Below are 229,616 nucleotides of genomic sequence, written 5' to 3' on the forward strand. Positions count from 1 at the left end.
CTCGTCGCGGGTACCGCCGAGCAGGCCGATCACAAGCTCCCCGTCATTGAATTTCAACAGATCGCTCGGCAGCCCCCCGACCGCCGCGGCGCGAAGCCTGGTGTGCTCGCCGCCATACGGCTCGGCCAGCGGCCCCGTTTGGCTTGCCAGCGCCAGAAGGCTCACCAGGTGGGCGCCGGAGGAGTAGCCCACGCCGACGATGCGGTCGGTATCGACCTCCAGGCGCTCGGCGTTATCGTGAATCCAGCGCATCGCCTGCTGTAGGTCATGAAGCTGGGCGGGAAAGCGGTAGCGCGGCGCAAAGCGGTACTCGACGTTGACCGTGACATAGCCCTGCCCCGCCAGCTGTCGGGCGATTTTTTCCATATCGGCGGGGCTTCGCCCGCGCCAGCCGCCGCCGTGCACGATCAGCGCCGCCGGGCGCAGGCCCGCGTTGGGGGTCTCGGGTAGGCGCACGCGGGCGGTGAGCGACTCGGGCCAGTTTGCCGGGGTATAAATTTGGGGGGTGAGCGACGTCGAGCGCACCGAGGGCGAACGCGGGGTTGGTGAGATGGCAGACTGGGCGATGGCGGTTTCGCCGCTGGTGGCGAGGTGGGTCGCGCCGCAGCCGCCGAGCAGTAGCGCCAAACTTCCTGCGCCTAGCGAGCGGCGAATCACACGAAACGCGTGCATCGATACCTCCTTTTATCCGGATGCTTAGCCTATGAGAAGGTCACGGTGTTTGCACACTTTGTGCAACGACTTTACACCGGGCCGCGTGATACTGCAGGTGTCACCTTCGACAGCATCGCATCAAGGAGAGAAACCATGACGCTATCACTTCGCAAACTCTTTGCCCCGGCTCTGTTGGCCGCCGCGCTGGTACCCGTCGCGATGACCGCTCAGGCGCACCCGCACGACGGCCACGGCCAGGACCGCGAGCAGATGCGCGAGCGCATGCAGGAGCAGCGCCAGGAAGTCTACCAGCGCGCCGAGATCGGTGAAGAGAAGCAGCAACAGCTCAACGAAGCCAACAGCGAATTTTTCGAGGCGATGAAGGCGCTGCACGACGAGCATCAGGCGCGCATCGACGAAATTCTGACCGACGAGGAGCACCAGGCACTGCGTGAGGCCATGCGCGACGTACGCCAAGAGCATCGCAGCGAGCGCGGCGGCGAGCGTGGGCGTCACCACGGCGAACAGGGCGACGAAGCGACCACGGCGACGGACGAGGCCCAAGCCGAGCAGTAAACGCCTCATCGATAGATTGTGTTCCAAAGACACCGCCCGGCTCATACCGGGCGGTGTCTTTTTATGCCTTTAGCGCATGGAGGTAGCCCGCTGTCATCAAGGCCATTGGGCGAGGCCGTTGTGTAAGACATTAGGGCGGCGTAATTTATCCGGGTTCGCCATTGATCCCGAGGCTTTGCCATGTCCCGCGCTCCCCGTCGCTTCCAGGCCCAACTTCCGCTTCCCGGCCGCGCCTTGCTGAACACCTGGCGCGAAGGCTACACGCCTGGCAAGCTCAAGCGGGACGTGCTGGCGGGGCTCACCGTAGGCGTGGTCGCGGTGCCGCTGTCGATGGCGCTGGCGATCGCCATCGGGGTGGCGCCGCAGCATGGGCTCTACACGGCGATCGTAGCCGGGGCCATCATCGCGCTGACGGGCGGCTCACGCTTCAATATTTCAGGCCCTACCGCGGCGTTCGTGGTCATTCTCTTTCCTATCGTGGCCGAGTACGGGTTGGGCGGGCTGCTCGTCGCCACGCTCATGGCCGGTTTGATTCTGATGGCGCTGGGGCTCGCCCGGCTGGGGAGTCTGATCCAGTACGTGCCCTACCCGGTCATTCTCGGCTTTACCGCGGGCATCGGGGTGGTCATTGCGCTGCTGCAGGTGCCCGGCTTTCTTGGCTTGAGCGATATCGCGCTTGGCAGCAGTACGCTTAATAACCTGGTGGTGATCGGCCGCGCGCTTCCCGAGCTTTCGCCGCCGGATCTATGCATAGGGGCGGCCACGCTTGCCACCTTGATTGCCTGGCCGCGCCTGAAAACGCCAATCCCCGCACCCCTGGTGGGCCTGAGCGTTGGCACGCTGGTGGCGCTTATGCTTGCCTGGGGCGGCATTGAGGTGGCGACCATTGCCTCGCGCTTTAGCTGGGAGGCCGATGGCGTGGCGGGTAGCGGCATTCCTCCTTTCGCGCCCAGCTTTGCCCTGCCCTGGCAGCTTCCCGGCGCCAACGATGATCCGCTGACCGTCGACTTCGCGCTGATCCAGGCGCTGCTCGGCCCGGCCCTGGCAATCGCGCTGCTGGCAGCCATCGAGTCGCTTTTGTGCGCCGTGGTGGCCGACGGCCTGACCCGCACCCGTCACGACTCCAACGCCGAGCTGATCGGTCAGGGGCTGGGTAACGTGATCGCGCCGTTCTTTGGCGGCATGACCGCTACCGCCGCACTTGCCCGTACCGCGACCAATATCAAAAGCGGCGCCTGTTCGCCGGTGGCCGCGCTCGTTCATTCGCTGGTCGTGCTGCTGGCAGTGGTCGCGCTGGCCGGCGCCATGGGCTACGTGCCGATGGCGGCGCTGGCCGCACTTTTGTTCATCATCGCCTGGAACATGAGCGAGGCGCGCCACTTCGTGCACACGTTGAAAAGTGCGCCGGGCAGCGACGTGGCGGTGCTGGTCATCTGCTTTTTGCTCACCGTGGTGTTCGACATGGTGATCGCGGTGGCCGTGGGCATGGGCCTGGCCGCCGCGCTGTTCATCCGGCGAATGGCAAAGCTCACCCACACTCGCCGTCTGGAGGCGCCGGAGCCCGCAGCCGCCTTCCCGGACGGCGTCGCCCACTACCGGGTCAGCGGGCCGCTCTTTTTCGGCGCCGCCGAAAAGGCAATGGCGACGCTTCGCGTGATCGACCGCGACGTGCGCATCGTGGTGCTGGAGATGCAGGAGGTGCCGAGTTTGGACGCTTCCGCGCTGGTCGCCATCGACACGCTGCGCCGGGAGCTTGCCGAGCGTGGCGTCGGCATTATCGTGGTCGGTCTGGCGCCGCGCATGGTGTTAAAGCTCAAGCGCACCGGCATCCGCCGCCAAGCGGGCCGGTTCGCCGTGGTCCGCCAGCTCGAACAGGCCAGGCGGCTGGCGCGGCGCTGGCTGGAGTTCCGGTCTGAAAAACCGGCATGAAAAACCCGGCCAGTGGCCGGGTCGCTGTGTTTCGAAAGCCCGTGGGGCGAGTTAGAAAAAGCCCATCGGGTTCACGTCGTAGCTGACCAGCAGGTTTTTGGTCTGCTGGTAGTGTTCGAGCGCCATCTTGTGGGTTTCGCGGCCGACGCCAGACTTCTTGTAGCCACCAAACGCGGCGTGGGCCGGGTACTGGTGGTAGCAGTTGGTCCACACGCGCCCGGCCTGAATGCCACGGCCCATACGAAACGCCACGTTGATGTCGCGGCTCCACACCCCGGCCCCCAGGCCGAACTCGGTGTCGTTGGCGATCGCCAGCGCCTCTTCTTCATCCTTGAAGGTGGTGACCGACACCACCGGGCCGAAGATCTCCTCCTGGAAGATGCGCATCTTGTTGTTGCCTTTCAGAATCGTCGGCTCGATGTAGTAGCCGCTGTCATAGTCACCGTCGATGCTCGCCTTGTTGCCGCCGGTGAGAAACTCCGCGCCCTCTTCGCGGGCGACGTCCATGTAGGACATGATCTTGTCGAACTGCTCTTGCGATGCCTGAGCGCCGACCTGCACGTCGGTATCCAGCGGGTTTCCGCGCTTGATCGCCTTGGTGCGCTCGAGCACCTTCGCCATGAACTCGTCATACATGCTCTCCTGCACCAGCGCGCGCGAGGGGCAGGTGCAGACCTCGCCCTGGTTCAAAAACGCCAGTACCAGACCTTCGACGGCCTTGTCGACGAAGCTTGGCTCGGCGTTCATGATGTCGGCGAAGTAGATGTTCGGCGACTTGCCGCCAAGCTCCACCGTGGAGGGAATGATGTTCTCGGCGGCGCACTTCAAAATGTGCGAGCCCACCGGGGTGGAGCCGGTGAAGGCGATCTTGGCGATGCGTTTGCTCGTCGCAAGGCTCTGACCGATCTCCTCGCCGAAGCCGTTGACGATGTTGACCACGCCCGGCGGCAGCAGGTCGCCCACGATCTTCATGACCTCGAGAATGGAGGCCGGCGTCTGCTCGGCGGGCTTCAGCACCACGCAGTTACCGGCGGCAAGCGCCGGCGCGAGCTTCCACACCGCCATGAGGATGGGGAAGTTCCAGGGAATGATCTGCCCCACCACGCCCAGCGGCTCGTGGAAATGGTAGGACACGGTGTTGGCGTCGATATCGGCAGCGCTCCCTTCCTGGGCGCGGATGCAGCCGGCGAAATAGCGAAAGTGGTCGATGGCAAGCGGCAAGTCGGCGTTCAGGGTCTCGCGTACCGCCTTGCCGTTGTCCCAGGTCTCCGCCACCGCCAGAAGCTCGAGATTCTGCTCGATGCGATCGGCCATCTTGAGCAGGATATTGCTGCGCTCGGCGGCGGAGGTCCTGCCCCAGGCGGGGGCGGCCTTGTGGGCGGCGTCGAGCGCCTTTTCCAGATCCTCGGCGCTGGATCGGGGAATCTCGCAGAACACCTGGCCGTTGACCGGGCTGAGGTTGTCGAAGTACTCACCTTTCACCGGCGCCACGAATTCGCCGCCGATGTAGTTGCCGTAACGCTTTTCGAAAGTGACGACGGCGCCGCTGTCGCCCGGATTGGCGTAGATCATGGTAAGGCTCCCAAGCATTATGGTGTTTGAAACCGCTCGCTCAGTGTTGGTCACCCGGCGCGGGAACGACATTAGCCAAACGTCGCAGTCGCCGTCACTGGCACAAAAAAAGGCGGCCGAAGCCGCCTTTTGGTGTGAAACGCGTACTGTCAGCGCACGATCATCACCGAGATTTTCGCGTGGTGCACCACGTGCTCGGCGTTGGGGCCAAGCACGTAGTCGGCGAACTTGCGCCTGGTGTGGGAGGCCATGACGATCAAATCGGCGTCGATTTTCTTGCCGACCTTGATGATCGCCTCCCAGGGTGAGCCATCGATGATCACGCTTTGAGTCGGGATATCGTTTGGGACGTGCTCATCGATGAAGGCGGCCTGAGCCTCCTTCATCCCCTCGTGGGCCTTTTGCGAAAAGTCTTTCGGAAAATAGGCCCCCACCATCGGCATCTTGAACTCCGGCAGCACGCTCACCAGGTGCAGTGACGCGCCAAAGGTCTGACACAGCGTGGCGGCCACCGGCAGCGCCTTTTTCCACGAGCTCTCTTCGTTGAGATCCACGGGCAGCAGAATTTTCTGGTACATGGCACTCTCCTGACGTTTCACGTCGCCGCGGGTGCCGGCTCGTCCTTGCGCCGACGGCCGCGCTGCAATAGGACGACCAGCGCGAACAGCCCCAGCGCCGGCAGCCACATCCACTCTTTCGTCCAGCGATTCACCGGGGCCAGTACCTCGATGATCTCCTGATCGAAATCCAGGCCCAGATCCGCTGCGGGGCTGCCGAACTCGACCATGTCTACCAGCGTCTGGTCGCCGTCGGTGTAGAGTTCCAGCCCCAGGTTCTCCATACGCTCTTCGCCGGTTTCACCCTCCGGTACCGGTATCAGCATGTAGGTGGTCAGCGGCGCGCCGAAGGCGTCTTCGCCGGCGATCTGAATACGCAGGTTGCTGCCTTCATCTACCCGCCCCAGCGCCTCGACGAACTGCGCCGGCGGGACCGAATCATACGGGTTGTGAATACGATCCATGAAGAAGCCCGGACGGAACAGGGTGAACGCGACCAGCAGCAGCAGAATCGACTCGTACCAGCGGTTGCGGGTAATGAAGTACCCTTGAGTGCCGGCCGCGAAGATCAGCATGGCGATGGTTGCAACGATGAAGACCACGACGCCCTGAGCCACGGTGACATCGATCAACAGCAGGTCGGTGTTGAAGATGAACAGAAACGGGAGTGCTGCGGTACGCAGGCTGTAGTAGAACGCCTGGAAGCCGGTGCGGATCGGATCTCCCCCGGAGACCGCCGCGGCGGCGAAGGAGGCCAGCCCCACCGGCGGGGTGACGTCCGCCATGATGCCGAAATAGAACACGAACAGATGCACCGCGATCAGCGGTACGATCAGCCCGTTCTGCTGGCCAAGCATGACGATCACCGGCGCCATCAAGGCCGAGACCACGATATAGTTGGCGGTGGTGGGCAAGCCCATACCGAGAATCAAACTCAGCACCGCGGTCAGCAGCAAAATCACCATCAGGTTGCCGCCGGAGAGAATCTCGACCACGTCCGCCAGCACCAGGCCCACGCCGGTTTGCGACACCGCACCGACCACGATGCCCGCCGTGGCGGTGGCGATACCGATGCCGATCATGTTGCGCGCGCCGGTGACCAGGCCGTCCCAGAGATCCCAAAGGCCTTCCTTGATGTCGGCGGCCATCTGACTACGGCCTCTAAAGAGCGCGATGATCGGGCGCTGGGTGACCATGATGAAAATCATGAACACGGTCGCCCAGAAGGCCGATAGCCCCGGTGAAAGACGCTCGACCATCAGACACCACACCAGCACGACGACCGGCAGAATGTAATGAAGCCCCACCATCACCGTCGGCCGGGTTTGTGGAAGCTTCACCACCGCCTGGTTGGGGTCGTCGACCTCGAGTTCCGGGTAGCGAGCGCCGATCTTCAAAAGGCCGATATAGATCACCGCCAGCCCTACCGATACGACCCAGGGGGTCGCCTCGCCCAGCACCGGCTTGAGCCAACCCAGCCCGTAATAGACGCCGATGGAGAGCGCCATCAGCAGTAAAAGCCCGGTCAAAAAGCCGATCACCTTGTTCAACAGCGGGCGCGGCGGGTTGCCCGAGGGTAAACCGCGCATGTCCGCCTTTAGCGCTTCCAGGTGAACGATGTAGATCAGCGCGATATAGGAGATCAGCGCCGGCAGAAACGCGTGCTTGATGACCTCGACATAGGAGATGCCCACGTACTCGACCATCAAGAACGCCGCCGCGCCCATGACCGGCGGCATGATCTGACCGTTGACCGACGACGACACTTCCACCGCCCCGGCTTTTTCGGCGCTAAAGCCGACCCGCTTCATCATCGGAATGGTGAACGTGCCGGTGGTGACGGTATTGGCGATCGAGGAGCCGGAGATCAAACCGGTCATGCCCGAGGCCACCACGGCGGCCTTCGCCGGGCCACCCTTGAAGTGGCCCAGCATCGAGAAGGCCACCTTGATGAAATAGTTGCCGGCGCCGGCCTTGTCGAGCAGCGCGCCAAACAGGACGAACAGGAATACGAAGCTGGTCGACACCCCCAGCGCAATGCCGAACACGCCCTGGGTGCCGAGCCACTGGTGGTTGATCAGCCCGCCCAGGCTCACGCCGCGGTGCGCGAGAATACCCGGCATGTAAGGGCCAAAGAGCGAATAGGCGATAAACACCGCGGCGACCACCATCAAGGGTGGCCCGAGCGCGCGCCGGGTCGCCTCCAACAGCATGACGATACCCACCACGCCGACCACGATGTCCTGGGTGATTGGGCGCCCGGCTCGGGTGGCGAGATCGTCATAAAAGATGAACAGGTAAGCACCGCAGAACGCGGCCACGGCGGCGAACGCCCAGTCCTGCAGCGGCACGCGGTCGCGCGGCGAGCGCTTGAGCGCGGGGTAGGCCATAAAGGCAAGAAAGAGCGCAAAGGCCAGGTGGATCGAACGCGATTGGGTCGCGCTGAACACGCCAAACCCCAGCATGTAAGGCAGCGGCGAGGCGATCCAGAGCTGGAACAGCGACCAGACGGCGGCAATACCCACCAACAGCTTGCCCGGCGCCCCCAACGGTTTGCGCGCGCCGGTATCGCTCGAGGCAACCATATCGTCCAGGTCGTTTCGCGCGGCGCCCGAGGATGTTTTTTCGTCTTGCATACGCTTGTCCTTTTCAAGATCCGCGCCGGTCGATCGCGCCGTAGGCGACGCTTTCGACGTGATGTATAACGTCGCTTCCAACGAAAGCGCGGACACCCTGGGCGCCCGCGCTTGTCGTTCTCTCAAGGCGCTATCGGTACCTGCCGCCTAGCGCTTGTCGGCTCACTCGATCCAGCCGCGCTCACGATAGTAGCGCTCGGCGCCGGCGTGCAGCGGCGCGGTCAGGCCGTCGGAGATCATGTCTTCTTCGTTCAGGTTCTCGAACGCCGGGTGCAGGCGCTTGAAGCGGTCGAAGTTCTCGAACACGGCTTTCACGGTTTCGTAGATCACGTCTTCGTCGACATTGGTGGAGGAGACGAACGTCGCCGCCACGCCGAAAGTTTCGACGTCTTCGTCGTTGCCGCGGTACAGACCGCCCGGAATCACGGAGCGGGTGTAGTAGGGATACTCTTCGATCAGGCTGTCGATTTCGTCACCGGTCACCGAGACCAGCTTGGCATCGATGGTGGTGGTCGCTTCCTGGATGGAGCCGTTGGGATGGCCGACCACGTAGACCATGGCGTCGATGTTGTTGTCAGACAGCGCAGCGGCCTGTTCGGCGGCGTCGAGCTGGGAGGCGAGCGCGAAGGTATCTTCGTCCCAACCAAAGGCGTCCATCACCACGTCCATGGTGTTGCGCTGACCAGAACCGGGGTTACCGATGTTCACACGCTTGCCCGGGAAATCGCTGATGTTCTCGATACCGGCGTCGGCACGGGCGACCACGGTGAGCGGCTCGCCGTGCATGGTGAAAACGGCGCGCATCTCTTCCCACGGGCCCTCTTCTTCGAAGTTGGCTTCGCCGTTGTAAGCGCGGTACTGCACGTCAGACTGCACCACACCCATGTCCAGGTCGCCGTTTTTCATGCCGTTGACGTTGGCGACCGAGCCGCCGGTGGACGGCGCGTTACAGCGAATGTTGTGCTCTTCGCTGCCGCGGTTGACCATGCGGCACACCGACTGGCCGACGACGTAGTACACGCCGGTCTGACCGCCGGTACCAATGGTGATGTAGCGTTCCTGGGCAACCGCCGGGCTTGCAAAGCTTGCCGCGGCAATCAGCGCGCCTGAAAAGGCTGCGGTCGAAAATACATGGCGCTTCATGGGCACACCTCTTTCTCTTTTGTGAGCATTATTCGTTTTAAACCACCCGTTTATCGGATCCCTTGGGCGATACCGTTCAAAACGCTTGTGAGACAGTCTGTTAACTCTATGGAGCGACTCTGCCAATCGGCGGCAAAGGTTCATTCACTTTAGCGAAAAATTCAACCCTTGGCGAAAACGCGTCCCCTCTTTCGACCGAGTATATGAAATCCCCGGTCAAACGCACGTTTAGCCTCACGCGCATTTTAAACGCTGGCGCCAGCCGCTATCCCGGGCTCTACACGTTGTAACCCAGCACCGTTGGCAGCCAGAGCGCGATACCGGGAAACAGCGCCACGATGGCCATCGCGCAGGCCATGGCGGCAACGAACACCAGCGCCCAGCCCAGCGTATGCTCGAGACGGATCTTTGCCACTTCCGTGGTGACCATCAAATTCACCGCTACCGGCGGTGTAAACTGGCCGATGGCGATATTCATGGCCAGCAAAATACCGAACCACACCGGGTTCCACTCGAAGTGCTGCATGACCGGAATCAGAATCGGCATCAGGATCAAATAGATCGAAATGGCATCGAGCAGCATCCCGGCGATCAGCACCGTCAGCATCACCAGTACTAGCAGCAGCGCGCCGTTGTCGGTCAGCCCGATCATCCACTCCGCCAAATGACGGAAGGTGCCGAGCATGGTGCCCGCCCAGGCGAACACCCCGGCCAGTGCGATGATCAGCATCACGACGCCGGAGATGATCGCCGCCTCGCCCAGCAGCACCCAGAGATCCTTGAGCGAGAGCTCGCGCGTGAGAAAAAGCCCCACCAGCGTGCCGTAGGCGACCGCGACGACCGCCGCCTCGGTCGGTGTGAATAGCCCCGAGCGCAGCCCGCCGAGAATCAGCACCGGGGCAAACAGCGCCGGCAGCGCCTGCTTGAACGCCGCGCCCACGCTCAGGCGCTCGGCATCGCTCTGCGGCGTGCTGCCCTCCCAGCCGTAGCGCTTGGCCAGCAGCATCGCCGGTATCAGCAGCGAAAGTCCCGCCAGAATGCCGGGGAAGAGTCCGGCGGCGAACAGCGCGCGAAGATCCACGCCGGGTACCACGATGGAGTAGAGAATCAGCGCCACCGAGGGCGGAATCAGAATCGCGGTGGAGGCGGAGGCCGCAATCAGCGTGGCGGAAAACGGCTTGGGGTAGCCCGCCTTCGTCATGCTCGGCAGCATCACCATCGCCACGGCCGCCGCATCCGCCGGGCCGGAGCCTGACATGCCGCCCATGATCATGCACACCAGCACCGCGACCAGCGCAAGGCCGCCGTGGCGCGGGCCGATCAGCGCCTGGGCGAAGCGCACCAGACGCAGCGCCACGCCGGAGCGCTCGAAGATCAGCCCGGTCAAAATGAACAGCGGAATGGCGATCAACGGGTATTTGGCGATGCTGTTGTAAGTGTTGGTGCCAAGCGTTGCCAGCATATCCGGCGAAAGCCCGGTAACGATACCGACCGAGCCCGCCAGCGCCAGCGAAAACGCCACCGGCACCCCGGCGATCAAGAGCCCGGCGAAGGCGAGCAGCATCCAGAGATCAGGGGTCATCGCGCAGGTCTCCGCTCAATCGTTCGCGGGTCTGCTGAACGAGGCGCCAAAGCATCAGCGCCGAGAGCACCGGCAGCCACACCAGATACCACCACTGGGGCAGTCCAAGCCCGGGCGACAGCGACTCCCACTGATACTCCTGAAAGGCGAGTTTGCCGCCGTACCAGGTAATCAGCGCCAGCACCAGAAGCCCGCAGGCGCCTTGAAAAAGAATCAGCGCGCCGCGCCATTTTTCGGGCAGCATGCGCTCGAGAAAGCTGATGCGAATATGGCGGTTGCGCCGGAGCGCCACGCTGGCGCCGGCAAAGGTCAGCACCACCAGCAAAAACACGGAAAACTCTTCGGTAAACGAGAACGAACCGCCGGTCAGGTAGCGCGTCACCACGTTACCCAGACTGATCAGCGAAATGACGATCAACGATAGCGCGCCCAGCCAGCGCTCGAGGCGCGCATCGGAAAATGGTTGCATGGTAGCCTCTAAAGGGTAGCGCTACCGGCCAACGCCGGTAGCGGATCTGGCGCTTAGCGCGCGTCGATGGCCGACTGCGCCGACTCCATGAGCTCCTCGCCGATGCGCGGCGCCCACTTTTCCAGGACGTTTTGGGTTGCCTCACGAAAGGCCTGGTACTCGTCATCACTTAGCTCGGTGACGGTGACGCCGCGCTCTTCGATCGCCGCCAGGCGCTCGCTCTCCTGCTCGCGGGTCATGCTGATTTCCCAGGCGCCGGCCTCTTCGGCGGTTTCGCGAAGCCAAGTCTGCTCCTCTTCACTCAGTGAGCCCCACACCTGCTGGTTGACCGCGAAGATCAGCGGATCATTCATGTAGTTCCAGAGCGTCAGGTACTCCTGACCGACCTGGTCGATGCGCGCGGCGTCGAACACCGACAGCGGGTTCTCCTGGCCGTCGACGGCGCCGGTGGTCAGCGCGGGCTGGGCGTCGGTCCAGCTCATCTGGGTCGGGTCGGCGCCCAGGGCTGCAAAGGTGTCCTGGAACAGCGGCGAGCCGACGACGCGAATCTTGAGCCCGTCGAGGTCGTCCGGGGCGCTGATCGGGCCGCTCGAATTGGAGACCTGGCGAAAGCCGTTCTCGCCCCAGGCCAGCGGCACGATACCGCGCGACTCGATCGCCTCGAACACCATCTCGCCCGCCTCGCCTTTAGTCACCGCGTCGACGGCGGCGACATCGGGGATGAAAAACGGCAGCGAGAACAAATTGAGCTCCGGCACCTGGGGCGACCAGTTGATGGTCGAGCCCACCGCGGCATCGATCAGTCCGGAGCGCATGGCGGAGAACTCGCGGGTCTGATCACCGGAGACCAGCTGCGAGTTGGGGTAAACCCGCAGCGTCAGCTCGCCGTCGCTGCGCTCTTCCAAAAGTTCGGCCCATTTTTCTGCCGCCTGCCCCCAGGGGAAGGCGTCGGACAGCACCGTGGAGACGGAAAGCTCGCGCGCCTGGGCGGAAACGGCCAGCGTCAAGAGCGCGGCACCGGTCAGGCCCAGGCCTGCGCGGGAGAGGTGGCGTGTCAGCGTCATGAGGATTCCTTTTTATCTGGTTTTTATAGGGGATGTGCAAGGGCGCGGCGGTCGTTGGCCCGCGTGCGCCTCGCCTATTGTAGGCACTTGAAGGGCGAAGGGAAGAGAGCCGGGCTGTTATGATGGTCGCGCCACTTTGAATCATCCTCTTTTCAACGACAGGACACTGCCGTGCCGCTACGCGATTTACTTCTGGGCCTTCTGGTCGTGGCCATCTGGGCGCTCAATATCGTCGTCATCAAGGTGGGCGTGGCGGAACTTCCGCCGCTGTTGATGACCACGCTGCGCTTTGCGCTGGTCGCCCTTCTGCTGGTGCCCTTCTATCCGGTGCCGCGCGCCCAGCTGCCGTTTCTGCTGCTGTTGTCCGTCACCTTTGGGACGCTGCACTTCGCCATGCTGTTCATCGGCCTTGGTCAGTCCGAGGCGGGCACCGGCGCGCTTTTGGTACAGATGGGCACGCCGTTTGCGACGATTCTGGCGGTCGTCTTTCTCAAGGAGAAGCTGGGGCCCAAGCGGCTGGCGGGACTGTTGCTATCGTTTGCTGGCGTGGTGGTGCTGGCGGGTGGCCCCACGCTGCCCTCGCCGCTGCCGCTTGGCATTCTGCTTTTGAGCGCGCTGGGCTGGGCGGTGTCGCAGCTTTTGATCAAGCGCGGCCCAGCCATCGCGCCGCTGGCGCTGGCGGGCTGGATCGCGCTATTCGCAGTGCCCCAGGTCGCGCTCGGCTCCTGGCTTTTCGAGAACGGGCAGTGGCAGGCCATTCGCTCGGCGGGCCTGGCCGGCTGGGGCGCGGTATTCTATACCGCGGTGATGTCGTCGATCCTTGCCTACGGCATCTGGTACGCGCTGCTGCGCCGCCACCCGGTCAACAAGGTGGTGCCGATGACGCTGCTGGTACCGGTGCTGGCGGTGGGGCTGGGGGCGCTTCTGATGGGCGATCCTCTGGGCGTACACAAGCTTGCCGGCGGCGGCCTGGTGGTCGCCGGGGTGGGGCTGATTCTACTGCGTTTTAAAAAGCGCCGCCCGGCGGTTTAGGTCACCACCGGGCGAGCATTCAGGCGTCGGGCCGGCAGAAGCCGGCCAGCGCCGGCACGGAGACGCAGTCGCCCACCTGAATACCGCGCGCCTCGAAGTAGCCGGCGTTGACCTCCAGCGCCGAGGTGAACGGCGCGCCCGCCGGGTAGGTTGGGCACTCGCGGGCGGCCTCGGACTCGCACGGGGGCATGGTGTTGATCGCGACGATCCGCCCCTGGTCATCGATGAAGGCGATATCCAGCGCGATCAGCGTATTGAACATCCAGAAGGCATTGCCCGCGGGCTGCTCGCGCTCGAAGCGAAACAGCATGCCGCGCTCTTCGGACAGGTGCTCGCGTCCCATCAGCCCTTTTTGGCGCTGCGAGATCGTCTCGGCCACTTCGACATCCAGCCGATGCGGGCCCTGCTCGGTGTGAATGGTCAGCGGCAGCGTCCCGGCCTCTGGTGCCGCCGCTTTCGCCCCCTCTGGCTCGGCGGCGAAGAGATTGAAGGCGGGGGTCGCTACGCTGGCGACGAGCGCCGCGCCCAGCGCGGTTTTGATGAGTTTGCGACGCGACAGGTTCATGAGGCGTCTCCGCTTGCGCTTTCGCGGGCGCCTTGATGCTGATCGGAAATCGACATCACCTTCATGGTATTGGTGCCGCCGTGGGCATTCATGTGATCGCCGCGCGTCAAAATGACGTGATCGCCGGGGCGTGCCACGCCCTGCTTGACGAGCATCTCGAGCGCCCGGTCGTTGAGCTCGGTCGCGCTCATCCGAGAGGTATCGAAAGGCAGTGACACCACGCCGCGATAAAGCGCCATGCGCCGCTGGGCGATGGGGTTATGGGCCAGGCCCACGATCGGCAGGCCCGAACTGATGCGCGAGGCGATCAGCGGCGTATAGCCCGAGGCGGTCATGCAGGCGATCGCGACCACGCCTTTCATGTGGTTGGCGGCGTACATCGCGGAGAGCGCGATGGTCTCGTCGGCTTGGGTGAAGCCTTCGTGGATGCGGTGACCGGACTCCTGAACGGTACGCTCACGCTCGGCGCCCAGACACACCCGTGCCATCGCCTGAATGGTTTCGACCGGGTAGTCGCCGGCGGCGGTTTCGGCGGAGAGCATCACCGCGTCGCTGCCGTCGAGCACGGCGTTGGCCACGTCGAACACCTCGGCGCGGGTCGGCAGCGGCGCCGAAATCATGCTTTCCATCATTTGGGTCGCCGTAATCACCGCGCGGTTGAGCGTGCGGGCCCGCTTGATCATGCGCTTTTGCACGCCGACCAGTTTGGCATCGCCGATCTCCACGCCCAGATCGCCCCGGGCGACCATCACCGCTTCCGAGGCCTCGATGATGCCGTCGAGCGTGGCCTCGTCCGCCACCGCCTCGGCGCGCTCCACCTTGGCGACCAGGCCGATCTCGGCGCCCTCGTCACCCAGCAGGCGCCGGGCTTCCTGCATGTCCGCGGCCGAGCGCGGAAAGGAGATCGCCAGATAATCGACGCCGATCTCGACGGCGGTCTTGAGATCCGCCTTGTCCTTGTCAGTCAGCGCCGGCGCGGAGAGCCCGCCGCCCTGCTTGTTGATGCCCTTGTGGTTGGAGAGCTTGCCGCCGACCACGACCTCGGTATGCACCTGCTGGCCCTCGACACGGGTGACATCGAGCACCACGCGGCCGTCGTCGAGCAGTAGCCGGTCGCCAGCAGCCACGTCCTCGGCCAGGGTCTTGTAGTCGCAGCCGACGCCGTGAATATCGCCGGCGTCGCTATCCATCGTCATATCGAGCACGAAGGGCTGGCCCTCCCCGAGCACCACCTTTCCTTCCTTGAAGCGCGCGATGCGAATCTTCGGGCCCTGCAAATCACCCAAAGCGGCCACGCTTCTCCCCAGCCGCGCGGCAATCTCGCGCACGCGCGTGAGTCTTTCGCGGTGGTCATCGGCGGTGCCATGGGAGAAGTTGAGACGCACCACGTCCACCCCCGCCTTCAACATGGCTTCGAGAACGCCTTCGCGGTCGCTGGCGGGGCCGAGCGTAGCGACGATCTTGGTACGGCGAATGGGCGGTGCGGTGCGCTGGCTCATGGAAGTCCTGATCGTTGGTGAAGTTGGCTGACAGCTTAGCAAATTAATGTGACGAACAGGCAAACGCCCTCGCCGCTATTCGTCGAGAGCCACCACGATCTCGAGCGGGTATTCGTCGCAGTTGGCGCCCTCCCCGCCCCGGTCGACCACCAGAAACTCGCCCTCGCACTCGAGCACCGAGTTGATCGCGTGCCAGGTGCCCGCGGCGTAGTTCACGCCCTGGCGGCCATCAGTCACGAACGCGCGCACCTCGCGTGGGTCGATCGTATCGCCCTTGGGCGCCACCACGACGATAAAGCGCTCGCCGTGCAGCGGCATGAAGGCCTGGCTGCCCTGGGGGTGGCGCTCCAGAAAGGTGAGTTCCAAAGGCAGCGTCACTGGCTGGCTGACGAAAATGTTGATCAGCGTGTGGGCGTTCTCGCCTAATATTTCCACCCGCGCCAGATCATGGTGGCGCTGGGTGCGCCCGGCGTTGATGGCAAACGAGGGCGACGTTCGGGCGTCGATCACCTCGCCAAAGGGGGCGAAGGTTTCCGCGGTCAGCGGCGCGGCGGTCAGTTCGAGCATATCAAACTCCTTTGGCCTGGGCGGGTGAGTTAAAACTTGAGCGCCGCGTGGCGGTTCACATCCTTGTAAAGCAGGTAACGAAACGGGCCCGGGCCGCCGGCGTAGCAGGCCTGCGGGCAGAAGGCGCGCAGCCACATGAAGTCGCCGGCTTCCACCTCGACCCACTGCTGGTTCAGGTGATACACCGCCTTGCCTTCCAGCACGTAGAGGCCATGCTCCATGACGTGGGTTTCATCGAAGGGAATCACGCCGCCGGGCTGGAAGTTGACGATGGTCACGTGCATGTCGTGGCGCACATCTGCCGGGTCAACAAAGCGGGTCGTCGACCAGCGCCCGTCGGTGCCCGGCATCTCGTTGGGCAAGATCTCCTGCTCGTTGGTCACGAACGCATTGGGCACGTCGATGCCCTCGACATACTCATACGCCTTGCGAATCCAGTGAAAGCGCACGGGCGCGCGGGTGTCGTTGCGCACCTGCCAATTACTGGCCGGCGGAATGAAGGCGTAGCCGCCGGGCGCCATGACGTGGCGCTCGCCTTCGAGGGTCAGCGTGAGCTCGCCTTCGACCACGAACAGCACGCCTTCGGCTTTCGGGTCGAGCTCGGGCTTGTCGCTGCCGCCGTCCGGCTGCACTTCCATGATGTACTGCGAAAACGTCTCGGCGAAGCCGGAGAGTGGCCGCGCCAGCACCCAGGCCCGGGTGCTTTCCCAAAACGGCAGGTTGCTGGTCACGATATCGCGCATCACCCCTTTCGGAATCAGCGCGTAAGCCTCGGTGAACACCGCCCGGTCGGCGGTGAGCTGAGTCTGCGGCGGATGGCCGCCCTGGGGGGCGTAGTAGTTATTGGACATTGTTGACTCTGATGGTAAGGAACAAATGGACCCGTCTTGTATACAAGATTTAGCGAACATAATGAAGCGTAGCCATTATTGAACGCTTGTGAAACATATCTCCCAATAGTAACTTCTATAACAACTTTTGTTTCAACCCACGTGTTTGGGCTGATTCGAACGTCAACAGGAACATATGGCTCTGCCGTTTTTTAAAACACAACAGAGGCTGCTATAGCGGCCCACTGGTACGAGGCACTCAATGGATCGCCAAGATATATCTCGCCCCCCATCGCCCGCCAAAAAGAGCTGGTGCCGCATTCCCGACATCTATGCCGTACTTTTCGTTTTTATCGCGCTGGCGGCCATTGCCACACATTTCGTACCTGCTGGGCAGTTTGAGCGCGTGCCTGGCCCTGCCGGACGGATCACGATCGACCCGAACTCGTATCAGCAGATCGACTCTACGCCGGTCGGCTGGGTCGACTTCATGTTGGCCATTCCTAACGGGCTGATGAGCGCCGGCGAAGTCGTCTTCTTTACCTTCATGATCGGCGGCATGTTCATGGTCCTTCGCCGCACGGGCATCATCGAGATCGGGGTGGATAAGCTGACGAGACGCTTCTCGCGCCGTGGCGTACTCACCATACCGGTGCTCATGACCGTTTTCGCCGCCATCGCCACGGTCATTGGTACCCAGGAACTGGCGCTCGTATACGTACCTGTAATATTGCCGCTGATGATCGCGCTGCGCTTTGACTCGTTGACCGCCGCCGCTGTGGCGCTGTGCGCTACCACGGTGGGATTCACTACCGGCGTGCTCAATCCGATCAACACCGGGCTCGGCCAGCAGCTCTCGGCACTGCCGCTCTACTCCGGTTACGGGCTACGTATTTTGGCGTTTGTTGTCATGCTGGCCGCGGCGATTTTTTTCGTCATGCGCTATGCCCGTCGAGTTCATGCCGACCCGACATCCGGGCTCATGGCCGCTGATCCAGAGGAAAGCGAAAAACGCGCACGCTATCAGCACGGCGCGACCACGCCGGCGCTGCGTGCAAACTTGCGCCAGAAGCTGGCGGCAGCGGCGACGTTTGCCTTCTTCGCGCTGCTCGTTTACGGAGTACTGCGCCAAGGCTGGTTCATGATGGAAATGGCAGGGCTATTCATCATCATGGGTATTGTCGTCGGGGTGATCGCGGGGCTCGATACCGACGAGATCTGCGCTGGTTTCAATCAGGGCTTTCGCGACGTTCTGGTGGGCGCAATGATTGCCGGTGTCGCTCGGGGCGTCGCGGTCATGCTCGAAGACGGTCAGATCATGGACACGCTGGTGTTCGGGTTGGGTAACCTGGTCGGCGAGTTGCCCACGTTGCTTTCAGCCATCGGCATGTTTTTCGCACAGCTCGGGTTCAACTTCATCGTACCTTCTGGCAGTGGTCAGGCACTGGTTACCATGCCGCTAATGGCGCCGCTTTCAGACATTCTCGGCGTTACCCGCCAGACCGCCGTGCTGGCCTACCAGCTCGGTGATGGAATAGGCAATATTCTTTATCCTACCTCCGGCTATTTCATGGCGACGCTCGCACTGGCCGGCGTGCCTTGGCAAAAATGGGTAAAATTTTTCTTCCCGCTATTCTGTGTCTGGATCGTCATTGCGCTGGGCTTTTTGGTCTTCGCCCAGGCAACGCAATGGACCGGATAAGATACGGCTAGTCGAAGGTGAAAGCGGAGCGCTCGAGTTCGTCGAGCGCATCGTAGCTTTCACTAATCGCGTTGATCCGCTTACGGCCTTCTGCCAGACCTTCATGAAGGCAAGCGTTGGCGATCAACGCGATCAAACTATTAGCCGTGGCGTAGCTATCAAAGGCCGAAATACTTTCAAGGGGTGTTTCTAAAAACCAATCGACCCGCGAGGCAAAGGCAACGGCCGTAGGGTCACCCACCAAAAGAACGCGGGGGGACGAGCGCTCGAGCGTTTCAACCAGGGAGTCAAACCCTTTCGGCCGCCGGCGAAAACCGAACAGCACCACGACGTCGTCGGTGGTGAGATCGACGATTTCCTCGGCAAGCGACTGGTTGGGCTGTGGGGCCAGACGCACCTGAGCCCGTGCCTGGATCAGCTGCTGGCGAAAGTGTAGTGCCAAGGGGTAGCTGTTGCGAAATCCCATCACCACTACCTGGCGCGCCGAGCAAAGCGCGTCGACTGCGCTTGCTATATCGCCCGTATCCAACCGGCCCAAGCCGCGCTGCAGGTTTTCCTGCTCGCGCTGAAGGTGACGCGCCAGGGCGCCCCCGCCTTCCTCTGCCATGGCATCGGATTCGATGACCAGCGGCACGCCCAGGTTTCGAAGCTGACGGGCGTGCGTTTTGACGTTGCGAAAGCTCTCGAACCCCAGCCGCTTGAACAGGCGGCTAACGGTCGATTTCGAAACGCCGGTCAGCCGCGCCAGGTCCGCGGCACTGTAGACGGCCAGATCGTCGAAGTGATCCAGAATGAAGCTCGCCACCCGCTGTTCCTGAGCGCTAAGCGATTCGAACTGGGCGGCGATGCGCTGTCCTATATGGGGCGTCATGGCTCTCCAAACGGATAAGGTTAAAGTGCCGGCGCCGGGTGGTGCTCGGCCCAGTGGCGGGCGATGTCCACACGGCGCGTCACCCAGACGCGGTCGTGGGCTTCGATGTGGTCCAGAAAGCGCTGCAGCGCGCGAAAGCGCCCGGGGCGTCCCAGCAGGCGGCAGTGCATGCCCACGGAGAGCATTTTAGGCGCTTCCTCACCTTCGGCGTAGAGGACGTCGAAGGCGTCGCGCAGATAACTAAAGAAGTGATCCGAGGTGTTGAAGCCCTGCGGCGAGGCGAAGCGCATGTCGTTGGTGTCGAGCGTATAGGGCACGATCAGATGGTTATGATCGCTGCCCTGGCTGTCGGTCACGCGGCTCCAGAACGGCAGGTCGTCGCCGTAGTAGTCACTGTCATACAAAAAGCTTCCTTCGTCGACCACCAGCCGCCGGGTGTTGGGGCTGTCGCGACCGGTGTACCAGCCCTCGGGCTTCTCGCCATAAAGGCGCTCGAAGATATCCATCGCCTTTTGCAGGTGGTCGCGTTCGATGTGTTCGGGCACTTCCTGATAGTGGATCCAACGGTAGCCATGGCAGGCAATTTCGTGGCCCAGCTCCTTGAAGGCGTGGGCCACTTCCGGGTGGCGCTCCAGCGCCATGGCCACGCCGAACACGGTCAGCGGCAGACCGCGACGCTCGAATTCACGCAGGATACGCCAGACGCCTGAGCGCGAGCCGTATTCATAGATCGACTCCATGCTGAGATGGCGCGAGCTGTAGCTCGCTGCCCCGATGATCTCGGAAAGAAACTGCTCGGAGCCGACGTCGCCATGCAGCACCGAGTTTTCCCCGCCCTCTTCATAGTTAAGCACGAACTGTACGGCGATTTTTGCCTTGCCAGGCCAGTTGGCGTGGGGCGTCTTTTGCCCGTAGCCGACCAGGTCGCGCGGATAGAAACTGGCGGTCTGCTCTTTCGTGGACATCGTGGTATCTCCCTGATTGTTGGCGGGACTTCTTTGTATACAAGGTAAACAGTTCGACGCCCGGTCGCAACGCGCTGGCAATCCAACAGCTTTCATTCGCCATGTTTCAACGCTTTCTCAAAGCGCTTATACCGTGCTGTGGGACGTTTGGGTCTTACACTATGGTTCAACGTTAAAAGGGTTGCGCCGTGATTTAAAGCGCCTTATTTTCGTATACAAGATGACTTTTAATCGTTTACCTGTGAGTCGCTCAACGTGCATATACGCATCATCAATCCCAACACGACCGCCTCGATGACCCAAGCCATTCATCGCGCCGCCGAGGCTCTGAAAAGCGAAGGCACGACGCTGAGCGCCACACAGCCCGAGGCCGGGCCGGTATCGATCGAAAGCCATTTCGACGAGGCGGTGAGCGCCGTGGGCGTGGCCGAGGAGGTGCTCAAGGGCGAGCGCGAAGGCGGGATCGATGCCTATATCGTGGCCTGCTTTGGCGACCCCGGGCTTCTGGCCGCCCGCGAGCTGACCCGCGCGCCGGTGATCGGCATCGCCGAGGCCGGGTTTCACCTGGCGACCCTGATCAGCACGCGCTTTTCGATCGTCACCACGCTGGGGCGCACCGGCATCATCGCCGAGCATCTTTTAGAGCAGTACGGTTTTAGCCACCACTGCCGGCGCATTCGCGCCGCGGAAATTCCGGTGCTCGATCTCGAACACGACCCGGACGCGGCCTTCAAGCGCATCGTCGCCGAGTGCTGCCGAGCTCGCGATGAGGACGGTATCGGCGCGATCGTACTGGGCTGCGGCGGCATGGCGAATTTGACCCAGGCGATCAGCCGCGAGGTGGGCCTTCCGGTCGTCGAAGGCGTCAGCGCCGCACTGAAGCTTGCCGAGTCGCTGGTGGGGCTTGGCCTTCATACCAGCAAGCACGGCGATCTGGACTACCCGCGCGCGAAAACTTTTACCGGCAGGTTCAGCAACTATTCGAACCTCGAGCTGCCGCCAGGCGCGTAGCGCTCATCACCAGGCAACCGTTAATTACGAAGCAGCGCCAAGCAGGCAGAATCGCTGATACAGCAGTACCGTTTGATCGATACAAGCAGCATCCATAACGACAATACGAACACCGTTAGCACGCCACGCCGCAAGCGTCGCCCGAGCCATCGGGCAAAACTATAACATCGAATATCTTGCGAGGACGGTACGATGAACACGTCTGGTTTGACCTCGGAAACATCCCACCCGCCGGCGGACGCCGCCCAAAAAGCGATGGGCGCCGAGAGCCTGGCGCCGCAGCAAACCCGCATCATGGGGCGCGGCTCCTACTTTCTGGCCTGGTTCGGTGGCTGCGTGTCGATTGGCACCTTCGCCATGGGGTCGAGCGTGGTGGGCACGCTCAACCTTTTACAGGCCACCCTTGCCATCGCCATCGGCTGCTTCGTCATCGGTGTGGCGCTGGCGATCAACGGCGCGGCCGGCTACAAGTACGGCATTCCCTTCATGGTGCAGGCGCGCTCCGCTTTCGGCTTCACCGGCACGCGCATTCCGGGCCTCGTTCGCGCGGTGCCTGCGGTGGTGTGGTACGGCTTTCAGAGCTGGATCGGCGCGGGGGCGCTGAACATGGTGTCAGCCACGCTGTTCGGCTTCGACAATCTGGTGTTTTTCTTCATCGCTTTCCAGCTTCTGCAGATCGCGCTGTCGGTGACCGGGTTTCAGGGCATCAAGTGGCTCGAGAACATCGGCAGCGCGTTTATCCTGTGCTCGCTGACCTACATGTTCTATGCCACGGTACAGCGCTACGGCGACGAGCTGTCGGCGAGTCTGTTCACCATGGAAGGCTCCTGGGGCATGCCGTTCTGGGGCGCGACGATGCTGTTTCTCGGCATCTACAGCACCATGATGCTCAACGTCAGCGACTATTCGCGCGAGCATGAAAAAGGCACCGGCGGCGGCCTGTTGACCACCATCTACGCCATGTCGATTCTGCCCTGCACGCTGTTCATGGGGCTGATTGGCTACATGGTGTCCGAGGCGACCGGCACCGCCGACCCCATCCAGGTATTCGCCAACGCCGTGGATAACACGCCGCTTCTGATGACCACGCTTTTGTTCATCGCCTTCGCTCAGGTGACCACCAACGTGCTCAACAACGTGGTGCCGCCGACCTACGTGCTGATGGACGTGTTCAAGATGCGCTTTCCGACGGCCTCCATTCTGGTCGGCCTGCTGGCCTTCGCCACCTTCCCCTGGAAGCTGGTGCAGCCGGAATCCGCCGCCGGGCTTCAGCTGTTCGTGCAAACCTACTCCGCCTTTCTTGGCCCGATCTTCGCGATTCTGGTGGTGGATTACTATCTGATTCGCCGGCGTACGCTGGATCTCGACAAGCTCTACGATCCGCAAGGCCCCTACAAAGGCGTCAACCTGGCCGCGGTGATCGCCATGGCGGTGGGCATCGTCGCCGCACTGATGTTCTCGGCGGTCTCCTGGTACGCAAGCCTGATTCCGGCGGGCGCGGTGTACTACCTGCTCATGGCGCGCTGGTCCGCCTGCCAACGCTTTACGCAATAACCGTTTGTTCCCCTGCCGCCCTCGGGCGGCCTTTTTATATCGCTTCAATCACAACGCCAAATACCCGCACAGGATGTCACCATGCATGAGCAACCGTCCCCGAGTGGACTCGATATCAAGCGTATCGACCCAAGCCTTTACAACGAAGACCTCGCCCCGTTAAAGCCCGAGGCGCGTAGCTGGGGCGCTTTTGAGATCTTCAACGTCTGGTCCAACGACATTCAGAGCCTGTTCGGCTACACCCTGGCCGCGTCGCTTTTTCTAACATATGGCCTGAACGGCTGGGCGGTGATGGCGGCGATCATTCTCGCCGGCGTGGTGGTGATGTTTCTGGTCAACCTGACCGGCAAGCCCAGCGTGAAATACGGCATTCCGTTTCCGGTCATGGTGCGGGCGAGCCTTGGGGTGCGCGGCGCCAACCTGCCCGCCATGCTGCGCGCCATCGTGGGTATATTCTGGTACGGCGTGCAGACCTACTTCGCTTCGACGGCGGTGGCGCTATTGATCACCGCCTTCATTGGTGAGCCGAGCGGCGCAAGCTTTTTGGGGCTCTCCCCGGTGGCCTGGGTGTCGTTCGTGATCGTGTGGGTGTTTCAGATCGCGATCTTCTGGCAGGGAATCGAGCGCATCAAGCACTTTTTGAACTGGGCGGGGCCGCTCGTTTACGTGGTCATGCTGGTGCTGATGGGCGTGGTCTGGTACCAGGCCGGCGATGAGCTTTTGCCTGCCATCGGCACCATTTTCAGCGGCAGCGGCGAGCCGGATGGTGGCGCCGTGGCGGCGTTTTTCGCCATTGTCGGCACCATGATCGCCTACTTCGCGGCGGTAGTGATCAACTTCGGTGACTTCACCCGCTTCGTGAAAACCGAGCGGCAGATGAAGCTTGGCAACCTGTTGGGCCTGCCGCTGAACGTGGCGTTTTTCTCCTTCATCGCGCTGATCATCACCGCCGGCACGCTGGTGCTGTTCGGCGAGGCGCTGACCAATCCGGCAGACATCGTCGAGCGGGTCGACTCGCTGCCGCTGACCATCGTCGCCGCGCTGACCTTCTTCGCCGCGACCGTCGGCATCAACCTGGTGGCCAACTTCATCCCGCCGGCGTACGACCTGGCGAACCTGTTCCCCAGCAGGATCAGCTTCAAGACCGGCGGTTTGATCACCGCGATCATCGCGTTTTTCGTCGGCGCGCTGTGGGTATCGGTGATCAGCCAGATCGGCGTGCCGGGCTTTGTGAACGCGCTTGGCGCGGTGGTGGCGCCCTTCTACGGGATCATCGTGGTGGATTACTACCTGATCAAGCGCCAGCACCTGAACATGGAGGAGCTCTTCTCTTCCGAGCGCAACAGCGCCTACTACTACACCAAAGGCTGGAACAAGCGCGCCCTGATCGCCTTCGTGGGGGCGGCGGCGTTCTCGCTTTCCACCGTGCTGGTACCCGCGCTTTCCGGGCTCGGTGGCTACGGCTGGCTGATTGGTGCCGGTTTGGGCGGGCTGATTTACTACGTGCTGATGCGCGAGTTTAAATCGACGCCGGCGGTGAGCCATCAGGGCAACTGAGGCGCTGGATGATAAGTATTAAAGCACCATTGATTCGGATCAGTGGCGCTTTTTTATAAAACGACTCGTCTACGACAACTCATTTTCTTATGGCCTCACTTCGGACTACGGCTTAAGAACATTACTTGAAAATGCTATCAAGGTCTCATAAATACGCTGTCATCGCATTAACAGGAGTTCTCCAAAAAGGAGGTCAGGGAGTCAGACCATCCAAGACAACGTGGAAGGTTACGACGCCCACGTGTCATCCAACTACCGATCGCCGTCTGATGCCATACACACTTGGGGATTGTTATGATGAGTATCTCGTGAGCTTAAATCTTCAAGGAAGCACTACAAATCTCATGAATCTCCACGACTATTTCTGATTGAAATAATTATCAACTCCGCCCCCCTTCCTCTGTTTTAAGGCGGCACATTATCGGCTTTCGTTTTGACATAAGCTCATTAGAGGTAAAATACTCCTTACTCTGTACATTATGCTTAAGCTCGATAGGATAAAAAGCATAATATCTGGTGGGTAAGGGTATCAGTCATTACGGTGCACCGGGCTCACAATTTCACGAATATGGTGCAAAAGTGGCAAAAATTGATCAACGAACACAGCGCTCCAAACAAAGCCGTCAGGAGACAATGAACAAAATTATTGACGCTGCAATTATTGAGTTCAGTCAGTACGGTTTTCAGGGTGTCTCTACACAGGCGATCGCTGCGCGCGCCAACCTCAAAAAGTCTCAGCTTCATTACTATATCGAAGACAAAGAAGCCCTTTATTCCAAAGTCCTTGGCAAGGTGCTTGATAGCTGGCGCACCATATTCAGTTTTGATGCTCATCCTGACATGAGTGCTCGGGATTCTATTTCAACCTTTGTGCGTCTTAAATTCAGGTTTGCGCTCGAGAACCCGGAGCTGTCGCGAATCTTTACCATGGAGATACTCAGTGGCGGTGAGCGCTTGGAAAAATATTGGCCGTACTCTATTGCCAATACACATTCCAAAGTGCTGCATATTCAGCGCTGGGTGAGCAATGGAGAAATGCGTACGCTGGATGGACGTTTACTCATCATGCATATATGGGCGCTTACCCAGTACTATTCTGATTACACCATGCAGGCTGAATTACTGATGGACTCGCCTTTATCAGACTCGGATACCTGCTCGAAAATAGAGCAGGAGCTGGTCACCTTTGTGCTAATGGGATGTGGCATACCTACATAATAGCTTTCTATAGCGAGTTCTTTTTTCAACCCAGCCGAACTGGCATGATTAATGCACATGGTTTGACCAAATGTACAATTTAAATGGTCAAACTATGCCTTCTTTAGATTTTGAACCACTGACGGTCATCAAGAGAGAATATTTAACTGCGGATATCTTGAGCCTCCATTTACAGCGCCCAAGCAAAAGTGCTTTACCTGCTTACAAAGCCGGTGCCCATATCTACATTCAAATCAGTGATCAGCTGTGCAGAGCCTACTCGTTATGCGGTGATCCGGCTCAACGTAGCCACTACGAAATCGCGGTTAAGCTGGACCCCTACGGTCAAGGTGGCTCCAAAGCACTTCACCAAATTGCCACGCCCAATGCCACGCTTCAGGTAAGCGCTCCCTACAATATGTTCGAGCTGGTTGATCATGCCCCTCACCACCTGCTAGTGGGTGGCGGTATTGGGTTAACACCGCTCATTGCAATGGCGTATCAATTGAGTCGAGAGGACACGCCATTTTCGTTTTACATTGCATCGTCAAACGAAATCGACATGCCTTTTCGACAATTACTTGACCAAAAAAGCTGGCCAGTTGAGCTTTGTACAAGCCCACGAAAACTTCTCGATGTCGCCTCACGTCTTAAAACGCTTCCCACCGGTACACACGTTTACTGCTGCGGCCCAACCGGACTTATCAATAGTGTGCGAGATCAGTGCAGTGACGTGCCTTTAGCACACTGGCATGAGGAACGATTTAACGCAGACGAGCCTGTTTCCACTACGGCTTATGAGCTTTACCTGAGTGAAAGTGATCGCTTATTGCACGTAAAGCCTGGGAGCTCTCTATTGTCAGCGGTAAGAGAGGCAGGAATTCATGTAGAGAGTGCCTGTGAACAAGGTATTTGCGGAAGCTGTGTCGTTCCCTGGTGTGACGGCGACCCCGTCCACGGCGATCAATGTCTGGATGACGAGGAGCGTGCGGAATATATCGCTCTGTGCTGCGGTAGCTGTCGCTCCGACCGTTTAACACTGGAACTTTGATGAATAGCCCACTAACGCTTATTACCGGCATGCGGTTACCACGATGGTATTTGCCGTCGAATTGGCCAGAAGTAGGTGGTCATCCACAACTGGGAACCGTAAACCTCGAGGGAGGAATGTTTGGTTTCCCTTGCCCCATGCAAACGAATGACGTTACTAAAACCGGAGCGCTGGACGTTGAAGGGCGACTGGTATTGCCGCCTCTCATCGATGCACACGTGCACCTTGATAAAACATACACTCGCAATCGGCTGGGCGATATTGATCCGGGTCTTTTGAGCGCGATATCGGCTATGCATGCCGACCGTAAAGCTCACTGGAGCTCTAAGGATCTGTTCGCGAGAAGCGAGAGAGCGTTAATGCAAGCCTATGATGCCGGCACCCGCCTCGTTCGCAGCCACGTGGACTGGATTGACGCGAACAGCATACCGTTGGCTTGGCCGCTACTGGCTGAACAAGCCGAGAATTGGAAGGAAAAAATTCGCTTACAACGTATTGCACTTGTGCCGCTTGATATCCTGTCGAACGAAGGAGATGCCACGCGGATTATTAAAGAAGTCTTCGTCAGCAAAGATGCGGCCATGGGAGCTTTCATCCACAGTAGCAACTTCGATGCCCAAGCCATTTACAATTTAGTGGAGCTTGCCGACACATGGGGAGTCGATCTCGATCTACATATAGATGAAGAGCTATCTGCAAATGCAAAAGGTCTCGAATGTTTGCTCGATGCGCTTGAAGCTCGTTCTCATACATTTAGTGGCCGTATCGTATGTGGCCATCTCTGTGCGCTTTCAAGCAAAGAGTATAAAGACTCATTAGCACTACTGGATCGCGCAGCTCATCATCCAATCACCATCATCGCGCTACCCACTAGTAATCTTTTCCTTCAAGACACGCATACCAGTCGTACGCCTCGCTTACGTGGCATTACGTTATTGAAAGAGGCCAGTGCGCGCGGCATTCCCTGCCTTCTTGCAAGCGACAATGTACAGGACGCTTTTTATCCATTAGGCAATTACGATCCTCTCGAAATGCTCCGCCTAAGTATTTTAGGCGCCCATTTAACCGATGTATTCGATAGCTGGTCTCAAGCTATTTGCTCTAGCTCGGCCATTGCAGGAAAGCTATCAACTAAAGAGATCGGCCCTGAACAGGAATGGCTGCTCTTTAATACAGAATCAATTTGGAGTTGGCCTAGTGACTTGAAGCGCACGAGATTACATGCCGGCATAAGTCCTTCAAAGAACGAACTTTTTTTTAATTAATATCAATGGAGCGCAGTGATGAGTCATCCGGACAAGGGAGCCCCTTTGGCGCGCTATGCCGCCAGTAAACGGGTGGGTGATTTTATTTTTTTATCCGGGATTATTGCGGTCGATCCTGCTCGACGGCTAATCGTCAATGGCTTTGATGATATACCCGATGAGGCAGCAAGAATACTTGGGCGTACGGGCGAGTTCTCGAGCGATCTTAAAAAAGGCCCGATTCTCTCTCAAAGCTGGTATGTACTTGATGCAATCCAACAAATCATTCAACGAGAGGGAGGACAAATGAGTGATGTTTTCAAACTCGTTCAGTACTTCCGCAATCTTGACCATTTTCCTTACTACAGCGAAGTACGTGGGCTCTTCTTTCCCGATGACCCCCCCATCTCAACCATTGTAGAAGTAAGCGCCATGTTACCTAGTGAACAGGTACTAATTGAAGTAGAAGCGACTGCCTACTTACCACTCAACGTAGCCAAGGATTAATCATGTTACATGGTTATACGCCCGCTCAGCGATTTCTTCCCTACTTGAGCTGGACCGATATCGCTGCTTTAGAAGATAAAGAAAATACCGTCATTGTTCTTCCCGTAGGCGCTATAGAGCAGCACGGTCCCCACATGCCTTGTGGAGTAGATGCCATAATTGCGGCCGGCGTAGTAGGTAAAGCGATGGAGAAGCTCTCCTCTAATGTGCCCGCCTATGCATTGGCGCCGATCACTTATGGCAAATCGGACGAGCATTTACATTTCCCAGGCACTATGACACTTACTGGCGAGCTGTTTCTCCATACGATTCAGGAAATTGGCGAGTCTGTTTATAGAGCAGGATTTCGTAAACTCATTTTAATCAATGCTCATGGTGGCCAACCACAGCCTCTTGAAATGGCCGCCAGGGAGCTGCGACTGCGCCATGGCGATTTCATGATAATTCCTCGCTCCGCCTGGAGCGTGGCTCATGATACGAGTTTCATGTCACAAGAAGAACGCCAATTAGCGATGCACGCAGGACACGGCGAAACGGCCATCATGATGCAGTTAGCGCCAGATACGCTGCATATGGAACGCGCTAAAGCTTGTATGCCAGATCCCTTCCCATGCCCAACCCTATCGAGCACTCGCCCTGCCGCCGCTTGGGTCGCTCGCGACTTTGGGCCAACCGGCGTTATCGGTGACCCGACCCACGCGACACAAGAACAAGGCGCCAAGCTGCTGGATGAACTCTCCTCCCAATGGGCACAAGCAATTACTGAAGTCCACAAGGTTCAGTGGCATGTGCGTCAAGCCTCCTCGTGGGGTCGAGGTCAGTACACAGGCGATGTTGAAGACCACGTTTAATCCATCAGTTATTCCACACCAGCACTGGAGAAAAGCATGAAAACAATACCCACAAAATATCGCTGGCTTAGCTGCTGCATCGCCGCTCCAGTCTTGACGATCAGCACTTATGCAAATGCTCAAAGCGACTCGCTGACACCTTTTACCTTTATTACCAATTGGTATGCGCAGGCTGAGCATGGCGGCTTTTATCAAGCAATGGCCGAAGGCCTTTATGCCGACAAAGGATTAGACGTTAATTTACGCATGGGAGGACCACAAGTTAACGCCGTTCAGCTATTAGGCGCAGGACGAGCCGAGTGCATAATACGTGATGATGTAGGAACGATGCTGGCCCGCAGCCAAGGTATTCCTATCACCATGGTGGCCAGCAGCTTTCAATTTGATCCTATTGTCATCATTACCCATAGCGATATCAATACGCTTTCTGATCTTAAAGGTCGAACAGTCCTGATATCCTCAAGCGCCCACTCGTCATGGTGGCCATGGGCAAAAAGTCAGTACGGTTTCACCGATGATATGAGCCGCCCTTATACCTTTAATATCCAGCCTTTCATGGCAGACACATCACTCGCTCAGCAAGGCTATATGAGCTCCGAACCCTTTGCCATGATGCAAGCGGATGCCGATTATAAAGTCTTCTCGCTAGGTCAGGAGGGTTACCCGCCTTATGGTAACTCCATCGCTTGTCACGACGATGTCATCAATGAACATCCTGAACAGGTATACGCATTCGTTGAGGCGACCATGCAGGGATGGAAAAGTTATCTATCAGATCCGGCCACTGGCAACAGGCTTATTCAAGCAGAGAACCCCAACATGAGTGATGAACAGCTGGCTTACGCTCTTAATCAGCTTCGTTCCAGCGGCATCTCGACCGGTGGCGATGCACAAACTGGTGGCATTGGCATTATTACCGACGACCGCATGCAGGCAACATGGCAAATGGCCGTTGATAACGAGCTCATCGACACTAATAACGTTTCACTACCTAAGGTTTATACCACTGAATTTATTACAAAAAACCCGGTGATGCCATGACGGCTATAGGCAGATTCAGCACAGCCTCAGCGCAAAAAGCTGTAGAGCTTTTATCCTGTGAAAAAATTTATTCCAACGGCACACGAGCGCTCATGCCTGTTGATCTGACCATACAGGAAGGAGAGTTTGTCACACTACTGGGACCTTCTGGCTGTGGTAAAAGCACGTTGCTTAAAATGGTTGCTGGGCTCACGGAGCCTTCAGACGGGCGTTTGCTGCTTTGGAATAAACCTCACAACCGACTTCATGAGAGTCAACGCTCTCTATCATTTGTATTTCAGGAAGCTTCGCTACTTCCTTGGCACAGCGTGCGTAAAAACGTAAGCCTGCCGTTGGAGCTTGAAGGATTTAGCCGCAAAGATATCCATGCAAGAGTCGATCAGGCACTTGAGCTGGTTGGCCTCACTCGCTTTGACGACGCCCTGCCTCGTGAACTCTCGGGCGGTATGCAGATGCGGGTATCTATTGCGCGAGGTCTGGTCGTCAAGCCAAACCTGCTATTGATGGACGAACCATTTGGCGCTCTAGACGAAATTACCCGCTTCAAGCTCGATGGCGATCTACTGGATCTTTGGCAAAAGAACAGCCTAAGCGTGCTGTTTGTCACGCACTCCATACATGAAGCTGTCTTTCTCTCAGAACGCATCATCGTAATGGCTGCACGTCCAGGCCGGGTTGTTGCGGATATTCATATCGATGAGCCCTTTCCCAGACACTCTGATTTTCGGATGAGCACTCGTTTTAGCGAATATGCCATGCAACTACACGAGCATTTGATTGCTGCGGCCAGTACGGAGGATGAGCATGAGTAGTACATTGCCATTATGGCGTCACGAAAGGTTCAGAAATATATGCATTCCCTCCGTTATCGCAGTTTTACTGCTGATAATTTGGCAGGCGGTAGTGGTGATGAGCGAAGTTCCTGAATACCTCTTCCCCTCTCCACTATCGGTGACTAAAACATTAATAGAGGATTGGCAACTTCTGGGTTCATCCTTAATGAACACGCTAAAAATCACGCTTATCTCGTTCTTGCTTGCGATCATTACAGGCGTTTTAGTCGCCTTTATGTTTGTGCAAAGCCGTATGATCGAAAGAGCTTTTTTTCCTTACGCAGTACTTTTACAGGTCACACCTGTTGTGGCCATTGCGCCCTTGATTATCATTTGGATTCAAAATACCACCCTGGCACTTGTTGTTTGTTCGTCTTTAGTAGCTTTATTCCCAATTATTTCAAATACGACATTGGGCCTTCGCAGTGTATCCCCCAATTTGTTGGCCTATTTCAGACTACGCCGCGCAAGCCGCTGGCAAACGCTCTGGCGGTTACGCGTTCCTTCTGCTCTTCCCTACTTTTTTGCCGCCCTTCGCATAGCAAGTGGTTTGGCGTTAATTGGAGCTGTGGTTGCTGAGTTTGTTGCGGGTACCGGTGGTGCCAATACTGGGCTCGCCTATCAGATTCTGCAGTCAGGTTATCAGCTTAATATTCCACGTATGTTTGCATCACTTGTGCTGATATCGCTGACGGGCGTCGTTTTATTTACCACCATGTCAGTACTTTCAAAGCTTGCAATCGGCCATTGGCACGAAAGCGAAGCGTAAAAACTTCCTTCCCAAGGTATGAACTAATGTTTTCTATAGACACGCTGCAATTACGACTACCCGACATCGAGTGGGTAACTTCTAAAATCCATATTAAGCGTTTATCCAAGGATTTTTACTGGTTCAGTCCTTTATTAACACCACTGTTAGCCAAAAAAAAAGCGGATATTATTGCTCGCCCTAAAAATGAAAGCGAATTAAAAGCGCTAATCAGCGTCTGCGTAGATTTAGATATTCCTTTAACCGTTCGAGGTGGTGGAACAGGTAACTATGGCCAAGCAGTACCGCTTTTAGGTGGTGTTGTTGTCGATATGATAGCTTTGAAAACATGCAAATGGATTAGCGATGGTGTCATTCAAGTACAAGCTGGAATGAGAATGGGTGAACTTGAAAACCTTACCCGTCAACATGGCTGGGAGCTTCGTTGCATGCCGTCTACCTACAAAGCAGCAAGCATAGGAGGGCTTTTTGCAGGTGGGTTTGGAGGGATAGGGTCGGTTAATTACGGCCCAGTCGCTACATCTGGTACCGTTCAAAGAGCTCGAATCTTAACCATCGAACAGTATCCCCGGGTAATAGATATTAGCGGTGATGAACTTTTAACTTATCATCATACTTATGGCACCAATGGTATTATCCTCGAGTTACAGCTCGTATTGACGCCGGCAAGGGACTGGAGCGAGTACCTGATGGAATTCGCCTCGCTTGAAAATGCTTATACATTTTGTCGTGCATTGCTAGACTCGGCAGGTATGGACAAGCGCGAGATATCGCTCTACGACGGTGTCGCTGCCTCTTATTTCAAGGACATACCCGTCCAAATAGCGCCTGAGCGTTTTTATGTCATTACCTTGATTGCCTCCAACTGCCGAGTACCTTTCATGGAGTTGAGCGCAAAGCACAGTGGCACCATCGCATGGCACCAAAGTTTCGACGAGGCCAATAAGTCGGGCCTAACGTTAATGGAGCATTGCTGGAATCACTCTACCTTACAAGCACTTAAGCACGATAAAAACTTCACTAACTTACAAACCAATTACGATGACACATGTGTATTGGAACAACTCAAGGAAGTTAAAAAAGAGACGAATAGTGAAGTATTAATTCATCTTGAATTCATCCGCAATGCTCAAAGCAAGATACTCATTACCGGGCTTCCGTTAGTAAAATACACCAGCGATCAACGCTTGCTAGATATCATCGAGATTCACCGAAGGCTAGGCATAAAGGTCAATAATAGTCATACATATTTTTTGGAAGATGGCAAGCACGGAGGAGCGTTGGATCAAGCGATTCTGGACAGTAAGTCATCCAACGATCCATATAATTTGCTCAACCCAGGTAAAATACGGATGCTTGATAACTAAATTCAAGATATCAGGTTTCGCGACTTCTTTTATTGACTACGTCAGCAAGACCAGATTAAAGCATCCATGAATTTCACGATTATTCAATAAAATTTTCCTTTCTCCGCCATCCAAAACGATGCTTTTATCGCTAGAAGGTGGCGGCTTATTACAGTCCTGTGCGCGTTCGAAGCTCTATCGCTCCAAGTGGCCGAAATTATCGCAAGCCGGCTTATTTATACCGCCTTTCCTTGCAGCTACGCCAATCATTAAGCAAATAACCAATATCCCCAGCATCCTTGATTTAATAAGTCACTTTCTGACGCGATCAATTGCAACGTCATGAAATGGCAACCTAAACGCTCTCCACTAATTGGATTTCTCCAACATCAGGTGATTATCGATCTCCTTGATGCGGTCTTCAGTGTGGTGGTTGACGTAAAGCACCGTGGTTTCACCGCCTTCGCAGATCTTCTCGATCAGCGCGAGCACCAGCTGGCGGTTCATGTCGTCCAAGCCCAGGCAGGGCTCGTCGAGGATCAGCAGCGGCGGGTGTTTGACCATCGCCCGAGCAATCAATAAAAGCCGTTGGTCGCCGTAGGAGAGCTTGTTGAACGACTGATCCGCCCGCGCGCTCATGCCCAGTAGCTCAAGCCACTGATCGGCGATGCGTTTTTGCTGATCGGTGGCCTTGGTATACACACCGATACTGTCATAGAAGCCCGAAATGACGACGTTCCTGCAGCTGGTGCTGACGCGATACTCCCACTGCAGGGCCGTGGAGACGTAGCCGATGAACTGCTTGATCTGCCAGATACTCTCGCCGCTGCCGCGCTTGAAGCCGAACACGAAGATATCGTTGGTGTAACACTGCGGGTGGTCGCCCGTGATCAAGGAGAGCACGCAGGTTTTACCGCTGCCGTTGGGGCCACTGAGCTGCCAGTGCTGGCCTTGCTCGATCGTCCAGTCGAGGCGGTCGACGATCAGGGTATCGCCGTAGCGGATCGTCGCTTGGGTGAGTTTGACCAGCGGCTGGCTCGGGTCGAGCCCCGGCAGCTGGCTGGCAGGGTCCGCCTCGGGCACGCGCAAATCGCTGGTTTTCAAATGCAGCAGCTGATAAAGCTCGTTGTAAGCCGCTTCATCCTGGCGGTCGACCGCGAACGCCAGCCGCCCGCCTTCGCCACGCTTTTTACTACCTTTCACCGGTGCGGGGCGCTCCTTGTCCAGATAGGCCACATGGGTGATGAAATCCGGCATCTCGTCGAAGCGATTGAGCACCAGCACCATGGGCACGTGCTCGACGATGGCGGCCAGGTGTGCCTGGAGCATGGCGAGCGTGTCGGCGTCGAGGCCATCGAACGGCTCGTCCAGAATCAAAAGCGCCGGCTCGTTGGCCAGCGCCCGAATCAGCATGACCTTGCGGGTCTCACCCGTCGAGAGCTTGCGAAAGGCGCGCTCCAGCAGCGGCGCCAGGCCAAACTTTTCGACCAGTTGCTCGGCAAGCTCAACATCCCGGCAGTAATCAAAAATCATCTCCCTGACCGGCGTGCCCAGCGATACGACATCCATGATGTCGGCATCGTCCTTTTTAAGCTCCGCGGCGATGAGTTCGGCCTGCGCCTCGAAGGAGACCAGCCCGACGCGCTTGGGAAGCCCCTCGATGCTGCCCGCCTCCAGCTTTCCAACGCCGGCCAGCGCCGCCGCCAGCGCCGATTTGCCGGCGCCGTTGGCGCCGGTGATCACCCAGTGCTGGTCGGGCTCGATGGTCCAGTCGACCTCGCTCAGGGTGAAGCGATCATCGAAGCTGATCGTCGCGCTCTTTAGCTGAATACTCGCAAGCGGAATCGAGGACGCCATGCAGTTGCTCCTTCGGGCTGGAAAAAGAGACAAAAAAGCCGGGCGTATCCTGGGGATAGCCCGGCTTCGATTTGACTAGCTAACGGCTAACCCAGGGGTTAAACGATCTTCTTCATATCGGCCATGTGACCGCGCAGCACGGCGCCAACGGCTTCTACCGGGTGCGAACGCAGCGCTTCGTTGACGTCGATCAGGCGCGCGTTGTCCACGCCGTTGTCGTCGACCTCAAGGCCTTTGCCGATGACATCAGACTTGATGCCCTTCATGAAGTCCGCCAGCAGCGGTACGCAGGCATGATTGTACAGGTAGCAGCCGTACTCCGCGGTATCGGAGATCGTCGCGTTCATTTCGTAGAGCTTCTTGCGCGCGATGGTGTTGGCGATCAACGGCGTTTCGTGCAGCGATTCGTAGTAGGCGGACTCGGCGATGATACCTGCTGCGGTCATGGTCTCAAACGCAAGCTCGACACCCGCTTTCACCATGGCGACCATCAGGATGCCGTTGTCGAAGTACTCCTGCTCGGAGATTTCAACGTCGCCGGCCGGCGTTTTCTCGAAGTTGGTTTCCGCAGTTTCGGCGCGCCATTTGTGCAGGTTGGCGTCGTCGTTCGCCCAGTCTTCCATCATGGTGTGCGAGAAATGCCCGCTCATGATGTCGTCCTGGTGCTTGTTATAGAGCGGACGCATGATCTCTTTCAGCTCTTCGGCCAAATCGAAGGCCTTGATCTTGGCCGGGTTGGAGAGCCGGTCCAGCATGTTGGTCACGCCGCCGTACTTCAGCGCTTCGGTGATGTTTTCCCAGCCGTACTGAATCAGCTTCGAGGCGTAGCCCGGCTCGATGCCCTCTTCGATCATCTTGTCGAAGCAGAGGATAGAGCCGGTTTGCAGCATGCCGCAAAGAATCGTCTGCTCGCCCATCAGGTCGGATTTCACTTCCGCGATGAAAGAGGACATCAATACGCCGGCCTTGTGGCCGCCGGTGCCCACCGCGTAGGCTTTCGCCAGCGCCAGGCCTTCGCCTTTGGGGTCGTTGGCTTCGTGCACGGCGATCAGAGTGGGAACACCGAAACCACGCACGTACTCGGCGCGCACCTCGGAGCCCGGGCACTTGGGCGCGACCATGATGACGGTCAGGTCATCGCGAATCTTCATGCCTTCTTCGACGATGTTGAAACCGTGCGAGTAGGAGAGGCACGCGCCTTCCTTCATCAGCGGCATCACAGCGTTGACCACCGAGGTGTGCTGCTTGTCAGGCGTCAGGTTCAGAACTACGTCCGCCGTCGGAATCAGCTCTTCGTAGGTGCCCACGGTGAAGCCGTTTTCCGTGGCGTTCTTCCAGGACTGGCGCTTTTGCTCGATGGCGTCCGGACGCAGCGCGTAGGCGACGTCCAGGCCGCTGTCGCGCAGGTTCAAGCCCTGGTTGAGGCCTTGCGCGCCACAGCCAATGACCACCATCTTCTTGCCCTTCAGCGCCTCGACACCCTCGTCGAATTCAGAGCTGTACATGAAACGACATTTGGCAAGCTGCTCCAGCTGTTCGCGAAGCGTCAGGGTATTGAAATAATTAGCCATTCTGGATATCCCGATCTGTGATCAAACGCGGTCGATGTAGCCACACCGACACGAAAAAAGTGACCCGGTCGCTCGCTTCAAACGCCAGCGCCGAGTAGGTAGAGCCAATCTACCCAAAAACGACTCTTTCTTAAATTGATATATTTGCAACAGCACATCCCGCTTTTAACAAAACAGGGGTATGATGGCGAAATGAACTTCAAACTTCTCAAACAGTTTCTGGCGCTGGCGGAGACACTGCACTTTGGCCGCGCAAGCGAGGCGTGTTTTGTGAGCGTGTCGGCGCTTTCGCGCAATATCCGCTATCTGGAAGACGAGCTTGGCGTGGCGCTTTTCAATCGCGACAACCGGACCGTGATGCTGACCCGGGAAGGCCAGCGATTTCTCGAGTACGCCCGCGAGGCCAGCAGCCAGTGGAACCTGATTCGCCATGAGCTGACCGATAACCCCGGGGAGTTGAGCGGCGAGATCAGTCTGTATGGTTCGGTGACCGCCAGCTACAGCTTTCTACACGAGCTTTTGCGCCGCTTTCGGATCGCCTACCCGGCCATCGAGATCAAGCTACGCACCGGGGACCCGGAACACGCCATCGCCCACGTGCTGGAGGGCAAGGAAGATTTGAGCATCGCCGCCAAACCCGCCCACCTGCCGCGAGGACTGGCCTTCAAGCCGATCGCCACCTCACCGCTTTTATTCATTGCCCCGCTCGAGCAGCCGGGGCCGAACGCTCCCACCGGCACGCCTGGCACGGCTGAGCAGTGGGCGAGTGTTCCCATGATTTTGTCGGAAAGCGGCGTGTCGCGTGCACGGGTGGACGAGTGGTTTCGCCGACAAGACATCTCGCCGCGTATCTACGCCCAGGTCACCGGGAACGAGGCGATCGTCAGCATGGTCAGCCTGGGCTTCGGCATCGGCGTGGTGCCTAAAATCGTGCTCGACAACAGCCCGCTCAGGGAGCGCATTCGCGTGCTGGACGTGGCGCCAAAGCTCGAGCCCTACGATATCGGCCTGTTCACGCTAAAGAAAAACCTGAAAAACCCGCTGGTAGAAGCCTTCTGGAGCCTGATGTAAACCTGCCCACAGCGACCATCCTTCAACCGGCAAATATCTGGCGCAAGTCCGGCACGCTCTCTTCCTCCTCCACCATCGAAAGCGAGGCTTCGATCGCTTTCAGGTGACGGCTCATGAACGCCGTAGCGCGCTCGGTCTTACCCGCTTCCAGGTAATTGATCAAATCGTCGTGATCGTGGGACTCGCAGCCCAGATGACCGCGATGGCCGTAGACCGCGAGAATCAGCGACGAGCGCGAGCAGAGCCGCTCAACGAAGTCGGCAAGCGTGGCGTTGCCGGAAAGCCTTGCCAGATGCACGTGAAAATCCGCCGAGAGGCGAATGGCCACGCTCTGCTGACCCTCACGCAGCGCCTGGCGCTCGCGGTGGGCCAGGGTGCGAAGCGCGTCGGCATCCGCCGGGGCCATACGCTTGGCAACGTCCGCCATCAGCCCGCATTCGACCAGCTGACGCGCGTTGAAGACGTCGCGCGCCTCTTCCGCGGTCGGGCGAGTGACGCTGGCGCCGCGGCGCGGCGTAAGGGTGACGAGCTGCTCCAGCGCCAGGCGCTGTAAAATCTTGCGAATGCCGGTCCGGCTGATGCCGAACACCTCGGAGAGCGCATCCTCGCGAAGGCGCGCACCGGGCTTTAGGCGCTGCTCGACGATCGCATCGCTCACCGCACGATAAATCGACTCGTGGCGCGCGTCGCCGTCGCTTTCAGGCGCGCGGCGCTTCATGGCGGCCTGCTCGTCGCTCATGGCGTCTCCTTGCAAGAAATAAATCGGGTGCCGATTTTAGGGTCTGTTTAGCTGCCGCGATATGTCGAGTAACCATAGGGCGAGAGTAGCAGCGGCACGTGGTAGTGCTCATCAGCGCTGGCCACGCCAAAGCGCAGCGGAATTACGTCCAGAAAGCGCGGCTCGACGGCCTCGACCCCTTGCGTGCGCAGATAGTCGCCGGCGTGAAACACCAGCTCGTACTCGCCGGCCAGAAAGCGCTCGCCCTCAAGAAGCGGGCCATCACAGCGTCCGTCGGCGTTGGTCACCGCACTCCCCAGGTGCTCGCGAGAGCCGGCCGAAAGTCGAAACACCTCGATCGTGATGCCTGCGCCAGGCGCGCCTCTGGCGGTATCCAGTACGTGGGTCGTCAGCCGCCCCATGGGCTCTCTCCTGTTATCGGCGGTGCGTTTGACCCATCGGTCAACACCTTGTATTGATCAAAGCTTAGTGGTGATACCATCGATTGTATACACCGCCCCCTCGCTCTACGCCAAGGAGAAGACGCCGTGACAAACGCGCATCAAGAGGCAACCGATTCACTCACCCCGGCCCCCAGCCAATGTTCGCTGGACGCGTTTTTAGCGGCTTATGGCGACGTGTTCGAACACTCGCCCTGGATCGCCGAGCAGGCCTGGCACCAGGGGTTGGATATCCCCCACGACGATCCGGCCGTGCTTGCGCAAACGATGAGCGATGTACTGCGCGCCGCGCCGCGCGAGCGTCAGATCGAGGTGATTCGCGCGCACCCGGACCTGGCCGGCAAGGCGGCGCTGGCCGATGAATTGACCGACGCTTCGAAAAGCGAGCAGGCCGGCGCCGGGCTCGACCAGTGTTCAATCGAGGAGCTGGCGCGCTTTGAGTCCTTGAACGGCGCCTACCTTGAGAAGTTCGGCTTCCCCTTCGTGATCGCGGTGAAAGGGCTCGACCGCCACGATATTTTGGCGGCGTTTGAGACGCGGCTCAACAATACGCCGGACGAGGAGCGGGAAACCGCCATCGAGCAGATCGCCTGCATCGCGCGTTTTCGTCTGATCGCCAAGAGCGAGGCCTGAGCCGCCGGTTATTTTCGTTTCGCCCACGAAAAAGCCGCCCCCGAGGGGGCGGCTTCGAAAGCGACCGGATTGATTACCGGTTGATGGTATCAGCGGCTTTCTGAGTCTGCTCTTCGGCCATTTTCTGGCTGTCCTGCATGAAGTCCTGACCGATCGAGGTGACTTTCTCGGAGTCGCCCTTGACGCGCTCCATGAAGTCGGACGCGGTTTTCTGCTGGGACTGCATGGCACGCTTGAAACCGTCGGCGTCCTTCACGTCAAGCCAGGTACGCGCCTGAGCGAGACTCATGTCCGAGTAGGCACGAGCGGCGTCCATCTGGGCACCGACGAGACGCTCGTAGTAATCGAGCGCGGCCAGGGTGTATGAGCGCATGGGCGATACGAAAATCGACTCAAACTGCTGTTTGGTGTTCTCTGCGGTCTTATCCATCACGTAACCTCCTGCCAGTTAGCGATTCGACGCGCATGTGGGGCGGTCGATACCAAAGCACTTGCCTTGTGTCCCCTAAAACTAGCAGTGCTTTTTGTGCAGCGCAACATGATTTTTGCCGCACTGCATCATTTCAGCCGTTGGGATGAGACCTATACCTCGCGCACCGTGGGTGCCTGGCCTGCCATACCGTCATGAATGGCCAGCATTTTCTCGAACCACCGCGAGATGGGCTGGTGCTCGTCGAACAGCGCCTCGCGTGACACGACGTGAGCCCACATGAAGCTTCCAAACAGCAGGTAGTCGGCGCCTGCCGGCGCGTCGCCGTCGAGAAAGGCGCTCTCTTTTAGCAGCGCGTTCACCGGCGTCAACACCTTGTCGAGCTGCTCGCGCCCCTGGGTGGGGTTGTGAAGCTCCTCAAGGCGCATCTTGAAGTTCGCCTCACGGGTTTCGCGAAAATAGTCACGGTCGTCGGGATGAATGGCCTCGAGCAGGTCCATCACCACGATGCGAAACAGGGCCGGGCTAACGCTACGTTCGACGAAGAGTTTAAAAAAGAGCGCACGCTGATAGCTCTGTCCTTCACCAAGCAGCGGCGCGTCCGGATAGGTCTGATCCAGATAGCGCATGATCTCGAAGCTATCGGTCACCACCGTGTCGCCATCGACCAGCACGGGTACCTTGTCGTGATCGGCAAAAGCGATCTTCTCCTTTTGCTGAAAGCGCCAAGGCTCGGTGCGATAGGCGAGCCCCTTGTGCGCCATCGACAGGTGCACGCGCCAGCAGTAAGGCGAAAAACGCAGGCGTTCATCGCGCCCGCACAGGTCATAAACGATACGATCCATCGGTTCACCTCGCTTGAAAGACGACGTGTTCAGCATGGTCGCTCCCCGCGCCACAAACAAGCCCTGATGCTTGCCCAACCACCTACCTGCCGCCCTATCTATTAGTCTAATGAAAAACGTCACTTCTCGTTGGCACCCCTGATGTTATATCGATCAAAAACAACGACTTGATTCAAAATCATCAGGTACAAGACAGCATCAATCCCCGCCGCTGACTGGTAAGACCAATTTTCCAATGTAGTCAGCGCGTTAAGCTGGTCGTATCGTTGGCCTGGGCTGCTTACGCGCCACAAGCGCCGAGCAGTGACTACTCATAAAAGCACCGTCGAACAAACAAGGGCTCTCCTCCATGAGTGAAACGATACTTGCATTACTGGCGTTCATGCCGCTGCTGCTTGCGGGTATTTTACTGATTGGCTTTAAAGTACCCGCCAGAATCGCCATGCCGCTGGTCTTCCTCACCGCCGCCGTGATCGGCCTGACCGCCTGGGACATGAGCTTTACCCGTGTGGCTGCCTCGACCATTCAGGGCCTGATTCAGACCGCCGGGCTTTTGTGGATCATCTTCGGCGCGATTTTGCTGCTCAACACGCTCAAACACTCCGGCGGCATCATGGCGATTCGCAACGGCTTCTCCGGTATCAGCCCGGACCGTCGCGTGCAGGCGCTGATCGTGGCATGGCTGTTTGGCTGTTTCATCGAAGGCGCTTCGGGCTTTGGTACGCCCGCCGCCGTGGCCGCCCCCTTGATGGTCGCACTGGGCTTTCCGGCGCTGGCCGCCGTGGTGGCGGGCATGATGATCCAGTCCACGCCGGTGTCGTTTGGCGCGGTAGGTACGCCGATCATCGTGGGCGTGGGCACCGGGGTCGACCGCAACGGGATCACCGAGGCGCTTGTTGCCAACGGCTCTTCCTGGGAGGTGTTTTTCAGGCTGATCACCAGCGAAGTGGCGATCACTCACGCCATCATTGGCATACTGATGCCATTGATTCTGGTCACCGTGATGGTGCGCTTTTTCGGTGCCAACAAGTCCTGGAAAGAGGGCCTGTCGATTACCCCGTTTGCCATTTTCACCGGCATCTCGTTCGTCGTGCCTTACATGCTGGTCGGCGTCTTCCTCGGCCCGGAATTCCCCTCGATGATCGGCGCCATGATTGGCCTGGCCATCGTGGTACCAGCGGCGCGCAAGGGCTTCTTGCTGCCCAAGGACACCTGGGACTTCCCCGAAGCGACGTCCTGGCCGGATGAGTGGATCGGCAACCTGCAAATCAAAATGGAAGACGTGGCCGGCCGGGCGCCGATGTCCACGCTCAGAGGCTGGATTCCCTACGTGCTGCTGGCGCTCTTTTTGGTCGCCTCGCGCACCATCGAGCCGCTTCGTGTCGCACTGACGTCTATCAACCTGAACTGGGCGAACATCCTCGGTGAAACCGGCGTGAGCGGCGGCGTACAGCCGCTGTACCTACCCGGTGGCATCATCCTGGCGGTCGTGTTGATTACCTACTTCCTGCACAGGATGAACGGCGGCCAGCTGAAGGCGGCGGTGTCGGAGTCCACTAAAACCATCTTCGGCGCAGGCTTCGTGCTGATTTTCACCGTGCCGATGGTGCGTATTCTGATCAACTCCGGTGTAAACGGAGCGGATCTGGTCTCCATGCCGGTGATGATGGCGCAGGCCGTGGCCAACGGCGTGGGCGATGTCTATCCCTTCTTCGCCCCGGCCGTCGGTGCGCTGGGGGCCTTTATCGCCGGTTCCAACACGGTTTCCAATCTGATGCTGGCCGAGTTCCAGTTTAACGTAGCGCAAACCCTGGGCGTGTCGACCGCCATGATGATCGCCCTTCAAGCCGTAGGCGCGGCAGCGGGCAACATGATCGCCATCCACAACGTGGTGGCCGCCTCTGCCACCGTGGGCCTTCTGGGCCGCGAGGGCGCCACGATCCGCATTACCATCCTGCCGACGATCTACTACCTGACGTTTGCCGGTATCATCGCGCTGATTGCCTTCTACGTTCTGGGGGTGACCGACACGCTGATGTAGCGGCTGCAGGCGTTTAGCGGGCCTGGCCCAACGCAAAAAACCACCCTTCGGGGTGGTTTTTTATGCGCTTAACGTCGGCTTTTCAACCGATTTTCTTGAGTTCTTTGGCGTGTTGCTGGCCACGCTCCACGTAGCTTTGCGCGTTCAGCTTGAGCCCCTCCACTGCACTTTCGGGCAGCGTTTTCACCACCCGCGCGGGAGAGCCGACGATCAACGAGTTGGGCGGAAACACCGCGCCCTCCTTCACGAAAGCGCAGGCGCCGACCAGGCTGTTCTCGCCAATCACCGCGCCGTTGAGAATCACCGCCTGAATGCCGATCAGACAGCCATCCTCCACCGTACAGCCGTGCAGCATCGCCTGATGACCGACGGTCACGCCCTTACCCACGGTCAGGGGAAAGCCGGGGTCGGCGTGCAGCACCGCGCCGTCCTGAATGTTGCTCTGCTCTCCCACCTCCAACCGCTCGGTATCGCCGCGCAGCACCGCCTGATACCAGACGCTGGCGCGGGCTTTCAGCGTCACCTGCCCGATCACATCGGCGGTCTCGGCAACGTAGACGTCGTCGCCGATGTCGGGGCGCTGCTCACCAAACTGATAAATGGCCATGCTCATTCCTCTTGTTCTGTTGGGTCTGCTTGCTGTGTCATCGTTTGTTAGCTGGGTCGCGTTAGCGTAGCGCCCGCGCTGGCATTCAGGCAATCACGAGGGCCTGGCCGCTCGGGCAAACGCTAACGCCACTCCTCAAGGCGCATCGCCGAGCGCTCCAACCGCTCGTTCTCGAGGTCCAGCTCGCGCAAGAGCTCGGTGATGCTGGAAAGGTGCTCTAGCGCGACGCGCCGTGCGCCGTCAGCGTCGCCGGCGATGACGGTTTCGAAAAGTTGCTGGTGCTGGTGGTTGATCATCGCGCGCGGCGCCGGGCGGTGGTAAAGGTGCTTCACCGAGGCAAACACCGAGCTCAGCAGCAGATCCGTCAGGCTTTGCAGGGTGTGCACCAGCACCGGGTTGTGCGAGGCCTGGGAGATCGCCAAATGGAAGGCGTGATCAAAGCGCGCCAGCTGCTCCACGTCGATTGGCTCGGCGTGTTCGACGTACTCGGCCATCTCCTGATAGCGCCGGGTAATCAGCACGCGGTCCATCGAGGTGCCGCGGCGAGCGGCCAGGTACGCGGACTCCCCCTCCAGCAGCGAGCGCACTTCCAGCAAATCGAACAGCGTACGTGGATGGTCGCGAAACAGGTGCATCAGCGGCCCCTGCTGAGGCATGGGGAGCAGCGAGGCCACGACCGAACCGCGCCCCTGGCGGGTCTCGATGATGCTTTTACTGCGCAGAATGCGAAGGCCTTCACGCAGCGAGGCGCGAGAAACGCCCAGCCGCTCACATAGCCGGCGCTCGGAAGGCAGCAGCTGGCCCGGGCGAAACACCCCTTCAAGAATCAGCTCTTCGATTCTCGCTGCCACGTGCTCCGGGGCACGCCGGCCAAGCGAGGGTTCCATGAATGAGGATGTCACGCAGGTGTCTCCAACGGTAAAGGGGCGACCATCAACTGGTCAGACCATTGCACCACAGGCTGGACAGGTACACAAAAAAAGCTCAGATTAGCGGCTATCCCGTGACCTAGCGTTTTTAAAAAATCAGTACCCTAATAACAGGAGGGGATATGAATATCCTCTATGACGCGCGCCTCGACGGCGAGCTGATCGACCGTGACAAGCGCGAGGTGCTCACTGCCCTCGAGCGCGCCGCCCCGACGCTCACTCTGCTCTCTCGCGAAGAGGATCTGCGCCCCTTTGAGTGCGACGGCCTGGCGGCCTACCGCGTGCTGCCCATGCTGGTGGCGCTGCCGGAAAACCTCGAGCAGGTCGAGGCGCTCTTGAAGTGTTGTTTCGAACTTGGCGTGCCGGTGGTGACTCGCGGCGCCGGCACCGGCCTTTCCGGCGGGGCGCTGCCGCTAGAACAAGGCGTTTTGCTGGTCATGTCGCGCTTCAACAAGATCATCGACGTCGACCCGGACGCCAGGCTTGCCCGGGTGCAGCCCGGCGTGCGCAATCTGGCGATCTCCGAGGCCGCCGCGCCTTTCGGGCTTTACTACGCGCCGGACCCCTCCTCGCAGATCGCCTGTTCGATCGGCGGCAACGTGGCGGAAAACGCCGGCGGCGTGCACTGTCTGAAGTACGGGCTGACCGTACATAACGTGCTGCGCGTCGACGTATTGACCATCGAAGGCGAGCACATGACGCTCGGCTCGGAGGCGTTTGATGCCCCGGGCTTCGATCTGCTCGCGCTGATCAACGGCTCCGAGGGCATGCTCGGCGTGGTCACCGAGATCACCGTGAAGCTTTTGCCCAAGCCCACCGTCGCCAAGGTGCTGATGGCGAGCTTCGACGATGTCGAGAAGGCCGGCCGCGCGGTAGGCGACATCATCGCCGCCGGTATCGTGCCCGGCGGGCTCGAGATGATGGACAAACTCGCTATCCAGGCCGCCGAGGACTTCGTGCGGGCGGGCTACCCGCTGGACGCCGAGGCGATCCTGCTGTGCGAACTCGACGGCGTCGAAGCGGACGTGGACGATGACTGCGAGACCGTGCGCCGGGTACTGGAAAAAGCCGGCGCTACCGACATTCAGCAGGCCAGGGACGAGGCCGAGCGGGCCAAATTCTGGGCCGGGCGCAAGAACGCCTTCCCTGCGGTGGGCCGCATGTCGCCGGACTACTACTGCATGGACGGCACCATTCCGCGCAAGGAGCTGCCGCGGGTACTCAAGGGCATCGCGGCGCTCTCTGAGGAGAGCGGTCTGAGGGTCGCCAACGTCTTTCACGCCGGTGACGGCAACATGCATCCGCTGATCCTGTTCGATGCCAACAAGGAAGGCGAGCTCGAGCTTGCCGAGGACGTGGGCGGCAAGATTCTGGAGCTGTGCGTCGCCGCCGGCGGCTCGATCACCGGCGAGCACGGCGTGGGTCGCGAGAAGATCAACCAGATGTGCAGCCAGTTCCAGGCCGATGAGATCACCGTGTTTCACGCGGTGAAGGCAGCGTTCGACGACAAGCGTCTGCTCAATCCGGGCAAGAACATCCCCACGCTTGCACGCTGCGCCGAGTTTGGCGCCATGCACGTGCACAACAACGATCTGCCCCACCCGGAGCTGCCGCGTTTTTAAAAAGGCCGCCGCGAACGAGAGAAAGGAATGACCATGACTGAACCAGCGACTGACCCAGCGACACGGGCGCCGGATCGCGATATCAGCGAGGCCCTTTGCCAGCAGGTGGCCAACGCCTACCAAAGCCGCGCGCCGCTGCGCATCAAGGGCGGCGACACTCGCGGCTTTTACGGCCGGCCGGTCGAGGGTATCACGCTCGATATGACCGAGCATAGCGGCATCATCACCTACGACCCGGTCGAGCTGGTCGTGACCGTGCGCGCCGGCACCCGCCTTGCCACACTCGAAGCCGCGCTCGCCGCAGAGCATCAAATGCTGCCCTTCGAGCCGCCGAGCTTTGGCCAGGCCAGTACCATTGGCGGCGCTGTCGCCACCGGCCTTTCCGGCCCGCGCCGCCCCTGGGCGGGCGCGGCGCGGGACTTCGTGCTCGGCTCTCACGTCATCACGCAAGAAGGCAAACTGCTGCGCTTTGGCGGCGAGGTGATGAAAAACGTCGCCGGCTACGACGTCTCGCGGCTGATGGCCGGCGCTCAGGGTACGCTCGGCGTGCTGGCCGATATCTCCTTCAAGGTATTGCCCCGGCCGGCGGCCACCGACAGCCTGCGCCTTGACGACATGGGTATCGAGGACGCGCTAAGCTCACTCTCCACGCTTGGCCGCGAGCCGCTGCCGATCACCGGCGCGGCCTGGCACCAGAACACGCTGTTCCTTCGCCTGGAAGGCGGCCAAAGCTCGGTGAAGGCGACCCGGGAGCGCCTGGGCGGAGAGCCGCTCGAGGATGCGTTCTGGACTCAGCTGCGCGACCACCAGCACGACTTCTTCACGCTGACCTCCGGCCAGGCACTCTGGCGCGCCTCGCTCCCGCCCCACACCGCGCCGCTCGATATCGACGTTGACGAGACGGATATTTTTTACGACTGGGCGGGCAGCCAGCGCTGGATCAAGACCCATGACGGTGAGGCGCTGCGCCGCGCCTGCCAGCAGGCCGGCGGCCACGCTACCTGCTTTACGCCCGCAGCCCAGGGCGGGGCGGACTCGCCCTTCACGCCGCTCGACCCGGTCGTCGAGAAGTATCACAAAAGGCTCAAGGCCGAGCTCGATACCCACGGTATTTTCAACCCGGGCCGGCTGTACGCGGGGCTTTAAGGAGAGCTTTCATGCAAACGCACTTTACCGATGCCGATCGCCAGAAACCCCATATCCAGGAAGCCGAGCGGATTCTTCGCACCTGCGTTCACTGCGGTTTTTGCAACGCCACCTGCCCCACCTACCAGCTGTTGGGCGACGAGCGCGACGGCCCGCGCGGGCGCATTTATCTGATGAAGGAGCTTCTTGAGAGCGCGGACGACGACAGCCAGGTGACCGAAGAGACACGCCTGCATCTCGACCGCTGCCTGACCTGCCAGAACTGCGAAACCACCTGCCCGTCCGGGGTCGAGTACCACAAGCTATTGAACATCGGCCGCGCGGAAATCGAGCGCCGAGTACCGCGCCCGGCCGCCGAGCGCGCCACTCGCTTCGCACTTAGAAAGATGATGGTCGAGCCCAAACGCTTCAAGGCGCTGTTAACACTCGGCCAGACCTTCAAGCCGCTGGTGCCGGGCCCGCTCAGAGCCAAGATGCCGCCGCCCCCGGTGGACGCCGGCAAGCGCCCGCAAAGCGCCCACACGCGCCAGATGCTGATTCTCGAGGGCTGCGTGCAGCCCGGGCTTTCGCCCAACACCAACGCCGCCACGGCACGGCTACTCGACCGGCTCGATATCGGCCTGACGCCGGTTCAGGAAGCGGGCTGCTGTGGGGCGATCGACTTCCACCTGAACGCCCAGGAGGCCGGGCGCGAGCGCATGCGCGCCAATATTGACGCCTGGTGGCCCCACGTCGAAAGTGGCATCGAGGCGATCGTTCAGACCGCCAGCGGCTGCGGGGCGTTTGTGAAAGAGTACGGCGAGATGCTGAAAGACGACCCCGCCTACGCCGACAAGGCGAAGCGCGTCAGCGCCCTGGCCCGGGATATCGTCGAGGTCCTGCGCGAGGAGCCGCTTGAGAAACTGAGCGTTCAAGCACAAAAGCGCCTGGCATTTCACTGCCCCTGCACGCTGCAACACGCGCAAAAGCTTAACGGCGCGGTCGAAGGCGTGCTGACCCGGCTTGGCTTCACGCTCACGCCGGTGCAGGATAGTCACCTATGCTGCGGCTCGGCAGGCACCTACTCGATCACTCAGCCGGAGATCGCGACCCAGCTTCGCGACAACAAGCTCGCAGCGCTGGAAGCCGGTGACCCGGAAATGATCGTCACCGCCAATATCGGCTGCCAAACCCATCTGGCGAGCGCCAACCGCACGCCGGTGCGCCACTGGGTCGAGGTCGTCGACGCCGCGCTCGCCTGATTGACCACCTGGCGCCTGCTCACGAAGCCGGGCGCCTGAATAATCGCTTACACGACAACGCAAAAGGAAACGCCGTATGAAAACCAAAGCCGTACTGGGTCACACCGATGTCAACCGCGTGCTCGACGCCGCGCAACAAGAGGCCGAACGCCAGGGCTGGGCAGTGACCATCGCCGTGGCCGACGACGGCGGCCATCTGCTGGGCCTTCGCCGCCTCGACGGCGCCGCCCCCTTCAGCGCCGATGTCGCCACGCACAAGGCGCGTAATGCCGCCATTGGGCGCAAGGAAACCCAGGTGTTCGAAGACATGATCAACGGCGGGCGCACGGCGTTTGTTTCTGCGCCGCTGACGGGCATGCTCACCGGCGGCGTACCGATCATGGTGGATGACCAGGTGGTCGGCTCCGTCGGCGTTTCCGGCGTCAAACCCGAGCAGGACGTTCAAATCGCCAGGGCCGGCGTGAGCGCGATTGGCTAAACGTCAGGCACACAAACACGATGACCCTGGGCCACGGCTCGGGGTTTTTTTATGCATAAAGCGTGAATAGAGGGTATTCGAGCGCGAAAGGGCTCAAATCAATTGATAAAAACGAATTGGAGAGAAAATATAAAGCAGGAAGGAAAAATCGATGGCGGACCGGACGAGACTCGAACTCGCGACCTCCGGCGTGACAGGCCGGCATTCTAACCGACTGAACTACCGGTCCACTTTTGGATCGACCATTTAAAGGCGGTTCAGAGGCGCTTTTAAATGGTGGGTGGTACTGGGTTCGAACCAGTGACCCCCAGCTTGTAAGGCTGGTGCTCTCCCAACTGAGCTAACCACCCAATAATCAACGCAGGCGCGCTTGATCATTTACTACATCAGGTTATCGTGGCGGACCGGACGAGACTCGAACTCGCGACCTCCGGCGTGACAGGCCGGCATTCTAACCGACTGAACTACCGGTCCGAATAGCGATAACTTGGCAATAAACGATGATGTGGCGGACCGGACGAGACTCGAACTCGCGACCTCCGGCGTGACAGGCCGGCATTCTAACCAACTGAACTACCGGTCCGCATTACATCAACTTTTACTGCTACACGTGCCAACCCATTAAAAATGGTGGGTGGTACTGGGTTCGAACCAGTGACCCCCAGCTTGTAAGGCTGGTGCTCTCCCAACTGAGCTAACCACCCGCTGGTCACGTGGCGCTGCATTCTACAGGGTTCGGGTTGGGTGTCAATACGCTGAAAGAATTTTGATTCAAATTAGCGTGTTGGCGACCAGGGCCCGGGGGCCTGCGAAAGCGCCGTCGAAGAATGCCGTAATTGCCCCCGGCGCGTCAATCAAAACTGTCATAATCTGACCCGAATCTCGCGCGAGGCTTTTCCCACCGGCGCTATTTAGCTCGGCGCCCGGCCAGGCTAGACTCGCCCAGGGCCTTGATGCCCTCTCGCGATCGATGGGATTCACTATGCAAACCGTACCACCCCGCACCGCTTCGCCCGTTTACAGCGATGTCTATAGCGATATTTACAACTACAAGGTCGTTCGCCAGTTCGCGATCATGGCCGTGGTGTGGGCGATCGTTGGTATGGGCGTGGGGCTGTTGCTGGCCGCCCAGCTGGTATGGCCGGAGCTGAACCTGGGGCTTGCCTGGACGAGCTTTGGCCGGCTGCGCCCGCTGCACACGAATCTCGTCATCTTCGCTTTCGGCGGCTCGGCGCTGTTTGCCACTTCCTATTACGTGGTTCAGCGCACCTGCCAGACACGGCTCTATAGCGACCGGCTCGCCGCCTTCACCTTTTGGGGCTGGCAGGCGGTGATCGTCTCGGCGCTGGTATCGCTACCGATGGGCTACACCACCACCAAGGAGTACGCCGAACTCGAATGGCCGATCAGCATCGTGCTGGCGGTGGTGTGGATCTGCTACGCGATCGTGTTTCTGATGACGCTCAAGCGGCGTAGAACCTCGCACATCTACGTGGCCAACTGGTTCTTTGCGGCGTTCATTCTCACCATTGCGGTGCTGCATATCGTCAATAACGCCGCGCTTCCGGTCACGCCGATGTATTCGACTTCGCTCTACGCGGGTGCGGTGGATGCCATGGTGCAGTGGTGGTACGGCCACAACGCGGTGGGCTTTTTCCTGACCGCCGGGTTTCTCGGCATGATGTACTACTTCGTGCCCAAACAGGCCGAGCGGCCGATTTACTCCTACCGGCTCTCCATCGTCCATTTCTGGGCGCTGATCATGATCTACATGTGGGCCGGCCCGCACCACCTTCACTACACGGCGCTGCCGAGCTGGGCGCAGTCGCTGGGCATGGTGATGTCGATCATACTGCTGGTGCCCTCCTGGGGCGGCATGATCAACGGCATCATGACGCTTTCGGGTGCCTGGCATAAGCTGCGCACCGACCCGATCCTGCGCTTTCTGGTCACCGCGCTGACCTTCTACGGGATGGCGACCTTTGAAGGCCCGATGCTGGCGATCAAGACCGTCAATGCCTTCTCCCACTACACCGACTGGAACATCGGTCACGTTCACTCCGGCGCGCTTGGCTGGGTAGCGATGATCACCTTCGGCTCGCTCTATCACATGATTCCACGCCTTTACGGGCGCACCGCCATGTACTCGACGCCGCTGATCGCGCTGCACTTCTGGCTCGCGCTGTGCGGCACGCTTTTGTACGTCATGGCGATGTGGGCCAATGGCGTCATCCAGGGGCTAATGTGGCGCGCGGTCAACGCCGACGGCACGCTGATGTACCGCTTCGTCGATGCGGTCGAGGCGAGCCACCCGGGCTATCTCGTGCGCCTGCTGGGTGGGCTTTTGTTTTTGGCGGGCACGCTGGTCATGGCGTTCAATGTCTACATGACGATCAAGGCCGCCTCGTCGCGCGCCGCGCTCGACCAGGCCGCTCACAACCAAGGCCCTCACAACCAGGCCCATCACGAAAAAGCCCGTCATCGGGAGGCCCGCCATGAAGCATGAGCTGGTCGAAAAAAACGCCGGGCTTCTGGGCGCGCTGATTCTGGTGGCGATCAGCTTTGGTGGGCTTGCCGAAATCGTGCCGCTGTTTTTTCAAAAGGACGTCACCGAGCCCGTCGAGGGGCTGACGCCGCTGACCGCGCTCGAGCTCGAAGGGCGCGATATCTACCGCCGCGAAGGGTGCGTGGGCTGCCATTCGCAGATGATCCGCCCGTTTCGCGCCGAAACCGAGCGCTATGGCCACTACAGCGTGGCCGGCGAAGGCCTTTATGAGCACAACTTTCTCTGGGGCTCCAAGCGCACCGGGCCGGATCTGGCCCGGGTCGGCGGGCGCTATAGCGACGCCTGGCACCGGGCGCATCTTTACAACCCGCGCGACGTGGTGCCGGAGTCGATCATGCCCGCCTACCCCTGGCTTTTCGAGCGCGAGCTCGACGGCGCCGACACGCCGGCCAAGATGCGTGCGCTCAAGCGTTTGGGCGTGCCCTACTCCGACGAGCAGATCGACGGCGCCCGCGCGGCGGTCGAAGGCACCCCGGAGATCACCGCGCTGGTGGCCTACCTACAGCAGCTCGGCACGGTGCTGGAGGGGACGCGCTAAATGACGACCGGCACCTTTCGCGGGCTGATCACCCTGCTGTTGATCATCGCGTTCATCGGCATCGTGCGTTGGGCCTACTCCCGGCGCCAGCACAAGGCGTTCGACGAGGCGGCGAATCTGCCCTTCGCCGACGACGAGCCGCACGACGAGCGGGAGGACCGCCGGTGAGCGATCTGTGGGACAACGCCCTGCCCGGTTTCTGGAGCGTCTGGGTGATCGCCTTGACGTTGATCACGCTGGTGCTGGTGGTCTGGGTGGTGGCGGCCAACGCCGGGCGCGACACGATATCCAATGATGAGCCGCACTCTCATCGCACCACCGGTCACGAGGTCGACGGTATAGAGGAGTTCGATAACCCCATGCCGCGATGGTGGTTCTATCTGTTTGTGGCCACGGTGGTGTTTACCCTTGGCTACCTGGCACTCTACCCCGGCCTTGGCAACTTCAAGGGCCTTCTGGGCTGGAGCCAGCAGGCGCAGTGGGAAGAGGAGGTGGCCGCCGCCGAGGCGCGCTTCGGCCCGATCTTCGCCCGCTATCACGACGTACCGATTCCCGAGCTTGCCCAGAATGGCGAGGCCATGCAGATCGCCGGGCGGCTTTTCGCCAACAACTGCGCCGTGTGCCACGGCGTGGGTGCCCAGGGCGGTGACGGCTTCCCCAACCTGACCGACGACGACTGGCTCTACGGCGGCGAGCCCGAGGCGCTGCTCACCACGCTCACTCAAGGCCGGCGCGGCGTGATGCCCGCCTGGGCGCACCTGGGCGAGGAGGCCATCGAGGATTTGACCCAGCACGTGCTCGCACTTTCTGAGCTGGAGCACGACGCCGCCCGCGCCCAAAGCGGCGCGCAGCGCTACGCAAGCTTTTGCGTGGCCTGCCACGGCGCCAACGGCACCGGCAACCAGGCCCTCGGCGCGCCGAATTTGACCAACGATATCTGGCTTTACCGCGCGCCAGACCAAAGCGTGGCGGATGCCATCCGCCAGACCCTGACCGAAGGAAGAAGCGGCGTGATGCCCGCCCAGGCGCCCTTCATCGGCGAGGCGCGCGTTCACCTGGTCGCCGCCTACGTTTACAGCCTGCGGTTTAAAAACGCCGACGGCGATTAGGCGCGCATTTGTCGCACCCGCGTTTGGGCCTCGATCACCCAGGACAACGAACGCGCCCGCGATTGTTGTTATGATCAAACGCCAAGCGCCCTTCGAGCCCTTTTCGCGAGACCGAATTTGATGCAGCCGATTCCCCTACAGGACGTCACCCCGCCGCCGGCCACGTTTGGTGAAGCCGGTGTGCGCCTGCGCGGGCATCTTTACGTGCGCGAGAGCAAGGGGGTCTTCCAGGCGCTTCGCCGGCGGCTCAATGTGCTGTTGATGGGCGGCTTTTTTCTGCTGCCCTGGATCAATATTCAGGGCCGCCCGGCCCTCTGGCTCGACATACCCGGGCGCGAGTTCCACCTGCTGAGCGCCACGTTCTACCCTCAGGAGTTCATCCTGCTGGCGCTTTTATTCATCGCCGCCGCCTTTGGCCTGTTCTTCGTCACCCGGCTTTTAGGGCGGGTGTGGTGCGGCTACACCTGCCCGCAAAGCGTCTGGACGTTTCTGTTCATGTGGGTCGAGCACCGCCTGGAGGGCTCGCGCCATCGCCGCCTGCGCCGCGATAAAAAAGGCCCCGCCGTTTGGGCCCCGCGTAAGCTCGTCAAGCACGCGCTGTGGGCACTGATGGCGCTGGCCACCGGCATCACGATCGTGGGTTACTTCGCGCCGATCCGCACGCTCGCGCTCGACGTCGTGACGCTCGAGGCCGGTGGCTGGGCGCTGTTCTGGGTCGGCTTTTTTACCTTCTTCACTTATCTCAACGCCGGCTGGCTGCGCGAGCAGGTCTGCCTGCACATGTGTCCCTACGCACGCTTTCAGTCGGTGATGGTCGACCGCGACACGCTCACCGTGGCCTATGATACTGCCCGCGGCGAGCCGCGCGGGGGTGAGCCCACGTCCAAAGGCGACTGCGTCGACTGCCAGCTGTGCGTGCAGGTCTGCCCTACCGGTATCGACATACGCGACGGGCTGCAGTACGCCTGTATCCAGTGCGCGGCCTGCGTGGATGCCTGCGATACGGTCATGACGCGCCTTAACCGCCCCACGGGGCTGGTGGGCTACACCACCCAGAACCGCCTCGAGGGTCGTCCGGCGCCGCGCGCCTGGCGTTACCGAGCGGGGGCGCTTTTGCTGCTGGCGCTCACGCTCGCACTGCTTACGTGGGCGCTCACTCAGCGCGCGCCGGCAAGCCTCGAGGCCGAGCGCGCGCGCGGCACGCTCTATAGCGTCATCGAGGGCGGCGAGGTTCAAAACGTCTACCGGCTGACGGTGCGCAACCACGACCGCCAGGCGCATACCTACCGCCTGGGCGTCGAGGCGCTTACCGGCGCCCGGCTCGACACCCGCGCGATCAAGGTGCCCGGCGGCGGCTCTACAAACCGAGTCGTCAGCGTGAGTGCGCCCGCCGGCGCCTCCCCCAGCCAGTCGTTCAGCTTCGTGCTTGCCTCCGAGTCGGGCGAGCCGCTGGCGCGGCGGCCGGCGCGTTTTTTGAGCGGTGAGAGGAGATAAGCCATGTTCGAGCCCGCGCCGCCGCCCTGGTATCGTCAGTTCTGGCCCTGGTGCTTGCTGACGCTTTTGCTCTCGTCGATGCTGATGAGCGTGGCCTTTGCGGTCGTGGCGCTCAACACCTTCGACGGCATGGTGGTGCAGGAGGACTATTTCGAACACGGCAAGATGATCAACGCGGTGCTCGAAAAGGCCGAACGCGCCGAGGCGCTCAATCTTTCCGCGACGCTCTACGTCGACCCGATGACCCAGGACGTGGTGCTCGACCTCGAAGGCCAGGCGCGACCGGCAGCGCTCGCGCTCAGCCTGATTCACCCCACCCGGGACGAGCGCGATGTGCGCCTGACGCTGACTCACCGTCGGGGCGGCCATTACGTCGGCCAGGCCCCGGTGGGGCTTGCCTACCGGCGCTACGTGACGCTTGCGCCGAGCCAGGCGCCGGATTGGCGGCTCAACGGCGAGATTACCCTGCCAAGCGACGCCGCGGTGCGTTTGGCCCCGGCGGGGGCGCCGTGAGCGCGGCGTGTTACCACTGCGGCGCGCCGGTGCCCGCCGGCGCCCCCTGGACGATCACCCTGGACGGTGCGGCCAAACCGCTTTGCTGCCCGGGCTGCGAGGCGGTGGCCCACGCCATCGTCGAAGGCGGGCTCGAAGGCTACTACCGCTACCGCACCGAGCTCTCCCCCCGCCCGGCGGACGACCGCGCCCGGGCCGAGACCTGGACGGCGTTCGATCACCCGGAGTTGCAGGCGCAGTTCGTTCATCCGCGCGAGCGCGATGTCAGCGCCACGTTGGCGGTGGAGAACATCACCTGCGCCGCCTGTGCCTGGCTGATCGAGCACCATCTGAACGCACTGGAAGGCATCACCGGCAGCGCGGTGAATCTGACCGAGCACCGCCTGCGGGTGAGCTGGGACCCGGCCATACTCGCGCCCTCACACATTTTTGCCGAGCTGGCCGCGATCGGCTACGAGGCCATGCCCTTCGAGCCGGATCGGGCGCTGGCCCGCCAGAAGCGGGAGGCACGCATGAGCGTGCGCCGGCTGATCGTGGCCGCCGTGGGCATGATGCAGGTGGTGATGTTCTCGGTCCCGCTCTACGTGGCGGGGCCAAACGAGCTTGGCGATCACTTCTTCGCGCTATTTCACTGGCTGTCGCTCTCGCTGACCACGCCGGTGGTAGCCTTCTCCGCCTGGCCGTTTTTTCGCGCTGCCGCCAACGCGCTTGCCCACCGGCGGCTCACCATGGAGGTGCCGGTGGCACTCGCGCTGATGCTTGCCTATGGCGCCAGTGTCTACGCGGTGTTCAAGGGCCAGGGCGACGTCTATTTCGACTCCATCGCCATGTTCACCTTCTTTTTGCTGTTGAGCCGCCATATCGAAGCGCGCACCCGGCGCGCCGGCGGCAACGCGCTGAGCCACGCCCTGCCCGCCGCCGCGCTGCGCCTGGAGGACGACGGCGCGGAGCGGGTGGTGCCGGCGAGCCTGCTCAAGGCCGGCGAGCGGGTGAGAGTGAACCCGGGCGCCACGGTGCCCGCCGACGGCATCATCGAGCAGGGCGAATCGAGTCTCGATGAGTCGATGCTGACCGGTGAGTTTTTGCCGGTGACCAGACGCCCCGGCGGGCGCGTCATCGGCGGCAGCCAAAACGTGGAGAACGCGCTGATCGTGCGCGTCACCCACGCCGGGCGTGAGTCGACGATCAACAGCGTGCTCGACCTGACCGACCGGGCGTTCGCGCACCGCCCGCGGCTTGCCCGTATTGCCGACACCATGGCGCACCGCTTCGTGCTACGCCTTTTACTGGTCACGCTTTGCGTGGCCACCGCCTGGCTATTTATCGACCCTGACCGGGCGTTGTGGGTGACGCTTTCGGTACTGGTGGTCACCTGCCCCTGCGCACTGGCGCTGGCCGCGCCCACCGCACTGGCGACCGGCCACGCCGCGCTTTACCGGCGCGGCGTGCTGATCACCCGGGCCGACGCGCTGGAGGCGCTTGCCGGCGTGACCCGCGTGGTGTTCGACAAGACCGGCACGCTTACCCACGGCGAGATGCGCCTGGCCGCGACTCAAACGCTCGGCGCGTTAAGCGAGCCCCACGCCCGGCAGATCGCCGCCGCCATCGAGGCGCACTCAGAACACCCGATCGCCTCGGCGTTTCGCCCGTTTCGCGAGCCGGCGCTCACCGCGTGCGACGTCGTTCGTCACTCAAACCAGGGCCTCGGCGCCACGCTCGACGGCAAGCGCTGGCGCCTGGGCCGGGCGGCGTTCGCCGCGGGCGACATCACACCGCCCGGGCCCGGCCAGTGGCTGTTACTCAGCCGGGAAGGCGCCGACGGCGCTTTTACTCCAAGTGCCTGGTTTCGCCTCGAAGACACCCTACGCGACGACGCCGCCGAGACCGTGGCCAGGCTCCAGGCGCTCGGTCTCGACGTCGAGCTACTTTCCGGCGACGAGCGCGCTCCTGTCCAAGCGCTGGCCCAAACGCTCGGTATCGCGACCTGGCAGGCCCGCGCCACGCCTGAAGAGAAGCTTGCGCGCATCCAGGCGTTACAAACCAAAGGCGAGCGGGTGTTGATGGTCGGCGACGGCATCAACGACGTCCCGGTGCTGGCCGGGGCCGACGTGGCGCTGGCGATGAACGGCGCCACGGATCTGGCCCAGACCCGGGCCGACGCGCTGCTACTGAGCCCGCGTCTGGTCCGCGTGGTCGAGGCGCTCTCGCTTGCCCGCGCCACCCGCCGGGTGATGCGCCAGAACATCGCCTGGTCGGTCGCTTACAACGGTTTGGCGCTGCCGCTGGCCGCACTCGGCCTCGTGCCGCCCTGGCTTGCCGCGCTCGGCATGTCGCTGAGCTCGCTGGTGGTCGTCGGCAACGCCCTGCGGCTGAAACGCGGCGCACGCGGTCGCCGTCAGCATCTGCCCGCTCATCACTGGGAGCCCGCATGACGAGTCTTTATCTGTTGATTCCGCTGTCGCTGCTGCTGCTGGCGCTGGCCGTCTGGGCATTTTTCTGGGCGGTGAGCAACGATCAGTTCGACGACCTCGACAGCCCCGCCCATCGCATCCTGTTCGATGACGACCTGGCCGCGCCCCCCAGTCGCCGCCGGGCAAAAGCGCCCGCCGAGCGCGACGAGCCGCGCCGGTGAACCCCACCGGCTTCGATCTACCCCCGCTGCTTGCCGCCTGGGTATTTGGCCTGCTCGGCGGGGCACACTGCATCGGCATGTGCGGCGGCATCATGAGTGCTTTGGCCTTTGCGGTGCCGCCGAGCATGCGCCGCCCCGCGCGCATGGCCGGGTTGATGCTGGGCTACAACCTCGGGCGCATCGCAAGCTACATGGTGGCCGGGACACTTGCCGCCGCGCTCGGCACGCTGGTCACCCTCGCCCCCGCCGCGCGAGTGGTGCTCGAGGTCTTCGCCGCGGTGATGCTGATCCTCATGGCGCTCTATATCGCCAACTGGTGGAAGGGGCTTTTGGCGCTGGAAGGGTTGGGGCGAAGGCTTTGGCGCGTCATCGAGCCGCTGGGCCGGCGGCTGATGCCGGTGGTGCGCCTGCCCCAGGCGGTGGCGCTCGGCGCGCTCTGGGGTTGGCTGCCCTGCGGGCTGGTGTACTCGATGCTCGCCTGGAGCATGGCCACCGCCGCCCCGGCCCAGGGGGCGCTGTTGATGGGCGCCTTTGGTTTGGGAACGCTGCCGGCACTGCTGGCTACTGGCCTGGCCGCGCGAGCACTTTCAAACCTCATTCGCCACCCCGCCACCCGCACCCTGGCCGCGCTCGTCATCATCAGCTTCGCACTCTACCAGCTCGGGACGCTCTGGCCCCAGGCGGCACATCACTGAGCGTTTGCCCGGCGCGTTTGTCGGGCTTTCTTGACCTGACGCAAGAAGCCGCCAGGCGCGCCGGGGTATCTTCTAGGACGCCATCGAACGAACCTGGCGTTCGTTTCTCTGCCCGGGAGCCTTTATGCCGACCTGCGCCCACGCGACCGCTGCCCCCTTTGCCCCCGTTTGGGACGAGGCGCTCGTGCGCCGCTACGACACGAGCGGGCCGCGCTACACCTCCTACCCAACGGCGCTTGCCTTTCACGACGGCTTCACGTGTGATGACTTCACCCAGGCGCTTTCGCGCAGCAACCCAAGCGGCCGGGCGCTTTCGCTCTACGTGCACATCCCGTTTTGCGAGAAGATCTGCTTCTATTGCGCCTGCAACAAGATCGCCACGAAGAACCGTCAGCTCGCCGAGCCGTACCTTTCGCGGCTCGACCGGGAGATGGTGCTCGCCGCGCGCCACGTGGACACCTCGCGCCCGGTCGAGCAGCTTCATTGGGGCGGCGGCACGCCGACCTTTTTGACGCTGTCGCAAATGGGCGATCTGATCGACCGTCTCGATGCCCGCTTCGGGCTTTCGAGCGACCCGCACCGCGACTACGCCATCGAGATCGACCCGCGCGAGGCGGACGTGTTCACCCTGCGCCATCTGCAGTCGCTCGGCTTCAACCGGCTGAGCCTGGGCGTGCAGGACCTGGACCCGGACGTGCAGCGCGCCATCAACCGCGTCCAGCCACGGCAGTTGACCGAAACGCTGATGGACGAGGCACACCGGCTCGGCTTTGGCTCGCTCAACGTGGATTTGATTTATGGCCTTCCGCGCCAGAGCGAGCGCCGCTTTGCCGATACGCTCTCGCAGGTGATCGAGCTGGGGCCGGCCAGGCTTTCGCTTTTCAACTACGCCCACCTGCCCGCGCGCTTCGCGCCGCAGCGGCGCATCGATGAAGCCGAGCTTCCCGACGCTAACGAAAAGCTCGCCATGTTGCGTAAAAGCATCGAAATGCTGGCCAGTGCCGGCTACGTGCATATCGGCATGGATCACTTTGCCCTGCCCGAGGATAGCCTGGCCCGCGCCCAGCGCGAGGGCACGCTTACGCGTAACTTCCAGGGCTATTCGAGCCACGCCCAGTGCGATCTGATCGGGCTGGGGGTATCGGCCATTTCGCGCATCGACGATGTCTATGCCCAGAATCCGGTCAAACTCGACGACTACGCCGCGGCGCTCGATGAGGGGCATCTTGCGACCTGCAAGGGCCTTCGCCTGAGCCGGGACGACCTGATTCGCCGCGCGGTGATCGAGCGGCTGATGTGCGATATGCGCCTGGACCTGGCCCTGGTCGGCGCGCGCTTTGACATCGACGCCGAGGCTTACTTTTGTGATGCGCTGTCACGGCTCGCCCAGGCCGAACGTGACGGTTTGATCGAGCGCACGGGCGCGGTGTTGAACGTGACGCCGATCGGTCGGCTGTTGATCCGCCATCTGGCGATGGCCTTCGACGCTCATCTGTCGGCGCCGCTCGCCCAGCGCTACTCAAGAATCCTATAATGGGCACCTACGGTTTATAAGGAGATGGTAATGTCGACTCCCGCCCGCCAGCGCTCGGCGCTTTTGCAAGCCCCTCGCTGTCAGACCTGTAGCCTGAGCTCGCTGTGCCTGCCGCTGGCGCTTCAGATCGAGGATATCAGCCAGTTCGACGCGATCATTCGCCGCCGCGCGCCGCTCAAAAAGGGCGAGGCGCTGTTTCATCAGGGCGAGCGTTTTTCGAGCGTCTTTGCGGTGCGCTCGGGCAGTCTCAAGCAGGTCACCAGCGAAGGCTCGGGCTTTGAGCAGCTCACCAACTTCTATCTGCCAAGCGAGCTGGTGGGCCTCGACGGCATCGACGAAGAGACCTACCCGGGCAGCGTGATTGCGCTGGAAACCACCACCGTGTGCGAAATTCCCTTCAAGCATCTGGACACGCTTTCCGAGGAGCTTCCCGAGCTCAGGACCCAACTTTATCGTAGCATGAGCAAGGAGCTTCGCGACGACCGGCGCATGATGCGCCTTTTATCGCGCAAGACCGCCGACCAGCGCCTGGCGACCTTTCTCACGACGCTCTCGGATCGCTTTCGCCGCCGCGGCTACTCGCCCTACAGCTTTCGCCTCTCCATGGCGCGGGCGGATATCGGCAACTACTTAGGGCTAGCGGTGGAGACGGTCAGCCGCATTCTGAGCCGCCTTCAAAGCCAGCAGGTCGTCGCGGTATCCGGGCGGGAAGTGAACATTCTGGACATGGCCAGGCTCATTACCCTGGCCGATGAGGAAGCGGTAAACTGACGCTGGATCAGCCCAGGTTGAGCGCCGAAATACGCCCGGCCTTGAGTTCGGCCTGTTTGGCCTCGAGCCCCTGGAAGTCAAAAAGCGCGCGGTCGGCCAGCTGCGAAGGCGCCACGTTGGTGACCGCCTTGAACATGCTTTCGAGCCGACCCGGGAATTTCCTGTTCCACTCGGCGAGCATCTTCTTGACCTCCTGGCGCTGCATGTTCGGCTGCGAGCCGCACAGGTTGCAGGGAATGATCGGAAATTCCATCAGCCGCGAGAACTCGGCGATGTCCGCTTCCTTGCAGTAAGCCAGCGGGCGAATGACGATGTTCTTGCCGTCATCAGAGAGCAGCTTCGGCGGCATGGATTTCAGCGAGCCGCCGAAGAACATGTTCAAAAACAGCGTTTCGAGAATGTCTTCGCGGTGATGGCCCAGCGCGATCTTGGTCGCACCGATCTCTTCAGCGAAGCCGTAGAGCGAGCCGCGTCTGAGCCGTGAACAGAGCGCGCAGGTGGTCTTGCCCTCCGGGGTTTTCTCCTTCACCACCGAGTAGGTATCGCGCTCGAGGATGTGGTACTCCACGCCCTGGGCGTCGAGGTAGCGCGGCAGCACGTGCTCGGGGAACCCCGGCTGCTTCTGATCGAGATTCACCGCCACCAGCGAAAAGTTCACCGGCGCGTTGCGCTGCAGATTGCGCAAAATCTCGAGCATGGTGTAGCTGTCCTTGCCGCCGGACAGGCACACCATCACCCGGTCGCCTTCGTCGATCATGTTGTAATCGAGAATGGCGTTGCCGACCTCGCGCCGAAGCCTTTTCTGCAACTTGTTGAATTCGCGCTTCTGTTTGACGTCGTGAAGCTCGGCTGAACCGTTGGACGCGACAGCTTCCAACGCGACGGGGTCGAAGTGATCGGGTTGCTGCATGGTGTACGCACTGCCGGTGATGAGGATAAGGCGCTCATTCTATCAAGACTCCCGCCCCCACCCAATAACGTCGAGCGCCGCTCACGCCTCGAGCGCGGCGTCGCGCGTCAGACGCATGTACAAAAGCGCGCAGGCGCTCGCCTCGCCCAGAAGCGACGTCGCACCGGGGGGCGTCAGCCGCGCATGGCGAAGCGCCTGGTCGAGATCCGGCGCCAGCCGGGGGTCGATCGACGAGCGCTTCTGACGGCGCTGGTAGAGGCGTTCGATATCGACCTGGGCGTTGGGCAGCTCGAAACCCAGCCGCTGGTCGAACAGCCGGTTGACCGGCCCAAGCGTTTGATCGAGCCCCCACCCAACGACCGGACGATTGCCAATGAACTCGGCGAGCGTGGCGATGTTTTCCGCCGTAGGCGCCATGAGCGCCGGGGTCGGATGCTCCACCTGGTGGCGGCGCAGCGCACGCCTTGCCACCGTGTGGCGATCGGCAAGCGTTGCCACCCAGGCGTTTTGGGTCAGCACGCGGCGCTCGTTGAACACCACTGCGGCCACGCTCAAAATCGGATCGGTCGGGGCGAAGCGAAACGCCAGCGCCACCAGCTCCTCGCCAAGATAAGGATGGAACAGCCACTCGAAGGGCGAACCGGCCAGCCGTCGGCGGTCGCTCTCGCGCTTGAACAAGCTACGCAGCGAGCCGCCAAAGAGTGAAAAGTGTCGAGTCGTCAATTGCATACCGCTATGAGTACTCCAGGTGGTATCGGTGGGTAAGGCGCGCCTTGAACTCCTTGACGATGTGCAGCGCCTCGCGCAGCAGGTCGCGCTCGAGCGACGACAGGCTCTGCACCACCACGTGGTTGGCGAGCGCCGCCTGGCCGTTTGGGGCCGCCAACTGCTGGCGCAGGCGAAGCTCGCTGAAAAGCGCCAGCGCCTCGCCCAGGTCTTCGGCGAAGCGATGTTCCAGCCGGCCGTCGGCCACCAGCGCCTCGAGGCGCTCGAAGGTGCTTTCGGCGTCGATGCGCCGCTCCAGCGCCATGGTGCGCACGCCATGCACGATAGGAAAAATCCCGCCCTTTTTGATGTCGATGCCGTGCTCGCGCCTTTTCAACGAGCCGAACAGCGTCAGCGGCGTGGAAAAACTCAGCGCCGCCCGCGCCAGATAGCTCAGCAAAAGCTCATCGTCGGCGCAGCGCGCGTAGAGCGCCTGGCGCACGCGCCGGGCAAGCTCGGCGTTGCCGGCCACGGCCCGGGCGTCGAGCATGATGGCAAGCTTCATGAGGCTGTCGCCGTCGCGCTTCTCGGCCCAGCGCTCGATCCGCGCCTGCCAGGTCGCCACGCTCCCGACCCACTCGGGGTTGGAAACCATGATGTTACCCGGGCACGGCGGGTAGCCCAGCTCGACCAGCGTACGGGTGAGCGCCTGCATCGCCGCCGACGCCTCTGGCCAGCTGGCGTCGTCCGCAAGAATCAGGGCGTTGTCCTGGTCGGTTTTGAGAATCTGCTCGCCGCGGCCTTCGCTGCCCATCACCACCAGACAGCAGCGCTGCGTAGGGGCGTCCGGCGCGCCAAAGCCGAAAGCCTTGTGATGGATGCGGGCGTTGAGCGCCGCCAGAAGTTCCATGACGAAACGAAGCTTCACCCCCTGGGCCATTAGCGCCCGCACGAGCTCCGGGGTGCGTCGGCTCGCCTGGGCAAGCGCCTTCAAGTCGCCGGCCTTTTCGATTTGAAGCCCCACCACGTAGCTGCGGCTCGAAAAGTAGCTCAGCACGTCGGGAAGCTCGACGATGCCGGCCAGGGCTTCGCCGTCCATCACGACCACGCGCGCGATCTGGTGGCGCGTCATCAGCACCAGCGCCTCGAACAGGTACTGCTGCGGGGTAACGGTGACCAGCCCCGTGGGCGTCAGCGCCTCGAGCGGTGTCGATGCCGGCGTTTTCTCCACCGCTAACGCACGCAGCAGATCCGTTTTGGTCACCATGGCGTAGCCGCCTTTTGCGCTTACCAGCAGGCTGTCGGCCTGCTGCGCCAGCAGCGTATGCACCGCCTGCTGGAGCGGCTCGCGGGCGTCGAGTACAAGCGGGGCGCGCATGCACTCACTCACCCGCGCCAGCATGAAGCCGGCCATGGTGATGCCGTCCACTGCGCGGCGCTCGGCCAAAAGTTGGGTCTTGTGGGCAAGCGTCTCCCGGAAAAATGCCTCGAAGGCCGGGTAGTGCTGACAAAGCGCGCTGAACGTCTGCTTTTGCAACACGTAGCAAAGCGTCTCCTGCTCTGCTTCGAAGCGGTAGCGACTCTTGCCGTTCAAAAGGCTGATCGCTCCGAACACATCACCTTCGGTGTAGTGGCCGATACGTGTCCGGGCTGCGGGCTCTGCCGGGTCGAGCTCGGCGACCTCGCCCTTGTGAATGATGAAAACGCCTTCGCCGGGCTGACCGGCCTCGAGAATGACGTCACCGGTATCGAAATAGGCGAGATCGAGTCCGTCGCGCACCCGCGCCGTGCCCGCTTCGTCGAGCAGGGAAAACGGCAGTTTTGAAAGGTCGACCTCGATCATGCGTCACCTGCTTAAAAAGCCACGCTCGCGCTGGATCCGACAATGGGAAAACGTTCGACCAGTGATGCGAGCTGGTTAAACCGTGTATACCCGCGGATAGTGCGGCGTTAGCGCTGATTGTTCTTATTACTACTTCCTGTGACTGACTACTTCCTGTGACTAACGCGGGTTACTCGCGCTTGTTACTAAAGTCTATAAACTCGGCGCCCAACAAATACTTTTTAAAAGCGTCGAGTTTGAATAAAGCGTTCTAAAAGAAGAGTAGCGACGCTCGATAAAAACGACTGAAAGGAGATTAATTGGGTTAATAGACTATCGTCGCCTCCTTACCAAAGTCGTATTCAAGGGGCTTCAAAACGCCATTGTATAGAGTAATTTAGCGCTATTTTTCAGGTTGCCAATAGCGCCTTTAGTCCGTGATACCAAAGTCTGGATTTCTTTTTTCCATTTATTGGCCAGTATTAGCCTGAGTTTTGAAGATAACATTGCCTTAGGGCGTACGACTTATCGTGTCAGGTGGCAAGGAGGGAGTATCTGACGCTCGGTGGCGGGCACCAACCCGGCATAAAAATCGCTTTAAAGGGAACACATTAATCGCTCGATACGGTCAGGCGCTTTGCGCCGGCCGCGTTTGGACACTTTCCAACCTTAAAATCATAAATGGAGAGCACCATGATAGCAGATGATAAATCCAACGCTGCTGCTTACTGGAAGGCCAACGTTCGCTTGATCACAGGCTGTTTGGTCGTTTGGGCGTTCGTCTCCTACGGCTGCGCCATCCTGTTTCGCCCGCTTCTGGCGTCCATTCCTGTGGGCGGCACGGATCTGGGCTTCTGGTTCGCCCAGCAGGGCTCGATTCTGACCTTTATCGCGCTGATCTTCTTCTACGCCTGGAGAATGAACAAGCTCGACAAGAAATTCGGCCTGGGAGAGTAAGCCAATGAGCCAGTTTGCCATCAACTTACTGTTCGTCGGCGCCTCCTTCGCGCTCTATATCGGCATCGCGATATGGGCACGTGCCGGCTCTACCAAGGACTTCTACGTCGCCGGTGGCGGCGTTCATCCGGTGACCAACGGCATGGCGACCGCCGCGGACTGGATGTCGGCGGCGTCGTTCATTTCCATGGCCGGTTTGATCGCCTCCGGCGGCTACGCCAACTCCACCTTCCTGATGGGCTGGACCGGCGGCTTCGTGATTCTGGCCATGCTGTTGGCGCCTTATCTGCGCAAGTTCGGCAAGTTCACCGTGCCGGACTTCATCGGCGAGCGCTTTTATAGCCGCACCGCCCGCGTGGTCGCGGTGGCGTGTCTGATCATCGCCTCGGTCACCTACGTTATCGGTCAAATGACCGGTGCGGGCGTGGCGTTCTCGCGCTTTCTGGAAGTGCCCAGCACCTGGGGCATCTGGATTGCGGCGGTCACCGTGTTCTTCTACGCGGTGCTCGGCGGCATGAAGGGCATCACCTACACCCAGGTGGCGCAGTACGTGGTGCTGATCGTCGCCTACACCATTCCGGCGGTGTTCATCGCCATGCAGCTCACCGGGAACCCGATTCCGATGTTCGGCATGTTCAGCACCCACACCGAGTCCGGCGTGCCGCTTCTGCAGAAACTCGACGACGTGGTCAACGCCCTGGGCTTCCAGGACTACACCGGCGATGTGGACAACAAGCTCAACATGGTGCTGTTCACGCTGTCGCTCATGATCGGTACCGCGGGTCTGCCCCACGTCATCATCCGCTTTTTCACCGTGCCGAAGGTGGCCGACGCGCGCTGGTCCGCGGGCTGGGCGCTGGTGTTCATCGCCCTGCTCTACCTGACCGCCCCGGCCGTGGCCTCCATGGCCAGGCTTAACCTGATGACCACGGTGTATCCGGAAATGACCGGTCAGGTCGAGGATTACGAGGCCGCCGCCGAGCCGATCCTCTACGCCGACCGCCCGGCCTGGTTCCAGACCTGGGAAGATACCGGCCTGATCGTCTACAGCGACGTCAACGATGACGGCCGCATCCAGTTCTACAACGACACCAGCGAAGGCTTCACCGGCACCGCCGAAGAGCGCGGCTGGGCGGGCAACGAACTGACGGTCAATAACGACATTCTGGTACTGGCCAACCCGGAAATCGCCAACCTGCCGGGCTGGGTAGTCGGCTTGATCGCGGCGGGCGGTATCGCGGCGGCGCTGTCCACCGCGGCGGGGCTGCTGCTGGCGATCTCCTCGGCGATCAGCCACGACTTGATCAAGAACACCATCAATCCGAACATCAGCGAGAAAAAGGAGATGCTGGCGGCGCGGATTTCCATGGGTGGGGCGATTTTGCTCGCCACGTACCTTGGTCTCAATCCGCCAGGGTTTGCCGCACAGACGGTGGCGCTGGCCTTCGGGATCGCCGCGGCCTCGCTGTTCCCGGTACTGATGATGGGGATCTTCTCCACCCGCATGAACAGCGCCGGCGCCATCTGCGGCATGCTGGCGGGTCTGATCTCGACGCTTCTCTATATCTTCACCTACCTTGGCTGGTTCTTCATCCCCGGCACCAACATGCTGGCCAATACGCCGGATAACTGGTTCATCGGAATCTCGCCGCTGTCGTTTGGCGCGGTGGGTGCGATGATCAACTTCGCCGTGGCCTTTGCGGTATCGCGCGTGACCGCGCCGCCTCCCCTGGCGATCCAGGAGCTGGTGGAAAGCGTGCGCTATCCGAAAGGGGCTGGTGCAGCCGTCGACCACTAAGCCATAATCGAAGCCGCAAGGTTTCATAAAAGAAAGGTTTCACAAAAGAAAGGCGCGTGCGGGCTTCCTCCGGGAAGCCCGCCGCGTTTGAATTCGACTCAACGACCGCTTTCAGGAATACGCTTATGATCTGGCATCTGGTTGCCGCCGTGTTCGCCGCCCTGGCCGCGGCGGGTATCGGCCTTCTACTGCGCAAGCTCTCCGGCAATCGTTTGCCCAAATGGATCGTGCCGGTCATGGCCGGGCTTGGCATGCTCGGCTATCAGATTCACGTGGAGTACAGCTGGTTCGATCACAAAAAGGCGCAACTGCCCGCCTCCGCCGAGGTCATCGACAGCGCCGCGGGCACCGAAATCTGGCGCCCCTGGACGTTCGCGTTTCCGATGACCACCCGCTTTAGCGTGCTCGACCGCGACAGCCTCTCGCGCAGCGGCGACGTGGCGGAATTCATGCTCTACCACTTCGAGCGCCGCCATACCGACCTCGTGATTCCCCAGGGGTATCTGCTCAACTGCGACAACCGCGAACTCGTGCCACTCTTCAAGGCGAATCAGCGCCCGGACCGCGAGGGGCTTCGCACCCTGCGCCGTGACTCCACGCTTTTACAGCGCGCCTGCGCCGAGCCTGGCGCCTGATGTTTGGCGCCTGACGCGCCGGGCGATTTGGCCTAAACTGGGCGGCTTCGACGACTAGCCCGGCGTGGCTCAGAGCAGGAGAAAGGCATGTTCCACGGCGGGCTTCTCGTTGCGGTCTCTCTTTTATACATCGCGGTGCTGTTCGGCATCGCCTGGTTTGGCGACCGGCGCGCGCGCACGCGAGGCGCCAGCCGCCGCCGGCCGATCATCTACAGCCTGGCGCTGGCCATCTACTGCACCTCCTGGACGTTTTACGGCGCGGTGGGCCAGGCGGCTACCGCGGGCTGGTCGTTTGCGAGCATCTTCGTCGGCCCGATTCTGACCTTTCTGCTTTTCTGGCCGGTGTTGGCCAAGATGATTCGCGTGGCCAAGCATCAAAACGTCACCTCGATCGCCGACTTCATCGCCTCGCGCTACGGCAAGAGCCAGTCGCTGGCGGCCTTCGCGAGTCTGGTGGCGCTGATCGGTACCCTGCCCTACATCGCGCTTCAGTTAAAAGCGGTCTCCACCACCTTCAGCGTGCTGACCGAAAACAACGCGCCGACCGGGGCGCTTTTCAACGACACCGCCTTTTACGTGGCGATCGTCATGGCGGTGTTCGCGATTTTGTTCGGCACCCGCCATACCGATGCCACCGAGCACCACGAGGGCCTGATCCACGCGGTCGCCTTCGAGTCGCTGGTGAAGCTTTTCGCCTTCGTGGTGCTGGGCGCTTTCGTGACCTGGGGGATGTTCGACGGTTTGGGGAGCCTGATGGCCCACGCCGAAAGCGAGCTGGCGCTTCAGCGCCAGCTCGCCAACCAGGATTTTGGCCAGAGCTTCTGGGCGCAAACGCTGCTGGCGATGCTGGCGATTCTCTGTCTGCCGCGCCAGTTCCACGTTGCGGTGGTCGAAAACATTCACCCCGACGATGCCAACAAGGCGCGCTGGCTGTTTCCGCTCTACCTGCTGGCCTTCGCCTTTTTCGTAGTGCCGCTGGCCGCCGCCGGGCTCTATCTGTTCTCGGACACCGGCGTCGAGCCGGACACCTATGTGCTGGCGCTGGCCATGGCCTCCGATCACACGTGGCTGACGCTCTTAACCTTTATCGGCGGCTTCTCCGCGGCCACGGGCATGGTGATCGTCGCGGCGGTGGCGGTGTCGATCATGATCTCCAACGAGATCGTCATTCCGGCGCTTTTCCGGCTGCGCTGGTTCGATACCAAGGCCCGCGACTACGGGCGGCTGGTGCTGCGCGCCCGTCGCCTGACCATCGTCGCTGTTTTGGCGCTGGCCTACGGGTTTTATCAGCTGATCGTCGAGTTCACGTCGCTGGCCTCGATCGGGATGCTCTCCTTTGCCGCCGCCGCCCAGTTCGCCCCGGCGGTGATCGGCGGGCTCTACTGGAAGCGCGGCAACCGTTTGGGCGTCGTTGTCGGCATGAACGCGGGCTTCGCGATCTGGGCGTATAGCCTGTTGATGCCGGCGATGATCAATGCCGGCGTACTGCCAACGGCCTGGCTTGTCGGGGGGCCGCTGGGCATCGCTTGGCTCTCGCCGGTGGCGCTTTTCGGACTGAATCTGGGCGACAGCTTCACCCACGGCGTGATGCTCTCGCTCGGGGTGAATCTCTTTTGCTACATCTTCGTCTCTCAGGTGAGCTCCCAGCGGGTGGTCGAACGCATTCAGGCCTCGCTGTTCGTCGATAGCGTCGAGACCCGGCAGACCTCTGTCAACCGCCCCTGGACCGGGGCGACCACGGTGGGCGATCTGAAAGTGCTGTGCGAGCGCTTTCTGGGTGCCGGCCAGGTCGAGCGCGCGTTCGAGGACTACGCCCGGCGCGCCGGCAAGCCGCTGGACAGCGGTACCCGCGCCTCGATCGACGTGATCCAGTTCACCGAGCGCTTTCTGGCCTCGGTACTCGGCGCCTCTTCCGCGCGCATCGTGGTGAACTCGGCGCTACAGGGCCGCGGCATCGGGATTTCGGACGTCATCTCGATCGTCGATGAGGCCTCTCAGGTGCTGGAGTTCAACCGGGCGCTGTTGCAGGCGACCATCGAGAACATCAATCAGGGCATCAGCGTGGTAGATCAAAACCTGCGCCTGGTGGTGTGGAACCAGCGCTATCTGGAGCTGTTCCGCTTTCCCGACCACCTGATCCGCGTCAGTGCCCCGATCGATCGCATCTTTCGCTACAACGCCCACAACGGCGAGTACGGCCCTGGTGATCCGGAAGAGCACGTCGAGCTCTTGATGGCCAACATTCGCAAGGGCCAGCCCCACCGCTACGTGCGGTACCGTCAGGATGGCAGCGTGCTGGAGGTACAGGGCACGCCGATGCCCGGCGGCGGTTTCGTCTACACCTACCAGGACATCACCCAGCAAAAGCGTATCGAAGAGGCGCTGATCCGCTCGGAAAACAACATCCGTATTTACACCGACAACGTGCCGGCGCTGATCGCCTACTTCGATAAGGAGAGCCGGTATCTGTTTACCAACCGCGCCTACGAGCAGGCGTTCAGCATCGATCGCAACGCGGTGATCGGCAAACGCTTCGAGGACGTGCTGCCGGTCAAGCAGGCCGAGGAGCGCATTCCCTGGGTACGCCGGGCGCTGGGCGGCGAGCGGGTCAGCTTCGAGGTATCGATGCGGGTGGAGTCGAGCATGCGCTATATGCTCGTGACTTACACGCCCCACTTCGGCGACAGCCAGGCGATTCTCGGCTTCTTCGCGCTCTACCAGGACATCACCGAGCGCCGCCAGGCGGAGATTGCGCTCAAGGAGACCAACGAGACGCTGGAAGAGCGCGTGCGCGAGCGCACCCAGGCCCTCTCCAAGGCCAACGCGGCGCTGCGTCAGGAGAACCGTGTGCGCGCCGAGGCCGAAAACGCACTGCGTCAGGCCAAGCAGGTCGCCGAGGACGCCAACGCCTCGAAAACCCGCTTTCTGGCCGCGGCGAGCCACGACCTGCTCCAGCCGTTGAACGCCGCGCGCCTGTTCACCTCGGCGCTGATGCAAAACGAATCCGAAAGCAGCACCCAGCGCACCATCGGCCATATCGACAACTCGCTGCAGGCCGCCGAGGAGCTTCTGGGTACGCTGCTGGATATCTCCAAGCTCGACGCCGGGGCGCTGACCCCGCGGCGCAGCCACTTTGCGCTGGCGGACATCGTGCGTCCGCTGCGCGCCGAGTTCGACGTGATGGCCGATGAGCGGGGGCTGGATTTGAAGGTAGTGCCTACCGCGCTATGGGTCGACTCCGATCCGCAGATGCTCCGGCGCATCGTGCAGAACTTCTTATCCAACGCGCTGCGCTATACCCAGCAGGGCCGGGTGCTGCTGGGGTGTCGCCGCCAGGGCGAGCGGATCAATATCGAGGTATGGGACAGCGGCCCGGGCATTCCCGAATCCAAGCTCACCGAAATCTTCCAGGAGTTTCGCCGCCTGGATCAGGTCTCGCGCCATAAGGAGAGCGAAAAGGGGTTGGGGCTCGGGCTTTCGATCGCTGACCGGATGAGCCGGGTGCTGGATCACCCGATCAAGGTGCGCTCCTGGCCGGACGTGGCCACGGTGTTCTCGGTGAGCGTGCCGATCGTGGCCGCCAGGGAAGCCGCGCCGGAGACGAGCGAGGCGCCCGCTCGGCGCGGCGGCAACAAGCTCGCTGGTGCTCGACTGGTCTGTATCGATAACGAAACGCTGATTCTCGAGGGCATGAGCGCGATGCTCGGCGGCTGGGGGTGTGAGGTCTTCACCGCCACCAGCATCGGCGGGGCGAAGTCGATCCTGCGTAACATGGACGGCGACCCGGACGCGATTCTGGCGGACTACCACCTGGATAACGAAGTCACCGGGCTGATGGCGCTGGAGGCGCTCTCCGAGCGGCTGGCGGGCGCGGTGCCGGGCATCGTGATCACCGCCGACCGTACCGAGGAGGTCGCCGAGGAGGTCAAGCGCTCGGGCTATCAGCTGCTGTTGAAACCGGTCAAACCCGCGGCGCTCAGAGCGCTTCTGACACGGACGCTGCAGGCGAGTCGGGCCAGAGATTGAGTGCTGCGTATTAGGAGTAAGCCAGGAGGTAGCGGGCTCGAGTAACCCGTAGCGGGGGTTTTTCGCCAGGGCCGAAAAGCGCTCCTGCATTTTCGGCATTCCCGACATCCATGTCGGTCAGATGGCGAAAGTAGCGTACAGGGAAGTATTCACAGCGCCCCGCGTAGGGTTGCTCGAGCCCGCGGCGCAACTTTTTGCTTGCCACAAAAGAAAACCTCGCTTATGGCGACCATAAGCGAGGCTCTCTGAAGGCGCGATCTCGATCAGGATTCGACTTTCGGCGGTTCGACCTCGAGCTTCTGGGCGGCGATGACGGCCTGGGTGCGCGAGTGGACGCCGAGCTTGCGCAAAATCGCGGTGACGTGCGCCTTGATGGTGGCTTCCGACACGTTGAGCTCGAACGCGATCTGCTTGTTGAGTAACCCTTCGGTGAGCATGTTGAGCACGCGAAACTGCTGCGGTGTGAGCGAGGCGATCGCCTCGGCAAAGCGCGACTCCTCCTCGCTGGTCTCTTCCAGAATCCCCGCCAGCGCTTCGGGCAACCACACTTCACCCTGGAGGATTTCGCCCACCGCCTCGGCGATTAGCGCAAGCGAGGAGGACTTGGGAATGAAACCGGAGGCGCCGTAATCGATCGCGCGGCGAACCACGTAGGGCTCGTCGCTGCCGGAGACCACCGCGACCGGCACATCCGGCATGTGACCGCGCAACTGAATCAGCCCGGAGAAGCCGTGGGCACCGGGCATATGCAGATCCAACAAAATCAGGTCGGCGTCGGGGTGGCGGCTGACCGCCTCGGTCGTAGCGTCCATGGTATCGGCTTCGACGATCTCGGCCTGGGGAGCCAACTGACGCAACGCCTGGGTGAGCGCTGCCCGAAACAGCGGATGATCGTCTGCGACGATAAACTTATGGGCTACTGCCATGATATTCCTCCGGTTCCACGAGCGCGGGAAGTCTTCGCCGCAGCGACTGGCTCATTCGGTTGAAGCATGGTACCCCATGGGCTTTGAGATACAAAAGCACCACCACGCACAATTTATCACAGGTGGTCTGGCGCTAAAAAAGCGGTGCCGGCGTGAAGCCGGCACCCGAGCGGTTATGACCTGCGTTCAACTTAACATAGCTGACGCGTTAGCGCGTGCGTTTCGCAGGCGCTTGAACCGCCGCCCTGCGTGAAACGCTACTTCGATGCGCGGTGCTCGATCAAATCATCCACGACCGAGGGGTCGGCCAGCGTACTGGTGTCGCCCAGACCGTCGCACTCGTTGGCGGCGATCTTTCTAAGAATCCGGCGCATGATCTTGCCCGAGCGGGTCTTGGGCAGCCCCGGCGCCCACTGGATCACGTCCGGCGAGGCGATCGGGCCGATGTCCTTACGCACCCACTGAGTGAGCTCTTTCTTGAGCTCGTCCGTGGCATCGACGCCGTCGTTGACGGTGACGTAGATGTAGATACCCTGGCCCTTGATGTCGTGGGGGAAGCCCACGACCGCGGCTTCGGCCACGGCACTATGCGCCACCAGAGAGGATTCGATTTCGGCGGTGCCCATGCGGTGGCCGGAGACGTTGAGCACGTCGTCGACCCGGCCAGTGATCCAGTAATCGCCGTCCTCGTCGCGCCGGCAGCCGTCGCCGGTGAAATACATGTTGTCGTAGGTCGAGAAGTAGGTCTGCACGAAGCGTTCGTGATCGCCCCAGATCGAGCGCGCCTGGCCAGGCCAGGCATCCAGAATGACGAGATTGCCTTCGGTGGCACCTTCGAGAATATTGCCTTCGTTGTCGACCAACGCCGGCTTTACGCCGAAAAACGGCTTGGTCGCGGAGCCGGGCTTGAGATCCGTCGCGCCCGGTAGAGGGGCAATCATGATGCCGCCGGTTTCGGTCTGCCACCAGGTATCGACGATCGGACATTTCTCGTCGCCGATGACGCGGTAAAACCACTCCCAGGCTTCCGGGTTGATGGGCTCGCCTACCGAGCCGAGAATGCGCAGCGACTCCCGCGAGCTCGAATCCATCACGCCATCGCCGTGGGCCATCAGCGCGCGCACCGCCGTTGGCGCGGTGTAGAGGATGTTGACCTTGTGCTTGTCGACGATCTCACCGATACGCCCGTGGCTTGGGTAGCTCGGCACGCCTTCGAACATCACCGTAGTCGCCCCGTTGGCCAGCGGCCCGTAGACGATATAGCTGTGGCCGGTGACCCAGCCGACGTCCGCGGTGCACCAGTAGACCTCGCCTTCCTGGTAATCGAACACGTACTGATGGGTCATGGAGGCGTAGACCAGGTAGCCGCCGGTCGTGTGCTTGAGCCCTTTCGGCGCGCCGGTGGAGCCGGAGGTGTAGAGAATGAACAGCGGATCCTCCGCGCCCATTGCCTCGGGCTCGCACTCGGTGGACTGTTGATCGACCAGTTCATCGAACCAGAGATCGCGACCTTCATTCCACTCGATGTCGCCGCCGGTGCGCTTGACCACCAGCACGTTCTTGCACACGTCGGTGCCGTCGCGGGTCAGCGCGGCGTCGACGTTCTCTTTCAGCGGTACCTGCTTGCCGCCGCGCACCGACTCATCGGCGGTGATGACGAGCTTGGAGTCCGCGCCGATCACGCGCTGGGCAACCGCATCCGGCGAGAAGCCGCCGAAGACCACCGAGTGCACCGCGCCGATGCGCGCGCAGGCAAGCATCGCCATGGCGGCTTCGGGAATCATCGGCATGTAGAGTGTCACCGTATCGCCGCGCTCGATCCCGAGCGATTTCAGCGCGTTGGCGAGCTGGTTGGTGCGCTCAAAAAGTTCGCGGTAGGTGATGTGCTTGGAGTCTTTCGGGTCGTCGCCTTCCCAGATGATCGCGGTCTGATCGCCACGTTTTTCCAGGTGGCGGTCGAGGCAGTTGGCGGCGACGTTGAGCGTGCCGTCCTCGAACCAGCGGATATCGACATTGTCGCGGGCAAAGGAAGTGTTCTTGATCGTGCTCGGCGCCTTGATCCACTCGAGCCGCTTGGCCTGTTCGGCCCAGAAGCCTTCCGGGTCGTCGATGGAGCGCTGATAAAGGGCCTGATAGGTTTTCTGATCGGCCCACGCGTTGGAAGCGATGTGATCGCGCACCGGATAGACGTTTTTATGCTCGCTCATGACACAGCCTCGATCCGTGAAAATGCAGGGATTTTAAAACGTTAAGCCACAGCGCTCTGAGCGTGGCTTGCCTTTTTGATGATTCAGCATAAACCTACTTAAGGCCCCTTCCTCTTAGACATTGGTAGTAGCCAATTTGCCATATAAAACAGATGCTTAATGCTCTATTTTGGTTCACTTTCAACAATAAAGCGAAGCGCTGTGCCACATTTTCTACACGCGTAGCGCCGCCCCCGGCGCGCCTGGGCGTGGCGCTGGCCGGTGAAATAGTGGCTCTGGCAGTCGCAGCGGTAGTGGTAGGGCCGGCGCTGGCTGTGCGCGATATCGAAGCGATGGGTGACCCTGGGTGCGAGACCATAAAGCTCGCGCATTACGGTTTGCCACTCGCGCCCGTGGGGCTTGAGCCGCGGGCCGTTTTCCAGATGAAACACCAGCCAGTGGGCCATTTCGTGGGGGATGACCTCGTCGAAGTACGCCTGACGGTTATCCAGCAGCAGCGCCTGATTGAAGCGCAGCCCGCCCCGGCCCAGGTGCGCCTGGCCGGCGCTGGCGCCTTTCAAATCGAACCACACCTTCGGCGCAGGCAGCGCCGGGTGAACCTCGCGAGCACAGGCGAGCGCCTCGTCGACGCGGGTTTGCGCGGCCTCGAGCAATTCGCGCGCGCTCAGCGCGTTTAATCGCTCGGGCGACCAGGCGGGCAGTGGTGAACGGCTCATTGATGATAAACTGACCCTTGAAGTGACGCTCATGAGTGTGAGTGCTCGCGCCGAATTTCTCAAAACCGATCGAACGAGGCCTTTTATGGCAAAGCCGCCTTCTGATGCCAGCAGTGACCACGCCGAGCAGCTTCCACCGGAGCCGCTGCTGGCCGACGATGAGCTCGACCGGCTCGACGACTTCCTCGACTCCGACCAGGTGGGTGAGGATGCGCTGGATCTGATCTCCGCCCACGGTTTTCTGGTGGCGTTGGCTGTCGCCCCCAGCGAGCAGCCCGTCGTGGCCTGGCTCGAGGAGCTTTTCCAGGGCGAGCCCGACTACCAGAGTGACGCCGAGCGCGAGGAGATCACTGCGCTTTTGACCCGGCTTCGCGACAACGCAATCAGCGTGTTGGAGCAGGGTGGGCTTCCGGAGCTGCCGTTCGAGCTGACTCTCGATGGCATCGCCCCGGAAGAGACGCCCATCGGCGACTGGTGTGCCGGCTTCATGGAAGCGGTGTTCAGCGACGAAGCGGCCTGGTTCCAGGACGACGAAGAGGCCGCCGCCACGCTGCTACTGCCCTTCATGCTGCTGTCGGGGCTTTTCGACGACGAGCCGGACATGGTGGAGCTTTCAAAGGATACCGCCCGCCAGGAAGAGCTGGTCGGCCAGCTGCCGGAACTCGTGCTCGACTTGTACCTGCACTACCGCGTACCGCCGGAAACGGCCAAGCCCAAACCACGGCCGAAAAAGCCCGCCGGCGGTAAAAAGCCGCCCAAGGGTCAAAAGCGCTAGGGCGCTATTTCAGGCGCGTTACCACCGCATCCAGCAGCCCGTAAAGCCACTCTCGCACGCGCTGGGGCCAGGGTCTGGACGCCCAAGCGTGGGCGTCGACCTCGTCGCTTGCGGCGAAGTTACGCTCGAACAGCGCCTGCACTTCTTCCGCCATGGCGGGCGAGCGAATCTCCTGGTTCGCCTCCATGTTGTAATGAAGATTCCAGTGATCGAAGTTGCAGGAGCCGATGCTCACCCAGTCGTCTACCAGCACGAACTTGGCATGAATGAAGGTCGGCTGGAACTCGAAGATGCGCACCCCGGCTTTCAATAGCGCTTGATAAAAGCGCTGCCCCGCATAGCGCACACCCGGGTGGTCGTGCTTTTGCCCCGGCAGCAGCAGGCGCACGTCCACGCCCCGCCTGGCCGCCCGGGCGAGCCGCCGCCTAAGCGCAAAGGTGGGCACGAAGTACGGGGTGCAGAGCCAGAGCCTGGTTTTCGAGCCGCGCACCTGAGCATGCAGCGAGTGGCGAATCGCCTGGTAGCGGTAGCCGCGCGCCGGCATCACTCGCCCAAACGCGCCGTCCTCGAAGTGCGGCGGCGCCAGGCGCGGGGCAAGCGCCGGGCGTGGGCTCTGTTTGTCATGGCGGGTCAGCGTCGAGCGCCATAGCCTTCGAAACAGCGCCTCCCAGTCCGCCACTGCCGGGCCTTCTACCCGCACCGCGATCTCGTACCAGGCCTTGAGGAATTCGTCCACCGCGCCGAAGCCGCCGGTAAACGCCACGCGCCCGTCGACCACCACGATCTTTCGGTGATCGCGACTCAGGTTGCGCGCCAGCGAGTGAAGCCCCAGGGGGTTGAAAAACGCCAGCGCCACGCCGCCCTGCATCAGCCGCGTGCGGTCCGCGTTTTCAAGCCCCATGGCGCCGTAGCCATCGAGCAGCAGGTACACCTTCACACCGCGAGCGCAGGCATCAATCAGTGCCTGACTCAGCCGGTCGGCGAGCTCGCCGGACTCCATCAGGTAGAGTTCGACCAGCACGTAGTGCTCGGCGGCGTCGATCGTCTCGAGCATGTTGGGCAGAAACACCGCCGCTTCCGGCAGCAGGGTGAAGCGATTACCGTCGCGCCATAGAGGCGACATGGCGACTCCTTGGGCGTTAGCGTGATTTGGCAAGCGAGCGATGCACGTAGAGATCGTAGCGGCTGGTCTTGCCCATCAGCGTATGGTTGGGCGTTGGCCCCTCGATGGGTGGCGCCTTGCGCGGGCGCTTGACCACCACCCGGTGGGTGGCGACGTCCAGCGCCTGCTCCAAAAGCCTGGGCGCGTCGTCGTCGCTGCCGGCCAACCGCTGGAAAAGGCGCATCTCCTTTTTCACCAACGCCGATTTGTCGCGGTGGGGGAACATCGGGTCGAGATGAATCACCTGAGCTTCGAACGCCGCCTCTTCGATCAACGCGGCAAGCAAAGTGGCGCTGTCGCCCTGCTGTAACGTCATGCGCGCAGCGATCTCTCCCACCTCGGCATCGATCAGCGCCCGCTCCAGGCCGTCTTTTAATAGCGCGGCGATTGCCGGCACCCGCTCGATCAAAAGCACCGGCGCGCCAAGACTCGCCAGCACGAAAGCGTCGCGGCCAAGCCCGGCGGTCGCGTCCACGATACTCGGCGTCACGCCTTTGGCAAGCCCGCACGCCTTGGCCACGAGCTGGCCGCGCCCGCCGCCGAACTGGCGCCGGTGCCCCGCCTTGCCGCCCACGAAGTCCACGCTCAGCGGATGGCCAAACACCTTAGGGTCGCCGCACAGCGCCAGCCGCCCGTCCACGGTTTGAAGCGCAAGCCCGTCGGGCAGTGCGCACACGCTCTGATCCGGGTCTGCGCTCACGCGGGCTTTTTCCAGGCCACGTCGTTTCGCAGGTACACCGGCTGCACCTCGATGGGCGCGCGGCCAGCACCGGCATTAAGCCCGCGCAGGCCAATCCAGGCCATCTCCTCGGCCCGCGGTTCGAGATCCGTCAGGTGCTGCGTCATACTCGCCTTCAAGAGATCGTCGAACTGATCCCAGAGCGCGAAGCCCGAGCCCACGCCGACCCAGTCGGTTTGCTGGTCCGGCAGAATGACGCGGGCAGGATCGATCACGACCTCGTCATCGCAAAGGCTCGCCAGATCCTCCCCGCAGCGCCAAGCGGCGGTGTAGACCTCGCCCATGCGCGCATCCAGGGCGGTGACGATATGGCGAAAGTGATAGCGCCGATGGGCCTGGAGTGCCAGCGCCTCCAGCGTCGACACCCCGACCAGCGGGCAGTCGAGGCCGAAGGCGAGCCCCTGGGCGGTACCGGCGGCGATACGCAGGCCGGTGAACGACCCCGGCCCCTGGCCGTAGGCGACGCCATCGAGCTCTTTCGGTGTAATACCTGCTTCCCCCAGCACCTCGTCGATCATCGGCAAAAGCCGTTTGGTATGCGCGCGCGGGGTGTGCTCGAAGCGCGAAAGGCATTCGCGATGCTCGCCTTCGGCGCGAATCAGCGCCGCTGAACAGGCGCTCGACGAGGCGTCCAGGGCGAGAAGGTATGACGACATGGCGACTTGATACTCCAAACGGCAAAAGGCGCGAGCGCGTAACGCCCGGCCTTCGATACTCGAAAAAGAAGCGGCGCCGGCGGCGAGCGTCGGCGCGTAGTGAGGGTTAGCTTAGCGCGTCTTTCACCTGCTGGGTAATATCGGCGACGCTGCCCACGCCTTTCACACGGTGATACTGCGGCGCGGCGTCCGGCTCGGCTTGGGCCCACTGCTGGTAGTAGTCCACCAGCGGCTCGGTCTGATCGTGATAGACCGACAAGCGGTTGCGCACGGTGGATTCCTGATCGTCCTCGCGCTGGATCAGGGCCTCGCCGGTGACGTCGTCCTTACCCGGCTCTTTTGGCGGGTTGTGGTCGATGTGGTAGACGCGGCCAGAGGCCGGATGCACGCGGCGACCCGCCATACGGTCGACGATCTCTTCGTCCGGCACGGCGATTTCGAGCACGTGGTCGATCTTCACGCCGCCTTCACGCATCGCATCGGCCTGGGGAATGGTGCGGGGGAAGCCGTCGAACAGAAAACCGTTCTCGCAGTCGGGCTGACTGATGCGCTCTTTCACCAGGGCAATGATGATGTCATCGGACACCAGGCCGCCGGTCTTCATGATTTCCTGGACTTTCAAACCAAGCTCGGTGCCGTCCTTGATCGCCGTGCGGAGCATGTCGCCGGTAGAGATCTGCGGAATCTTGAACCGCTCGCAAATGAATCGGGCCTGGGTTCCCTTACCCGCGCCTGGGGCACCCAACAAGATCAAACGCATGGCACTGCTCCTCGAGTCGTAAAACGTGCAAAGGTGGATAGCATTCAAAGTAAAAAGAGAATGCAAAGACAATAACCGCGCGACCCCAGCGGCACAACTCTCCAAAAGCCTCAGAGAGCGGCTTTTTTTGCCTGGTGGGCGCCGGGTCACTGCCTAAAGAATCAAAACGCAAGCGGCGCCCATAAAAATGGGCGCCGCTTGCCATCCGTCGCTGCGCGCTTAGAGCAGCAGGCGGCGGATGTCGGTCAGTACGTCGGCCAAAAACGCGGTGAAGCGCGCAGCGTCGGCCCCGTTGATCGCGCGGTGATCATAGGATAGCGACAGCGGCATCATCAAACGCGGCTGGAAGGCGGCGCCGTCCCAGACCGGCTTCATCTGCGACTTCGAAACGCCCAGAATCGCTACTTCCGGCGCGTTGACGATCGGCGTGAACGCCGTGCCGCCAATCGAGCCCAGACTCGAAATGGTGAAGCAGCCGCCGGTCATCTCGTCGCGTTTGAGCTTCTTGCTCTGCGCCTTCTTGCCAAGCTCGGCCATCTCTTTCGCGATGTCGATCAGGGACTTCTTGTCGGCATCGCGCAGCACCGGCACCATCAGGCCTTCCGGCGTGTCCACGGCGATACCGATGTGGACGTACTTCTTCCACACCAGCGTCTCGCCGTCACCCTTGAGGCTGACGTTGAACTGCGGGAACTTCCTGAGCGCAAAGGCGCACGCCTTGACCAGAAACGGCAGCGGCGTGAGCTTGGCGCCCTGGGCTTCGGCTTCGGCCTTCATCGACTTTCTGAAGTTCTCGAGCTCGGTGATGTCCGCCTCGTCGAACTGGGTCACGTGGGGCACGTTGAGCCAGCTTCTGTGCAGATTGGTCGCGCCCATCTTCAGAAGGCGACCCATCGGCTTCTCTTCCACTTCGCCGAACTGGCTGAAGTCGACCTCCGGCACCGCCGGAATACCCGCGCCGCCGCTGGGCGCCTGAGCACCGGACTGCGCCGGGGCGCTGCCCTTCTCGGCAAGCGCCTGCTTGACGTAGGCCTGCACGTCCTCTTTCAGGATGCGCTCTTTGGGGCCGCTGGGCTTGACCAGCTCGAGATCGACGCCAAACTCGCGGGCGAGCATGCGCACCGCGGGGCCGGCGTGAACGAGCTTGCCATCGCGGGGCTTGTGCGCCGCCATGGCCGCCTCGGGGCTTGGTGAGCCGCCGGCGCTTTCGCTCTTGCCGCCCTTGTCGCCGCCCTTGCTTTTGCCGCTGTCGGACTTCGCTTCGGACTTTTTGGCGCTGCCCTCGGCCTGCTTGTCAGAAGTGGCTTTCTTCTCCTGCTTCTTGGCAGACTTCTTGCCACCGCTGGAGGCGACTTCGATGTAGGCAATGACGTCGCCTTCGGAGACGGTGTCGCCTTCTTTCACGCTGATTTCGACCAGCTTGCCCTTGTAGGGGCTCGGCACGTCCATCGACGCCTTGTCGGACTCGAGCGTGATCAGCGCGTCTTCTTCGTTGATCTCATCGCCAACCGAGGCGGCAAGCTCGATGACCGGCACGTCCGAGGCGCCGGAAAGATCCGGCACGCGGACTTCCTTGCGCTCGGTCGCGCCACTCTCGTCGTCGCCGTCGTCCTCGTCTTCGCCCTCTTCGGCGTCTGGCGTCGCGACGTCGTCTTGATCGGTGGAGGCCTGGGGCTCGTCGTCGGCACTGTCATCAGTGTCGTCGTCATCGCCTTCGCCTTCGATCTCGATCTGACCGATCACGTCGCCTTCGGAGACGGTGTCGCCTTCCTTGACGGTAAGCGATACGATCTTGCCGCCGTGCGGGCTCGGCACGTCCATCGACGCCTTGTCGGATTCGAGCGTAATCAGCGCGTCTTCAGCGTCGACGCTGTCGCCTTCGCTGACCGCGACTTCGATGATCTCGACGTTTTCAGAGCCCCCAAGATCCGGGACCACGATGTCCACGGTCTGCTTGCCGCCGGATTTTTTGCCGCCGCTGGACTTTTCGGCGCTGCCGGAGGAGTCGCTTTTCGGCGACTCGTCGTCGCTCTGGCCATCGTCGCCTTGATCGTCATCGCTCTGATCGTCGGCGTCGGCGTCCTGGTCGTCCTCGGCCTGGTCGTCGTCGCTGTCGTCACCCTCAACTTCCAGCTCGACGATGTCGTCGCCTTCGGAGACCTTATCGCCTTCCTTGACCAGCACCTTGACGACCTTGCCGCCCTTGGGCGAGGGCACGTCCATACTGGCCTTGTCGGATTCCAGCGTGATCAGGGCGTCTTCCGCTTCGATGACGTCGCCTTCTGACACCGCAATCTCGATGATTTCGACATCGGTATCGCCACCGATATCGGGAACTTTGATGATTTCGCTACTCAAGGTCGCGCTCCTTCCAAATCGGATCGAGCCGGCGGGTCACCCCGCCGGACTGCGGTTTAGCTGATCAGCGGGTTAGGCTTGCTGGCGTCGATGCCGTACTTCGCGATCGCCTCGCCTACCAGCTTGCGTTCGATATCGCCACGCTCGGCAAGCGCGCGCAGAGCGGCGACCACGACGAAGTGACGATCCACCTCGAAGAAGCTTCTCAGCTTCTCGCGGGTGTCGGAGCGACCGAACCCGTCGGTGCCCAGCACGGTGTACTCGGTGGGCACCCAGGCGCGCACCTGGTCGGCGTAAAGCTTCATGTAGTCCGTTGAGGCGATCGCCGGTCCCTCACGCCCTTCCAGGCACTTGGTGACGTGCGGCTTTTGCACCTCGGCATCCGGGTTCAGGAAGGCTTCGCGGTCCAGCGTCAGCGCTTCGCGGCGCAGCTCGTTGAAGCTGGTGACGCTCCAGATGTCGGCGCCTACGTGCCAATCCTCGGCCAGAAGCTCGGCAGCGGCTTCGACTTCGCGCAGGATCGTGCCGGAGCCCAGCAGCTGAACGCGGCCCTTGTCGCCTTTCGTTTCGCGCAGCAGGTACATGCCCTTGACGATGTCTTCGGTGGGCACGTCCTCGAGTTCCGGATGCTCGTAGTTCTCGTTCATCACGGTCAGGTAGTAGAAGCAGTTCTCCTTGTCGGTGAACATGCGCTTCAAACCGTCCTGAACGATGACGGCGACTTCGTGACCGTAGGTCGGATCGTAGCTTCTGCAGTTCGGAATGGTCGAGGCCTGGATCAGGCTGTGGCCATCCTGGTGCTGCAACCCTTCGCCATTGAGCGTGGTGCGCCCGGCGGTGCCGCCGACCATGAAGCCGCGCGCCTGCAGGTCGCCGGCCGCCCAGGCCAGATCGCCAATGCGCTGGAAGCCGAACATCGAGTAGTAGATGTAAAACGGCAACAGCGTGACATGGTTGTTGCTGTAGGAGGTCGCGGCCGCCATCCAGGCCGACATCGCGCCCGCCTCGGTAATGCCTTCCTCGAGCACCTGACCTTTCTGGTCCTCGCGGTAGTACATGATCTGGCCTTTATCGACCGGCTCGTACTTCTGGCCGGCGGCCGAGTAGATACCCAGCTGGCGGAACATGCCTTCCATGCCGAAGGTACGCGCCTCATCCGGAATGATCGGCACGACGTACTTGCCGAGCTTCTTGTCCTTGACCAGGCCGTTCAATACGCGCACGAAGGACATGGTGGTGGAGACTTCGCGGCCCTTGGAGCCGCCGAGCTGCGAGGCAAAGGTCTTGTCTTCGAGACTCGGAATCTCGAGCGCTTCGAAATCGCTTTGGCGCGCCGGCAGGTAGCCGTTCAGGCGCTCGCGCTGCAGGTGCATGTACTTGAGCTCCGGGGAGTCCTCCTCGGGCTTGTAGTACGGCACTTCCTTGAGCTGCTCGTCAGACAGCGGAATACCGAAGCGGTCGCGGAATTTCTTCAGCGCCTCGTACTCCATGCTCTTGACCTGGTGGGCCTCGTTGGCCGCTTCGCCGTCGCCGGCGCCCATGCCGTAACCCTTGACGGTGTGTGCCAGGATGACGGTGGGCTTGCCGTTTTGGGTGTTCACCGCCTCGTGATAGGCCGAGTAGACCTTGAACGGGTCGTGGCCGCCGCGGTTAAGCTTCCAGATGTCCTCGTCGGAGAGGTCCTTGACCATCTCCTCGGTTTCCGGGTACTTGCCGAAGAAGTGCTCGCGGGTATACGCGCCACCGTTGGCCTTGTAGTTCTGGTATTCGCCGTCGACGGCTTCGTCCATGCGCTTTTGCAGAACGCCCTTCTTGTCCTTTTCGAACAGCGGGTCCCAGTGACGGCCCCAGACGACCTTGATCACGTTCCAGTCGGCGCCGCGGAACACGCCTTCGAGCTCGTCCATCACGCGGGAGTTGCCGCGCACCGGGCCGTCGAGGCGCTGAAGGTTGCAGTTGATGACGAAGATCAGGTTGTCGAGGTTTTCACGCCCGGCCAACGAAATCGCGCCCAGGGATTCCGGCTCGTCGCACTCACCGTCGCCCATGAAGCACCAGATCTTGCGGTCGTACATGTTCTTGAGCTCGCGATGATGCAGATACTTCATCACGTGTGCCTGATAGATCGCCTGAATCGGGCCCAGCCCCATGGAAACCGTCGGGAACTGCCAGTACTCCGGCATCAGCCAGGGGTGCGGGTAGGAGGAGAGGCCGTCGCCGTCGACTTCCTGGCGGAAGCTGTCCATCTGCTCTTCAGAGAGACGCCCTTCCAGGTAGGAGCGTGCGTAGATGCCCGGCGCCACGTGGCCCTGAATGTAGACCAAGTCGCCTGCGAAGTCGTCTTTTGCGGCGCGGAAGAAGTGGTTGAAGCCCACATCATAGAGTGTGGCCGAGGACATGAAGCTTGCGATGTGGCCGCCCAGCCCCGGGTTTGCGCGGTTGTTACGGATGACCTGAGCGATCGCGTTGTAGCGAATTAGCGAGCGGATACGCCGCTCCATGAACAGATCGCCCGGCATCTGCGCTTCGCGATGAACCGGAATGGTGTTGCGGTGCGGGGTCGTCACCGAGAAGGGCACCTTCATCCCGTCCCGACGCATACGATCCGCCAGGCGGGTCATCAGGTAGCGGGCGCGATCTTCGCCCTCACGATCCAGTACCGATTCCAGGGATTCAAGCCACTCCGTGGTTTCGACCGGATCGAGATCTTCTCTTGTCTCCAGACTCATAGAGGTCTCTCCGAATGACGATAAATGACAATACGCCCGCTACCCTTTTGGGGATGGGGCGGCTGCGACGTTGAGCCGCCAGGGCCGATAGTGAGGCCGAGCTTGCGTGTCTGACAGGTTTTGGGTTCTACATTCAGCGCTAGCGAGGTTAATGGCGCTTGAATGTAGCAGCGCTACACAGGGGCCATACAGGTTAGCCTTTTGTATAGAGAAGATACCGCAAAGTCGCTATTCTGCCAATTATCACGCAATGGAAATTCCATCCAAAACAACATATTGCACCGCAACATAATGCTTTTGGAAGGCATTTCCAAAGCCTCTAGAGCACCCAACTGTAGTCAAACTACCGTTTTATTCTCTTGGGAATGAATTACTTTGGTGCGCTCGCACCTTTTTCACACCGGCAAGTGCGCGTTTTCTGACGCAGGTCACGAACGTGAAAGGCACTGACGATAGTAAGCCCAATCGAAACATGGGCCCGGGTCCTGCTTTCGAAGCGGTGCCACGTGAGCGTGGCTGGTGATGCGCTGCTCATTGAGTAGCGGGTAGCGCGCCATCAGCCAGCGCGTCAGCGTCGCCAGGCGTTCGTACTGGGCGCGGGTGAACGAGTGCTCGCCGTCGCCTTCGAGCTCGACGCCGACGGAGAAGTCGTTGAGCGCCTCGCGCGCGGCGCTCAAGCGCGGGTCGAACCAGCGCGAGCGGCCGGCGTGCCAGGCGCGGCGGTCGGTATCGACGAACTGCACGCAAGCGCCTTCGCGGCGAATCAAAAAGTGCGCCGAGACGCGAAGGTGCGCGATCGTCTCGAAAAACGGGTGCGCGTTTGGGTCGAGCGTGTTGGTGAACAGCGCCTCGATAGCGGGGCCGCCGAATTCGCCAGGCGGCAGGCTAATGGCGTGAATCACCAGAAGCGACACCTCTCCTTTCTCGCGGGCATCCTGGTTGGGCGAGTCGACCGGGCGGGCGCCGGGCCAGACGCCGGGCCTTTCGGACTGAGTCACGAGAGCGTACTCCTTTGACGGGCTAAACATCGGCGACTCAGGTCTCGACAGCGCTGAGCGCCTTGCTCATGCGGTAGCGTTTGAGCCACTGTCCGCCACGCTCGACCCACTGCTCGCCGTGGTTTTCGAACCCGCGGCGCTCCAGGCGCTCGAACAGCACCAGGCTCGCCTCGATATCGACCCGCCCGGCGCCCTGTTCGAGCAGCAGCCGCTCGGCGTGGATCAGCAAAGTGCTACCAATGCCGCGCCCGGCAAGCGATGGCCAGACGTAGAGCGTCACGATGCGCGCGTTTTTAACGTCAAGCTCCAAAAAGCCAACGCAGCGCCCGTCACACACCGCCACGAGCGTGGTGTAGAACGCGTGGCGCGCCGCCCAGGCACTCGCCTCGCGCGGCAGCGCGCAGGCCCAGGCCTCGCGCTCGGCCACGCCATAGTGACCGGAGGCGCCCTGCATCACCGCGTGATAGAACACTTCGGCCTGATCCCCGGCATCGCGCGACAGCGCCTGGCGGTAGGTGATTCGGGCGGCGGCGGGCTTCGAGGATGAGGGCTCGTGGTGTGTCGACATGCACTACCTCGGACAGACAGGGCGCCAAACGCGCGCGGTGAAATGGCAGGGTTTATACTGGGTCATTTACAGCGGGCCGACTTTAGCCCGCCATTTTTCAAGCGTTCATCTCAGCACAAGGTTACGCGATGCACAACGCCGCGACTCATTCGCTTACCACCCTCGGGGTCATCACCAGCGACTATCCGGACAAGTTCGGCATTCCGCGCCAGCCGGGGCTGGCCCCCGCGGCGCGGGCGAGCCTCGAGCTGTTGCCGCCCTACAACGACCCGCTCGCGGTGCGCGGGCTCGAGGCGTTCAGCCACCTGTGGCTGAGCTTCGTTTTCCACCAGAGTCCGCAGCGGTGGACGCCGCTGGTGCGCCCGCCGCGCCTTGGCGGCAACCAGAAGGTCGGTGTGTTCGCCAGCCGCAGTACCCACCGCCCCAACCGGCTGGGGCTTTCGCTGGTCGAGCTGGCAGGCATCGAGCTTGACGCCGGTGTGCGCCTGCACCTGACGGGGTGCGATCTGGTCAGCGGCACGCCGGTCGTGGACATCAAACCCTACCTGCCCTGGGCGGAGTCGCAGCCCCAGGCGCGGGCGGGCTTCGCCCCCGAGGCGCCGGCGCTCAAGCGAGTGGTGTTTGGCGTGGCGGCGCGCGAGGCGCTAAGCCTGCGCACTGACAGCGCCTCGCTTCACGCGCTGATCGAGCAGGTGATCGGCCAGGACCCGCGTCCGGCCTACCATGCCGACACGGCCCGCATTTACGGGGTGCGCCTTCGCGATGTGGACGTGAAATTTCGTGGCCTTGAAGCAGATGCCACCACCCTGGAGGTGGTGGCAATCGAGCCGTACAGGCCGTAGCGCTTGGGCGTCAGCGTTTAGGCGGGAAAGGTGATGCCGAGCCGGCGGCCGACTTCCTCGTAGGCTTCGATCACGCCGCCCAGGCCCTGACGGAAGCGGTCCTTGTCCATCTTCTCGCGGGTGTTGGCGTCCCACAGGCGGCAGCCGTCCGGGGAGAACTCGTCGCCGAGTACGACTTCGCCCTTGAACACGCCGAACTCGAGCTTATAGTCGACCAGTATCATATCGCCTTCGGCGAAAAGCTGCTTGAGCACCTGGTTGACCTTGAAGGTGAGCTTTTTCATCTGAGCGAGCTGCTCAGGGCTCGCCCAGCCGAAGGTTTCCGCCAATGATTCGTTGATCATCGGGTCGCCCTTATCATCGTTTTTCAAAAACAGCTCGAAGGTGGGCGGAGTGAGCTCGCTGCCCTCCTCGATGCCCAGCCGCTTGACCAGGCCGCCAGCGGCGACGTTACGCACCACGCACTCCACCGGGATCATGTCCATCTTCTTGACCAGACTCTCGGTATCAGAGAGCTGCTTTTCGAAGTGGGTCGGAATACCGGCTTCTTCCAGACGCTCCATGATGAAGGCGTTGAAAACGTTGTTCACCATGCCCTTGCGCGCCAGCGACTCCTTTTTCTTGCCATCGAAGGCGCTGGTGTCGTCGCGAAACGTCAGAACCAGCAGGTCCGGGTCATCGGTGGTGTAAACCGATTTTGCTTTGCCAGCGTAGAGTTCGTCACGCTTTTCCATACAAGCTCCGAAATAGAATAAAAAACGTTAGCGCAGGTAGCCGGAAACGCGCTCGAGTAGTTCACGCTGGTCGTCAGCGCTTAGCTCGCGATCGCTTTCGTTGATCGCGCGCAGCACGCTCTGATTTCCCTGAGGCTCGAGCACCAGGCGAATGTTTTGGGTCATGCGGCGAACGTCGCGGCTGAAAACGACCTCGATCGGGTTACGGCTCTCTTCCGAGGCGGTCATGTAGTTGACCAAAAACGAATAGTTTTCCGGCGACTTCTCGAGCAGCTCGCGACGGTTTTCGACGGTGAAATCGAGCGTCAGGTAGTGGTCGAGCTCGGCCCAGACGCGCTCGGCGGTCTGCGGGATGGCCACTTCCCAGGCACCGTTCTGCTGGCGGATCTCGACCGTGCGCGCGTTGGAAAGCCGCTGGGCGTTCCAGGAGGAGGCGCTGGCGGTCGCGCTGCGCGCGCCCAGGTACTCTTCCAGCGCATCGAGGCAGTTGGCTACGCTGCGCCCACCCTGCTCGCAGCGGACTTCACTGCTGCCGGCACGCAGCGCGCTTTGCAGCGACAGCGTCGCCTGGTTCGTTTCGATCACGCCCTGGTTGGCGTCGCTTCGTTGAATCCCCAACCCCCGGCTCTGGGCGAAGGCTTCCAGCTGCGGCCAGACCGCGCCGGTGTCGGCGGCCACGACCAGCCAGACGTCGCTGCCGACCTGGCGGCGCTCGACGAACTCCGGCTGCAGGCCGCTGCCCATCGAAAGCGACGGCGGCGGCGCGACATCGGCGGCGCCGTCGACCCGGCTTCCCTGTAGCGCGGCCTGGGGCACCGGCATGGCGTCGTTATAGCGCTGCGTGTTGCGACTCTCCGGCAACACCAGCGGCGGCGCGGGCCGCACGTCGGTGTAGTCGAGGTTACGGTCGTCGTAAAAGCCTTCGCGGGCGCAGCCGGCAAGCGTTACCCCCATTACGAGCGTCAGCGGTATCCATTTCAGCGCGGGTCTTTCAAGCATGGAGCTCATCAAGCCACCTTAAGTCAACAGTTCTCTCGCCCGGCACTGGCCGGGCCCAGGGGTCGGGCGCCGCGGATCACTCCTCGACGACGCCTGCCAACTGCAGCGCTTCACTCACAGTGGCGTGGTATTTTTCCGAAAGCCAGGTCAGCGGCAGGCGAATGCCGGCGTCCATGTAGCCCATGCGGTGGAGCGACCACTTGACCGGGATCGGGTTGGCCTCGATGCCCAGGTTGGTGTGCAGCGGCATCAGGCGCGTGTTGATCTGGTGCGCTTTCTCGCTGTCGCCGTTGACCGCCGCGGTGCACAGCTCGTGCATGGCATTGGGCACCACGTTGGCGGTGACCGAAATATCGCCGTGGCCGCCCATCAGCATGAAGTCACAAGCGGTCGCGTCGTCGCCGGAGTAGAGCATGAAATCGCTGCCCTTCAAGCGGGCAATTAGATCCTCGGCGCGCTCAAGGTTCCCCGTGGCGTCCTTCAAACCGATGATATTGTCGACTTCGGCCAGCCGCACCACGGTTTCGTTGTAGAGATCCGAGCAGGTGCGCCCCGGCACGTTGTACATGATGACCGGCAGCTTGCTGCCCTCGGCCACCGCCTTGAAGTGCTGGTAGAGGCCTTCCTGGGTGGGCTTGTTGTAGTAAGGGCAGACCGACAGGCAGTAGTCCGCGCCGACTTCGCTGGCGTAGCGGGCAAGCTCGACCGCCTCGGACGTGGCGTTGGCGCCGGTGCCGGCGATGACCGGAATACGCCCATTGACCTCTTCCACCACGCTTCGAATGACGTCGAAGTGCTCGGCAAAGGACATGGTGGTGGGCTCGCCGGTGGTGCCCGCGGCGACGATGGCGTCGGTGCCGTTCTCAAGGTGGAAGTTCACCAGACGACGTAACGCCTCCCAGTCGATATCGCCATTGACCTTCATTGGCGTCGCCAGGGCGACTATGCTGCCTGTGATCATCCGTCTATTCCTCACCTGATAGCGGCGCCCGGTCGCCCGGGCGCATCGTTGCAAAAATCGTCGTGTTGAATCGATCATCGTTTCACGGCGCATCGCACTGCCTGCGCCCTGCCCTCGACCGCCACGCTCAAGGGGCAAATGGTACTCAGCGGATTCGAGCCTGTACAGCGTAAAGCGCGGCGAGTTTGCGCAAGCCGCCCTTCCGGGCCCGATCAGGCTTTGACACGGCGCGCCGCGTTGCGTGTAATCGAGCGCTCATCTCACGACTCTCACTTCACGACTCTCACTTCACGACTCTCACTTGAGAACACGAACTTGAAAAACAGGAGCACGCTCATGGCCGTGGAATTAGGCAAACCCGTCCCGGATTTCAGCGCCCCCGCCACCGGCGATACCACCGTCGAGCTTTCGAGCCTCGAGGGCCAGCAGGTGGTGATCTACTTCTATCCCAAGGCGAGCACGCCGGGCTGCACCACCGAAGGCGGCGACTTTCGCGATCGTATGGAAAGCTTCAAGGCGGCCAACACGGTCGTCATCGGTGTTTCCCGCGACGGCCTGCGTGCCCAGGAGAATTTCAAGGCCAAACAGGACTTCAACTTCGAGCTGATCTCCGACAAGGACGAAACCGTGTGCCAGCTATTTGACGTCATCAAGCTCAAGAAGATGTACGGTAAGGAGCATCTGGGGATCGAGCGCAGCACGTTTTTGCTCGACAAGCAGGGCGTGCTGGCCCATGAGTGGCGCGGCGTCAAGGTGCCCGGCCATGTGGACGAGGTGCTGGAAAAGGCCCAGGCGCTCGACCAGCAAGGCGCCTGACAGCCGCTTTAAAGAGAGCGCTTTAACGCAAGCGCCCGCCCAATCGGGCGGGCGCTACTCGTTTGGGCGCTGACCAACTTTGGCGCTCGCTAGCGTAGCGGCGTACGGTCCTCGGTCAGGATCGCGTTATCCAAAGGCGTTGGCGGCAAATCAGTTCGGCGCGGCCAGGCGTAAACCAGCGCTTTCAAGAGCGTGGCCAAGGGAATGGCGAAGAACACCCCCCAGAAGCCCCAGATGCCGCCAAAAAAGAGCACCGCGACGATGATCGAGACCGGATGAATATTATTGGTCTCTGAGAACAGAATCGGCGAGAGCACGTTGCCATCCAGCGCCTGAAGGACGCCGTAGGCCAGAATCACGTAAGCGAACTGCTCGCTCAAGCCGAACTGAAACCCCGCCACCGCCGCCACGGGCAGGGTCGCCACCGCGGCGCCAATGAACGGCACCAGCACCGAAAAGCCGACCAGCACGGACAAAAGCGCGGTATAGGGCAGCCCAAACAGCGTGAAGGTGAAAAACGCCACCGTGCCGACGATGATGATCTCGATCGACTTGCCGCGAATATAGTTGGCGATTTGGTGATCCATTTCGCGCCAGATGCGCGTCAACAGCGTGCGCTTTTGCGGCAAAAGCGAGAGGATGAACCCTACCAGCTGCTCGCGGTCCTTGAGCATGAACAGCACCAGAATCGGCACCAGCACCAGGTAGATGATGATCGACATCACGTTGCCAAGCGAGGTCAGCGACAGGGTCAGCGCGCGCTGGCCAAGCTGACTGATCTCGCGACTGGCCACGCCCACCCAGTTCTGCATCTGATCCGGAGTGATCAGGTTGGGGTAGCGCGCCTGAAGATCGTCGAGCCAGGCCTGGCCGCTGGCGAACATGCGCGGCGACTCCTGCGCAAGCCCCACGAGCTGGTTCCAGATCAGCGGCATCAAAAAGAACGCCAGGGTCAAAAGCGCCCCGACGAACACCACAAAGACGAGAATCACCGCCAGCAGATGCGGCACGCCGCGACGGGTGAAGATGTTCACCACGCCTTGAAGCAGAAAGGCCAGCACCAGCGCGGTGAAAAACGGCGCCAGCATGCGCCCGAACCAGATGATCGCGGCAAACCCGGTCACCAGCACGAGCAGCAGAATCAGCGCCTCTTCGTCGGAGAAGTAGCGCTCTACCCAGCTTTTCAGGATGCTGCGCATGGTCATAGGGATGAACCTCCCGCCTTGCGTATCCAGAAATGATAATGACCGCTTCTTTGCTCACGCCCTTCGAGCGTGTGGGCGCTTTGCTCGGTGAACGAGGTAATATCGCGCCACGAGCCCTGGTCGTCAGCCACGACTTCCAGCAGCTGGCCGGACGCGATCGAGGCCAACGCCTGTTTGGTCTTCAAAAGTGGCAGCGGACAGGCGAGCCCACAGGCGTCGACGACCGCGTCCGGCGCAAGCGGCACTGGCGCCTTTTGGTCACACCCTTCATCATCGGTCATGGTGACTCCCTTAAAATGCCTGGGCAAAGCTGGCATTGTGACATAAACCTGGTGTTCACCGATGCGCTTTCGCGTTTGATTTAACGGCACTTCCCGGCTCGAATCAACGTCTCGCCGCCCAACGGGCCGCGGTACGGATGCAAGCCGCAAGACCACAAGAGGATGCCATGTCGCACCGTCGTTTTCTGCAGCGCTCGGCCCTGGCGTTTACGCTGGTACTGGCAAGCGCTTTTCCCACCGCCCAGGGCCAGGGCTTCGATAACAGCCAGCTGCCGAGCCTGGGCGGCGCCTCGCCTTCGGCGAGTCTCGAGGAGTTTCGCCTGGGCCGCGCCTGGCTGCGCCAGTTTCGCGCCCAGGCGCCCCAGTGGCAGGACGCCATCGCCAACGACTACCTGAACGGCGTGGTGACCCGGCTAACGCCCTACAGCCAATTGGGCGGGCTGGAGACCACGACGGTGATGGTCGATCACCGCGCGCTCAACGCCTTCGCCGTGCCCGGCGGCGTGGTGGGGATCAATTCAGGGCTTTTCGCCTTTGCCGAGGACGAAGGCGCGTTCGTATCGGTCATCGCCCACGAGCTTGGCCACCTGTCGCAGCGCCACTACGCCCGCGGCAGCGAGCGCGCCGGCCAAACCCAGTTGCCAGCTCTGGCGGGGCTGCTCGCCGGCATGCTGATCGCCGCCAGCGGCGGCGGCGATGCGGGTATTGCCACCGCCATGGGTTCGCAGGCGGCGCTGATACAGGACCAGCTTGCCTACTCGCGGCGCTTTGAGCAGGAGGCCGACCGGGTCGGCCTTCAGGCCATGGCCGCCGCCGGTTTCGACCCGGAGGCAATGGTGCGCATGTTCGCCTCGATGCAGCGCCTGGCGCGCCTGCAGGGTGGCACCCCGCCGGAATTTCTGCTCACCCACCCGGTGTCGGACAGTCGCCTGAGCGACGCCCAGGCCCGCGTGGCCCAGCTCACCGTGGCGGACAGCTACCAAAGCAACACCCTCTACAACCTGATGCGCGCCCGGGCGCTGTTGAGCCTCTACCAGAACGCCCCGGAGCAGGCGCAGGCGCGCCTGGCCCAGGGCGGCGCCGAGGAGCCCGCGCGGCGCTACTTGAGCGCGCTGATCGACGCCCGCCGCGGCCAGGTGGACACGGCGCTCCAAAGCCTCGACGCGCTGGCCGCCGAGCTTCCGGACTACGCCATGATTCCCGCCTCGAGCGCCCAGGTTGCGCTCGAGGCCAACCGCATCGACGAGGCGATCACGCGGGCCGAGCGCTGGCTGCGCGTCATGCCGAACTACCTGCCGGCCCAGCTGATTTTGGCCGAAGCGCAGCTGCAGCGCGACCCGCAGGCGGCCTTCGATCTGCTACGCCGCGTCACCGAACGCTACCCGGAAAATCCTCAGGGCTTCAATCTGCTGGTCACCGCCGCCGGGCGCAGCGGCCACAACGGCTGGGGGCACCTGGCCCAGGCGGAGTACCTGCAGCTGACAGGCCGGGTGGATCGCGGCATTCAGCAGCTCGGTATCGCCAAAAACGTGGCCCAGCAGGAAGGCGACACGCCGCTGGTCGCACTGATCGACCAGCGCCGCGAAGCGTTTCTCGACTACCGGGAGGCGCTTTCGTCGTTCAACTAGCCAACCAGCGCGCGAGCCACGCGGTATCGCGCGCCGGTAACGGCGCGGATAGAGAAACAAGCATCGAACAACGTCTAGACGAACGAAAACGCCCCTGACAGATAACTGTCAGGGGCGCCGAATCTGGTGGGTCGTGCAGGATTCGAACCTGCGACCAATTGATTAAAAGTCAACTGCTCTACCAACTGAGCTAACGACCCAGAGTGCCTTGTACGGCCATTGCCGCACCGGCATCGCGTTCGAGTCTTGAGGGCCAACGCCTTCGGCGTCGGTGGTGGGTCGTGCAGGATTCGAACCTGCGACCAATTGATTAAAAGTCAACTGCTCTACCAACTGAGCTAACGACCCCCTCGAACGGATGCATATAGTACAGATCGACCCGGGATGTGGCAAGGCTTTTTGACAAGCGCCGTTAAAATAGTCGCGCCGCTCGCTGCCAGACAGCACAAGCCTTGTCGCTGCGCCCCGGGTTCATGACAATGCGTTTTCAAGGTCATGCTACCGACGAAACGACAAGGCGACCATCATGGCACAGCCCGCGCTGCACGATACCGACATCCTGTTTCTCAATCTGGACATGGGCAAAACGCTCACCGGCATCGAACACTCGGCGCTGGCCAGGGCATCGCTTTTCATCGATGAACTGGGCGTTCATCCCTTGATCGTGACGTTCCAGTATCGCCCAGAGCTTCAGCGCAACGTCGCTGCACTTCTGGGTAGCGAGCGTTACCACAGCGCTACGCGCATCAAGGGCCTCTACGACTGCCTGCAGGGGTTCGACGACCCTGCCCTGCCGGTAAGCGAGCTCAAAGGCACGCTCCCGCCAGCGACCGACCCGAGCTTCATCGGTTACACCCCCGCCCCGGTCGAAGGGCACAAGGACGTGCGCTACCTCAACGGCCAGGGCCGGCTCTTTGCCTACAAGGTCTACTCGAAAGAGCATGGCGAGTTGATACACATCAACTACTTCGAGAAGGGTCAGAAAGTCGCGGCGGATATCTACCACACCACGGGACACCGCAGCAGTCATCGCTTGTACGATCCCAACTCCCGGCAACGAACTCACGAAATCTTTTATAGCCCCTGGGGCACGCCGCTTTTTTTTCGGGTATTCGAAAGAGAGGGAACCGAATCCTCGCCAGAAGAGAGGCTCGCACCCGGCTTTTATCTACACACCTCGCTCACGACGGGGCAGTCTTTTTCTCAACCCACTCATGCTTCTTTCGAGAGCACCGCCACCGGTTTGAGGGCGATCGACCACATCCTCGGTCAGTGCACGTTTTTGGGCGACAGCACGGACTTTTCGCTTTACGCACTCAACGCCCTGACGACGCGACTGAAGGGTGAGAGGCTGTGGCTGCTCAACGACAAGAACAAGTTTACGTTCAAGGCCTCCGCGCTTTTGCGCGACACGCCGGTAGGCGCAAACCGAGAGAAGCAAATTCGTGTGTTCGGCGCGCTGCACAGCACGCACTTTCAGGGTAAAGAGCTCGATACCAAGCTCAAGACCCACTACCGGGACCTGCTGGAAGGCCACGACGCGCCGAATGGCGTGGTGGCGCTGACCCAAGTGCAAACCCGGGACGTCAAGCGCCGGTTCCCGGATCAAAACGTAGTAACGGTGCCGCACACGCTCAGCGCCTCCTACAAGGCAGTGAAAAGCGCCAACGGTGAAGGACTGCCCACCCAGCGGAGTAAAATCGTTTACGTGGCGCGCCTGTCGCCGGAAAAGCAGCACCTAAAGGCGCTCGAGATACTGGCCGAGGTCGTGAAGCACGCGCCGCAGGTGTGCCTGCACCTTTACGGCGAGGGCGGCGAGCGCGACAAAATCAAAGCGCGCATCGAGGCATTGGGGCTCGAGCGCCACGTCGTGCTCGAAGGCTACTGCAACGACATCGCGAGCATCTATCGCGACGCGCAGTGCGCCATTTTGACCAGCGTGATGGAGGGGTTCCCGCTGACGCTGCTCGAGGCGATGGCCTTTCGCTGCCCGGTGGTCGCCTTCGATGTCCGCTACGGCCCGTCTGACATGATCGTCCCCGATGAGACCGGCTTTCTCGTCGCGCCCAATGACACGACCGCGTTTGCCGAACACCTGACTCGTTTGGTGGTGGAGCCCGGTCTGGCCCGCCGCTTGGGAGACCACGCGCGGGCTCGATTCAAAACGCACTTCTCCCCATCGAGCGTCGCCAAACGCTGGGAAGAGACGATCATGGAAAGCTTTCGATAAGGGGATGGGTAATGGATTTGAGCGGAGGTATCGAGTGAAGACTTGCTTCACGCCCCGAGCGGGGCGTGAAAGGCGAGCGTAAGCGCCGAGGAATCAGCGACGCTTGGGCTTGCGGCTTGCGTATCGCCTGTACCGGGCGGCGTACTCGCGCTCGAACTGGGTGGAGGGGGGCATCAGGCGGTTGGCGAGTTAGCCGTCGGTGGTGAACAGCAAGAGGCCGCTGGTATTGATGTCCAGCCGCCCGATCGCGATCCAACGCCGGGTCGGTGATCGTGAGTCAGCAAAGGAGGCAGGCCTGAAAGATTGGGCCCGGCTTTTGTTGTACACCCAGTCAGGTTTCGGCGCTGGCAGCATGGATCGTCCGGATGATGAAACCGCCTAACGGTCCGAGCCGGCGGCTCGGACTTGGCTTGCCTAAACTTAGTAGGACAGACCGTGAGCAAAGGGGAATAGCGTGTCCTCGGCCGCATATCCCGGCGCATCAGAAGCGTTTTCGATCACCGCACCGAGGTTATCTGGCAAGGCGAAGGGCAGCCGGCCCACGGGCGCGAACTGGCCCGAGAGAACATCGAACAACGCATCGTCAACCGCACCAAAAGTGGCCAGCAAGGCACCGGCATCGCGCAGGCCGCTTTCAGCGTCGATAACATAGGGGTTGCGGAAGTCGATCGCAATGATGGTGCGCTGCGCTCCAACCTCGTTCATGACCTCGCGGATCACGGGAAGCGGCGGAAAGATGTCCCAGGACTGCGCCTCGGCCATGGTCGTGAAAGACAGCGCGTCGGCTTCCCAAGGCAGGGCGCCGCCGAACAGCAAGCCCAGGGCAGGCGAACCGGGACCGCCAATCTGTCCGTCATCCGCGCAGGAGGCGTTGAGATCGGGGGTGACGTTGCAATTGTCCTCGCCGCCCCAGACCTCGCCTGTTCTCGGGTTCAGGTGCTCGGGGTTCGCCCCCCATTCCGGGTCGTTCGAGCGATAGTCGCCGGTGCCTGTATTTCGAACATAGACTCGGATCACCGCTGCGTCGTGGTCAGCCGCCGAGGAGCGTCCGTCGTCGGCAGTGCCCTGCGTGACCTTGAAGCCCGCTTCCGCTGCCATCCCGGCATCGGCGTTGAGCACGTAGATCTGCGCGCCCTGCGCAAGCGGCAACAGGTTATCGTTCTGCAACAGGACAATCGATTCACAATGAACCTGCGCGGCAAGCGCCAGATGGTCCGGCGCGGCAACGATGTCACCAGCGGCGTCCTCATCCACATAGGGGTTCTCAAAGAGGCCCAGGGCAAACTGCTCGGTCAGCAGACGACCGGCGGCCTCGGTGACGCGGGCCTCATCGATCAGGCCGGCTTCGACCAAATCCAGGATCTCGCCGACATCCGAAAAGCCCGACAGCACGTCATTGCCGCTGTTGATGGCCAGCGCGACCCGTTCTGGAACGGTGGCATCGGCAAAGCCCCATGCGCGGGACTGGATGATGCCGGTATCCGAGTTGACATAGCCCTGAAAGCCGAGCCGGTCGCGCAAAAGCCCGTTCACGGTCTGGGCCGAGAAGGAAAAACCCACCTCGTCAAAGGTCTCGCCTTCATGGGTCAGATCGACCGGGACGCCGTAATAGGGCATGATCGCGCCAAGCCCTGCATCGATCGCGCGCTGGAAGGGGGCGAGATGGGCGGCGAAAGCGCCCGACGGATAGACCTGGCGCTGACCAAACGAATAATGCGGGTCCAGCCCCTGTTCCTGCGGCCCGCCACCGGGGAAATGCTTCATCGTCAGCGCGACGTCAGACTCAGAGTCGACCGGGCCGCCCTGGAGGCCCAGCACCAGCGCCTCCATGATGTCCGCAACCGTGTCGCTGTCTTCCCCGAATGTCTCGTGGACACGGTGCCAGCGCGGCTCGGTCGCCAGATCGGCCATGTAACCATACATGCCTCGCAGCCCGAGCGCGCGCCATTCGGCTGCCGTGACCTGCGTCAGCGCCTCGACCGGCGCCATGCTCTCGGTGCCCAGGACCGCTGCAGCGATGCCAAGCTCCTTGGGGAAGGCGGTCATCGCACCGGCCCCGCCGCCGATGCCGAAACGTGGATCGCTTTCCCGATGATTTCGTGCATTGTCCTTGAACAGAACAGGAATGCCGGACGGCTGCGCCTCGGCCAGCTCCTGCACTGCGTTAGCGAAAGCCGCCATCTGCCGCGCCGTTACGTCGAACCCGCTACGCGAGGGGCGGCCGTCGCACGTCTGCGCCTTAGCGGCGATGGTGTTGCGCAGAATGAAGCGGGTCATGTGCTGCTCTGCGATCATCTCCTCGGCCCGCGTGCCCTCGGTCGTGCCGGCGCAGCCCGCGTTCAGCGTGTCGATCAGCAGCATCCCGGCGCGCTCTTCGATTGACATACGCTCCAGAAGATCCGAGACGCGGTCAGCAACCGGCAGGCGCCAATCCTCGTAGGGGTCCAGATTTCCGTTCCCGTTCGCGTCGCGGAACTGCAAGCCATCAACATCAAGGATGGCGCGCGCCCTTGTCCCGATCTCGGGCTGTGATTGCCCCAGGGCAGGCAGGCTGAAGGCTGCAGCAAGCGCGGCCGTGGCGACCAACATCGTCTTCATTTGTTTTTTTCCTCCATAAAAGCTCACATCAAACCTGCAATCCGGAACATCATTTTCCTCGGCCCCTCTTGTTAGGGGCTCATAGCGACATGGCTATATCGACAGACGCGACGACATCGAGTCCACCATTCGCGCGGCGCTCAAGGTATCGGAGACTGCGTTCACTCGATCAACGAACGGTGCCTTTTACGGTAAAAGGATTACTCCCGGGCAAATGGAAGTGCCGGTCCTCAAACCGTCTGTCGGCCCGAAATGGCCGAGAAACGCACCAAACGGCGCTCTTACACCGAGACCGGGGCTTTAATAAGCCGCACGAAACCTTCCCGAGTGCCAGGACCGCGATCGTCGGTCGATGGGCTTGTCGCAGCTTGAGACGGGGCAGTCAGCGTAGAACCAGGCGATGCTCAACCTGACCAGCGCAGGAAGCCTTCGTGTCGCACGCTTTCCTCCACCTGCACGCGCTAACTCCCCGACAGCTTTCCAATGCGCTTTAGGGCAGACCCTAAACGCCGGCACAGAGGAAAGAAAATTGATTCTGTCCCATATAGCTATTCACCCGGTAAATGCGCGGATACTCGTGTCATCCGAAAGGGCAGCAGGCAATAGTGTATTAACCCCCGCAGCCAAGCCAGTACGGGATCGCTACTGGGGTGCGACTGCCAGCGGATGCTCTGCCCCGCTGGAAAGTCGAAGCGGGCCGGCTTGGTCGCCAGCCCACCCTGCGCAACCTCTGGCTCGGCGAGCCTGCGCTGAATCAGCGCCGTCAATAGGCTCATGTTGAGCTTGTTGAAACGCATTCAGTCTCCCCCCCCCAATTTACCGCATGAATATCATCTATTTATCGAAGCAATTTTTTAATACCTCAGCCCAAGCCACATACTCGCCAAGCATAATTCGCACCTGACCAGAAACAGGTGCCAGCGAACAAAGGAGGCTGACCATGCGTATCGTGGGACCCGATTATCTGGTGTTTGGGGTAGACGATCTTGAAGGATCGAAGACCTACCTTTCCGATTTCGGCCTGAAGCCGATTCAGCTCGACGCGACCGGCTGGCTCTTTGAGACGCTGGACGGTACCGGCGTCATCATTCGCCCCAAGGACGACCCCAGGCTGCCCGCGCCGCTCGAGACGAAGAACATGCTGCGCCAGCAGGTCTATGGCGTTGAAGACAACGCGGCTCTCGACGAGATCGAGGCCGAGATGTCCAAGGACCGCCGCGTGACGCGGCTCGCGGACGGCGCGCTCGAGTTCAAGGATGACCTCGGCTTCGAGTTGCGCTTCCAGGTGACTATCCGCCGCGCGCTTTCGATGCCCGCAGAGAAGATCAACGCCCCTGGTGCCCCGGCGCAGCGCGCGGCGAACGAGCTTGGCGTCACCGACGACATGGCCGCCCTGCCACGTACGCTGAGCCACGTGGTGCTCTTCGTGCCCGACATCGACAAGCTGGTCCACTTCTTCTGCGACCGCCTCGGCTTTGTCATCACCGACGTGCTGACCGGCGCCGGCCCCTTCCTACGCCCGGCGTCCAACGACGATCACCACACGCTCTTTTTCATCCGCACGCCTGCCTACATGCAAGGCTGCGAGCATCTTGCCTTCCACATGGGCGGACCAACCGAGCTGATGGTGGCGGGCGACCGCTTCGTGCGAAAGGGCTACCAGACCTTCTGGGGGCCGGGCCGCCACAAGTTCGGCTCCAACTGGTTCTGGTACTTCAACAGTCCGCTCGGTGTGCATTTCGAATACGACGCCGACATGGACAAGCATGACGACAGCTGGGTCGCACGCGAGGCGCCGAATGGCCCCGAGGCGAGCCAGATGTTCCTGCTCCAATGGCGCGAGAAATGGGCGCCCGGCGGCGGGCCCGAAGGCGGTTCCGGCAAGCCATGAGCGACAGACAGCTAATCCTGTGCCACCGGGATGACGTGCCCGAGGGCGCGGCCCGCGGCTTTCTGCCCCTGCCCGACGCCCCTCGCAACGTCATCGTGGTGAAGCGCAACGGGCAGCTATATGGGTACATGGATTCCTGTCCGCACTACCGCGGCGGCACGCCCATGGCCTGGCGCAAGGACGCCTATCTCAATGGCGAGGGCACACATCTGGCCTGCCATGCCCATGGAGCACTTTTTAACATCGAGACGGGGGCCTGCGTGTCCGGTCCCTGCCTGGGACGAAAACTGACCCGCGTGCCTCTCAGCGAGGCTTTGGACGGGTTCATCAGCGTTCCGGCGCAGGTCGCCGGACGCTCAGAACAGGAGGGCTGATGATGGCAGCGGCAAAGAAGGTATTGGTGATCGGCGGCGGATTTTCCGGCATGTCCGCGGCAATTATGCTGGCACGCGGAGGCATCGAGACCGACCTCGTCGAGATCGACGCCGGTTGGCGCAGCTATGGCGCGGGGATCAGCCTGCACGGCGCGACCCTGCGGGTCTTCGCCGAACTCGGCATTCTTGGGGCCTTCAAGGCGACCGGGGCTGCGACCGACGGGCTGGTCGTACGCATGCCGCACAACGATCAGGTGATCGTCACGATCCCTACCCCGCCAATGCCCGGCACCGGCCTGCCGGGCAATGCCGCCATCATGCGCCCGGCGCTGGCCGCGATCCTCGCCGATGCCACCCGCGCGGCGGGTGTTTCGGTGAAGCTTGGCTGCAGTTTCGAAACGATCACGCAGGATGAGCTGGGTGTGGACGTCACTTTCACCGACGGCACCCGGGCGCGCTACGATGCGGTGATCGGCGCCGACGGGCTCTATTCCAAGACCCGCGCCACGCTGATGCCGGAGGCGCCGCAGCCCGAATATGTCGGGCAGGCGGTCTGGCGCGCCGAGATGGCCACGCCCGAAGGCATCGAGACCATCAACATGTGGCTTGGCAAGGGGCTCAAGGTAGGGATCAATCCGGTTTCTGCAGGCCGCTCGTACATGTTCGTCACCGAGGACCGCCCGACCAATGACTGGGTCGAGGAATCCGAGCTGTTGCCACAGATGATCGCCCTGCTCGATCAGTTCCCCTCGCCGACCCTCACCGCGGTGAAGGAAGGTCTGAGCGAAGAAAGCAAGCTGATCTACCGCCCGCTCGAAAAGATGCTGCTGCCGCAGCCCTGGCACGCCGGCCGGGTCATGCTGATTGGCGATGCCGTGCATGCCACCACGCCGCATCTCGGTGCCGGCGCCTGCATCGGGATGGAGGATGGGCTGGTGATCGCCGAGCAGCTGCTGCGCGCAGATACCGTGGCAGAGGCCTTCACCGCGCATGAATCGCGCCGTTGGGACCGCTGCAGCATGGTCGTCCACAACTCGGCGCGCCTGTCGGAAATCGAAATCACCGGCGGCGACCAGAAGGAACACAACGACATCATGAGCCGCTCGATGATGGCTCTTGGCGAGCCGGTCTGAACCTGCCGCGATAACATAACAATCAGGGGCACAAGGTCGGCCCACTAGAGGGGGGATGAACATATGACGGAAACACAACTACACGCCGGGTCTGTTCCGACGAAGGGAGAATTGGGCAAAACCGGGGCTATCGCGCTGATCGTCGGGCATTGTGCGGGTCTGATCGATCTGGTGGCGCTGCCGGTCTGGGTGGGTGCACTAATCGTGCGTTTCGGCTTCGGTCCGCGCGAGGCCGGGGCGCTGGTGACGCTGTTCCTGATCGGCGCGGTGATCGCAAGTGTTCTGACCGCGCGCAACTTCAACCGGCTGCCACGTAAGGCGCTGGCGGTGACAGGCTACGCGCTTTCGGCGCTGGCCTTTTTGCTGGCTGCTGGACAAACCGGTTTTGTTCCGCTGGCCGTACTGCATCTGCTGGGCGGGATCGCTACCGGCATGGCGCTTAGCCTCGTGCACGGCAGCATGGGCCGGGCGGCCAACCCGCACCGGCTGTTCGCCTTCGCGGGCGCAGGGCTAGGCCTCTTCGGGGTGATCTACATGGCCGCGGTGCCGCAACTGCTGGCGCTGCACGGCGGACAGATTCTGTTCTACACCTTCGGCGCGATCATGGCGTTGGCGGCACTGGCCATGTTGCTGGCATTTCCCAATGTGGCGGGGCATGCAAAGGGCGTAACGAGCCGTGAACCTTTCGCCGCAGGTGTGCTTGCCGTGGTGGCGGGTGTCAGCCTGATGACCTTCAACCAGGCGATGGTCTTTTCGTTCGTCGAGGTCATCGGCAATGCTCGCAACTTCGCCCCGCAAGCCATCGTTGGCACGCTGATCGCCCTCGGCATCGTGAACTTCGTCGGCCCGGCGCCGCTCGCCGCACTGTTGGAAAAGCGCCTCTCGGCACGCAGTGTCGTGCTGGCCGGGCCGGTCGTCCAGGCCACTTTTGCGCTGGTTCTGACCTTTGCCACGGTGCTGACCGTATGGGCGCCGGTCGCCGCGTTCTTTGTGGCGGTCCAAATCTTCACCCACACCTTCGCCTTCGGCCTGCTGGCGCGCATGGACCCAACGGGCCGCGCCGTGGCCGCGACCCCGGCGATGCTGATGACCGGCTCGGCGCTCGGTCCCATCATCGGTGGCATCCTGATGGAAAGCTTTGGCATCGGCGCGCTCGGCGTGACCGCGGTGATCGTCGCCGCACTCTCTGTTACCTGCTTTGCCCGCGGCACCCGCGCGCAGGGCCTACCGAAAACAACAAAATCCGCCGCTTTGGCGGGTTCGTGACCAGGAAGGGGAACCCGGACATGATCAAGCGTACTGCAACCGCGCTGGCTCTTACCGCGTTGACAGCGTTGCCCGCGGCAGCCGAAACCACCTTTACCGTGCTCGGCAGCGGCGGAGGTCCGATCGTCAGCGCCGAGCGTTCGCAGCCCGCCAACCTGCTGCAGGTCAATGGCCGCAACATCGTGGTCGACGCCGGCGACGGCCTGTCGATCCGTCTTGCAGCGAAACGTGTGCGCATGGGCGATATCGACGACGTTCTGCTCAGCCACCTTCATTTCGACCATGCCGGCGGGCTGCTGGCAGTGCTTGGCCTGCGCTTCCAGACCAACCCGGCCAAGCCCGTGATGATCTACGGACCGCCGGGCACCGCCGCGCTGATCAACGGCATTGTCGAAGGCATGGGACCGGCGATGGAAGCCGCCTACGGCATGGAGGATGCCGAGATCATGACCCCCGAGCAACTGGTGCAGGTGCGCGAGATCCGCGACGGCGACACCCTGGAGCTTGGTGACGTGACGGTGACCGTGGCGAAGAACGCGCATTACAGCTTCCCCGACGGGTCCGACCTCGAAGACAAATACGAGTCGCTCTCCTTCCGCTTCGACACGCCGGATCGGTCGATCGTCTATACCGGCGACACCGGCTGGTCCGAGGAGGTGATCGCTCTGGCCAAGGATGCGGATCTGCTGGTCTCCGAATTGATCGATCTGCCCGCGGTGATGGAGAACGTGCGTCGCAGCGCGCCCGAACACCTGCTCGAAGAGATCGAATGGCACCTTGCCGAACACCATGTCAGCCCCGAGCAGGTCGGCCGCATGGCCGCGGAGGCGGGGGTGTCCAGCGTCGTCGCCACGCACCTCGTGGCCGGCGCTCATATCACGCAAGAGCAGACCGAAGGTTGGATTGAACAGATCCGCGCCGGTTTCGACGGTGAAATTGCCATCGCCGAAGACCTGCAGGACTTCTGACCTCCTGCCCGGTCATTCACGCCGTGAATGGCTGGGATCATGCTGTTCCATTTTCCGAATATTGGGGTCGTGTCTACTTTTCGGCCCGAAGGGCAAAGCGCCCGCTTACTGCGACACATCAAGGAGCTTATACATGGCCATGTTCGACTATTTTCCAAACTATGTCTGGAACCTTACGGTTTCCATCGCGCTCGCCTCGGGCGCGGAGATCGGTGAAATCATGGACATGTGCCAGCCGCTGCTCGAGAAGGCGAAGGATGGCGCGGACGCGGGAACCCAGGATTTCATGGTCGAATGGGTGCGGGTCGCCGACAAGCTGAGCGCCATCGCCGATGAAGAGGAAGCCGAGGGCAAGCTCTTCTCGGCCGGGGACAAGCGCAAGCGCGCGGCGCTTTACTACATCCTTGCAGAACGCATGCAGGGCCAGGGCGACCCTGAGCGTATGGTGACCTACAAGAAGGGGCTTGAGAACTTCCTGAAAGGCACCCGGGAGTCTGGCGAGAATGTGCAGCGCTTTGAAGTTCCCTATGGCGACAAGGTCATCCCGGTGCTCTACACGCCGGCGCAAGGCGTCTCTGGCCCGGCACCGGCGGTGGTTTATCTTAATGGACTCGATAGCTGCAAGGAGCTGCTCTACTGGTCGTTCCTTCCGCACGAGCTGGCCAAGCGCGGCATTGCAACGCTCTGCGTCGACCAGCCCGGCACCGGCGAGAGCCTGCGCCTACAGGATCTGCCCGCGCATTACGACAGCGAAAAATGGGGCACGCCGATCTACGAATGGCTGGCCGCGCGCGCTGACGTGGACGCGGACCGTATCGGCATCACCGGCATCTCGCTTGGCGGCTACTATGCGCCGCGAGTCTGCGCCAACGAACCGCGCTACGCCTCTGGCGCGGTCTGGGGCGCGAACCACAACTGGGCCGAAGTGCAGCAGAAGCGCCTCAAGCGCGAAGGCGAGAACCCGGTGCCGCACTACTGGAACCACGTGATGTGGGTATTCGGCACCGACGACATGGACACTTTCCTCACCAAGGCGTCTGGCTTCTGCCTCGATGGGCAGATGGAGAAGATCAAGGTGCCCTTCCTCGTCACCCACGGTGCTAACGACCGGCAGATCGCGCTCGATTACGCACACCAGAGCTACGATCAACTGGTCAATTCGCCCCGTCGCGAGCTGAAGATCTTCACCGACCGCGAGGGCGGGGTCGAGCATGTTGGCGCGGACAACATGACCTACGGCCGCAACTTCATCGCAGACTGGTTCGCCCAGACCCTCGGCGGGAGGCTTTCGGCAACCACGGGCATGGAGAGTTAACATGCGTTTCGCCACCCTGCCCGATGGCAGCCCCGACGGAAGACTGCACCTCGTCTCCCGTGACAACGCCCGCTGCATCCCCGCCGAGGGGGTGCAAACGCTGCTTTCCCTCATGGAGAACTGGGACGCCCATTCGCCTGCGCTCGAGGCGCAATACGCGGCGCTGAACGAGGGAGGCGGCGCGCCTTTCGATCCCACCGCCGCTCGTGCGCCCCTGCCCCGCGCGTGGCAATGGCTCGACGGCTCGGCTTACGACAGCCATGGCGATCTGATGCAGAAGGTTTTCGGCCTCGATCCCAACCCCAAGGGTCGGCCATTGATGTATCAGGGAATGTCCGACCGCTTTTATGGGGGCACCGACGACATCCCGCTGCCTTCCGAAGAGGACGGCATCGACTTCGAAGGCGAATTTGGGGTGATCTGCGATGCCGTCCCGATGGGCAGCACACCTGCCGAGGCCGCCGCACGCATCCGGCTGGTGGTGCAGATCAACGACTGGTCGCTGCGCCGCTTGGCGCCCATCGAGATGAAAACCGGCTTTGGCTGGGTTCAGGCCAAACCAGCTTGCGCCGTTGCGCCGGTCGCTCTCACGCCTGACGAGCTGGGCGAGGCCTGGCGCGACGCGCGGGTCGACCTGCCTCTGACGGTCACGCTCAATGGCGCCTCCTTCGGCCATGCCGAGGGTTACCCAATGAGCTACGGTTTTGACGAACTGCTCGCCCATGCCGCGCATTCGCGCGATCTGGTGGCCGGAACGGTGCTCGGCTCGGGCACCGTTTCCAACGACAACTACCGCGAGGTCGGCTCGTCTTGCCTGGCCGAACGCCGGGCGATCGAACTGCTGGATGAGGGTGCGCCGAGCACGCCCTTCATGGGGTTCGGTGATCGCGTTGCCATGGAGTGCCGCAGCCGCGACCAGACGCCGCTTTTCGGGGCTATCGACCAGAAGGTCATCAAGGGAGGACGGACATGAGCCGCAGAATCATCGACCTTTCGGTCACGCTTACCGACGAGGTGCCCGCGGACCCGCCGGGCATGGGCCCAGCAATCGAGTACATGGATCACGAGGGCGGTGCGCGCGAATACGCGCAGATGTTCGGCATCCCCGTCGAGCACCAGCGGGACGGCGCGGGAGCGGCGGTCGAACGGCTGAAACTGTCCACCCATAACGGCACCCATCTCGACGCGCCCTGGCACTATCACCCCACCATGAACAAGGGCGAACGCGCCATCACCATCGACGAGGTGCCGCTGGAATGGTGCATGGGGCCGGGCGTGAAACTCGACTTTCGTCACCTGCCTAACGGCCACGTAGTGAGCGCCGCCGAGATGGAGGCCGAGTTCGCCCGCATCGGCCACACGCTACAGCCCGGTGACATCGTGCTGGTCAACACAAGCGCCGGTGCGCTTTACGGCCAGCCCGGCTATGTCGCCGCCGGCTGCGGCATCGGCCGCGAGGCGACACTTTGGCTGACCGAGCGCGGCATGAAAGTCTGTGGGACCGATGCCTGGAGCTGGGACGCGCCGCTCAAGGCAGTGGCCGAGAAGGCCAGGGCGACCGGCCAGTGGGAGCTTTTCTGGGAAGGCCACAAGGCCGGGGCCGATACCGTCTATTGTCACATGGAGAAGCTTGCCAATCTCGACCTGCTGCCGGATACCGGCTTCGAGGTGATCTGCTTCCCGGTCAAGGTCGCTCGCGGCTCGGCCGGCTGGTGCCGCCCGGTGGCCCTCTTCGCGAACCAGGCTCAGGACTCATAGCCAATAGAGGATGATCGCCACACGCTGGAAAAAGACCATCATCGACTCCTTTCGATAAAAAAGCCCGGCCCTCTTCGCAGCGAGTAGTAAACGCGAAGAGGGCCGGGCTGTTCGAGAATCAGGTCGCGCTTAGCGCCGCTTGGGCTTGCGCATCGCCTGCACCGGGCGGCGCTTGTGCTTGTCGCGGCTCCAGCGGTTTTTCTCGTCCGGGGTGAGCTCGGGCACCTTGCGTGCTTCGAGCTGGGCAAGGGTGGCCAAGTCGTCGATCTCGTCCTGGCTGAGCTCGATCCACTCGCCGGCCTTGGCCCGCTTGTCGAGGAAGATGTTGCCGTAGCGTACGCGCTTCAGGCGGCTCACGGTCAGGTTTTGCGACTCCCAGAGCCTTCTCACCTCGCGGTTGCGGCCCTCCATGATCACCACGTGAAACCACGTGTTGATCCCTTCACCGCCGAACTCCTGCACGTCGGTAAAGCGCGCCGGGCCGTCCTCGAGCATGACGCCGTCGACCATCGCCTTGATGTGCTCCTGCTTCACCTCACCCATGACGCGCACGGCGTACTCGCGCTCGACCTGGGTAGAGGGGTGCATCAGGCGGTTGGCGAGCTCACCGTCGGTGGTGAACAGCAGAAGGCCGCTGGTATTGATATCCAGGCGCCCGATCGCGATCCAGCGTTCGCCTTTCAGGCGCGGCAGGCGCTCGAACACCGTGCGTCGGCCTTCCGGGTCCTTGCGCGTGCAAAGCTCGCCTTCGGGCTTGTTGTACATCAGCACGCGCCTAGGCACCTCGGCCTCCGGGCGTAGCGACACCGGGCGGTCGTCGAAGCTGACCTTGTCTCGCTCCTCGACCCGGTCGCCGAGCTTGGCGACCTGACCGTTGACCTTGACGCGGCCATCGCTGATCACGGTTTCCATCTCGCGGCGCGAGCCGAAGCCGGCGCGGGCCAGCACTTTCTGCAGCTTTTCGCTACCGGGGGGTGGGGTTTGCTTATTCTGGCTCATGGTCGTCGGACCTCTTGTCTGTCGACGCGGGCGGGTCACGTTTTTCCGCCGCGCGCGCCGCGAGCCGCGCCTCAAGATCGGCAAAGCTCAGCGGCAGGGTTAACGCCGTCTCGGCGTGGGGGTGGGCGTCGTCTTCTAGAGAAGCGTCGCCCGTATCGGGGGGCGCATCCTGCCCGGTTTCGGCGCGTTCGTCCAGTGTCTCGACCGCTTCGGCCGATGAAGATTCCACGTCGTCGTGCGCCGCAGGCGCCTGGTCATCGATATCGAGCTCTTCCTGGCTGGTCAGTTCGTGCATCGGCGGCAGCGCGTCCAGCGTTTTCAGGCCGAAATCGTCGAGAAAACTTCTCGTCGTGGCGTACACCGCCGGGCGGCCCGGCACGTCGCGATGACCAACGACGCGAATCCAGCCGCGCTCCATCAGCGTGCGCATGATCGAGCTCGATACGCTCACCCCGCGCACCTCCTCGATGTCGCCGCGCGAGACCGGCTGGCGGTAGGCGATCAGCGCCAGCGTCTCCAGAAGCGCCCGGGAGTAGCGTTGGGGCCGCTCGTCCCAAAGCCTGGAGACCCACTGAGAAAGGCGCGGGCGAATACGCAGTTGAAAGCCCGAGGCGGTTTCGACCAGCTCCAGCGCCCCGGCCTCGTGGCGCTCGGAAAGACGCCCGAGCGCCTCGCGAAGCGTTTTGGGCCCGGGGCTTTCGCCGTCGAGAAACAGGGTCTCCAGCCGCTCCAGGCTCAGCGGCTCGCCGGCGGCCAGTAGCGCCGCCTCGAGAATCTCGTCCAGCGTCGTGCTTTTACCAAAGGTGCTGTTCGTCAGGGTCGTACTCACGGCTCGTTCTCACCGGTATCCAAAGGGTCGTCGTCGGCACCGAAGGTGGCCTCGGCATCCTCGAAGGCGTCGCTTTCGTCCTCCTCGAGCTCGAAGGCGCTTTCGTCATCGGCCAGCGCGGCTGGCCGGGCGCGCACGTGAATCGGCGAGAGCGGGGCGTTCTGCACGATCTCGATCATCGCCTCCTTGGCAAGCTCGAGGATCGCCATGAAGGTGACCACCACGCCGCCGCGCCCCTCCTCCAGGGTAAAAAGCGCTTCAAACGGCGTGTAGCGCCCCTGGGCGTCGTCGCTTGCGAGCACCTCCATGATCTTGAGCATCCGCTCGCGGGTCGAGAGCACCTCGCGGCTCACCTGGTGGCTTTGGGTCAGCTCGGCACGCTTGAGAATCCCCGAGAGCGCGCCGAGCAGCTCATCGAGCTCGACGTCCGGGTGGATCACCCGGGTTTCGATCGGCGGCAGGCCCGCCTGAGCACTGAACCAGTCGCGCCCCACCCGCGGCAGCGTATCCAGCGTCTCGGCGGCCTCCTTCAAGCGCTCGTACTCCTGCAGCCGGCGAATCAGCTCGGCACGCGGGTCCTCTTCCTCCTCGCCCTCCTCCTTCGGCGGGCGCGGCAACAGCGTGCGCGACTTGATCTCGGCGAGCATCGCGGCCATCAGCAGATACTCGCCGGCAAGCTCGATCTGCATCGCCTTCATCAGCTCCACGTACTCGATGTACTGATGGGTGATGGCGGCAACGTTGACCGTGAGAATGTCCAGGTTCTGGCGACGAATCAGGTACAAGAGCAGATCCAGCGGCCCCTCGAAGGCCTCTAAAAACACCCGCAGCGCCTCCGGCGGAATGTAGAGATCCTCGGGCAATTGGGTGATCGGCTCGTCGAACAGCCGCCCAAGCGCCTCTACCACCGGCTCGTCGAGGGCGGATTCGATCTCGTTGTCGGGCTCCAGCGTTTCGCTCACGCGGGTGGCGTTCCTTGTTGGCACAAAGGCGGTGGTTCAATCAGGCGCCAGTGTAACAGCGCACGCCTTAGGTGACATCGCCGCCGGCATCGAAGGCCTTGCGGTAGCGCCCCTGGTAGTCGAAGAGCTTCTCGCGCAGCTGCCAGTGGCGTCCCACCTTGCGCCCTACCACGAAATCCGGACGGCGCAGCCGACGACGCTCGGCGACCACCTCCTCGGCAGACGTGGGCTTCCACTCGACGCCCGGGGCGCGAGCGTGGTCATGCAGAAAAGCGTGGTAAAAGGCGTGGCGCTGGGCGGCGGTTTCCAGCGCGAACCACTCGCTCAAGCTCGTCCCGTCCTCGTCGAAATAGGTGATCTTGAGCCGGGGAAGCCCTCGGCCGTTGATAGTGGCCTCGAGCGTCATGCCGCTGACCCGCAGTACCTTCGCGTCTTTCAGCTTCAGCGCGTCCTTGAGCTTGTCGTCGGCGTCGACCAGCAGCGTCTGGCAACCGTGGCAGCGCCTTGCGGCGATGTCGTTCTCGGCGCCGCACTGATCGCACACCTTGAAGCGAAAGCGAAAATCACACTGCACGCGCTTGCCGGCCTCATTTTCGACCAGGCCCTGGCAGCGCCGCCCAAAGTGCTCGATGACAAACTCGCCGTCGCGCTTGCCCCAGAACAGGTTGGCGTGTTCACAGGCCGGGCACACCACCTGCACCGGCTCGGCGTCGCTGTCCGGGCGCGGCTCGCCCACCTCCGGGGCGTAAAGATTCCAGGGATTGCCGGCGTAGTCGAGTACCAGGCAGTCGGTTTTGCCCGGCGACAGCCTGAGCCCACGGCCAACGATCTGCTGGTAGAGACTCACCGACTCGGTGGGGCGCAGAATCGCGATCACGTCGACGTGGGGAGCGTCGAAGCCGGTGGTCAGCACCGAGACGTTGACCAGATACTTGAGCGCGCGCGCCTTGAACGCATCGATCAGCCGCTCGCGCTCGAGTGCCTTCGTTTCACCGGTGATTAGCGCCGCCTCACCCTCGGGCAGATACCCCATGATCTCTTCGGCGTGGGCCACGGTGGCGGCGAAGATCATCACCCCCTGGCGCTCGCGGGCGCGCTCGATGATCTGCTCGACGATGCCAGGGGTGGCGCGGCTTTTGGCCACCACCTCGTTGAGCTCACGCTCGGCGAACTGGCCGCCCTGGGCCGGCACCAGGCGCGAGAAATCGTAGCCAGCAACCGCCATATCGAGACGCTCGGGCGGGGTGAGATAGCCCTTTTTGACCATCAGGCGCAGCGGCTGCTCGAACACGCAGTCGGTGAAAAAGCTCTCGGCGTCGCCGCGCACCATGCCGTGGTAGTGGCGGTGGTAGATAAACCCCTGCCCCAGCCGATAAGGGGTGGCGGTCAGCCCGAGAATCTTGAGCGACGGGTTCTGGCGCCGGAGATGCTCGATCACCTGCCGATAGCTCGAGGTCTTTTCCAGCGACACCCGGTGGCACTCGTCGATCACCAGCAGGGTGAAGTTGTCATCCTCGAAGGCATCGAGGTTTCTCACCACCGACTGCACGGAGCCGAACACCACCTGGCGGCTCGCCTCCTTGCGCTTGAGCCCGGCACTGAAGATATCCGCCTGGAGCCCGTAGGCCTGGTACTTGGCGTGGTTCTGCTCGACCAGCTCGCGCACATGGGCCAGCACCAGCACCCGCCCACGCGCCAGGCGCGCAAGCTCGGCGATCACCAGCGACTTGCCGCTGCCGGTGGGCAGCACCACCACGCCCGGGTCGCTGCCGGCGCGAAAATGCTCGATGACCCGCGTCACCGCCTGACGCTGATAGTCACGTAGCTGCGGGAGTGAGGCGGTACCGCCGTCTACCGGGGAATCGCCTGCCGGATCGTTATCCATCAACTAGTTAGCCTGCTACTGAACTTTTTGGAAAAACGCGAATCACACGATCAGGGAGAGATGGTTTAACATTTTTTAAGTATCCGGGAACACAGGACGTTTAAGGAGTGCGATATGCCCACCAATCACTTTAGCGCCGATTGCCCCAGCTGCGGTAGCCGCTTGAAGCGTTTGCCCGCCACCCGCCGCGACTCGGTTCACGTTTACTGTATGGACTGCGGCCATGACTTTGGCCGCTACGAGGCGCTGGTCGAGCGCTACCAGAAAACCCTGAGCGAGCTGGAGAGCGACCTCGAAGTGCCCACGGCCTCCGGGCGGAAGCCAGCCGAACTTCGCGCCCAGGAGTAGCCCGTGTGACACGCAAAGGCCGTTCTGTAGCGTTCTTGCACGCGTGCCCCAAGCGAAAGCGGTGACAGGAAAGACTCCCTGCCACCGCTTTTTTTCACCCGCCTTTGGGGCCGCCTAGCGCGGCCCCGGGCGCACGCCGGACATCAGCCCAGCCAGACGCGGGCGTTTCTGAACAGGCGCAGCCACGCGCCGTCCTCACGCCACTCACTGGGCCGCCAGGAGTTGGTCACCGCGCGGGTGACGCGCTCCGGGTGAGGCATCATGATGGTGACGCGGCCATCCGGCGTGGTCAGCCCCGTGATGCCCGAAGGCGAGCCGTTGGGGTTGGCCGGGTAGCGCGTGGTGACCTGGCCGTAGTTGTCGATGTAGCGAAGCGCGATCTGGCTGGATGACTGCATCTGGCGCAGATGGGCGCTGTCGCGAAACGCCGCGCGGCCTTCGCCGTGGGCAACCGCAATGGGCAGCGTCGAGCCCTCCATGCCGGAGAGCAGAATCGACGGGCTCTTCTCGACCCGCACCATGGCCACTCGCGCCTCGAACTGCTCGGACTCGTTACGCAGGAATTCCGGCCAGTTTTCGGCACCGGGAATCAACGGTTTCAGCTGCGAAAGCATCTGGCAGCCGTTGCACACGCCCAGGCTGAACGTATCGTCGCGGGTGAAGAACGCCTGGAACTGCTCGCGGGCGCGCTCGTTGAACAGCACCGACTTCGCCCAGCCGCCGCCGGCACCCAGCACGTCGCCGTAGGAGAAGCCGCCGCAGGCGACCAGCCCCTTGAACTCATCGAGCGACACCCGCCCTTCGAGAATGTCGCTCATGTGCACGTCGACGGCCTCGAAGTTGGCCTTGTCGAACGCCCAGGCCATTTCGACCTGGCCGTTGACGCCCTGCTCGCGCAGCACCGCCACCGCGGGCTTGGCGGTGTTGACATAAGGGGCGCTCACGTCCTCGTCGACCTCGAAGCTCGGCGCCGCGGAAAGGCCCGGGTCGCGCAGGTCCATCAGGTTGTCGAACTCGTTCTTCGCACACTCCGGATTGTCGCGTAGCGCCTGCATCCGGTAGCTGGTCTCCGACCAGGTGCGCTGGGTCAGCTGGCGCGTGGTTTCCAGTAGCGGCTCTTCGAACAGCGTCACACGCACCTGGTCGTCGTAGCGCGGGCGCGCGATCACGCCACACGTTTCGAGACCGGCCACGGCGAACTGGGTCAGCACCTCTTCGGTGTGCGCTCGGTTGACCTGGATCACCGCCCCCAGCTCCTCCGAGAACAGCGCGCTGAACGCCTCGACCGGCTCGTCGATCAGCCAGTCGAGCTTGATCTCCAGGCCCGCGTGGGCGGCGAAGGCCATCTCGAGCAGCGTAACCAGCACCCCGCCATCGCTGCGGTCGTGGTAGGCCAGCAGTTTGCCGTCACGGTTGAGCCCCTGGATCACCTCGAAGAACGCCTTGATGTCCTCCGGGTCGTCGACGTCCGGGCACTCGTCGCCGAGCTGGCCGTACACCTGGCCCAGCGCCGAGCCGCCCAGGCGATTCTTGCCGCCGCCCAGATCGATCAGGATCAGATCCGACTCCTCCTGCTCCATGTTGATCTGCGGCGTGAGGGTGGCGAGCGCATCGGTCACCGGGGCAAAGCCGGTGGCGATCAGCGACAGCGGCGAGGTGATGCTCTTCTCTTCTTCCTCGCCTTTGGCGTTTTCGCCCTGCCAGGCGGTGTGCATCGACATCGAGTCCTTGCCCACCGGCACGGCGATACCGAGCGCCGGGCAGAGCTCCATGCCGACGGCGTAGACCGCGTCATACAGCGCCTGGTTTTCGCCTGGGCGATCCGCCGCGCTCATCCAGTTGGCGGAGAGCTTGATGTCGGAGAGCTTGGCGATCGGCGCAGCGGCCAGGTTGGTGATCGTCTCGGCCACGGCCAAACGGGCGCTGGCCGCCGGGTCGATCAGCGCCACCGGCGGACGCTCGCCCATCGCCATCGCTTCACCGGCGTGGGTATCGAAACTGGCCGTAGTGACGGCGACGTCTGCCACCGGCACCTGCCAGGGGCCGACCATCTGATCGCGGGCGACCTGGCCTGTGATCGAGCGATCGCCGATGGTGATCAAGAAGCTTTTCGACGCCACCGCCGGCAGGCGCAGCACGCGATCCAGCGCCTCGCGCAGATCCAGGTTGTCGAGCATTACCCCGGAAAGTTCCGGGTGCTCGCGGGTGAACGCGCGCTCCATCTTCGGCGCCTTGCCGAACAGTACGCTCATCGGCAGATTGACGGGCTTGCTCTCGAAGTGGCCGTCGCGCACTTCCAGATGGTGCTCCTCGAGCGCCTCGCCGACCACCGCGTAAGGGCAGCGCTCGCGCTTGCAGAAGGCGTCAAAGGTGTCGAGGTCTTCCGGGGCGACGGCCAGCACGTAGCGCTCCTGGGCTTCGTTGCACCAGATCTCGAGCGGGCTCATGCCGGGCTCGGCGTTGGGCACCGCGCGCAGGTCGAAAAGCCCGCCGCGGTTGCCGTCCTTGACCAGCTCCGGCAGCGCATTGGAGAGCCCGCCGGCGCCCACGTCGTGGATGAAGCGAATCGGGTTCTTGTCGCCCATCGCCCAGCAGCGGTCGATCACTTCCTGAGCGCGGCGCTCCATTTCCGGGTTTTCGCGCTGCACCGAGGCAAAGTCGAGATCCGCACTCGAGGTGCCGGAGGTCACGCTCGACGCCGCGCCGCCGCCAAGACCGATCAGCATCGCCGGCCCGCCCATCACGATCAGCTTGCCGCCGATGGGGATATCGCCCTTCTGCACGTGCTGGGCGCGGATGTTGCCGTAACCGCCGGCGATCATGATCGGCTTGTGAAAGCCCCGGCGCTTGATGTCATCACCGCTAAGCACATCCTGCTCGTAGGTGCGGAAGTAGCCGGTCAGGTTCGGGCGGCCGAACTCGTTGTTGAACGCCGCCCCACCAATCGGGCCGTCGAGCATGATTTGAAGCGCCGACTGCATGCGCTCGGGCTTGCCGTAATCGAACGCCTCCCAGGGCTGGACGAACTCGGGAATACGCAGGTTCGACACGGTGAAGCCGGCCAAGCCCGCCTTGGGCTTGCCGCCGATGCCGGTCGCGCCTTCGTCGCGAATTTCGCCGCCGGAGCCGGTAGCCGCCCCGGGAAACGGCGCGATCGCCGTCGGGTGGTTATGGGTCTCCACCTTCATCAGAATGTGGATCGGCTCCTGATGGGCGCCGTACAGCGCGCGCTCGCCGGCAGCGCCGGTCAAAGGCGTCGGGAAAAAGCGCCCGGCCTGGCTGCCCTTGATCACCGCGGCGTTGTCGCTGTAGGCCGAGAGCACGTTGTCCGGGGAGCTTGCGAAGGTGTTCTTGATCATCTTGAACAGCGACTGGGGCGTGGGCTTGCCATCGACCACCCAGTCGGCGTTGAAGATCTTGTGGCGGCAGTGCTCGGAGTTCGCTTGGGCGAACATCATCAGCTCGACGTCGCTCGGGTTGCGACCCAGCTCACCGAAGGCGTCGACCAGGTAGTCGATTTCGTCGTCGGTCAGCGCCAGCCCGAGCTCGTCGTTGGCCACCGCCAGCGCCTCGCGCCCGCCCTGCTGGATATCGACCGATCCCAGCGGCGCCGGCTCGAGCCGGGTGAAAAGCTTTTCCGCCTCGGCGTCGTCCCACAGCACGGTTTCGGTCATCCGGTCGTGAAGCTCGGCGGCGATGATTTCCCGCTGCTGCTCGTCGAGCCGCTCGCCTCCGACCTGGTACTCGATGCCGCGCTCGATGCGGCGCACGTCGCCAAGCCCGCAGTTATGGGCGATATCGGTCGCCTTGGTCGACCACGGCGACTGGGTGCCCAAACGCGGCACCACCCACAGGCGGGTCGGGTTATCGATCGCTTCCTGAGCGGTGAAACTGCCGTACTCCAGAAGCTCGGTCAGCCGACTGCGGGCGGTATCGTCGAGTGCTACCGCACAGTCGATGAAATGAACGTAGTGGGCGTCCAGCGCCGTCACTTCGGGAACGCGTTCACGCAGCGCTTTTAAAAGCCGGTCATGACGGAAGGCAGAAAGGGCGGGCGCGCCTCGCAGTTCGAGCATATCTGGGGGCCTCTAAAGCTAAGAGAGTTCGAGCGGGAAATCACCAAGCCGCAGTGCGACAGGCGCACATGATACTGGAAAGCGGCTTTGATACGAAATCGACAAGGTGACAGCGTCTATCGGGCTGGGTATGGTGACTGCCTGTTTTACACCGACCCCGCGCCATGCCGACACTGTACTGCCGACATTTTCTCGCCCACTACCGCCTTTATTGGGCCGTCATCAGCATTGTCTGGCTGACGCTGGTCCCCGCCGGCGCCGGCAAAACGCCGCACGAGCACCTGGACCGCGTACTGGAAAAGGACTTCATCACCGCACACACCCGTACCACGCCCACGACCTACTTCGAGGGCCGCCAGGGGCCGACCGGCTTCGAGTACGAGCTTCTTCACCGATTTGCCGAGTACCTGGGCGTGAGCTTGAATCTCGACGCGCGCCACTCACCAGACGAGGTGCTCGACGCGGTGCGCAGCCAGGGCGATATCGGCGCCGCCGCCCTGCCGCTTTCCCCCAATACGCCGGGGCTTCACTACACACGGCCGATCATCGACATGCAGCCGCTGGTGGTGTATCGCCGCGGGCTCTACGCCATCAACGGCCCCGCCGACCTGGAAGGGCTCACGGTGGGCACACTCAGCGCCTCGGGCACCGAGCAGATGCTCGAATCGCTCAAGGACACGCTTCCCGAGCTCGAGTGGCAGGCCCTGGAGGGCAGCGAAATCGCCGAGCTTTTGGCGATGGTCGAAAACGAGGAGCTCGACGCTGCGGTGATTTTCGATCACCAGTTTCGCGTCAACCGCCTGTTTTTCCCCAACGTCGAGCGTGGCTTCGCCGTGGGCGAGCCGCGCTCGCTCGTTTGGGCGCTGCCCGCGGGCCAGGGGCTCGGACTTCTGGAGGCCGCTGACCGCTTTCTGGACGAGCAGCGCGAAAACGGCGCGCTCGAGCGCCTGATTAGCCGCTACTTCGGCCACGACGACTATCTGGAGTACGTCGGCACGCGAACCTTTTTGAGCCACCTGGACCAGCGCCTGCCGGAGTTCGCGCCGCTGTTCAAACGCGCCGCCCTGGAGACCGGCTTTGACTGGAAGCTGTTGGCGGCGGTGGGCTATCAGGAGTCCCACTGGGACGCGGACGCGGTATCGCCCACCGGCGTGCGCGGGGTGATGATGCTGACCCTGCCCACGGCCAGCGATCTGGGCGTGCAAAACCGGCGCGACCCGGCGCAGAGCATCGACGGCGGTGCGCGCTATTTGAGAAGCCTCATGGAGCGCCTGCCCGAGGAGATTATCGGCGACAACCGCCTCTACATGGCCATGGCCGCCTACAACGTGGGGCTTGGGCACCTGCTCGATGCCCGCGACATCGCCCAAATGCGCGGCGGCGACCCGAACCTGTGGGCAGACGTGCGCGAGGCGCTGCCGCTTTTACAGCAGCGCCGCTGGCACAGCCAGACCCGCTACGGCTTCGCCCGCGGCGGGGAGCCGGTAATCTACGTGCGCAACATTCGCCGCTATTACGAGATGCTGAGCTACGTCGAGCGCAGCCGCCAGCAGTTTTTCCAGCTCGGCCAGACCGGCCTTGCCCAGACCGGTGCGTCGCCTTGACAACACCGACCACCCGCACCGGGGCCGCTTGCCCCAGGGAGAGCACCATGCGAAACCGCTTCACCTCAACCGCGGCCGGCGTGAGCGCCGCCGCGCTCTGGGTCGCGACAGCGCTCACCCCCGCCTTCGCCTTCGAGACCGGCGAGCCGCCGGCGCCGGTGCGCGTGGCGGATCGTGGGGAAGTGGTGCTCGACGAGGGCGCGCTTCGATACCGGCCCTGGAGCAGCGCCGAGCTGGCCGGCAGCGTCGGCGTGGTGCTGCACGTCGCCGGCAGGCTCTCGGCCAAGGACCTGAACGCGCCGATCATCGAGGCGATCGAGGCCGCCCGGTTTCCCGACGAGCGCTTTCAGACCACCACCATCGTCAACACCGACGACGCGGTCTTCGGGAGCGCGATGTTCGTGCGCAAAAGCGTCGAGGGCAGCAAGCGCGACGTCCCCGAGGTGCAGTTCGTGGTGGACGACCAGAGCGCGGTACAGAGCGCCTGGAATCTCGAGCGGGGCGGCTCGGCGGTCATCGTCCACGACGCCGCCGGGCGCGTGCGTTTTGCCAAGGACGGGCCGCTGACGCTCTATGAGGTCAACCACGTCATGGACCTTCTCCACGCGATGCTCGAATCAAGCGAGCCCGAGCCGGGCAGATTCGACGCCCATGTGCTCGGCCAGAACGGACAGTGACTTTCAAGCACTGTCCGTTGATGTTAAAACCTTTTTCATGATGGCCTTCGATGAGCGCAGGCCTTGGCGAGCACGGCGCTGCGTGCTCGCCGCTTGATATAAAACGATGGCCACGAACAACGAAACGCCAGGGACCGCTTTGATGAATGCCGACGCCGACCAACTGACAAGCCACCGAGACCCGATCGAGGCGCTACGCGCGGCCCTGGAGCGGCGACTCGACGAGCGCCTGCCGGCGGCCCCCGAGAGCGAGCGGGTCGCCCGCGCGATGCGCGAGGCCACCCTGGCCCCGGGCAAGCGGATTCGCCCGCTGCTGCTGCTGCTGACCGCCCAGGACCTGACGGCCGACGCCGACACCGACGGCCTGCTCGATCTCGCCTGCGCGGTGGAGATGATCCACGCGGCGTCCCTGATTCTCGACGACATTCCCTGCATGGATAACGCCGAGCTTCGCCGCGGCCGCCCCACCATTCATCGCCAGTTCGGTGAAAGCGTCGCCATTCTGGCGGCGGTGGCGCTGTTGAGCCACGCCTACGCCATCGCCGCCGAGGCGCCCGGGCTTGAAAGCGAACGCCGCGCGACGGCAGTCTCGACGCTTGCTCGCGCGGTGGGCCTTCAGGGGCTGGTCGAGGGGCAGTTTCTGGATTTGAGTGAAGGCGCCGGCGCGCGCAGCGTCGATGCGATTCTCGCCACCAACGACCTCAAGACCAGCAAGCTCTTTAGCGCCACGCTGTCACTGGCAGGCCTGGCGGCCAACGCCGACGAGCACGCCCAAAAGGCGCTTGCGCTGTTCGCCGAAGATCTCGGTCAGGCCTTTCAATTGATCGACGATTTGGCCGACGGTGTGATGGGCACCGGCAAGGATCTTCATCAGGACATCGGCAAGTCGACGCTGGTGGCAACGCTTGGCGAGCGCGCCGTGCGCGAGCGCCTGGACGCTCACTTGGCCCGCGCCGACACGCACCTGGCCGCCGCCTGCCCCACGGGCGGGCGCACCCGCGCCTTCGTGCAGGGCTGGTTTCACCAGCAGCTCGCCGTGATCGGCGCGCCTTGAGCCGGCCAGAAGGAGCGCCCTCATGAGCCACTTCGCCATCGTGGCCCCGGCGCTTTACAGCCACGTCAAGGCGCTTGAGGCGCTTGGTGCCGGCCTGATCGCCCGCGGCCACCGGGTCACGTTCGTTCATCAGGCCGACGCTCGGCCGCTGGTCAGCGAGCCGGGCATCGGCTTTTTCGCGGTCGGCCAACAAAGTCACCCTGAAGGGCGCATGACGCGCACGCTCGACCGGCTGGCAAGCCCTTCCGGCGCCGGGCTCTTCGCCATGATTCGCGATTTGGCCGAGACCACCGACATGCTCTGCCGCGAGCTTCCAGGCGCCTTTGAGACGCTCGGCATCGACGGCGTGATCGCCGATCAGATGGAGTCCGCCGGCGCCCTGGTCGCCGAGGGGCTCGGTTTGCCGTTCGTGTCGGTGGCCTGCGCGCTGCCGGTCAACCGCGAGGCGGGCCTTCCGCTGCCGGTGATGCCGTTTCGCCTGGCCGAGTCTGAGCGAGCCCGCGGCATGTACGCCACCAGCGAGCGCATTTATGATCAAATGATGGGCCGCCACGCGAAGGTCGTCGAGCGCCACGCCCACGCCTTCGGGCTGTCGCCGCGCCGCGGGCTTCACGAGTGCCTGTCACCGCTTGCCCAGATCAGCCAGACGCCGCTCGCCTTCGATTTCCCCCGTACCGCGCTTCCCGACACCTTCCACGCCGTCGGCCCGCTGCGCCTGCCAAACGCCGGCGCCCGCCACCAACCCCTGGAGGCGCTGGCGCTTCCAAAGCGCTTCGTGTTCGCCTCGCTCGGCACGCTGCAGGGCCACCGCTTTGGACTGTTCAAGAAGATCGCCCGCGCGTGCCGCCGTCAGGGCAAGGCGCTGTTGATCGCTCACTGTGGCAAGCTGAATGACGCGCAGGAAGCGGCGCTTGTGCGCGCTGGGGCCACCGCGGCGGTCGGTTTCGTCGACCAGCGCGAAGCGCTTGCCCGCAGTGAGGCGGTCATCACCCACGGCGGGCTCAACACCGTGGTCGATGCCATCGACACCACCACGCCGATGCTGGTCGTGCCGCTGGCCTTCGACCAGCCAGGCGTGGCGGCGCGGGTGCTGTATCACGGCCTTGGCGAGCGCGCCTTCAACTTCTCGCGCCCGGCCACGCTGGCGCAAAAGCTCGCCCGGCTCGACGCGTTTGATTATCGTGAACGGCTCACCGCGCTTCAGGCGCCGCTTCGCGCCGCCGGCGGGGCTGACAAAGCCGCCGCCATCGCCGAGCAGGCGCTGACCACGCACCGCCCGGTTTACACGGAGAGCGCCCATGAAGCAGTCGTATGATCTCATTCTCGTCGGCGCGGGGCTTGCCAACGCCCTGATCGCCTGGCGGCTTGGCAAGCGCCACCCGAACCTCGACGTGCTGGTGATCGAATCCGGCTCCCGCCCCGGCGGCAACCACACCTGGTCGTTTCACCAGCACGATTTGAGTTCTGAGCAGCACGCCTGGATTGAGCCATTCGTGGCGCATCGCTGGCCCGGCTACGAGGTGCGCTTTCCCGCGTTCAGCCGGCATCTAAAAAGCGACTACCTGAGCGTGACCGCCGAGCGCTTTGCGAAGGTGCTCGAGGATGATCTCGGCGAGCGGCTTTTGACCGATACCCGCGTGGCCACCGTCACCCCGACCGGCGTGACGCTCGAAGACGGCACGGCGCTCACAGCGGCCGCGGTGATCGACGGGCGCGGCCCACAAGCGTCGCCGCACCTGACCATCGGCTATCAGTCGTTTCTGGGCCAGCAGTGGCGGATCAAAACGCCCCACGGGCTGACCCGGCCGATCATGATGGACGCCACCGTTGATCAACAGGGCGGCTACCGCTTCGTCTACAGCCTGCCGCTCGATGACCGGACGCTTCTGATCGAGGACACCCACTACGTCGACGCGGCGGATTTGGACCCGGCGCTGGCCCGCGACAACCTTGCCGCCTACGCCGAGCGTCAGGGCTGGGCGCTCGAAACGCTGGAGCGCGAAGAGCACGGCCATCTGCCGATCACCCTGGACGGCGATATCGACGCCTTCTGGCTGGCAGCCCAGAACCAGCCGAGAAGCGGGCTGCGCGCCGGGCTCTTTCACGCCACCACCGGCTACTCGCTGCCCCACGCGGTGGCGCTGGCAGACGAGATCGCCGCGCAGACGCATTTCGACGCCGCGTCGCTGTTCGAGCTGATCGAAGATTTCGCGAGGCGGCGCTGGCGACAGCAGCGGTTTTTTCGCATGCTCAACCGCATGCTGTTTCTGGCAGGCCAACCGGGCCGGCGCTGGCAAGTCATGCAGCGCTTCTACACGCTGAACGACGGTTTGATCGAGCGCTTCTACGCCGGTCGGCCCACGCTTTTGGACAAGGTGCGCATCGTCTCCGGCAAGCCCCCGGTGCCGGTGCGCGAGGCCATCCCGGCCGTGCTTAAACAAACCCCTCGGCTGCGAGCTTTTAAAGATGAGTAAAACGATCGTAATTGGCGCGGGCTTTGGCGGCCTGGCGCTGGCCATTCGCCTCCAGGCCGCGGGCATTCCGACGCTGCTTCTGGAAAGCCGCGACAAGCCCGGCGGGCGGGCCTACGTGTACGAAGACGAAGGCTTCGTGTTTGACGCCGGCCCCACGGTGATCACCGACCCGAGCGCCCTCGAGGAGCTTTTCACGCTTGCCGGTAAATCGATCGACGAGTACGTCGAGCTCTTACCCGTCACGCCGTTCTACCGGCTTTGCTGGGAGTCCGGCGAGGTGTTCGATTACGACAACGACCAGGCAAGCCTCGAGCGCCAGATCAATCACTTCAACCCAAAAGACGTCGAGGGCTACCACCGCTTTCTCGACTACTCGAAGGCGGTGTTCGACGAGGGCTACGTCAAGCTCGGCACGGTGCCGTTTTTGAGCTTTCGCGACATGCTGCGCGCCGCCCCCCAGCTTGCCAAACTGCAGGCCTGGAAGAGCGTTTACGCCAAGGTATCGCAGTACATCGAGGACGAGCACCTGCGCCAGGCGTTCTCGTTTCACTCGCTGCTGGTCGGCGGCAACCCGTTTGCCACCTCGTCGATCTACACGCTGATCCACGCGCTGGAGCGCAAATGGGGCGTGTGGTTTCCCCGTGGCGGCACCGGCGCGCTGGTCAAGGGCATGGCGAAGCTGTTCGAGGACCTCGGCGGCGAGATACTGGTCAACGCCAAGGTCGAGCGTATCGAGATGCAGGGCAACCGCGCCCGCGGCGTGACGCTTGCCGATGGCCGCGAAATCCCGGCGCGGGCCGTGGCGTCGAATGCCGACGTAGTGCACACCTACGAAAAACTCCTCGGCCACCACCCGGTGGGGGCGAAGCGAGCCAAAAAGCTCAAGGGCAAGCGCATGAGCAACTCGCTGTTCGTGCTCTACTTTGGCCTCGATCACAACCACACTCAGCTCGCCCACCACACGGTCTGCTTCGGGCCGCGCTATCGCGAGCTGATCGATGAAATCTTCAACAGCGATGAGCTGGCCGAGGATTTCTCGCTCTACCTGCACGCACCGTGTGTCACCGACCCCTCGCTTGCCCCCGACGGCTGCGGCAGCTACTACGTGCTGGCGCCGGTGCCACATCTGGGCACCGCCGCGCTCGACTGGGACGTCGAAGGGCCGAAGCTGCGCGAGCGCATCTTCGACTATCTGGAGAAGCACTACATGCCGGGCTTGAGAAGCCAGCTCGTCACCCACCGCACGTTCACGCCGTTCGATTTTCGCGATACGCTCGGCGCCCACCAGGGCTCGGCGTTCTCGATCGAGCCGATTCTGACCCAGAGCGCCTGGTTTCGCCCGCACAACCTGGACAGCCAGATCGACAACCTGTATCTGGTCGGCGCCGGCACCCACCCGGGCGCGGGCATTCCCGGGGTGATCGGCTCCGCCAAGGCGACCGCCGGGCTGATGGTGGAGCGGCTAACGTCAGAGAAGGAAAACGCATGAGCGAGGCGCTGCTCGATCACGCTACCGTGACCATGGCGGCGGGCTCGAAGAGCTTCGCCAGCGCCTCGAAACTGTTCGACCCCGCCACCCGCCGCGCCGCGCTGATGCTCTACGCCTGGTGTCGCCACTGTGACGACGTGATCGACGACCAGACCCTGGGCTTTTACAACGCGCCCTCGGAAGGCGAGCAAAAAGCGCAGAGCGAGGCGCGCTTGGCCGAGCTCAAGGCCCAGACCGCGCGCGCCTTCAAAGGCGAGCCGATGAAGGATCCTGCTTTCGCCGCCTTCCAGGAAGTGGCGCTGACCCACGACATTCCGCCCTCCCAGGCCTTCGATCACCTGGAAGGCTACGCCATGGACGTGCGCGACGAGCGTTATGAAACCCTGGATGACACGCTGCGCTACTGCTACCACGTGGCCGGCGTGGTCGGGCTGATGATGGCCCGCGTGATGGGCGTGCGCGACGAGGCGGTACTCGATCGCGCCTGCGATTTGGGACTCGGCTTTCAGCTGACCAATATCGCCCGCGATATCGTCGAGGACGCTGAGGCGGGGCGCTGCTATGTGCCCGGGGAGTGGCTGCGAGAGGAGGGCTTGAGCGTTGCGGACATTCTCGACCCGAGCCAGCGCGAGGCGCTTGCGCGCGTCTCGGCACGTTTGATCGCGGCGGCGGAGCCCTACTACGCCTCGGCGCGCATCGGCATCGAGCGGCTGCCGCTGCGCTCGGCCTGGGCGATCGCCACCGCGCTCGGGGTGTATCGCAAAATCGGTGTGAAGGTGACTCGCGCGGGCAAACTCGCCTGGAATGGGCGTCAAAGTACCGGGCGAAGTGAAAAAGTCGCGCTTTTGCTGGCCGGCGGGGCTAGCGCGCTGGGTTCTCGCGCTCGGCGGAGTTCGACGCCTCGCTCGATGAGCCTTTGGCAGCGCCCGCGCTAGCGGCCTTACGGCGTCGCAGCGTGGCCTCGAGCGTCTCCACCGGCGGGGCGTAGATGAAGCCAAACGACACGCCACCGTGGCGGCCCTTCACCGCGTGATGCAGCCGATGAGCCTTGTAAAGACGCTTCATGTAGCCGCGCCGGGGAATCAGGCTGAACGGCCAGCGCTTGTGCACGAGGCCGTCGTGAAGCACGAAGTAGATCACCCCGTAGGCGGTCATGCCGGCACCGATCCACTGCAGCGGCCACGCGCCGGCGGTGCCGTAGGCGATCAGCACGATGGCGAGTAGCGCGAAGACGACCGCGTAAAGGTCGTTGCGCTCGAACCAGCCAGTGCGCGGCTCGTGGTGCGAGCGGTGCCAGCCCCAGCCAAAGCCGTGCATGATGTACTTGTGGGCGAGTGTGGCCACCACTTCCATGCAGGCGACGGTGAGCACCACGATCAGCGTATTGAGCAGCACGTGCATCGTGCCTCCTTGGGCGGGTTAGCGGCGCTCTGCAAAGAACGCCTTCAGGAGCTTTTTCGAAGCGCCGGCCAATACGCCCGCCTCGACCTCGACGCGGTGATTGAACCAGGGCTGAGCGAGCAGGTTGGCCTTCGATTCGACCATGCCGGTGCGCGGCTCGGCGGCGGCGTAGACCAGCCTTTGGATGCGCGCGTGGACCATGGCGCCGGCGCACATCATACAGGGCTCCAATGTGACATACAGGGTGCAGCCGTCAAGGCGATAGTTACCAAGCGCCTCGCCTGCCGCGCGCAGCGCGCGAATTTCCGCGTGGGCGCTGGGGTCACGGCTTTCGACCGGGGCGTTGTGGGCGGCCCCGATGATCTCGCCTTGTGGGTCGACCACCACCGCGCCTACCGGCACCTCGCCGGCGGCGGCCGCCCGGTGCGCCTGATCCAACGCCCGGTACATGTAAAATTCGTCGCTGCGCATCGGGGCGAACTCCGCTAAGGTAGCCAGTCGATCGAGAAAGCGGCTAAACGCCATAGGATACCGAGAATGAACGACGCGCTGAAGACGCTACTGAATCTGCTGGATCTCGAGCCCCTGGAGGAGACGCTGTTTCGCGGCCAGAGCCAGGACCTGGGCTTCCCCCAGCTCTACGGCGGCCAGGTGCTCGGCCAGGCGCTGGCGGCGGCGTCTCGCACCGTGGAGCCCGAGCGCCTGCCCCACTCCCAGCACGGCTACTTTCTGCGCCCGGGCGACCCGCACCGCCCGGTGGTCTATCAGGTGGACAACGTGCGCGACGGCGGCAGCTTCACGACTCGCCGCGTCACCGCGATCCAGAAGGGCCGGCCGATCTTTTTCTGCAGCGCCTCGTTTCAGAGCCCGGAAGCGGGGTTTACCCACCAGCTCACCATGCCCGACGTGCCGGCCCCGGAAACGCTGATCGAAGAGGGCAACGTCAAGCACGAGCGCTTCCCCGGCCACCCGATCGAGTTTCTGCACCTCGACCACAACCCGAGCCCGGCGGCGCCGGCCGGGCGTGGGCTCTGGTTTCGCATCAAGGGAAAGCTTCCCGAGGACCCGGCGCTTCACCGCCACCTGCTCTCCTACTCGTCGGACTTCAACCTCTTGACCACCGGGCTGATTCCCCACGGGGTCGAGTTCGGCGACCCGAAGCTTCGTATCGCAAGCCTCGATCACGCGCTGTGGCTGCACCAGGACACCCGCGTCGACGAGTGGCTCTTCTACTCCATCGACTCGCCTTGGGCCGGCAGCGCCCGAGGGCTTGCCCGCGGCAGCATTTTCGACCGCCAGGGGCGGCTCGTTGCCTCCACCGCCCAGGAAGGGCTGACGCGCTATCCCCAGGCCTGATTCGTTGAAAAGGATCGCGGTTGGTGGGCCCAGAAGCAACCCTGCGCGGGGGCGCCATGAATACGTCCTTGTAGGCTACTTTCGCCATCTGACCGCCATGGATGGCGGGAATGCCGAATATGCAGGAGCAATCTTCGGCAATGGCGAAAGACCCCCGCTCAGGTTTGCTTCTGGGCGCAAGTATATTGGAGGGGCTCCACAGCCCTTCAATCAAAAAAAGCCCGTCAATGACGGGCTTTGTCGATCTGTTCGAAAGCTTTTCTAGCCGCCGTACACGTTATTGATCGTTTTCAGCGGATAGTGCGCCGGATACGGCTTGCGCGCCACCCCCGAATCCACGGCGGCCCGAGCGACGGCGGCGGAGACGCGCTCTAGAAGGCGCACATCCACCGGTGTAGGGATGATGTACTCGCGTCCGAAGCTCATCTCGGTGCGCTCGTAGGCGTTGAGCACCTCTTCCGGCACCGGCTCGCGGGCCAAATCCTTCAGCGCATGCACCGCAGCGAGCTTCATCGCCTCGTTGATGCGCGTGGCGCGCACGTCCAAAGCCCCGCGGAAGATGAACGGAAAGCCCAATACATTGTTAACCTGATTGGGGAAATCCGAGCGGCCGGTGGCCATGATCACGTCCGGGCGCGCCTCGCGGGCGACGTCCGGGTGGATCTCCGGGTCCGGGTTGGTGCAGGCAAAGATGACCGGATCGGCGGCCATCTTCTTGACCTGCTCGGCGCTCAAAAGGCCGGGGCCAGAGAGGCCGATGAAGACGTCGGCGCCGTCGATGGCGTCATCGAGGGTGCGCATCTCGGTGTCGCGAGCGAATTCCGCCTTGTACTCGTTGATGTTTTCGCGCCCACTATGAATCACGCCGCGCCGGTCGAGCATCACCAGATTCTCGGCGCTGGCGCCGCAGCTGATCAGAAGACGCATGCAGGCGATCGCCGCGGCCCCTGCGCCCATGCAGACGATGTTGACGTCCTCGATGCGCTTGCCGGCGATCTCCAGAGCGTTGAGCATGCCCGCGGCGGTGACGATCGCCGTGCCGTGCTGATCGTCGTGGAAGACCGGAATCGAACAGCGCTCGATCAGCGCCTTTTCGATCTCGAAACACTCCGGTGCCTTGATGTCCTCCAGGTTGATGCCGCCCCAGGTATCAGCGATGCGCGCCACGGTGTCGATGAACGCCTGCGGATTCTCGGCGTCGACCTCGATGTCCACTGAGTTGATGCCGGCGAAGCACTTGAACAGCACCCCCTTGCCTTCCATGACCGGTTTGCTGGCCAGCGGCCCCAGGTTGCCCAGGCCCAGAATGGCGCTGCCGTCGGAAATGACGGCGACCAGATTGCCCTTGCCGGTGTAGCGGTAGGCGTTTTCCGCATCGGCGGCGATTTCGCGTACCGGCTCCGCCACGCCCGGGCTGTAAGCCAGCGACAGATCACGAGCGGTGGCGGTGGACTTGGTTAACTCGACCGATAGCTTTCCTGGAATGGGGTTGGCGTGATAGTCGAGCGCTGCCTGCCGGTTCGCGTCTGTCATGGTCAAATCCGTTATCCTAAAGTTGAAAAGTGCTTCAAGAGTATAGAAAAAGCCGAAGACCCTCAAGCGCCGTCAACTCGACTCTTGATTTCGACATTTGGCTACACGTTGACTAACTATGGAAACTTTTAAGCTCTATTTGGTAGAACTTATAACGAAGAGCGTGAGCCATAACGCTTTACTTATTGATGCGCCGCAGCATTTATGGAAAAATTTTTCATTATCTCGCAGACATCAGTTCGTAGGCACAAGCTCGTGGGCACGAGTACGTGGGCATAAAAAAACCCACGCCGAAGCGTGGGTCTTTGGCACCCGGCACGTGAGTGCCGGCAAGCGGGCGTTTTAGCCGCGCTTCATGGCAGCGCCGAAGCGCTTGTTGAAGCGCTCTACGCGGCCACCGGTGGTCGCTTGCTTCTGCTTGCCCGTGTAGAACGGGTGGCAGTTGGAGCACACGTCCAGAGAGAAGTCCTGACCAGAAGTCGAACCCACCTGGAAGGCGTTGCCACAAGAACACGTCGCGGTGACCGTGTTGTAATTCGGGTGAATACCTTGTTTCATCGTGAACCTCACTCGCTTATGCCGCCACCTGATCCGTTGCCAGGCACCGCATAGGGGGTTGAAATAACTGCTTAACCGGATAGTCGCTCACATAAAACCGGGTTGGTAAAACGTGTAGCGGGCGCATATTCTAGCAACTTTTACGCCGGAGGCCAATTGCCCGTTCCCTTTTCTTCAACGCCCGCTCCAAAGGCGCCCACGGCCCCCGGCGCGCTTCAGGTGGCCCTGCCCTCGCCGCTGCGTCAGCTGTTTGACTACCTGCCCGGCCGCGAGCCACCGGCCGGCGGCTGGCAGCCGGGACTTCGCGTGCGCGTACCGTTTGGTCGGCGCGACGTTGTGGGTGTCGTGATCAATTTGCTCGATCGAAGCACACTGCCCCGCGAAAAGTTAAAACCGATTTCCGAGGTGCTCGATGAGGCGCCGCTGCCGGAGGACTGGCAGTGGCTTTGCCACTTCACCGCGCGCTACTACCAGCACGGTCTGGGCGACACCATGCAGCTGGCCATGCCGGCAAGACTGCGCCAGGGCTACCCCATGGCCGGGCGCACCTTTACCCAGTGGCAAGCCGTTGGCGAGCAAACGCCGGACTCACTTAAAAATGCCCCCAAACAGGCCGAGCTTTACGCGCTTTTGCGCCAGCACGCTCACGGCCTGCCGACCCAGGCAATCAGCGCCCACGGCTATACCAAAGAGCAACTCAACGCGCTTGCCCGCAAGGGGCTAATCACCTCAACGGAGCTTGCCCGCCAGGCAGGCCGGCGGGCTGACACCGCGTCAAATCTGCTCGCCTCGCCGTCGCTTGCGCTCAACCGCGAGCAGGCAGCGGCGCTGGCCGCGCTGCACGAAAACCTGAACGGCTACCACCCCTGCCTGCTGGAAGGCGTCACTGGCAGCGGCAAGACCGAAATCTATCTGCAGCTGATCGAGGCCATCGCCGCCTGGGGCAAACAGTCGCTGGTGCTGGTGCCGGAGATCGGCCTGACCCCGCAAACGCTTTCGCGCTTTAAAAGCCGCTTCAATGTACCCGTGGTGGCGCTGCACTCCGGGCTCAACGACGCCGAGCGCATGGACGCCTGGGAGGCCGCCGCCGACGGGCGCGCGCTGATCGTGATCGGCACCCGCTCGGCGATCTTCACGCCGCTGGCCAAACCCGGGGTAATCATCGTCGACGAGGAGCACGACGGCTCCTACAAGCAGCACGACGGGCTTCGCTACCACGCCCGCGATTTGGCCGTGGCCCGCGCCCACCATCACCAGATCCCGCTGCTGCTGGGCAGCGCCACGCCGTCGCTCGAGAGCCTTCAGCGCGCGCTGGCCGGCGACTACCGCCACCTGCGCCTCACCCAGCGCCCGAGCCGCCACCCGCCGGCCAAACTCGAACTTCTGGATCTTCGTCATCAGCGCCGCCAGGGCGGGCTGCTACCCGGCGCGCTCAAGGCGATCACGTCGACCCTGGCTGCCGGCAAGCAGGTGCTGGTGTTCATCAACCGGCGCGGCTTCGCCCCCAGGCTTGCCTGCCACGGCTGCGGCTGGATGGCGGACTGCCACCAGTGCGACGCGCGCATGACGCTGCACCGCCAGCCGCCGCTGCTGGCTTGCCACCACTGCGACAGCCGCCGGGCGCTGCCGGACGCCTGCCCCGAGTGTGGCAGCGGCGATTTGCGCGCGCTCGGCGCCGGCACCGAGCGCACCGAGGAGACGCTGACGGGGCTTTTTCCCGACACCACGATTCATCGCATCGACCGCGACAGCACCCGGCGTAAGGACAGCTTCGACCAGGTGCTCAAGGAGGTTCACCGCGGCGAGCCGTGCATTCTGGTCGGCACCCAGATGCTCGCCAAGGGCCATCACCTGCCCCACGTCACGCTCGTGGTGGTGATCAACGCCGACGGCGGGCTCTACAGCGCGGACTTTCGCGCGCTCGAGCACAGCGCCCAACTGCTCGAGCAGGTGGCTGGGCGCGCCGGACGCGCCGCCCACCCGGGCCGGGTGCTGGTGCAGACCCTGCACCCGGACGACCCGCACCTTGGCCAGCTGGCCGAGCACGGCTACGGGGCGCTGGCGCGCAACCTGCTCGAAGAGCGGCGGCTGGCCAAGCTGCCGCCGTTTGGCTTCATGGCGCTGTTACGCTTTGAGAGCCCGAAGGAGCCGGCCGCGCTTTCGCTTGCACAAGACGCCGCCCAGGCGCTGAGAGAGTGGCTCAAGGTAGCCAACGTGCAGGCGCGCTGTCTGGGGCCGGTGCCCGCGCCGATGGAGCGGCGCCAAAATCGCTACCACGTGCACGTGCTGATCGCCGCCGACAAGCGCAGCCAGCGCCACGCCGCGGCCAACTACCTGGTCCAGTGGCTGGACGCCCACCGCGAGGCGCGCAGCGTGCGCTGGTCGATCGACATCGACCCGCAGACGCTGGCGTAGACGCTGGCAAGCCCAAACAAGGCGACGAGCGCTCGCTTTCGAACCCGATACGGCTTTGAAAGTGAGCGCCAATTGCCGATAATGGCGGTTTTATGTGTACCGGGCCTTTTTGCGTCGATGCTCTCAAACGTCAACATCGACCGCCCCTTTATTACCGAACGCGCACGATTAAACGCACACGCCGCCACCCAAAATTTCGGATATGCAAATGAAAGAGACGATCACCTCCCTGCTCCAGGGCGCCATCGATGCGCTAAAGCATCAGGGCGTGCTGCCTGTTGATCTGACCCCGACGATCAAGATCGACCCGACCAAAGACAAGGCCCACGGCGATTACGCCACCAACCTCGCGCTGATGTTGGCCAAACCCGCAGGCCTCAAGCCGCGCGAGCTCGCCGAGAAGCTCCTCGAGGCGCTGCCCGAAAGCGACGCGATCGCCAACACCGAGATCGCCGGCCCCGGTTTCATCAACTTCTTTGCCGCCACGGATGCCGCCGCACAGATCATCGCGCAGGTGCTCGACGCCGGCGACGCCTTTGGGCGAAGCCTCGTCGGCCAGGGCGAAAAGGTCCAGGTCGAGTTCGTCTCTGCCAACCCGACCGGCCCCTTGCACGTTGGCCACGGCCGGGGCGCCGCCATCGGCGACTGCCTGTGCCGGCTTCTCGAGGCCACAGGGTATGACGTCACCCGCGAGTTCTACTACAACGACGCCGGCGCCCAGATCCAGAATCTGGCCCTTTCCGTGCAGGCCCGCGCCAAAGGGCTTGGCCCGGACGACGCCAGCTGGCCCGAAGACGGCTACCGCGGCGACTACATCAACGACGTTGCCCAGGACTACCTGGCCGGCAAGACCGTCTCCGCCGACGACCGGGAAGTGACCGGCAAGGCGGACCCGGAGAATCTCGACGCCATTCGCGATTTTTCTGTTGCCTGGCTTCGCCGCGAGCAGGATCTGGACCTCAAGGCCTTTGGCGTAGCGTTCGACGTCTACTTTCTCGAATCGTCGCTCTACGAGCAGGGCAAGGTCGAAAAAACCGTCGAGCGACTGGTCGCCAACGGCCACACCTACGAGGAAGACGGCGCGATGTGGCTGCGCACCACCGACTTCGGTGATGACAAGGACCGCGTGATGCGCAAGCAGGACGGCGGCTACACCTACTTTTTGCCGGACGTGGCGTATCACCACGACAAGTGGAGCCGCGGTTTCAAGACCGTCATCAACGAGCAGGGCGCCGACCACCACTCCACCGTCACCCGCGTACGCGCCGGTCTCCAGGCGCTGGAAGTCGGCATTCCGAAGGGCTATCCGGACTACGTACTGCACCAGATGGTGATGGTGACCCGCTCCGGCGTCGAGGTGAAGCTCTCCAAGCGCGCCGGCAGCTACGTCACGCTGCGCGATCTGATCGACGAAGTAGGCCGCGACGCCACGCGCTTCTTCCTCGCCGCGCGCCGGGCCGACTCCCAGCTCACCTTCGATATCGACCTGGCCCGCTCGCAGTCCAACGACAACCCGGTCTACTACGTGCAGTACGCCCACGCCCGCGTGTGCAGCATGATGAGAAAGGCCGACGCCGAATCCCGCGCCTTCGATTTCGATCAGGCGATGGCAAATCTGGCGAGCCTTGACAGCGACCAGGAGAAGGCGGTGCTCAATCGCCTGGCGCGCTACCCGGAAGTGGTCGAGCAGGCCGCCCGCGCCCGCGAGCCGCAGCAAATCTCCCAGTACCTGCTGGATCTGGCCGCGGACTTTCACACCTGTTACAACGCGGTGAAAGTGATGGTCGACGATGATGCCACCCGAAACGCACGTTTGGCGCTGGGCCTGGCCACCCGCCAGGTGCTGCGCAACGGGCTCGATCTCATGGGGGTCAGCGCCCCGGAGGAGATGTAAACCATGGCCAAAGCGCGCAAGCGGCCCAGCCGTCGCGGAGCGACCAGCCAGCGTAAGACGCCGAAAGAGCCCGGCAGCGGTTTTCGCCTGCCGGGCTGGCTCTGGGCGCTGGCCGGTATCGCCGTGGGGTTCTTTCTGGCCCAGCATCAGCACGGCACCGCCCCCTGGCAGGAGCAAAATGCCACGCCAGAGGCGACGGTGCTGCCAAAGCCGCCCGGTAGCGACGAGCGCAGCGCCGCGCGCCAGACCGAAGGAGACGCCGAGCCCTCGATGCCGACCTTCGAGTTCTACACCCTGCTGCCGGAAACCGAAGTCATCGCCCCGGGTGGGGCGCTGCCCTCGACGGTCAATCGCCCGGAAGCGCCGCCAGCCGATTCCAATACTGACGGCGCCTCCGGTGATGATCCGATCGCCCAGGTGATCGCCGCCAACACTCGCCCGGAGGAGCAGGCCCAAAGCGCCCCGGCAACGCCCGCCGAGCCCGCGGCACAAGCGCCCGCCACGCCCAACCGCTACATGCTGCAGGCGGCGTCGTTCAAGGAGTTAGGGGATGCCGAGCAGCTGCGCTCGCGACTTCGCAACCTGAGCCTGTTGGCCCAGATCACCGAAGTGCAGGCCAGCGGCGATATCTGGCACCGCGTTCAGGTCGGGCCTTACGAGGACACTCGCGAGCTCAACCGCGCCCAGGACCTGATGGCGACCCAGGGCATCGAGCCGCTGCTCATCCAGCTGCAAAACTAGCGCGCCCCGCGTGGGCGCGGCCATAAAAGCCAGGCAGAACCCTATGCGGGCGGTTGATTTTTTATCGACCGCCCGCATTTTGTGGTGAATCGCTCAGGTTTTTTACGCGCTTTAGTTGCGGCCGCCAGGCGGCCGATAAGTTATCGGGAGTCTTTTCTCCCTCAAGGAGTCATCTCCATGACCACGATCGTATCCGTACGCCGCGGCAACCAGGTCGCCCTCGCCGGCGACGGCCAGGTATCGCTTGGCAACACCGTGATGAAGGGCAACGCCAGCAAGGTGCGCCGCCTCTATCGGGGCAAGGTGCTCGCGGGCTTCGCCGGCGGCACGGCGGACGCCTTCACGCTGTTCGAGCGTTTTGAGGCGCAGCTCGAGAAATATCAGGGCCATCTGACCAAGGCCGCCGTGGAGCTGGCAAAAGACTGGCGCACCGATCGCGCACTGCGCCGGCTCGAGGCCCTTCTGGCCGTGGCGGATCACAGCGCCTCATTGATCATCACCGGCAACGGCGACGTCGTCGAGCCGGAGCGCGGCATCATCGCCATCGGCTCTGGCGGCAACTTCGCCCAGGCCAGCGCCCGCGCCCTTCTGGAAAACACCGAGCTCGGCGCGCGGGAAATCACCGAAAAATCCCTGCAAATCGCGGGCGACATCTGCGTATTCACCAATCACCACGTCACGCTCGAAGAGCTGAACATCGACGACCGTTGAGGCTTTTTTCATGACCCAGATGACACCCCGCGAAATCGTTCACGCCCTCGACCAGTACATCATTGGCCAGAAGGACGCCAAGCGCGCCGTGGCGATCGCTTTGCGTAACCGCTGGCGGCGCATGCAGCTCGATGCCGATCTGCGCCCGGAAGTCACGCCGAAGAACATCCTGATGATCGGCCCGACCGGCGTGGGCAAGACTGAAATCGCCCGCCGTTTGGCCAAGCTCGCCCGCGCGCCGTTCATCAAGGTGGAAGCGACCAAGTTCACCGAGGTGGGCTATGTCGGCCGCGACGTTGAGTCGATCATTCGTGACCTGATGGAAGCCGCGATCAAGATGGTGCGCGAGCACGCCAAGGAGGAGGTCGGTCACCGCGCCGAGGACGCCGCCGAAGACCGCGTGCTCGATGCCCTGCTGCCCCCGCCGCGCGGCCAAGAAGACAAGCCGCGCGAAGAGAACGCCACCCGCCAGTCGTTTCGCAAGAAGCTCCGCGAAGGCCAGCTCGACGACAAGGAGATCGAGATCGAGGTCTCATCCCAGGGCCAGGGCGTCGACATCATGACCCCGCCGGGCATGGAGGAGATGACCAGCCAGCTGCAAAGCCTGTTCTCCAACATGGGCCAGCAAAAGCGCGAGCAGCGCAAGGTCACGGTGAAAGAGGCGCTGGTGCTCTTGCGCGACGAGGAAGCCGGAAAGCTCGTCAACGAGGAGGAGATCAAGGCCCGCGCGGTAGAGTCCGTCGAGCAGCACGGCATCGTGTTTTTGGACGAGATCGACAAGGTGGCCAAGGGCAGCGGCCAGTCCAGCGGCGGCGAGGTGTCCCGCGAAGGCGTGCAGCGCGATCTGCTGCCGCTGATCGAGGGCTCGACCGTCTCCACCAAGTACGGCATGGTCAAGACTGACCACATTCTGTTCATCGCCTCCGGCGCGTTCCACCTCTCGCGGCCTTCCGATCTGATTCCGGAGCTTCAGGGCCGCCTGCCGATTCGCGTCGAGCTCGATGCGCTCACGCCCCACGACTTCAAGCGCATCCTGACCGAGCCTTCGGCCTCGCTGACCAAGCAGTACCAGGCGCTGCTCGCTACCGAAGGTCTGGACGTCGACTTCACCGAGGACGGTATCGAGCGCATCGCCGAGATCTCCTGGCAGGTCAACGAAGGCACCGAGAACATCGGCGCTCGGCGCCTGCACACCGTGATGGAGCGCCTGCTCGAAGAGGCTTCCTTCAAGGGCGGCGATATGGACAGCCCGCTGGTGGTCGACGCCGACTACGTCAACGCGCAGCTTGGCGAGCTGGCGGTCGACGAGGACCTCTCGCGCTACATTCTGTAAGCTCGAGCTACCTGCGCGTTGCAGGTGCCGTTTTTACGCCTTACGGGCGGGTGGCGACACCCGCCCGTTCGTCTATATGCCCCGTTCGTCTCTTGAACAGGAGAGCCCGATGGAAAGCCCGATTCCCACCCACGTGCACTATCACAAGAAAAACCGCCTGCTGGAGCTCACCTACCCGGGCGATCGGCACTACCGCGTGCCGGTCGAGCTTCTGCGCGTCTACTCACCGTCGGCGGAGGTGCGCGGCCACGGCGCCGATACCGCCGTGCTGCAAACCGGCAAGCGCGACGTGGGCCTGATGGACATCAGCCAGGTCGGCCACTACGCGCTCAAGCTTCACTTCGACGACGGCCACGACAGCGGCCTCTACAGCTACGACTACCTGTTCGAGCTCGCCACCCAGCAGGACGCCTACTGGGCGGAGTATCTGCAGGCGCTCAGCGATGCCGGCGCCTCCCGCGAGCCGGCGGGCATTCAGTTCAAACAGCTTTGAGGCTCAAGGTATTGAAAATCGGTCTTGCCGCGCGCGAGCGCACGCTTGGGTTAAGTGACCCGGGCGCAGACAAAACCGGTGGGAGAAGGCTACAATACAGCCAACCTATCAAGCGATGATCGCCATATCATCGATATCCGCCTCGAACTCGGGAGCCCGTCGCCTCATGAGCCCCACACAAAAGCGCACCACCCATTTTGGCTATCAGGAAGTCCCGCTCGACGAGAAAGCCTCGCGGGTAGCGGATGTGTTTCACTCGGTGGCCGCGCGCTACGACGTCATGAACGACCTGATGTCCTTCGGCATTCACCGGGTATGGAAGCGCCTGACCATCGAGCGCGCCGGCGTGCGCCCGGGCCACCGGGTGCTGGACATCGCCGGCGGCACCGGCGATCTGACGCTCAAGTTTTCGCGCATGGTCGGCCCGCGCGGCAAGGTGGTGCTGGCCGATATCAACGCCTCGATGCTGAACGTCGGCCGCGACAAGCTGATCGACCAGGGCGTGGGCGGCAACGTCGAGTACGTTCAGGCCAACGCCGAGAACCTGCCCTTCCCGGACAACCACTTCGACTGCATCACCATCGCCTTTGGCCTTCGTAACGTCACCGACAAGGACGCCGCGCTGCGCTCCATGACGCGCGTGCTCAAGCCCGGCGGACGGCTTCTGGTGCTGGAGTTCTCCAAGCCCGGCAATCCGCTTCTAAGCAAAGCCTACGACGAGTACTCGTTTCGCTTTCTGCCGAAAATCGGCGAGCTGGTGGCGAAGGACGGTGAGAGCTACCGCTATCTTGCCGAATCGATTCGCATGCACCCGGACCAACCGACGCTGCAGGCAATGATGGAAGCCGCCGGGCTCGAGCGGGTGGAGTACACCAACCTCACCGGCGGTATCGTCGCGCTTCACCGCGGCATCAAGCTATGACGCCTGGCAGCGCAACGCTTCCCACTCCATTGACGCGACAATCGAGGCGCGCATGCGATTGACCCCGCCCCTGCTTCTGGCTGGATGCGAACGCACGCTGAATGCCCTGCTCGCCCGCGACCCGGCCGCGCCCAACCGGCTGGCGGCCCTCGCCGGTAGCCGGCTGCTGGTCCGGCTCGAAAGACCGCACCTGGCGCTTTTGCTCGCCTATCACGAAACCGGCGTCGACCTGCTGCCCGGTGACGATGTCAACGAGGCCGTGGCGGATGCGACCGTCGAGCTCACGCCGGAGACGTTTTCGGAGTGGCTCAGCGGCGCCTCGATCGAGCGGCTGATGTTCGACGGCAAGCTCGCGGTGCGCGGGCGTATTGGCCTTTTGGAAGCGACCCGCGATCTGTTTTTCGATCTGGAGCTCGACTGGGAAGGTGAGCTTGCCGGCTGGATCGGCGCCACGCCCGCCCACTCGTTGGCCGAAGGCGTTCGCCGCTTGAACCGCTTCGGGCTGCGCGCCAAGGACGAGCTGTTACAGGATCTCTCCGAGTACGTTTTCGAGGAGGCGCGGATGCTGCCGGGCCGGGCGCAGCGCGACGTGCTGCGCGACGCGCTGACCGATCTGGACATGGCCACCGATCGCCTGGAAGCGCGCCTCGATCGCCTGACGCGGCGTCTGAACGCGAGTCTCGACATCCAGGCCGCCGCCCAGGCTCGGGAGCGCTGTACATGAGCCTGCGGCTGTTCAAGATTCTATGGGTCATCGCGCGCCACCGCCTCGATACGCTGATCCCCATGGAGCGACTGCCGCTTTGGCTGCGCGGGGTGATGTGGTGTTTGCCGCTGCGCCTGATTCCGGTGGGCAAGCGCTCCCGTGCCGAGCGCCTGCGCCTGTCGCTGGAGTCACTGGGGCCGATCTTCATCAAGTTCGGCCAGATGCTTTCCACCCGGCGCGACCTTTTGCCCGACGACATTTCCAACGAGCTTAGACGCCTGCAGGATCAGGTGCCGCCGTTTCCCGGCGAGCTCGCCGTGGCGCGGGTGGAGCGTGAGCTCGAGATGTCCCTCGAGCAGGCCTTTGCCCGCTTCGATCACGCGCCGCTGGCTTCCGCCTCGATCGCCCAGGTTCACGCTGCCACGCTTCACACCGGCGAAGAAGTGGTGGTCAAGATCATCCGCCCCGGTATCGACGCGGTGATGCGCCAGGACATGGCATTGATGTACCGGGCCGCCAAGCTGATGGCCCGGGTGCCCGAGGCGCGACGTCTGCGTCCAGTCGAGGTCATCCGCGACTACGAATCGACGCTGTTTGACGAGCTCGACCTTTACAAGGAAGCCGCCAACACCTCGCAGCTCAAGCGCAACTTCAAGGATTCGGCGCTTCTGTTCGTGCCCACCATTTACTGGCCCTTCACCCGGCGCCATGTCATGGTTCAGGAGCGCATTCGCGGCGTGCCGGTGGCGGATCTCGACACGCTGATCAAGCAAGGCGTCAACCTCAAGAAACTCGCCGAGCGCGGCGTCGAGCTTTTCTTCACCCAGGTATTTCGCGACAACTTCTTTCACGCCGACATGCACCCGGGCAACATCTTCGTCAACGCCGACAACCCGGAAGACCCACAGTACATCGCCATCGATTGCGGCATCGTGGGAAGCCTCACCCGGGAAGATCAGGATTATCTGGCGCGCAATCTGCTGGCGTTTTTCCATCAGGACTATTACGAGGTGGCGGCGCTTCACATCGAATCCGGCTGGGTAGGAGAAAATACCCGCGCCAACGAGTTCGCCGCCGCCATTCGCACCGTGTGCGAGCCGATTCTCGAAAAGCCGCTCAAGGACATCTCCTTTGGCCAGGTGCTTTTAGGGCTTTTCCAGACCGCTCGACGCTTCAATATGGAAGTCCAGCCGCAGCTGGTACTGCTGCAAAAAACGCTTCTGAACATCGAGGGGCTGGGGCGTCAGCTCTACCCGGAACTCGATCTATGGAGCACGGCCAAGCCCTATCTCGAGCAGTGGATGAAAGAGCGCGCCGGCATTGGCGGGCTTTGGGAGTCGCTCAAGCGCCAGGCGCCGGAGCTTTCCCACCAGCTGCCCGAGCTTCCGGTGCTGGCCCACCAGGCCCTTAGCCGCATGGAGCAGGAGCACCGCCAGCGTCATCAGCAGGCCCACGCCATCACCCGGCTCGACGAGAAATTCACCCAGCAGAAAAAGCGCCACCACCGCCTGCGCGTTGGCATCGCGCTGGTCGCCGTGGCCCTTGCCTGGCAGCCGCTTGGCGAGTGGGCGCTGGCGCAGCCCTGGCAGGTGCTGGCCGCGGCCGGCGCCGGGCTGATACTGCTTTTATGGCAGTGACGGCGTTTGTGATACGCTAACCCCAAGACACGCCCGCACGTCTTGCGCGGGTTCGATTCGCGCCAACGCCAAGGATTTCGATGAGCACTACCGCGACCACGCCCGTTCTGGATCACCTGGCCCAGGTTCTTGCCGAGCGCCGCCACGCAGCGCCCGAGGCGTCCTATGTCGCCTCGCTGCATCACAAGGGTCTCAACAAGATTCTGGAGAAAGTGGGCGAGGAAGCGTTTGAAACCGTGCTGGCCGCCAGAGACGCCGAACACGGCGATGAGCAGGCGCGCCAGGCACTTATCGCCGAAACCGCGGATCTATGGTTTCATAGCATGGTGATGCTCTCGCACCTGGAGCTCGACCATCAGCGCGTACTCGACGAGCTTGCGCGGCGCTTCGGGGTCTCCGGCCACGACGAAAAAGCGTCCCGCTAGCCAAGCATCCGCGCCCTTTCCACGCGTTCTACGCCAAGGCCTTATGAGGAAACGACCATGTTAGGTGGCATCAGTATCTGGCAGCTCTTGATTGTATTGGGCATCATCATTTTGATTTTCGGCACCAAGAAACTGCGCAACGTCGGCACCGATCTTGGCGGCGCGGTGAAGGGTTTCAAAAGCGCGATGAGCGAAGAGGACAAGGAAAAAGAGAAAGCCTCCGAGAAGGATGCTGCCAAGGTCGCCCACGAAGAGCCGGGCAACACCTATGACGTGCAGGCCGAAGAGAAGCGCAAGGCCGAACAGCAGCGCGAAGAGCGCCCGTAAGCCATGCTGGATATCGGCTTTTTAGAACTGTTGCTGATCGGCATCGTCGGGCTTCTGGTACTCGGCCCCGAGCGCCTGCCGAAGGCAGCGCGCACCACCGGCATGTGGATCGGCAAGATCAAGCGCACGGTATCCGGCATGCAGCGCGAAATCAGCGCCCAGCTCGAAGCCGAGGAGCTGCGCCAGAAAATCAGCGAACAGCAGAAAAAGCTCGACCAGAGCTTGAAGCAGGCCAAGCGTGATGTGGAAAGCATCGCCTCGCCCGCTTCGCACTCGAAGCAGACCAGCGAAGACACCGAAGAGCGCGCCGCCCGTGCAAGCGCTCGGTTAGACGATGCGCTCGAAAGCGTTCATGAGACGCCGGCGCCGCCAAGTGACACCCCGCCCGCCGAGGCCGACCCGAACAAGGACCGCACCCAGCCATGAGCAATCCGGGCGACTCTCAGCCTTCGCATAAAGACCAGCGCCCGCGCGAGGATTTAAGCCAGGCGCCGCTGGTCGAGCATCTGATCGAGCTGCGCTCGCGGCTCATCAAGGCAGTGGCGGTGGTGCTGGTGATGTTTCTGGCGCTCTACGCCTTTGCCAACGATATCTACGGCTTCGTCGCCGAGCCCTTGATCGCGCTTTTACCGGCGGGCTCGCAGATGATCGCCACGGAAGTGGCCTCGCCGTTTTTGGCGCCGTTCAAGCTCACGCTGGTGGTGGCGGTCTTTCTGGCGATCCCCTTCGTGCTTCACCAGGCCTGGGCGTTCGTGGCGCCCGGGCTTTACGATAACGAAAAGGCGCTGGCGATTCCGATTCTGGTGTCGAGCGTGGCACTCTTTTACGCCGGCGCGGCCTTCGCCTACTACGTCGTCTTCCCGCTGCTGTTCGAGTTTTTTACCCAGACCGGGCCAGAAAACGTGGCGGTGATGACCGACATCAATCAGTACCTGAACTTCGTGCTGAAGCTCTTTTTCGCCTTCGGCGTGGCCTTCGAGATCCCCATTGCCACCTTTCTGCTGATTCTCTCCGGCGCCACCACGGTGCAGAGCCTGTCGCAAAAGCGCCCCTACATCATTTTAGGGTGTTTCGTGGTCGGCATGCTGCTCACCCCGCCGGACGTCATCTCCCAGAGCCTGTTGGCCATTCCGATGTACCTCCTCTACGAGGTGGGCCTGCTGTTTGGCCGGCTCGTGCGCCGGCGCCAGCTTCGCGCCGAGGCCGAGGCCGAGGAGAGCGGCGAGTAGCCGTTTTGCCTTGTTGTAATAAACATCGTTGTAATAAACATCGCTGTAATAAACATCGCTGTAATAAACATCGTGGTCATACACGGTGTCGTCATAAAAAAGCCTCTGCGTCTGCAGAGGCTTTTTTCGCTGTGCTAAAGCGTTAGCGCCGGCTATTTTTTGGCCTGATCGATCATGTCGTTGAGCCGCTCGACCAGTTTGAAGATGCCGGTGGCGGCCTCGCCGATGCTTTTGGCCTGCATGTAGGCAGGAGTCGTCACGACCTGATGCTCCAGGTCGACGACGATATCGTCGACGTCGCAGCTTTTGTGCAGCCCGCCCATGGCGCTGATTGCCCCGGCAACGCCCGGGTCGCGCCCGATGGTCACCGAAATGCCGTCGCCCAGAAGCCTTGGCACCAGTACCGGCGCAATGCACATCAACCCGATCGGCTTGGCGTCCTCCTTGAAAGCGGCAAGCGGGGCCTTGAGGCTTTCGAGCACGCTCATGGCGTCGCCCTTCTCGGCGAAGTCGCAGAGGTTTTTGGCCACGCCGAAGCCGCCGGGGACGATGACTGCATCGAAGTCATCGGCGTTAAGCTCGGTGATGGGCTGGATATCGCCGCGCACGAGCCGCGCCGACTCCTTCAGAACGCTTCGCGTCTCGCCTTCCTCGGCCTCCTGGGAGAGGTGATTGATCACGTGATGCTGGTCGATGTCCGGCGCAAAGGCGCGGTAGGCGATGCCGAGCTGGTCGAGGCGCAACAGCGTAAGAGTCGCCTCATGGATCTCCGATCCATCATAAGCGCCGCAGCCGGCCAGAATCACTGCTACTTTTTTGCTCATGCCTGTCTCCCTTGGTGATACCCATGATCTCTAACGGCGAGCGATTTAGTGGAATCGACACTCTAATCACTCTTCACCCCCTCCACAAGGCGGCTTTCGCCGTAGAGCATGGCTGATATACTCAAGGCCACGGACATTTTTGTCAGCGTCGAGCGGAGAGTACATTTGAGCACACCAGGCCCCCGTCAGTTTCCCGCCACCCGCATGCGCCGCATGCGCCGTGACGACTTTTCTCGCCGGCTGATGCAGGAATCCACCCTGACGCCCAGTGACCTCATCCTGCCGGTGTTCGTACTGGAAGGCGAGAATCAGCGCGAGGCCGTCGCCTCCATGCCCGGCGTCGAGCGCCTCTCCATCGATCTTCTGATCGAGCAGGCGCGCGAAGCCTTCGAGCTCGGCATTCCGGCGCTGGCGCTGTTCCCCGTGGTCGGCCCCGAGCATAAAAGCGAGTTCGCCGAAGAGGCTTACAACGCGGGCGGCCTGATCCAGCGAAGCGTGCGCGCGCTCAAGGCGGCGCTGCCCGAGCTTGGCATCATCACCGACGTGGCGCTGGACCCCTACACCAGCCACGGTCAGGACGGCATTCTCGACGAGCACGGCTACGTGCAGAACGACCGCACCGTCGACACGCTGTTGAAGCAGGCGCTGTCCCACGCCGAAGCCGGCGCCGACGTGCTGGCCCCCTCGGACATGATGGATGGACGCATCGGCGCCATTCGCCGGGTGCTCGAGCAGGACAACCTGCACAACATTCGCATCATGGCTTACAGCGCCAAGTACGCCTCGGCCTATTACGGCCCGTTTCGCGACGCGGTGGGCTCGGCGGGCAATCTGGGTAAGGCCGACAAACGCACTTATCAGATGGACCCGGCCAATACCGACGAGGCGATCCACGAGGTCGCGCTCGATATTTCTGAGGGCGCCGACATGGTGATGGTCAAGCCCGGCATGCCTTATCTGGACGTGGTGCGCCGGGTCAAGAGCGAACTTGGCGTACCCACCTTCGCCTACCAGGTGAGCGGCGAGTACGCCATGCACCGCGGTGCGTTCGATAACGGCTGGCTCGATGCCGACGCGGTGATCCTCGAGTCACTCATGTGCTTCAAGCGCGCCGGCGCCGACGGCATCCTGACCTACTTCGCCCTCGACGCCGCGCGGCTACTAAGCGCGACGCGCTAACCGGGCGCGCGTGACACGCAACTGTCATCTTTCTCCTGCAGAATCGGGCGCAACACACTAAGGTCAAGGAAAGCGCCGACAAAGCGCGCCGCCCATTCTGCGGGGAATTCGTCATGGAGATGCAAACGTCAGACGCGACACCGCCTTCCGGTATTGATACGTCAAGCGCTGAAGGCGAGAGCCTTCCGCTTCGTATCAACCGCACCCCCACCGGCGTTCAGGCGAAGGAGGCGCTCGGCCAGACCGATCTGGACGACCCGGCGCTCTACTTCAACCGCGAGCTTTCGCATCTGCAGTTCAACATCCGCGTGCTCGAACAGGCCCTCGACGACGCACACCCGCTGTTGAACCGGCTGATGTTTCTGCTGATCTTCTCCTCGAACATGGACGAGTTCTTCGAGATTCGTGTGGCCGGGCTGAAACACCAGGTGGCGCTCAACGACAACGCCGCCTCCGCTGACGGCCGACTGCCCAAGGCAGTGCTGGCCGAAATTTCCGATACCGCGCATCGCCAGATTCGCCGCCAGTATCAAATTCTCAACAATACCCTGCTTCCGGCGCTGGAAGCCCAGGGGCTGCGCTTTCGCCGCCGCGACCAGTGGTGTGACGAGCAGCGCGCTTGGGTGCGCGCATTTTTCGATCGCGAAATCATGCCGGTGATCAGCCCGATCGGCCTCGATCCGTCGCACCCGTTTCCACGACTTGTGAACAAGAGCCTCAACTTCATCGTCGAGCTCGAAGGCAAGGACGCCTTCGGCCGCGCCGGCGGCATGGCGATCCTGCCCGCCCCGCGCTCGCTGCCGCGCCTGATCGCGCTGCCCAAAGAGCTCTGCTCTGAAGGCTTCTCCGAGTACGTCTTTCTTTCGTCGATGATTCACGCGCACGCCGATGAGCTTTTCCCCGGCATGCGCGTGCTGGGCTGCTACCAGTTCCGCTTGACCCGTAACGCGGATCTGAGCGTCGACCCGGAGGAGGTGTCCGATCTCGCTTCGGCGCTCAGGGGCGAGCTTCTGGCACGACGCTACGGCAGCGGCGTACGCCTGGAGGTGGCCAACAACTGCCCCGAAGGGCTGACCGGCTTTTTACTGCGCCAGTTCGACCTCACCGAGGACGACCTGTACCGCGTCGAAGGACCGGTGAACCTGACGCGCATGATGTCGGTGCTGGGCGACGTCGACCGCCCGGAGCTTGTGTATCGCCCCTTTACCCCGAGCATTCCCAAGGGGCTGAAGGAGGGCAGCCTCTTTAGCGCTATCCGCCAGCAGGACATTTTGCTGCATCACCCGTTCCAGGCGTTCTCGCCGATCGAGGATCTGCTGCGCGAGGCGGCTCGCGACCCGGACGTGTTGGCGATCAAGCAGACGCTTTATCGCACCGGCGCGGACTCCTCCATCGTCGGCGCCCTGGTGGAGGCGGCAAGCCAGGGCAAGGAAGTGACCGTGGTGATCGAGCTGCGCGCGCGATTCGACGAAGCCGACAACCTGCAGCTCGCCTCGCGCCTGCAGGAGGCCGGTGCGATCGTGATCTACGGCATCATGGCTTACAAGACTCACGCCAAGATGATCCACATCGTGCGCCGCGAAGGCGGGGAGCTCAGACACTACGCGCATTTGGGCACCGGCAACTACCACGCCAAAACCGCCAGGCTCTATACCGATTACAGCCTCATGACCGCCAATCAGGCGCTTTGCGCCGACGTTCATAGAGTCTTCCAGCAGCTTTCCGGCATGGGCCAGACGCGCAAGATCGACACCCTGCTCCACGCCCCCTTCACGCTGCACGCGCGGCTGATCGAAATGATCGATCGCGAGGCCCAGTTCGCCGCCCGCGGCAAACGCGGCCATATCATCATCAAGTGCAACTCGCTGACCGAGCCCAAGCTGATCAAGGCGCTCTACCGCGCCTCCCAGGCCGGCGTGGAGTGCGATCTGATCATTCGCGGCATGTGCAGCCTTCGCCCGGGGGTGAAGGGGGTGTCGGAGAACATTCGCGTGCGCTCGATCATCGGCCGGTTTCTCGAACACACCCGGGTGTTCCACTTTCACAACGGCGGCAAGCCGGAGACCTGGTGCGCCAGCGCCGACTTCATGACGCGCAACATGTTCCACCGGGTCGAGACCTGCTTTCTGCTCAAGGACAAGAAGCTCGCCAACCGCGTGCGCAAGGATTTAGAGACCTATCTGGTGGACAACTGCCAGAGCTGGATACTCGAAAGCGACGGCAGCTACCACCTGCAAAGCCCGGGTAAAAGCGACCCCATCAGCGCTCAGGAAACGCTGCTGTACGCCTATGCGTCGAAAAGCTAGCGAGGTGTGAGTGAGGCGTCAGTGAGAGAGTAGGGTGTGTTATGGCGTACTCTGGCTTAGAATGAACATGACTCAACTGTTCATTCTTAATCGTGAATTTTTACCATGCTCGAACTACGCCATTTGCGCACTCTGATCGCGCTTCGCGAAACCGGCTCGCTGGTCGAGGCCGCCGAGCGCGTTCACCTTACCCAGTCGGCGCTGTCGCATCAGTTGAAGGATCTGGAAAACCGGGTGGCAAGCCCGTTGTTCGTGCGCAAGACGCGCCCGGTGGAGTTCACTCGCGCGGGGCTTCGCCTTCTTGCGCTGGCCGACGAGCTTCTGCCTGCAGTGCGCCGCGCCGAGCGCGATCTGGCGCGGCTGGCCGGCACCGAGCAGGGCCGGCTTCACATGGCGATCGAGTGCCACAGCTGCTTTCAGTGGCTGATGCCAACGGTGGACTACTTTCGCGATCACTGGCCGGAAATCGAAATCGATATCCCGAGCGGCCACCACTTCGACCCGCTGCCGGCGCTGGCCAAAGAGCAGCTCGATCTGGTGATCACCGCCGACCCCCAGCCGATCGACGGCATTCATTACGCGCCGCTGTTTCGCTACGAAGGCCTTCTGGCCGTGGCGCGCCAGCACCCCTTCGCCAAAAAGAGCTTCGTCACCCCTCAGGAGCTCGCCGATGAGACGCTGATCACCTATCCGGTGGAGCATTCACGGCTGGACGTCTTCACCCAGTTTCTGAGCCCCGCCCAGGTGCGCCCTAAAGAGATTCGCACCGCTGAGCTCACCATCATGATGATGCAGCTGGTGGCCAGCGGGCGCGGCGTGTGCGCGCTGCCCAACTGGGCGCTGACCGAGTATCTGGAGCGCGACTACGTAAGCGCAGTGACGCTTGGTGAAACGGGGATCTGGAGCACGCTGTTCGCGGCGATTCGCGAGGAAACCCGCGCCACGCCCTGGATGCGCGATTTTCTGCGCACCGCGCGAGAAACCTCGTTTGCGGTGCTCAGCGGCGTCAAGCCGGCGACTCCCGACGAGGAATCAACAGCGTAAAGCGCGCGCCGCCGAGCTTCGGGCTTTCATCGACGGTGACGCTGCCACCGTGCCCGGACATGACTTTCTGCACGATAGAGAGCCCCAGGCCATAGCCGCCGGAGCTTCGCGCGCGACTGTCGTCCAGCCGCGCAAAGGGTTTGAAGATGTCGCTGCGCGCCTCTACCGGAACGCCTGGGCCATCGTCCTCGACGTCGAAGCGCACCAGCTGCGGCTCGTCCCACACCCGAATGACGACCTGGCTGCGCCCGTGGCGGCAGGCGTTGCTGACCAGGTTTTGCAGCGCCCGCTGCAGATAGCGCGGCTCGGCCAGAAGCTCTATTTCGCTATCCGCTTCGAGCGTGATCGAAAGCGACTTGTGCAGCGGCGTCAGCGCGTCGATCACGCGGTTCGCCATGGCCGAGCACTCCACCGGCACCATATCCAGCGGATCGCCGTGGTCCGGCCCGCCGCCCAAACGGGCGTAGGTCAAAATCTCGTCGACCAGGTCGTCGAGCTCGGCAATGTCGGCGTCGATCCCCTGGAGCTGATGGCGAATCGAGGGCTCTTCGGTCATGTCCTCGACCATCTGCACGGCGAAGCGAATGCGCGCCACCGGCGTTCTCAGCTCGTGGGATACCGCGCGAATCATCTCCTGCTGGCCTTTCAACAGCGTCTGTACCTGGCTTGCCATGGCGTTGAAGGCCATGCCCAACCGGCCCAGAAAGTCGCCGCTTTCGACCTTCACGCGGGTTTCGAGCCGGCCGCTGGCAATACGCGTCGCGGCAAGCTCCAAACGCGCCATGCGCGCCTCGATGCTGCGCATGATCAGATAGATGATCAGACTCAGCACCGCCATGACGCCGATGAGAAGGGGCAGGTGAAGCCCCAGCGGCATGGTTTCGTGGCGTGGAATCGGGCCGACCTTCAACCACTGGTCGCTTTCGGGTACGCGATAGATAAACGATAGCGTCAGCTGCTCGGTGACCAGCCTTGTCACGACCTCGCCGCGCGCCAGCGCCTGGCGTTGAACGGTCGTCAGGTCTTCGGGCAGCGTCGTCAACAGCGTCAGCGGCCAGTGGGGCAAGCGCAGCTCGGAGAGCAGCGCCGGGCGCTCGTCCTGTGGCGTTTGGCCGAGCCAGTCGCCGAGCAACGCCACGCTTGCCTGCCACTGACGCTCGCTCCAGCCCATGAGGGTCGCGCTCAAAAGCGTTCCCTGCTCAAACGAACCGCCGGGAATGAGCTGGCGAAGCTGCCAGGGGTCCTCGTCGATCACCGGGCGACCGCGCTTGAGTCGGGCGGCCTCGAAATAACCAGGCGCCGCGTCCGACACAGGTATGAGGGTCAGCTGCATGCCGAACTGACGGGCGAAGGTTTCCAGCCGCTCGGCGCGGCGCTCGGGCGCGAGCGCGGCAAGCTGGCGGGTCATCAGCGTCATGGGCAGGCTTGTCAGCTCTTCACGAAACTCTTCGCGGCGCACCTGCTCGATGAACGTACGCCCGCCGATGGAGATCAAAAAGACGATGCACAGGGCCAGGCCCAACAGCACGTAAAAGCGTAGAAAGGAGCCCTGGCTAGGCACGCGCGGCATGAGCCCTACCTCGTGGATACGCGTTCGCCACGAAGGCGCCGGCGCCGTCAGCTATCCTTGACAAAGAGGTAGCCCTTGCTGCGAACGGTCTTGATACGGTGCGGCTGATGGGGGTCGTCGCCGATCTTGGGTCGAATACGCGACACACGCACGTCGATAGAACGGTCCTGGCCGTCGTACTTGATGCCGCGCAGATCGCTGAAGATCTCTTCCCGGGTCAAAACGTTGCCGGCATTGCGCGCCAATAGCCAGAGAAGATCGAACTCGGCGCTGGTCAGATCGATACGCTCACCGTCCAGAAACGCCTCGCGGGTGGCGCTATCGATATCCAGATTGGAAAACTGAAGCCTTACTTCGCCGTTGGGGGCGGCGGGCGCGTCGGCGCGGCGCATCAACGCGCGCATGCGGGCCAGCAGTACGCGCGGCTGTACGGGTTTGGGCACGTAGTCGTCGGCGCCCATCTCAAGTCCCAGCACCTGATCCAGATCGTCGGTGCGGGCGGTCAGCATCATGATCGGCCCGGCGAAATTATGGCGAACCCGCCGGCAGATCGACAGACCATCTTCCCCGGGCAGCATCAGATCCAGAATCACCAGATCCGGCTGCAGCTCGAGAATGCGCTCGACCCCTTTGCCACCGTCGGCTTCCACGGTGACCTTGAAACCGTTGTTTTCCAGATAGTCGCGGGTTAACCCGGCCAGTCGCTGATCGTCTTCGATGATGAGCACGTGGTCTTTATCGGGACAGTCGTTCATGAGCGGCTCCCGCTTCCTTGATAATGGATCATTGCCTCAGTGGCCCAGCTTGTCTTAATAACATGGAGCCCCCTTCCATGGTAACACTTGCTTACCATTTATTAACGTTTGTGCCTTAAATTGCAAGAGGGCATTGATACGCATTTTCACGCACGGCACGTGATTTCTCCCCCGCCCCCGCTTGATTACCGTTTTGCGCCGCGATAATGTGGGCTCACTCGGTTGTCAACCTTTCATTTGGCTACTGGCAGGAGAGAATGATGAGTACTCACAAGACCAAAAGCGTCATCAAACGAATTTATGTTCCCACCCAGGTCCGCGATTTGCCCAACGGTGAAAAGCTGACCATTCCGGGCCACTACAAGGCCCCGCCGTCCAGCGACGACAACGCTCAGCATTGACGGCTCAGGCGCCTTGACCTGCTAAACAGGTTCGGCTCGCCCAGGCTTTACGGGCAAGAAAGTTCGACAGGCACAAAAAAAGCAGGCCCGCACGGGCCTGCTTTTTTTCATGTTGCGGTAACGGCGCTATCCCTTGGGCCCGAACAAGAACCAGATGATGAGTCCGATGAGCGGGAAAAACAGCAGCACCAGGATCCAGATCAGCTTGGCAAGACCGCCCGCCGAACTTTTGGCGACTTTCACGATCGCCCAGATCACGATGATTAACCAGATGAGGCCCAGCAGACCGCCGACTTCGATTCCCATAACGACTCTCCTTGTGTACTGATATCCCTGTGTGACCCGCTTAGCATAGCACCTTGTGTTCAACATGCGAGGCCATGAAGCGACGTAGTGCCGGCCTCAAGGTGGCAGACGCAAAAGCATTTCGCCACCGGCGATTTCGATGGTGAAAAGACTCAGAAAGCTCATGCCTAAAAGCACCGTGTCGCGCTCCATGCCGGGGCTGATCGAACCCTGGACGTTGCTTGCCTGCAACCCCCCCAGCGCCACCTCGTCGAGTTCGGTCAGGTGCCCTTTCACCCGGCCGTTGGCCGTATTGAACCAGGCACTGCGGCCGGGAGTGAGCGAGAGCCGCTCGGCAAGCTCGGTGGACACCGCCACGTAGGTGGCACCGGTATCGAGCAAAAACGTGACCGGCTCGCCGTTGATGCGCCCGGGCGCCTCGAAATGGCCGGAGCGATTGCGCGAAAGCCGCACCGGCGCGCCGTCGGGCGCCGAGTTGATGACGTGGGCGTTGGGCGTGGTCAGGTTCTTGAAGCCGCCGTCGATCAGCCAGGTGCCGGCGCCGATCAGCAGCACCCAGAAAAGCAGCATCATCACGATGCCGCCGCGCTGCGCGCGTTGCGATGTCATACACACCCCCGTCATCAGGTGCTTTGCCATGCCGTCGCCGCCTCGCGGCCGCGCCGTTCGTTGACACCAGCACAGATCAGCATCGCCGTTAAAAACAGTCCTGCACATAATAGGATAGAGGCTTGAAGGCCAATCAACGTTTGCAGCACGCCCAGCACGACAATGCCTAAAACGCCCGCCAGCTTGTTGGCGAGCCCCCAGAAACCGAAAAACTCGGCCGATTTGGCCAAGGGTGAAAATACGCCCACCAGCGCGCGGCTCGCCGACTGGCTCGACCCAAGACTCAGCCCCGCCAGGCACCCGACGTACAAGAAGACGTACTGCGCCTGCCACTGCCAGCCAAACTGGGCGTTGGCCCAAGCGGTCAGCTCCGGCGTTGCCCAGATAGCGACGATGGCCACCACCCAGAGCGCCAGCGTCATTTGATAGGTGCGCTTGGCGCCGAAAGTGTCCTGAATGAAACCAAAGCCTACCGCGCCGATGGCGGCAGTCACCTGCACGACGATGAACATGATGTTGCGCACGCCCTCGTCCCAGCCGATCACCTGTGCGCCGTAGATGAAGGCGAAGGCGATGATGATGTAGACCCCGGCCATCGAGAACAACAGCGACACCAGAAAGATCGTCAGGTCGCGAAAATGGCGTAGCTCCTTGAACGTGGAAAAAAGCTGCGCCGTGGCGATTTGCCGATACGACACGCCGCCGGGCCTTGCCACGCCGCGCTCCTTGAGCCACACAAAGGTCGGGATGGCGGCAACCAAAAAGAAGCCGGCGGCGAAAGGCCCGACCCAGCGGATGCGATCATAATTCTCGAGCGTGGCTTCACCCAGCACCACCAGGGTAAAGCCCGCCGCCAACAGCCCGCCGATATAGCCCAGCGCCCAGCCAAAGCCCGAGATTTTTCCCAGCGACTGCGGCGGGCCGAGCTCGGGTAGAAAGGCGGCGATGAACGACTCTCCCATCGAGTAGGCGTAGTTGGAAAGCACGATCAGCAAAAGCCCCGCCACCACGTAGCCCGGCTCGACGAAGTACAGCATGGCGGTGGTCGCCACCGTCGCAAGATAGCTTACCAGTAGAAAGCGCTTTTTCTCGGCGCGGTAATCCATGATGGCCCCGCAAAGCGGCGCGCTCACCACCACCATCAGGTAGCTTAAGGCCAGCGCCAGGCTCCACAGAAAGTTGGCCAAGCGAAAGCCGTCGCCGCGATCGCCGACGATGACGGTCGTGAATAGCTCGCCAAACACTACCGTGATGATGAGTAGCGTGTAGGCCTGGTTGGCGAAGTCGAACATCGCCCAGCCAAAAATTTCGCGCCGGGAGGCGTAGACCGGCGCGCTTTTCGACGCTTCAGATGACATATTCAGGGACATGGAGGCTCTCGAGCAGGCAGACTTCAACAAGGTGGCAATGCTCTACAGTAACGCGTAACCCGGTAAAAATGGGATGACAGAGGGCGAAAGTTGCTCTAATTTTTCGAGAAGCCATGCCGGGATATTGCTCAATGCCACACGGAGTCGCTGCAAACAAACCAGTACCGATGAAAAGCGTATCGTTGCTGGCGGGGCTTGCGTGGTGTTTTGCAGCGTTTGGCGACGACACCCCTTCGCTTTCGCACTTCTCTTACGTCACCGAAGAGTATCCGCCCTACAATCATTTCGATCAGGGGTCGCAAACGGGCCAGACGATCGACCTGCTCAGGCAACTTTTTCAGCATACGCATACCCCCTTCGACCCGGCCCTTATTCAGAGCTACCCATGGCTTCGCGCCTATCAATTGGCGCTTGAAACGCCGAATACCGTGCTGTTTTCGACCAATCGCACGCCGTCCAGAGAGCCGCTTTTCGATTGGGTCGGTCCCATCGCCATCGATCGGGTCGCGCTGATCGCCCGGCGCGAGGCCGGCATTACCCTTGATACCCTCGACGAGGCGGCCCGAGCCGGCCTTCGGATCGCCGCCATACGGGGAGACATTGGCGAGCTCAACCTGACCGAGGCGGGCTATCCGGATCACTTGATTCACCGGGCGCTGGACAGCCAAAGCGCCCTCGCCATGCTGTTGAACGAGCGTGTCGATCTCTGGGCTTACAGCACGAGCGTGGTCGACTGGCTGGCCGAGCGCGCCGGCCACGCCCCCACCGCGCTCGAACCGATCCATACGCTGAGCCGCTACCCGCTCTACTTCGCTATCAATCGGCAAAGCGACCCCGCGCTGGTGGCGCACTTCCAACGGGCGCTGGCCGAGCTGCACGCGCTGGAAAACCCCTCGCTGGTGCACAAGGATGAGTAGCGCAGGGATGAGTAGCGCAAGGCGCCTTCACTGGCTCACTTTGCTGACGGCGATGCTTGTCTGCCCGTCGCTGTCGGCGCAAACGCCGACCTACCGGCTGAGCGTCAATACCGAAGAGTACCCACCGTTCAACTATCAAATCGATGGCGTCATCGTGGGCGAGGCCACCGCGCGGCTGCGCCGGGCCTTTGACGAAACCGGTATCGACGCCCGATTTCAGCTTTTTCCCTGGGCGCGAGCGTATACCGAAGCGCGCTTTCGCCCGGACCACTGTGTCTATTCCACTACCCGTACGCCCGCACGGGAACTGATGTTTCGCTGGGCCGGGCCGCTTGCGATCAACGAATGGGCGGCGCTGGCGCGTACCGATACCACCTTTACGCCAACACGGCTGAGCGAGCTTGTTGGCCTGCGGGTGGGCAGCTTTCGCGAAGATGCGATTGGCGACTACGCCGAAAGCCGAGGTATCCGCATCATCCGGGCGCCGAGCGAGCGGGTGAACGTGGCGCGCCTAGAGGCCGGGTTATTGGACGTCATCGTGACCGGCCGGGCAACGGCTGAGGCCATCGCTGCCGAACGCCACGTGGTTCTGCGCCACCTGTTCACCTTCGCCTACATGCCGCTTTACCTCGCCTGTCATCCAAGCGTTCCCCATCACGTAATGATGCGGCTTCAGCACGTACTGCGAGCGACGCCATGAAACATCGCGCCCGGCTCGTCAGAGGACGCCTGACGCTAAAGCAGGCGCTTTTAACGCTGCTGATCGCTACCCTGATCAGCTTGGTATCGGGCAGCCTGGAACTTCTGGGCCACGCTCATACCATGCGCCGAAACATCGAACAGCGCACCGAGCAGCAGATCGCGATCATCAACGGCGCGGCGGCGGAGGCGGCGTTTCAGCTCAACCCCGAGCTTGCCGAACAGATCGCCTCCGGGCTATTCAACGCAAGCGACGTCGCCTACGTCATGATTCAGGACGATTTCGGCCGGGTGCTGGCCAATTTCGATGCGCGTTCAGGACCGCTTGGCTGGCTCGGCGAGGCGCTGTTTGGCGACATGCTCGAGTACCAGGCGCCGCTTCGCTATTACGTGGACGATGCGCTTCCGGCGTCGCGCGTCGGCGAAATCCACCTGGCGCTCGATCACGAGCACCTCACCGCTCGATTTCTGGCGCGCAGCTTCAGCGTGGTGGGCATCAGTATTCTGGAAGCCTTTTTACTGAGCCTTTTGTTCGTGCTCTTTTTTCACGTCTTCATCACAAGGCCCCTGCTGCGGGTACATGCGGCCATTATCGAAACCGACCCGGCGCTGCCCGCCCAATGGCCCAAACCGCGGCTCAAAGGCCACCGCAACGACGAGCTGGGCCACCTGGTCGAGAGCATGGATCATCTGCTGCGTGAATTTCAGCGCGGTCTGGAGCAGCGCGATCACCTGCACCAGCTCTCGCACCATGACGGATTGACCGGCATCGCCAACCGCCGTTACTTCGACACCTTTCTGGAAAGCCAGTGGGCGCACGCCATACAGACCCAAACGCCGCTGGCGATCATCTTCATCGATATCGACTGCTTCAAGGCGTTCAACGACCACTACGGCCACACCACCGGCGACGAGACGCTCAAAAGCGTGGCGCGCACGCTCAATCGCTGCATCGATTCAAACACCGATCTTCTGGCGCGCTACGGTGGCGAGGAGTTCGTCTGCGTACTACCGGGCAAGGATCTTTACGCCGCGCTGAACACCGCCAACCATTTGCGTCAGGCCGTACTGGCCCTCGCGATCCCTCACGCCCAAAACCTCACCGACAGCGTGCTGACGCTGAGCATGGGCGTGGCCTGCCAACACCCCGCCCGCGATGAGTCCCCCAACCACCTACTCCAGCTGGCCGACGCGCGGCTTTACCACGCCAAAAACCGCGGGCGAAACCGCATCGAAGCGTTCAGGCCAGTATTTCCCGAGGCGTAAACTGCCCACGAAAAAAGGGCCGTGGCGGCCCTTTTCAAAATACCTTCTGCTTAACGTCTCTTCGGCGCTTATCGCTTTGTTTGGCGGCCCCGGGGGAAGGCGTGCCGGCGCCACCCCATCAGGTGAGCAACCAGTGCGCCAGCACTGCGGAGAAGCCAATGACCAGCGCCGTCAACACCGCCACGATCACGACCAGATCCAGCCACCGGTCGAAGACGGCGCTGTAGCGTTCGAGCGCCGCCCCCTTGGGCTGTCGTCGCGTGGCGCCGTGGCGTGGTCGAGCCATGAGCGCTTACTCCTGTGAACGGTTCGTTGGATAATAGATCAAGTCTAGCCCTTGATGCGACGATTGACCACGAGCGGCGCCCGGCGCAGGCGTTCGCGCTCGGCGTCACTCAGCTCGTCGGCTTCGAACGCGTCGGCGCCGACCGGCGTATCGCCGTGGCGACGATAGAGCTGGGTCAGCATCGAGCGGCGATCCGCCTGCAGCTCACGCACCAGCACGTACACCATCAGATAGAGAATGAAGGTAAAGGGCAGCGCTGCCAGCACCGCCGCGGACTGAAGCCCGGTCAGGCCGCCTGCCGCGATCAGCGTCAGGCAGATCGCCGCAATCAACACCCCCCAGGTCACCCGCTTGTAAAGCGGCGGGTTGATGGAGCCGTTATCGGTCATCTGCGCCACGATATAAGAGGCCGAGTCCGCCGAGGTCACCAAAAAGATGAAGATCAGCAGAATCGACACCAGCGAGAGAATGCTGGTGAAGGGCATCAGCTCGTACATCTCGAAAAGCGCCACCGTAATGTTCTCCTGAGTGGCCGCGGCCAAGCCTATGTTGTCGCCGTTGAGCTCCATGTTGAGCGCAGCGCCGCCGAACACGCCGATCCACAAGCACGCCAGCAGCGGCGGCATGATCAGCACGCCAAATACGTACTCCTTGATCGTGCGCCCGCGGGAAACCCGCGCCACGAAGGTCCCCACGAAGGGCGACCAGGCGATGACCCAGGCCCAGTAGAAAATCGTCCATTCGCTCGCCCAGGTGTTCGAGCTATAGGGTGAAATACGCAGGCTCATGCCGATGAAATTCTGGATGTAGTCGCCGATGCCCAGCGTAATGGTTTCCAGAATCGCAAGCGTTGGGCCGGTGATCAGTACGTAGAGCATTAGCCCGATACAGATGGCAAGGTTGAGATTCGATAGCCGCTTGATGCCCTTGTCGAGCCCCGACCAGGTCGAGAGCATGTAGGCGCAGAACATCACCGACAAGATGATGAACTGCCAAAGCGTGCTCTCCGGCACGCCGAACACCGCATTGAGCCCGCCGTTCATCTGTAAAACGCCCAGGCCCAGCGACGTCGCCACCCCCATCACCGTGGCCACCACCGCGAACACGTCGATCCAGGAAACGAAGGGGCGTAGCGCGGGCTTTTTCGCCACGATTGACGAGAGCACCGAGGAGACCAGCCCGGCCTGGCCCTTGCGAAACTGGAAGTAGGCGATGATCAGCCCCACCACCGAGAACGCCGCCCACTGATGTATTCCCCAGTTGAAGTAGCTGTACTGGATGGCGTAGCGCGCCGCGGCTTCGGTTTCCGGCTCAAAATCGCCGTAGGGCGGCTCGATATAGTGGCTCATCGGCTCGGCCATACCGTAGAACACCAGCCCCACGCCAAAGCCGGCAGCGAGCAGCATACTGATCCAGGAGAAAAAGGTGTAGTCCGGCTTCGAGTCCTGAGGGCCCAGCCGCACCTTGCCGTATTTGCTGAACGCCAGCCCGAAAAGAAACAACACGAAGCCGAACACCGATAGCAGGTAGAACCACCCCATATACTCGGTCACTGCCCCTAGCGCGGCCTCGGCGCCGCTGCCAAAGCGCTCCGGAAACGAAGCGCCAACGATCACCAGCCCAAAGATGATCACGGTAGAGGCGATGAATACCAGCTTGCCTTCTTTACGAACCATAGCGTTTCCCTGTGTCCCTGGAGCTCACCATCCCTGCCGGCCGCCCATGTCGAATGTATTATTGATCCAACCTCACGGCGCGAGTCGCACACCGTGGGCTTCAGCATAGTTGCCAAGGGCGCTGGCATCACGTTTTGGCCCCACCTCAGTTCAACGCTTTCCCTTTCAGGTAGGCGGTGGCGGTGACTACGCCCCTGGGGCAAGATGGCGCACGGGGGAACTCTCGCTTTTTGGTGCGTTCCAATGCGTGCCCATACTTTTTGGAGGCTTTTCATGACCAATACCCAACGCGAGTCGCAAAACGCGGCCTGGCAGGCGGCCCACCAGTGGCGAGCCCGCGCAGCCAATACCCCTTCAAACGGCTTGCTGGGCGCGTTAAAGCTCACTCTCATCTGGCTCGCTTTTGGCGCGCTCATGGTGGTCGGTTTGGTGTTCGGCCTTTTCTTCCTATTGGTCGGCTGGGCGCTGATGCCGTTCATGCGCCATAAAATGAAAAAGCGGATGGAGCAGATGCGGGCAGACCGCGCTCAGGACATTGGCGGCGGCTCGGGCTTTACTCACGGCGGTAATGAACGCGAAAGCGACGCCATCGAAGGTAGTTTCGAGGTGAAGGAGAAGTCTTAAATCGGGGCGCGAACGAAGGCAAACGTCGCACCCAGCACCAGCGGCATGACGACCAAACTTCCCAGGTTGCCGATCAGCACCAGCGAGGCAACCCGCTGGGGCTCGGCATCGTACTGCTCGGCGACCAGGTAGTTCAGCACCGCCGGTGGGAGGGCGGCAAAGACCAGAAGTGTTGCCAGCTGCAGTGAATCAAGCGGCAGCACCGCCATCAGCGGCAGCGCGATCACAAGCCCCGAAAGCGGGCAGAGCAGCGCCCCCAAAAGCCCGGTGCGCCACTCGCCAAGATCCACCTCCAGCAGGCGCACACCGAGCGCAAACAGCATCAGCGGAATACACACCTCCCCCAGCATGTGCATCGCTTCCAGCAGCCAGCCCGGAAGATCGATCCCCGCCCCGTTGACCACAAGGCCCGCAATACTCGCCGCGACGATCGGCATACGCAGCATCCGCGCAATGGAAGCGCGGGCGTCGACCATGTAAATGCCCACCGAGAAGTGCAGCAGCATTTCGACGATGAACACCACCACCGCCGCGGGTAGCGCCGCCTCGCCAAAGGCGAACACCAGAAGCGGTATGCCCATGTTGCCGGAGTTGTTGAACATCATCGACGGCAAAAACACCCGGCGGTCGAGCTTGAGACGCCCCGCCAGCGGCCACAAAAGCGCCCCAGAGCCGAGCACTACCAGCGCCGCCGCCCCGCCGAGCCAGGCATAGTCGGCCAGCGGCGCCTGCCGGTCCGCCAGCACGGCGAACACCAGAAGCGGTACGAACAGCTCCATGTTGAGCGTATTGAGGGTAGCGATGTTCGTCGTGCGCAGGCGCCCGTAAAGCGCCCCCGCCGCGGCGATTAGAAATACCGGTAAGAGCGTTGCGAGGATATGACCGGTCATCGACGCGCCCGCCGCCTTGACGCTTTTTTATAACGCTCTTTCATGGCATCAGCCCAGAAAACGCTGCCAGAGGCGGGAAACCGCGTCGCGGTGATGCGCCAGCGCTTCGACATCGCCCAGGGGCTTGTCGCCGGTCAGCGCCGCGCGGTGGGTGCGGCTGCGATAGGCCAGGTAAGCCTCGCGAAGCGCCAGCGCCTCCTCCTCACCCAGGTAGTCGTGCTCCTCGAGCGTCTCCAGAATGCGCATGTTGTCCGGGTAGGTGGCAAGCGCCGGCGTCTTGTGGGAGAGCGCGAGCACGCCGTACTGGCAGAGAAACTCGATATCCACCATGCCGCCAGCGTCCTGCTTCAAATTGAACGTCTTCTCCTGCCCCTTGCCCGGCGGCGTGCCCAGGTGATCGCGCATCTTGCGACGCATGCCGATGACGTCCTCTTTTAATTTGTCGAGCTCGCGAGGCGTGGTCATAAGCTCAGCGCGAAGCTCAGAAAATTTTTCAGCCAGCGTCTCGTTGCCCGCCACCACACGGGCGCGCACCAGCGCCTGGTGCTCCCAGGTCCAGGCATTCTGGCGCTGGTACTCGCCGAAGGCCTTGAGCGAGGTCACCAAAAGCCCGGCGTTGCCGGATGGTCGCAGGCGCATGTCCACTTCGTACAGGCTGCCGGCGGGCGTAGTGGCGGTGAGCAGGTGGATGATGCGCTGCCCAAGGCGGGTATAGAACACCGGCGTGTCGAGCGGGCGCGGCCCGTTGGTCGTGCCCTTGCCGTCGCTGTCGTGCAAAAACACCAGATCCAGATCCGAGCCGTAGCCGAGTTCGATGCCGCCCAGCTTGCCGTAGCCGACGATCAGAAATGCCGGATCGAACTCGCTGGCGCCTTCGGGCACGCCGTGCTTTCGCGCCACGTGCTTCCAGGCCATCGCCAGCACGGCGTCGAGTATCACCTCGGCGATGTAGGTCAGATAGTCGCTCACCTTCATCAAATGGCGCGTGCCGGCGATGTCCGAGGCGGCCACGTGCAGGGTCTTGGCGTGCTTGAATACTCTGAGCGCCTCGAGTTGCGCCTCCTCGTCGTCCTCCGGCAGGCGGTTGAGCGTCTGGCGCAGCTCATCGCCCAGGGCGTCTTTATCCGCCGGCGTGTAGAGCGTCTGGGGCGTCAAGAGCTCGTCGAGCAGAATCGGGTAGCGGGCCAGATGCTGGGCGATCCAGGGGCTCGGCGCGCACAGGCGCATCAGATGCTCGAGCGCCTGGGGGTTTTCGCGCAAAAGCGCCAGGTACGCGGTGCGGCGCAGCACCGATTCGATCAAGGGCTGCACCCGCTCCAGCGCCGTATCCGGGGTGTCGTGCCTGGAGACCGCGTCGAGCAGCAGCGGCATTAGCGCGTCCAGGCGCTCGAAGCCTATACGCTGCATGCTCTGTACCTGGCGGGAGTGATAGAAGCTTTTCAAGCGCTTTAACACCGCGGCCGGATCATTAAAGCCTGCGGCATCGAGCTGCGCCGTCGCCTCGTCCTCGGGCAGCTCGTCGCGCCATAAAAGCCGCCACTGCTCCAGGCCAATACTGCCCTCTTCCGGGTCGGCGGTTTCCTCCTCCGGGTCGGCGATCACCGCATCGAAATGGCGGCGCACGCGTTCGCGGGCGGTGTCGAGCGCCGCTAAAAGCTCGGACCAGTTCATGTGCAACGCGTAGGCCACGCGCACGCGCTCGTCGTCGTCCTCTGGCAGCATCTGGGTCTGACGATCGTCGAGCGCCTGAATGGCGTGCTCGACGTCGCGCAAAAAGGCGTAGTCAGTCAGAAGCTCGTCGACGACTTCAACGGGCAATAGCTCCAGCTTGGGCAGCTCGGCCAGCGCGCGTTTGAGCGAGGCGACCTGCAGCTCGGTGTCGCGGCCACCGCGAATCAGTTGAAATGCCTGGACGACGAACTCGACCTCGCGAATGCCGCCGGGGCCGAGCTTGATGTTGCTCTCCATGCCCTTGCGCTTCACCTCGCGGTTGATCATCGACTTGAGTTCTCGAAGCGACTCGATCGCGCCGAAGTCGAGATAGCGCCGGTAAACGAAGGGGCGCAGGCTCTCAAGCAGCGCCTGGCCGCCTTCGATGTCGCCGCCGACCGGGCGCGCCTTGAGCATCGCATAGCGCTCCCACTCGCGCCCCTGGTCCTGGTAGTAGCTCGACAGCATCGAAAAGCTGCCTACCAGCGGGCCGCCGTCGCCGAGCGGGCGCAGGCGCATGTCGACGCGAAAGGCGAAGCCGTCAGCGGTCACCGCGTCCAGCGCGGCGATCAGGCGCTGGCCGAGCTTGGTGAAGTACTCCTGGTGGGCCAGCGGCTTGCGCCCGCCGCTGGTCTCGCCCTTCTCGGCGAAGGCGAAGATCAGGTCGATATCGGAGGAGAGGTTGAGCTCGCCGGCGCCGAGCTTACCCATGCCCAGCACCACCAGCCGCTGGGGGCGGCCGTCGCGACACGGCGCCGGGGTGCCCCAGCGCGGGGCGTAGAAGGCTTCGAGCCAGCCAAGCGCTCCTTCGATCGCCACTTCGGCAAGCCAGGAGAGCGCCTGGGCGGTGTCCCACATGGCGTAACCGTTGCCCCGGTTGAGATCGCGCCAGATGATGCCCAGCATGCGCGCACGGCGAAAGCGGCGCACGACCCGATGCATGGCCTCTTCGTCCTCGACGCCGGACAGCGCCTCAGAAAGCCACGTCTGCTGGCGCGCCTTGTCCGGCGTGGCGTCGAGTTCGCCGTTGTCTGACAGTGTTTCGAGCCAGCCCGGGTAGCGGCCAAGCGTCTGCGCGGCGAAGTGCGACACCGTCAGCACCCGGTAGAGTTCAAACCGCCGGGCGTCGGTGAGCGTCTCGAAGAAGGCCGAGGGCAGCGGCTTATCGGTCATCGAGGCGACGTTGTCCGCCTTGTCGAGCGCCTCGAAAAGCTCGTTGAGTGCCTGCTCGGCGATCGGCGTGACCGCCTCGGGCGCATCTGCGAGTACCGCTGCGTTCCACTGCATAGCCACCTCCTGGCTGGCACCAACCCCGTCGGTGCTCTCTAAATCAGTGCTGTTTAAAAATGTAGTCGCCTACCCGGCCAGCTTCACCCACCCAAGCACGCCCCAGGTCAGGCCCGCCATGATCAGCGAGAGCATGACCGCCGCCGAGCCGATGTCCTTCGCCCGGCCGGAGAGCTCGTGGTGCTCGGTGCCGATACGATCCACCACGTTCTCCACGGCGCTGTTCAAAAGCTCGACGATCAGCACCATGAACAGACTGCCCACCAGCATCAGCCACGCCATCGCGGTGTCCGCCAGCCACCAGGCCAGCGGCAGCATGATGGTGCAGATGACCAGCTCCTGACGAAAGGCCGCTTCGTTTTTAAAGGCCGCCTTGAGCCCTTTCCACGAGTAGCGCGTGGAGTGAATCAGGTGGGTTATTCCGGTATGCCTTGGCTTCATCGCGCCATGTCGCTCTCATCAAGGTGGATTAGTGGGCCGTAATCATGGCGTCCAGGTCGAGTGCAAGCGGGTCGAGCACCTCCGACCAGCTTAAGTAAGGCGTGGTGCCGGTGCCATTCACCAATACGCTAAACACCCCCCAGCGCCCCTGGGCCGTACGAAAGTAGCCCGCGGCGGCGCGCACCGCAAACGGCTCGTTGAGCGTACCGGTTTTCAGCATCACGTTGTTTTGAAAGCCCGGCGGGCCGCGGCGAATGAAGCGCATCACGCCGTTGGCCGGCGACTGAAACGCCGCCACGAAGCTTGGAAACAGCGCACTTTGATTGAACATCGCCTCGAGCATCGCGGTGACGCCCTGGGCCGAGGTGCGATTGCCCGTGGTCAGGCCACTGCCGCTTTCAAGCGTGACCGGGCCGTGGCCGGGAATCGAATGGGCGAAGGCCTCCAGCGCCTGGCCGGCCTGGTAGAGCTGGGCCTGGGGCGTCTCGACCAGATCGAGCGCCAGCACGTCGGCCATGTAGTTGTTGGAGTAGTTCATGGTGCGCAGCAAAAGCTCCTGCAAGGGCTTACTGTCCACCGCCGCCAGCCGGCTCGCCCCGCTCGGCCGCGCCGAGGTGACCCGCCAGGGGTCGCGCACGCGGATACCCGCCTGGCCCAGCATGCTCAAAAGCGTTTGGGCGGTCTGCTCCGCCGGGTCACCAACGCCGCGGTACACGTCCCGAGCGGCGGCGTTGGTCGAAATCTGACCGGTCACGCGCATCACGTCGCCGCGCTCATCGGTAATGCGCACGGCGCTTAGCTCGGTGCCGCTGTTGGCGGGCACGGTGCGTACCTGGTTGTCGATCGTGATCAAGGGCTGAGGGCTATCGCACAGCGACGCTTGCGCCGGCGCATTGGCGACAGGCGCCGGCGCTACGTTCACGCACCAGGCGCCGAAGTTGACGCCGGCGGAGGTGAGCGGCGCGCTGTAGGCGTTGGTCACGCGGGTCTGGGCGTTGCAGCGGTCGGTCGTGACGCACTCGACCGGGCCAAAGCGCCACTGACTGACCACCAGCGCCCCGTCGACCTGCTCGACCCCGGCCAGTTGAAGGCGCTGCACCAGCCGCCACAGATCCTCGGTGGTCAGTCCCGGGTCGCCGCCGCCTTCGAACACCAGATCGCCGCGCAGTACGCCGGCTTCGACCGGCGCGCTGCTGACCAGTGACGTGGTAAAGCGGTGCTGAGGCCCGAAGCGGCTCAAAAGCGCCGCGCTCATGTAGGCCTTGGTGACCGAAGCGGGCGACAGCTGGCGCTCCGGGTTGATGCGCCCCAGCACCTGGTGGGTATCCGGGCCTAAAAGCCGCGCCTCGGCGCTGATCGAAAAGCCCTTGCTTTCGAGCTGGCCAAGGCGAGTGAAATCCGCCCACAGCGGCTGGCTGAACACTAACGCGGCCAGGGCCGCCCCTGCCAGCCGCGCCGGCCGAACAAACGTTGATAAACGACTCACTCTTACCGTCCTTGAATGCATGTTCATGTTGGAAACAGGTTTCGCGTCACGCCTGAATCACAAATTCGAGAGCCCTTGAGCGCCCACGGTGTGGCTTTGAAGCGTACAGGTCAGGCGCCAAAGCGGCTGGCCGCTCTGGGCGTACTTCGCCTCGAAAGGCGTCAGATAATCGGGGCCCGGCGTGAGCGACTCGACCGCTGCCTGCTGACGGGTGGCAAGCGCCACCGCCTGGGCGAACTCCTCAATGTAGATCTGCCAGTTCGAGCGCACCTCGAGTTGCCCACCCAGCGCCAGCACGGCGGGAAACACCGGGTGGCCGTGCCAGCGCATCTTCAGGTGCGCGGCCTTGGGGTACGGGTTGGGGTACAGCAGATAGTGGCGCTCGGGGGCCCAGCCTGCCGCCAGCGCCAGCCGCCAGAAATCGATGAGATCGGCGCGCACCAGCAGCGCGTTGTCCGGCGGCGCGCCGTGTTCGCGGCCCAGCCGGCTTTCGCTTCGATCCACCCCGATCACCGCATGGTCTGGGAACCGCTCGGCCAGCCGCCTTGTCGAAAGGCCCACCCCGCAGCCGGCATCGAGAATCAGCGGCGCGCTCGTCTGTTCACGCCAGAGGCTGGCCTGCTCGAACGCCTGGCGGCTGTGGTCGGCCACGGGCTTTTTGAGCGGATGCGCCAGCGCGCGCTGAACGCGCCGGGCCAGATCCTGGTGGGGGCCGGGCTGATTGGAAGTAACGACTCGAGACGCGTGCTGCATGCCACCCTCTGAGGGAAAAACCACGATTCTATCAGTCTCCGGCGCGCGCGGCATGACGCCATTGCACCCCTGGTGCTATGATCGTGTCCATGAATGTCAGGACACTCGGCCAGGGTCTTTCAAGCGCCCCGCCGAGGCGTACGTTACCCAACTATCGCACCACGAGGAATCCGGCTTGTCACACTTACCGGTAATTGTCGGCATGGGCGGCATCAATCCTGCTGGCAGAACCTCGGGCCATCAGGCCTTTCGCCGCACCGTGCTTGATGCGCTACCTACTGATCAAAAGCGCCATACGCTGGAGAGCCTGGCGGCGCTAATGCGCTTGGCGATCCATACCGAGCAGGGCTGGCAAAATGACCAGGGCGAACCGATCGTGGCGCCCACCGAGACGCTTTTCGAGCGCGTCTTGAACCACACGCTGATCCGGCGCAACGAAGATCCGCACTTTCTCGCCCCCGGTATGCCCGCCAGCCGCCAGGCAGAGATGGCCCTCGACACCCCGCTGCACTTCACGCTGCGCCGGCGCCAGCTGCCGGAGCAGCTGCCGGCCAACTGGGAAGTGAGCGACACCGAGGACGCCCGCCACGTGAAGGTCAGCGTGCCCGCCGGGGTGTTCAATGCGCTGCTGCCGGATGCCCAGACGCCCAAGGTCGTGGCCGCCGCGCAGCTGCCTACCGGCTTCGACCCAGCAAGCCTTTATCGCAGCGTGCACCACCCGCGGGGGCTGTCGATGGCCATTTTCGCCGCCAGCGACTGCCTGGGCGCCAGCGGCCTTGAGTGGGAGCGGCTGCGCGAGCGCCTGGACCCGGACAAGATCGCCGTTTACGCCGGCAACTCCATTGGCCAGCTCGACGAGGCCGGCTGGGGCGGGCTGATGAAAAGCCTGGTGAGCGGCAACCGCGCCACCTCCAAGCAGATGCCGCTGGGCTACGCGCAGATGCCAGCGGACTTTCTCAACGCCTACGTGCTGGGAAGCGTCGGCAGCACCGGAGCCGCACTCGGCGCCTGTGCAAGCTTTCTCTACAACCTGCGTTTAGGGCTTCAGGACATTCGCGAAGGCCGCGCTCGGGTGGTGATGGTGGGCACCGCGGATGCGCCGATCACCCCGGAGATCATCGAAGGCTTTCGCGCCATGGGGGCGCTGGCCGACGACGCCAGCCTCAAGGCGCTCGACGCCCTCGAGCTTCTGACCGACGCGGACTACCAGCGCGCCTGCCGGCCCTTCGCCCAGAACTGCGGCTTCACCATGGCCGAGGCGAGCCAGTTCGTGATGCTGATGGACGATACGCTGGCGCTCGAGACCGGCGCGGATATCCTCGGCGCGGTGCCGGACGTGTTCGTCAACGCCGACGGCTTCAAACGCTCGATCTCCGCCCCCGGCATCGGCAACTACATTACGCTTGGCAAGGCGGCGGCGCTGGTGCGCGACATGCTCGGCGACACGGCGCTCAAGCAGCGCACGTTCGTGCATGCCCACGGCACCAGCACGCCGAAAAACCGCACCACCGAGTCCCACGTGCTGCACGAAATCGCCCGCGCCAACGGCATCGATGCCTGGCCGGTGGTGGCGATCAAGGCGTTCATCGGCCACTCCCAGGGCTCGGCGGCGGGTGATCAGCTGACTAGTGCCCTGGGCAGCTTCCAGCACGACCTGCTGCCCGGCATTCCCACGCTGGACGCGGTGGCAAGCGACGTCCACGCCGAGCGGCTGCGCTTTTTCCAGACGCCGCTCGCCTTTAAGGCCGACGCCAGCTTCATCAACGCCAAGGGCTTTGGCGGCAACAACGCCACCGGCGTGGTGCTCTCGCCCAGCGTCACCGAGCGGCTGCTCGAAAAGCGCCACGGCGACCAGGCCATGCAGGCGTGGCGAGCGCGCCGCGAAGACGTCCGCGCCCGCTCGAAAGCGTACTTGGCCCAGGCCGACCGCGGCCACTACGCGCCGCGCTACCAGTTCGGCGAGGCCGTGCTCGAAGGCCCGGAGCTTGGCATCGACATGGACCGCATCCATATTCCAGGCTACGCCCAGCCGGTGTCGTTGACGGTGGATAACCCCTTTGGTCGGCTCGACGACGAGGAGAGCGCATCATGAGCGCCGAGCAACCCCGAGTGGCGGTCTACCCCGGCACGTTCGACCCGATCACCAACGGTCATTTCGATCTGATCGCGCGCGCCGCGAAGATGTTCGATCGCGTGGTGATCGCCGTGGCCGAAAGCCCTAACAAGAAGCCGGCGCTATCGCTGGATCAGCGCATCGCGCTGGTGGAATCGACGTGCCATGCGCTTCCCAACGTGTCGGCGGTCGGGTTCTCGTCGCTTTTGACCACCCTGATGGCGGATCTCGATGCGCGCATCATGCTGCGTGGCATTCGCGCCGCCTCCGACTTTGAGTACGAGCTGCAGCTTGCTAACATGAACCGGGCGCAGAATCCGACGCTCGAGAGCGTGTTTTTGACGCCGGCGGTCGAGAACTCCTATATTTCGTCGACGATCGTTCGCGAAATCGCGCGCCTTGGCGGCGATGTGTCCGCGCTGGTGCCCCCCAAGGTCGCCGAGGCGTTGGCCGAGCGCTTCAACGCCCCTTGAGCCCCATCACCCACGCGGCACCGCTGCGGCGGGCGAATCCGTCATTCACGAGGTAATAGCCATGTCCCTGATGATTACCGACGAATGCATCAACTGCGACGTCTGCGAGCCGGAATGCCCTAACGATGCGATCTCGCCGGGTGAAGAAATCTACGTGATCGACCCGGGTCTTTGCACCGAGTGCGTCGGCCACTTCGACGAGCCTCAGTGCCAACAGGTCTGCCCGGTGGACTGCATCCCGCTCGACCCGAACCGCCCGGAAACCAAAGAGCAGCTGTTGAAAAAGTATCACCTCATCACTGCCGCCTGACCCGCCCGTGCGCATCTGGGCGCTCGCCTGGCCCATCATTCTCTCCAACGTCACCGTCCCGCTTCTGGGGCTGGTGGACACTGCCGTGGTCGGCCACCTGCCGGATTCGCGCTATCTGGCCGCGGTCACTCTGGGCGCAACGCTGTTCGGTTTTCTTTACTGGGGCTTTGGCTTTCTGCGCATGGGCACTACCGGCCTGGTCGCCCAGGCCATGGGCCGCGAGGCACCCAATGACATCAAACATCTTTTGGGGCAGTCGCTTTTACTGGCGGTTTCGATCGGCGCGGCGCTGGTGCTTGCGAGCTCGCCGCTAATCGACCTTGGGCTGTGGCTGCTCGATGGAAGCAAAGAGGCTCAGGCGCTTGCCCGCGAGTACGCCGAGATTCGGCTTTGGTCTGCGCCGGCGGTGCTGGCCAACTATACGATTCTGGGCTGGTTTCTGGGCCAGCAAAACGCTCGCGTTACGCTCTACCTGCTGCTTTTGACCAACGCCGTCAATATCGCGCTCGATCTCGTCTTCGTGGTGGGTCTTGGCATGACCAGCAACGGCGTGGCGCTGGCAAGCGTCATTGCCGACTACAGCGCGCTGGCCTTCGGCGCGTGGCTGGTGGTTCGCCAGCTGCGGCTGCTGGACGGCGTCTTCGAGCGCTCAAGGCTCTGGCGGCTTCGCGCCTACCGGGCGCTTTTCAGCGTCAACGCGCACCTGTTCGTGCGCACCCTGGGGCTTTTGTTCGCCACCGCGTTTTTCACCGCCCAGGGCGCGCGCCAGGGCGATACGATGCTTGCCGCCAATGCGGTGCTTTTGCAGTTCATCATGCTGACCAGCTACGCGCTGGACGGCTTTGCCCACGCGGCCGAATCGCTGACCGGCCGGGCGTTTGGCCGACGCGACTGGGCGGGCTTTGCGGCCACGGTCAAGGCCGCCGCGCGCTTTTCGTTTTACACGGCGCTGGCTACCGCGCTTGGTTTTGCGCTGTTCGGTAACGCCCTGATCGCGCTGTTGACCGGTCTTTTAGAGGTGCGCATGACCGCCGCCGAGTACCTGCCCTGGATGGTCGCCATGCCCCTGATCGCGGTGTGGAGCTATCTGCTCGACGGCGTATTCATCGGCACCACCGCGGTGCGCGAGATGCGCAACAGCATTTTCGCCGGACTTTGCGTCTACCTGCCCGCCTGGTGGTTTTTTCAGGGGCTTGGCAATCACGGGCTGTGGCTCGCCTTTACGCTGTTCATGCTCACCCGCTCTGCGGTGCTCGCCGGCTACTACGTGCGCTACCGGCGAAGCCGCTGGTGCGCCGCCCAGGCGGAGTATTGATCGCTGGCGGTTACCCATCCGCGGTTAACCCATCGGCGGGGATGAAAAAGGCACCCCAGGCTCGTATATTGAGCGGGCACTCCCAATAACGAATAAAGCGAGCCTCTTATGCTAAGGTTTATTGCCAGGCCTGCGGTCAAGCTGGTCGAGCGCTATCTCCCCGACCCCTATATTTTCGTCCTGCTGCTGACGCTGATTGCCTCCGTGGCGGCCATCGCCGTGGAGCGCCAAACGCCGCTTGCAGTGCTGCGCATGTGGGGCGACGGCTTCTGGGGGCTTTTGACCTTCTCCATGCAGATGCTGCTGGTACTGGTCACCGGCTTCATGCTGGCAAGCTCGCCGCCGGTCAAGCGCCTGCTGGCAAGGCTTGCGGGCACCGCCAAAAGCGCCGGGGGAGCGATCATTCTCGTGACTCTGGTGTCGCTGGCCGCGAGCTGGATCAACTGGGGCTTTGGTCTCGTCGTCGGGGCGCTGTTCGCCAAGGAGCTGGCGCGACTGGTGCGGGTCGATTACCGCCTGTTGGTGGCGAGCGCCTACTCCGGGTTCGTGGTCTGGCACGGGGGGTTGGCGGGCTCGATTCCGCTGACCATCGCCACCGACGGCCACTTCTCCGCCGATCAGATCGGCGTGATCGGCACCGGCTCGACGATCTTTGCATTCTTCAACCTCGCCATCGTCGTCTGCCTGTTCGTGGCCATCCCGCTGATCAACCGTTTGATGCTGCCGCCGGACGAGGAGAGCGTCTACGTGGATCGCGCGCTTCTCGATGACGAACCAGAGACGGTCGAGCGTGCCACCCGCCCGGCAGAGAAGCTCGAAAACAGCATGGGCCTGGCGCTGCTGGTGGGCGTGCCGGGGCTTTTGTTTTTGCTCGACCACTTTTTCCTGCGCGGCGGCGGGCTCAACCTGAACGTGGTCAACTTTCTGTTTCTGTTTGCCGCGATCGTGCTGCACCGCACGCCGCGCAACCTGTTGAACAGCCTGAACGAGGCGATCAAGGGCGGCGCGGGCATCGTGATTCAGTTCCCCTTCTACGCCGGCATCATGGCGATCATGGTGCAGTCGGGGCTGGCCGAGAGCATGTCGCAGTGGCTGGTCTCGTTTGCCAGCGCCACGTCGCTGCCGTTCTGGTCGTTCATCAGCGCCGGCATCGTCAACATCTTCGTGCCGTCCGGAGGCGGTCAGTGGGCGGTGCAGGCGCCGGTCATGCTGCCTGCCGCCGAGGCGCTGGGCGCGGACGTAGCGCGTATCGCCATGGCGGTCGCCTGGGGCGATGCCTGGACGAACCTGCTCCAGCCGTTCTGGGCGCTGCCGGTGCTCGCCATCGCGGGGCTCAAGGCCAAGGACATTATGGGCTTTTGCCTGGTTCAGCTATTTTTAACCGGCGTGATCATTTCCGTGGGGCTTGTGTGGTTTTGAGCGCCGGCGGTTTCACTTCACGGGCGGCCCGCGCAGGGCGGGCGCCCTTTCAGGCTTTCAAGAGCAGCTTATGACGGACATTTTTAGCGCTGACAGCGCCCTGCCGGGCCAGCGCGAACTCTCCATGACGGTATTGATGACGCCGGACATGGCCAACTTCAGTGGCAAGGTGCATGGCGGCGCGATTCTCAAAAAGCTCGACGAGGTGGCCTACGCCTGCGCCAGCCGCTACTCCGGCCACTACGTGGTCACCCTTTCCGTGGACCAGGTACTGTTCAAACAGCCGATCATGGTCGGCGAGCTGGTAACGTTTTTGGCCAGCGTCAACCACGTGGGCCGCTCCTCGATGGAGATCGGCATCAAGGTGGTGGCCGAAGACATCCGCGAAAAGCTGATTCGTCATACCAACAGCTGCTATCTGACCATGGTCGCGGTCGACCGGGAGGGCCAGCCCGCCCAGGTGGCGCCGCTGTCACTGAATACGCCGCTTCAGAAGCTGCGCTTTGAAAAAGCGGCGCTACGCAAGAAGCATCGAAAGCAGGCCGAGCAGGAAGAGAAGCGCGCCCAGCAGCACCTCAGAGACGACTAGCCCGCCGCCGCTTCGCCCACACCGAAAGGAGTCACCATGCTGGCCAGAGAGCGCCACCCCAAACTACCCCGCGCCGTGGAGTACGCGCACATCGGCTGGGACTTTTTCATTCTGGCCGCGGTGATCGCGAACCTGGCGCTGTTGCTGTTCGATTCGCTGTTTCTGCTCGGCTGGTTCGAGCAGCTGGTACAGCGCGCCTCGCCAGGCTTTCACGACTTCTACGACGCCGAAATTCATAGCCGATTTTTCGCCATCGACCTGGTGTTCGTCACGATTTTCGTCATCGACGTGCTGCTGGGGTGGACGGCGGCGATCATCGAGCGCCGCTATCACCGCTGGTTCTTCTACCCGTTCATCCACTGGTACGACGTACTGGGCTGCATTCCGCTGGCGGGCTTTCGCTGGCTGCGCGCGCTCAGAGTGCTGTCGCTGGTCCACCGGCTCCACCGGTTAGGGCTGATCGACGTGCGCAACTGGTCGAGCTTTCGCTTTGTCATGAAGTATTACGACATCCTGCTCGAGGAGCTCTCTGATCGTATCGCGCTGCGTTTGATGGGCAACGTGCAGCAGCAAATTCTGGCCGCCGACTCGCTGACCGAGCGCCTCGTCGACCGGGTGATCATGCCGCGCAAGAGCGAGCTGATCAAGGAGATCTCCCAGCGGCTGGAGTCCACCGTGGGCAAGGCGTACCAGCAAAATCGCCAGGAGATCATGACCTCCATCGACGCTTTGATCACGCGCACGCTGCTTGAGACCCCGGAGATCCAGCGGCTCAATCGCCTGCCCATGGGCGAAACCGCTTCCAGCGCCATGCAGGCGTCACTCAGCGGCGTCGCCCAGCGGCTGGTGGACGAGTTGGCGCTGGGTATCCACTCACCGGAGTTTCGCCAGATGATCGAGCGCACCGCGGATAGCGGCTTCGACAGCTGGCTGACCGTGGACGACACCAGCGCTCACGTCACCGAGCAGGTGCTCTACGACATTCTGGAAATGCTCAAGGAGCAGGTGCGCCGACAGCGCTGGAGAGACCGCTATGAATAGGTCACGTCATGGGCAGTGAGTGGCTGTTACTACTGGGGCCGGTGGCGCTTTTCATGATGTCGATGACGCTGACGCCGGGGCCGAACAACCTGATGCTGACCGCCTCCGGGGCGAACTTCGGCGTGCGCCGAACGCTGCCCCACATGGGCGGCATCGTCGGCGGCTGCTTCTGTCTTTATCTCGCCATTGCGCTGGGCCTTGGCACGCTGTTCGAGCGTTTTCCGGTGTTGCAATGGAGCCTGCGCTGGGCGGGCAGCGCTTATCTGCTCTATCTCGCCTACAGGATCGCCACGGCGCCGCCGCCGAACCTGAGCGATACTCGCGCCAGGGGCAAGCCGCTGACCTTCGGCCAAGCGGCGCTTTTCCAGCTCGCCAATCCCAAGGCCTGGGTGCTGGGGCTTGCGCTAATCGCCGGGTTTCTGCCGGAAAACGGCCCGATGCTGCTCAACGCGGTGCTGCTGGTAGGGATGGCCGAACTCACCGCCCTGCCGTGTTTGCTGGTGTGGGCGGTGTTTGGCGTGGCGATCGGGCGCTTCATCAAGACCGCGGCGGCCTGGCGGGCGTTCAACGTGACGATGGGGCTTTTGACCGCCGCCTGCGTGGTGCTGATTCTGCGTTAGCCGCAGCGCAGCGCGGTGATGCGCCCGGCCTCGTCGAGCTCGATGTTGAGCCGGTCTTCGCGGTAGTCCATGGTCGCCACGCTATTGGGTGGCAACACGCGCACATCGCGCGCGCCGCTCTGACTCATGAGCTCGCGCGAGCGCGCCTCGGTCAGCGGTTCGCCAACGGCCTCGAGCGAAGCGATATTGCAGGCGCCCTGCGAGGTAGCGGGCGGCGCGGTGTCGGCGACCCGGGGCGGCGGTGGGGCACTGACGTCCGGGCTGCTCGGCGCCTGGGCGACGCCGGTCTGAGCCGCACAGGCGCTCAGGAGCACACCGAGGGTCAGCGCGCCAGTGGCCGTGAGGCAGGTTCTAAGAAAGCGATCAAGATTGGGCATGTCACGTTTCCTTGTGAATGCGCGATGAAAAAGCCGCCAACGTGTAAAAGCGACGGCCCCAAACGAAAGAAGCAGGCGGAAAAACCTTCCGCCTGCTTCCTGGAGCACCCGACCGAACTTACTCGGCGGCGTCCTGCACGGCCTGGCCGCCCGCTTGCACGTCCTTGCCTGCGCCGGAAATGGTGTTGCAACCGGCCAACGCTGAAGCGCTGATCAGCATAATGAAGCTTACGGCGAGTAGTTTTTTCATCATGTTCTCCTTAACATTCACGGGGTCGGAAAGCCTTCGCGTGTCACTATCACGCAGGCGTATAGTCAGCGTAACAGCGTTTTCACGATTCTGCCCGTTTAACGCCGCCACGTGCATCGATTTTTATGACAGCGCCCTTGAACTGTCAACGTTTTATCCCGGAGCCCACCCCATGAGCACTTTCGAGCTGGATAGCCGCCTGGCCGCCGACACCCTGTCGCTTGCCGACCTGCCGCTTTGCCGCGCGCTGTTGATGAACGACGCGCGCTTCCCTTGGGTGATTCTGGTGCCGCGCCGGCCAGGCGTGCGCGAGACATTCGAGCTTTCAAACGACGACCAAATGCAGCTTCACCGGGAGACCACCGCGCTTGGCCAGGCGCTTCAGCTGGCCTTTCAAGGCGACAAGCTCAACGTGGCAGCACTGGGCAACGTCGTCAGCCAGCTTCATGTGCACCTGGTGGTGCGCTTTACGCGCGACGACGCCTGGCCGGCGCCGGTATGGGGCAAGGGCGAGGCGGTGCCCTATAGCCCGACGCTTCAACGCGAGCGCCGCGAGCGGATTCTGGCCCACATGGATAAGCTCGACGTTTAGCGAATCAGGCGCCAGGACCAAAGGGGGCGCTGCTCGAGCGCGCCGGCGGCTCGCTGAACAATGGCGAGCTCGCCGGCTGATCGAAGCCCGCGACCGACAGCGACACGCCCAACGCCACGATCACAACACCTCCGGCCAGCGCCGCCCAGGCAGCGATCTTTTCGACCGCGCGGCTTTGCGACTGACGCGCCAGCCGCCGGGTCGCCCAGCCGCGCGCGAACACGCTGGCCAGCGCCAGCGCCGATACCGTAATACCGGTGCCCAGCGACATCGCGACCACTGCGCTGACGCCAACCCAAAACTGACCTAAAAGCCCCGCCGCCCCGAGCAACAGCACCGCCCCGGAACAGGGGCGCAGGCCAATCGCGCCAACGGTCATCAGCGCGGTGCGCCAATCAAGCGCCTGGTCCGGTTCGACATGGTGCGCGCCGCCGCAGCAGTGGGCGCCGTGTTCATGATGGTCGCCGTGCTCGTGGTGATGATGCGGATGGAAATGGCCGTGGCTGGGCGCCGAGAGCAGCCCCGGGCCTTGCGACACCGGCGTCAACACCGCCGGCGCCCTGGAGCGATAGGCATGGCGCAGCTTTCGCGCCGCGCGCACGCAGAGCCAGACGCCCAACAGCGCGACCAGCAAAAAACTGCCCTGCTCGACCCACACCACCTGCCCCATCGCCTGGCGGGTCAAAAAGCCCAGCCCGAACACCAGCACGCCAACCATGACGATAGCGGTCACCCCTTGCAGGAGCGAAGCGGCAAACGAGAGCCCCAGCGCACGGCGGGTCGCGCCGCCGTGGGAGGCGAGATAGGTCGCCAGCACCGCCTTACCGTGACCCGGGCCCGCGGCGTGGAATACGCCGTAGCCAAAGCTGACGCCCAAAAGCGTTAGCCACGCCGAGTTCGACGGCGTGCGCGCAAGCTCGGTGATGGAGAGCGTCAGCGCCCGATGAAGCTCGCGCTGCCAGGCGAGAATCTGCAGGCTCGCGCCCTGAAACCAGAGCGTGGCCGCCCAGATGGCAAGCCCAATCAGGCCGATCACCAACGCAAGCGTGAGCCCGGTTTTAAAGCGCGCGTTCGAGGGCGACGCGTTGGAAGTTCGATGCTTATTGGTAAACGTGTTTCGGGCGGTAGGGAGCATGCTCAGGATTCACTGCAGTCGATATGGCCGGTTTCGGCAAAGTAGCGACCGAGCTCCGGCTCCCCCTCATCGCCCTTGTCCAGCAGCGCGGCCTGCAGCACGAGCTCCGGGTCCGGGCTGGCCTGGGTGACGCCGAGCGCGCAGGACGTCTCATCGCCAGCAAGCGTCAGCGCGCTTTCGGCTGGGGCGCCATCCTGCTCCTCGTGGACCATTTCGATGTAGTAGGTCGGGTCATAGATCTGGTACTCGAGCCGCGCATCATCGAGGGCAACGGGCTCGGCCAGCGGCAGCGAGAACATGTACACCAGGCGGCTATCACGTTCATAGGTGGTGTACTCGCTCACCTCGCCCAGCGCCAGCGGCTCGCCGTCGAGCCAAGCTTGTGTGAAGTAGTGCTGCGCCGAAAGGTTGTCGCGAATGTCCTGACCGAGCTGGTCGAGTCCCTCCTCGAAGGTGGCGTCCGCCACGTTTCGCAGCTCGTCGAACACGATCAGGCTGTAGAACGGGTCCATCCGCCAGATCTGGTCGAAGGCGGTGACGCGGCCCTGCTCATCGGTCACGACCGTCACACTGAGATCGATCCAGCCGTGGGGGTGGGCCTGCGCGCCGCTGGCCAACAAAAGTGAGCCGGCCGCAAGCAAGGCGCGTGTTAACGCAGAACGGTTCAAGGTGCCTCTCCCAGCCGCTGCTGCAGCTCGACGAGCCAGGGGTCGAGCAGGTACGGCGCCAGCGGCGTGGCGCCGCGCAGCGCCGAGACGCTCACCTGGCTCGATGCGGTCTGATCCGAAGTGCCCTGTCCGGCAGCGCCTCGGGGCGCACCAGAAGGCTCGACGCGCAGCAGCAGGCGATACTCCGGCCAGCGGGCAAGCGAGGCCTCGGCGCGGCCAAGCGCCAGGTCCGCGTGGCGAATCACGTAGCCCTGAGCCACCATCAAATCCACCGCCTCGCGAAAGGTGCGCTCTGGCGTGGCGTTGAAGCGAAGCTCGCGCGGGTTTGCCGGCAGGGGGGTGGCGCAGCCGGCGAGTAGCGCGGTGGCGAGCACCAGCGCCACAGCCTTGATGCTGGATGAACGCCTCATAAGCGGCTCCCGGTGTCGAAGGCGGGCAGCGCCGACTGAAAGCGCCGGCAGAAATCGTCGTCGCTGGCACTGCGCGACTCGCGCAGGTCGCGCAGGTGATCGAAGCGGCGAATATCGCGGGAGACGCGCACGTGATCGTTTTGTACCAGTACGCTCACCCGCTCGCTCTCCACCGGGCGCTGGCCAATGCCGCCGCCAAAGCCAAGCCCCAGCCCTATCGATGAGCGATGGCCAAGGCCCAGGCCGCCAAACACGCGCACGCCGGAGCCGTAGTCGCCGTCATAGGGGTCGTAATAGCCGATCAGCTCGCGCTCTTTGCTCGCACTGATCAGGCCAAGCGCGGTATCGGTGTTGTCGAGCTCGAACTCCCACTGCTCGAGCAGCGCCACGCTCTGGCGCAGCACCTCCTCGCCCGCCACGCCTTGGGTTGGAAAGTAGCACGAAGGCGCCGGGGCAGGCTCGGCGCGGGGCAGCCGATCCGGCGTTGTCTGACAGCCCGCCAGCGCCAGCAGCAAAACCAGCATCATTGGTCGTGACTTAATCTGTCGTGGCTTCATGGGTGCTCCCTCGGCGTTCGCGCCGGTTTTTATCAAAGGCCCGCCAAGCCTGGTGCGCACCGCCGCGCCGCGCTAAGCTCACTGCCAGAGCGGTGATTTAAAGCCCTATTTCCAGACAATAAATTCACTATAAGGTTTTATGGAGATCGCGTTAATGAACGTCGTGCTTTGCCCGGATAGCTTCAAGGATGCCCTCGGCGCCGACGCCGCCGCTCACGCCATGGCCGAAGGCGTCAAGCGGGCGTGTCCGACGGCGGCCGTGCACCCCTGCCCGCTGGCCGACGGCGGCGAGGGAAGTCTCGAGGCGCTGATCAGCGCCACCGGCGCCGAGCGGCGCGAGTGCACGGTTCAGGACGCCCTCGGCCGGGCCCGCTTGGCACGCTGGGGCTGGCTTGCCCGCGAGCGTACCGCATTTATCGAGCTGGCAGAAGCGAGCGGCCTGCAGCACCTGTCGCGTGCCGAGCGCAGCGCCCTGCACACCAGCACCTTCGGCGTCGGCGAGCTGTTCCGGGCCGCACTCGACGCCGGCGCCGAGAAGGCGCTGTTGCTGCTCGGCGGTAGCGCCACCAACGACGTCGGCGCCGGCATGCTCCAGGCCCTCGGCGCTACGCTTAAAGACCGCGAAGGCAACGCCCTGGCCCCGGGCGGGGCGGCACTTGCCGAGCTCGAAACGCTCGATCTCTCCGGGCTCGACCCGCGCCTGGCGGGGCTTACCGTGGAAGCGGCGGTGGACGTGGACAACCCGCTTTTGGGTGAGCGCGGCGCCAGCGCCGTGTTCGGCCCGCAAAAAGGCGCCACCCCGGACGATGTCGCCGCACTCGACGCAGCCCTTGCGCGCTTTGCCGACGTCAGTGCCCAGGCACTGGGTGACGATCTTCGCGAGCTCGCCGGCGCCGGGGCGGCCGGTGGCATGGGCTTTGCCGCGGCGAGCTTTCTCGGCGCGACGCTCAAGCCCGGCATCGAGATCATCATGCGCCAGGCGAATCTGCCCGCGCTGATCGAGCAGGCAGACCTGGTCATCACCGGCGAAGGCCGCCTGGACGGCCAGAGTCTGGCTGGCAAAACGCCGATCGGCGTGGCGCGGGCGGCGAAGCGCTTGGGCAAACCGGTGGTGGTGCTGGCGGGAAGTCTGGGCGACGGCTGGCAGGCGTGTTTTGATGAAGGCGTCACCGCCGCCTTCGCCCTGGCCGACGGCCCGATGAGCCTCGAGGAGGCGCTACCGCGCACCGCCGAGCTGTTGAGCGCGCGCTGTGAAGGCGTGGTGCGGCTCTTCCAAAACCGCCCTACCGCAAGCGGCGGTTGAAAACCCGCGCGTTCGCCTGCACATCCAAGGCATAGGCGCGCGATACCGCTACGCTATGAAGGCGATACGCAAAACTCGTTTTATCGCGTATCCAGCGTGCGCTAACCTTTTTGAACGAATCGACACCCGTTTAACGGCTTACATGGAGACGTAGTGATGTCCGAGTTCAACAGCATTGGTCTACACGAAGACAGCGCCAGCCAGCTCGCCGAGAAGCTGAACCACCTGCTGGCCAACTACCAGATCTTTTACATGAACGTGCGCGGCTATCACTGGAACGTGAAGGGTAACGACTTCTTCCAGCTGCACGAGAAGTTCGAGGAGTTCTACACCGACCTTCTGACCAAGGTCGACGAAGTCGCCGAGCGCATCCTGACCCTGGGCCACAAGCCGGTGCACGCCTACAGCGACTACGCCAAGCTCTCGCGCATTCAGGAAGACAAGGACGTGTTCGACGGCCAGACCTGCGTAAAAGGCGTGCTCGACGGCTACCAGACGCTGATCGCACTGCAGCGCGAAGTGCTGGCGCTGGCCTCCGACGCCGACGATGAAGGCACCGCGTCTCAGGCCGGCGACTACATCCGCGAGCAGGAAAAGACCGTGTGGATGCTCAACGCCTATCTGAGCAAATAACACCGCTCGACCAGTACACACGTCGCCGCTTTTTCGGCGGTTGGAACGAAAAACGGCGCCCTGGGGCGCCGTTTTGCTTCGTGCTTTTACACCGTACGCGTCTAGCGTTTTTCTGCCAGCGCCTCGATCAGCGCGCGCAGCATCGTCCAGAACTCCGTCACGGAGGCGAGCTCGACCCGCTCGTCCGGCGAGTGGGCGCCACGAATCAGCGGGCCGAAGGAGATCATGTCAAGATCGGGATACTTGGCGCCGAGAATGCCGCACTCGAGCCCGGCGTGGATCACCTTCACCGCGGGCTCAGAACCCAACACCGCCTGATGGCGCGCCTTGAAGGTTGCAAGCAGGGCGCTTTGCGGATTCGGCGCCCAGCCCGGGTAGCCGTTTTCCACCTTGACCCGCGCGCCCATCAAACCGAACAGCGCGCTGAAGCGGTCGGCCAGCGCCTCGGCGGCGCTGTCGTGCAGCGAGCGCACCAAAGCGCACAGGTGCAGCCGGCCCTGCTCGAGGTTCAAAACGCCCAGGTTGTTCGAGGTTTCGACCACGCCCTCGACGTCGGCGCTCATGCGCTCGACGCCACAGGGGGCGGCGTAAAGCGCCGAGATCAGCATGGTGCTGGCATCGTGAGTCAAGGGCTCCGCCTCGACCACGGCCTCGACACGGCGCGCCTTGAGCGACACGTTCGGGTCACCGCTGCCAAGCTCCGCTTTCAGCACCTCTTCGAGCCTTGCGATCTTGTCGAACGCGGTGTCGAGCTCATCGATGGGCAGCGCCAGCGTCGCAAAGGCTTCGCGGGGGATGGCGTTTCGCAGCGTGCCGCCCTTGTAGTCGATCAGGCGGGCGTCGAGCATATCGAGGGCCCGCAGCGCCCGCACCAGCAGGCGGTTGGCGTTGCCCAGCGGCTTGTGGATATCGATCCCCGAGTGGCCGCCCTTGAGCCCGGTCAGCGCAAGTTCGATCACCGTCTCACGCTCGGCCAGCGCCTTGCCCGGCAGGCGCGCATCGACCATGACGTCGGCGCCGCCCGCGCAGCCAATGTAGGCCTCACCGCGCTCTTCGCTGTCCAGGTTGAGCAGAAGCGACCCGTCCAGCCAGTTCTCGGAAAGATTCAGCGCCCCGCCCATGGAGGTCTCCTCCTCCAGGGTAAAGAGCGCCTCCAGCGGGCCATGGGTGAGAGTGTCATCCTCGAGCACGGCCAGAATCGCCGCCACGCCAAGACCGTTGTCCGCGCCCAGGGTCGTGCCATCGGCGTGCAGCCAGCCGCTGTCGACGTAGGTGCGGATCGGGTCGTTATCGAAATCGTGGGGGGTATCGGCATTGGCCTGGGCGACCATGTCCAGATGGCCCTGAAGGATCACGCCGGGGGCGCTTTCACACCCGGGGCTTGCCGGTTTTTTGATGCGCAGGTTGCCGAAGTCGTCGCGGTCGTGGGCCAGGCCAAGCGCCTCGGCCCAGGTTTCGAGCGTCGCGACCAGCGCGGCTTCCCGGCCGGAGGGCCTGGGCGTGTTACACAGCGTACGAAAGTGGCGCCATACCAGCGTGGGTTCCAGCGCGTCCAGGTGTGCGTTCATGTGAGCTCTTTTTGATCCGTAACCGCCCTACTCTACCGCTGCGGCTCGCCCGGCGAAAGAGTGGCCTCACACAGCGCCCGCACCGCCTGGCGCAGCCGCTGGTTCGCCTCGCGCGGCGCGCGCGCGGGCGCGCGGTTCTGAAACGCCCAGGCGGTCAGCGTTTCGAGACTCGCACGAAGCGCCTCATCAGCGCAGCCGGCGCGCTCGATGTCCGCGCTCGCCCAGCGCGCCAGCGCCTGGAGCGAGGCCCTGGCGAGCGCCGGGTCGCGGTGCGCGTAGGCGACGTCCTGCGCGTCCTGCTGCTCGCGCGCGTTGAGCGCCGGCGCGGCGTCGCTCAAAAGCTGCGGGACGACGTTGGCGGGCAGCGCGGTCAGCTCAAACGCCAGAAGGCTCGAAAGACTCGCCTCGAAGCCCGCTCTGAGTGACGCCAGCACCGCCTCGCCCTGAGCGTTCAGCGCGCGGGCGACCATCACCGCGTACTCGCCGGTAGACGTTTCCTGAGTGACGCCCAGGCGCACCGGCAAAAAGCCAAGCGCCCGCCAGAAGCGCAGAAGCGAGGCCTCGGCGCCGAAGGTAGCGCCGTAAAGCGCAACGCCCTGCGCCCGGGCGTCGCGCATATCCGCCTCGATCAGCGCGCGCCCGAGCCCCTCGCGGCGACGCTCCGGGTGGGTGGCCACCCGCGCCACGCGGCGCCAGCGAGCTTCGAGCGCGGCGCGGCTGCCGGTGTGGGCGGCCAGCGACTGGGCCAGCAGATGCCCGCGCGGGCGACGCTCGCCTCGGGCCACGTCATCGGCAAGCGTCGTGTCGAAACCGCCCTCCTCGAACGTGACCAGCACGGCCTGGGGCTCCTCTTCGCCGATCACGCGAAACCCGACGCCGGGGCCGTCCATCAGCTGACGAAGATCGGACGGCGCAGTGCGGTAGTGCGACTGCACCAAAAGCCCGAAGAGCTTCTCCAGCAGCGCCGGCGCGGCGGCCAGCGCCGCCGGCGAAAGCGCGCGCGCAACCAGCGCGGCCGCGGGCTCGGCGGTGGGCAGTGGCGCGTCGAGCAGCAGCAGCCGCTTGACGATCGCCTCCAGCGGATCGAATGCGGCCCAGCGCACCGGCGTTTGCAATTTGGCGGCGCGCCAGAGCGGCGTGCGGCGGTCGAGCACGTCGCGAAAGCGAAGCGCAAAGCCGCGCCCGGAGCCTTCGTAACCGTGCACGGTGGAGGCAAACGCTACGCGGGGAAAGGCGTCGAGCCAGCGCGCGAGCAGCGCAGCGGGAAGCGCCGCCGCCTCGTCGACCAGAAGATACGCGCCGTCGCCGCCTTCACCGCCCGCCTGCACCTGCGCGTCGAGCGCGGCGGGCGCCAGGTAGCGAAGTGCCTGGCCGCTTGGCAGCGCAAAGTGATCCGGCGTTTGCCACGCGCCCTGCGGGCAGAGCGCCTCCAGCCGCTCCGTCAGGCTTTGGATCGCCTCGCGCGACGGCGCGGTGACGACGATCTCGCTCACGCCGCTGTGCAAAAGCCGCGCGCAGGCAATGCCGAGCGCCGCGCTTTTGCCCCGTCCGCGGTCGGCGGTGATCACCAGCGGCCGGCGGCGCTTCAAACGAACGAGCTGGTCGACCACCTGCGCCTGGTCACCGGTGCGACACGCCGTGTCCCGGCAGACAAGACCGGGCGCACCGCTCGCGCCGAGCCGGGCAAGCTTGAGTCCGACGCCGGGCTGCCAGCGCACGATGTGGTGAGAGGCTTTCAATATCCCGGCCAGGCGCGCGAGATAACGCGCGGTGAGCGACACCCAGGCGCGGGGGTAGTCGCTCAGGCGGGCATAGTCCGGGTCCGGCGCGCGGCCCCACCCGGCGGGCGTGATCAGCACGCAGAGCCCGCCGGCGCTCAGCGTCCCTGCCAACACGCCCAGCATGTCCGGATCCAGCCCCTGGCTTCCGCTTACGTCAAGGATAACCAGCTGATGCTCGCCCCCCAGCCGGCGATGCACCTTTTTGTTCGAAAGTGCTTCGACTGGCGCCTCCTTCGGGTCCGCGACCCAGAGCGGCGCTCGCCAGGCGCGGGCGTGCCAAAGCGCCAGCGCCGCCCGCCGGCACGCGGCGGGCTCGCCTTCGAGCCATACCAGCTGGCGCCAGCGGCGCCGCTCCAGGCGATACGAGTGGGCTACCAGCGCGCCAACGTGGCGCTCGAGCGCCCCGCTCACAGCGGCTCTCTGCAAAGCGAGCCCAGTGACCGCTCGCCCACGTACATCAAGCGATCTTTCAACGATTCTGAGGTTTGCGACATCGGCTCACTTTTCAACAGGTCGGATCAACTCGCGACCACCCACTATTTAATAATCAAAAACGCGGCGTTAACCAACTTCCATGGCGCGGGCGATCTACCACCATCGGCTATGGCGCGCGGGCCTGGCGAGTATGCTAGCTTATCGCTGTGGCGCACCCAAATTTACGTATACGTAAACCTGCGCTCGCTTTCCTGACCGTTTGCCAATATCAACAACACCACACGCTAACAGGGAACACATCATGAAACTTGCCTCGCGTTTTACCCTCACGGCCCTCGCCACGGGCGTGCTGTTCGCCTCCACTGCCCAGGCTCAAGAGCAGTGGACCATGACGTCCACCTGGCCGGATAACCTGGATCTGATTCAGATCGACCGTCACTGGGTGGAGCTGGTCAATCAGTTGGCCGGCGAGGAACTTCAGATCAACTTTCGCGCCGGCGGTACCCTGATGCCGGGCACCGAAGTGTTCGACGCCACCGAAACCGGCAGCATCGAGGCCGCCGGCGACTGGCCCGGCTACTGGGCGGGGCTCAACCCGGCGTTCTCACCGCTTGCGACCACCACGAGCCTGTTCAACGGCGTGGACTACCTGAACTGGATTCAGCAGTGGGGCGGACGCGAGATGTATGAGGAGATCTACGGCCAGTTCAACATGATGTACCTGCCCTACGGCATCACCAACAACGAGTCCGGCTTCATGGGCCGTACGCCGATCGCGAGCATCGCCGATCTCGAAGGCAAGCGCCTGCGCCTTTCCGGGCGTGACCAGGGCCGCGTGCTCGAGCAGCTGGGCGGCTCTCAGGTGACGCTGGCCGGCGGCGAGGTGTATCAGGCCATCGAGCGTGGCGTGATCGACGCCGGCGAATTCTCCACCCCCGGCGTCGACTACAAGGCCGGTTTCGCGGAAGTGGCCGACAACTGGGCAACACCTGGCTGGCACCAGTCCGCCAGCGTGTTTGGCGTGATGATCAACATGGACGCCTGGAACGCGCTGGATGAGGATACTCAGCAGAAGCTGCGCATCGCCGCCGACGCCACCATGGCCTGGTCGCTGGCCTGGTCCGAGCGCGAATCCAATGAAGCCACCCGCAAGTTCGTCGAGGATGGCGTGACCATCAACCAGTTCTCCGACGAGGATCTGGCGCAGATCCAGCAGGTGACCAACGACGTGATCGTTCAGGGCGCCTGCGAGAACCCGGACCACGCCAAGGTCTACCAGTCGATGGTCAGCTATCTGCAGGATTACGCCACCTGGCGCGACGTCTCCTACCCCTTCAACATGAGCCGCACCATGGACAACCTGCCGTCACTGGAAGAGATCGAAGCCTGCCTGTAAGGCGCGTTTACCGCCCCGGCCAGGCCGGGGCTTTCAGCTGACTGCGGAGGGCTTCCATGAATGCCATTGCCAAGGCGATCGACGCCTTCAACGAGCTGTTCGGGCGCCTGATCGCGCCACTGATCGCCGTGATGACCCTGATCGTGCTTTACGATATTGCCTCGCGCTTTTTTCTCGGGCGGCCCAGCGACTGGGCCTTCGATGTCACCAAGATGCTGTTTGGCGCCCACTTCATGCTGATGGCTGCTTACGGGCTCAAGCATCACGCCCACGTCGAAGTCGACGTGCTCAAGCGCCTTTTGTCACACAAGCGCCAGGCGGTGCTGACCCTGCTGGGCTATCTGATCTTCTTCGTGCCCTTCATCTGGATGATGCTGAAATACGGCTGGCTGTTTTTCGAGCGCGCCTTCAGCCGGGGCGAAACGACTTACGGCATGGTGGCGCTGCCGGTCTACCCCATCAAGGGCGTGATCGTGCTCGCCGCCGCGCTGATTCTACTGCAGGCGATCGCGATCGTACTGCGCGCCGTTATCGCCCTGCGTGAGGAGCGCTCCCATGAACTTGAGTCCTGAGCTATTGGCGCTGGTGATGTTCGGTGGCCTGCTGGTCGGGCTGTTCATGGGTCATCCGCTCGCCTTTGTGCTCGGCGGGGTGGCGGTGATCGGCGCCTTCGTCGGCCCCGGCGAGCGAGTGCTGGGCACGCTGATCAACAACATTTTCGGCAACGCCATGGACAACTACGTGCTGGTGGCGATCCCGCTGTTCGTGCTCATGGCGAGGTTTTTGAACGACTCCGGCGTCACCGAGCGCATGTTCGACGCCATGCGCCTGCTGCTGGCCAACCTGCGCGGCGGGCTTGCGCTGACCGTGGTCATCGTTTCAGTGCTGTTGGCCGCGACCACCGGCATCGTCGGCGCCTCGATTGCGGTGATGGGCATGATCGCGCTGGTGCCGATGCTCAAGTATGGCTACAACAAGGAGCTCAGCGCTGGGGTCATCATGGCCAGTGGCTGCCTGGGGATCCTGATTCCGCCGAGCATCATGCTGATTTTGATGGCGAGCTACTCGCCGGTGTCGGTCGGTGCGCTGTTCGCCGGCGCCATGGTGCCCGGCGTCATGCTGGGCGTGATGTACGCGCTTTACGTGCTGATCATCTGCCACTTCAAGCCCTCCTATGGGCCGCCGGTGCCAAAGGAAGAGCGCGCGGAGGTGAGTACCGGCGAGCTCTTGAAAATGCTCGGCAAGTACGTGGTGCCGCCGATGGCGCTGATTCTCGGCGTTCTGGGGGCGCTGTTCACCGGTATCGCCACTGCCACCGAGGCCTCGGCGATCGGCGTGCTGATCGCGTTCATCCTGTTTTTGATCTTCGGCGATCGCAAGCTTGCGACCTGCTACCGCACGCTGATCGACGCGGGCAAGACCACCACCATGGTCATGCTGGTGCTGGTGGGCGCGACCGCCTTTACCGGCGTGTTCTCGCGAGGCGGCGGCATGCAGGTGATTCAGGATCTGCTGCTGGCCATGCCCGGCGGCACCACCGGCGCGCTGATCATGATGTTTTTGCTGGTGTTCGTGCTGGGGATGTTTCTCGACTGGACGGGCATCGTGCTGCTCAGTTTTCCCATCATGCTGCCGATCATCGAGCAGATGGGGATCGACCCGCTCTGGTTCGTGGTGATGGTCGCCGTGGTGCTGCAAACCTCGTTTCTCACCCCGCCGTTTGGTTACGCGCTTTTCTATCTCAAGGGCGTTGCCCCGCCCGGAGTGGAGATCGTCGACTTGTACAAGGCGGTGATCCCCTTCTGCGCGCTGATTCTGATCGCCTGCGTGCTGATGGCGTTCTTCCCGGTACTGGTCACGGGCCTGCCGGGGCTGATGGTCGGCTATTGAGCCCTTGCCGCCGCCTCCGGGCGGCGGCGTCTTGTTCGATCTGCCCACGCTTCTCTCATCACACCGTCCTCCTTTCCTGGCTGCGCCGCTTCTCGCGCGGTGATATTATTCTCGGCCGCACTCTTTTCTCGTTTCAAGCTTTCCCGTTTCAAGCTTTTTCGTTTCAAGCTTTTTCGTTTCAAGGACTGACGCGCCGCCCTGGAGGCCTTTCATGTCGACGCTCCCCCACTGCTCGCCCCGGGCCGCCTGCCGACTCGCTGGCGCCTTGTCGCCCTGGTCTTTGGCCCTTTTTGGCGTAGCCCTGGCAGTGGCGCTGCCGATCTTGATCGTGCTCGGGCACGTGCTGGTGCCGACCGACGGCATCTGGGGGCACTTGGCGAGCACCGTTCTTCCGCGCTATCTAATCAATACGCTGTGGCTGACGCTGGGGGTCGGGCTCGGGACGCTAATCATCGGCACTGGCTGCGCGTGGCTGGTGGTGATGTGCCGCTTTCCGGGTAAGCGCCTCTTCGAGTGGGCGCTGTTGCTGCCGCTGGCGGTGCCGACCTACGTGATCGCCTACGCCTACACGGATTTCTTTCAGGTGGCGGGTCCGTTTCAAAGCGCGCTGCGCGCCTGGTTCGACTGGCAGTATGGCGATTACTATTTCCCCAACATTCGCTCGCTGGGTGGGGCGGCGACGCTGATCACCTTCGTGCTCTATCCGTATGTTTACCTCTTGGCCCGCGCCTCGTTTCTGGAGCAGTCGGCGGGCATGCTGGATGTAGGCCGCACGTTGGGGCGCGGGCCCTGGCGGCTCTTTTTCAGCGTGGCGCTGCCGCTTTCACGCCCGGCGCTGGTGGGCGGGGTGTCGCTGGCATTGATGGAAACGCTCAATGAGTTCGGCGCGGTGCAGTTCTTCGGTGTGGATACCTTCACCACCGGCATCTACCGCACCTGGTTTGGACTCGGCGAGCCGGTGGCCGCCGCGCAGCTGGCGGCGTGCCTTTTGAGCTTCGTGATCGTGCTGGTGCTTTTGGAGCAGGTGTCGCGCGGCAAGCGGCGCTACTTTCACGCCGCAGGTCAGCGCCAGCCGCTGCCGGAGTATCGGCTGGCCGGGGGGAAAGCGGCGGCGGCCACGCTTGCGTGTGTGTTGCCGGTCGTCGTCGGTTTTCTGCTGCCTGGCGGCATTCTGCTCCACCTGGCGCTCACCCAGGGCGATGCGCTGTTGGGCACTCGCTTTCTTCGCTTCGCCTTCAACAGCCTGAGCCTGGCGGCCGTCGCGGCGCTGATCGCGGTGGGGCTGGCGGTCGTGTTGAGCTACAGCGTGCGGCTAAACGACACCGCGCCGGCCCGGCTCTTTACCCGCGTGGCGGCGATGGGCTATGCCATTCCCGGCTCGGTGGTAGCGGTGGGCATCTTGATTCCCTTCGCCTGGCTCGATAGCACGCTCAATGCCTGGCTGCACGCCCGCTATGGGGTAATCGTGGGGCTCGTCTTCAGCGGCTCGGCGTTCATTTTGATCTACGCCTACGTGGTGCGCTTTCTCGCGGTGTCGTTCAACGCCGTGGAGGCGAGTCTTGGCAAGGTGACGCCGAGCATGGACGCCGCCTCGCGCACGCTGGGCCACACCGCAGGCAGCACGCTAAGACGAGTACACACGCCGCTGATGCGCTCGAGCCTTCTGGCGGCGGGCATTCTGGTGTTCGTCGACGTGATGAAGGAGCTGCCGGCGACGATGATCCTGCGCCCGTTCAACTTCGACACCCTGGCGGTGCGCGCCCACAGCCTGGCCTCGGACGAGCGCCTGGCCGAGGCCTCGACCGCCTCGCTCGCTATCGTGCTGGCGGGCATCGTGCCGGTGATACTGCTCAGCGTGGCGATGCGCCGCGGCGCGGGAAAATGAACACCTGGGAGTGATCCAGGTCGATCTCCACCGGCTGGCCGGGCGCGGGCAGGTAGACGCCGGGCACGCGGGCGTGCAGGTGGGCTTCCTCACCGTTCTGGGCGTGGGCGCAAAGATGCACGAGGCTCGCCCGGCCCAGAAGCTTGGCCATGATCACGTGGCTTTCGCGGTGCTCGCCAATGGGCAGATTGAGCGCTTTCAGGCGCAGCGCCTCCGGGCGAATCATCACCTGCACCGCAGTGTCGTCCTCGAGCCACTCTGCTTTCAAGGTGCCGATCGACGTCTCTATCTGGCCGTTTTTCACCACGCCTTCGAGTTCGTTGACCTCGCCAAAGAAGGTGACCACGAAGGGGTCTACCGGCAGGCAGTAGAGCTCATAAGGCGTGCCGGTCTGAACGATCTGGCCGTCGCGCATCAGCGCGATACGATCCGCCATGAACATCGCCTCTTCCGGGTCGTGAGTGACCAAGAGCGTGGCGGTGCCAAGATGCTTGAGCACGTGGAGCGTATCGTCGCGGATTTGATCGCGAAGCCTGGCATCCAGGCTCGAAAACGGCTCGTCGAGCAGCATCAAATTGGGTCTCGGCGCCAGCGCCCGGGCCAGTGCCACCCGCTGCTGCTGGCCGCCGGAGAGCATGTGCGGGTAGCGGCTGGCGTGATCCGCCATGCCCAGCTGTTCGAGCAGCGACTGCGCCCGCGGCGCTCTTTCGCGCCGGGGCAGGTGGTTGAGCCCGAAGGTGACGTTATCGAGCACGCTCAGGTGGGGAAACAGCGCCGACTCCTGAAACGCCAGCCCCACGCTTCGCTTCTCCGGCGGCCGGTGCGTTCGGCCGGGCCCGGCGATCTCTTCACCGTCGAGACACACCCGCCCCGTTTGCACCGCTTCAAGGCCCGCGGCGATGCGCAACAGCGTGGTTTTGCCGCAGCCGGAAGGCCCCAGCAAACACATGACTTCTCCCGGGTTGATCACCAGATCGATGCCCTTGACGACGCGATGATCACCGAAGGCGTGCTCGATGCCCTGAAGCGCGAGCGCCGGCGAATCGAAGGTGGGGGCAGTAGACGAGGTCATGGGCACTCTCGGAAAGGGGCAAGCCGCAGGGTTAAAAGCGCCATTGTATTTTCAATCCGCCGCGCTTTCATCCGTTAACATCAACGGATGCGTCTCGTTTTCATTTGACTTGACCCGCACGCGGGGAACCGTTTCAATACCGGCGAATGAAAACCATTATCAAATAATAAGCCCTCTAACCATTTACCTTACGGAGAACAATCATGAAGAAGACAGGTATGAAAAACACAGTCACGAAGAGAACGCTGACCTTGGCGCCCCTGGCCGCCGCCGTGATCGGCGCGGGCGCCGCGGCCAGCGCCCAGGCCGACGAGGTCAACATCTACTCGGCTCGCCACTACGACTCCGATGAGGTGCTTTACAAGGCCTTTACCGATGAAACCGGTATCGAAGTGAACGTGTTGGAAGGCGACTCCGACCAGCTGATGGAGCGCATGCAGCGTGAAGGCATCGCCAGCCCCGCCGACGTGATGCTGACCGTGGATGCGGGCCGGCTGTGGCGCGCAGAAGAAGACGGCCTGTTCCAGAGCGTGGATTCCGAGGTCTTGAACGAGCGCCTGCCCGAGGCGATGCGCCACCCGGAAGGCCTGTGGTTCGGCTTCAGCCAGCGCGCGCGGGTGATCTTCTACAACCCGGAAACCGTCGATTCGAGCGACATCGCCACCTACGAGGCGCTGGCCGAGCCCGACCTCGAAGGCCGCGTGTGCATTCGCTCGTCGAACAACATCTACAACCAGTCGCTGCTCGCCTCTCTCATCGAGCATCATGGCGCAGAAGAGGCCGAAGCCTGGGCTCAGGGCGTGGTGAACAACATGGCCCGCGACCCGGAAGGCGGCGACACCGACCAGATTCTCGGCGTGGCCAGCGGCGAGTGCGACGTGGCGGTGGCGAATCACTACTACTACGCGCGCCTTCTGAACTCCGACGATGACGCCGAGCGCGAAGCCGCCGAGAAGGTAGAGATTCTGTTCCCCAACCAGGACGACCGGGGCACCCACGTCAACGTCGGCGGCGCGGGCCTTGTGGCCAACGCCCAGAACCCGGAAAACGGCATTCGTTTCCTGGAGTTCCTGGCCTCCGATGAGGCTCAGGAGATTCTGGCCGACCGCAACTACGAGTTCCCGGTGGTCGAAGGCGTGGCCAAGGACCCGCTGCTCGACTCCTGGGGCGACTTCAAGCGCGACGACATCAACATGAGCCTGTTGGGCGAGAACAACCCGGAAGCGGTGCGTATTTTCGACCGCGTGGGCTGGCGCTAGGCTTTCGCCAGAACCAGAACGGCCCGCCATTCGGCGGGCCGTTTCGTTGTGGGCACCGCTCGCGCTAGTGCGCCTCGTCCCAGTTATCGCCGGTCTCTGCCTCGACGATCAGCGGCACTTTAAGCGCCGCCGCGCCCTGCATGCGTTGTTGCACTTGTTCGATGAACGCCTCGACCTGGTCCTCTTTCACCTCGAACACCAGTTCGTCGTGCACCTGCATGACCATCAGCGCGTCGAATTGGCTATCCAAAAGCCAGGCGTCGACGTCGATCATCGCCTGCTTGATGATGTCGGCGGCGGTACCCTGCATCGGCGCGTTGATCGCGGTGCGCTCGGCGCCCTGGCGGCGGGCGCGGTTTTGCGAGTGGATCTCCGGCAGGTACAGGCGCCGACCCAGCACGGTTTCGACGAACCCGTCTTCCGCGGCCTGGCGTCGGATACGCTCCATGTAGCGCGCTACGCCCGGGTAGCGATCGAAGTAGCGGTCGATGTAGGTCTGGGCCTGGCCGCGCTCGATGTGCAGCTGTTTACCCAGCCCCCAGGCGCTCATGCCGTAGATCAGCCCGAAGTTGATCGCCTTGGCGCTGCGGCGCTGATCGACCGTGACTTTATCAAGCGAGGTGCCAAAGACCTCTGCGGCGGTGGCGGTGTGGATGTCGCGGTTCTCGGCAAACGCTTCCAGCAGGCCCTTGTCCTCGGAAAGGTGCGCCATGATACGCAGCTCGATCTGCGAGTAGTCGGCGGCAACGATCTTGTAGCCAGGCCGGGCAACGAACGCCTGGCGGATCTTGCGTCCCTCTTCCGTTCGGATGGGGATGTTCTGCAGGTTCGGGTCACTGGAGGAGAGCCGCCCGGTGGCGGTGACCGCCTGATGGTAGCTGGTGTGGACCCGCTTGCTGGCCTTGTTGATCAGCCGGGGCAGTTTGTCGGTGTAGGTCGATTTGAGCTTCGAGAGCCCGCGATGCTGCATGATCACCTTGGGCAGCGGGTAGTCGAGCGCCAGCTCTTCCAGCACCGCCTCGGCGGTCGAGGGCGCGCCCTTGGGCGTTTTCTTGAGCACCGGAATCTTCTGCTCCTCGAACAGAATCTCGCCGAGCTGCTTGGGCGAGCCGAGGTTGAACTCGCGCCCGGCAAGTTCGAACGCCTCACTTTCGAGCTCACGGATACGTTTATCGAGCTGCTGGCTCTGCTGGTGCAGACGCTCATCATCAATGGCTACGCCGTTGCGCTCGATACGCGAGATCACCTTGATCAGCGGCAGCTCCAGCTTATCCAGCACCTCGGACAGGCGCCCCTCGGCTTCGACCAGGGGGCGCAGGGTATCGTGTAGGCGCAGGGTAATGTCGACGTCCTCGCAGGCGTAGGGCGCGGCCTCCTCGAGCGCGATCTGGTTGAAGGTGAGCTGCTTGGCGCCCTTGCCGGCGATCTCTTCAAACGAAATCGTTTTTTCGCCCAGGTACTTGAGCGCTAACGAATCCATGTCGTGACGGGTGGCGGTGGAGTTGAGCACATAGGACGCCAGCATGGTGTCGGCAAGCGGCCCGGCCACAGAAATGTCGTAGTTGGCGAGCACCGAGATGTCGTACTTGAGGTTCTGGCCGATCTTGACGGCGTCAGTGCCTTCGAGAATCGGCTTGAGCGCGGCGAGCACCTCGTCGCGGTCGAGCTGGGTGGGCGCGTCGAGGTAGTCGTGGGCGAGCGGTATGTAGGCCGCCTCGCCCGCTTCCAGGCATAGTCCCACGCCGACGATCTCCGCCTCCATGTAGTTGAGGCTGGTGGTTTCCAGATCGAAACAGAAGCGCTTGGCGCTCTTCAGTCGCTTTAGCCACTTATCGAAAACCGTCTGTTCAGTGATGACGTGGTCCTCGCGCGCCGCGCTCGGCGTGGGCTCACTTTCGTCAGCGTTTGCAGCGACGGGCTCGCCGCCTTTCACGTCGTCGACGCCTTCGTCGCGGCCTTCGAGCAGCTCGGCAAGCCACTGTTTGAACTCCAGCGCCTTATAGAGCTCGGTGAGCTTTTCGCGGTCCGGATGGGCGATCTCGAGATCATCGAGGCCCACCGGCAGTTCGCAGTCGGTCTTGATGGTGGCGAGCTGGTAGGACAAGTACGCCTGCTCGCGGTGCTCCTCGAGCTTTTTCGGCAGCGTTTTGGCACCGCGAAAGCTCAGCGTTTTCACTCTCTCCAAATCGCCGTAGATGATATCGAGGCCGCCTTCCATGCCCTGCAGCAGGCCGATCGCGGTCTTCTCGCCCACGCCGGGCACGCCGGGAATGTTGTCGACCTTGTCGCCCATCAGCGCCAGATAATCGATGATCAAGCTGGGCGGCAGGCCGAATTTCGCCTCGACCCCGGCGACATCGAGGGTTTCATCCTTCATGGTGTTGACCAGCGTAATGTGGCCGTTGACCAGCTGCGCCATGTCCTTGTCGCCAGTGGAGATCACCGCGTCGCGCCCGGCTTTGGTCGCGTGAAAGGCGAGCGTGCCGATCACATCATCCGCCTCGACGCCTTCGATGCATAGAAGCGGAAGACCAAGTGCGCGCACGCAGTCGTGCAGCGGCTGGACCTGGCTTCTCAGGTCATCCGGCATTGGCGGGCGGTGGGCCTTGTACTCGCGGTACATCTCGTCGCGAAAGGTCTTGCCCGGGGCATCGAAGACCACCGCCATGGGGCTTTTCGGATAGTCCTTGATCAGGCGCTTCAACATGTTGATGACGCCCTTGACGGCGCCGGTGGGCTGGCCATTGGAGGCGTTGAGCGGGGGCAGCGCGTGAAAGGCGCGGTAGAGATACGACGAGCCGTCGACGAGCACGATTGGAGCGCGGGCCATAACCGGGTTCCCTATTGATGAGTAGCGGTCGCAAAATGCGGATGGCCTTATGATACGCGCTCCCTGGCGCTATTGCAGAGACAGCGATGAAATCGTCTTAACGCTGCCAAGTGGCGCGCTGACTCGCTACAATGGGCGCTCAAAAATTCGGGCGAGAAAACGATGGCAGTATTCACCCCGCTTGGCGACGCGCAGGTCGCTACCTTTCTGGAAAAATTCGACGCAGGCCGACTCACCGCGCTCAAGGGCGTGGCCGGCGGCACGGAAAACTCGACCTTTTTCGTCACCACCGACCGGCGTGAACTGGTACTGACGCTGTTCGAGCAGGGCGAGCACGAGGAGCTGCCGTTTTTCGTCGAGCTGATGGATTACCTGGACGAGCACCGCATTCCGGTACCCGGCCCGGTGCACGACCGGGAAGGCATTGCGCTTCAAAGCCTGGCGGGCAAGCCGGCGCTGCTGTTTCCGCGCATGCCGGGCAGCCACCCCGCTCACCCGAACCTGGCCCAGTGCCGGGCGCTGGGCGATGCGCTGGGGCGGCTTCACGTGGTCTCCCAGCACTTTCCCGGACAGCGCCCCAACCCGCGGGATCTTCACTGGCTGCAGGCGGTCCACCACAAGGTGCTGGGATACCTGAGCCCGGAAGATCAGACGCTGATGAAAAACGAGGTCGATGATTTCGAGGCCGCGTTCAATCAATACGGCGAGCTTCCCACCGGGGCATTGCACGGCGATCTGTTCCGCGATAACACGCTGTTTGAGGGCGATACGCTTGGCGGTATCATCGATCTTTACAACGGCTGCACCGGGGATCTGCTGTTCGACGTCGCCATCGTGATCAACGACTGGGCCACGGACGACGATGGCAGGCTCAATCATGAGCGCTACGACGCCGTGCTCGGCGCCTATCTCGCCCGCCGGGCGTTTGTTGAGGCCGAACGCGCGCTGTGGCCGGTGATGCTGCGCATGACGGCACTTCGCTACTGGCTCTCGCGGCTTTTAGTGGTTTACGTGGACCCGCCGGCCCATGATCTGACGCCCCACGACCCGGAGCGTTTTCGCACCATTTTGAAGGCGCGCATCGCACACGGTGCGCTGCCGCTACCCGAGGTGACTGCTTAATGAGTGAATCGCTGACCGTAACGAATGCCGCCCAGCGCGCCCGCCGTACCTGGAACATCGATCAGTGGGGTAGCGGCTACTTCGACGTCAACGACCAGGGCCAGGCGCTGGTAAGGCCGCTGGGCAGCGACACCGACGGGCCGGTGTTGCCGCTCAACGCGCTGGCCCGCGAGCTTCAGGCCGCGGGGCTGCGCCTGCCGGTGCTGGTGCGGTTCAGCGACATTCTTCATGACCGGGTCGAGCAGCTTTGCAGCGCCTTCGACGGCGCCATGCAGGAAGCCGACTACGCCGGCGGCTACACCGCGGTCTACCCGATCAAGGTGAACCAGCAGCGCCGCGTGGTCGAAGAGATTCTCGCCACCGCCGAGCGCGGCAGCGGACGCGTGGGGCTCGAAGCGGGCAGCAAACCGGAGCTTCTGGCCGTGCTGGCGCTTTCCGACGCCGGTTCGTCTCTGATCGTGTGCAACGGCTACAAGGACCGCGAGTACGTGCGCCTGGCGCTTCTGGGCGAGAAGCTGGGTCACAAGGTGTATCTGGTGGTCGAGAAGCTCTCCGAGCTTTCGATGATTCTCGAGGAGGCGCGCGAGCTCGAGGTGACCCCGCGCATCGGCCTGCGCGCCCGGCTCGCCTCGGTAGGCAAGGGCAAATGGCAAAATACGGGTGGCGAGAAGTCGAAGTTCGGCCTTACCGCCAGTCAGATTCTCGAGGTCGTGGAAACGCTCAAAAGCCAGAACGCGCTGGAGAGCCTGCAGCTGGTGCATTTTCACCTCGGCTCGCAGATCGCCAACATTCGCGATATCCAGCGCGGGCTGCGCGAGTGCGCCCGCTTCTACCAGAACCTGGTGGCGCTGGGCGCGCCGGTCGATACGGTCGACGTCGGTGGGGGGCTCGGCATCGACTACGAAGGCACCCGCTCCAGAAGCGACTGCTCGGTCAACTACTCGATGCGCGAGTACGCCCGCAACGTGGTCAACGCCTTCGCTCAGCTTTGCCAGGAAGCGGATCTGCCCGCCCCGCACCTGATCAGCGAATCCGGCCGAGCGCTGACCGCCCACCACGCGGTCCTGATCACCAACGTGATCGGCGAGGAGCGTATCGACGACACGCCGCCGGCGCGCGATGACACCGACGACCCGCAGGTCGAGGCGCTGTGGCGGGTGTTCGACCAGTTGGAGGAGACCCAGGAGCCGCGGGTACTGGTCGAGGCGTGGCACGACGTGCTGCAGGCAGTCAGCGAGCTACATGAGCGCTTCGTGCTGGGGCTTTCCAACATCGACGCCCGCGCCCAGGGCGAGCGGCTCTACATGGCTGCCTGCGCGCGGCTCAAGGGCCAGCTGGACAGCCGCAACCGCGCCCACCGCGAGATTCTCGACGAGCTGGCCGAAAAGCTCGCCGACAAGCTATTCGTCAACTTCTCGCTGTTTCAGTCGGTGCCGGACGTGTGGGGCATCGAGCAGATTTTCCCGGTGCTGCCGCTGACCGGGCTCGACGCCCCGCCCACCCGGCGCGCGGTGATTCAGGACATCACATGCGACTCCGACGGGCGTATCGACAGCTACGTCGACGGCCAGGGCGTGGAGAGCACCCTGCCGCTGCCCGAGTGGCCCGACGAAAACGAGCGCTGGCTGGGCTTTTTCCTCGTGGGCGCCTACCAGGAGATCCTTGGCGACCTGCACAACCTCTTCGGCGACACCGACTCCGTGGATGCGGCGCTCAACGAGCGCGGCGAGTGGGTCTTCTCCAACCCCCAGGCCGGCGACACGGTGGCCAACGTGCTGGGCTACGTCAATTTCGACGCTCGCGTGCTGCAGCGCAAGCTGTTCGACCAACTCACCAAAAGCGGCTTTTCAGAAGCGGAGCAGGCGCGCTTCGCGGCGAGCCTCAACGAGGGGCTCGAGGGCTACACCTACCTCGAGTAGCGCCGCTCAAGGCGCGCTGCATGAAACAGAAAAGGGGCCGCCGGCGCTCAGCCGGCGGCCCCTTTTTACGTTTGAGCGGTTATTCGACGACGGAGGTGCTCACCTCGAGCCCACCGGTCAGCGTCAGTTTGAGCGCCGCGCCGCGGGGCAGCTCGCCGACGCCGGCGGGCGTGCCGGTCAGCACGACGTCGCCCGGTTCGAGGGTGAAGTGGCGGCTCATTTCCGCCACCAGCGTCGGGATCGCAAACAGCATGTCGGAGCCTTCACCGAACTGGCGCTGCTCGCCGTTGATCTCGAGCGTAAAGGTCAGCGCGTTCCAGTTGGGCACCTGGCTTAGCGGCAAGAACGCCGAGAGCGGGCAGGCGCCGTCGAAGGCCTTGGCGATCTCCCAGGGGTGGCCCTTCTCCTTGAGTTTGGTCTGCACGTCGCGCAGGGTGAGATCGAGCGCCAGGCCAATCCCGACCACGGCGCGCTCGGCCTGCTCATGGGTCGCGTGGGTCAGCGACTCGCCGATCAAAAGCGCAAGCTCGGTTTCAAAATGCACCTCGCCGCGCGAGAAGGGAGGCTCCAGAGGCAAAGTGATGTCCACCGCGCTGGTCGCCGGCTTGATGAACAAAAGCGGCTCCGAGGGTACCGGGTTATCGAGTTCTTTAGCGTGGTCGGCGTAGTTGCGGCCAACACACACGATTTTACCCAGCGCGTGGGAAAACTCCTGGCCATCGGTAAACCGGGTAACAAAACGCATGGCGGGTACTCTCCTTCTCGTTATACGTGCCGGGACAGGCGCACTAGTCTACCCCACCCGAGCACCGGCACAACAACCCGCCCTGCTTTTTTACCGGCCACCGTTTTACCGGCTCCCTGCAAGTCAAACGCGGCTTTCCGCTTGCCCATGACGCCGATCAGGCGGCTCAGCTCATGTAGACGTGCCCGTACATCAACTGCTCGTCGAAGCCGGTTTGCTCTTTTAATTGCTCAGGCTCGAGCAGCTTGACGACGGTGCGGCTTTTGCGGATCAGCTTTTTTTGCTCGAGCGCAGTCATGCAGCGGCTAACATGGACGCTGGTCATGCCTAAAAGCTCGCCGATCACTTCCTGGGTAATGGGCAGCGAGAAGAAATCGGCATCGTCGTCCTGCTTGAAACGGTAGCGCGCGTAAACTTCGAGCAGATAGTGGGCAACGCGCTCCTCTGCCTTGTGGTGGGTGCAGCTTCTTAGCCGCGCAATGGCGATGTTGTCGTTCACCATGACATAAGAAACGATCGCCTTTCTTATGTCATCGTGCGCCTCGAATAACTCGTGCAGATCCTCGGCCGCCACTCTTTCCAGCTCGCAGTGCTGTAGCGCCAGAATGGCCACGTCCTGATGGTCAAAAAAGCTTTCACGCAGGCCGACGATATCGCCGGGCATATAGACGTTGCCGATATCCTGCCCGTAGTTTTTCACCGAGTGGCAAATGCCCACCCACCCCTTCTTCACGACAAAAAGGCGAGGCTTGCCTTCCTGCAGAAAAAAGAGCTTCTGATGTCTTCGCAGTGTGATGGTTTTTACACCGACGCCGCCCAACAGGCTCTGCGACAACGCGCCGATAGGGCCGTAAAGTCCCAGCGTGTTGGCGAGCGTAATGCGCGCATCCTTGACACCGCGACCGTCGAGTAGCGGCGTAGAGCTACCTGCTTCCATTAAATCCTTTCCATCAACATTCTGCTTGCTGCGTACTAACGAAGGCCTACATAACTCAGGGCACCCAGCTTAGCGCCGATTATCCGAGCGCTTGAGTACGACCAACGTCGATAAAACAACGAGCGCAATACACTGGCTCATTGCGAGAAACGGCACACCTTCAAGCCCGATAAATTTAACAAGGGTTAAATAACTGGCGATTATTTAGGTGGCCGTGGGCCGTAAAGCCGCTTTAAACCAGGCAGATGATAATTGAACATCAGAGATTTTTTGTCAAAGAATAAAGCTATTAAAAATAATAACTTATGTTATTGAAAGAAAACCCTTGTTTAAAAGCCCTCTATCAAGACCTGAAAAAGAATATAAAAAGGGCATTCTTAAAACTTCCATTTAAATATCGACTTAACAATCAATACAACGTGAAAGTCTTTAACTAACAATTAAAAACCAACCCCCGGCTTAAAGCCGGGGGGTTGGTAAAAAGTAAATTATTGGAAACTCGTATTACTCGGTAGAGTTCGGCACATCACCTTGAGAGCGCTCCAAAAAGACGCGCGTTGTTTCATCGAAGTGCTCCTTGAGCCATTTTGCCATGGCCACTTCTTCCTCGAGGCTTTCGCGGCAAATTTGTGAAATTTCCGCCTCTTTCGCATGATCCGCCGCCTTGACGATCGCCTTATAGCTGGCGATTTCAAAGTGCTCGAACGCATAGGCGGCAATACTGCATTTGACGACGTCTTCGTTCTTCATGGTAGCGCTCAAAATATGGCTCGATACGGCAGGCGGCGCGCCGGCATCCTCGAGCGTCGAATCATCGCTACCCAGAAGGCCCATGCAGTGCTCGAGTTTCTTTATCTGCCCTTTCGTCTCGTCAAGATGCTCTTCGAGACGCTTTTGCAGGATCGGGTAGCGTTCGAGCCGTTGAATTCGGGCACCGAGCATCTGCTCGGCCTCTACTTCCATGGCGTGCGCGTCACGCAGCCAGTCCAACAGGTGCTTGCTTTCCATGGCGACCTCTCGTCTTGAACCGAGGCTGCCAGCACATCCCTGCTCTGGCAGAGGTTGACTGCTCATCCTTGAGCACGCTCGATCGACAGCGTCCGAAAGACTCCGCTTTCACGCCGCGACCTCTCTTTTCCATAAGAAATAGTTAGGCAATTACCGGCTCGCTCTTTTGCCCGAGCAGGTGCTTCTTGAATGAATCAGGAGCCGTTAACTTCATCATAGGCGGGCTTCATACAACATCAAGGCAAGTAAAAGTAGCGGCTACCTAAAAGAATGGCGCGTGATAACAAAAACGTTAAATACCGCTGCCCTACCAGGAGCGTTATCTAGGCTCTGTCTGAAAAGTGCCTGCGCTCGACAATACGGCGTTAAAAATTGGCTCAGAATACTCATTTACACATCGTAAACTCCGTTTCTTCGCCAATTTTTGCCTTGTCTTGCCTTCGCTCGCCGACTTTTCAGACAGACCCTAACACTGTAACGTTAAAACGCCGCTCTTATTGACCTGCAAAAGAGCGGCGCTCTATAAAAATGGCCGCCTGCCAGGCGGCCTGGTACAACGATTAATCCGACTGCGGCGACCAGTCCGCATCCGGGCCATGGGCTAGGAAACCCGGGCGCTGCTTGGGTGCTGCGAAAGGCTCACCGCAGCGGTTATCCAGACGGTTGAACACGAAAAATACGTTGCTGCGCGGGTCTGGCGAGAGGTTCGCGTTGGAGGCGTGCAGCGTGTTGCAATCGAACAATAGCAGCCCGCCGGCCTTGCCCTTCGGCGCTTCGATGCCGTGCTTGGCCACCAGCTCACTAAGTGCTTCGGCGCTTGGCACGCCCACTTCCTGGGCTTTCAGCGAGCTCTTGTGGTTATCCTCCGGCGTTTCGCCCAGACATGGAACGAACTCCTTGTGCGAGCCGGGAATGAGCATCAGCGGCCCATTGAACTCATGGTTATCGGTCAAAATCAGCGAAGCGCTGACGGCGTCCATCCGCGGCATGCCGTCTTCGGCGTGCCAGGTCTCAAAATCCGAATGCCAGTTGAACCCTTTACCGGCAAAGCCCGGCTTGTAGTTGATGCGCGACTGGTGAATGTAGGGGTCGTCACCGATGATCTGACGCGCTGCCCCAGCCACACGGTCGTCCGAGGCGAGTGCGCCCAGGCGCTCGGAGAGCTTGTGGACAGCGAACAGCGAGCGAATTTCGTTGCTTTCGGGCTCGGTGATGCTGAACTCGCGGTTGCGAAACTCATCCCGACTCATCAACTCGGTAATATCATCGCAAAGCTCCTCGAGCTCGTCGCCGCTGATCAGGTTGGGGATGAACAAAAAGCCCTTGCGCTCGAACTCTTCAAGCTGCGCTTTCGATAGCGGCCCATCGAGCTTGCCCCCTTTCACCACCGCATCCTGTCGGGGCTGGGTCAGCGAGGCCGGCGCCTCGGCCAGGCGTGTCGGGTAAAGGTCCTGCGCACTCGTCGTTTGCGTAGAGAGCGTATCGCCGAGTTCACTGAACTGTTTATGGGCGGTCACAACATTAAGCGGTGTGTTGGTGACTGTCATCTAATCCACTCCTTGTATGATTAAACTTCAGATCGATCAATAGCGCTTTATAAGCACCATAAATGTGTAGTGGTAAGGTAGCCGATATAAAAGGGCTTGCAACCCATAAGCAGCCTCCCTATAACGCACGTTATGATCACAACGCCAACCTGCTCATTTGCCCGACTTTGATGCAAGAAAACCGCCTTACTAGCAACTTTTACGGCTATTTAGCTGCCATTCGCGCCTATTTAACTTCTCAACTTCAGTAAGCCCGGATTAAAATCAGCCCATCTTGAAGCGCTAAGACATTTATAAATCAACAAACTCATCAAACGGTATAAAAAACAAACAACATGGATTAAAAAGCTTCCTTTAATTATTAACTTTTGATAGATAAAAATTAAGCTTGCCGTTTTATTACGCTTCGCCGAAAAGACGTTTTTTATCCTTACGTCGGGCAGACTTGCCGTCGGGTTCGTCAATATTGATGCGGCGGTAGCCACCGGATTTGAATCATGTAAGCAGCCTTATGACTGTTGATCTCAACCATCTCGGCCCTTGGATTCATGGCCCAGGAGGAATCAAACGTTTGATTCAGGAGCCTTCTATTTAAATTGAATTATTTTGCTCAATTTCGTCGCTCGGGCGCCGATAGAATATCAATCCTTGGATTAGTCGTGGTTTACCCCGGGGAGTGACCAGATTCCGCTAACGTGCAAGAGAACGACCAATGCTCAAGGCATTACACCGTATCCCCATGGGACGCAAATTCATGCTCGTGCTGTTTCTCCCGCTGCTCACGATGGTGTGGCTGGCGGCCTCCGGCATTCTGGAGCGTAGCGAGATGGCCGCAAGGATGAATGCGCTGCAAAGAATGACCACCCTGAGCCAGCACGCCGGCGAACTGGTGCACGAGCTTCAACGCGAACGCGGCATGTCGGCCGCCTTTTTAGGCAGCAGTGGGCAGAACTTTCGCGTAGAGCTTCCCGAGCAGCGCCGCCAAACCGATCAGGAGCTCGATCAACTCGAGACCTATCTGGCGGATTTCACGTTTACCGACGCCGATGCCGCGCTTAGAGCACAGGTGACGCAAGCCGAGCAGCAGCTAAGCGAACTCGCTACCGTACGCCAGCAGATCGATCGGCTGGGCGTGAGCGGCGAGCAGTCGACCGCTTACTACTCGGGGATCAACGCGCTAATGATCGATATCGTTAGCCGCCTGACGTTCAGTGTGGAGCAGGGTGAAATCGTTCGTCAGCTTAACGCCAACTACCACCTGCTCAACGTGAAAGAGCTCGCCGGTATCGAGCGCGCGGTACTGACGACCGCTTTTAGTACCGATGTGCTCTCCCACGCCGCTTATAGCACCTTTCTCTCGCTGGCGGGCCGCTCGAGCGCCTATCTTCGCAGTTTCGACATGCTCGCAACGCCAGACCTTGCGCAGCGGCTGGCCGAGGTCCGTCAAAGCCCGCTGGCGGACAACCTGGCCGCTATGCGCCAGATCGCCATGGAGCGCGGCGTCGCCGGTGGCTTCGGCGTCAACCACCAGAGCTGGTTCGACCAGCAAACCCAATTCATCGACCAGCTCAACGAGGTGGCCCAGCAGGCTTCGAACCACCTGCTCGCTACGGCGCAGCGGCTGCACAGCGAAGCGATCCGAGGATTGATCATCTATCTGGTCGCTTCTATAGCCGCGACGCTGTTGGCACTGCTGCTGGCGTTTTTGATCGTGCGCAGCATTACACGCCCGCTTCAGGCCGCGCTCGACAGCATTCGCAATCGTGGCGGTGATCTTACCCAACGCCTAACAGTGCCGGGTAGCGACGAGCTCTCGACGCTCTACCTGGCGTTCAACGACTCGACGGCCAACACCGAGGAGCTGGTCGCCAGCATCAAGCAGAGCGCGCTTTCCGTGGAGCTTGCCAGCAAGGAGATCGCCAAGGGCAACGCCGACCTTGCCCAGCGCACCGAGGAGCAGTCATCCTCGCTGGTACAAACCGCCTCGAGCATGGAGCAGATCACCGCCAACGTCAGGCAGAGTGCCGACACCGCTCAGCAGGCACGCCTCTCTACCCAGGACATGGCCGACCAGGCCAATGAGGCAAGCCTTGTCTCGCAGCAGGCGCGTACGGCCATGGAGCAGATCCACCAGGCCAACCAGAAAGTCACCGCCATTGTGGAAGCAATCGACAATATCGCCTTTCAGACCAATATCCTTGCGCTCAACGCCTCCGTGGAAGCCGCGCGCGCCGGCGAACAGGGCCGCGGATTCGCGGTGGTGGCGTCTGAAGTGCGCAACCTGGCCAGCCGCAGCGCCGACGAGGCCCGCCAGATTCGCCAACTTATTGATAACAACGTCGAGAGCATCACCCAAGGTTCGGGCCTGGTGAACGCCACCAGCGAAGCGCTGACCTCCATTGCCGAACGCGCCCAGCACACCGCCGCGCTGGTTACCGAGATATCCGCCGCCTCGAACGAGCAGTCATCGGGTATCGAGCAGATTAACCAAGCGCTGGCCCAGCTCGATGAGGTCACCCAGCAAAACGCCGCGCTGGTCGAGGAAGTGGCGACCGCCAGCGGCTCGCTGGATGATCAGGCGGTGGATATGGCGGGGATGGTGGGGCGGTTCAAGGTGACTGAAAAGGAATATACGCCGGTATTGGCCCACAGTAGCTCGTGGTAAGCGCCTATGGTCCATGAAGTGAGAAATTGGAGGGCAATGCTGTCGTTAATGAACGATATCAAACGCAGTAATAACAATATAATAGAGAGCGAAAGCTCCAAGCGGGGTCGCATGGAGCGTCATTACTACCAAGGTAACAAACGGTACAACAACGATTTTTTGGAGAGCGGTTTCGTAATCCAGAGTTAGAAGCAACCGGAGCAGCTACTCCATGATGGGCATCAGGACCAATATGACGAGTCTTGCGTTACAACAGAATCGAGTTACGGCTCGAAATTCTGCTCAAACAGCAATACAACGTCTATCATCCGGTTTGCGTATCAACAGCTCCAAGAATGATGCTGCGGGACGTGCGATCGCCAACAAAATGGAAAGTAGTATTAGAGCCAACGCGCAATCGCAGCGAGGCATGAATGATGGCATCAGCCTGATACAAACGGCCGAAGGCGGCCTGAACAGTATTAATAACCTGCTACACCGCGCCAATCGTTTAGCGGTACAGGCCGCGTCGGAAACGCTATCCAGTAATGACCGTTCGGCGATCAATGGCGAGTACATGCAGCTGCGAGACGAAATTGACCGCATCGCCAATGCTACAGAAGCGTTTGGCAAAATGCCCTTGGCACCGGCTGAGCCGGGGCCCGCCCCTGCTCGATTGGGAAATACTGAGCATATTACGGTCAAACTGGATGACAAGTTAAAGAACTTCACATCAGGAATCGTACCGACTGCCTACATTCCAGCGGGTGCCACCCAAGTGCGTATCGATATGAACTCCCTTAGAGTTGATGACGATATGCAGCTTTTTACACTTGATGGCAAGCATCTGGTAGGAACCCCCGTCATTGGTTCGGATAATAGCCCGACCGACTATGTGTGGTCGTCACGCAATATCAATGATGCCGACTCAGCGGATAAACTGATGACCGAAGAAAACGGTCTTTTACCCGGTGCGGCCTACGATGCCTCAGTATTTAAGGATGCGACAGGTCAGTATAGTATCGACAACCCACCCGTCGATTTCGAATATAACGGCATGAGAATTACCTATAGCGGTGATCGAGATCGAGCGTTCGCATTAGAGGAGGGCACTGATTTCAATAGCGGCAGCATTGACAACGTTACACCCTCCGAGACGTTTGAAGTCATTACTATCGATAAGACAACAGAGCCCTTGATGCTATTGGTAGTAGGACGCGGCATATTTTATGCCAAAGCGACTTGGGATGAGATGCCTGTCGAATGGGTTGATCCAGAGCCCAGCTCAGCGCCAACTAGCCAGTCAACTACTATTGTTACCAGCGCTGATTATGGAAATGATCTTGAAACCATGACGATCGAAGCGACTCCTTCTGACCATCGATCGCTAGGCCTGGAAGAAGTATCGCTGGATACGGCTGGGAACGCCCAAGATGCAATCTCTTATTTTCAATCCGCGCTACAAACAATTGGCGATTATCGGGGATATTACGGCGCGACACAAAATAGACTGGAAAGCGCAGTTACCGGAAGCGAAAACCAAACCGCTGATCTATATACCGCGCAATCTCGTATCATGGATGCAGACTACGCGCTGGAGAGCAGCCGTTTGGTTAAAAGCCAAATTTTACAACGAGCTGGTGATGCTCTTTTGGCTCAGGCAAACCAGTCATCGCAAAACGTTTTAAAATTATTAAACCTTACCCGCTAACAGTTTACTCTTTGAAAAAATCCAAACATCATGCCTCATTGCCCCTCAAATAGCGGAGCTTAGTAGTCTTTCGTTCAAATTTATTGGAAACTTCATCTGAATCCACGTATCAAGACTCGCAAGCAACTGAAAATTTCATAGTGTATGATTGCGCGTCACTAAACGCTTCATTAGAAGCTTTTATAATCCAAAAACTGGTAGACAAATCTCTAAACACAAGCCAACTCTCCCTACTCAACAAGTATTACTTCCAGAACACACTAGCAATTCAAGAACGATCAAGACACTCGAAAAACACTGATAAATGCTATTTTTTTATCACACTCTATAAATAATTTAAAAAAAACTCGCACTGTTTAAAGTCAAAAATATCGTCGATATCCAGCGACCTTCTCTTATCCATCATGAATACTTTTGCACTACTGGTTACCAGCTGACGCTGCTCTTTAAGAGTGTATGGAGTCACTATATAAATAGCACCATTCAATCGATATTCCTTTTCGGCCTCCTGAGAACGTGAAACTGAAAGATCAATTCCCACAAGTCCCAAATTTTCATCAACCTTGCCACACCAAGCGGTGGGGTGGTCTACCTCACAAACCGATACAATATTGTCAGCCCGCATCTCAACAAACAGCCGAACAGCCCCTTCGATATCGCTTTCTGTCCTCAAAGGAGATGTTGGCTGAAGTAAAACAACACGCTCGGGCCAAACTCCTCGCGCTTCCATCTCGATTAAAGCATGAATAACAACATCGACGCTTTTAGCCGTATCGGTAGCGAGTTCTATTGGTCGCTGGATAATTTCAACTCGGGGGCTCTGATAAGCCTTGGCAATCGAGATAACTTCTTCATCATCAGACGTCACTACCACCAGATCTACCAATTGTGTTTTTAAAGCCTCATCAATCGACCAGTTTATTAACGGTTTCCCTGCCAAAGCGAGCACGTTTTTTCGTGGAAGCCGCTTACTATCTTTACGTGCAGGAATGATGGCCAGCGTACCTATGCGCTTTATCTCTTCTCTCATTGTAGGCTACCGGCTATATCCTTTTGAGCACGCGCAAATTCCTCCATACGGCCAATATCTAACCAGTATTCATGGATAGGGAACATATTGACCTTGCGTTGAGCCGCTATTTCATTTTCAAGTACCGTTGGCATGTCAATATGGTGGTCTGGCGCCGCTCGATGAACGAGTTCAGGATCAAGCAAATAGATTCCTGCATTCACGAAATAACGTTGCAGCGGCTTTTCTACCATGGACGTAATATGGTGCCCTTTACCCTGGATGACACCATAGGGAATCTGATGCTCATACTCACGCACACACATCGTCGCACTTGCGGGATGCGAGTTATGAAACTGCAAGAGACTTTCAAAGTTAAGTGTGGTGAGCAGATCACCATTCATCAAGAAAAGTGGCTGGTCTATTTCTGTCTTGGGCAAGAGCCCCAAGGCGCCTCCCGTTCCAAGAGGCCTCTCTTCATGTATATATTGAATTGATACTCCCCAAGAACGGCCATCGCCGAAATGTGCGCGAATCATTTCGGGCATGTAATGGGTCGAAATATAAAAGCGGTGAAAGCCAGCCTTGATAAAGCTTTCGACAATTATTTGAAGAATAGGCTTATCTCCTACCTTTAGCATCGGTTTGGGACAATCGTTGGTCAAGGGCCGCAAGCGTGTGCCAAATCCGCCCGCCATGAGAAAAACAGGATTGCTATAAGTTGAAGGGTTTAATAAGTCATGCAGACTTTCCAGCCCAATGAGGCGCTGGTGATCGTCAACAATCGGCAGCTGCAGAAGTTGCCCCTGCTCCATTACATGAAGGAGCCGTTCACGGCTCCAGTTCAGCGTTGCCACTTTAGGGCGAGGATTCATGGCATCATCCACCGCCGACTCGAGCGGCCTATGGCTGATCAAGGCACGGCGCAGATCGCCATCGGTGAGTGTTCCCAGCAGCTTTCGCTGCTCATCGACCACCAGCACAATGCGCAGGGCGGCGCTATCCAGTACCTTGATCGCGTCGCTCAAGCTTGTGCCACTGTTGACTAACGCTTTTTCCCACTTTTTCATTAACGACTGTGCCTCCATCCATTATTTGTTATAAGGGGGTTGGCGAACGCGGTGCCTGACCGATGAGTTGATGATACTCGGGCAGGTCGTGCAGCACCGTTGTCCCCGCGCCGATGATGACGCCGGCACCGATAGTGACTCCCTGAATGATCGTGACATTAGGGCCTACATGAACGTTATCCGCGATCCTGATACCTCCCGAGAGCACAGCGCCAGGGGCGATATGTACATGCCTACCCAGTTGGCAGTCATGATCGATATGCGCAGCCGTATTGACCAGGGTGCCCTCTCCAATTTGCACGTCGGCTTGGACTACACACCCGGCCATGACTTGGGCGCCGCGGCCCAGAATTGCGCTTTCAGAAAGCACGGCACTGGGATGAACCAGGGTCGCGAAGCGGTAACCTAGAGCAATGATTCGCTTGTGCAGGTTGTGGCGCGTGGACTGGCCGGGCAAACTTCCAACCCCGTTGGCGAGTTCTACCGTGTCAGCTACATGGCTTAACAAGTCGTCATCACCACCCAGTACAGGAATTCCTCGCCATAGGCCACCCGGTTTGTGCTCCAGTATTGGGTCGCATACGCCGATAACGGTGCGCCCAGTGAGTCGTAAAAGATCAAGGACTACCTTGGCGTGTCCACCGGCTCCCAAAAGAATAACAGGAGGAGCATTCACAACATTTCACCCGCTCGATAATCGCGGATCGCTTGTTTGCCCAGATAATCCCAGTAGAGGTAGGCAGGCTCGCCCCGGCCAGCTCTGGCAGTGGTCATGTTGTCCGGGGTGAATGTCTCCCCATGTTTGATCGGTCGCCGAGCTATTAACTGCTGGCGTGCGGCATCACGCGTTTGCCATTCGCTTGGCTGAGGTGCCTTATACCCATCGCCCAGCGCGAGACTTACCTGGCGAATGGCATCGACCATACGGGCGAGTTCATTGGGTTCCAAGGACGCCTTATGATCCGGCCCCGGTAACTGGCGGTCTAGAGTAAAATGCTTTTCAATAATAGTGGCTTCTCGAGCGGTGGCGGCAACCGGGATTAGTAAATCCTGGGTATGATCGGAGTAACCCACCGGCAGGCCAAAAACACTGAAAAGAGTATCCATAGCTCTTAAATTAACTTCCGCCATGGGGGTCGGATATTGCGAGGTGCAGTGCAGAAGGCTGACCCTATCCGATAGCACTTCGCGTGCTACTTGCTCACTCCAGTTTCGCCAGACCTCCGTCATGTCTTGTGGCGGCTGGTCATTGCGAATGGCGTGACTGATGATCGCCAGCGCCTGCTCAACCTCCGACAGCGATGCCATGCCTGTAGAAACGACGAGTGGCTTTCCGGTATTAGCAAAAGCCCACAGCAGCGGCGCATTGGTGATTTCCCCTGAGGGAACCTTATAGAAAGGTAGCTTCAGCGTTTCCAGAAACGCAAGGCTCTGCAGGTCAAATGCGGTCGACAGAAACTCGATTCCGCGCTGATGCGCATGGTGTTGGAGCGGCTTGTGCCACTCCATGGGCAGCTCCAACGCCTGCAGCATGACAAGCTGGCTCTCGCCGACATCGGTGGTCTGCTGCTGGTAAGCGGCTTTAGGTGCCGAACCAGCGGCCAGCCGCTTTGCGTTAAAGGTCTGAAACTTTACGGCGTCGGCACCAGAGGCGGCGGCGGCATCTACGAGGTCGAAAGCACGCTGGCGGTCGCCATTATGGTTAACGCCAGCTTCGGCAATGATGAATACCTTATCGGATATCAAAACGGTTACCCCAAATAGTCATGGAAACGTTTGATCGTGGTCAAAGGCATGGATAACAGCATGTCCATAATGCGACCGGCTGCATCACCTTGCCCATAGGGGTTTTGAAAACGTCGAGTGTCAGAGCGAACCTCCGGGCTCAGCGCGTGCTGAATAGCCCCTCGAATCGAAGCTGATGTCGAATCGCAATTAACCACGGACGCAGCGGCTAGACGACCAGCTTGCCGCTGACCAATATTAACGGTCGGCGCCAGAAAGCTCGGTGCCTCGATGATACCGCTTGATGAATTACCTATAACGACAGCGCACTCGGCCAGCGCGGAGTGGTAGCGCTGGGATCCCAGCGATGGAACGGCCATAACGCGATGGGGCTGGCGCGCGCTATACGCCTCAATAGCACCTATCATCTCCCGCCCACCCTCATCGGCATTCGGATAGGTCAGGATGACTTGGTAGTCAGGCCACTCATCAAGTGCTGTAAGAACAGTTTGAAGACTCTCCAGTGCCGGCACGTCTGCAAGAGTTTCAGGATGATAGGTCACCAGAAAAAAAGGGCGTTCAAGTGAAAAGTGAAGCGTTTTAGCAAGCGCTTCTCGGCTCAAACGAGGTGAGCGTTTGACATGATCCAATCCAAGCGCACCGGTATTCACGACACGTTGAGGATCCTCCCCCATCTGGATAACTCGCTGCCGATAAGGCTCAGCTGCCACAGCATGCATCATCGCCATTTTAGTGATCGCGTGGCGAATGGCATCATCGTAGGCGCCTTCGGTCACCTCACCGCCATGAACATGCAAGATGGGAATCTTGAGCATCAGGGCCGTTTGGGCTGCGGCTAACGCTTCGAATCGATCGCCCAGAATCACGATCACATGAGGTTTCAGGCGATCCAGTGCATCGGCTAGACTGATGACGCCAAGACCGATGGATTTCGCAACACCAACGCCGGTATTCGAAGAAAGCAGCATTTCGACCTTAGCATCGATGCTAAAGCCATCACATTCGATCAGGTTAGATGTTTTACCGAATTCGGGAGAGAGGTGCATGGCAGCCACGATCACCTGCAACGATAGTCGAGGATGAGCGTCGATCTCTTTCATCAACCAGTACAGTAGACCGTACTCGGCACGAGTTCCGGTAAAAACAGCGACGTTACGCATCGCTCCTCCTGCCTAACAGAATCAGGCTGCTAGCCAAATTAACTACTCGCTTCTCTAAACACTCTAAATGGGATATGTCGCCGACGGGCGAATGAGCATACATGGGCAGCCAACTCCTCAATTTCCCGATAAGCAATGTCACCATGATCTTGTGTTTGATCAGCTTGAGCCATTCCGCACGTTGCGCCACCTCGCCACGAATCACCGCATTGAGCCAATAGTTGCTACGCCACCCGTCCTGCTCGGTTATAACGAGAGGATCACCGGCCTCAAAGTGATCAGCAAAGCCCGCTGCCAAGCGCCATTTCTCTCCAGCAAATGTCTCGATTTGCTTGATCTGGCCATTCACACACGCAGAGTTTGGGGTCAGCATGACGTAGTTATAGCCCAGCTCATCGTTCGTATATTCATAAGGATACGGCGCTTTGTTTGTCGCTATTGAGTTGGGGATGCCCCTATAAACGGCAATACTATGCTCTAGCTTGTCAACATAGTTCCTGACGCTGGAAACAAAAGTAGATCCAATCGTTTCAGCCACATAGGTTTTTCTACCACCTTGAGATACAAGTTCAGGTAGGGGATTGAACGCCTCCGTACGGTAATAGCCACGAACGAATTCGATCAGCTTAGGCAGCATGGTATAACTCAAATGTTATATAGATTGGCTTTGTATTTTGCCAACTGGTTGGGTTGAGAAAACCAGTCGATCGTTTTCTTGAGTCCTTCACGAATGTCGTGCTGAGGGGAAAAACCGGTCATCTCGCGAAGGCGGGCGTTATCTCCCCAAAGACGGAACACTTCCGATTTACCGGGACGCAACCTCTGTTCGTCAATAATGAACTCGACATCGTGATCCATTAATTCACGAATGATTCCGAGCGTGTCGCCGACCGATATTTCGTAGTTAGAAGCGATGTTTACTGTTTCGCCGATCGCAATATCGCTGTTGGCCAAAGCCAGGAAACCGCAACAGGTATCTTCCACATAATTAAAGTCACGAGTGGGCGAAACATCGCCTAGCTTGATCTGCTTCATCCCGGATGCTATCTGGCTGATGATGGTCGGTATGACGGCGCGAGCCGACTGACGGGGACCATAGGTGTTGAAGGGTCTAGCTACCGTAACAGGTAGATCGAACGCATTATAGAAACTCATTGCCATGGCATCAGCGGCTATCTTGGACGCACTGTAAGGCGATTGCGGCTGCAACGGATGATGCTCGTCAATAGGGACATACTGTGCAGTGCCATATACCTCACTCGTAGAGGTATGAATTAAACGAGTTACACCATTATCAAGGGCTGCTTGGCAAATATTGAGCGTACCTTTGACATTAGTATCTACGTAGCTATCCGGCGCGATGTAGGAGTAAGGAATGGCAATGAGCGCTGCCAAGTGAAAAACCGTGTCAACCTCCCGGGTAATATACTTACAGAAGTGGGGATCGCGGACATCACCACTGACGACCTCTACGCTGTTCAAACAGCCGATATCTTCAAGCCACCCCCAGCTATTGAAGGAGTTGTATTGGGCAAGCGCCTTTACGCGATAGCCCTCCTCGACCAAAAGCTCGACCAAATGAGAACCGATAAATCCATCGGCTCCCGTTACCAGCACCTCTCTACTCGCTTTCATTAAGAGCTCCCTTCGCTAGCGGGAAGCGACAATACTTTCGAAACCGCATGCGTCACACGCTCTTTTGAACCGAGACTATAGGGGCTAGCCCTGGATAGATCTCTGACGAGGTTATCCTTAGTGACTTCGGAACATCTAAAAAGAAGACCAGTTACGAACTCACGCTCCACCTCATCGATAAGCTCCGAGCAGTGAACAGAAGGCACACCAAAGTTGAGTGCATCTAGTGCACAGGTGGAGGACCAAGTGATATGAACACCGGCCTGCTTTAACGAATCATTGATCGCTAGCTTGTTAGGATCCTCCAATTTCGCTTTGACTCCCTCTTTTTGGAGTAAAGTCATCACTTCTTTTGCTTCACCAATATGCAGTGGATGAGGTCTGACAACGATCTCGCGTTTTTTCAGTTGATAAACGCGTTTGATCTCTTCCAAGGGCACCGGTATGCCCTTTGATTGTGGCTGATGGGTATAAAGTATTTTATTTCCCTCCTTGGCATCGCGAGAAAGGTAGACAGGCCCGCCCCCCTCGACCACCGTAGCGCCTGATTCAATGGCGCTTCCCTTGGTCAACATGTGTGTTGCCATATCACTCCATGTCCAGAAGATATCTGGCAGAAATGGGCTGTTAATTTCACTGTGTTTGAATCTTGAATAGCAAACGTGTTTAAGCCCATTAATACCGTGCTGAACGTCAATTACGGTAATCCCCAGCATCTTGCAGGCAAAGATAATGGGGAAGTAGTTAAGCCCGTAGTAGACCCTGAAAACGAGAGCATCGACTCCTGATTCCTTGAGCAGGTCGTAGTACTTTGGAATCATGGCGTTGACGAGATGAAAACGCTCTTCGAGCTTCTCGCGGATATCGCAGCCAAACGAAGTACGCAGGTGATGATCGAAAAAGTCGATCTCCTCTCGCTGCTTGTTACTTAGCACTTTCTTGAATCGCGCAGGAATAAGTTCGAGCTTTTCGACCGTGACACCTTGCGCCTCAAAACCGGTCAGAATATTGCTCAAAAAATCCTGGTCGTGGAAGTAACCAATCTTTCTGATTTCGCGTTTGGCCGGGTATCGAGAACGATCGACGCCCGACAGCCCCAAGCTTTTTGTGTTCTCGACATCGCCAATTTTATCTGCTTTGTCCAGGCAGAACTGAAAGCCCTCCCTGAGCAGTGGTGAGTAGGTCAGCGCGCTACCCACCGGCAGACTCGAGACTATCTCGTCAAAAACATCGAACTTTTCGTAAGCAAACATTCAAGCCGCCTCTGCTATATCAATCAATTAACGCCAAAAGGTTGTCGTCGTGCCCCAGAAAGGCGGCTCGAGACGCGTCCATCCGCGTCGAAGAGCGATTTTCATCACCGCCGTCGGTTTGTGTAGCAGAAGGCAAAAGCTTGTGGGCTTCGAGAAATTCTAACGCTTTGTCGTGACTGATGCCCGCCATCAACTCGAAGGCCATATCATGTGCGGCAAAGCAGGCACTCATGATAAAAGCGAGTTTTCTTTTCTGCTTATCGCTAAGCTTCGCCATACGCTCGTAACTGGGTAGAAAGAGTACATCCGCACTCTCCTGCTCGCTGGCGCAGGGCGAACGCTCGTTCAGTTTTTCCGGCAGATGGCTATGGTGGCGGATATTATGAAAACGGTAGAAACGGAACCCGTTGCGGCTCGCCCAATGCTGTAGCTCGGCAAGGCTGGGCTGCTTCTCGTGAGTTAATTGAAACGGCACGCGTGCCTGAACCAGCAGCGTCTGTTCGAGATATTGCTTGCCGTTTTCCAGAACGGCCATGGCATCGCTCAACTCGTCCAGAATGAGCCAATCGAGGCTCTCCAGCCCCGTAATGCTGTCCACAGCTACCGTATTGATCGGCAGATCCGCGATTTCCTGTGCCCCTAAATGGTGGCGTTCGGCTAATTTATCTGCCGAAAGGGGTGCCAAAGTGCTGGTCATTTCCGGGGCAACGCAGGCATGCAGGGTGGCCGGTCGACCATCGCCCAATAAAGCGTGCTGGAAAAGCTGAATCGTATCACTGCCTTCGTATTGCTTGGGCGTCTTGATTTCGCTGGCGGGGTCAAAGGCTACGATAGCGAACGCACCAGTTACTGCCATCTGATCAGCCAAACCACTCTTGATCAGGTTGGCACGATTATCAAGTACGATGATCTTCCCCTTTAATTGCCAAGTAAAATCTTCAGTGAGATGCAGCTTGGTCGCTTGGGTGTCGCTCCCCAAAACGCCTTTTATTTTGCCGTTGATCAGCTGCTGTAGAGTGCGATCCACTTTCATTTCTGGCTTGGTGGCCCTGCTTGGAAGGCGTTGGCGATGACGCTTCTTCTGGCTGGCCGAAAACTCCTTGTTACCAGCGCGTTCTCGCACCAGAGGAGCCAAGGCACTAAGCAGTCTGTCGGTAGCACGATCAATGTGGTGTTTCTCTTCACCTACGTTGAAAGCCTGTGCCACGTATTTCTGATAGAGCGCCTCATCATCGAAAAAAGCGACCGCTGCATTGAATAGCGGCTGTAACTCTTGCTCGCCAAGCAGATGCTGGTAGGGCTCTTCATAACACTGTTCGGGGAAATCGAAGGTGATACCCGCCTTACCTACCATTTCGGGCATGCCACCGCGATTGGTGATCAGCGCCGGTATACCATTGAGCATGGCCTCAGCAAGCACCCGCCCGGAGCTCTCCCACCAGAGGCTGGGCGCAGCCAATACGCGCGCGCGGCTATAAGGCCCTCGCATATCACTGGTATTACCCGTCACAGTCACGTTACTCAACGTGCTGCGCTGTTGCCCCATCCGCTTGGTCGTCTCACGCAGCACGGCCGACCAATCGGCGCGCGCCTCCACGACCTCAAGTTCGATATCCGGACGCTCTCGCTCGAGCTTTTCAGCCAGTTGTACGAACACGCTGGCGCCCTTCTGCCAGCTCGGATTCACAAAAAGAAGTCGCTTGCGCTCGTGCTCATCGGCAACGAAGCGGTCCGAGGCAATGAACTTGCCTACCGGCGTGGAGGTAAATCCTACTTCCTTGCGATACATGTCTGCCGTTGCTTGGCTGTCGGTTACGATCAGATCAATATCACGGCACCAGCGGGGCGATTTATAGTTGCCATTAGCCAGATAAAAGGCCACGGGGATACCTCGATCGCGGGCCTCGTCGGCGATAAGCATATCCACGGTCTGGCCACCGTAGAACCACACAACGTCCGGCTTGAAGGAATCCAACAGATATACATACTGGCTATACCAGAGCCCTTCTTCGTGCGTGGTGAAATGATTCCGGTTATAGCTGTAGCTCACGAGCATCTGATGAGTCAGAGGACCATCTTTCGCGTCAATCAACTGGTGCAGATGGGAATCGAGATCAGCGAACTGCTCCTTGAGAATCGCCATTCCCTTGGGGTTGTCGAATACCGTCGCTCCCAGCACTTTGACGTCATACCCATTGGCCACTAACTGAAGCAGCATTTGGCGTACGGTCATGCTTGCACCGCTGGACGTATCCAAAAGGCAGAACGGGTTGGCCCATAGCAAACGAGGTTTACGTTTGGGTGTGGCGGGAGTCGTCTTGGCCATTAGGCAGCTCGCAAAAAAGTGGCAGTCTGCCTAGTCTACTTCGCGACCACGTGTACCAAAGAGGCAAATGCACCGGTTTTTAAGCAGGTATTCCATGGACTGCTTCAGGAACCAGGGTTGCGAAGGAGATAATTATAGTTACCGAATGTGCGACGCCACGCTTTAGGCTGGCCTGGTAGGAAACGTGTAAAGGAGCTGACACTGAGCCACCTAAAAGAAAACGGGGCCTTTTGGCCCCGTTCGGTTGTTTCATTAGTTGTACCGCTGAAAGAATTAACCCAGCAGAGACAGTACAGACTGCGGCGTCTGGTTCGCCTGGGCCAGCATGGAGGTACCCGCCTGCTGAAGGATGTTGGCGCGAGTCATGTTGGACACTTCTTTCGCGTAATCGGCGTCTTCGATTCGTGAGCGCGCTTCGGACAGGTTGGTCGAGGTGGTCGCCAGGTTGTCGATTACGGAGTCGAAGCGGTTCAGCGTGGCACCCAAGGTTGCGCGGTTGGTGTCCAGAGTCTTGGTCGCGGCATCGACGGAGTCGATTAGATTCTGGAAGCTGCTGTGGGCTGCGGTGCCACCACTAACGGCAAATGTGGTGCCGGTGATTTCACTGCCGCTTGCTAAGCCCAGACCCGCCACAGTCGCATCGACGGTCTTGACACTAATCACGTCTTCGGAATCGGTGTTGGAGCCAACCTGAATGCTCAGGCTGCCGCTGGCATTGAGCAAGCTAGTGCCGTTGAAGTTGTTGCTGCCTGCTACGCGGTCGATCTCGGCCAGACGCTCGTTGATCTCAGTGGTGATCGCAGTACGGTCATCGGCGGTGTTGGTATCGTTGGCGCCCTGAACCGCCAATTCGCGAATACGCTGCAGGTTGTCGTTGATCTGGTCCAGACCGCCTTCCATGGTTTGAACGAGCGAGATACCGTCGCTGGCGTTACGGCTCGCCTGATCCATACCCTTGATCTGGGCGGTCATCTTGTTAGCGATGGCCTGGCCCGCTGCGTCGTCGGAAGCGCTGTTGATACGCAGGCCGGAAGAGAGACGCTCCTGCGCCTGAGCCAGCATGCCCTGGGACTTGCTCAGGTTGTTCTGGCCAATCATGGAAGTAATGTTGGTATTGATGACGGACATGGGGTAATCCTCTGTGTTTAGTGGCCCAGAAGAGGCCTTTAAATCGGCGCTTGCATCGCCGTTATTATAATTAACGGCTGTTGGAGGTACTTCTTTAGGCCTTTCGCGCGATTCACATGAGAAAAAATGCGGGAGGCGCCCAACGAAAAACGGGGCCTTGCGGCCCCGTCGTTCACTTCACTCGTTGTGCTACTGCTCGAGCAATTAACCCAGCAGAGACAGTACGGACTGCGGCGTCTGGTTAGCCTGCGCCAGCATGGAGGTGCCCGCCTGCTGGAGGATATTAGCGCGGGTCATGTTGGAGACCTCATCCGCGTAGTCGGCATCTTCGATGCGCGACCGAGCTTCGGAAAGGTTGGTTTCGGTCGTTGCCAGGTTGTCGATCACCGAATCGAAACGGTTGAGCGTGGCACCCAGCTCCGCACGATTAGTGTCCAATTCTTTTACGGCGCTATCCACTGAATTAATCAAAGATTGGAAATCACTATGGTCACCACCACCTGATACCGCGGTGGCCGCTGCCTCCAGGTTGGCAACCCCACCACTCACCGCGCCCAGGTTGTCGCTAGTGGCGTCAAAGCGGCTTACTGAAATGGTGTCATCGTCAGTGGTGTTCGCGCCGATCTGAATTTCCAGGTCGTCAGTACTAACGCCGTCCAGCAAGTTAGTACCGTTGAAGTTGTTGCTACCCGCAACACGATCAATTTCTTCAATACGCTCAGTGATCTCGGTGGCAATCGCCGCGCGATCTTCTTCCGTGTTGGTATCGTTAGCGCCCTGCACCGCCAGCTCACGAATACGTTGCAGGTTGTCGTTGATCTGATCGAGACCACCTTCCATGGTTTGCACCAAGGAAATGCCGTCGCTGGCGTTACGGCTGGCTTGGCTCATACCGTTGATTTGGGCAGTCATCTTGTTGGCGATGGCTTGACCTGCGGCATCGTCGGAGGCGCTGTTAATACGCAGTCCGGAAGAGAGACGCTCCTGCGCCTGAGCCAGCATGCTTTGTGAAGAGCTCAGATTATTCTGGCCAATCATGGAGGTGATATTCGTATTGATTACAGACATGAGTATTGCTCCTTGAAGTATAACTGGCCAGCGGGCCAACTTGGCGACGCTTGTGCCGTCGCTACCAAGGGGTAACGGCTGCTATATCCAACACTTGAAGAAACAAGGCTTTTTTTATGTAGCAAAGAGTAACGCTATAGAAAAATGATGCAGAAGATCTGCGTTATTTTCAGGCTATGCGGGGGTTATAGCGTGTAACGAAGTGTTCCATATTTCTCTCAAGCCTATAACGAAAACGGGGCCTTTCGGCCCCGTCGACACTCATTAATGTGTTATTAACCAAGCAGAGATAGAACGGACTGCGGGGTCTGATTGGCCTGAGCCAGCATGGACGTACCCGCCTGCTGCAGAATGTTGGCGCGGGTCATGTTGGACACCTCCTTGGCATAATCGGCATCCTCGATACGTGAGCGCGCTTCCGACAGGTTGGTCGAGGTGGTCGCCAGGTTATCGATCACGGAATCGAAGCGGTTCAACGTGGCGCCCAAAGTCGCGCGGTTGGTATCCAGGGTTTTCGTTGCGCCATCGACAGCGTCGATTAAGCTCTGGAAATTAGCATGTGTTGCACCGGCTCCAGAAAGCAAGGCAGCTGCGCCACTAACGCCCAGAGAAGCACTGGTCGCATCGATTGTGCTTACCTCAATAACATCATTGGTCGATGTATTCGAACCAACCTGAATGTTCAGAGTACCGCCACCGCTAACATTAAGCAGGTTAGTACCGTTGAAGTTGTTGCTGCCCGCTACGCGATCGATTTCGGCGATACGCTCGTTGATCTCGGTTGCGATCGCGGCGCGGTCATCGGCGGTGTTAGTATCGTTAGCACCTTGTACCGCTAGCTCGCGAATACGCTGCAGGTTATCGTTGATCTGATCCAGACCGCCTTCCATGGTCTGAACGAGTGAGATACCGTCGCTGGCGTTACGGCTGGCCTGCTCCATGCCCTTGATCTGAGCAGTCATCTTGTTTGCGATCGCCTGACCGGCGGCATCGTCGGATGCGCTGTTGATGCGCAGACCGGAAGAGAGACGTTCTTGTGCCTGAGCCAGCATGCTCTGCGAAGCGCGCAGGTTATTCTGGCCGATCATGGAAGTGATGTTGGTATTGATAACGGACATGGATGAGATCCTCGGTATTTTATGGCCTGAGAAGGGCCTACAGGTCGGCGACTGCGTCGCCGTTATTATAATTAACGGCCGCTAACGTGGATTCTTGAATAGTTTAAAGCCGTTTTGTGAAAATAATTTTGCTTGCAGAAAGAACGAAAAACGGGGCCAATTGGCCCCGTTACTCTAGCTGTCAATGGCAGCACTTACCCGACTATTAGCCCAGCAGAGACAATACCGACTGCGGCGTCTGGTTCGCCTGGGCCAGCATCGACGTACCCGCCTGCTGGAGGATGTTGGCGCGCGTCATGTTCGACACTTCCTTGGCGTAGTCGGCGTCCTCGATTCGCGAGCGTGCTTCGGACAGGTTGGTCGAGGTGGTCGCCAGGTTGTCGATCACAGAGTCGAAGCGGTTCAGCGTAGCACCCAAAGTAGCGCGGTTGGTATCGAGTGTTTTAGTAGCAGTATCAACGGCATCGATCAGGCTTTGGAAGCTGGTGTGGGCGCCAGCTCCGCTAGCCGCCGTAAAGGTAGCGGCGCCGCCGGAAGCCGCTGCAACGACTCCGCCCGAGGCGCTAGTCAGTTCCAGGCCCGACACGGTAGCATCGACAGTCTTAACATTGATGACGTCTTCAACATCGGTATTGGAACCAACCTGGATGCTCAGGCTGCCGCTGGCGTTAAGAAGATTGGTACCGTTAAAGTTGTTGCTGCCTGCCACGCGGTCGATCTCGGCCAGACGCTCGTTGATCTCGGTTTCGATTGCGGCGCGATCATCGTCGGTGTTGGTGTCGTTGGCACCCTGAACCGCCAGCTCACGAATACGCTGCAGGTTGTCGTTGATCTGGTCCAGGCCGCCTTCCATGGTTTGAACGAGCGAGATACCGTCGCTGGCGTTACGGCTCGCCTGATCCATACCCTTGATCTGGGCGGTCATCTTGTTGGCGATCGCCTGACCTGCTGCGTCGTCGGAGGCGCTGTTGATACGCAGGCCGGAAGAAAGACGCTCCTGCGCCTGAGCCAGCATGCCCTGGGACTTGCTCAGGTTGTTCTGGCCAATCATGGAAGTAATGTTGGTATTGATGACGGACATGGGGTAATCCTCTGTGTTTAGTGGCCCAGGAGAGGCCTTTAAATCGGCGCTTGCATCGCCGTTATTATAATTAACGGCTGTTGGAGGCACTTCTTTAGGCCTTTCGCGCGATTCACATGAGAAAAATGCGCGAGGCGCCCAACGAAAAACGGGGCCTTGCGGCCCCGTCGTTCACTTCGCTCGTGGTACTACTGCTTGAGCGATTAACCCAGCAGAGACAGTACAGACTGCGGGGTCTGGTTAGCCTGGGCCAGCATGGACGTACCCGCCTGCTGAAGGATGTTGGCGCGTGTCATGTTCGACACTTCTTTCGCGTAGTCGGCATCTTCGATGCGTGAGCGCGCTTCGGAAAGGTTAGTAGTCGTGGTCGCCAGGTTATCGATCACAGAGTCGAAGCGGTTCAGCGTGGCACCCAGAGTCGCACGCTGCGTGTCGAGCGACTTGACGGCGGTATCGACATTGTCGATCAGCGTCTGGAAGTTGTCGTGAGTCGCGCCGGCACCGGAGAGAGCCGCCGCAGACCCGCTAACACCCAGCGCACTGCTAGTTGCGTCGAAAGTATTGACGGTAATAGTGTCGTTGCCGCTGGTGTTAGAACCGACCTGGATATTGAGCGCCGTGCTCGCGCCGCTTGACAACAGGTTAGTGCCGTTGAAGTTGTTGCTGCCCGCTACGCGGTCGATCTCAGCGATACGCTCGTTGATCTCGGTGGTGATCGCCGCGCGGTCATCGGCGGTGTTAGTGTCGTTAGCACCCTGTACCGCCAGTTCACGAATACGCTGCAGGTTGTCGTTGATCTGGTCCAGGCCGCCTTCCATGGTTTGAACGAGCGAGATACCGTCGCTGGCGTTACGGCTCGCCTGATCCATACCCTTGATCTGGGCGGTCATCTTGTTGGCGATCGCCTGACCTGCTGCGTCGTCGGAGGCGCTGTTGATACGCAGGCCGGAAGAAAGACGCTCCTGCGCCTGAGCCAGCATGCCCTGGGACTTGCTCAGGTTGTTCTGGCCGATCATGGAAGTGATGTTGGTATTGATGACGGACATGGGGTAATCCTCTGTGTTTAGTGGCCCAAGAGAGGCCTATAAATCGGCGCTTGCATCGCCGTTGTTATAATTAACGGCGAAGCGGGGCGATCCTTTAGCTCATTTACCCACTTTTTTATGAAAATTTGGCCTTGAAACTATAACGGGGCCTTACGGCCCCGCTGATAAAATAAATTGTCGTTACGAACGAGAGCGTATTAGCACCGTTTCGTTTGATAGCAAGGTTTACTACTTCTGCATATTGCTCAGCATATCGAACTGCTGGCCCAGGTAGCTGCTCATGGAGTTCATCTGCGCAATCATGCCATCGAGCTGGGCAAACTGCTTACGATAGCGCTCCACGTTGCGCTCGATGCTGGCTTCCATGCGCTCCTTGCGCTTATCGAGACTCTCGATTCGCTGTTCTGCACTGGTGACCGAGCTTTTAATGAGGCCATCTTCTGAGGTAATGGTCGTCAATGTTGTGCTGAGGCGCCCTGCAAAGCCTGCTTCCTTGCTGTCACCAGCGAAGAAGGCAGATAGGCCTTCAGGGTCGTTGGCAACAGCGGCATCGAGCTTTTCTTCGTCGACCTTCAAGCGCCCGCGCTCATCAATTGAGATTCCGATTTCAGACAGCCGTGTGATATCGCCGCCCGCCAAGCTGTCGCTCACGTCACGACTCAAGCGGTTTTCGATAGTGCGTACGGTACGGTCACCTATCAGCTCGCCCGAAATCTCGCCTTCGCCGTTGAACTTGGTCATGCGCTCTACGGTCGATTTCATTTCGTTGTAGTTACTGACGAAGTTATTGATCGCCTCCTTCAAGGAGTCGTTGTCTCGCTCGATCACCAGGGTGGCGGGGGATTCCGACACGGCGGTGAGATCGAGCGTTACACCCTCAATAGCGCCTTCGACGCGGTTGGTCTTGCTGGTGATCGCGATGCCGTTGACGTTGAGCGCGGCGTCCTGGCCTAACCGCACCGTCGTGCTATCCATGGCAAGCCCATCGAGACCAGAAAACCCTGTGAGCGAGGCGTCCTTGCCGGTTTCCTTTGAGCTGAGCGCCAAACGGTATCCGGTGCCATCGTTGACAAGCGAGGCGGTAACACCCGACTCCTTATTTGCATTGATCTGATCGCGTACCTGGGCTAGCGTGCTGCCTGCCTTGATATCGACGTCAAGGCTCGTCTGCGTAGTGCCCGCGCCGAAATTGAGCTTCAATTTCGTATCAGTAGCAGTGAGCTCCTGATCCAGCGCCACACTATTGGACGCCGCGCTGCCGGCACGAGCCAGCTGAGACACGCTAATTTCAAAGCGCCCAGGGTTGGCCTTCTCACCCGCCGTGGCCAGAACGCCACTGCCGGTTACCGTGCTTTTTTGCTGTTTGAAGGTCGAGGCATCGTTTAGCGCCTTTACCGAGGTATTGACCCGGTCCATCGCCGACTCAAGACGCCCATAGGCCGAAATTTTGGTCTTTTGAGCACTTTGCTGCTGTAAAACGGGGGTAAGCTTCTGGCGCTCAGCGGCTTTGAGCTGATCCACCAGACCGTTCAAGTCCAACCCGGAACCTACACCAAGCGCGGAGATTGATGCCATGGGTTAAATCCTCGAGTAATAAGTAGCAAAGAGTATGGGTTGATTACCTTGTTTATCGGCGGGGTGATAACGAACTTTAGGTACCTTCAAAAGATACCTCTAAAAAAAGCCCAGCGTTGTAGCTGGGCATTTCCTGTCCGTGAGAGCTGGGCCTAGCTCTGGTTGGTTTGGGCCAGCATTCCCAACTGCTGTTCGAGATAGGCACCCGTCTGATTCATTTGCGCCACCATGCTATCCATTGCTTGAAACTGAACACGATAACGCTCGACGGTTTGCCCGATGCGCTCTTCGGTTCGGCTATAGCGCTCCTGTAGCGACTCGACGCGGCTTTCTGCATTTTCTTTGGCCGTATCAAGGCGGCCGCCATCGCCTACCAGGCGCTCAAGAGACGTATTGATTTGTCCGGCCATGCCGCCTCCTTCGCTGCTCCCTGCGAAAAATTGGGCCAGCCTGTCCGGCTGGGTGGCAATGACGTTATCCAGCTTTTCGTCATCGACCTTTAGCGTACCGTCGGTTTGCAATGAAATGCCGACGTCGGACAGTACGTTGAAGCCGTCACCGCCGGTCATACCGCTAATAGCCTGACGGAGCTCGCGCTCGACGGCTCGTGTGGTCGCATCAGCGTTCAAGCCTCCCGACTGGCCCGTTTCCACATCGAAGTTGGTCAAGGTATTCAAGGTGCTCTTGAGCGTGTTGAAGCTTTCCACAAAGGTATTCACGTTCTCACGCAGTGCTTCATTATCCTGCTCGACCTTGATGGTACTCGAAGTACCGGCCTCCGTGAGCGTCAAGGTCATTCCTTGAATGGCGCCCTCGACCTGGTTGGAGGCACTGACGATATCGATACCGTTGACGTTGAATGCCGCGTTCTGTCCCTTTTGCACGACCTGAGTGTCCGAGGTGGTGCCATCACCGGATAGAATGGTCGAGAAATTGGTACTTTCGATACTGGCATCAGCGCCGGTCTCGCTCGACATGACCGAGAGCCGATACCCTTGCCCGTCGTTGATGATAGAGGCAGTCACCTGACCGCCGCCTTGATCGTTGATGGCGTCTCGAATGTCTTCAAGCGAACTGCCATCGGCGATCGTGATCTCGGGCATACTGCCTTCAGTCAGTGCGAAGCTGAGCGTCTGCTCACCGCTGACAACACTTTCGTCAGCGCTATCCAAACGCTCTGTCACGAGGCTACCAGCAGTTGCCAGTTGATCGACCTCTACGTCGTACCGGCCCGCCTGTGCTTCGCTGGACGCAATGGCGATAACACCGTCGCCCTCGACATTGGTGGTGAGGCTTTCAAACGACGACGTATCGTTCAACGCCTGGGTGGCATCCTGGAACGTGGAAACCGCGCTTTTGAGCGCTCCATAGGCAGAGACGGTCGTGTTGGCAGATTGAACCTGCTCGGCAATGGGCTGAAGTTTGGCGCGCTCGGCGGTTTGAAGCTGATCCAATAGCCCGTTTAAATCGAGCCCCGAGCCAATGCCCAGTGAAGATATGGAAGCCATCGATTGCTGCCCCTTTAAATGTGATCGCCTGCTCTTTAGGCGAGCTGAAATTTGCCTGTGTCAATGCATTGATTATCGGCAAATCGCGCAGTGTCTTTAGCCTTTATCACACTTTTAACTTAGTAAACGGTTATTTTCTGTAATCTTTACGACTTTTTCGGTTAAAAGAGCCACCCAAGAGGAAATAACCGCAGGGCGCAATACGTACCGAGCCCAAGCGTTGAACACGCCAAAAACTTAGACCTTGGTCTAAATAGGTCAGCTCCATTACACTAGGGAAACGTTGTTCGTTAATCGATGGAGCATTCAATGCCCTGCGAAGGTGACACCCCCGCCGCCTCTGCCGCCGTAGACGCGTCTCGGCTGCGTCAGTGCCTGTTCACACTGGCAGAGCTTTTGTACGTGAACGGTCATGTGTTGGAAACCGTGACGCTGCCCGGCTGCGGGTTGGCAAAGCGCGAGATCGCGGCGCTCGATGAGCAGGATGCGGGCTGGGCGGCGTGTCGTGAAATGCTTGAATCAAACGCGGCGGGAATGACCAATCAGGAAGGGCGTTTCGTGCTGACCTCCCTTGGCCGGGACATCATGTTCGACCTGTTCGGCCAGGGCGCGGCGGACTGCGCCTAGCGCAAAAGGCTCCGCTCGAACGTAAAAACGCCCGCATTTGCGGGCGTTTGTGTTTGGCACGGCGCCTTGATTAGCGCAGGCCAAGCATCGAAAGAATGAACAGCACGACGACGACCAGACCCACGATATAGATGATGTTACGCATTGCGGCGCTCCTTGCTTTTTTGCGTTTTAGGAAAATCAAAGGGTTGCTTACCCATCGAGGCAACATCCTCAGACTAGCAGGCTTTGGGGCGGTTTGCGTAATTTACGTGCGCCTGGCGCGCGCACGCTCTACGCTTTTTGAAAGCCTCGTTGGCATTACAAAAAGGAAAACCCATGCGCGTGCGAATGTTCTCTCAAGCGGTGATGCTCGTGCTGGGGTTAGCGCTCTTGAGCGAAGGGGCGCTTGCCCAAACGCCCTCCGACGCGGCCTTCAAGGCGCTCGATGAGCAGGCCGGCGCGCTCGACCGGCTGCATACGGTCGTGGTGGCGGTGGACGGGCATCGGGTACACGAATTTCATCAGGGTGGGCCGGGGACGAGCACGCCGGTCAACGTGAAGTCGCTCTCCAAGACGGTGCTGGCGGCCATTACCGGTGCGGCGATTGAAGCCGGCGTAATCGACTCGCTCGACCAGCGGTTGGTCGAACTACTGGGTGAGCGCGTCCCAATGGGGCTGGACCCGCGCGTGAGCGACATCACTCTCGAGAACCTGCTTTCCATGCAGGCGGGGCTCGAGCGTACCTCCGGCGAGAACTACAGCGGCTGGGTCGCGAGCCCCAACTGGGTGGAAAACGCCCTTTCTCGCCCCTTCGTGGACGAGCCCGGCGGGCGCATGCTCTACTCCACCGGCTCGAGCCACCTGGTCTCCGCCGCACTTACTTACGGCAGCGGTGAATCCACCTACCAGCTTGCCCAGCGCCTGTTGGCTGAGCCTCTTCACATCACCCTTCCCCGCTGGCTGCAGGACCCGCAAGGCGTTTTTTTTGGCGGCAACGACATGCAGCTTTCGCCGCGGGCGCTGGTCGAGATCGGTGAGCTGTATCGACTGGACGGCGTGGTCGATGGCGAGCGACTACTGCCGGAAGGTTATGTGGAGGCGTCCTGGACGCCGCGGGGCCGGTCGCCCTGGACGGGGGATGGCTATGGGCTTGGCTGGTTCGTGACCACTTTCGGCGACACGCCGGTCTACTACGGGCGCGGCTACGGCGGCCAGGCACTGTTCGTGATCCCGGAGCGCGCGATGACGGTGGCGATCACCTCCAACCCCAACCCGCCGTCCCCCGGTGGGCAGTTTCAGCAGCAGCTGAATCGGCTGGTAGCCCGCTTGTTACAAGCGCCACGCTAATGCTCGCTGGGTCACGCGGCGCGTTGCTCTTTCATTCACTCTTTTTTGTGCGACTGGCTCATCAGGTAGAGCGTAGCGGCCAGCGCCAGCACTGAAAGCGCTAGATAAATGGCCTCGAGCGGCGTCGTGAAGCGAATATCCACCACGGCGCGAAAGAACTCGATGATGACGGCCAGGATCACCACCCGGGTGATCTTGTCCTTGAGTTGATCGAGCGAGGCAACGTTGAAGGGGTGACGGGGATAGCGCGCTTCAGCCTGATCGATGCGTGACACGAAAAGTCGATAGATCCCCAGGCTAAAAATCAGCAGCACGATGGCGATCAGGTAGATGTCCACCGCAATGATGATGTCAGGCACCAGCGTATCATGAATGTTCTGGCTGCTATCCAGCAGATAGTAGCGGACCACATCGAGTACAACGCTGACGATATCCAGCGTGCCAACAACGAACAACGCAATGGATCCCAGCAGGCTCGGCACGACCGCCAGTAACACCAGAAAGCGTGATCGCCATAGCACGGTTTCGATACGCCGCTCCCAGCTGGACTGCTCGTCTGGCGTTTTAGGCGGTGGTGGTTGTGACTCTGACATGCATTCTCCTTGAGTGATCGATCAAACGCCTGCACGGTGCAGGATCACGTCACGCTATAGAAAATAAACGAGAATCGCGGTAAACGTGGCGCCGGTGATTAGAAACCCCAGAGCCAGCACCAGCCCGTCCCTGGCGACCAGCCCCAGTCCATAAAGCGTCAGCGCCAGGCCCGCGCCATTGGCGGAAAAGGGGACAAACTCCATGGGCGGCATGGCCAGCGCGATCAGCGCGCAGGCCAGCGCCGTTGCGCGCATGCCCAGATAGCCGCTCATCCACGCCAAACGCACGCCCATCAGCCCGTCGACCCAGCGCCCGGGCTTGCGCATCCATCTGAGCGCCTTGTCGAACCCCTTGCGCGACACCGAGCGGTTCAAAAGCCAGCGCGGAAGCCAAAAAAAGCGGCGCCCGAACAGCAGCTGGCTCGAGGTCAGCAGTACCAGTGCGGCCATCAGGGTGGGCACCCCGGGGATATCGCCGACGACCGGTGCCAACACGATCAGCCCCGCCACCAGCAGCATCGGCCCGAAAGAGCGCCGCCCCACGGCGTCGACAATGTCCTCGACGCTGACGCGAGTCTTCTCGTTTTCCATTTGATCCAGCGCATCCAAAAGCTCGGTCAGGCTGGACGCATCGTTGTCATCACGCATGGGGTGGGCGCTGCTCCTGGACGTCGAGCTTGGCGCGAATGAAATCGCGGTGGCTGACATGCAGAAGATCCGCCAGGCGGCGAATGCGGTGCTCCTCGAGCGGGTCGACGCTGCCGTCCGCCCAGGCCAGCTGCCACATCAGCGCTACCAGCTCGAAGCGCTGGGCGTAGTCGTAGTGCTCCTTGATGAGGCTGACGAACTGGTAGTGGTCGACCGCCTCATCGACCTCCGCTTCGGCCAGCGCCATCAGCTCGCTTACCCGCGCGTCATCCAATCGATAGCGCGTCATCAGCATCTGCTTGAGCGCCGCCTGCTCCTCCGGGGTTTGCTCGTAGTCGGCGCGCACCACTTCGCACAGAAGCGCCGCCGTGGCGAGTTCCAGCGTCAGGTGATGGTTCTCGCGCCCTTCCGGTGCGGCCAGCGCGTCGTGAAAAAAGTCTCGAATTGCCTCCAGCATGGCCCTCTCCTTTTAAACGCTTGCCGCGTCCTTGATCATCCTCACACGTCTATCTACTGACTCGCCGCCGCGCATAAAGGTCACTCCTTGCGCTTGGCGAGCTGCTCCTTGAGCTGCTTGGGCACCTGCTTGATGATCAGCCGGTCCTGGCCTTCGTCGTACTCGATGCTCGAACCCAAAAGGTGCGAGTCGAAGCTGATCGAGACGCCGCCGGCGCGGCCGGTAAAGCGACGAAACTGGCTCAGCGTTTTCTTGTCCGGCGGAATCTCCGGCGAAAGGCCGTAGTCGGCGTTACGAATGTGCTCATAGAACGCCTTGGGTGCTTGCTCGTCGACCAGTCCCGAAAGCTCCTCGAGCGTCATCGGCTCGCCGCGGCGCATCTGCTCGTGGGCGTAGTCGACCAGGGTGTCGGTTTTCTCACGGCTCGCTTCTTCGTCGAGGTCTTCGCTTTCCACGTAGTCGCTGAAGGCCTTGAGCAGCGTGCGGGTTTCGGCGGGGGCATCGATGCCCTCTTCCATGCCGAGCACCGCCGCCACGCCGTCGGCCAGCTTCTTCGCGCCGCGGTCTTTCAAAAACGAGACGTACTGCTGGCTGCCCGCGCCGCTCCCTTGCTGCCACTGGGTCAGATTGACCCGCGCGGCCAGGGTGAGCTGCTGAGTATTGAGCTGGGCGGCGGGCACCGCCTGGTGCGCCTCCCCGATGCCGATGCCTTCACGCTGATGTAACAGTGCGAAAAAAAACGTTTCGGTATCGCCCTGGCGCTGATGGGCGATGACCAGATAGCCGCCCACCGAGAGTGTTTCCTGTAATTCGCGGGCCAGCCGCTCGGTCAGCTGAGTGCTCAGCGCTTCGAACTCAAGCTCGCCTTTCGAATACGCGTCGAGCCAGGCCACCAGCGGCCCGGCCTGCTCGCCTTCGCTGGCAAACCGCCCCCAGCCCTTCGCCTTGGTGTTGTAGGTGTCCGCGAGCTTGCTGACCAACGCGGCCATCGTGTCGTCATTACTGTCGGCGGGCCCCGGGGCAGCGGTGACGGTCAGACGTTCGCCGTCAAGTGTAGGGTCCAAACGGTGCACGATGCTTTGCAAAAGCGGCATAGAGAAACGAGCCTTTTAAGCGGTTGAACGATCGAAAGGGGTCAAGGCTTGAGCCGGTAGCCAGTGTGGAAAATCCAGCCCACCATGGCCAGGCTCACGGCGAGAAAGAGCGCGACCATGCCGACACTCGCCCAGAGGCTGACATCGCTGATGCCGTAGAAGCTCCAGCGAAAGCCGCTGATCAGATACACCACCGGGTTGGCCAGCGTCACGGCCTGCCAAAACGGCGGGAGCATATCGATGGAGTAGAAGCTGCCGCCCAGAAACGTCAGCGGCGTGATGATCAGAAGCGGCACGATCTGCAGCTTGTCGAAGCCATCCGCCCAGATACCAATGATGAAACCCAGCAGGCTGAAGGTCACGGCGGTGAGCACCAGAAAGGCGAGCATCCAGAACGGGTGGGCGATCTCCAACGGCACGAAAAAGCTCGACGTGCCGAGAATGATCAGCCCCAACAGCATCGACTTCGACGCCGCCGCCCCCACGTAGCCCACCACCACTTCCAGATAAGAAATGGGCGCCGACAGAATTTCGTAGATGCTGCCGGAAAACTTGGGAAAGAAGATACCGAAGGAGGCATTCGACACGCTCTGGGTCAGAAGCATCAGCATGATCAACCCGGGCACGATAAAGGCGCCGTAGCTCACGCCGTTGATCTCGCTAATGCGCGAGCCGATCGCCGCGCCAAACACCACGAAGTAGAGCGAGGTGGAGATCACCGGCGAGACGATGCTTTGCAACAGCGTGCGCCGGGTGCGCGCCATTTCCGCCATGTAGATCGAACGGACGGGGTAGAGATTCATGAGCGCTCCTTGACCAGATCGACGAAAATATCCTCCAGCGAGCTCTGCCGGGTATGTAAATCCTTCACCAGGATCTCCTCTTCGTTGAGCACGCTCAAAAGCGCCGACACGCCGCGGCCCTCCTCTTCCTGGTGACCGTCGTAGGTATACACCAGCGAGCGGCCATCACCACTCAGCGTCAGGGTGTCGACCTGCAGGCGCGGCGGCAGCGCTTCAAGCGGCGTATGAAGCTCAAGAGTGAGCTGCTTGCTGCCGAGCTTTTTCATCAGCGCGGCTTTCTCTTCCACCAGCACCACTTCGCCGCCGTTGATCACGCCGATGCGATCGGCCATCTCCTCGGCCTCTTCGATGTAGTGGGTGGTGAGTATGATGGTGACGCCGTCGTCGCGAAGCTTGCGCACCACCTCCCACATGTCGCGGCGTAGCGCCACGTCCACGCCGGCGGTGGGCTCGTCGAGAAACAGGATACGCGGCTCGTGGGAGAGCGCCTTGGCGATCAATACGCGGCGCTTCATGCCACCGGAAAGCGTGATCAGGCGGTTATTGCGCTTGTCCCACAGCGCCAGCGACTTGAGTACCTTTTCGATGTGGGCCGGGTTGGGCGCCTTGCCAAACAGCCCGCGGCTGAAGCTCACCGTGTTCCAGACCGTTTCAAACGCCTCGTTGGTCAGCTCCTGGGGCACCAGGCCGATGCGCTCGCGCGCCTGGCGGTACTGCTTGACGTTGTCGAAGCCGTCGACGCTCACGCGCCCGGCGCTTGGGTTGACCAGCCCGCATACCAGACTGATCAGGGTGGTCTTGCCCGCGCCGTTCGGGCCGAGCAGCGCAAAAATTTCGCCACGCTGGATGGACAAATCCACGTGCTTGAGCGCTTGAAAGCCACCTTCGTAGGTTTTATTCAAGCCCTCGATCGAGATGATGGGGTCGTTCAAGGCGTGCTCCTCACACCGCGACGGGCCACGGTGCCTGGCGGCCCAAAGCGGCCGGCGGTTGAGGCCGGCCGGCAACAGGCCGATTAACTGCGGCTGGTGACTTCGAGCAGGTGGTAGCCAAACTGGGTCTGGACCGGGCCGTGGACCTGGTTCAGCTCGCCGTTAAAGACCACCTTGTCGAACTCGGGGACCATCTGGCCGGGGCCGAAGGTACCGAGTTCGCCGCCCTGACGACCGGACGGGCAGTTCGAGTGCTCTTTTGCCACGTCCGCGAAGTCGCGGCCGTTTTCGATCTCTTGCTTCAGCGCGAGACACTGCTCTTCGCTGTCTACCAGAATATGACGGGCGCTGGCACTGGCCATGATAAGCCTCCATTGGGTTCGTTTAAGTGAGCCATGAGTTAGAGGCCTCAGTTTAACACGCACGCCGCCCACCTGGGGGCTCAGGGTGCGCCTACCGCGCCGGTGATTCTGAGCGCTTCGCCCACGCGAGCCAGCGCCTGCTCATGGGCGGCGCGCGGCTGCCCCCCGCGAGTGCAGGCAACGATCACCCAGGGGCCCGCGGTTTGCGCAGCCGCCTCACTGTACGCAAGCCCCGCGTCGCAGCTTCGGTGATGCTGAGTACCGGTCTTGTGGGCAAAGGTAATGCTCTCCCCCAGGCCACGCGTCAAGCGCGCCTGGCCTGAGCGGGTGCGCGTCATCACTTCGATCAGCGCTTGGCGCTGGGTGGCGTCCAGGTCGCCCTGCCCAGCGTTTTCGAGCGAGGCGAGCAGATCGCCGTAGGCGCGCAGCGTCGCGGTGTTTTCGCCAGTGCGCTGGTAGGCATCGAAGGCGCTGGCGTAGTCGGGCTGGCGAAGGCTCTGGGAGGAAGCGCCCAGCCGCCGCGCCAGCGCCGCGGGGCGCTGGCTGACGCGGTGTTTGCGAAGCTCGATGAAGTCGGTACCGGCAAGCGAGCGCGCCTCGGGGTGCAGCTCGCCGTACACGCCCCGGCGTACCCCCTTGAGCGTCGTGATCGGGCCCAGCTCGCCTGGGTCGCCGCCGCTGGCGGCGACCATCTGCGCCGCCCGGGCGTTGACGGCGGGAAGTCCGACGCGGTCGATCAGCATATCGGTGGCGGTGTTGTCGCTGACGGTGATCATCTGTTCGAGCAGATACTCGATCGAGATCGGCGTGCCCGGGTCGTGCCAGATCACCGGGCCCGCGCCGTCGACGAAATCGCTCTGAGCAAGCGTCAGACGCTGGTCAAGCGTCAGATCGC

Annotated in this window: 206 protein-coding genes and 7 tRNA genes (2 of these 213 running past the window's edge); 103 read left to right on the forward strand and 110 right to left on the reverse strand. The window is 61.7% G+C overall.

The window, feature by feature from the left end:
* On the reverse strand, positions 1–672 hold the 5' portion of the coding sequence (locus RN347_RS13405) for an alpha/beta hydrolase (protein ID WP_311958556.1). The gene continues 294 nt to the left of window position 1, outside the view; 672 of the gene's 966 nt are visible here — the first part of the coding sequence; the start codon lies at positions 670–672; its stop codon lies off the left edge, out of view.
* 135 nt (positions 673–807) lie between these two features.
* Between RN347_RS13405 and RN347_RS13410 the strand changes: the two genes are divergently transcribed.
* Both RN347_RS13410 and dauA read left to right on the forward strand, forming a co-directional pair.
* Positions 808–1,230: a hypothetical protein gene (locus tag RN347_RS13410; RefSeq protein WP_311958557.1), complete on the forward strand. Its 423-nt coding sequence runs from the start codon at positions 808–810 to the stop codon at positions 1,228–1,230.
* Between the two features lie 180 nt (positions 1,231–1,410).
* Positions 1,411–3,159 carry a C4-dicarboxylic acid transporter DauA gene (gene dauA / locus RN347_RS13415; protein WP_311958558.1) on the forward strand — a complete coding sequence of 583 codons (1,749 nt, stop codon included), beginning with the start codon at positions 1,411–1,413 and terminating at the stop codon, positions 3,157–3,159.
* A gap of 51 nt (positions 3,160–3,210) precedes the next feature.
* On the opposite strand, the gene RN347_RS13420 is transcribed toward dauA, so the two are convergent.
* The 7 genes from RN347_RS13420 to RN347_RS13450 form a co-directional block, all read right to left on the reverse strand.
* A complete protein-coding gene (locus RN347_RS13420; RefSeq protein WP_311958559.1) occupies positions 3,211–4,731 on the reverse strand; it encodes an aldehyde dehydrogenase family protein in 1,521 nt (506 codons plus the stop codon).
* Between the two features lie 149 nt (positions 4,732–4,880).
* Positions 4,881–5,309, reverse strand: coding sequence for a universal stress protein (locus tag RN347_RS13425; protein WP_263586282.1), 429 nt, complete (start codon positions 5,307–5,309; stop codon positions 4,881–4,883).
* Positions 5,310–5,326: 17 nt separating this feature from the next.
* Positions 5,327–7,924, reverse strand: coding sequence for a TRAP transporter permease (locus RN347_RS13430; RefSeq protein ID WP_311958560.1), 2,598 nt, complete (start codon positions 7,922–7,924; stop codon positions 5,327–5,329).
* Positions 7,925–8,086: 162 nt separating this feature from the next.
* Positions 8,087–9,067, reverse strand: a complete 981-nt coding sequence (locus tag RN347_RS13435; RefSeq protein ID WP_263586280.1) for a TAXI family TRAP transporter solute-binding subunit — start codon at positions 9,065–9,067, stop codon at positions 8,087–8,089.
* Positions 9,068–9,344: 277 nt separating this feature from the next.
* Positions 9,345–10,649, reverse strand: a complete 1,305-nt coding sequence (locus tag RN347_RS13440; RefSeq protein ID WP_311958561.1) for a TRAP transporter large permease — start codon at positions 10,647–10,649, stop codon at positions 9,345–9,347.
* On the reverse strand, positions 10,639–11,118 hold the full coding sequence (locus RN347_RS13445) for a TRAP transporter small permease (protein WP_263586278.1): 480 nt from the start codon (positions 11,116–11,118) through the stop codon (positions 10,639–10,641). Before RN347_RS13445 ends, RN347_RS13440 begins: the two co-directional genes overlap by 11 nt.
* Before the next feature lie 53 nt (positions 11,119–11,171).
* The gene (locus tag RN347_RS13450) at positions 11,172–12,182 is read right to left on the reverse strand and encodes a DctP family TRAP transporter solute-binding subunit (RefSeq protein ID WP_311958562.1); all 1,011 of its coding nucleotides are present in this window, start codon (positions 12,180–12,182) and stop codon (positions 11,172–11,174) included.
* A 171-nt stretch (positions 12,183–12,353) separates the two neighbouring features.
* Between RN347_RS13450 and RN347_RS13455 the strand changes: the two genes are divergently transcribed.
* Positions 12,354–13,214, forward strand: a complete 861-nt coding sequence (locus RN347_RS13455) for a DMT family transporter (RefSeq protein ID WP_263586276.1) — start codon at positions 12,354–12,356, stop codon at positions 13,212–13,214.
* A 19-nt stretch (positions 13,215–13,233) separates the two neighbouring features.
* Here the strand turns inward: RN347_RS13455 and RN347_RS13460 are convergent, their stop codons facing one another.
* The 4 genes from RN347_RS13460 to RN347_RS13475 form a co-directional block, all read right to left on the reverse strand.
* Positions 13,234–13,779, reverse strand: coding sequence for a DUF192 domain-containing protein (locus RN347_RS13460; RefSeq protein ID WP_311958563.1), 546 nt, complete (start codon positions 13,777–13,779; stop codon positions 13,234–13,236).
* A complete protein-coding gene (gene pyk / locus RN347_RS13465) occupies positions 13,776–15,278 on the reverse strand; it encodes a pyruvate kinase (protein ID WP_311958564.1) in 1,503 nt (500 codons plus the stop codon). Before pyk ends, RN347_RS13460 begins: the two co-directional genes overlap by 4 nt.
* Before the next feature lie 75 nt (positions 15,279–15,353).
* Positions 15,354–15,845, reverse strand: a complete 492-nt coding sequence (locus RN347_RS13470) for an ureidoglycolate lyase (RefSeq protein WP_311958565.1) — start codon at positions 15,843–15,845, stop codon at positions 15,354–15,356.
* 29 nt (positions 15,846–15,874) lie between these two features.
* Positions 15,875–16,696 (reverse strand): bifunctional allantoicase/(S)-ureidoglycine aminohydrolase, encoded by an 822-nt coding sequence (locus tag RN347_RS13475; protein ID WP_311958566.1) that lies wholly within the window; start codon positions 16,694–16,696, stop codon positions 15,875–15,877.
* Positions 16,697–16,937: 241 nt separating this feature from the next.
* Between RN347_RS13475 and RN347_RS13480 the strand changes: the two genes are divergently transcribed.
* The gene (locus tag RN347_RS13480) at positions 16,938–18,377 is read left to right on the forward strand and encodes a YfcC family protein (protein WP_311958567.1); all 1,440 of its coding nucleotides are present in this window, start codon (positions 16,938–16,940) and stop codon (positions 18,375–18,377) included.
* Between the two features lie 7 nt (positions 18,378–18,384).
* On the opposite strand, the gene RN347_RS13485 is transcribed toward RN347_RS13480, so the two are convergent.
* Together RN347_RS13485 and puuE are read right to left on the reverse strand one after the other, a co-directional pair.
* The gene (locus RN347_RS13485) at positions 18,385–19,248 is read right to left on the reverse strand and encodes a MurR/RpiR family transcriptional regulator (RefSeq protein ID WP_263586270.1); all 864 of its coding nucleotides are present in this window, start codon (positions 19,246–19,248) and stop codon (positions 18,385–18,387) included.
* 20 nt (positions 19,249–19,268) lie between these two features.
* Positions 19,269–20,213 (reverse strand): allantoinase PuuE, encoded by a 945-nt coding sequence (gene puuE / locus RN347_RS13490; RefSeq protein WP_311958568.1) that lies wholly within the window; start codon positions 20,211–20,213, stop codon positions 19,269–19,271.
* Between the two features lie 255 nt (positions 20,214–20,468).
* Between puuE and RN347_RS13495 the strand changes: the two genes are divergently transcribed.
* The 12 genes from RN347_RS13495 to RN347_RS13550 all read left to right on the forward strand — a co-directional run bounded on the left by RN347_RS13495 (position 20,469) and on the right by RN347_RS13550 (position 33,195).
* A complete protein-coding gene (locus RN347_RS13495) occupies positions 20,469–21,224 on the forward strand; it encodes an aspartate/glutamate racemase family protein (protein ID WP_311958569.1) in 756 nt (251 codons plus the stop codon).
* A 192-nt stretch (positions 21,225–21,416) separates the two neighbouring features.
* The gene (locus RN347_RS13500; protein WP_263586267.1) at positions 21,417–22,778 is read left to right on the forward strand and encodes an NCS1 family transporter; all 1,362 of its coding nucleotides are present in this window, start codon (positions 21,417–21,419) and stop codon (positions 22,776–22,778) included.
* An 81-nt stretch (positions 22,779–22,859) separates the two neighbouring features.
* Positions 22,860–24,335: an NCS1 family nucleobase:cation symporter-1 gene (locus RN347_RS13505; RefSeq protein WP_311958570.1), complete on the forward strand. Its 1,476-nt coding sequence runs from the start codon at positions 22,860–22,862 to the stop codon at positions 24,333–24,335.
* 516 nt (positions 24,336–24,851) lie between these two features.
* Entirely contained in the window at positions 24,852–25,553 is a 702-nt protein-coding gene (locus RN347_RS13510; protein WP_311958571.1) for a TetR family transcriptional regulator C-terminal domain-containing protein, read from the forward strand.
* A gap of 70 nt (positions 25,554–25,623) precedes the next feature.
* Positions 25,624–26,583, forward strand: coding sequence for a PDR/VanB family oxidoreductase (locus RN347_RS13515; protein ID WP_311958572.1), 960 nt, complete (start codon positions 25,624–25,626; stop codon positions 26,581–26,583).
* The gene (locus tag RN347_RS13520; RefSeq protein ID WP_311958573.1) at positions 26,583–27,848 is read left to right on the forward strand and encodes an amidohydrolase family protein; all 1,266 of its coding nucleotides are present in this window, start codon (positions 26,583–26,585) and stop codon (positions 27,846–27,848) included. The genes RN347_RS13515 and RN347_RS13520 overlap by 1 nt, the downstream gene beginning before the upstream one ends.
* An 18-nt stretch (positions 27,849–27,866) precedes the next feature.
* Complete coding sequence (locus tag RN347_RS13525; protein WP_311958574.1) at positions 27,867–28,334, forward strand: RidA family protein; 468 nt, start codon at positions 27,867–27,869, stop codon at positions 28,332–28,334.
* Between the two features lie 2 nt (positions 28,335–28,336).
* Complete coding sequence (locus RN347_RS13530) at positions 28,337–29,185, forward strand: creatininase family protein (RefSeq protein ID WP_311958575.1); 849 nt, start codon at positions 28,337–28,339, stop codon at positions 29,183–29,185.
* A 36-nt stretch (positions 29,186–29,221) separates the two neighbouring features.
* Positions 29,222–30,226 (forward strand): ABC transporter substrate-binding protein, encoded by a 1,005-nt coding sequence (locus RN347_RS13535; protein ID WP_311958576.1) that lies wholly within the window; start codon positions 29,222–29,224, stop codon positions 30,224–30,226.
* A gap of 92 nt (positions 30,227–30,318) precedes the next feature.
* Positions 30,319–31,038, forward strand: coding sequence for an ABC transporter ATP-binding protein (locus tag RN347_RS13540; protein ID WP_311958577.1), 720 nt, complete (start codon positions 30,319–30,321; stop codon positions 31,036–31,038).
* The gene (locus RN347_RS13545) at positions 31,031–31,828 is read left to right on the forward strand and encodes an ABC transporter permease (RefSeq protein ID WP_311958578.1); all 798 of its coding nucleotides are present in this window, start codon (positions 31,031–31,033) and stop codon (positions 31,826–31,828) included. Before RN347_RS13540 ends, RN347_RS13545 begins: the two co-directional genes overlap by 8 nt.
* Before the next feature lie 26 nt (positions 31,829–31,854).
* Positions 31,855–33,195, forward strand: coding sequence for an FAD-binding oxidoreductase (locus RN347_RS13550; protein ID WP_311958579.1), 1,341 nt, complete (start codon positions 31,855–31,857; stop codon positions 33,193–33,195).
* A gap of 348 nt (positions 33,196–33,543) precedes the next feature.
* On the opposite strand, the gene modF is transcribed toward RN347_RS13550, so the two are convergent.
* Together modF and ilvC are read right to left on the reverse strand one after the other, a co-directional pair.
* Positions 33,544–35,031: a molybdate ABC transporter ATP-binding protein ModF gene (gene modF, locus RN347_RS13555; protein ID WP_311958580.1), complete on the reverse strand. Its 1,488-nt coding sequence runs from the start codon at positions 35,029–35,031 to the stop codon at positions 33,544–33,546.
* 98 nt (positions 35,032–35,129) lie between these two features.
* A complete protein-coding gene (gene ilvC, locus RN347_RS13560; RefSeq protein ID WP_263586263.1) occupies positions 35,130–36,602 on the reverse strand; it encodes a ketol-acid reductoisomerase in 1,473 nt (490 codons plus the stop codon).
* A gap of 192 nt (positions 36,603–36,794) precedes the next feature.
* On the opposite strand from ilvC, the gene ilvY reads away from it, so the two are divergent.
* Entirely contained in the window at positions 36,795–37,673 is an 879-nt protein-coding gene (ilvY, locus tag RN347_RS13565) for an HTH-type transcriptional activator IlvY (RefSeq protein WP_311958581.1), read from the forward strand.
* Positions 37,674–37,695: 22 nt separating this feature from the next.
* Here ilvY and RN347_RS13570 read toward each other — a convergent pair whose 3' ends face one another.
* Both RN347_RS13570 and uraH read right to left on the reverse strand, forming a co-directional pair.
* Positions 37,696–38,412 (reverse strand): GntR family transcriptional regulator, encoded by a 717-nt coding sequence (locus tag RN347_RS13570; protein ID WP_311958582.1) that lies wholly within the window; start codon positions 38,410–38,412, stop codon positions 37,696–37,698.
* Positions 38,413–38,459: 47 nt separating this feature from the next.
* A complete protein-coding gene (gene uraH, locus RN347_RS13575; protein ID WP_311958583.1) occupies positions 38,460–38,813 on the reverse strand; it encodes a hydroxyisourate hydrolase in 354 nt (117 codons plus the stop codon).
* Between the two features lie 126 nt (positions 38,814–38,939).
* Here uraH and uraD point away from each other — a divergent pair, with 126 nt between their 5' ends.
* Positions 38,940–39,485, forward strand: a complete 546-nt coding sequence (gene uraD, locus RN347_RS13580) for a 2-oxo-4-hydroxy-4-carboxy-5-ureidoimidazoline decarboxylase (protein WP_311958584.1) — start codon at positions 38,940–38,942, stop codon at positions 39,483–39,485.
* 73 nt (positions 39,486–39,558) lie between these two features.
* On the opposite strand, the gene RN347_RS13585 is transcribed toward uraD, so the two are convergent.
* Positions 39,559–39,915 carry a phasin family protein gene (locus tag RN347_RS13585; protein ID WP_263586258.1) on the reverse strand — a complete coding sequence of 119 codons (357 nt, stop codon included), beginning with the start codon at positions 39,913–39,915 and terminating at the stop codon, positions 39,559–39,561.
* Between the two features lie 152 nt (positions 39,916–40,067).
* Complete coding sequence (locus tag RN347_RS13590; RefSeq protein WP_409365759.1) at positions 40,068–40,796, reverse strand: glutathione S-transferase N-terminal domain-containing protein; 729 nt, start codon at positions 40,794–40,796, stop codon at positions 40,068–40,070.
* A gap of 313 nt (positions 40,797–41,109) precedes the next feature.
* Here RN347_RS13590 and RN347_RS13595 point away from each other — a divergent pair, with 313 nt between their 5' ends.
* Positions 41,110–42,801, forward strand: a complete 1,692-nt coding sequence (locus RN347_RS13595) for an L-lactate permease (protein ID WP_263586257.1) — start codon at positions 41,110–41,112, stop codon at positions 42,799–42,801.
* 82 nt (positions 42,802–42,883) lie between these two features.
* Here the strand turns inward: RN347_RS13595 and RN347_RS13600 are convergent, their stop codons facing one another.
* Both RN347_RS13600 and glcC read right to left on the reverse strand, forming a co-directional pair.
* A complete protein-coding gene (locus RN347_RS13600) occupies positions 42,884–43,408 on the reverse strand; it encodes a gamma carbonic anhydrase family protein (protein ID WP_311958585.1) in 525 nt (174 codons plus the stop codon).
* Between the two features lie 122 nt (positions 43,409–43,530).
* Positions 43,531–44,295 carry a transcriptional regulator GlcC gene (gene glcC, locus RN347_RS13605; protein ID WP_263587286.1) on the reverse strand — a complete coding sequence of 255 codons (765 nt, stop codon included), beginning with the start codon at positions 44,293–44,295 and terminating at the stop codon, positions 43,531–43,533.
* Between the two features lie 164 nt (positions 44,296–44,459).
* On the opposite strand from glcC, the gene glcD reads away from it, so the two are divergent.
* The 4 genes from glcD to RN347_RS13625 all read left to right on the forward strand — a co-directional run bounded on the left by glcD (position 44,460) and on the right by RN347_RS13625 (position 48,824).
* Positions 44,460–45,959, forward strand: a complete 1,500-nt coding sequence (gene glcD / locus RN347_RS13610) for a glycolate oxidase subunit GlcD (protein ID WP_311958586.1) — start codon at positions 44,460–44,462, stop codon at positions 45,957–45,959.
* A 33-nt stretch (positions 45,960–45,992) separates the two neighbouring features.
* On the forward strand, positions 45,993–47,105 hold the full coding sequence (gene glcE, locus RN347_RS13615) for a glycolate oxidase subunit GlcE (protein ID WP_311958587.1): 1,113 nt from the start codon (positions 45,993–45,995) through the stop codon (positions 47,103–47,105).
* An 11-nt stretch (positions 47,106–47,116) separates the two neighbouring features.
* Positions 47,117–48,346 carry a glycolate oxidase subunit GlcF gene (gene glcF, locus RN347_RS13620; RefSeq protein WP_263586244.1) on the forward strand — a complete coding sequence of 410 codons (1,230 nt, stop codon included), beginning with the start codon at positions 47,117–47,119 and terminating at the stop codon, positions 48,344–48,346.
* 76 nt (positions 48,347–48,422) lie between these two features.
* Positions 48,423–48,824, forward strand: coding sequence for a heme-binding protein (locus RN347_RS13625; protein ID WP_311958588.1), 402 nt, complete (start codon positions 48,423–48,425; stop codon positions 48,822–48,824).
* 152 nt (positions 48,825–48,976) lie between these two features.
* On the opposite strand, the gene RN347_RS13630 is transcribed toward RN347_RS13625, so the two are convergent.
* The 5 genes from RN347_RS13630 to RN347_RS13650 all read right to left on the reverse strand — a co-directional run bounded on the left by RN347_RS13630 (position 48,977) and on the right by RN347_RS13650 (position 49,528).
* Positions 48,977–49,053, reverse strand: a tRNA-Asp gene (locus RN347_RS13630).
* A gap of 45 nt (positions 49,054–49,098) precedes the next feature.
* Positions 49,099–49,174, reverse strand: a tRNA-Val gene (locus RN347_RS13635).
* A gap of 47 nt (positions 49,175–49,221) precedes the next feature.
* Positions 49,222–49,298, reverse strand: a tRNA-Asp gene (locus tag RN347_RS13640).
* Between the two features lie 32 nt (positions 49,299–49,330).
* Positions 49,331–49,407, reverse strand: a tRNA-Asp gene (locus RN347_RS13645).
* 45 nt (positions 49,408–49,452) lie between these two features.
* Positions 49,453–49,528: transfer RNA gene (locus RN347_RS13650), tRNA-Val, on the reverse strand.
* Between the two features lie 278 nt (positions 49,529–49,806).
* On the opposite strand from RN347_RS13650, the gene ccoN reads away from it, so the two are divergent.
* From ccoN to fnr, 11 genes are all read left to right on the forward strand, one after another.
* Positions 49,807–51,330 (forward strand): cytochrome-c oxidase, cbb3-type subunit I, encoded by a 1,524-nt coding sequence (ccoN, locus tag RN347_RS13655; protein WP_311958589.1) that lies wholly within the window; start codon positions 49,807–49,809, stop codon positions 51,328–51,330.
* Positions 51,320–51,928, forward strand: a complete 609-nt coding sequence (gene ccoO, locus RN347_RS13660) for a cytochrome-c oxidase, cbb3-type subunit II (protein WP_263586241.1) — start codon at positions 51,320–51,322, stop codon at positions 51,926–51,928. Before ccoN ends, ccoO begins: the two co-directional genes overlap by 11 nt.
* Positions 51,929–52,096: a cbb3-type cytochrome c oxidase subunit 3 gene (locus RN347_RS13665; RefSeq protein WP_311958590.1), complete on the forward strand. Its 168-nt coding sequence runs from the start codon at positions 51,929–51,931 to the stop codon at positions 52,094–52,096.
* Complete coding sequence (ccoP, locus tag RN347_RS13670) at positions 52,093–53,037, forward strand: cytochrome-c oxidase, cbb3-type subunit III (RefSeq protein ID WP_311958591.1); 945 nt, start codon at positions 52,093–52,095, stop codon at positions 53,035–53,037. Before RN347_RS13665 ends, ccoP begins: the two co-directional genes overlap by 4 nt.
* Before the next feature lie 120 nt (positions 53,038–53,157).
* Entirely contained in the window at positions 53,158–54,531 is a 1,374-nt protein-coding gene (gene ccoG / locus RN347_RS13675; protein ID WP_311958592.1) for a cytochrome c oxidase accessory protein CcoG, read from the forward strand.
* A 3-nt stretch (positions 54,532–54,534) separates the two neighbouring features.
* Complete coding sequence (locus RN347_RS13680; RefSeq protein ID WP_311958593.1) at positions 54,535–55,044, forward strand: FixH family protein; 510 nt, start codon at positions 54,535–54,537, stop codon at positions 55,042–55,044.
* Complete coding sequence (locus tag RN347_RS13685) at positions 55,041–57,476, forward strand: heavy metal translocating P-type ATPase (protein WP_311958594.1); 2,436 nt, start codon at positions 55,041–55,043, stop codon at positions 57,474–57,476. Before RN347_RS13680 ends, RN347_RS13685 begins: the two co-directional genes overlap by 4 nt.
* Complete coding sequence (gene ccoS, locus RN347_RS13690; RefSeq protein ID WP_311958595.1) at positions 57,473–57,676, forward strand: cbb3-type cytochrome oxidase assembly protein CcoS; 204 nt, start codon at positions 57,473–57,475, stop codon at positions 57,674–57,676. Before RN347_RS13685 ends, ccoS begins: the two co-directional genes overlap by 4 nt.
* Positions 57,673–58,371 carry a sulfite exporter TauE/SafE family protein gene (locus tag RN347_RS13695; RefSeq protein WP_311958596.1) on the forward strand — a complete coding sequence of 233 codons (699 nt, stop codon included), beginning with the start codon at positions 57,673–57,675 and terminating at the stop codon, positions 58,369–58,371. Before ccoS ends, RN347_RS13695 begins: the two co-directional genes overlap by 4 nt.
* Before the next feature lie 124 nt (positions 58,372–58,495).
* A complete protein-coding gene (gene hemN, locus RN347_RS13700; RefSeq protein WP_311958597.1) occupies positions 58,496–59,905 on the forward strand; it encodes an oxygen-independent coproporphyrinogen III oxidase in 1,410 nt (469 codons plus the stop codon).
* 30 nt (positions 59,906–59,935) lie between these two features.
* Positions 59,936–60,676, forward strand: a complete 741-nt coding sequence (gene fnr / locus RN347_RS13705; RefSeq protein WP_263586232.1) for a fumarate/nitrate reduction transcriptional regulator Fnr — start codon at positions 59,936–59,938, stop codon at positions 60,674–60,676.
* Between the two features lie 7 nt (positions 60,677–60,683).
* On the opposite strand, the gene ttcA is transcribed toward fnr, so the two are convergent.
* The 3 genes from ttcA to RN347_RS13720 all read right to left on the reverse strand — a co-directional run bounded on the left by ttcA (position 60,684) and on the right by RN347_RS13720 (position 64,134).
* A complete protein-coding gene (gene ttcA, locus RN347_RS13710; protein WP_263586231.1) occupies positions 60,684–61,586 on the reverse strand; it encodes a tRNA 2-thiocytidine(32) synthetase TtcA in 903 nt (300 codons plus the stop codon).
* An 81-nt stretch (positions 61,587–61,667) separates the two neighbouring features.
* Positions 61,668–62,315, reverse strand: coding sequence for a DNA polymerase III subunit epsilon (locus RN347_RS13715; protein WP_263586230.1), 648 nt, complete (start codon positions 62,313–62,315; stop codon positions 61,668–61,670).
* Between the two features lie 4 nt (positions 62,316–62,319).
* Positions 62,320–64,134, reverse strand: a complete 1,815-nt coding sequence (locus RN347_RS13720; RefSeq protein WP_311958598.1) for a putative nucleotidyltransferase substrate binding domain-containing protein — start codon at positions 64,132–64,134, stop codon at positions 62,320–62,322.
* 672 nt (positions 64,135–64,806) lie between these two features.
* On the opposite strand from RN347_RS13720, the gene RN347_RS13725 reads away from it, so the two are divergent.
* The 4 genes from RN347_RS13725 to RN347_RS13740 all read left to right on the forward strand — a co-directional run bounded on the left by RN347_RS13725 (position 64,807) and on the right by RN347_RS13740 (position 71,529).
* Positions 64,807–65,070 carry a DUF4212 domain-containing protein gene (locus RN347_RS13725; RefSeq protein ID WP_409335768.1) on the forward strand — a complete coding sequence of 88 codons (264 nt, stop codon included), beginning with the start codon at positions 64,807–64,809 and terminating at the stop codon, positions 65,068–65,070.
* 4 nt (positions 65,071–65,074) lie between these two features.
* Positions 65,075–66,868: a sodium:solute symporter family protein gene (locus RN347_RS13730; protein WP_263586228.1), complete on the forward strand. Its 1,794-nt coding sequence runs from the start codon at positions 65,075–65,077 to the stop codon at positions 66,866–66,868.
* 125 nt (positions 66,869–66,993) lie between these two features.
* Positions 66,994–67,503, forward strand: coding sequence for a hypothetical protein (locus RN347_RS13735; RefSeq protein WP_263586227.1), 510 nt, complete (start codon positions 66,994–66,996; stop codon positions 67,501–67,503).
* Between the two features lie 87 nt (positions 67,504–67,590).
* Positions 67,591–71,529 (forward strand): NahK/ErcS family hybrid sensor histidine kinase/response regulator, encoded by a 3,939-nt coding sequence (locus tag RN347_RS13740; RefSeq protein WP_311958599.1) that lies wholly within the window; start codon positions 67,591–67,593, stop codon positions 71,527–71,529.
* Between the two features lie 263 nt (positions 71,530–71,792).
* On the opposite strand, the gene RN347_RS13745 is transcribed toward RN347_RS13740, so the two are convergent.
* The 3 genes from RN347_RS13745 to RN347_RS13755 all read right to left on the reverse strand — a co-directional run bounded on the left by RN347_RS13745 (position 71,793) and on the right by RN347_RS13755 (position 75,378).
* Complete coding sequence (locus RN347_RS13745) at positions 71,793–72,455, reverse strand: response regulator transcription factor (protein WP_252106281.1); 663 nt, start codon at positions 72,453–72,455, stop codon at positions 71,793–71,795.
* A gap of 257 nt (positions 72,456–72,712) precedes the next feature.
* On the reverse strand, positions 72,713–74,662 hold the full coding sequence (gene acs, locus RN347_RS13750) for an acetate--CoA ligase (RefSeq protein ID WP_263586225.1): 1,950 nt from the start codon (positions 74,660–74,662) through the stop codon (positions 72,713–72,715).
* Between the two features lie 164 nt (positions 74,663–74,826).
* Positions 74,827–75,378 (reverse strand): SprT-like domain-containing protein, encoded by a 552-nt coding sequence (locus RN347_RS13755; protein ID WP_311958600.1) that lies wholly within the window; start codon positions 75,376–75,378, stop codon positions 74,827–74,829.
* Between the two features lie 85 nt (positions 75,379–75,463).
* On the opposite strand from RN347_RS13755, the gene RN347_RS13760 reads away from it, so the two are divergent.
* On the forward strand, positions 75,464–76,153 hold the full coding sequence (locus RN347_RS13760) for a YecA family protein (RefSeq protein WP_311958601.1): 690 nt from the start codon (positions 75,464–75,466) through the stop codon (positions 76,151–76,153).
* 4 nt (positions 76,154–76,157) lie between these two features.
* Here the strand turns inward: RN347_RS13760 and RN347_RS13765 are convergent, their stop codons facing one another.
* The 8 genes from RN347_RS13765 to RN347_RS13800 form a co-directional block, all read right to left on the reverse strand.
* Entirely contained in the window at positions 76,158–77,276 is a 1,119-nt protein-coding gene (locus RN347_RS13765) for a phospholipase D-like domain-containing protein (RefSeq protein ID WP_311958602.1), read from the reverse strand.
* A 16-nt stretch (positions 77,277–77,292) separates the two neighbouring features.
* Positions 77,293–78,015, reverse strand: a complete 723-nt coding sequence (locus RN347_RS13770) for a class I SAM-dependent methyltransferase (RefSeq protein WP_263586221.1) — start codon at positions 78,013–78,015, stop codon at positions 77,293–77,295.
* On the reverse strand, positions 78,012–78,710 hold the full coding sequence (gene tsaB / locus RN347_RS13775; RefSeq protein ID WP_311958603.1) for a tRNA (adenosine(37)-N6)-threonylcarbamoyltransferase complex dimerization subunit type 1 TsaB: 699 nt from the start codon (positions 78,708–78,710) through the stop codon (positions 78,012–78,014). Before tsaB ends, RN347_RS13770 begins: the two co-directional genes overlap by 4 nt.
* Before the next feature lie 106 nt (positions 78,711–78,816).
* Positions 78,817–79,470, reverse strand: a complete 654-nt coding sequence (gene adk / locus RN347_RS13780; RefSeq protein ID WP_311958604.1) for an adenylate kinase — start codon at positions 79,468–79,470, stop codon at positions 78,817–78,819.
* A gap of 219 nt (positions 79,471–79,689) precedes the next feature.
* Positions 79,690–81,828 (reverse strand): dihydrolipoyllysine-residue acetyltransferase, encoded by a 2,139-nt coding sequence (gene aceF / locus RN347_RS13785; RefSeq protein ID WP_311958605.1) that lies wholly within the window; start codon positions 81,826–81,828, stop codon positions 79,690–79,692.
* Between the two features lie 56 nt (positions 81,829–81,884).
* The gene (gene aceE / locus RN347_RS13790; RefSeq protein WP_263586217.1) at positions 81,885–84,557 is read right to left on the reverse strand and encodes a pyruvate dehydrogenase (acetyl-transferring), homodimeric type; all 2,673 of its coding nucleotides are present in this window, start codon (positions 84,555–84,557) and stop codon (positions 81,885–81,887) included.
* Positions 84,558–84,985: 428 nt separating this feature from the next.
* Complete coding sequence (ampD, locus tag RN347_RS13795; RefSeq protein ID WP_311958606.1) at positions 84,986–85,555, reverse strand: 1,6-anhydro-N-acetylmuramyl-L-alanine amidase AmpD; 570 nt, start codon at positions 85,553–85,555, stop codon at positions 84,986–84,988.
* Between the two features lie 37 nt (positions 85,556–85,592).
* A complete protein-coding gene (locus tag RN347_RS13800) occupies positions 85,593–86,123 on the reverse strand; it encodes a GNAT family N-acetyltransferase (RefSeq protein WP_311958607.1) in 531 nt (176 codons plus the stop codon).
* Between the two features lie 128 nt (positions 86,124–86,251).
* Here RN347_RS13800 and tsaA point away from each other — a divergent pair, with 128 nt between their 5' ends.
* Positions 86,252–86,965: a tRNA (N6-threonylcarbamoyladenosine(37)-N6)-methyltransferase TrmO gene (gene tsaA / locus RN347_RS13805; protein WP_263586214.1), complete on the forward strand. Its 714-nt coding sequence runs from the start codon at positions 86,252–86,254 to the stop codon at positions 86,963–86,965.
* A 17-nt stretch (positions 86,966–86,982) separates the two neighbouring features.
* Here tsaA and purC read toward each other — a convergent pair whose 3' ends face one another.
* The 3 genes from purC to dapA form a co-directional block, all read right to left on the reverse strand.
* Positions 86,983–87,699, reverse strand: coding sequence for a phosphoribosylaminoimidazolesuccinocarboxamide synthase (purC, locus tag RN347_RS13810; RefSeq protein ID WP_311958608.1), 717 nt, complete (start codon positions 87,697–87,699; stop codon positions 86,983–86,985).
* Between the two features lie 27 nt (positions 87,700–87,726).
* Positions 87,727–88,707, reverse strand: coding sequence for an outer membrane protein assembly factor BamC (bamC, locus tag RN347_RS13815; protein WP_311958609.1), 981 nt, complete (start codon positions 88,705–88,707; stop codon positions 87,727–87,729).
* Positions 88,708–88,774: 67 nt separating this feature from the next.
* Entirely contained in the window at positions 88,775–89,659 is an 885-nt protein-coding gene (gene dapA, locus RN347_RS13820; RefSeq protein WP_263586211.1) for a 4-hydroxy-tetrahydrodipicolinate synthase, read from the reverse strand.
* 336 nt (positions 89,660–89,995) lie between these two features.
* On the opposite strand from dapA, the gene RN347_RS13825 reads away from it, so the two are divergent.
* Positions 89,996–90,475, forward strand: coding sequence for a peroxiredoxin (locus RN347_RS13825; protein WP_311958610.1), 480 nt, complete (start codon positions 89,996–89,998; stop codon positions 90,473–90,475).
* An 89-nt stretch (positions 90,476–90,564) separates the two neighbouring features.
* Here the strand turns inward: RN347_RS13825 and RN347_RS13830 are convergent, their stop codons facing one another.
* Both RN347_RS13830 and RN347_RS13835 read right to left on the reverse strand, forming a co-directional pair.
* Complete coding sequence (locus RN347_RS13830) at positions 90,565–91,680, reverse strand: AI-2E family transporter (RefSeq protein ID WP_311958611.1); 1,116 nt, start codon at positions 91,678–91,680, stop codon at positions 90,565–90,567.
* Positions 91,677–91,961: a sulfurtransferase TusA family protein gene (locus RN347_RS13835; protein WP_263586208.1), complete on the reverse strand. Its 285-nt coding sequence runs from the start codon at positions 91,959–91,961 to the stop codon at positions 91,677–91,679. Before RN347_RS13835 ends, RN347_RS13830 begins: the two co-directional genes overlap by 4 nt.
* A gap of 167 nt (positions 91,962–92,128) precedes the next feature.
* On the opposite strand from RN347_RS13835, the gene RN347_RS13840 reads away from it, so the two are divergent.
* On the forward strand, positions 92,129–93,589 hold the full coding sequence (locus tag RN347_RS13840; protein ID WP_311958612.1) for a M48 family metalloprotease: 1,461 nt from the start codon (positions 92,129–92,131) through the stop codon (positions 93,587–93,589).
* A 124-nt stretch (positions 93,590–93,713) separates the two neighbouring features.
* Here the strand turns inward: RN347_RS13840 and RN347_RS13845 are convergent.
* Both RN347_RS13845 and RN347_RS13850 read right to left on the reverse strand, forming a co-directional pair.
* Positions 93,714–93,789, reverse strand: a tRNA-Lys gene (locus RN347_RS13845).
* Positions 93,790–93,861: 72 nt separating this feature from the next.
* A tRNA-Lys gene (locus RN347_RS13850) sits at positions 93,862–93,937 on the reverse strand.
* A gap of 178 nt (positions 93,938–94,115) precedes the next feature.
* Here RN347_RS13850 and RN347_RS13855 point away from each other — a divergent pair.
* Positions 94,116–95,819, forward strand: coding sequence for a glycosyltransferase (locus RN347_RS13855; RefSeq protein WP_311958613.1), 1,704 nt, complete (start codon positions 94,116–94,118; stop codon positions 95,817–95,819).
* Positions 95,820–96,239: 420 nt separating this feature from the next.
* On the opposite strand, the gene RN347_RS13860 is transcribed toward RN347_RS13855, so the two are convergent.
* Entirely contained in the window at positions 96,240–98,417 is a 2,178-nt protein-coding gene (locus tag RN347_RS13860) for a glycoside hydrolase family 3 N-terminal domain-containing protein (protein WP_311958614.1), read from the reverse strand.
* A gap of 548 nt (positions 98,418–98,965) precedes the next feature.
* Positions 98,966–99,214, reverse strand: a complete 249-nt coding sequence (locus RN347_RS13865) for a hypothetical protein (protein WP_311958615.1) — start codon at positions 99,212–99,214, stop codon at positions 98,966–98,968.
* Between the two features lie 143 nt (positions 99,215–99,357).
* On the opposite strand from RN347_RS13865, the gene RN347_RS13870 reads away from it, so the two are divergent.
* From RN347_RS13870 to RN347_RS13905, 8 genes are all read left to right on the forward strand, one after another.
* Positions 99,358–100,308: a VOC family protein gene (locus RN347_RS13870; protein WP_311958616.1), complete on the forward strand. Its 951-nt coding sequence runs from the start codon at positions 99,358–99,360 to the stop codon at positions 100,306–100,308.
* Positions 100,305–100,682, forward strand: a complete 378-nt coding sequence (locus tag RN347_RS13875) for a Rieske 2Fe-2S domain-containing protein (protein WP_263586202.1) — start codon at positions 100,305–100,307, stop codon at positions 100,680–100,682. The genes RN347_RS13870 and RN347_RS13875 overlap by 4 nt, the downstream gene beginning before the upstream one ends.
* Positions 100,682–101,815 carry an FAD-dependent oxidoreductase gene (locus RN347_RS13880; RefSeq protein WP_311958617.1) on the forward strand — a complete coding sequence of 378 codons (1,134 nt, stop codon included), beginning with the start codon at positions 100,682–100,684 and terminating at the stop codon, positions 101,813–101,815. The genes RN347_RS13875 and RN347_RS13880 overlap by 1 nt, the downstream gene beginning before the upstream one ends.
* 63 nt (positions 101,816–101,878) lie before the next feature.
* Positions 101,879–103,081 carry an MFS transporter gene (locus RN347_RS13885; RefSeq protein WP_311958618.1) on the forward strand — a complete coding sequence of 401 codons (1,203 nt, stop codon included), beginning with the start codon at positions 101,879–101,881 and terminating at the stop codon, positions 103,079–103,081.
* Between the two features lie 20 nt (positions 103,082–103,101).
* Entirely contained in the window at positions 103,102–104,049 is a 948-nt protein-coding gene (locus RN347_RS13890; RefSeq protein ID WP_263586199.1) for an MBL fold metallo-hydrolase, read from the forward strand.
* 133 nt (positions 104,050–104,182) lie between these two features.
* Positions 104,183–105,364, forward strand: coding sequence for an alpha/beta hydrolase (locus tag RN347_RS13895; RefSeq protein ID WP_311958619.1), 1,182 nt, complete (start codon positions 104,183–104,185; stop codon positions 105,362–105,364).
* A 1-nt stretch (position 105,365) separates the two neighbouring features.
* On the forward strand, positions 105,366–106,337 hold the full coding sequence (locus RN347_RS13900) for a fumarylacetoacetate hydrolase family protein (RefSeq protein ID WP_263586197.1): 972 nt from the start codon (positions 105,366–105,368) through the stop codon (positions 106,335–106,337).
* Positions 106,334–107,122: a cyclase family protein gene (locus tag RN347_RS13905; protein ID WP_263586196.1), complete on the forward strand. Its 789-nt coding sequence runs from the start codon at positions 106,334–106,336 to the stop codon at positions 107,120–107,122. Before RN347_RS13900 ends, RN347_RS13905 begins: the two co-directional genes overlap by 4 nt.
* A gap of 129 nt (positions 107,123–107,251) precedes the next feature.
* On the opposite strand, the gene rluB is transcribed toward RN347_RS13905, so the two are convergent.
* The 4 genes from rluB to RN347_RS13925 form a co-directional block, all read right to left on the reverse strand.
* Positions 107,252–108,121 (reverse strand): 23S rRNA pseudouridine(2605) synthase RluB, encoded by an 870-nt coding sequence (gene rluB / locus RN347_RS13910; RefSeq protein ID WP_263586195.1) that lies wholly within the window; start codon positions 108,119–108,121, stop codon positions 107,252–107,254.
* A complete protein-coding gene (gene scpB, locus RN347_RS13915; protein ID WP_311958620.1) occupies positions 108,108–108,950 on the reverse strand; it encodes an SMC-Scp complex subunit ScpB in 843 nt (280 codons plus the stop codon). The genes rluB and scpB overlap by 14 nt, the downstream gene beginning before the upstream one ends.
* On the reverse strand, positions 108,947–109,912 hold the full coding sequence (locus RN347_RS13920) for a segregation and condensation protein A (RefSeq protein ID WP_409335769.1): 966 nt from the start codon (positions 109,910–109,912) through the stop codon (positions 108,947–108,949). Before RN347_RS13920 ends, scpB begins: the two co-directional genes overlap by 4 nt.
* A gap of 67 nt (positions 109,913–109,979) precedes the next feature.
* A complete protein-coding gene (locus tag RN347_RS13925; protein ID WP_311958621.1) occupies positions 109,980–111,797 on the reverse strand; it encodes a DEAD/DEAH box helicase in 1,818 nt (605 codons plus the stop codon).
* A 114-nt stretch (positions 111,798–111,911) separates the two neighbouring features.
* On the opposite strand from RN347_RS13925, the gene RN347_RS13930 reads away from it, so the two are divergent.
* Positions 111,912–112,145: a zf-TFIIB domain-containing protein gene (locus tag RN347_RS13930; protein WP_311958622.1), complete on the forward strand. Its 234-nt coding sequence runs from the start codon at positions 111,912–111,914 to the stop codon at positions 112,143–112,145.
* A gap of 143 nt (positions 112,146–112,288) precedes the next feature.
* Here the strand turns inward: RN347_RS13930 and purL are convergent, their stop codons facing one another.
* The gene (gene purL, locus RN347_RS13935) at positions 112,289–116,221 is read right to left on the reverse strand and encodes a phosphoribosylformylglycinamidine synthase (protein WP_311958623.1); all 3,933 of its coding nucleotides are present in this window, start codon (positions 116,219–116,221) and stop codon (positions 112,289–112,291) included.
* A gap of 164 nt (positions 116,222–116,385) precedes the next feature.
* Here purL and mltF point away from each other — a divergent pair, with 164 nt between their 5' ends.
* The 7 genes from mltF (at position 116,386) to crtB (ending at position 124,454) form a co-directional block, all read left to right on the forward strand.
* A complete protein-coding gene (gene mltF / locus RN347_RS13940; protein WP_311958624.1) occupies positions 116,386–117,825 on the forward strand; it encodes a membrane-bound lytic murein transglycosylase MltF in 1,440 nt (479 codons plus the stop codon).
* A 47-nt stretch (positions 117,826–117,872) separates the two neighbouring features.
* Positions 117,873–118,502 (forward strand): YtfJ family protein, encoded by a 630-nt coding sequence (locus tag RN347_RS13945; protein WP_311958625.1) that lies wholly within the window; start codon positions 117,873–117,875, stop codon positions 118,500–118,502.
* 142 nt (positions 118,503–118,644) lie between these two features.
* Positions 118,645–119,556 (forward strand): polyprenyl synthetase family protein, encoded by a 912-nt coding sequence (locus tag RN347_RS13950; protein ID WP_263586188.1) that lies wholly within the window; start codon positions 118,645–118,647, stop codon positions 119,554–119,556.
* Positions 119,557–119,578: 22 nt separating this feature from the next.
* The gene (locus RN347_RS13955) at positions 119,579–120,871 is read left to right on the forward strand and encodes a glycosyltransferase (RefSeq protein ID WP_311958626.1); all 1,293 of its coding nucleotides are present in this window, start codon (positions 119,579–119,581) and stop codon (positions 120,869–120,871) included.
* Positions 120,855–122,030, forward strand: a complete 1,176-nt coding sequence (gene crtY, locus RN347_RS13960) for a lycopene beta-cyclase CrtY (protein WP_311958627.1) — start codon at positions 120,855–120,857, stop codon at positions 122,028–122,030. Before RN347_RS13955 ends, crtY begins: the two co-directional genes overlap by 17 nt.
* The gene (locus RN347_RS13965) at positions 122,023–123,519 is read left to right on the forward strand and encodes a phytoene desaturase (protein WP_311958628.1); all 1,497 of its coding nucleotides are present in this window, start codon (positions 122,023–122,025) and stop codon (positions 123,517–123,519) included. The genes crtY and RN347_RS13965 overlap by 8 nt, the downstream gene beginning before the upstream one ends.
* The gene (gene crtB / locus RN347_RS13970; RefSeq protein WP_311958630.1) at positions 123,516–124,454 is read left to right on the forward strand and encodes a 15-cis-phytoene synthase CrtB; all 939 of its coding nucleotides are present in this window, start codon (positions 123,516–123,518) and stop codon (positions 124,452–124,454) included. Before RN347_RS13965 ends, crtB begins: the two co-directional genes overlap by 4 nt.
* Here the strand turns inward: crtB and RN347_RS13975 are convergent.
* Positions 124,381–124,920 carry a sterol desaturase family protein gene (locus RN347_RS13975; protein ID WP_311958631.1) on the reverse strand — a complete coding sequence of 180 codons (540 nt, stop codon included), beginning with the start codon at positions 124,918–124,920 and terminating at the stop codon, positions 124,381–124,383. The genes crtB and RN347_RS13975 overlap by 74 nt on opposite strands.
* Positions 124,921–124,938: 18 nt before the next feature.
* Positions 124,939–125,391, reverse strand: a complete 453-nt coding sequence (gene tadA, locus RN347_RS13980) for a tRNA adenosine(34) deaminase TadA (protein WP_263586182.1) — start codon at positions 125,389–125,391, stop codon at positions 124,939–124,941.
* Between the two features lie 66 nt (positions 125,392–125,457).
* Between tadA and RN347_RS13985 the strand changes: the two genes are divergently transcribed.
* A complete protein-coding gene (locus RN347_RS13985; RefSeq protein ID WP_263586181.1) occupies positions 125,458–126,276 on the forward strand; it encodes an acyl-CoA thioesterase II in 819 nt (272 codons plus the stop codon).
* A gap of 261 nt (positions 126,277–126,537) precedes the next feature.
* On the opposite strand, the gene RN347_RS13990 is transcribed toward RN347_RS13985, so the two are convergent.
* Both RN347_RS13990 and rpmE read right to left on the reverse strand, forming a co-directional pair.
* Entirely contained in the window at positions 126,538–127,809 is a 1,272-nt protein-coding gene (locus tag RN347_RS13990; protein ID WP_263586180.1) for a malic enzyme-like NAD(P)-binding protein, read from the reverse strand.
* A gap of 342 nt (positions 127,810–128,151) precedes the next feature.
* Entirely contained in the window at positions 128,152–128,367 is a 216-nt protein-coding gene (rpmE, locus tag RN347_RS13995) for a 50S ribosomal protein L31 (protein ID WP_252106245.1), read from the reverse strand.
* Positions 128,368–128,523: 156 nt separating this feature from the next.
* On the opposite strand from rpmE, the gene RN347_RS14000 reads away from it, so the two are divergent.
* From RN347_RS14000 to tatC, 13 genes are all read left to right on the forward strand, one after another.
* Complete coding sequence (locus RN347_RS14000) at positions 128,524–130,782, forward strand: primosomal protein N' (protein WP_311958632.1); 2,259 nt, start codon at positions 128,524–128,526, stop codon at positions 130,780–130,782.
* Between the two features lie 208 nt (positions 130,783–130,990).
* Entirely contained in the window at positions 130,991–132,676 is a 1,686-nt protein-coding gene (argS, locus tag RN347_RS14005; protein ID WP_311958633.1) for an arginine--tRNA ligase, read from the forward strand.
* 3 nt (positions 132,677–132,679) lie between these two features.
* Positions 132,680–133,417, forward strand: a complete 738-nt coding sequence (locus tag RN347_RS14010; protein WP_311958634.1) for an SPOR domain-containing protein — start codon at positions 132,680–132,682, stop codon at positions 133,415–133,417.
* A gap of 177 nt (positions 133,418–133,594) precedes the next feature.
* Positions 133,595–134,128, forward strand: a complete 534-nt coding sequence (hslV, locus tag RN347_RS14015; protein ID WP_252106241.1) for an ATP-dependent protease subunit HslV — start codon at positions 133,595–133,597, stop codon at positions 134,126–134,128.
* A gap of 10 nt (positions 134,129–134,138) precedes the next feature.
* Positions 134,139–135,461, forward strand: coding sequence for an ATP-dependent protease ATPase subunit HslU (hslU, locus tag RN347_RS14020; protein WP_263586176.1), 1,323 nt, complete (start codon positions 134,139–134,141; stop codon positions 135,459–135,461).
* A gap of 109 nt (positions 135,462–135,570) precedes the next feature.
* On the forward strand, positions 135,571–135,954 hold the full coding sequence (locus RN347_RS14025; protein WP_311958635.1) for a DUF971 domain-containing protein: 384 nt from the start codon (positions 135,571–135,573) through the stop codon (positions 135,952–135,954).
* Positions 135,955–136,120: 166 nt separating this feature from the next.
* On the forward strand, positions 136,121–136,876 hold the full coding sequence (ubiE, locus tag RN347_RS14030) for a bifunctional demethylmenaquinone methyltransferase/2-methoxy-6-polyprenyl-1,4-benzoquinol methylase UbiE (RefSeq protein WP_311958636.1): 756 nt from the start codon (positions 136,121–136,123) through the stop codon (positions 136,874–136,876).
* Between the two features lie 52 nt (positions 136,877–136,928).
* Positions 136,929–137,600, forward strand: a complete 672-nt coding sequence (locus RN347_RS14035) for an SCP2 sterol-binding domain-containing protein (RefSeq protein ID WP_311958637.1) — start codon at positions 136,929–136,931, stop codon at positions 137,598–137,600.
* A complete protein-coding gene (gene ubiB / locus RN347_RS14040) occupies positions 137,597–139,219 on the forward strand; it encodes a ubiquinone biosynthesis regulatory protein kinase UbiB (protein WP_311958638.1) in 1,623 nt (540 codons plus the stop codon). Before RN347_RS14035 ends, ubiB begins: the two co-directional genes overlap by 4 nt.
* 80 nt (positions 139,220–139,299) lie before the next feature.
* The gene (locus tag RN347_RS14045; RefSeq protein WP_252106235.1) at positions 139,300–139,644 is read left to right on the forward strand and encodes a phosphoribosyl-ATP diphosphatase; all 345 of its coding nucleotides are present in this window, start codon (positions 139,300–139,302) and stop codon (positions 139,642–139,644) included.
* 57 nt (positions 139,645–139,701) lie between these two features.
* Positions 139,702–139,971, forward strand: coding sequence for a Sec-independent protein translocase subunit TatA (gene tatA, locus RN347_RS14050; RefSeq protein ID WP_263586171.1), 270 nt, complete (start codon positions 139,702–139,704; stop codon positions 139,969–139,971).
* Positions 139,972–139,974: 3 nt separating this feature from the next.
* Positions 139,975–140,397 carry a Sec-independent protein translocase protein TatB gene (gene tatB, locus RN347_RS14055; protein WP_263586170.1) on the forward strand — a complete coding sequence of 141 codons (423 nt, stop codon included), beginning with the start codon at positions 139,975–139,977 and terminating at the stop codon, positions 140,395–140,397.
* Positions 140,394–141,200 carry a twin-arginine translocase subunit TatC gene (tatC, locus tag RN347_RS14060; RefSeq protein ID WP_311958639.1) on the forward strand — a complete coding sequence of 269 codons (807 nt, stop codon included), beginning with the start codon at positions 140,394–140,396 and terminating at the stop codon, positions 141,198–141,200. The genes tatB and tatC overlap by 4 nt, the downstream gene beginning before the upstream one ends.
* 152 nt (positions 141,201–141,352) lie before the next feature.
* Here the strand turns inward: tatC and elbB are convergent, their stop codons facing one another.
* Positions 141,353–142,024 carry an isoprenoid biosynthesis glyoxalase ElbB gene (elbB, locus tag RN347_RS14065; protein WP_263586168.1) on the reverse strand — a complete coding sequence of 224 codons (672 nt, stop codon included), beginning with the start codon at positions 142,022–142,024 and terminating at the stop codon, positions 141,353–141,355.
* 165 nt (positions 142,025–142,189) lie between these two features.
* Between elbB and hemB the strand changes: the two genes are divergently transcribed.
* From hemB to RN347_RS14080, 3 genes are all read left to right on the forward strand, one after another.
* Positions 142,190–143,203, forward strand: a complete 1,014-nt coding sequence (gene hemB, locus RN347_RS14070) for a porphobilinogen synthase (RefSeq protein WP_311958640.1) — start codon at positions 142,190–142,192, stop codon at positions 143,201–143,203.
* Between the two features lie 113 nt (positions 143,204–143,316).
* Positions 143,317–145,509 carry a polyphosphate kinase 1 gene (gene ppk1, locus RN347_RS14075; RefSeq protein WP_263586166.1) on the forward strand — a complete coding sequence of 731 codons (2,193 nt, stop codon included), beginning with the start codon at positions 143,317–143,319 and terminating at the stop codon, positions 145,507–145,509.
* A gap of 105 nt (positions 145,510–145,614) precedes the next feature.
* Positions 145,615–146,553, forward strand: coding sequence for a LysR family transcriptional regulator (locus tag RN347_RS14080; RefSeq protein WP_311958641.1), 939 nt, complete (start codon positions 145,615–145,617; stop codon positions 146,551–146,553).
* Here the strand turns inward: RN347_RS14080 and RN347_RS14085 are convergent.
* Positions 146,516–148,123: an ATP-binding protein gene (locus RN347_RS14085; protein WP_311958642.1), complete on the reverse strand. Its 1,608-nt coding sequence runs from the start codon at positions 148,121–148,123 to the stop codon at positions 146,516–146,518. The two genes, RN347_RS14080 and RN347_RS14085, sit on opposite strands and share 38 nt — an antisense overlap.
* Before the next feature lie 47 nt (positions 148,124–148,170).
* Positions 148,171–148,878 (reverse strand): winged helix-turn-helix domain-containing protein, encoded by a 708-nt coding sequence (locus RN347_RS14090; RefSeq protein ID WP_263586163.1) that lies wholly within the window; start codon positions 148,876–148,878, stop codon positions 148,171–148,173.
* Between the two features lie 260 nt (positions 148,879–149,138).
* Here RN347_RS14090 and RN347_RS14095 point away from each other — a divergent pair, with 260 nt between their 5' ends.
* The gene (locus RN347_RS14095; protein ID WP_263586162.1) at positions 149,139–149,279 is read left to right on the forward strand and encodes a hypothetical protein; all 141 of its coding nucleotides are present in this window, start codon (positions 149,139–149,141) and stop codon (positions 149,277–149,279) included.
* Positions 149,280–149,405: 126 nt separating this feature from the next.
* Here the strand turns inward: RN347_RS14095 and RN347_RS14100 are convergent, their stop codons facing one another.
* From RN347_RS14100 to RN347_RS14110, 3 genes are all read right to left on the reverse strand, one after another.
* Positions 149,406–149,585, reverse strand: a complete 180-nt coding sequence (locus tag RN347_RS14100) for a PLDc N-terminal domain-containing protein (RefSeq protein WP_089713609.1) — start codon at positions 149,583–149,585, stop codon at positions 149,406–149,408.
* A gap of 96 nt (positions 149,586–149,681) precedes the next feature.
* Entirely contained in the window at positions 149,682–150,194 is a 513-nt protein-coding gene (locus tag RN347_RS14105) for a TIGR02281 family clan AA aspartic protease (RefSeq protein ID WP_263586161.1), read from the reverse strand.
* Positions 150,195–150,208: 14 nt separating this feature from the next.
* Entirely contained in the window at positions 150,209–151,564 is a 1,356-nt protein-coding gene (locus RN347_RS14110; protein WP_263586160.1) for an MFS transporter, read from the reverse strand.
* A gap of 167 nt (positions 151,565–151,731) precedes the next feature.
* Here RN347_RS14110 and RN347_RS14115 point away from each other — a divergent pair, with 167 nt between their 5' ends.
* Genes RN347_RS14115 through RN347_RS14125 form a run of 3 tightly spaced genes read left to right on the forward strand, consistent with a single transcriptional unit; the run spans position 151,732 to position 154,446 of the window.
* Positions 151,732–152,481 carry a transporter substrate-binding domain-containing protein gene (locus tag RN347_RS14115; RefSeq protein WP_311958643.1) on the forward strand — a complete coding sequence of 250 codons (750 nt, stop codon included), beginning with the start codon at positions 151,732–151,734 and terminating at the stop codon, positions 152,479–152,481.
* Positions 152,474–153,181 carry an ABC transporter substrate-binding protein gene (locus RN347_RS14120; protein WP_263586158.1) on the forward strand — a complete coding sequence of 236 codons (708 nt, stop codon included), beginning with the start codon at positions 152,474–152,476 and terminating at the stop codon, positions 153,179–153,181. The genes RN347_RS14115 and RN347_RS14120 overlap by 8 nt, the downstream gene beginning before the upstream one ends.
* Entirely contained in the window at positions 153,178–154,446 is a 1,269-nt protein-coding gene (locus RN347_RS14125) for a diguanylate cyclase domain-containing protein (RefSeq protein WP_311958644.1), read from the forward strand. The genes RN347_RS14120 and RN347_RS14125 overlap by 4 nt, the downstream gene beginning before the upstream one ends.
* 118 nt (positions 154,447–154,564) lie before the next feature.
* On the opposite strand, the gene RN347_RS14130 is transcribed toward RN347_RS14125, so the two are convergent.
* Both RN347_RS14130 and RN347_RS14135 read right to left on the reverse strand, forming a co-directional pair.
* Positions 154,565–154,732: a hypothetical protein gene (locus tag RN347_RS14130; protein ID WP_263586156.1), complete on the reverse strand. Its 168-nt coding sequence runs from the start codon at positions 154,730–154,732 to the stop codon at positions 154,565–154,567.
* 44 nt (positions 154,733–154,776) lie between these two features.
* A complete protein-coding gene (locus RN347_RS14135) occupies positions 154,777–156,408 on the reverse strand; it encodes a BCCT family transporter (RefSeq protein WP_263586155.1) in 1,632 nt (543 codons plus the stop codon).
* A 273-nt stretch (positions 156,409–156,681) separates the two neighbouring features.
* On the opposite strand from RN347_RS14135, the gene RN347_RS14140 reads away from it, so the two are divergent.
* The gene (locus RN347_RS14140) at positions 156,682–157,032 is read left to right on the forward strand and encodes a hypothetical protein (RefSeq protein WP_263586154.1); all 351 of its coding nucleotides are present in this window, start codon (positions 156,682–156,684) and stop codon (positions 157,030–157,032) included.
* Here the strand turns inward: RN347_RS14140 and RN347_RS14145 are convergent.
* From RN347_RS14145 to RN347_RS14165, 5 genes are all read right to left on the reverse strand, one after another.
* Entirely contained in the window at positions 157,029–157,922 is an 894-nt protein-coding gene (locus RN347_RS14145; protein ID WP_311958645.1) for an AEC family transporter, read from the reverse strand. The genes RN347_RS14140 and RN347_RS14145 overlap by 4 nt on opposite strands.
* A 48-nt stretch (positions 157,923–157,970) precedes the next feature.
* The gene (gene glnE, locus RN347_RS14150) at positions 157,971–160,919 is read right to left on the reverse strand and encodes a bifunctional [glutamate--ammonia ligase]-adenylyl-L-tyrosine phosphorylase/[glutamate--ammonia-ligase] adenylyltransferase (protein ID WP_311958646.1); all 2,949 of its coding nucleotides are present in this window, start codon (positions 160,917–160,919) and stop codon (positions 157,971–157,973) included.
* A gap of 69 nt (positions 160,920–160,988) precedes the next feature.
* Positions 160,989–161,360, reverse strand: a complete 372-nt coding sequence (locus RN347_RS14155) for a diacylglycerol kinase (RefSeq protein WP_252106214.1) — start codon at positions 161,358–161,360, stop codon at positions 160,989–160,991.
* A gap of 28 nt (positions 161,361–161,388) precedes the next feature.
* Positions 161,389–162,846, reverse strand: a complete 1,458-nt coding sequence (gene dacB, locus RN347_RS14160; protein ID WP_409365760.1) for a D-alanyl-D-alanine carboxypeptidase/D-alanyl-D-alanine-endopeptidase — start codon at positions 162,844–162,846, stop codon at positions 161,389–161,391.
* Positions 162,847–162,903: 57 nt separating this feature from the next.
* Positions 162,904–163,599, reverse strand: coding sequence for a methyltransferase domain-containing protein (locus RN347_RS14165; RefSeq protein ID WP_311958647.1), 696 nt, complete (start codon positions 163,597–163,599; stop codon positions 162,904–162,906).
* 202 nt (positions 163,600–163,801) lie between these two features.
* On the opposite strand from RN347_RS14165, the gene RN347_RS14170 reads away from it, so the two are divergent.
* From RN347_RS14170 to RN347_RS14205, 8 genes are all read left to right on the forward strand, one after another.
* On the forward strand, positions 163,802–165,691 hold the full coding sequence (locus RN347_RS14170; protein WP_311960854.1) for a beta-ketoacyl synthase: 1,890 nt from the start codon (positions 163,802–163,804) through the stop codon (positions 165,689–165,691).
* Positions 165,688–166,185, forward strand: a complete 498-nt coding sequence (coaD, locus tag RN347_RS14175; protein WP_311958648.1) for a pantetheine-phosphate adenylyltransferase — start codon at positions 165,688–165,690, stop codon at positions 166,183–166,185. The genes RN347_RS14170 and coaD overlap by 4 nt, the downstream gene beginning before the upstream one ends.
* 61 nt (positions 166,186–166,246) lie before the next feature.
* On the forward strand, positions 166,247–166,495 hold the full coding sequence (locus RN347_RS14180) for a YfhL family 4Fe-4S dicluster ferredoxin (RefSeq protein ID WP_252106211.1): 249 nt from the start codon (positions 166,247–166,249) through the stop codon (positions 166,493–166,495).
* A 7-nt stretch (positions 166,496–166,502) separates the two neighbouring features.
* Positions 166,503–167,810 carry an MATE family efflux transporter gene (locus RN347_RS14185; RefSeq protein WP_311958650.1) on the forward strand — a complete coding sequence of 436 codons (1,308 nt, stop codon included), beginning with the start codon at positions 166,503–166,505 and terminating at the stop codon, positions 167,808–167,810.
* Between the two features lie 108 nt (positions 167,811–167,918).
* Positions 167,919–169,229, forward strand: coding sequence for a short-chain fatty acid transporter (locus RN347_RS14190; RefSeq protein ID WP_263586148.1), 1,311 nt, complete (start codon positions 167,919–167,921; stop codon positions 169,227–169,229).
* Positions 169,230–169,299: 70 nt separating this feature from the next.
* Complete coding sequence (locus RN347_RS14195; protein WP_263586147.1) at positions 169,300–169,818, forward strand: acyl-CoA thioesterase; 519 nt, start codon at positions 169,300–169,302, stop codon at positions 169,816–169,818.
* 36 nt (positions 169,819–169,854) lie between these two features.
* Entirely contained in the window at positions 169,855–170,859 is a 1,005-nt protein-coding gene (locus RN347_RS14200) for an ion transporter (protein ID WP_311958651.1), read from the forward strand.
* Between the two features lie 8 nt (positions 170,860–170,867).
* Entirely contained in the window at positions 170,868–171,479 is a 612-nt protein-coding gene (locus RN347_RS14205; RefSeq protein ID WP_311958652.1) for a LysE family translocator, read from the forward strand.
* On the opposite strand, the gene RN347_RS14210 is transcribed toward RN347_RS14205, so the two are convergent.
* Together RN347_RS14210 and RN347_RS14215 are read right to left on the reverse strand one after the other, a co-directional pair.
* Positions 171,476–171,856, reverse strand: a complete 381-nt coding sequence (locus tag RN347_RS14210; RefSeq protein WP_311958653.1) for an I78 family peptidase inhibitor — start codon at positions 171,854–171,856, stop codon at positions 171,476–171,478. The two genes, RN347_RS14205 and RN347_RS14210, sit on opposite strands and share 4 nt — an antisense overlap.
* Positions 171,857–171,974: 118 nt before the next feature.
* Positions 171,975–172,106, reverse strand: a complete 132-nt coding sequence (locus RN347_RS14215; RefSeq protein WP_263586143.1) for an entericidin A/B family lipoprotein — start codon at positions 172,104–172,106, stop codon at positions 171,975–171,977.
* Between the two features lie 172 nt (positions 172,107–172,278).
* On the opposite strand from RN347_RS14215, the gene RN347_RS14220 reads away from it, so the two are divergent.
* Entirely contained in the window at positions 172,279–172,698 is a 420-nt protein-coding gene (locus tag RN347_RS14220; RefSeq protein WP_311958654.1) for an HIT domain-containing protein, read from the forward strand.
* Positions 172,699–172,702: 4 nt separating this feature from the next.
* Here RN347_RS14220 and RN347_RS14225 read toward each other — a convergent pair whose 3' ends face one another.
* The 4 genes from RN347_RS14225 to RN347_RS14240 are packed head-to-tail and all read right to left on the reverse strand — an operon-like array spanning position 172,703 to position 175,468.
* Positions 172,703–173,833 carry a nickel/cobalt transporter gene (locus RN347_RS14225; protein WP_311958655.1) on the reverse strand — a complete coding sequence of 377 codons (1,131 nt, stop codon included), beginning with the start codon at positions 173,831–173,833 and terminating at the stop codon, positions 172,703–172,705.
* Between the two features lie 2 nt (positions 173,834–173,835).
* Positions 173,836–174,501, reverse strand: a complete 666-nt coding sequence (locus RN347_RS14230) for a DUF1007 family protein (protein ID WP_311958656.1) — start codon at positions 174,499–174,501, stop codon at positions 173,836–173,838.
* Positions 174,498–174,911, reverse strand: a complete 414-nt coding sequence (locus RN347_RS14235; RefSeq protein WP_311958657.1) for a hypothetical protein — start codon at positions 174,909–174,911, stop codon at positions 174,498–174,500. The genes RN347_RS14230 and RN347_RS14235 overlap by 4 nt, the downstream gene beginning before the upstream one ends.
* A complete protein-coding gene (locus RN347_RS14240; RefSeq protein WP_311958658.1) occupies positions 174,908–175,468 on the reverse strand; it encodes a hypothetical protein in 561 nt (186 codons plus the stop codon). The genes RN347_RS14235 and RN347_RS14240 overlap by 4 nt, the downstream gene beginning before the upstream one ends.
* A 154-nt stretch (positions 175,469–175,622) precedes the next feature.
* Between RN347_RS14240 and RN347_RS14245 the strand changes: the two genes are divergently transcribed.
* Positions 175,623–176,771, forward strand: a complete 1,149-nt coding sequence (locus tag RN347_RS14245; RefSeq protein ID WP_311958659.1) for a glycerate kinase — start codon at positions 175,623–175,625, stop codon at positions 176,769–176,771.
* A gap of 156 nt (positions 176,772–176,927) precedes the next feature.
* The gene (locus RN347_RS14250) at positions 176,928–177,404 is read left to right on the forward strand and encodes a Dps family protein (RefSeq protein WP_263586136.1); all 477 of its coding nucleotides are present in this window, start codon (positions 176,928–176,930) and stop codon (positions 177,402–177,404) included.
* 101 nt (positions 177,405–177,505) lie between these two features.
* Here the strand turns inward: RN347_RS14250 and RN347_RS14255 are convergent, their stop codons facing one another.
* Entirely contained in the window at positions 177,506–178,972 is a 1,467-nt protein-coding gene (locus RN347_RS14255; RefSeq protein ID WP_311958660.1) for an aminoacyl-histidine dipeptidase, read from the reverse strand.
* 32 nt (positions 178,973–179,004) lie between these two features.
* Entirely contained in the window at positions 179,005–181,164 is a 2,160-nt protein-coding gene (locus RN347_RS14260) for a GNAT family N-acetyltransferase (RefSeq protein ID WP_311958661.1), read from the reverse strand.
* Positions 181,165–181,489: 325 nt separating this feature from the next.
* Between RN347_RS14260 and dctP the strand changes: the two genes are divergently transcribed.
* From dctP to RN347_RS14280, 4 genes are all read left to right on the forward strand, one after another.
* Entirely contained in the window at positions 181,490–182,584 is a 1,095-nt protein-coding gene (gene dctP / locus RN347_RS14265; protein WP_311958662.1) for a TRAP transporter substrate-binding protein DctP, read from the forward strand.
* Positions 182,585–182,640: 56 nt separating this feature from the next.
* Positions 182,641–183,156 (forward strand): TRAP transporter small permease subunit, encoded by a 516-nt coding sequence (locus tag RN347_RS14270; protein ID WP_263586132.1) that lies wholly within the window; start codon positions 182,641–182,643, stop codon positions 183,154–183,156.
* Positions 183,140–184,474 carry a TRAP transporter large permease subunit gene (locus RN347_RS14275; protein WP_311958663.1) on the forward strand — a complete coding sequence of 445 codons (1,335 nt, stop codon included), beginning with the start codon at positions 183,140–183,142 and terminating at the stop codon, positions 184,472–184,474. Before RN347_RS14270 ends, RN347_RS14275 begins: the two co-directional genes overlap by 17 nt.
* 211 nt (positions 184,475–184,685) lie before the next feature.
* Positions 184,686–186,359, forward strand: a complete 1,674-nt coding sequence (locus RN347_RS14280; RefSeq protein ID WP_311958664.1) for an iron ABC transporter permease — start codon at positions 184,686–184,688, stop codon at positions 186,357–186,359.
* Here the strand turns inward: RN347_RS14280 and RN347_RS14285 are convergent.
* Positions 186,325–187,431, reverse strand: coding sequence for an ABC transporter ATP-binding protein (locus tag RN347_RS14285; RefSeq protein WP_311958665.1), 1,107 nt, complete (start codon positions 187,429–187,431; stop codon positions 186,325–186,327). The two genes, RN347_RS14280 and RN347_RS14285, sit on opposite strands and share 35 nt — an antisense overlap.
* 203 nt (positions 187,432–187,634) lie before the next feature.
* Here RN347_RS14285 and RN347_RS14290 point away from each other — a divergent pair, with 203 nt between their 5' ends.
* Positions 187,635–188,690, forward strand: a complete 1,056-nt coding sequence (locus tag RN347_RS14290) for a Fe(3+) ABC transporter substrate-binding protein (RefSeq protein ID WP_311958666.1) — start codon at positions 187,635–187,637, stop codon at positions 188,688–188,690.
* 64 nt (positions 188,691–188,754) lie between these two features.
* Here RN347_RS14290 and polA read toward each other — a convergent pair whose 3' ends face one another.
* Positions 188,755–191,520 carry a DNA polymerase I gene (gene polA, locus RN347_RS14295; RefSeq protein ID WP_311958667.1) on the reverse strand — a complete coding sequence of 922 codons (2,766 nt, stop codon included), beginning with the start codon at positions 191,518–191,520 and terminating at the stop codon, positions 188,755–188,757.
* Positions 191,521–191,682: 162 nt separating this feature from the next.
* On the opposite strand from polA, the gene RN347_RS14300 reads away from it, so the two are divergent.
* Together RN347_RS14300 and speA are read left to right on the forward strand one after the other, a co-directional pair.
* Positions 191,683–192,642, forward strand: coding sequence for a homoserine kinase (locus RN347_RS14300; RefSeq protein ID WP_311958668.1), 960 nt, complete (start codon positions 191,683–191,685; stop codon positions 192,640–192,642).
* Positions 192,642–194,561 (forward strand): biosynthetic arginine decarboxylase, encoded by a 1,920-nt coding sequence (gene speA / locus RN347_RS14305; protein ID WP_311958669.1) that lies wholly within the window; start codon positions 192,642–192,644, stop codon positions 194,559–194,561. The genes RN347_RS14300 and speA overlap by 1 nt, the downstream gene beginning before the upstream one ends.
* A 79-nt stretch (positions 194,562–194,640) precedes the next feature.
* Here speA and RN347_RS14310 read toward each other — a convergent pair whose 3' ends face one another.
* The 4 genes from RN347_RS14310 to thpD all read right to left on the reverse strand — a co-directional run bounded on the left by RN347_RS14310 (position 194,641) and on the right by thpD (position 198,798).
* Complete coding sequence (locus RN347_RS14310; RefSeq protein WP_311958670.1) at positions 194,641–195,306, reverse strand: fumarylacetoacetate hydrolase family protein; 666 nt, start codon at positions 195,304–195,306, stop codon at positions 194,641–194,643.
* A 166-nt stretch (positions 195,307–195,472) separates the two neighbouring features.
* On the reverse strand, positions 195,473–196,243 hold the full coding sequence (locus RN347_RS14315; protein WP_311958671.1) for a Crp/Fnr family transcriptional regulator: 771 nt from the start codon (positions 196,241–196,243) through the stop codon (positions 195,473–195,475).
* A 504-nt stretch (positions 196,244–196,747) separates the two neighbouring features.
* Positions 196,748–197,251 (reverse strand): ferritin-like domain-containing protein, encoded by a 504-nt coding sequence (locus tag RN347_RS14320; protein WP_311958672.1) that lies wholly within the window; start codon positions 197,249–197,251, stop codon positions 196,748–196,750.
* A 560-nt stretch (positions 197,252–197,811) separates the two neighbouring features.
* On the reverse strand, positions 197,812–198,798 hold the full coding sequence (gene thpD, locus RN347_RS14325; RefSeq protein WP_311958673.1) for an ectoine hydroxylase: 987 nt from the start codon (positions 198,796–198,798) through the stop codon (positions 197,812–197,814).
* A gap of 712 nt (positions 198,799–199,510) precedes the next feature.
* On the opposite strand from thpD, the gene RN347_RS14330 reads away from it, so the two are divergent.
* Together RN347_RS14330 and RN347_RS14335 are read left to right on the forward strand one after the other, a co-directional pair.
* Positions 199,511–201,463 (forward strand): nitrate- and nitrite sensing domain-containing protein, encoded by a 1,953-nt coding sequence (locus RN347_RS14330; RefSeq protein ID WP_311958674.1) that lies wholly within the window; start codon positions 199,511–199,513, stop codon positions 201,461–201,463.
* A gap of 211 nt (positions 201,464–201,674) precedes the next feature.
* The gene (locus RN347_RS14335; RefSeq protein ID WP_311958675.1) at positions 201,675–203,153 is read left to right on the forward strand and encodes a flagellin; all 1,479 of its coding nucleotides are present in this window, start codon (positions 201,675–201,677) and stop codon (positions 203,151–203,153) included.
* A gap of 325 nt (positions 203,154–203,478) precedes the next feature.
* Here the strand turns inward: RN347_RS14335 and RN347_RS14340 are convergent, their stop codons facing one another.
* The 16 genes from RN347_RS14340 to fliD (RN347_RS14415) all read right to left on the reverse strand — a co-directional run bounded on the left by RN347_RS14340 (position 203,479) and on the right by fliD (RN347_RS14415) (position 221,876).
* Positions 203,479–204,183 (reverse strand): acylneuraminate cytidylyltransferase family protein, encoded by a 705-nt coding sequence (locus RN347_RS14340; protein ID WP_311958676.1) that lies wholly within the window; start codon positions 204,181–204,183, stop codon positions 203,479–203,481.
* Positions 204,180–205,232 carry a nucleotidyltransferase family protein gene (locus RN347_RS14345; RefSeq protein ID WP_263586117.1) on the reverse strand — a complete coding sequence of 351 codons (1,053 nt, stop codon included), beginning with the start codon at positions 205,230–205,232 and terminating at the stop codon, positions 204,180–204,182. Before RN347_RS14345 ends, RN347_RS14340 begins: the two co-directional genes overlap by 4 nt.
* 28 nt (positions 205,233–205,260) lie before the next feature.
* Positions 205,261–205,908, reverse strand: coding sequence for an acetyltransferase (locus tag RN347_RS14350; protein WP_311958677.1), 648 nt, complete (start codon positions 205,906–205,908; stop codon positions 205,261–205,263).
* The gene (gene neuB, locus RN347_RS14355; protein WP_311958678.1) at positions 205,905–206,978 is read right to left on the reverse strand and encodes an N-acetylneuraminate synthase; all 1,074 of its coding nucleotides are present in this window, start codon (positions 206,976–206,978) and stop codon (positions 205,905–205,907) included. Before neuB ends, RN347_RS14350 begins: the two co-directional genes overlap by 4 nt.
* A gap of 5 nt (positions 206,979–206,983) precedes the next feature.
* On the reverse strand, positions 206,984–208,138 hold the full coding sequence (gene neuC, locus RN347_RS14360) for a UDP-N-acetylglucosamine 2-epimerase (protein ID WP_311958679.1): 1,155 nt from the start codon (positions 208,136–208,138) through the stop codon (positions 206,984–206,986).
* Positions 208,131–208,775, reverse strand: coding sequence for a hypothetical protein (locus tag RN347_RS14365; RefSeq protein ID WP_263586113.1), 645 nt, complete (start codon positions 208,773–208,775; stop codon positions 208,131–208,133). The genes neuC and RN347_RS14365 overlap by 8 nt, the downstream gene beginning before the upstream one ends.
* Before the next feature lie 8 nt (positions 208,776–208,783).
* Entirely contained in the window at positions 208,784–209,773 is a 990-nt protein-coding gene (locus RN347_RS14370) for an NAD-dependent 4,6-dehydratase LegB (RefSeq protein ID WP_311958680.1), read from the reverse strand.
* Positions 209,773–211,026, reverse strand: a complete 1,254-nt coding sequence (locus RN347_RS14375; protein ID WP_311958681.1) for a hypothetical protein — start codon at positions 211,024–211,026, stop codon at positions 209,773–209,775. The genes RN347_RS14370 and RN347_RS14375 overlap by 1 nt, the downstream gene beginning before the upstream one ends.
* Before the next feature lie 19 nt (positions 211,027–211,045).
* Positions 211,046–213,352 carry a glycosyltransferase gene (locus RN347_RS14380; RefSeq protein WP_311958682.1) on the reverse strand — a complete coding sequence of 769 codons (2,307 nt, stop codon included), beginning with the start codon at positions 213,350–213,352 and terminating at the stop codon, positions 211,046–211,048.
* A 273-nt stretch (positions 213,353–213,625) separates the two neighbouring features.
* Positions 213,626–214,480 carry a flagellin gene (locus RN347_RS14385; RefSeq protein ID WP_263586109.1) on the reverse strand — a complete coding sequence of 285 codons (855 nt, stop codon included), beginning with the start codon at positions 214,478–214,480 and terminating at the stop codon, positions 213,626–213,628.
* Between the two features lie 204 nt (positions 214,481–214,684).
* Positions 214,685–215,548, reverse strand: a complete 864-nt coding sequence (locus tag RN347_RS14390; RefSeq protein WP_263586108.1) for a flagellin — start codon at positions 215,546–215,548, stop codon at positions 214,685–214,687.
* A 275-nt stretch (positions 215,549–215,823) separates the two neighbouring features.
* Complete coding sequence (locus RN347_RS14395; RefSeq protein WP_311958683.1) at positions 215,824–216,666, reverse strand: flagellin; 843 nt, start codon at positions 216,664–216,666, stop codon at positions 215,824–215,826.
* Between the two features lie 205 nt (positions 216,667–216,871).
* Entirely contained in the window at positions 216,872–217,747 is an 876-nt protein-coding gene (locus RN347_RS14400; RefSeq protein WP_263586106.1) for a flagellin, read from the reverse strand.
* Between the two features lie 203 nt (positions 217,748–217,950).
* A complete protein-coding gene (locus RN347_RS14405; protein ID WP_263586105.1) occupies positions 217,951–218,793 on the reverse strand; it encodes a flagellin in 843 nt (280 codons plus the stop codon).
* Positions 218,794–219,021: 228 nt separating this feature from the next.
* Positions 219,022–220,368: a flagellar filament capping protein FliD gene (gene fliD, locus RN347_RS14410; protein WP_263586104.1), complete on the reverse strand. Its 1,347-nt coding sequence runs from the start codon at positions 220,366–220,368 to the stop codon at positions 219,022–219,024.
* 152 nt (positions 220,369–220,520) lie between these two features.
* Positions 220,521–221,876, reverse strand: coding sequence for a flagellar filament capping protein FliD (gene fliD, locus RN347_RS14415; RefSeq protein ID WP_311958684.1), 1,356 nt, complete (start codon positions 221,874–221,876; stop codon positions 220,521–220,523).
* 309 nt (positions 221,877–222,185) lie between these two features.
* Here fliD (RN347_RS14415) and RN347_RS14420 point away from each other — a divergent pair, with 309 nt between their 5' ends.
* Both RN347_RS14420 and RN347_RS14425 read left to right on the forward strand, forming a co-directional pair.
* Positions 222,186–222,503, forward strand: coding sequence for a hypothetical protein (locus RN347_RS14420; RefSeq protein WP_311958685.1), 318 nt, complete (start codon positions 222,186–222,188; stop codon positions 222,501–222,503).
* A gap of 318 nt (positions 222,504–222,821) precedes the next feature.
* On the forward strand, positions 222,822–223,832 hold the full coding sequence (locus tag RN347_RS14425; protein ID WP_311958686.1) for a serine hydrolase: 1,011 nt from the start codon (positions 222,822–222,824) through the stop codon (positions 223,830–223,832).
* A 35-nt stretch (positions 223,833–223,867) separates the two neighbouring features.
* Here the strand turns inward: RN347_RS14425 and RN347_RS14430 are convergent, their stop codons facing one another.
* The 8 genes from RN347_RS14430 to RN347_RS14465 form a co-directional block, all read right to left on the reverse strand.
* Positions 223,868–224,425, reverse strand: a complete 558-nt coding sequence (locus RN347_RS14430) for a YqhA family protein (protein ID WP_311958687.1) — start codon at positions 224,423–224,425, stop codon at positions 223,868–223,870.
* Between the two features lie 54 nt (positions 224,426–224,479).
* On the reverse strand, positions 224,480–225,073 hold the full coding sequence (locus tag RN347_RS14435) for an exopolysaccharide biosynthesis protein (protein ID WP_263586099.1): 594 nt from the start codon (positions 225,071–225,073) through the stop codon (positions 224,480–224,482).
* Positions 225,066–225,530, reverse strand: a complete 465-nt coding sequence (locus RN347_RS14440; protein WP_311958688.1) for a TerB family tellurite resistance protein — start codon at positions 225,528–225,530, stop codon at positions 225,066–225,068. Before RN347_RS14440 ends, RN347_RS14435 begins: the two co-directional genes overlap by 8 nt.
* Before the next feature lie 80 nt (positions 225,531–225,610).
* Positions 225,611–226,624 (reverse strand): nucleoid-associated protein, encoded by a 1,014-nt coding sequence (locus RN347_RS14445; RefSeq protein WP_311958689.1) that lies wholly within the window; start codon positions 226,622–226,624, stop codon positions 225,611–225,613.
* A gap of 41 nt (positions 226,625–226,665) precedes the next feature.
* Positions 226,666–227,427 carry an ABC transporter permease gene (locus RN347_RS14450; RefSeq protein WP_263586096.1) on the reverse strand — a complete coding sequence of 254 codons (762 nt, stop codon included), beginning with the start codon at positions 227,425–227,427 and terminating at the stop codon, positions 226,666–226,668.
* Complete coding sequence (locus RN347_RS14455; RefSeq protein WP_311958690.1) at positions 227,424–228,359, reverse strand: ABC transporter ATP-binding protein; 936 nt, start codon at positions 228,357–228,359, stop codon at positions 227,424–227,426. Before RN347_RS14455 ends, RN347_RS14450 begins: the two co-directional genes overlap by 4 nt.
* An 83-nt stretch (positions 228,360–228,442) precedes the next feature.
* Positions 228,443–228,721 (reverse strand): peptidylprolyl isomerase, encoded by a 279-nt coding sequence (locus tag RN347_RS14460; protein ID WP_252106155.1) that lies wholly within the window; start codon positions 228,719–228,721, stop codon positions 228,443–228,445.
* A gap of 80 nt (positions 228,722–228,801) precedes the next feature.
* Positions 228,802–229,616: the 3' portion of a serine hydrolase gene (locus RN347_RS14465; RefSeq protein ID WP_311958691.1), read on the reverse strand. It continues 292 nt past the right edge of the window; the window shows 815 of its 1,107 coding nt (coding positions 293–1,107); the start codon falls outside the window, past its right edge; its stop codon occupies positions 228,802–228,804.

The organism is Halomonas sp. PAMB 3264, from assembly GCF_031954245.1.
Taxonomy (GTDB): Bacteria; Pseudomonadota; Gammaproteobacteria; order Pseudomonadales; family Halomonadaceae; genus Vreelandella.

Bases quoted from the DNA above. Each gene is read 5' to 3' on its own strand.
- RN347_RS14165 (WP_311958647.1), bottom strand. From the start codon at position 163,599: ATGCAGCACGCGTCTCGAGTCGTTACTTCCAATCAGCCCGGCCCCCAC.
- ccoO (WP_263586241.1), top strand. From the start codon at position 51,320: ATGAAGCATGAGCTGGTCGAAAAAAACGCCGGGCTTCTGGGCGCGCTG.
- hslU (WP_263586176.1), top strand. From the start codon at position 134,139: ATGACCCAGATGACACCCCGCGAAATCGTTCACGCCCTCGACCAGTAC.
- RN347_RS13800 (WP_311958607.1), bottom strand. From the start codon at position 86,123: ATGTCGACACACCACGAGCCCTCATCCTCGAAGCCCGCCGCCGCCCGA.
- RN347_RS14435 (WP_263586099.1), bottom strand. From the start codon at position 225,073: ATGCGTGATGACAACGATGCGTCCAGCCTGACCGAGCTTTTGGATGCG.
- RN347_RS14430 (WP_311958687.1), bottom strand. From the start codon at position 224,425: ATGTCAGAGTCACAACCACCACCGCCTAAAACGCCAGACGAGCAGTCC.
- speA (WP_311958669.1), top strand. From the start codon at position 192,642: ATGAGTGAATCGCTGACCGTAACGAATGCCGCCCAGCGCGCCCGCCGT.
- RN347_RS14320 (WP_311958672.1), bottom strand. From the start codon at position 197,251: ATGGAAAGCAAGCACCTGTTGGACTGGCTGCGTGACGCGCACGCCATG.
- fnr (WP_263586232.1), top strand. From the start codon at position 59,936: ATGTCGACTCCCGCCCGCCAGCGCTCGGCGCTTTTGCAAGCCCCTCGC.
- RN347_RS14280 (WP_311958664.1), top strand. From the start codon at position 184,686: ATGTCGACGCTCCCCCACTGCTCGCCCCGGGCCGCCTGCCGACTCGCT.
- glcC (WP_263587286.1), bottom strand. From the start codon at position 44,295: ATGGAACCCTCGCTTGGCCGGCGTGCCCCGGAGCACGTGGCAGCGAGA.
- RN347_RS13950 (WP_263586188.1), top strand. From the start codon at position 118,645: ATGAATGCCGACGCCGACCAACTGACAAGCCACCGAGACCCGATCGAG.
- glcE (WP_311958587.1), top strand. From the start codon at position 45,993: ATGACTGAACCAGCGACTGACCCAGCGACACGGGCGCCGGATCGCGAT.
- ccoN (WP_311958589.1), top strand. From the start codon at position 49,807: ATGCAAACCGTACCACCCCGCACCGCTTCGCCCGTTTACAGCGATGTC.
- RN347_RS14215 (WP_263586143.1), bottom strand. From the start codon at position 172,106: ATGAAAAAACTACTCGCCGTAAGCTTCATTATGCTGATCAGCGCTTCA.
- RN347_RS14035 (WP_311958637.1), top strand. From the start codon at position 136,929: ATGCGATTGACCCCGCCCCTGCTTCTGGCTGGATGCGAACGCACGCTG.
- RN347_RS13505 (WP_311958570.1), top strand. From the start codon at position 22,860: ATGCATGAGCAACCGTCCCCGAGTGGACTCGATATCAAGCGTATCGAC.
- thpD (WP_311958673.1), bottom strand. From the start codon at position 198,798: ATGACAGTCACCAACACACCGCTTAATGTTGTGACCGCCCATAAACAG.
- RN347_RS14220 (WP_311958654.1), top strand. From the start codon at position 172,279: ATGAGCACTTTCGAGCTGGATAGCCGCCTGGCCGCCGACACCCTGTCG.
- RN347_RS14190 (WP_263586148.1), top strand. From the start codon at position 167,919: ATGCTAAGGTTTATTGCCAGGCCTGCGGTCAAGCTGGTCGAGCGCTAT.
- RN347_RS13590 (WP_409365759.1), bottom strand. From the start codon at position 40,796: ATGCTGAACACGTCGTCTTTCAAGCGAGGTGAACCGATGGATCGTATC.
- RN347_RS13500 (WP_263586267.1), top strand. From the start codon at position 21,417: ATGAACACGTCTGGTTTGACCTCGGAAACATCCCACCCGCCGGCGGAC.
- RN347_RS14200 (WP_311958651.1), top strand. From the start codon at position 169,855: ATGCTGGCCAGAGAGCGCCACCCCAAACTACCCCGCGCCGTGGAGTAC.
- RN347_RS13990 (WP_263586180.1), bottom strand. From the start codon at position 127,809: ATGACAGACGCGAACCGGCAGGCAGCGCTCGACTATCACGCCAACCCC.
- RN347_RS13865 (WP_311958615.1), bottom strand. From the start codon at position 99,214: ATGCGTTTCAACAAGCTCAACATGAGCCTATTGACGGCGCTGATTCAG.
- RN347_RS13440 (WP_311958561.1), bottom strand. From the start codon at position 10,649: ATGACCCCTGATCTCTGGATGCTGCTCGCCTTCGCCGGGCTCTTGATC.
- RN347_RS14255 (WP_311958660.1), bottom strand. From the start codon at position 178,972: ATGAACGCACACCTGGACGCGCTGGAACCCACGCTGGTATGGCGCCAC.
- RN347_RS14085 (WP_311958642.1), bottom strand. From the start codon at position 148,123: ATGCCGCGCGTGCCTAGCCAGGGCTCCTTTCTACGCTTTTACGTGCTG.
- RN347_RS13860 (WP_311958614.1), bottom strand. From the start codon at position 98,417: ATGAAGACGATGTTGGTCGCCACGGCCGCGCTTGCTGCAGCCTTCAGC.
- glcD (WP_311958586.1), top strand. From the start codon at position 44,460: ATGAATATCCTCTATGACGCGCGCCTCGACGGCGAGCTGATCGACCGT.
- RN347_RS13480 (WP_311958567.1), top strand. From the start codon at position 16,938: ATGGATCGCCAAGATATATCTCGCCCCCCATCGCCCGCCAAAAAGAGC.
- RN347_RS14345 (WP_263586117.1), bottom strand. From the start codon at position 205,232: ATGAAAAAGTGGGAAAAAGCGTTAGTCAACAGTGGCACAAGCTTGAGC.
- dauA (WP_311958558.1), top strand. From the start codon at position 1,411: ATGTCCCGCGCTCCCCGTCGCTTCCAGGCCCAACTTCCGCTTCCCGGC.
- RN347_RS14375 (WP_311958681.1), bottom strand. From the start codon at position 211,026: ATGTTTGCTTACGAAAAGTTCGATGTTTTTGACGAGATAGTCTCGAGT.
- RN347_RS14385 (WP_263586109.1), bottom strand. From the start codon at position 214,480: ATGTCCGTCATCAATACCAACATTACTTCCATGATTGGCCAGAACAAC.
- RN347_RS14450 (WP_263586096.1), bottom strand. From the start codon at position 227,427: ATGAATCTCTACCCCGTCCGTTCGATCTACATGGCGGAAATGGCGCGC.
- RN347_RS13420 (WP_311958559.1), bottom strand. From the start codon at position 4,731: ATGATCTACGCCAATCCGGGCGACAGCGGCGCCGTCGTCACTTTCGAA.
- RN347_RS13535 (WP_311958576.1), top strand. From the start codon at position 29,222: ATGAAAACAATACCCACAAAATATCGCTGGCTTAGCTGCTGCATCGCC.
- argS (WP_311958633.1), top strand. From the start codon at position 130,991: ATGAAAGAGACGATCACCTCCCTGCTCCAGGGCGCCATCGATGCGCTA.
- RN347_RS13725 (WP_409335768.1), top strand. From the start codon at position 64,807: ATGATAGCAGATGATAAATCCAACGCTGCTGCTTACTGGAAGGCCAAC.
- RN347_RS13735 (WP_263586227.1), top strand. From the start codon at position 66,994: ATGATCTGGCATCTGGTTGCCGCCGTGTTCGCCGCCCTGGCCGCGGCG.
- RN347_RS13925 (WP_311958621.1), bottom strand. From the start codon at position 111,797: ATGGATAACGATCCGGCAGGCGATTCCCCGGTAGACGGCGGTACCGCC.
- glcF (WP_263586244.1), top strand. From the start codon at position 47,117: ATGCAAACGCACTTTACCGATGCCGATCGCCAGAAACCCCATATCCAG.
- RN347_RS13470 (WP_311958565.1), bottom strand. From the start codon at position 15,845: ATGCTCGAACTGACCGCCGCGCCGCTGACCGCGGAAACCTTCGCCCCC.
- dapA (WP_263586211.1), bottom strand. From the start codon at position 89,659: ATGATCACAGGCAGCATAGTCGCCCTGGCGACGCCAATGAAGGTCAAT.
- RN347_RS13730 (WP_263586228.1), top strand. From the start codon at position 65,075: ATGAGCCAGTTTGCCATCAACTTACTGTTCGTCGGCGCCTCCTTCGCG.
- ubiB (WP_311958638.1), top strand. From the start codon at position 137,597: ATGAGCCTGCGGCTGTTCAAGATTCTATGGGTCATCGCGCGCCACCGC.
- RN347_RS14205 (WP_311958652.1), top strand. From the start codon at position 170,868: ATGGGCAGTGAGTGGCTGTTACTACTGGGGCCGGTGGCGCTTTTCATG.
- RN347_RS14420 (WP_311958685.1), top strand. From the start codon at position 222,186: ATGCCCTGCGAAGGTGACACCCCCGCCGCCTCTGCCGCCGTAGACGCG.
- RN347_RS13740 (WP_311958599.1), top strand. From the start codon at position 67,591: ATGTTCCACGGCGGGCTTCTCGTTGCGGTCTCTCTTTTATACATCGCG.
- RN347_RS14125 (WP_311958644.1), top strand. From the start codon at position 153,178: ATGAAACATCGCGCCCGGCTCGTCAGAGGACGCCTGACGCTAAAGCAG.
- RN347_RS14235 (WP_311958657.1), bottom strand. From the start codon at position 174,911: ATGAGGCGTTCATCCAGCATCAAGGCTGTGGCGCTGGTGCTCGCCACC.
- tatC (WP_311958639.1), top strand. From the start codon at position 140,394: ATGAGCAATCCGGGCGACTCTCAGCCTTCGCATAAAGACCAGCGCCCG.
- RN347_RS14110 (WP_263586160.1), bottom strand. From the start codon at position 151,564: ATGTCCCTGAATATGTCATCTGAAGCGTCGAAAAGCGCGCCGGTCTAC.
- RN347_RS13900 (WP_263586197.1), top strand. From the start codon at position 105,366: ATGCGTTTCGCCACCCTGCCCGATGGCAGCCCCGACGGAAGACTGCAC.
- RN347_RS13530 (WP_311958575.1), top strand. From the start codon at position 28,337: ATGTTACATGGTTATACGCCCGCTCAGCGATTTCTTCCCTACTTGAGC.
- RN347_RS13475 (WP_311958566.1), bottom strand. From the start codon at position 16,696: ATGTCCAATAACTACTACGCCCCCCAGGGCGGCCATCCGCCGCAGACT.
- RN347_RS14390 (WP_263586108.1), bottom strand. From the start codon at position 215,548: ATGTCTGTAATCAATACGAATATCACCTCCATGATTGGCCAGAATAAT.
- RN347_RS13745 (WP_252106281.1), bottom strand. From the start codon at position 72,455: ATGGCAGTAGCCCATAAGTTTATCGTCGCAGACGATCATCCGCTGTTT.
- coaD (WP_311958648.1), top strand. From the start codon at position 165,688: ATGAGCGCCGAGCAACCCCGAGTGGCGGTCTACCCCGGCACGTTCGAC.
- RN347_RS14395 (WP_311958683.1), bottom strand. From the start codon at position 216,666: ATGTCCGTTATCAATACCAACATCACTTCCATGATCGGCCAGAATAAC.
- RN347_RS13825 (WP_311958610.1), top strand. From the start codon at position 89,996: ATGGCCGTGGAATTAGGCAAACCCGTCCCGGATTTCAGCGCCCCCGCC.
- neuC (WP_311958679.1), bottom strand. From the start codon at position 208,138: ATGCGTAACGTCGCTGTTTTTACCGGAACTCGTGCCGAGTACGGTCTA.
- RN347_RS13890 (WP_263586199.1), top strand. From the start codon at position 103,102: ATGATCAAGCGTACTGCAACCGCGCTGGCTCTTACCGCGTTGACAGCG.
- RN347_RS13855 (WP_311958613.1), top strand. From the start codon at position 94,116: ATGGCACAGCCCGCGCTGCACGATACCGACATCCTGTTTCTCAATCTG.
- RN347_RS13435 (WP_263586280.1), bottom strand. From the start codon at position 9,067: ATGAAGCGCCATGTATTTTCGACCGCAGCCTTTTCAGGCGCGCTGATT.
- RN347_RS13450 (WP_311958562.1), bottom strand. From the start codon at position 12,182: ATGACGCTGACACGCCACCTCTCCCGCGCAGGCCTGGGCCTGACCGGT.
- RN347_RS14405 (WP_263586105.1), bottom strand. From the start codon at position 218,793: ATGTCCGTCATCAATACCAACATCACTTCCATGATCGGCCAGAACAAC.
- RN347_RS13835 (WP_263586208.1), bottom strand. From the start codon at position 91,961: ATGACCGATGATGAAGGGTGTGACCAAAAGGCGCCAGTGCCGCTTGCG.
- purC (WP_311958608.1), bottom strand. From the start codon at position 87,699: ATGGAAAAGCGTGACGAACTCTACGCTGGCAAAGCAAAATCGGTTTAC.
- RN347_RS14225 (WP_311958655.1), bottom strand. From the start codon at position 173,833: ATGCTCCCTACCGCCCGAAACACGTTTACCAATAAGCATCGAACTTCC.
- RN347_RS13985 (WP_263586181.1), top strand. From the start codon at position 125,458: ATGAACGACGCGCTGAAGACGCTACTGAATCTGCTGGATCTCGAGCCC.
- RN347_RS14120 (WP_263586158.1), top strand. From the start codon at position 152,474: ATGAGTAGCGCAGGGATGAGTAGCGCAAGGCGCCTTCACTGGCTCACT.
- adk (WP_311958604.1), bottom strand. From the start codon at position 79,470: ATGCGTTTGATCTTGTTGGGTGCCCCAGGCGCGGGTAAGGGAACCCAG.
- ubiE (WP_311958636.1), top strand. From the start codon at position 136,121: ATGAGCCCCACACAAAAGCGCACCACCCATTTTGGCTATCAGGAAGTC.
- crtY (WP_311958627.1), top strand. From the start codon at position 120,855: ATGAAGCAGTCGTATGATCTCATTCTCGTCGGCGCGGGGCTTGCCAAC.
- RN347_RS14080 (WP_311958641.1), top strand. From the start codon at position 145,615: ATGCTCGAACTACGCCATTTGCGCACTCTGATCGCGCTTCGCGAAACC.
- ilvC (WP_263586263.1), bottom strand. From the start codon at position 36,602: ATGGCTAATTATTTCAATACCCTGACGCTTCGCGAACAGCTGGAGCAG.
- RN347_RS14155 (WP_252106214.1), bottom strand. From the start codon at position 161,360: ATGAAGCCAAGGCATACCGGAATAACCCACCTGATTCACTCCACGCGC.
- RN347_RS14285 (WP_311958665.1), bottom strand. From the start codon at position 187,431: ATGACCTCGTCTACTGCCCCCACCTTCGATTCGCCGGCGCTCGCGCTT.
- acs (WP_263586225.1), bottom strand. From the start codon at position 74,662: ATGAGCGAGCATAAAAACGTCTATCCGGTGCGCGATCACATCGCTTCC.
- RN347_RS13515 (WP_311958572.1), top strand. From the start codon at position 25,624: ATGTACAATTTAAATGGTCAAACTATGCCTTCTTTAGATTTTGAACCA.
- RN347_RS14370 (WP_311958680.1), bottom strand. From the start codon at position 209,773: ATGAAAGCGAGTAGAGAGGTGCTGGTAACGGGAGCCGATGGATTTATC.
- RN347_RS13520 (WP_311958573.1), top strand. From the start codon at position 26,583: ATGAATAGCCCACTAACGCTTATTACCGGCATGCGGTTACCACGATGG.
- rpmE (WP_252106245.1), bottom strand. From the start codon at position 128,367: ATGAAACAAGGTATTCACCCGAATTACAACACGGTCACCGCGACGTGT.
- RN347_RS13755 (WP_311958600.1), bottom strand. From the start codon at position 75,378: ATGAGCCGTTCACCACTGCCCGCCTGGTCGCCCGAGCGATTAAACGCG.
- hemN (WP_311958597.1), top strand. From the start codon at position 58,496: ATGCCGACCTGCGCCCACGCGACCGCTGCCCCCTTTGCCCCCGTTTGG.
- uraH (WP_311958583.1), bottom strand. From the start codon at position 38,813: ATGGGGCGGCTGACGACCCACGTACTGGATACCGCCAGAGGCGCGCCT.
- glnE (WP_311958646.1), bottom strand. From the start codon at position 160,919: ATGCAGTGGAACGCAGCGGTACTCGCAGATGCGCCCGAGGCGGTCACG.
- RN347_RS14380 (WP_311958682.1), bottom strand. From the start codon at position 213,352: ATGGCCAAGACGACTCCCGCCACACCCAAACGTAAACCTCGTTTGCTA.
- ccoS (WP_311958595.1), top strand. From the start codon at position 57,473: ATGACGAGTCTTTATCTGTTGATTCCGCTGTCGCTGCTGCTGCTGGCG.
- ilvY (WP_311958581.1), top strand. From the start codon at position 36,795: ATGAACTTCAAACTTCTCAAACAGTTTCTGGCGCTGGCGGAGACACTG.
- ttcA (WP_263586231.1), bottom strand. From the start codon at position 61,586: ATGCAGCAACCCGATCACTTCGACCCCGTCGCGTTGGAAGCTGTCGCG.
- RN347_RS13585 (WP_263586258.1), bottom strand. From the start codon at position 39,915: ATGGATAAGACCGCAGAGAACACCAAACAGCAGTTTGAGTCGATTTTC.
- RN347_RS14115 (WP_311958643.1), top strand. From the start codon at position 151,732: ATGAAAAGCGTATCGTTGCTGGCGGGGCTTGCGTGGTGTTTTGCAGCG.
- RN347_RS14145 (WP_311958645.1), bottom strand. From the start codon at position 157,922: ATGACCGGTCATATCCTCGCAACGCTCTTACCGGTATTTCTAATCGCC.
- RN347_RS14425 (WP_311958686.1), top strand. From the start codon at position 222,822: ATGCGCGTGCGAATGTTCTCTCAAGCGGTGATGCTCGTGCTGGGGTTA.
- RN347_RS13625 (WP_311958588.1), top strand. From the start codon at position 48,423: ATGAAAACCAAAGCCGTACTGGGTCACACCGATGTCAACCGCGTGCTC.
- RN347_RS13875 (WP_263586202.1), top strand. From the start codon at position 100,305: ATGAGCGACAGACAGCTAATCCTGTGCCACCGGGATGACGTGCCCGAG.
- RN347_RS14025 (WP_311958635.1), top strand. From the start codon at position 135,571: ATGGAAAGCCCGATTCCCACCCACGTGCACTATCACAAGAAAAACCGC.
- RN347_RS14340 (WP_311958676.1), bottom strand. From the start codon at position 204,183: ATGAGAGAAGAGATAAAGCGCATAGGTACGCTGGCCATCATTCCTGCA.
- RN347_RS13545 (WP_311958578.1), top strand. From the start codon at position 31,031: ATGAGTAGTACATTGCCATTATGGCGTCACGAAAGGTTCAGAAATATA.
- RN347_RS13460 (WP_311958563.1), bottom strand. From the start codon at position 13,779: ATGAACCTGTCGCGTCGCAAACTCATCAAAACCGCGCTGGGCGCGGCG.
- RN347_RS13840 (WP_311958612.1), top strand. From the start codon at position 92,129: ATGTCGCACCGTCGTTTTCTGCAGCGCTCGGCCCTGGCGTTTACGCTG.
- RN347_RS13430 (WP_311958560.1), bottom strand. From the start codon at position 7,924: ATGCAAGACGAAAAAACATCCTCGGGCGCCGCGCGAAACGACCTGGAC.
- RN347_RS14245 (WP_311958659.1), top strand. From the start codon at position 175,623: ATGAACGTCGTGCTTTGCCCGGATAGCTTCAAGGATGCCCTCGGCGCC.
- RN347_RS14010 (WP_311958634.1), top strand. From the start codon at position 132,680: ATGGCCAAAGCGCGCAAGCGGCCCAGCCGTCGCGGAGCGACCAGCCAG.
- RN347_RS14330 (WP_311958674.1), top strand. From the start codon at position 199,511: ATGCTCAAGGCATTACACCGTATCCCCATGGGACGCAAATTCATGCTC.
- RN347_RS14290 (WP_311958666.1), top strand. From the start codon at position 187,635: ATGAAGAAGACAGGTATGAAAAACACAGTCACGAAGAGAACGCTGACC.
- ppk1 (WP_263586166.1), top strand. From the start codon at position 143,317: ATGGAGATGCAAACGTCAGACGCGACACCGCCTTCCGGTATTGATACG.
- RN347_RS14440 (WP_311958688.1), bottom strand. From the start codon at position 225,530: ATGCTGGAGGCAATTCGAGACTTTTTTCACGACGCGCTGGCCGCACCG.
- hslV (WP_252106241.1), top strand. From the start codon at position 133,595: ATGACCACGATCGTATCCGTACGCCGCGGCAACCAGGTCGCCCTCGCC.
- ccoG (WP_311958592.1), top strand. From the start codon at position 53,158: ATGCAGCCGATTCCCCTACAGGACGTCACCCCGCCGCCGGCCACGTTT.
- tatA (WP_263586171.1), top strand. From the start codon at position 139,702: ATGTTAGGTGGCATCAGTATCTGGCAGCTCTTGATTGTATTGGGCATC.
- RN347_RS13540 (WP_311958577.1), top strand. From the start codon at position 30,319: ATGCCTGTTGATCTGACCATACAGGAAGGAGAGTTTGTCACACTACTG.
- aceE (WP_263586217.1), bottom strand. From the start codon at position 84,557: ATGAGTCTGGAGACAAGAGAAGATCTCGATCCGGTCGAAACCACGGAG.
- RN347_RS14090 (WP_263586163.1), bottom strand. From the start codon at position 148,878: ATGAACGACTGTCCCGATAAAGACCACGTGCTCATCATCGAAGACGAT.
- tadA (WP_263586182.1), bottom strand. From the start codon at position 125,391: ATGCGCAGCGACGAATTTTACATGTACCGGGCGTTGGATCAGGCGCAC.
- RN347_RS14365 (WP_263586113.1), bottom strand. From the start codon at position 208,775: ATGCTGCCTAAGCTGATCGAATTCGTTCGTGGCTATTACCGTACGGAG.
- RN347_RS14250 (WP_263586136.1), top strand. From the start codon at position 176,928: ATGTCCGAGTTCAACAGCATTGGTCTACACGAAGACAGCGCCAGCCAG.
- RN347_RS14445 (WP_311958689.1), bottom strand. From the start codon at position 226,624: ATGCCGCTTTTGCAAAGCATCGTGCACCGTTTGGACCCTACACTTGAC.
- RN347_RS13965 (WP_311958628.1), top strand. From the start codon at position 122,023: ATGAGTAAAACGATCGTAATTGGCGCGGGCTTTGGCGGCCTGGCGCTG.
- RN347_RS14180 (WP_252106211.1), top strand. From the start codon at position 166,247: ATGTCCCTGATGATTACCGACGAATGCATCAACTGCGACGTCTGCGAG.
- fliD (WP_263586104.1), bottom strand. From the start codon at position 220,368: ATGGCATCAATCTCCGCGCTTGGTGTAGGTTCCGGGTTGGACTTGAAC.
- RN347_RS14300 (WP_311958668.1), top strand. From the start codon at position 191,683: ATGGCAGTATTCACCCCGCTTGGCGACGCGCAGGTCGCTACCTTTCTG.
- RN347_RS13895 (WP_311958619.1), top strand. From the start codon at position 104,183: ATGGCCATGTTCGACTATTTTCCAAACTATGTCTGGAACCTTACGGTT.
- pyk (WP_311958564.1), bottom strand. From the start codon at position 15,278: ATGAGCCAGCGCACCGCACCGCCCATTCGCCGTACCAAGATCGTCGCT.
- bamC (WP_311958609.1), bottom strand. From the start codon at position 88,707: ATGAGCTCCATGCTTGAAAGACCCGCGCTGAAATGGATACCGCTGACG.
- RN347_RS13680 (WP_311958593.1), top strand. From the start codon at position 54,535: ATGTTCGAGCCCGCGCCGCCGCCCTGGTATCGTCAGTTCTGGCCCTGG.
- RN347_RS14135 (WP_263586155.1), bottom strand. From the start codon at position 156,408: ATGGTTCGTAAAGAAGGCAAGCTGGTATTCATCGCCTCTACCGTGATC.
- puuE (WP_311958568.1), bottom strand. From the start codon at position 20,213: ATGTCCACGAAAGAGCAGACCGCCAGTTTCTATCCGCGCGACCTGGTC.
- RN347_RS14310 (WP_311958670.1), bottom strand. From the start codon at position 195,306: ATGCGTTTTGTTACCCGGTTTACCGATGGCCAGGAGTTTTCCCACGCG.
- RN347_RS14400 (WP_263586106.1), bottom strand. From the start codon at position 217,747: ATGTCCGTCATCAATACCAACATTACTTCCATGATTGGCCAGAACAAC.
- RN347_RS13410 (WP_311958557.1), top strand. From the start codon at position 808: ATGACGCTATCACTTCGCAAACTCTTTGCCCCGGCTCTGTTGGCCGCC.
- RN347_RS13955 (WP_311958626.1), top strand. From the start codon at position 119,579: ATGAGCCACTTCGCCATCGTGGCCCCGGCGCTTTACAGCCACGTCAAG.
- RN347_RS13600 (WP_311958585.1), bottom strand. From the start codon at position 43,408: ATGGCCATTTATCAGTTTGGTGAGCAGCGCCCCGACATCGGCGACGAC.
- RN347_RS14095 (WP_263586162.1), top strand. From the start codon at position 149,139: ATGAGTACTCACAAGACCAAAAGCGTCATCAAACGAATTTATGTTCCC.
- dctP (WP_311958662.1), top strand. From the start codon at position 181,490: ATGAAACTTGCCTCGCGTTTTACCCTCACGGCCCTCGCCACGGGCGTG.
- RN347_RS14460 (WP_252106155.1), bottom strand. From the start codon at position 228,721: ATGGCCAGTGCCAGCGCCCGTCATATTCTGGTAGACAGCGAAGAGCAG.
- RN347_RS14105 (WP_263586161.1), bottom strand. From the start codon at position 150,194: ATGACATCGCAACGCGCGCAGCGCGGCGGCATCGTGATGATGCTGCTT.
- tsaB (WP_311958603.1), bottom strand. From the start codon at position 78,710: ATGTCGTCATACCTTCTCGCCCTGGACGCCTCGTCGAGCGCCTGTTCA.
- RN347_RS13720 (WP_311958598.1), bottom strand. From the start codon at position 64,134: ATGATCGAGGTCGACCTTTCAAAACTGCCGTTTTCCCTGCTCGACGAA.
- RN347_RS13765 (WP_311958602.1), bottom strand. From the start codon at position 77,276: ATGTCGCCTCTATGGCGCGACGGTAATCGCTTCACCCTGCTGCCGGAA.
- RN347_RS14315 (WP_311958671.1), bottom strand. From the start codon at position 196,243: ATGGAAGCAGGTAGCTCTACGCCGCTACTCGACGGTCGCGGTGTCAAG.
- RN347_RS13550 (WP_311958579.1), top strand. From the start codon at position 31,855: ATGTTTTCTATAGACACGCTGCAATTACGACTACCCGACATCGAGTGG.
- RN347_RS13485 (WP_263586270.1), bottom strand. From the start codon at position 19,248: ATGACGCCCCATATAGGACAGCGCATCGCCGCCCAGTTCGAATCGCTT.
- mltF (WP_311958624.1), top strand. From the start codon at position 116,386: ATGCCGACACTGTACTGCCGACATTTTCTCGCCCACTACCGCCTTTAT.
- RN347_RS13445 (WP_263586278.1), bottom strand. From the start codon at position 11,118: ATGCAACCATTTTCCGATGCGCGCCTCGAGCGCTGGCTGGGCGCGCTA.
- RN347_RS14170 (WP_311960854.1), top strand. From the start codon at position 163,802: ATGGGCGGCATCAATCCTGCTGGCAGAACCTCGGGCCATCAGGCCTTT.
- RN347_RS13905 (WP_263586196.1), top strand. From the start codon at position 106,334: ATGAGCCGCAGAATCATCGACCTTTCGGTCACGCTTACCGACGAGGTG.
- RN347_RS13595 (WP_263586257.1), top strand. From the start codon at position 41,110: ATGAGTGAAACGATACTTGCATTACTGGCGTTCATGCCGCTGCTGCTT.
- RN347_RS13715 (WP_263586230.1), bottom strand. From the start codon at position 62,315: ATGCAATTGACGACTCGACACTTTTCACTCTTTGGCGGCTCGCTGCGT.
- elbB (WP_263586168.1), bottom strand. From the start codon at position 142,024: ATGAGCAAAAAAGTAGCAGTGATTCTGGCCGGCTGCGGCGCTTATGAT.
- RN347_RS14195 (WP_263586147.1), top strand. From the start codon at position 169,300: ATGACGGACATTTTTAGCGCTGACAGCGCCCTGCCGGGCCAGCGCGAA.
- RN347_RS14240 (WP_311958658.1), bottom strand. From the start codon at position 175,468: ATGAAGCCACGACAGATTAAGTCACGACCAATGATGCTGGTTTTGCTG.
- RN347_RS14335 (WP_311958675.1), top strand. From the start codon at position 201,675: ATGATGGGCATCAGGACCAATATGACGAGTCTTGCGTTACAACAGAAT.
- RN347_RS14130 (WP_263586156.1), bottom strand. From the start codon at position 154,732: ATGGCTCGACCACGCCACGGCGCCACGCGACGACAGCCCAAGGGGGCG.
- RN347_RS13930 (WP_311958622.1), top strand. From the start codon at position 111,912: ATGCCCACCAATCACTTTAGCGCCGATTGCCCCAGCTGCGGTAGCCGC.
- RN347_RS13880 (WP_311958617.1), top strand. From the start codon at position 100,682: ATGATGGCAGCGGCAAAGAAGGTATTGGTGATCGGCGGCGGATTTTCC.
- RN347_RS14100 (WP_089713609.1), bottom strand. From the start codon at position 149,585: ATGGGAATCGAAGTCGGCGGTCTGCTGGGCCTCATCTGGTTAATCATC.
- RN347_RS13525 (WP_311958574.1), top strand. From the start codon at position 27,867: ATGAGTCATCCGGACAAGGGAGCCCCTTTGGCGCGCTATGCCGCCAGT.
- polA (WP_311958667.1), bottom strand. From the start codon at position 191,520: ATGGCCCGCGCTCCAATCGTGCTCGTCGACGGCTCGTCGTATCTCTAC.
- RN347_RS13570 (WP_311958582.1), bottom strand. From the start codon at position 38,412: ATGAGCGACGAGCAGGCCGCCATGAAGCGCCGCGCGCCTGAAAGCGAC.
- RN347_RS13870 (WP_311958616.1), top strand. From the start codon at position 99,358: ATGCGTATCGTGGGACCCGATTATCTGGTGTTTGGGGTAGACGATCTT.
- RN347_RS14270 (WP_263586132.1), top strand. From the start codon at position 182,641: ATGAATGCCATTGCCAAGGCGATCGACGCCTTCAACGAGCTGTTCGGG.
- RN347_RS13885 (WP_311958618.1), top strand. From the start codon at position 101,879: ATGACGGAAACACAACTACACGCCGGGTCTGTTCCGACGAAGGGAGAA.
- RN347_RS14210 (WP_311958653.1), bottom strand. From the start codon at position 171,856: ATGCCCAATCTTGATCGCTTTCTTAGAACCTGCCTCACGGCCACTGGC.
- RN347_RS14045 (WP_252106235.1), top strand. From the start codon at position 139,300: ATGAGCACTACCGCGACCACGCCCGTTCTGGATCACCTGGCCCAGGTT.
- tatB (WP_263586170.1), top strand. From the start codon at position 139,975: ATGCTGGATATCGGCTTTTTAGAACTGTTGCTGATCGGCATCGTCGGG.
- crtB (WP_311958630.1), top strand. From the start codon at position 123,516: ATGAGCGAGGCGCTGCTCGATCACGCTACCGTGACCATGGCGGCGGGC.
- rluB (WP_263586195.1), bottom strand. From the start codon at position 108,121: ATGAGCCAGAATAAGCAAACCCCACCCCCCGGTAGCGAAAAGCTGCAG.
- RN347_RS14140 (WP_263586154.1), top strand. From the start codon at position 156,682: ATGACCAATACCCAACGCGAGTCGCAAAACGCGGCCTGGCAGGCGGCC.
- RN347_RS13830 (WP_311958611.1), bottom strand. From the start codon at position 91,680: ATGACCATGCGCAGCATCCTGAAAAGCTGGGTAGAGCGCTACTTCTCC.
- modF (WP_311958580.1), bottom strand. From the start codon at position 35,031: ATGGCGTCCTCGATTCCGCTTGCGAGTATTCAGCTAAAGAGCGCGACG.
- RN347_RS13425 (WP_263586282.1), bottom strand. From the start codon at position 5,309: ATGTACCAGAAAATTCTGCTGCCCGTGGATCTCAACGAAGAGAGCTCG.
- RN347_RS13975 (WP_311958631.1), bottom strand. From the start codon at position 124,920: ATGCACGTGCTGCTCAATACGCTGATCGTGGTGCTCACCGTCGCCTGC.
- purL (WP_311958623.1), bottom strand. From the start codon at position 116,221: ATGCTCGAACTGCGAGGCGCGCCCGCCCTTTCTGCCTTCCGTCATGAC.
- RN347_RS13945 (WP_311958625.1), top strand. From the start codon at position 117,873: ATGCGAAACCGCTTCACCTCAACCGCGGCCGGCGTGAGCGCCGCCGCG.
- RN347_RS14275 (WP_311958663.1), top strand. From the start codon at position 183,140: ATGAACTTGAGTCCTGAGCTATTGGCGCTGGTGATGTTCGGTGGCCTG.
- RN347_RS13760 (WP_311958601.1), top strand. From the start codon at position 75,464: ATGGCAAAGCCGCCTTCTGATGCCAGCAGTGACCACGCCGAGCAGCTT.
- tsaA (WP_263586214.1), top strand. From the start codon at position 86,252: ATGCACAACGCCGCGACTCATTCGCTTACCACCCTCGGGGTCATCACC.
- fliD (WP_311958684.1), bottom strand. From the start codon at position 221,876: ATGGCTTCCATATCTTCACTGGGCATTGGCTCGGGGCTCGATTTAAAC.
- RN347_RS13665 (WP_311958590.1), top strand. From the start codon at position 51,929: ATGACGACCGGCACCTTTCGCGGGCTGATCACCCTGCTGTTGATCATC.